Origin of the sequence: Pseudoalteromonas rubra (assembly GCF_000238295.3) — a bacterium.
GTDB classification, from domain to species: Bacteria; Pseudomonadota; Gammaproteobacteria; order Enterobacterales; family Alteromonadaceae; genus Pseudoalteromonas; species Pseudoalteromonas rubra.
The window spans coordinates 173,015-403,700 of record NZ_AHCD03000035.1 but is presented as its reverse complement, the minus strand read 5'-3'; the positions used below and the strand labels follow the sequence as shown (position 1 = coordinate 403,700).

Annotated in this window: 217 protein-coding genes and 1 tRNA gene (2 of these 218 cut by a window edge); 108 read left to right on the top strand and 110 right to left on the bottom strand. The window is 46.3% G+C overall.

Annotated elements, in window-relative coordinates:
* The 3 genes from PRUB_RS12800 to PRUB_RS12790 all read left to right on the top strand — a co-directional run.
* Positions 1–662 carry the 3' portion of an amidohydrolase family protein gene (locus PRUB_RS12800; protein WP_010384496.1) on the top strand. Its footprint begins 583 nt before the window's first position, so 662 of the gene's 1,245 nt are visible here — the last part of the coding sequence; the start codon falls outside the window, past its left edge; its stop codon occupies positions 660–662.
* Positions 663–826: 164 nt separating this feature from the next.
* Complete coding sequence (locus tag PRUB_RS12795) at positions 827–1,897, top strand: sensor histidine kinase (RefSeq protein ID WP_010384498.1); 1,071 nt, start codon at positions 827–829, stop codon at positions 1,895–1,897.
* A gap of 4 nt (positions 1,898–1,901) precedes the next feature.
* Positions 1,902–2,726, top strand: coding sequence for a LytR/AlgR family response regulator transcription factor (locus PRUB_RS12790; protein WP_010384499.1), 825 nt, complete (start codon positions 1,902–1,904; stop codon positions 2,724–2,726).
* 69 nt (positions 2,727–2,795) lie between these two features.
* Here the strand turns inward: PRUB_RS12790 and pyk are convergent, their stop codons facing one another.
* Positions 2,796–4,229, bottom strand: coding sequence for a pyruvate kinase (pyk, locus tag PRUB_RS12785; protein WP_010384500.1), 1,434 nt, complete (start codon positions 4,227–4,229; stop codon positions 2,796–2,798).
* A 319-nt stretch (positions 4,230–4,548) separates the two neighbouring features.
* On the opposite strand from pyk, the gene gndA reads away from it, so the two are divergent.
* A complete protein-coding gene (gndA, locus tag PRUB_RS12780) occupies positions 4,549–5,922 on the top strand; it encodes an NADP-dependent phosphogluconate dehydrogenase (protein ID WP_010384501.1) in 1,374 nt (457 codons plus the stop codon).
* Positions 5,923–5,989: 67 nt separating this feature from the next.
* Here the strand turns inward: gndA and ansA are convergent, their stop codons facing one another.
* Positions 5,990–7,000: an asparaginase gene (gene ansA / locus PRUB_RS12775; protein WP_010384502.1), complete on the bottom strand. Its 1,011-nt coding sequence runs from the start codon at positions 6,998–7,000 to the stop codon at positions 5,990–5,992.
* Between the two features lie 89 nt (positions 7,001–7,089).
* Positions 7,090–8,961 (bottom strand): signal peptide peptidase SppA, encoded by a 1,872-nt coding sequence (gene sppA, locus PRUB_RS12770; protein ID WP_081694355.1) that lies wholly within the window; start codon positions 8,959–8,961, stop codon positions 7,090–7,092.
* A 241-nt stretch (positions 8,962–9,202) separates the two neighbouring features.
* Between sppA and PRUB_RS12765 the strand changes: the two genes are divergently transcribed.
* The 3 genes from PRUB_RS12765 (at position 9,203) to PRUB_RS12755 (ending at position 12,639) form a co-directional block, all read left to right on the top strand.
* Positions 9,203–11,164, top strand: a complete 1,962-nt coding sequence (locus PRUB_RS12765) for an FAD-dependent oxidoreductase (protein WP_010384505.1) — start codon at positions 9,203–9,205, stop codon at positions 11,162–11,164.
* Positions 11,165–11,306: 142 nt separating this feature from the next.
* Positions 11,307–12,008, top strand: a complete 702-nt coding sequence (locus tag PRUB_RS12760) for an HvfX family Cu-binding RiPP maturation protein (protein ID WP_010384506.1) — start codon at positions 11,307–11,309, stop codon at positions 12,006–12,008.
* An 82-nt stretch (positions 12,009–12,090) separates the two neighbouring features.
* Positions 12,091–12,639, top strand: a complete 549-nt coding sequence (locus tag PRUB_RS12755) for an NAD(P)H nitroreductase (protein ID WP_010384507.1) — start codon at positions 12,091–12,093, stop codon at positions 12,637–12,639.
* A gap of 268 nt (positions 12,640–12,907) precedes the next feature.
* Here the strand turns inward: PRUB_RS12755 and PRUB_RS12750 are convergent, their stop codons facing one another.
* Positions 12,908–15,490 (bottom strand): TonB-dependent receptor, encoded by a 2,583-nt coding sequence (locus tag PRUB_RS12750; protein WP_010384508.1) that lies wholly within the window; start codon positions 15,488–15,490, stop codon positions 12,908–12,910.
* A gap of 141 nt (positions 15,491–15,631) precedes the next feature.
* On the opposite strand from PRUB_RS12750, the gene PRUB_RS12745 reads away from it, so the two are divergent.
* Complete coding sequence (locus tag PRUB_RS12745) at positions 15,632–16,156, top strand: YaeQ family protein (protein WP_010384509.1); 525 nt, start codon at positions 15,632–15,634, stop codon at positions 16,154–16,156.
* Here PRUB_RS12745 and yfaE read toward each other — a convergent pair.
* The 5 genes from yfaE to ubiG all read right to left on the bottom strand — a co-directional run bounded on the left by yfaE (position 16,148) and on the right by ubiG (position 21,608).
* The gene (gene yfaE / locus PRUB_RS12740; RefSeq protein WP_010384510.1) at positions 16,148–16,420 is read right to left on the bottom strand and encodes a class I ribonucleotide reductase maintenance protein YfaE; all 273 of its coding nucleotides are present in this window, start codon (positions 16,418–16,420) and stop codon (positions 16,148–16,150) included. The genes PRUB_RS12745 and yfaE overlap by 9 nt on opposite strands.
* Entirely contained in the window at positions 16,420–17,550 is a 1,131-nt protein-coding gene (gene nrdB, locus PRUB_RS12735; RefSeq protein WP_010384512.1) for a class Ia ribonucleoside-diphosphate reductase subunit beta, read from the bottom strand. The genes yfaE and nrdB overlap by 1 nt, the downstream gene beginning before the upstream one ends.
* A gap of 51 nt (positions 17,551–17,601) precedes the next feature.
* Positions 17,602–19,887, bottom strand: a complete 2,286-nt coding sequence (gene nrdA / locus PRUB_RS12730; RefSeq protein WP_010384514.1) for a class 1a ribonucleoside-diphosphate reductase subunit alpha — start codon at positions 19,885–19,887, stop codon at positions 17,602–17,604.
* 366 nt (positions 19,888–20,253) lie between these two features.
* Positions 20,254–20,901, bottom strand: a complete 648-nt coding sequence (locus PRUB_RS12725; protein WP_010384515.1) for an HAD family hydrolase — start codon at positions 20,899–20,901, stop codon at positions 20,254–20,256.
* Positions 20,898–21,608: a bifunctional 2-polyprenyl-6-hydroxyphenol methylase/3-demethylubiquinol 3-O-methyltransferase UbiG gene (ubiG, locus tag PRUB_RS12720; RefSeq protein ID WP_010384516.1), complete on the bottom strand. Its 711-nt coding sequence runs from the start codon at positions 21,606–21,608 to the stop codon at positions 20,898–20,900. The genes PRUB_RS12725 and ubiG overlap by 4 nt, the downstream gene beginning before the upstream one ends.
* A gap of 182 nt (positions 21,609–21,790) precedes the next feature.
* On the opposite strand from ubiG, the gene gyrA reads away from it, so the two are divergent.
* From gyrA to PRUB_RS12645, 15 genes are all read left to right on the top strand, one after another.
* Positions 21,791–24,454 (top strand): DNA topoisomerase (ATP-hydrolyzing) subunit A, encoded by a 2,664-nt coding sequence (gyrA, locus tag PRUB_RS12715; RefSeq protein WP_010384517.1) that lies wholly within the window; start codon positions 21,791–21,793, stop codon positions 24,452–24,454.
* A gap of 146 nt (positions 24,455–24,600) precedes the next feature.
* Positions 24,601–25,683, top strand: coding sequence for a 3-phosphoserine/phosphohydroxythreonine transaminase (gene serC, locus PRUB_RS12710; RefSeq protein ID WP_010384518.1), 1,083 nt, complete (start codon positions 24,601–24,603; stop codon positions 25,681–25,683).
* On the top strand, positions 25,683–26,960 hold the full coding sequence (gene aroA, locus PRUB_RS12705; protein WP_010384519.1) for a 3-phosphoshikimate 1-carboxyvinyltransferase: 1,278 nt from the start codon (positions 25,683–25,685) through the stop codon (positions 26,958–26,960). Before serC ends, aroA begins: the two co-directional genes overlap by 1 nt.
* A gap of 215 nt (positions 26,961–27,175) precedes the next feature.
* On the top strand, positions 27,176–27,883 hold the full coding sequence (gene cmk / locus PRUB_RS12700; RefSeq protein WP_010384521.1) for a (d)CMP kinase: 708 nt from the start codon (positions 27,176–27,178) through the stop codon (positions 27,881–27,883).
* 96 nt (positions 27,884–27,979) lie between these two features.
* Entirely contained in the window at positions 27,980–29,647 is a 1,668-nt protein-coding gene (gene rpsA, locus PRUB_RS12695; RefSeq protein WP_010384522.1) for a 30S ribosomal protein S1, read from the top strand.
* Positions 29,648–29,706: 59 nt separating this feature from the next.
* Positions 29,707–29,997 carry an integration host factor subunit beta gene (gene ihfB, locus PRUB_RS12690; RefSeq protein ID WP_010384523.1) on the top strand — a complete coding sequence of 97 codons (291 nt, stop codon included), beginning with the start codon at positions 29,707–29,709 and terminating at the stop codon, positions 29,995–29,997.
* Between the two features lie 15 nt (positions 29,998–30,012).
* The gene (locus PRUB_RS12685) at positions 30,013–30,276 is read left to right on the top strand and encodes a lipopolysaccharide assembly protein LapA domain-containing protein (RefSeq protein ID WP_040645202.1); all 264 of its coding nucleotides are present in this window, start codon (positions 30,013–30,015) and stop codon (positions 30,274–30,276) included.
* Positions 30,273–31,424 (top strand): lipopolysaccharide assembly protein LapB, encoded by a 1,152-nt coding sequence (gene lapB, locus PRUB_RS12680; protein WP_010384525.1) that lies wholly within the window; start codon positions 30,273–30,275, stop codon positions 31,422–31,424. Before PRUB_RS12685 ends, lapB begins: the two co-directional genes overlap by 4 nt.
* Before the next feature lie 35 nt (positions 31,425–31,459).
* Entirely contained in the window at positions 31,460–32,170 is a 711-nt protein-coding gene (gene pyrF / locus PRUB_RS12675) for an orotidine-5'-phosphate decarboxylase (RefSeq protein WP_010384526.1), read from the top strand.
* Positions 32,171–32,618: 448 nt separating this feature from the next.
* A complete protein-coding gene (locus PRUB_RS12670) occupies positions 32,619–33,032 on the top strand; it encodes a UBA domain-containing protein (RefSeq protein ID WP_010384527.1) in 414 nt (137 codons plus the stop codon).
* A 507-nt stretch (positions 33,033–33,539) separates the two neighbouring features.
* Positions 33,540–33,977, top strand: a complete 438-nt coding sequence (locus tag PRUB_RS12665) for a nucleoside deaminase (RefSeq protein WP_010384528.1) — start codon at positions 33,540–33,542, stop codon at positions 33,975–33,977.
* A 184-nt stretch (positions 33,978–34,161) separates the two neighbouring features.
* Entirely contained in the window at positions 34,162–34,533 is a 372-nt protein-coding gene (locus tag PRUB_RS12660; RefSeq protein ID WP_010384530.1) for a hypothetical protein, read from the top strand.
* A 130-nt stretch (positions 34,534–34,663) separates the two neighbouring features.
* Positions 34,664–34,754: transfer RNA gene (locus tag PRUB_RS12655), tRNA-Ser, on the top strand.
* Between the two features lie 51 nt (positions 34,755–34,805).
* Positions 34,806–35,180 carry a hypothetical protein gene (locus PRUB_RS12650; RefSeq protein WP_010384532.1) on the top strand — a complete coding sequence of 125 codons (375 nt, stop codon included), beginning with the start codon at positions 34,806–34,808 and terminating at the stop codon, positions 35,178–35,180.
* A gap of 168 nt (positions 35,181–35,348) precedes the next feature.
* On the top strand, positions 35,349–35,966 hold the full coding sequence (locus tag PRUB_RS12645) for a BamJ family beta-barrel-assembly machinery protein (protein ID WP_010384533.1): 618 nt from the start codon (positions 35,349–35,351) through the stop codon (positions 35,964–35,966).
* Positions 35,967–36,028: 62 nt separating this feature from the next.
* On the opposite strand, the gene PRUB_RS12640 is transcribed toward PRUB_RS12645, so the two are convergent.
* Positions 36,029–38,449 (bottom strand): methyl-accepting chemotaxis protein, encoded by a 2,421-nt coding sequence (locus tag PRUB_RS12640; protein ID WP_010384536.1) that lies wholly within the window; start codon positions 38,447–38,449, stop codon positions 36,029–36,031.
* A 169-nt stretch (positions 38,450–38,618) separates the two neighbouring features.
* Here PRUB_RS12640 and PRUB_RS12635 point away from each other — a divergent pair, with 169 nt between their 5' ends.
* The 4 genes from PRUB_RS12635 to PRUB_RS12620 all read left to right on the top strand — a co-directional run bounded on the left by PRUB_RS12635 (position 38,619) and on the right by PRUB_RS12620 (position 42,190).
* Positions 38,619–39,611, top strand: a complete 993-nt coding sequence (locus PRUB_RS12635; protein WP_010384538.1) for a cytochrome-c peroxidase — start codon at positions 38,619–38,621, stop codon at positions 39,609–39,611.
* Between the two features lie 13 nt (positions 39,612–39,624).
* Positions 39,625–40,230 (top strand): cupredoxin domain-containing protein, encoded by a 606-nt coding sequence (locus PRUB_RS12630; protein ID WP_010384540.1) that lies wholly within the window; start codon positions 39,625–39,627, stop codon positions 40,228–40,230.
* 10 nt (positions 40,231–40,240) lie between these two features.
* Positions 40,241–40,822 carry a cytochrome P460 family protein gene (locus tag PRUB_RS12625; protein WP_010384542.1) on the top strand — a complete coding sequence of 194 codons (582 nt, stop codon included), beginning with the start codon at positions 40,241–40,243 and terminating at the stop codon, positions 40,820–40,822.
* 147 nt (positions 40,823–40,969) lie between these two features.
* Positions 40,970–42,190, top strand: coding sequence for a glycoside hydrolase family 18 protein (locus tag PRUB_RS12620; protein ID WP_010384544.1), 1,221 nt, complete (start codon positions 40,970–40,972; stop codon positions 42,188–42,190).
* 54 nt (positions 42,191–42,244) lie between these two features.
* Here PRUB_RS12620 and asnS read toward each other — a convergent pair whose 3' ends face one another.
* Positions 42,245–43,642 carry an asparagine--tRNA ligase gene (gene asnS, locus PRUB_RS12615; protein ID WP_010384545.1) on the bottom strand — a complete coding sequence of 466 codons (1,398 nt, stop codon included), beginning with the start codon at positions 43,640–43,642 and terminating at the stop codon, positions 42,245–42,247.
* Between the two features lie 362 nt (positions 43,643–44,004).
* Between asnS and PRUB_RS12610 the strand changes: the two genes are divergently transcribed.
* Positions 44,005–44,439 (top strand): AAA family ATPase, encoded by a 435-nt coding sequence (locus PRUB_RS12610; protein ID WP_010384547.1) that lies wholly within the window; start codon positions 44,005–44,007, stop codon positions 44,437–44,439.
* Positions 44,440–44,508: 69 nt separating this feature from the next.
* On the opposite strand, the gene PRUB_RS12605 is transcribed toward PRUB_RS12610, so the two are convergent.
* Both PRUB_RS12605 and bioA read right to left on the bottom strand, forming a co-directional pair.
* Positions 44,509–45,846, bottom strand: a complete 1,338-nt coding sequence (locus PRUB_RS12605; protein ID WP_010384549.1) for a KamA family radical SAM protein — start codon at positions 45,844–45,846, stop codon at positions 44,509–44,511.
* Between the two features lie 172 nt (positions 45,847–46,018).
* On the bottom strand, positions 46,019–47,308 hold the full coding sequence (bioA, locus tag PRUB_RS12600; RefSeq protein ID WP_010384551.1) for an adenosylmethionine--8-amino-7-oxononanoate transaminase: 1,290 nt from the start codon (positions 47,306–47,308) through the stop codon (positions 46,019–46,021).
* 114 nt (positions 47,309–47,422) lie between these two features.
* Between bioA and bioB the strand changes: the two genes are divergently transcribed.
* The 14 genes from bioB (at position 47,423) to PRUB_RS12540 (ending at position 57,098) form a co-directional block, all read left to right on the top strand.
* Positions 47,423–48,466: a biotin synthase BioB gene (bioB, locus tag PRUB_RS12595; protein ID WP_010384553.1), complete on the top strand. Its 1,044-nt coding sequence runs from the start codon at positions 47,423–47,425 to the stop codon at positions 48,464–48,466.
* A complete protein-coding gene (locus tag PRUB_RS12590; protein ID WP_010384555.1) occupies positions 48,467–49,600 on the top strand; it encodes an aminotransferase class I/II-fold pyridoxal phosphate-dependent enzyme in 1,134 nt (377 codons plus the stop codon).
* Positions 49,597–50,352, top strand: a complete 756-nt coding sequence (locus tag PRUB_RS12585; RefSeq protein WP_010384557.1) for a methyltransferase domain-containing protein — start codon at positions 49,597–49,599, stop codon at positions 50,350–50,352. Before PRUB_RS12590 ends, PRUB_RS12585 begins: the two co-directional genes overlap by 4 nt.
* A complete protein-coding gene (gene bioD, locus PRUB_RS12580; protein WP_010384558.1) occupies positions 50,349–51,044 on the top strand; it encodes a dethiobiotin synthase in 696 nt (231 codons plus the stop codon). The genes PRUB_RS12585 and bioD overlap by 4 nt, the downstream gene beginning before the upstream one ends.
* Entirely contained in the window at positions 51,041–51,475 is a 435-nt protein-coding gene (locus PRUB_RS12575) for a hypothetical protein (RefSeq protein WP_010384560.1), read from the top strand. Before bioD ends, PRUB_RS12575 begins: the two co-directional genes overlap by 4 nt.
* 4 nt (positions 51,476–51,479) lie before the next feature.
* Positions 51,480–51,725 carry a Rho-binding antiterminator gene (locus PRUB_RS12570; RefSeq protein ID WP_010384562.1) on the top strand — a complete coding sequence of 82 codons (246 nt, stop codon included), beginning with the start codon at positions 51,480–51,482 and terminating at the stop codon, positions 51,723–51,725.
* Positions 51,726–51,792: 67 nt separating this feature from the next.
* Complete coding sequence (locus PRUB_RS26605) at positions 51,793–51,918, top strand: DUF7661 family protein (protein WP_010384564.1); 126 nt, start codon at positions 51,793–51,795, stop codon at positions 51,916–51,918.
* Positions 51,919–52,117: 199 nt separating this feature from the next.
* Positions 52,118–52,222 (top strand): DUF7661 family protein, encoded by a 105-nt coding sequence (locus PRUB_RS26750; RefSeq protein WP_422624198.1) that lies wholly within the window; start codon positions 52,118–52,120, stop codon positions 52,220–52,222.
* A 174-nt stretch (positions 52,223–52,396) separates the two neighbouring features.
* Positions 52,397–54,385 carry a methyl-accepting chemotaxis protein gene (locus PRUB_RS12565; RefSeq protein ID WP_010384566.1) on the top strand — a complete coding sequence of 663 codons (1,989 nt, stop codon included), beginning with the start codon at positions 52,397–52,399 and terminating at the stop codon, positions 54,383–54,385.
* Between the two features lie 50 nt (positions 54,386–54,435).
* A complete protein-coding gene (locus PRUB_RS12560) occupies positions 54,436–54,780 on the top strand; it encodes a hypothetical protein (protein WP_010384567.1) in 345 nt (114 codons plus the stop codon).
* Positions 54,781–54,987: 207 nt separating this feature from the next.
* Positions 54,988–55,674, top strand: a complete 687-nt coding sequence (locus tag PRUB_RS12555) for a thioredoxin domain-containing protein (protein WP_010384570.1) — start codon at positions 54,988–54,990, stop codon at positions 55,672–55,674.
* A gap of 91 nt (positions 55,675–55,765) precedes the next feature.
* Positions 55,766–56,032: a hypothetical protein gene (locus PRUB_RS12550; RefSeq protein ID WP_010384571.1), complete on the top strand. Its 267-nt coding sequence runs from the start codon at positions 55,766–55,768 to the stop codon at positions 56,030–56,032.
* Positions 56,033–56,179: 147 nt separating this feature from the next.
* Positions 56,180–56,584 carry a DUF3574 domain-containing protein gene (locus PRUB_RS12545; RefSeq protein WP_010384573.1) on the top strand — a complete coding sequence of 135 codons (405 nt, stop codon included), beginning with the start codon at positions 56,180–56,182 and terminating at the stop codon, positions 56,582–56,584.
* Between the two features lie 169 nt (positions 56,585–56,753).
* Entirely contained in the window at positions 56,754–57,098 is a 345-nt protein-coding gene (locus PRUB_RS12540) for a hypothetical protein (protein WP_155946352.1), read from the top strand.
* Positions 57,099–57,161: 63 nt separating this feature from the next.
* On the opposite strand, the gene PRUB_RS12535 is transcribed toward PRUB_RS12540, so the two are convergent.
* The gene (locus tag PRUB_RS12535) at positions 57,162–57,365 is read right to left on the bottom strand and encodes a hypothetical protein (protein ID WP_010384575.1); all 204 of its coding nucleotides are present in this window, start codon (positions 57,363–57,365) and stop codon (positions 57,162–57,164) included.
* Between the two features lie 100 nt (positions 57,366–57,465).
* On the opposite strand from PRUB_RS12535, the gene PRUB_RS12530 reads away from it, so the two are divergent.
* Positions 57,466–58,005: a GNAT family N-acetyltransferase gene (locus PRUB_RS12530; protein ID WP_010384577.1), complete on the top strand. Its 540-nt coding sequence runs from the start codon at positions 57,466–57,468 to the stop codon at positions 58,003–58,005.
* 10 nt (positions 58,006–58,015) lie between these two features.
* Here PRUB_RS12530 and PRUB_RS12525 read toward each other — a convergent pair whose 3' ends face one another.
* Entirely contained in the window at positions 58,016–58,759 is a 744-nt protein-coding gene (locus PRUB_RS12525) for an AraC family transcriptional regulator (RefSeq protein WP_010384579.1), read from the bottom strand.
* A gap of 216 nt (positions 58,760–58,975) precedes the next feature.
* Here PRUB_RS12525 and PRUB_RS12520 point away from each other — a divergent pair, with 216 nt between their 5' ends.
* From PRUB_RS12520 to PRUB_RS12485, 8 genes are all read left to right on the top strand, one after another.
* Positions 58,976–60,142 carry a Gfo/Idh/MocA family protein gene (locus PRUB_RS12520; protein WP_010384580.1) on the top strand — a complete coding sequence of 389 codons (1,167 nt, stop codon included), beginning with the start codon at positions 58,976–58,978 and terminating at the stop codon, positions 60,140–60,142.
* Entirely contained in the window at positions 60,135–61,202 is a 1,068-nt protein-coding gene (locus PRUB_RS12515; protein ID WP_010384581.1) for a sugar phosphate isomerase/epimerase family protein, read from the top strand. Before PRUB_RS12520 ends, PRUB_RS12515 begins: the two co-directional genes overlap by 8 nt.
* Entirely contained in the window at positions 61,199–62,404 is a 1,206-nt protein-coding gene (locus PRUB_RS12510; protein WP_010384582.1) for an MFS transporter, read from the top strand. The genes PRUB_RS12515 and PRUB_RS12510 overlap by 4 nt, the downstream gene beginning before the upstream one ends.
* Positions 62,394–63,002: a gluconate 2-dehydrogenase subunit 3 family protein gene (locus PRUB_RS12505; RefSeq protein ID WP_010384583.1), complete on the top strand. Its 609-nt coding sequence runs from the start codon at positions 62,394–62,396 to the stop codon at positions 63,000–63,002. The genes PRUB_RS12510 and PRUB_RS12505 overlap by 11 nt, the downstream gene beginning before the upstream one ends.
* A gap of 9 nt (positions 63,003–63,011) precedes the next feature.
* On the top strand, positions 63,012–64,724 hold the full coding sequence (locus PRUB_RS12500) for a GMC oxidoreductase (protein ID WP_010384584.1): 1,713 nt from the start codon (positions 63,012–63,014) through the stop codon (positions 64,722–64,724).
* Positions 64,725–64,742: 18 nt separating this feature from the next.
* Positions 64,743–65,642: a sugar phosphate isomerase/epimerase family protein gene (locus PRUB_RS12495; RefSeq protein ID WP_010384585.1), complete on the top strand. Its 900-nt coding sequence runs from the start codon at positions 64,743–64,745 to the stop codon at positions 65,640–65,642.
* 182 nt (positions 65,643–65,824) lie between these two features.
* Positions 65,825–69,466: a PKD domain-containing protein gene (locus tag PRUB_RS12490; RefSeq protein ID WP_010384586.1), complete on the top strand. Its 3,642-nt coding sequence runs from the start codon at positions 65,825–65,827 to the stop codon at positions 69,464–69,466.
* Between the two features lie 116 nt (positions 69,467–69,582).
* A complete protein-coding gene (locus PRUB_RS12485; RefSeq protein WP_010384587.1) occupies positions 69,583–72,219 on the top strand; it encodes a M9 family metallopeptidase in 2,637 nt (878 codons plus the stop codon).
* Between the two features lie 79 nt (positions 72,220–72,298).
* Here PRUB_RS12485 and PRUB_RS12480 read toward each other — a convergent pair whose 3' ends face one another.
* From PRUB_RS12480 to ald, 9 genes are all read right to left on the bottom strand, one after another.
* Positions 72,299–72,547: a hypothetical protein gene (locus PRUB_RS12480; RefSeq protein ID WP_010384588.1), complete on the bottom strand. Its 249-nt coding sequence runs from the start codon at positions 72,545–72,547 to the stop codon at positions 72,299–72,301.
* A gap of 11 nt (positions 72,548–72,558) precedes the next feature.
* A complete protein-coding gene (locus PRUB_RS12475; RefSeq protein ID WP_010384591.1) occupies positions 72,559–73,404 on the bottom strand; it encodes a CsiV family protein in 846 nt (281 codons plus the stop codon).
* Positions 73,401–76,874, bottom strand: coding sequence for a transcription-repair coupling factor (gene mfd, locus PRUB_RS12470; protein WP_010384592.1), 3,474 nt, complete (start codon positions 76,872–76,874; stop codon positions 73,401–73,403). Before mfd ends, PRUB_RS12475 begins: the two co-directional genes overlap by 4 nt.
* A gap of 116 nt (positions 76,875–76,990) precedes the next feature.
* Positions 76,991–77,881, bottom strand: coding sequence for a carbon-nitrogen hydrolase (locus PRUB_RS12465; RefSeq protein ID WP_010384593.1), 891 nt, complete (start codon positions 77,879–77,881; stop codon positions 76,991–76,993).
* 5 nt (positions 77,882–77,886) lie between these two features.
* Positions 77,887–78,930, bottom strand: coding sequence for an agmatine deiminase family protein (locus tag PRUB_RS12460; RefSeq protein WP_010384594.1), 1,044 nt, complete (start codon positions 78,928–78,930; stop codon positions 77,887–77,889).
* A 54-nt stretch (positions 78,931–78,984) separates the two neighbouring features.
* Positions 78,985–79,578, bottom strand: coding sequence for a PilZ domain-containing protein (locus PRUB_RS12455; protein ID WP_010384595.1), 594 nt, complete (start codon positions 79,576–79,578; stop codon positions 78,985–78,987).
* An 84-nt stretch (positions 79,579–79,662) separates the two neighbouring features.
* Positions 79,663–81,537: a methyl-accepting chemotaxis protein gene (locus tag PRUB_RS12450; protein ID WP_010384596.1), complete on the bottom strand. Its 1,875-nt coding sequence runs from the start codon at positions 81,535–81,537 to the stop codon at positions 79,663–79,665.
* A 160-nt stretch (positions 81,538–81,697) separates the two neighbouring features.
* Positions 81,698–82,534 carry an HDOD domain-containing protein gene (locus tag PRUB_RS12445; protein WP_010384597.1) on the bottom strand — a complete coding sequence of 279 codons (837 nt, stop codon included), beginning with the start codon at positions 82,532–82,534 and terminating at the stop codon, positions 81,698–81,700.
* Between the two features lie 136 nt (positions 82,535–82,670).
* Positions 82,671–83,792 carry an alanine dehydrogenase gene (gene ald, locus PRUB_RS12440; RefSeq protein ID WP_010384599.1) on the bottom strand — a complete coding sequence of 374 codons (1,122 nt, stop codon included), beginning with the start codon at positions 83,790–83,792 and terminating at the stop codon, positions 82,671–82,673.
* A gap of 139 nt (positions 83,793–83,931) precedes the next feature.
* Here ald and lrp point away from each other — a divergent pair, with 139 nt between their 5' ends.
* The 7 genes from lrp to rmf all read left to right on the top strand — a co-directional run bounded on the left by lrp (position 83,932) and on the right by rmf (position 91,522).
* A complete protein-coding gene (lrp, locus tag PRUB_RS12435) occupies positions 83,932–84,411 on the top strand; it encodes a leucine-responsive transcriptional regulator Lrp (RefSeq protein WP_010384600.1) in 480 nt (159 codons plus the stop codon).
* Positions 84,412–84,479: 68 nt separating this feature from the next.
* Complete coding sequence (locus PRUB_RS12430) at positions 84,480–87,149, top strand: DNA translocase FtsK (RefSeq protein ID WP_010384601.1); 2,670 nt, start codon at positions 84,480–84,482, stop codon at positions 87,147–87,149.
* The gene (gene lolA, locus PRUB_RS12425) at positions 87,149–87,802 is read left to right on the top strand and encodes an outer membrane lipoprotein periplasmic chaperone LolA (RefSeq protein ID WP_010384602.1); all 654 of its coding nucleotides are present in this window, start codon (positions 87,149–87,151) and stop codon (positions 87,800–87,802) included. The genes PRUB_RS12430 and lolA overlap by 1 nt, the downstream gene beginning before the upstream one ends.
* Positions 87,795–89,147, top strand: coding sequence for a replication-associated recombination protein A (locus PRUB_RS12420; RefSeq protein WP_010384603.1), 1,353 nt, complete (start codon positions 87,795–87,797; stop codon positions 89,145–89,147). The genes lolA and PRUB_RS12420 overlap by 8 nt, the downstream gene beginning before the upstream one ends.
* The gene (gene crcB, locus PRUB_RS12415; RefSeq protein WP_010384604.1) at positions 89,147–89,533 is read left to right on the top strand and encodes a fluoride efflux transporter CrcB; all 387 of its coding nucleotides are present in this window, start codon (positions 89,147–89,149) and stop codon (positions 89,531–89,533) included. Before PRUB_RS12420 ends, crcB begins: the two co-directional genes overlap by 1 nt.
* An 11-nt stretch (positions 89,534–89,544) precedes the next feature.
* A complete protein-coding gene (gene serS / locus PRUB_RS12410) occupies positions 89,545–90,834 on the top strand; it encodes a serine--tRNA ligase (RefSeq protein ID WP_010384605.1) in 1,290 nt (429 codons plus the stop codon).
* A 517-nt stretch (positions 90,835–91,351) separates the two neighbouring features.
* The gene (gene rmf / locus PRUB_RS12405; protein ID WP_010384607.1) at positions 91,352–91,522 is read left to right on the top strand and encodes a ribosome modulation factor; all 171 of its coding nucleotides are present in this window, start codon (positions 91,352–91,354) and stop codon (positions 91,520–91,522) included.
* Positions 91,523–92,030: 508 nt separating this feature from the next.
* On the opposite strand, the gene PRUB_RS12400 is transcribed toward rmf, so the two are convergent.
* Positions 92,031–93,197: a putative manganese transporter gene (locus PRUB_RS12400; RefSeq protein ID WP_010384609.1), complete on the bottom strand. Its 1,167-nt coding sequence runs from the start codon at positions 93,195–93,197 to the stop codon at positions 92,031–92,033.
* A gap of 72 nt (positions 93,198–93,269) precedes the next feature.
* Positions 93,270–94,901 (bottom strand): M28 family metallopeptidase, encoded by a 1,632-nt coding sequence (locus PRUB_RS12395; RefSeq protein ID WP_010384611.1) that lies wholly within the window; start codon positions 94,899–94,901, stop codon positions 93,270–93,272.
* A gap of 182 nt (positions 94,902–95,083) precedes the next feature.
* Here PRUB_RS12395 and PRUB_RS12390 point away from each other — a divergent pair, with 182 nt between their 5' ends.
* From PRUB_RS12390 to PRUB_RS12380, 3 genes are read left to right on the top strand one after another with little or no spacing between them, the layout of a single operon-like run.
* On the top strand, positions 95,084–95,905 hold the full coding sequence (locus tag PRUB_RS12390; protein WP_010384613.1) for a DUF3025 domain-containing protein: 822 nt from the start codon (positions 95,084–95,086) through the stop codon (positions 95,903–95,905).
* On the top strand, positions 95,902–96,687 hold the full coding sequence (locus tag PRUB_RS12385) for an ATP-binding cassette domain-containing protein (protein ID WP_010384615.1): 786 nt from the start codon (positions 95,902–95,904) through the stop codon (positions 96,685–96,687). Before PRUB_RS12390 ends, PRUB_RS12385 begins: the two co-directional genes overlap by 4 nt.
* Positions 96,680–97,888, top strand: coding sequence for an ABC transporter permease (locus PRUB_RS12380; protein WP_010384617.1), 1,209 nt, complete (start codon positions 96,680–96,682; stop codon positions 97,886–97,888). Before PRUB_RS12385 ends, PRUB_RS12380 begins: the two co-directional genes overlap by 8 nt.
* A 48-nt stretch (positions 97,889–97,936) precedes the next feature.
* On the opposite strand, the gene PRUB_RS12375 is transcribed toward PRUB_RS12380, so the two are convergent.
* The 3 genes from PRUB_RS12375 to tsaA all read right to left on the bottom strand — a co-directional run bounded on the left by PRUB_RS12375 (position 97,937) and on the right by tsaA (position 101,461).
* Complete coding sequence (locus tag PRUB_RS12375) at positions 97,937–98,737, bottom strand: UDP-2,3-diacylglucosamine diphosphatase (protein WP_010384619.1); 801 nt, start codon at positions 98,735–98,737, stop codon at positions 97,937–97,939.
* 129 nt (positions 98,738–98,866) lie between these two features.
* A complete protein-coding gene (locus PRUB_RS12370) occupies positions 98,867–100,591 on the bottom strand; it encodes a proline--tRNA ligase (RefSeq protein ID WP_010384621.1) in 1,725 nt (574 codons plus the stop codon).
* A 159-nt stretch (positions 100,592–100,750) separates the two neighbouring features.
* Positions 100,751–101,461: a tRNA (N6-threonylcarbamoyladenosine(37)-N6)-methyltransferase TrmO gene (gene tsaA, locus PRUB_RS12365; protein ID WP_010384623.1), complete on the bottom strand. Its 711-nt coding sequence runs from the start codon at positions 101,459–101,461 to the stop codon at positions 100,751–100,753.
* Positions 101,462–101,611: 150 nt separating this feature from the next.
* On the opposite strand from tsaA, the gene PRUB_RS12360 reads away from it, so the two are divergent.
* The gene (locus PRUB_RS12360) at positions 101,612–101,965 is read left to right on the top strand and encodes a hypothetical protein (protein ID WP_010384625.1); all 354 of its coding nucleotides are present in this window, start codon (positions 101,612–101,614) and stop codon (positions 101,963–101,965) included.
* On the opposite strand, the gene PRUB_RS12355 is transcribed toward PRUB_RS12360, so the two are convergent.
* A complete protein-coding gene (locus PRUB_RS12355; protein ID WP_010384627.1) occupies positions 101,962–102,723 on the bottom strand; it encodes a response regulator in 762 nt (253 codons plus the stop codon). The genes PRUB_RS12360 and PRUB_RS12355 overlap by 4 nt on opposite strands.
* Before the next feature lie 344 nt (positions 102,724–103,067).
* Here PRUB_RS12355 and PRUB_RS12350 point away from each other — a divergent pair, with 344 nt between their 5' ends.
* Positions 103,068–103,862: a MipA/OmpV family protein gene (locus PRUB_RS12350; protein WP_010384629.1), complete on the top strand. Its 795-nt coding sequence runs from the start codon at positions 103,068–103,070 to the stop codon at positions 103,860–103,862.
* Positions 103,863–103,889: 27 nt separating this feature from the next.
* On the opposite strand, the gene PRUB_RS12345 is transcribed toward PRUB_RS12350, so the two are convergent.
* Positions 103,890–104,372, bottom strand: coding sequence for an acyl-CoA thioesterase (locus tag PRUB_RS12345; protein WP_010384630.1), 483 nt, complete (start codon positions 104,370–104,372; stop codon positions 103,890–103,892).
* Between the two features lie 114 nt (positions 104,373–104,486).
* Complete coding sequence (locus PRUB_RS12340) at positions 104,487–106,136, bottom strand: electron transfer flavoprotein-ubiquinone oxidoreductase (protein WP_010384632.1); 1,650 nt, start codon at positions 106,134–106,136, stop codon at positions 104,487–104,489.
* A gap of 175 nt (positions 106,137–106,311) precedes the next feature.
* Here PRUB_RS12340 and PRUB_RS12335 point away from each other — a divergent pair, with 175 nt between their 5' ends.
* The 5 genes from PRUB_RS12335 (at position 106,312) to PRUB_RS12315 (ending at position 113,940) form a co-directional block, all read left to right on the top strand.
* Positions 106,312–107,064 (top strand): electron transfer flavoprotein subunit beta/FixA family protein, encoded by a 753-nt coding sequence (locus tag PRUB_RS12335; protein ID WP_010384634.1) that lies wholly within the window; start codon positions 106,312–106,314, stop codon positions 107,062–107,064.
* Positions 107,061–107,987: an electron transfer flavoprotein subunit alpha/FixB family protein gene (locus PRUB_RS12330; RefSeq protein WP_010384636.1), complete on the top strand. Its 927-nt coding sequence runs from the start codon at positions 107,061–107,063 to the stop codon at positions 107,985–107,987. The genes PRUB_RS12335 and PRUB_RS12330 overlap by 4 nt, the downstream gene beginning before the upstream one ends.
* Before the next feature lie 521 nt (positions 107,988–108,508).
* The gene (locus tag PRUB_RS12325; RefSeq protein ID WP_010384637.1) at positions 108,509–111,298 is read left to right on the top strand and encodes a TonB-dependent receptor; all 2,790 of its coding nucleotides are present in this window, start codon (positions 108,509–108,511) and stop codon (positions 111,296–111,298) included.
* 43 nt (positions 111,299–111,341) lie between these two features.
* Positions 111,342–112,613, top strand: coding sequence for a metallophosphoesterase (locus PRUB_RS12320; RefSeq protein WP_010384639.1), 1,272 nt, complete (start codon positions 111,342–111,344; stop codon positions 112,611–112,613).
* 187 nt (positions 112,614–112,800) lie between these two features.
* On the top strand, positions 112,801–113,940 hold the full coding sequence (locus PRUB_RS12315; RefSeq protein ID WP_040645209.1) for a PAS domain-containing protein: 1,140 nt from the start codon (positions 112,801–112,803) through the stop codon (positions 113,938–113,940).
* Between the two features lie 119 nt (positions 113,941–114,059).
* On the opposite strand, the gene PRUB_RS12310 is transcribed toward PRUB_RS12315, so the two are convergent.
* From PRUB_RS12310 to PRUB_RS12290, 5 genes are all read right to left on the bottom strand, one after another.
* Complete coding sequence (locus tag PRUB_RS12310) at positions 114,060–114,644, bottom strand: GNAT family N-acetyltransferase (protein ID WP_010384644.1); 585 nt, start codon at positions 114,642–114,644, stop codon at positions 114,060–114,062.
* 242 nt (positions 114,645–114,886) lie between these two features.
* Entirely contained in the window at positions 114,887–115,360 is a 474-nt protein-coding gene (locus PRUB_RS12305; protein ID WP_010384646.1) for a peroxiredoxin, read from the bottom strand.
* A gap of 159 nt (positions 115,361–115,519) precedes the next feature.
* On the bottom strand, positions 115,520–116,806 hold the full coding sequence (locus PRUB_RS12300; protein ID WP_010384647.1) for a hypothetical protein: 1,287 nt from the start codon (positions 116,804–116,806) through the stop codon (positions 115,520–115,522).
* 228 nt (positions 116,807–117,034) lie between these two features.
* Positions 117,035–117,598 carry a hypothetical protein gene (locus tag PRUB_RS12295; protein WP_010384650.1) on the bottom strand — a complete coding sequence of 188 codons (564 nt, stop codon included), beginning with the start codon at positions 117,596–117,598 and terminating at the stop codon, positions 117,035–117,037.
* A 3-nt stretch (positions 117,599–117,601) separates the two neighbouring features.
* Positions 117,602–118,453 carry a hypothetical protein gene (locus PRUB_RS12290; RefSeq protein WP_155946353.1) on the bottom strand — a complete coding sequence of 284 codons (852 nt, stop codon included), beginning with the start codon at positions 118,451–118,453 and terminating at the stop codon, positions 117,602–117,604.
* 825 nt (positions 118,454–119,278) lie between these two features.
* On the opposite strand from PRUB_RS12290, the gene PRUB_RS12285 reads away from it, so the two are divergent.
* Positions 119,279–120,130, top strand: a complete 852-nt coding sequence (locus tag PRUB_RS12285) for a GNAT family N-acetyltransferase (protein WP_010384656.1) — start codon at positions 119,279–119,281, stop codon at positions 120,128–120,130.
* 53 nt (positions 120,131–120,183) lie between these two features.
* On the opposite strand, the gene PRUB_RS12280 is transcribed toward PRUB_RS12285, so the two are convergent.
* From PRUB_RS12280 to PRUB_RS12270, 3 genes are all read right to left on the bottom strand, one after another.
* The gene (locus tag PRUB_RS12280) at positions 120,184–120,615 is read right to left on the bottom strand and encodes a hypothetical protein (RefSeq protein WP_010384659.1); all 432 of its coding nucleotides are present in this window, start codon (positions 120,613–120,615) and stop codon (positions 120,184–120,186) included.
* 105 nt (positions 120,616–120,720) lie between these two features.
* Entirely contained in the window at positions 120,721–121,557 is an 837-nt protein-coding gene (locus tag PRUB_RS12275) for a CvfB family protein (protein WP_010384661.1), read from the bottom strand.
* 2 nt (positions 121,558–121,559) lie between these two features.
* A complete protein-coding gene (locus PRUB_RS12270) occupies positions 121,560–122,891 on the bottom strand; it encodes a DEAD/DEAH box helicase (RefSeq protein WP_010384663.1) in 1,332 nt (443 codons plus the stop codon).
* Between the two features lie 237 nt (positions 122,892–123,128).
* Between PRUB_RS12270 and trhO the strand changes: the two genes are divergently transcribed.
* Positions 123,129–124,115 carry an oxygen-dependent tRNA uridine(34) hydroxylase TrhO gene (trhO, locus tag PRUB_RS12265; RefSeq protein WP_010384664.1) on the top strand — a complete coding sequence of 329 codons (987 nt, stop codon included), beginning with the start codon at positions 123,129–123,131 and terminating at the stop codon, positions 124,113–124,115.
* 425 nt (positions 124,116–124,540) lie between these two features.
* On the opposite strand, the gene PRUB_RS12260 is transcribed toward trhO, so the two are convergent.
* Positions 124,541–125,410 carry a LysR family transcriptional regulator gene (locus PRUB_RS12260; protein WP_010384665.1) on the bottom strand — a complete coding sequence of 290 codons (870 nt, stop codon included), beginning with the start codon at positions 125,408–125,410 and terminating at the stop codon, positions 124,541–124,543.
* Between the two features lie 105 nt (positions 125,411–125,515).
* Between PRUB_RS12260 and PRUB_RS12255 the strand changes: the two genes are divergently transcribed.
* Positions 125,516–126,127, top strand: a complete 612-nt coding sequence (locus PRUB_RS12255; protein WP_010384666.1) for a hypothetical protein — start codon at positions 125,516–125,518, stop codon at positions 126,125–126,127.
* On the opposite strand, the gene PRUB_RS12250 is transcribed toward PRUB_RS12255, so the two are convergent.
* From PRUB_RS12250 to PRUB_RS12235, 4 genes are all read right to left on the bottom strand, one after another.
* The gene (locus PRUB_RS12250) at positions 126,114–127,169 is read right to left on the bottom strand and encodes a tetratricopeptide repeat protein (RefSeq protein WP_010384667.1); all 1,056 of its coding nucleotides are present in this window, start codon (positions 127,167–127,169) and stop codon (positions 126,114–126,116) included. The two genes, PRUB_RS12255 and PRUB_RS12250, sit on opposite strands and share 14 nt — an antisense overlap.
* A gap of 102 nt (positions 127,170–127,271) precedes the next feature.
* Positions 127,272–127,667 (bottom strand): glutaredoxin domain-containing protein, encoded by a 396-nt coding sequence (locus PRUB_RS12245; RefSeq protein ID WP_010384668.1) that lies wholly within the window; start codon positions 127,665–127,667, stop codon positions 127,272–127,274.
* Positions 127,668–127,786: 119 nt separating this feature from the next.
* Positions 127,787–129,094, bottom strand: a complete 1,308-nt coding sequence (locus tag PRUB_RS12240; RefSeq protein WP_010384669.1) for an oligosaccharide flippase family protein — start codon at positions 129,092–129,094, stop codon at positions 127,787–127,789.
* A gap of 75 nt (positions 129,095–129,169) precedes the next feature.
* Complete coding sequence (locus tag PRUB_RS12235) at positions 129,170–129,736, bottom strand: TetR/AcrR family transcriptional regulator (RefSeq protein ID WP_010384671.1); 567 nt, start codon at positions 129,734–129,736, stop codon at positions 129,170–129,172.
* A 95-nt stretch (positions 129,737–129,831) separates the two neighbouring features.
* Here PRUB_RS12235 and PRUB_RS12230 point away from each other — a divergent pair, with 95 nt between their 5' ends.
* From PRUB_RS12230 to PRUB_RS12220, 3 genes are all read left to right on the top strand, one after another.
* Positions 129,832–130,305, top strand: coding sequence for an HPP family protein (locus PRUB_RS12230; protein WP_052026455.1), 474 nt, complete (start codon positions 129,832–129,834; stop codon positions 130,303–130,305).
* Between the two features lie 349 nt (positions 130,306–130,654).
* Entirely contained in the window at positions 130,655–130,966 is a 312-nt protein-coding gene (locus PRUB_RS12225) for a hypothetical protein (protein WP_010384675.1), read from the top strand.
* Positions 130,963–132,576, top strand: a complete 1,614-nt coding sequence (locus tag PRUB_RS12220; protein ID WP_010384676.1) for a PepSY-associated TM helix domain-containing protein — start codon at positions 130,963–130,965, stop codon at positions 132,574–132,576. Before PRUB_RS12225 ends, PRUB_RS12220 begins: the two co-directional genes overlap by 4 nt.
* Before the next feature lie 70 nt (positions 132,577–132,646).
* Here PRUB_RS12220 and PRUB_RS12215 read toward each other — a convergent pair whose 3' ends face one another.
* Entirely contained in the window at positions 132,647–133,168 is a 522-nt protein-coding gene (locus PRUB_RS12215; protein WP_010384677.1) for a TetR/AcrR family transcriptional regulator, read from the bottom strand.
* Between the two features lie 236 nt (positions 133,169–133,404).
* Here PRUB_RS12215 and PRUB_RS12210 point away from each other — a divergent pair, with 236 nt between their 5' ends.
* The 5 genes from PRUB_RS12210 (at position 133,405) to PRUB_RS12190 (ending at position 139,176) form a co-directional block, all read left to right on the top strand.
* Positions 133,405–133,623 carry a hypothetical protein gene (locus tag PRUB_RS12210; protein ID WP_010384678.1) on the top strand — a complete coding sequence of 73 codons (219 nt, stop codon included), beginning with the start codon at positions 133,405–133,407 and terminating at the stop codon, positions 133,621–133,623.
* 111 nt (positions 133,624–133,734) lie between these two features.
* Positions 133,735–134,217: a 5-(carboxyamino)imidazole ribonucleotide mutase gene (gene purE / locus PRUB_RS12205; protein ID WP_010384679.1), complete on the top strand. Its 483-nt coding sequence runs from the start codon at positions 133,735–133,737 to the stop codon at positions 134,215–134,217.
* Between the two features lie 2 nt (positions 134,218–134,219).
* Positions 134,220–135,368: a 5-(carboxyamino)imidazole ribonucleotide synthase gene (locus PRUB_RS12200; protein WP_010384681.1), complete on the top strand. Its 1,149-nt coding sequence runs from the start codon at positions 134,220–134,222 to the stop codon at positions 135,366–135,368.
* 68 nt (positions 135,369–135,436) lie between these two features.
* A complete protein-coding gene (locus tag PRUB_RS12195; protein WP_010384682.1) occupies positions 135,437–136,378 on the top strand; it encodes a YeiH family protein in 942 nt (313 codons plus the stop codon).
* 323 nt (positions 136,379–136,701) lie between these two features.
* A complete protein-coding gene (locus PRUB_RS12190; protein ID WP_010384683.1) occupies positions 136,702–139,176 on the top strand; it encodes a S9 family peptidase in 2,475 nt (824 codons plus the stop codon).
* 42 nt (positions 139,177–139,218) lie between these two features.
* On the opposite strand, the gene rrtA is transcribed toward PRUB_RS12190, so the two are convergent.
* Complete coding sequence (rrtA, locus tag PRUB_RS12185) at positions 139,219–139,791, bottom strand: rhombosortase (RefSeq protein ID WP_010384684.1); 573 nt, start codon at positions 139,789–139,791, stop codon at positions 139,219–139,221.
* 82 nt (positions 139,792–139,873) lie between these two features.
* Here rrtA and ggt point away from each other — a divergent pair, with 82 nt between their 5' ends.
* From ggt to PRUB_RS12150, 7 genes are all read left to right on the top strand, one after another.
* Positions 139,874–141,637 carry a gamma-glutamyltransferase gene (ggt, locus tag PRUB_RS12180; protein ID WP_010384685.1) on the top strand — a complete coding sequence of 588 codons (1,764 nt, stop codon included), beginning with the start codon at positions 139,874–139,876 and terminating at the stop codon, positions 141,635–141,637.
* Positions 141,638–141,810: 173 nt separating this feature from the next.
* A complete protein-coding gene (locus tag PRUB_RS12175; protein ID WP_010384686.1) occupies positions 141,811–143,505 on the top strand; it encodes an NAD-dependent malic enzyme in 1,695 nt (564 codons plus the stop codon).
* A 194-nt stretch (positions 143,506–143,699) separates the two neighbouring features.
* Positions 143,700–144,515: an ABC transporter substrate-binding protein gene (locus PRUB_RS12170; RefSeq protein ID WP_010384687.1), complete on the top strand. Its 816-nt coding sequence runs from the start codon at positions 143,700–143,702 to the stop codon at positions 144,513–144,515.
* Between the two features lie 83 nt (positions 144,516–144,598).
* On the top strand, positions 144,599–145,297 hold the full coding sequence (locus PRUB_RS12165) for an SIMPL domain-containing protein (protein WP_010384689.1): 699 nt from the start codon (positions 144,599–144,601) through the stop codon (positions 145,295–145,297).
* A gap of 48 nt (positions 145,298–145,345) precedes the next feature.
* Entirely contained in the window at positions 145,346–145,720 is a 375-nt protein-coding gene (locus PRUB_RS12160) for an MAPEG family protein (protein WP_010384690.1), read from the top strand.
* Positions 145,720–146,367, top strand: a complete 648-nt coding sequence (locus PRUB_RS12155; RefSeq protein WP_010384691.1) for a sulfotransferase — start codon at positions 145,720–145,722, stop codon at positions 146,365–146,367. Before PRUB_RS12160 ends, PRUB_RS12155 begins: the two co-directional genes overlap by 1 nt.
* Before the next feature lie 110 nt (positions 146,368–146,477).
* Complete coding sequence (locus tag PRUB_RS12150) at positions 146,478–147,050, top strand: MiaE family protein (RefSeq protein ID WP_010384692.1); 573 nt, start codon at positions 146,478–146,480, stop codon at positions 147,048–147,050.
* 200 nt (positions 147,051–147,250) lie between these two features.
* On the opposite strand, the gene PRUB_RS12145 is transcribed toward PRUB_RS12150, so the two are convergent.
* On the bottom strand, positions 147,251–148,147 hold the full coding sequence (locus PRUB_RS12145; RefSeq protein ID WP_010384693.1) for a substrate-binding periplasmic protein: 897 nt from the start codon (positions 148,145–148,147) through the stop codon (positions 147,251–147,253).
* 185 nt (positions 148,148–148,332) lie between these two features.
* Between PRUB_RS12145 and PRUB_RS12140 the strand changes: the two genes are divergently transcribed.
* From PRUB_RS12140 to PRUB_RS12120, 5 genes are read left to right on the top strand one after another with little or no spacing between them, the layout of a single operon-like run.
* Complete coding sequence (locus tag PRUB_RS12140; RefSeq protein ID WP_010384695.1) at positions 148,333–148,716, top strand: response regulator; 384 nt, start codon at positions 148,333–148,335, stop codon at positions 148,714–148,716.
* Positions 148,713–149,624 carry an AAA family ATPase gene (locus PRUB_RS12135; protein ID WP_010384696.1) on the top strand — a complete coding sequence of 304 codons (912 nt, stop codon included), beginning with the start codon at positions 148,713–148,715 and terminating at the stop codon, positions 149,622–149,624. The genes PRUB_RS12140 and PRUB_RS12135 overlap by 4 nt, the downstream gene beginning before the upstream one ends.
* A 2-nt stretch (positions 149,625–149,626) precedes the next feature.
* Positions 149,627–150,577 (top strand): DUF58 domain-containing protein, encoded by a 951-nt coding sequence (locus PRUB_RS12130; RefSeq protein ID WP_010384697.1) that lies wholly within the window; start codon positions 149,627–149,629, stop codon positions 150,575–150,577.
* The gene (locus tag PRUB_RS12125; protein ID WP_010384698.1) at positions 150,567–152,513 is read left to right on the top strand and encodes a transglutaminase TgpA family protein; all 1,947 of its coding nucleotides are present in this window, start codon (positions 150,567–150,569) and stop codon (positions 152,511–152,513) included. The genes PRUB_RS12130 and PRUB_RS12125 overlap by 11 nt, the downstream gene beginning before the upstream one ends.
* 4 nt (positions 152,514–152,517) lie before the next feature.
* Complete coding sequence (locus PRUB_RS12120; RefSeq protein WP_010384699.1) at positions 152,518–153,855, top strand: Na+/H+ antiporter family protein; 1,338 nt, start codon at positions 152,518–152,520, stop codon at positions 153,853–153,855.
* A gap of 47 nt (positions 153,856–153,902) precedes the next feature.
* On the opposite strand, the gene PRUB_RS12115 is transcribed toward PRUB_RS12120, so the two are convergent.
* The 5 genes from PRUB_RS12115 to PRUB_RS12095 form a co-directional block, all read right to left on the bottom strand.
* Entirely contained in the window at positions 153,903–154,250 is a 348-nt protein-coding gene (locus tag PRUB_RS12115; protein WP_010384701.1) for a hypothetical protein, read from the bottom strand.
* A 174-nt stretch (positions 154,251–154,424) separates the two neighbouring features.
* Complete coding sequence (locus PRUB_RS12110) at positions 154,425–154,940, bottom strand: GNAT family N-acetyltransferase (RefSeq protein ID WP_010384702.1); 516 nt, start codon at positions 154,938–154,940, stop codon at positions 154,425–154,427.
* A 285-nt stretch (positions 154,941–155,225) separates the two neighbouring features.
* On the bottom strand, positions 155,226–155,657 hold the full coding sequence (locus PRUB_RS12105; protein ID WP_010384703.1) for an acyl-CoA thioesterase: 432 nt from the start codon (positions 155,655–155,657) through the stop codon (positions 155,226–155,228).
* The gene (locus tag PRUB_RS12100; protein WP_010384704.1) at positions 155,654–156,502 is read right to left on the bottom strand and encodes a peptidoglycan DD-metalloendopeptidase family protein; all 849 of its coding nucleotides are present in this window, start codon (positions 156,500–156,502) and stop codon (positions 155,654–155,656) included. Before PRUB_RS12100 ends, PRUB_RS12105 begins: the two co-directional genes overlap by 4 nt.
* Positions 156,495–157,349 carry a 6-carboxytetrahydropterin synthase gene (locus tag PRUB_RS12095; protein WP_010384705.1) on the bottom strand — a complete coding sequence of 285 codons (855 nt, stop codon included), beginning with the start codon at positions 157,347–157,349 and terminating at the stop codon, positions 156,495–156,497. The genes PRUB_RS12100 and PRUB_RS12095 overlap by 8 nt, the downstream gene beginning before the upstream one ends.
* A 370-nt stretch (positions 157,350–157,719) precedes the next feature.
* Between PRUB_RS12095 and fabA the strand changes: the two genes are divergently transcribed.
* On the top strand, positions 157,720–158,235 hold the full coding sequence (gene fabA / locus PRUB_RS12090) for a bifunctional 3-hydroxydecanoyl-ACP dehydratase/trans-2-decenoyl-ACP isomerase (RefSeq protein ID WP_010384707.1): 516 nt from the start codon (positions 157,720–157,722) through the stop codon (positions 158,233–158,235).
* A 565-nt stretch (positions 158,236–158,800) separates the two neighbouring features.
* On the opposite strand, the gene PRUB_RS12085 is transcribed toward fabA, so the two are convergent.
* The 17 genes from PRUB_RS12085 to seqA form a co-directional block, all read right to left on the bottom strand.
* A complete protein-coding gene (locus tag PRUB_RS12085; protein WP_010384709.1) occupies positions 158,801–159,328 on the bottom strand; it encodes a DUF3833 domain-containing protein in 528 nt (175 codons plus the stop codon).
* Between the two features lie 6 nt (positions 159,329–159,334).
* Positions 159,335–159,922, bottom strand: a complete 588-nt coding sequence (locus PRUB_RS12080; RefSeq protein WP_010384710.1) for a chalcone isomerase family protein — start codon at positions 159,920–159,922, stop codon at positions 159,335–159,337.
* Positions 159,915–160,430: a DUF2878 domain-containing protein gene (locus tag PRUB_RS12075; protein WP_081694353.1), complete on the bottom strand. Its 516-nt coding sequence runs from the start codon at positions 160,428–160,430 to the stop codon at positions 159,915–159,917. Before PRUB_RS12075 ends, PRUB_RS12080 begins: the two co-directional genes overlap by 8 nt.
* Positions 160,405–161,682: an SAM-dependent methyltransferase gene (locus PRUB_RS12070; RefSeq protein WP_010384712.1), complete on the bottom strand. Its 1,278-nt coding sequence runs from the start codon at positions 161,680–161,682 to the stop codon at positions 160,405–160,407. Before PRUB_RS12070 ends, PRUB_RS12075 begins: the two co-directional genes overlap by 26 nt.
* Before the next feature lie 3 nt (positions 161,683–161,685).
* Entirely contained in the window at positions 161,686–162,486 is an 801-nt protein-coding gene (locus tag PRUB_RS12065) for a DUF1365 domain-containing protein (protein ID WP_010384713.1), read from the bottom strand.
* A gap of 11 nt (positions 162,487–162,497) precedes the next feature.
* Positions 162,498–163,751 (bottom strand): NAD(P)/FAD-dependent oxidoreductase, encoded by a 1,254-nt coding sequence (locus PRUB_RS12060; RefSeq protein ID WP_010384714.1) that lies wholly within the window; start codon positions 163,749–163,751, stop codon positions 162,498–162,500.
* On the bottom strand, positions 163,748–164,473 hold the full coding sequence (locus PRUB_RS12055; RefSeq protein ID WP_010384716.1) for an SDR family NAD(P)-dependent oxidoreductase: 726 nt from the start codon (positions 164,471–164,473) through the stop codon (positions 163,748–163,750). Before PRUB_RS12055 ends, PRUB_RS12060 begins: the two co-directional genes overlap by 4 nt.
* Positions 164,458–164,943, bottom strand: coding sequence for a nuclear transport factor 2 family protein (locus PRUB_RS12050; RefSeq protein ID WP_010384717.1), 486 nt, complete (start codon positions 164,941–164,943; stop codon positions 164,458–164,460). Before PRUB_RS12050 ends, PRUB_RS12055 begins: the two co-directional genes overlap by 16 nt.
* A 260-nt stretch (positions 164,944–165,203) precedes the next feature.
* Positions 165,204–165,854, bottom strand: a complete 651-nt coding sequence (locus tag PRUB_RS12045) for a ChrR family anti-sigma-E factor (RefSeq protein ID WP_010384718.1) — start codon at positions 165,852–165,854, stop codon at positions 165,204–165,206.
* A complete protein-coding gene (locus PRUB_RS12040) occupies positions 165,847–166,506 on the bottom strand; it encodes a sigma-70 family RNA polymerase sigma factor (RefSeq protein WP_010384719.1) in 660 nt (219 codons plus the stop codon). The genes PRUB_RS12045 and PRUB_RS12040 overlap by 8 nt, the downstream gene beginning before the upstream one ends.
* A 103-nt stretch (positions 166,507–166,609) precedes the next feature.
* Complete coding sequence (locus PRUB_RS12035) at positions 166,610–167,167, bottom strand: LON peptidase substrate-binding domain-containing protein (RefSeq protein ID WP_010384720.1); 558 nt, start codon at positions 167,165–167,167, stop codon at positions 166,610–166,612.
* 192 nt (positions 167,168–167,359) lie between these two features.
* Positions 167,360–168,910: a dihydrolipoyllysine-residue acetyltransferase gene (locus PRUB_RS12030; RefSeq protein ID WP_010384722.1), complete on the bottom strand. Its 1,551-nt coding sequence runs from the start codon at positions 168,908–168,910 to the stop codon at positions 167,360–167,362.
* A 10-nt stretch (positions 168,911–168,920) separates the two neighbouring features.
* Positions 168,921–169,898, bottom strand: coding sequence for an alpha-ketoacid dehydrogenase subunit beta (locus PRUB_RS12025; RefSeq protein ID WP_010384723.1), 978 nt, complete (start codon positions 169,896–169,898; stop codon positions 168,921–168,923).
* Positions 169,898–171,115, bottom strand: coding sequence for a thiamine pyrophosphate-dependent dehydrogenase E1 component subunit alpha (locus PRUB_RS12020; protein WP_010384724.1), 1,218 nt, complete (start codon positions 171,113–171,115; stop codon positions 169,898–169,900). Before PRUB_RS12020 ends, PRUB_RS12025 begins: the two co-directional genes overlap by 1 nt.
* Positions 171,116–171,359: 244 nt before the next feature.
* On the bottom strand, positions 171,360–172,391 hold the full coding sequence (gene astE / locus PRUB_RS12015; protein ID WP_010384725.1) for a succinylglutamate desuccinylase: 1,032 nt from the start codon (positions 172,389–172,391) through the stop codon (positions 171,360–171,362).
* Positions 172,392–172,507: 116 nt separating this feature from the next.
* Complete coding sequence (gene pgm / locus PRUB_RS12010; protein WP_010384727.1) at positions 172,508–174,145, bottom strand: phosphoglucomutase (alpha-D-glucose-1,6-bisphosphate-dependent); 1,638 nt, start codon at positions 174,143–174,145, stop codon at positions 172,508–172,510.
* Positions 174,146–174,154: 9 nt separating this feature from the next.
* On the bottom strand, positions 174,155–174,697 hold the full coding sequence (gene seqA, locus PRUB_RS12005) for a replication initiation negative regulator SeqA (RefSeq protein ID WP_010384728.1): 543 nt from the start codon (positions 174,695–174,697) through the stop codon (positions 174,155–174,157).
* 125 nt (positions 174,698–174,822) lie between these two features.
* Here seqA and PRUB_RS12000 point away from each other — a divergent pair, with 125 nt between their 5' ends.
* The 5 genes from PRUB_RS12000 (at position 174,823) to fur (ending at position 177,272) form a co-directional block, all read left to right on the top strand.
* Entirely contained in the window at positions 174,823–175,596 is a 774-nt protein-coding gene (locus tag PRUB_RS12000) for an alpha/beta fold hydrolase (RefSeq protein WP_010384729.1), read from the top strand.
* 86 nt (positions 175,597–175,682) lie between these two features.
* The gene (locus PRUB_RS11995) at positions 175,683–175,904 is read left to right on the top strand and encodes a DUF2788 domain-containing protein (protein ID WP_010384730.1); all 222 of its coding nucleotides are present in this window, start codon (positions 175,683–175,685) and stop codon (positions 175,902–175,904) included.
* Positions 175,904–176,182, top strand: coding sequence for a LexA regulated protein (gene ybfE, locus PRUB_RS11990; RefSeq protein WP_010384731.1), 279 nt, complete (start codon positions 175,904–175,906; stop codon positions 176,180–176,182). Before PRUB_RS11995 ends, ybfE begins: the two co-directional genes overlap by 1 nt.
* 14 nt (positions 176,183–176,196) lie before the next feature.
* Complete coding sequence (gene fldA / locus PRUB_RS11985) at positions 176,197–176,724, top strand: flavodoxin FldA (protein ID WP_010384732.1); 528 nt, start codon at positions 176,197–176,199, stop codon at positions 176,722–176,724.
* A gap of 101 nt (positions 176,725–176,825) precedes the next feature.
* Entirely contained in the window at positions 176,826–177,272 is a 447-nt protein-coding gene (gene fur / locus PRUB_RS11980) for a ferric iron uptake transcriptional regulator (protein ID WP_010384733.1), read from the top strand.
* 134 nt (positions 177,273–177,406) lie between these two features.
* On the opposite strand, the gene PRUB_RS11975 is transcribed toward fur, so the two are convergent.
* From PRUB_RS11975 to PRUB_RS11890, 18 genes are all read right to left on the bottom strand, one after another.
* On the bottom strand, positions 177,407–177,778 hold the full coding sequence (locus PRUB_RS11975) for a response regulator (RefSeq protein ID WP_010384735.1): 372 nt from the start codon (positions 177,776–177,778) through the stop codon (positions 177,407–177,409).
* A gap of 102 nt (positions 177,779–177,880) precedes the next feature.
* Positions 177,881–178,378: a hypothetical protein gene (locus tag PRUB_RS11970; protein WP_010384737.1), complete on the bottom strand. Its 498-nt coding sequence runs from the start codon at positions 178,376–178,378 to the stop codon at positions 177,881–177,883.
* Positions 178,379–178,526: 148 nt separating this feature from the next.
* Positions 178,527–179,777 carry an SDR family NAD(P)-dependent oxidoreductase gene (locus tag PRUB_RS11965; RefSeq protein WP_010384738.1) on the bottom strand — a complete coding sequence of 417 codons (1,251 nt, stop codon included), beginning with the start codon at positions 179,775–179,777 and terminating at the stop codon, positions 178,527–178,529.
* Between the two features lie 489 nt (positions 179,778–180,266).
* Positions 180,267–181,718 (bottom strand): alkaline phosphatase, encoded by a 1,452-nt coding sequence (locus PRUB_RS11960; RefSeq protein WP_162144655.1) that lies wholly within the window; start codon positions 181,716–181,718, stop codon positions 180,267–180,269.
* Positions 181,719–182,393: 675 nt separating this feature from the next.
* Positions 182,394–183,257, bottom strand: a complete 864-nt coding sequence (locus PRUB_RS11955) for a hypothetical protein (RefSeq protein WP_010384740.1) — start codon at positions 183,255–183,257, stop codon at positions 182,394–182,396.
* Positions 183,258–183,700: 443 nt separating this feature from the next.
* Entirely contained in the window at positions 183,701–184,273 is a 573-nt protein-coding gene (locus tag PRUB_RS11950; RefSeq protein ID WP_010384742.1) for an NAD(P)H-dependent oxidoreductase, read from the bottom strand.
* Positions 184,274–184,334: 61 nt separating this feature from the next.
* Positions 184,335–184,673 (bottom strand): MerR family transcriptional regulator, encoded by a 339-nt coding sequence (locus PRUB_RS11945; protein WP_242065243.1) that lies wholly within the window; start codon positions 184,671–184,673, stop codon positions 184,335–184,337.
* A 112-nt stretch (positions 184,674–184,785) separates the two neighbouring features.
* Positions 184,786–185,214 (bottom strand): hypothetical protein, encoded by a 429-nt coding sequence (locus PRUB_RS11940; protein WP_010384744.1) that lies wholly within the window; start codon positions 185,212–185,214, stop codon positions 184,786–184,788.
* 324 nt (positions 185,215–185,538) lie between these two features.
* Positions 185,539–185,706 (bottom strand): hypothetical protein, encoded by a 168-nt coding sequence (locus tag PRUB_RS11935; RefSeq protein WP_155946354.1) that lies wholly within the window; start codon positions 185,704–185,706, stop codon positions 185,539–185,541.
* A 433-nt stretch (positions 185,707–186,139) separates the two neighbouring features.
* Positions 186,140–186,862 carry a substrate-binding periplasmic protein gene (locus PRUB_RS11930; protein ID WP_010384746.1) on the bottom strand — a complete coding sequence of 241 codons (723 nt, stop codon included), beginning with the start codon at positions 186,860–186,862 and terminating at the stop codon, positions 186,140–186,142.
* Positions 186,863–187,041: 179 nt separating this feature from the next.
* Positions 187,042–188,787: a PAS domain S-box protein gene (locus PRUB_RS26600; RefSeq protein ID WP_010384748.1), complete on the bottom strand. Its 1,746-nt coding sequence runs from the start codon at positions 188,785–188,787 to the stop codon at positions 187,042–187,044.
* 161 nt (positions 188,788–188,948) lie between these two features.
* Positions 188,949–189,272, bottom strand: coding sequence for a gamma-glutamylcyclotransferase family protein (locus tag PRUB_RS11920; RefSeq protein WP_010384749.1), 324 nt, complete (start codon positions 189,270–189,272; stop codon positions 188,949–188,951).
* Between the two features lie 22 nt (positions 189,273–189,294).
* The gene (locus tag PRUB_RS11915; protein WP_010384750.1) at positions 189,295–190,194 is read right to left on the bottom strand and encodes a helix-turn-helix transcriptional regulator; all 900 of its coding nucleotides are present in this window, start codon (positions 190,192–190,194) and stop codon (positions 189,295–189,297) included.
* Between the two features lie 54 nt (positions 190,195–190,248).
* On the bottom strand, positions 190,249–193,341 hold the full coding sequence (locus PRUB_RS11910) for an efflux RND transporter permease subunit (protein WP_010384751.1): 3,093 nt from the start codon (positions 193,339–193,341) through the stop codon (positions 190,249–190,251).
* On the bottom strand, positions 193,338–194,480 hold the full coding sequence (locus PRUB_RS11905; RefSeq protein WP_010384752.1) for an efflux RND transporter periplasmic adaptor subunit: 1,143 nt from the start codon (positions 194,478–194,480) through the stop codon (positions 193,338–193,340). The genes PRUB_RS11910 and PRUB_RS11905 overlap by 4 nt, the downstream gene beginning before the upstream one ends.
* Positions 194,470–195,357 carry an ABC transporter six-transmembrane domain-containing protein gene (locus tag PRUB_RS11900; protein ID WP_010384754.1) on the bottom strand — a complete coding sequence of 296 codons (888 nt, stop codon included), beginning with the start codon at positions 195,355–195,357 and terminating at the stop codon, positions 194,470–194,472. The genes PRUB_RS11905 and PRUB_RS11900 overlap by 11 nt, the downstream gene beginning before the upstream one ends.
* Before the next feature lie 107 nt (positions 195,358–195,464).
* A complete protein-coding gene (locus tag PRUB_RS11895; protein WP_010384755.1) occupies positions 195,465–195,899 on the bottom strand; it encodes a GNAT family N-acetyltransferase in 435 nt (144 codons plus the stop codon).
* Between the two features lie 106 nt (positions 195,900–196,005).
* Complete coding sequence (locus tag PRUB_RS11890) at positions 196,006–197,028, bottom strand: M23 family metallopeptidase (protein ID WP_010384756.1); 1,023 nt, start codon at positions 197,026–197,028, stop codon at positions 196,006–196,008.
* A 175-nt stretch (positions 197,029–197,203) separates the two neighbouring features.
* On the opposite strand from PRUB_RS11890, the gene PRUB_RS11885 reads away from it, so the two are divergent.
* The gene (locus tag PRUB_RS11885) at positions 197,204–197,974 is read left to right on the top strand and encodes a helix-turn-helix domain-containing protein (protein ID WP_010384757.1); all 771 of its coding nucleotides are present in this window, start codon (positions 197,204–197,206) and stop codon (positions 197,972–197,974) included.
* Positions 197,975–197,985: 11 nt separating this feature from the next.
* Here PRUB_RS11885 and astB read toward each other — a convergent pair whose 3' ends face one another.
* Positions 197,986–199,323: an N-succinylarginine dihydrolase gene (gene astB / locus PRUB_RS11880; protein ID WP_010384758.1), complete on the bottom strand. Its 1,338-nt coding sequence runs from the start codon at positions 199,321–199,323 to the stop codon at positions 197,986–197,988.
* Between the two features lie 349 nt (positions 199,324–199,672).
* On the bottom strand, positions 199,673–200,659 hold the full coding sequence (locus PRUB_RS11875; RefSeq protein WP_010384759.1) for a zinc-dependent alcohol dehydrogenase family protein: 987 nt from the start codon (positions 200,657–200,659) through the stop codon (positions 199,673–199,675).
* Between the two features lie 98 nt (positions 200,660–200,757).
* Between PRUB_RS11875 and PRUB_RS11870 the strand changes: the two genes are divergently transcribed.
* From PRUB_RS11870 to PRUB_RS11860, 3 genes are all read left to right on the top strand, one after another.
* A complete protein-coding gene (locus tag PRUB_RS11870) occupies positions 200,758–201,651 on the top strand; it encodes a LysR family transcriptional regulator (RefSeq protein WP_010384760.1) in 894 nt (297 codons plus the stop codon).
* Between the two features lie 63 nt (positions 201,652–201,714).
* Positions 201,715–202,233, top strand: a complete 519-nt coding sequence (locus PRUB_RS11865; RefSeq protein ID WP_010384761.1) for an RNA polymerase sigma factor — start codon at positions 201,715–201,717, stop codon at positions 202,231–202,233.
* Complete coding sequence (locus tag PRUB_RS11860) at positions 202,230–202,586, top strand: DUF6768 family protein (protein WP_010384762.1); 357 nt, start codon at positions 202,230–202,232, stop codon at positions 202,584–202,586. The genes PRUB_RS11865 and PRUB_RS11860 overlap by 4 nt, the downstream gene beginning before the upstream one ends.
* Before the next feature lie 16 nt (positions 202,587–202,602).
* On the opposite strand, the gene PRUB_RS11855 is transcribed toward PRUB_RS11860, so the two are convergent.
* Genes PRUB_RS11855 through PRUB_RS11830 form a run of 6 tightly spaced genes read right to left on the bottom strand, consistent with a single transcriptional unit; the run spans position 202,603 to position 208,241 of the window.
* On the bottom strand, positions 202,603–202,980 hold the full coding sequence (locus PRUB_RS11855) for a hypothetical protein (RefSeq protein WP_010384763.1): 378 nt from the start codon (positions 202,978–202,980) through the stop codon (positions 202,603–202,605).
* Positions 202,981–202,988: 8 nt separating this feature from the next.
* Positions 202,989–203,657, bottom strand: a complete 669-nt coding sequence (locus tag PRUB_RS11850; protein ID WP_010384764.1) for a flavin reductase family protein — start codon at positions 203,655–203,657, stop codon at positions 202,989–202,991.
* Positions 203,658–203,717: 60 nt separating this feature from the next.
* The gene (locus PRUB_RS11845; protein ID WP_010384765.1) at positions 203,718–205,280 is read right to left on the bottom strand and encodes a cryptochrome/photolyase family protein; all 1,563 of its coding nucleotides are present in this window, start codon (positions 205,278–205,280) and stop codon (positions 203,718–203,720) included.
* On the bottom strand, positions 205,273–205,425 hold the full coding sequence (locus tag PRUB_RS11840) for a DUF2256 domain-containing protein (protein WP_010384766.1): 153 nt from the start codon (positions 205,423–205,425) through the stop codon (positions 205,273–205,275). The genes PRUB_RS11845 and PRUB_RS11840 overlap by 8 nt, the downstream gene beginning before the upstream one ends.
* Positions 205,426–205,428: 3 nt before the next feature.
* Positions 205,429–206,880, bottom strand: a complete 1,452-nt coding sequence (locus PRUB_RS11835; protein ID WP_010384767.1) for an FAD-binding domain-containing protein — start codon at positions 206,878–206,880, stop codon at positions 205,429–205,431.
* Positions 206,877–208,241, bottom strand: a complete 1,365-nt coding sequence (locus PRUB_RS11830; RefSeq protein ID WP_010384768.1) for a DASH family cryptochrome — start codon at positions 208,239–208,241, stop codon at positions 206,877–206,879. Before PRUB_RS11830 ends, PRUB_RS11835 begins: the two co-directional genes overlap by 4 nt.
* 157 nt (positions 208,242–208,398) lie before the next feature.
* Here PRUB_RS11830 and PRUB_RS11825 point away from each other — a divergent pair, with 157 nt between their 5' ends.
* Positions 208,399–209,232: an alpha/beta fold hydrolase gene (locus PRUB_RS11825; protein WP_010384770.1), complete on the top strand. Its 834-nt coding sequence runs from the start codon at positions 208,399–208,401 to the stop codon at positions 209,230–209,232.
* A 68-nt stretch (positions 209,233–209,300) separates the two neighbouring features.
* Here PRUB_RS11825 and PRUB_RS11820 read toward each other — a convergent pair whose 3' ends face one another.
* Entirely contained in the window at positions 209,301–209,741 is a 441-nt protein-coding gene (locus PRUB_RS11820) for a hypothetical protein (protein ID WP_010384771.1), read from the bottom strand.
* Between the two features lie 116 nt (positions 209,742–209,857).
* Between PRUB_RS11820 and PRUB_RS11815 the strand changes: the two genes are divergently transcribed.
* A complete protein-coding gene (locus PRUB_RS11815; protein ID WP_010384772.1) occupies positions 209,858–211,069 on the top strand; it encodes an endonuclease/exonuclease/phosphatase family protein in 1,212 nt (403 codons plus the stop codon).
* A gap of 269 nt (positions 211,070–211,338) precedes the next feature.
* Here the strand turns inward: PRUB_RS11815 and PRUB_RS11810 are convergent, their stop codons facing one another.
* On the bottom strand, positions 211,339–212,277 hold the full coding sequence (locus PRUB_RS11810) for a PD40 domain-containing protein (RefSeq protein WP_010384773.1): 939 nt from the start codon (positions 212,275–212,277) through the stop codon (positions 211,339–211,341).
* Positions 212,278–212,893: 616 nt separating this feature from the next.
* Between PRUB_RS11810 and PRUB_RS26595 the strand changes: the two genes are divergently transcribed.
* From PRUB_RS26595 to PRUB_RS11800, 3 genes are all read left to right on the top strand, one after another.
* The gene (locus tag PRUB_RS26595; RefSeq protein ID WP_257721228.1) at positions 212,894–213,022 is read left to right on the top strand and encodes a hypothetical protein; all 129 of its coding nucleotides are present in this window, start codon (positions 212,894–212,896) and stop codon (positions 213,020–213,022) included.
* 230 nt (positions 213,023–213,252) lie between these two features.
* The gene (locus PRUB_RS11805; RefSeq protein WP_010384774.1) at positions 213,253–214,014 is read left to right on the top strand and encodes a HEAT repeat domain-containing protein; all 762 of its coding nucleotides are present in this window, start codon (positions 213,253–213,255) and stop codon (positions 214,012–214,014) included.
* Positions 214,015–214,018: 4 nt separating this feature from the next.
* Entirely contained in the window at positions 214,019–214,696 is a 678-nt protein-coding gene (locus PRUB_RS11800) for a hypothetical protein (protein WP_010384775.1), read from the top strand.
* Positions 214,697–214,746: 50 nt separating this feature from the next.
* Here the strand turns inward: PRUB_RS11800 and PRUB_RS11795 are convergent, their stop codons facing one another.
* The 5 genes from PRUB_RS11795 to PRUB_RS11775 form a co-directional block, all read right to left on the bottom strand.
* Entirely contained in the window at positions 214,747–215,376 is a 630-nt protein-coding gene (locus PRUB_RS11795; RefSeq protein WP_010384776.1) for a DsbA family protein, read from the bottom strand.
* A 43-nt stretch (positions 215,377–215,419) separates the two neighbouring features.
* Positions 215,420–216,223 carry a DUF2071 domain-containing protein gene (locus PRUB_RS11790; protein ID WP_010384777.1) on the bottom strand — a complete coding sequence of 268 codons (804 nt, stop codon included), beginning with the start codon at positions 216,221–216,223 and terminating at the stop codon, positions 215,420–215,422.
* A 122-nt stretch (positions 216,224–216,345) separates the two neighbouring features.
* Positions 216,346–217,329: a hypothetical protein gene (locus PRUB_RS11785; protein WP_010384778.1), complete on the bottom strand. Its 984-nt coding sequence runs from the start codon at positions 217,327–217,329 to the stop codon at positions 216,346–216,348.
* Positions 217,330–217,408: 79 nt separating this feature from the next.
* Positions 217,409–218,308, bottom strand: a complete 900-nt coding sequence (locus tag PRUB_RS11780; RefSeq protein WP_010384780.1) for an NAD-dependent epimerase/dehydratase family protein — start codon at positions 218,306–218,308, stop codon at positions 217,409–217,411.
* Positions 218,309–218,419: 111 nt separating this feature from the next.
* Entirely contained in the window at positions 218,420–219,613 is a 1,194-nt protein-coding gene (locus tag PRUB_RS11775) for a serine hydrolase domain-containing protein (RefSeq protein ID WP_010384781.1), read from the bottom strand.
* Between the two features lie 441 nt (positions 219,614–220,054).
* Here PRUB_RS11775 and PRUB_RS11770 point away from each other — a divergent pair, with 441 nt between their 5' ends.
* Positions 220,055–220,765 (top strand): substrate-binding periplasmic protein, encoded by a 711-nt coding sequence (locus PRUB_RS11770; protein ID WP_162144656.1) that lies wholly within the window; start codon positions 220,055–220,057, stop codon positions 220,763–220,765.
* Between the two features lie 65 nt (positions 220,766–220,830).
* On the opposite strand, the gene PRUB_RS11765 is transcribed toward PRUB_RS11770, so the two are convergent.
* Both PRUB_RS11765 and PRUB_RS11760 read right to left on the bottom strand, forming a co-directional pair.
* Positions 220,831–221,670, bottom strand: a complete 840-nt coding sequence (locus tag PRUB_RS11765) for a hypothetical protein (RefSeq protein ID WP_010384784.1) — start codon at positions 221,668–221,670, stop codon at positions 220,831–220,833.
* A 392-nt stretch (positions 221,671–222,062) separates the two neighbouring features.
* Positions 222,063–222,956 carry a LysR family transcriptional regulator gene (locus PRUB_RS11760; protein ID WP_040645217.1) on the bottom strand — a complete coding sequence of 298 codons (894 nt, stop codon included), beginning with the start codon at positions 222,954–222,956 and terminating at the stop codon, positions 222,063–222,065.
* A 108-nt stretch (positions 222,957–223,064) separates the two neighbouring features.
* Here PRUB_RS11760 and PRUB_RS11755 point away from each other — a divergent pair, with 108 nt between their 5' ends.
* A complete protein-coding gene (locus tag PRUB_RS11755; protein ID WP_010384786.1) occupies positions 223,065–223,439 on the top strand; it encodes an isochorismatase in 375 nt (124 codons plus the stop codon).
* 21 nt (positions 223,440–223,460) lie between these two features.
* On the opposite strand, the gene PRUB_RS11750 is transcribed toward PRUB_RS11755, so the two are convergent.
* From PRUB_RS11750 to PRUB_RS11730, 5 genes are all read right to left on the bottom strand, one after another.
* Positions 223,461–223,847: a DUF805 domain-containing protein gene (locus tag PRUB_RS11750; RefSeq protein ID WP_010384787.1), complete on the bottom strand. Its 387-nt coding sequence runs from the start codon at positions 223,845–223,847 to the stop codon at positions 223,461–223,463.
* Positions 223,848–224,062: 215 nt separating this feature from the next.
* On the bottom strand, positions 224,063–226,456 hold the full coding sequence (locus PRUB_RS11745) for a glycoside hydrolase family 15 protein (protein ID WP_010384788.1): 2,394 nt from the start codon (positions 226,454–226,456) through the stop codon (positions 224,063–224,065).
* Positions 226,457–226,476: 20 nt separating this feature from the next.
* Positions 226,477–227,967 (bottom strand): MFS transporter, encoded by a 1,491-nt coding sequence (locus PRUB_RS11740; RefSeq protein ID WP_010384789.1) that lies wholly within the window; start codon positions 227,965–227,967, stop codon positions 226,477–226,479.
* A 1-nt stretch (position 227,968) separates the two neighbouring features.
* Positions 227,969–229,831 carry an alpha-amylase family glycosyl hydrolase gene (locus PRUB_RS11735; protein ID WP_040645285.1) on the bottom strand — a complete coding sequence of 621 codons (1,863 nt, stop codon included), beginning with the start codon at positions 229,829–229,831 and terminating at the stop codon, positions 227,969–227,971.
* Positions 229,832–229,920: 89 nt separating this feature from the next.
* A protein-coding gene (locus tag PRUB_RS11730; protein WP_010384791.1) for a tryptophan halogenase family protein crosses the window boundary here: on the bottom strand, positions 229,921–230,686 show its 3' portion. The gene runs 752 nt beyond the window's last position; the window shows 766 of its 1,518 coding nt (coding positions 753–1,518); its start codon lies beyond the right edge, outside the window; its stop codon occupies positions 229,921–229,923.

Below are 230,686 nucleotides of genomic sequence, written 5' to 3'. Positions count from 1 at the left end.
TGTCTGAGAAAAGCAAGAAAGACGACAAAAAAGCAGCGAAGAAGCCAAGTCAGGAAGAACTGATACTGACCGCAGTATTGAAAGGTGAAATGCCAGTTGTTGTTGAAGTAGAACGCGCATCTGACATCCTTGAAGTATTGAAGGTGAAAGAGCAGTTTGGCCTTAACCTCGTTCTTTGGGGCGTTAATGATGCGGTTCTGGTCAAAGAGGAAATCGCGAAGGCGAATGTTCCTGTGGTCATCAGCGCAGTATCTAACCTGCCGACCAGCTTCAGTTCATTACATGCCGACCTGACTAATGCGGGTGAGCTTGAGCGTGCTGGGGTCAAAGTGCTGCTGTCCGGGTTTGCATTCGAGGGGGCGCACAATTTGTATCAGTTGCGCTTCGATGCAGGTATTGCCGTCGCACATGGTATGAGCTACGAAGGGGCGCTAAAAGCGGTTAGTAGCAATATTGCTGACGTATTTGACCTGGACGGCGGTAAGATTGCCTCAGGCCAGCGTGCCGATTTGGTGCTTTGGAGCGCCGACCCATTTGAGTTTACGACAACCTTAGATAAACTCTGGATCAATGGTGAAGAAGTGAGTACAGAATCTCGTCACGATAAGCTAAGAGATCGCTACACCACAGATTCCGATATGCCTCGCGCGTATACTAAGTAATCAAGATATCGACAAAGGCCCGTCAGGGCCTTTTTTATTGCCTAAAAATCGTATTTTTACTCTGTCGATTTGCGTTTAACCGTTAAAAAAGTAAGACCGCTGGCGCTGTTGAATGGGGCTGCCATAGGATATAATTTGGCTAAGTCTTAAGAGGTTATAAACGTTTGAAGTGGCAAGCTCTGGTCGATAATCGACAGCGATTTTTCTGGGTTTTACAAATTGCAGGCTGGATAGGCTATGCATTGGTAAACTACATAGGTTCAAAAGTATTTGAAATGCGCGATATTTACGTTTTTGTGATCGTGCTCAATGCCTATGCCGGTTGTCTGATGACAGTGCCATTGCGTTATCTCTATCGTAAAGTATGGAACGCAAAACCATTATTACTTATTTTTGTTGTTTTTAGCACCTCTTACCTGACAGGCACGCTTTGGTCTGTTGTTCAGAAGTTTAACATGTGGGAAATTTACCGGCATGGATACAGGCCCGAAGAATGGTATTACTACCTTCAGCAAGGTTTGGACTCTGTTTACATTATTTTGTGTTGGAGCGGCCTGTATTTTGGTATTAAGTACTATCAGCTGCTACAAAGTGAGCGACAGAAGGCACTGAAAGCCAATACCATGGCCCACGAAGCGCAACTTAAAATGCTGCGTTACCAGCTTAATCCCCACTTTCTTTTTAATACACTCAATGCAATTTCAACGCTGGTATTGGTTGAAGAGAACAAAGATGCTAATCAAATGGTGTCCAGGCTGAGTGACTTCCTGCGCTACACATTAAACACAGATCCAATCAAAAAAGTACCGCTTGAGCAGGAGTTACATGCACTTAAGTTGTATTTGAATATAGAGAAGGTGCGCTTTGATGAGCGCCTGGAAGTGGTGTTCGATATCACAGAAGAAGCCAAGCAAGCGCTGGTACCTAGTTTGATCATGCAACCGTTAATTGAAAACTCTATCAAATATGCTATTGCGCATATGGCCAGTGGTGGCAAAATCGAGATAAGAGCTCAGGTTTTTGCCAATGAGCTATTGTTAGAGGTGGGTGATAACGGGCCGGGTGCATCAATAGAAAATGGTCAGTTGAGCAATGTCCAGGGGGTTGGTATTGCGAATACCCAGGACAGACTAAGAACATTATACGAAAACAATTATTCATTTGTGCTCGCGCACAATACGCCTTCTGGATTGAAGGTGAATATACGAGTTCCTTTTGAAAAGGCTGAGAAGTAAAGTAATGAGCAAAATCAGAACGCTAATAGTAGATGATGAGTCCCTAGCCAGAAAAGGTTTGGCTGTGCGCTTAAAACAGATAGAAGATATCGAAGTTATCGAGTTGTGCAGCTCAGGGGAGCAAGCGCTTGAGTTGTGCGCCAGTCAACAAATCGATCTGGTATTCCTCGATATTCAAATGCCAACCATGAATGGGTTTGAAGTGGCCAGAGCGCTCAGTGAGAGTGTTAAGCCATTGCCAGCCATCGTGTTTGTCACTGCTTTTGATCATTATGCAGTAAAAGCCTTTGAAATTCATGCTTTAGATTACATCCTAAAGCCCGTAGATGACAACAGACTAAAACAGGCGGTTGAAAAAGTGCATAGCTATTTGAAAACACAACAAGATAATGCTCACAAGAAAAAGCTCGCCAGCTTCGTTGCCGGTATCACAGGCAATAACTGCGAAGAAATTCTGCGTAAATTGGCCACTGGTGACACCATTGAAGACAAGAAGTATCCAGAGTCGATCGCGGTAAAAGAGCAGGGGGAAATCATTCGTGTTTCTGCCGCTTCTATTCAGTGGATTGATGCTGCTGGAGATTATATGTGCTTACACTGCTCTGACGGACAAACGCATATTTTGCGTAAAACAATGAAGGAGCTGGAGCAGGAATTAGACCCTAAACTGTTTGTACGTGTTCATCGTTCTGCCATCGTCAATACCAAGCAGATCAGTAAGCTGGTTACGCAAAGCAGTGGTGAGTATTTGTTGGTGTTAGAAAATGGCCAGGAGCTCAAGGTAAGCCGAAGTTACCGTGACAAAGTAAAAGCTGCATTGGCAAGCTAAACAGTTCTTTACTGATGAATTGAGAAGGAAGGGTTATCCGGGCAGCAATGCCACCCGGATGAAGACTTTCTAAACGGTGACAATTTTCATTGTATTGGTCGCACCAATGGTTTCCATTACGTCACCGTGAGTCAGGATCACCGTATCGCCTTGTTCCAGCGCACCTGTTTCGACCAGAGTATTTAGCGCATCGCGAACGGTTGATTCTTCACTACATTGAGTAGAATCAAAATAAACCGGATAAACGCCCCGATAAAGCGCTGTCTGGCCTAGTGTTCTGGCATGTCGTGAAAGCGAATAGATTGGCAAGCCAGAACTAATTCTCGACATCAATTTCGATGTATTCCCCGACTCAGTCAGTGCGACGATGGCCTTTACGGAAGTCAGATGGTTTGCCGCATACATAGCAGACAGGGCAAGTGTCTCTGACGTGTCAGTAAACATGCTGTCCAGACGGTGTTTTGAAATATGAGTTTGTGGCTGCGATTCCGCGCCAAGACAAACACGTGCCATTGTTGCGACGGTTTCTTCCGGGTAATCGCCTGCCGCAGTTTCTGCTGACAGCATAACGGCATCAGTACCATCCAATACGGCATTCGCCACATCCATGACTTCAGCACGGGTCGGCATCGGGTTATCTATCATAGATTCCATCATTTGCGTTGCAGTGATAACCGTTCGGTTTAGTGAACGTGCACGGCTAATGATTTGCTTTTGTTTGCCTACTAAGGCCGCATCACCAATTTCTACACCCAAGTCCCCACGTGCAACCATCACTGCGTCTGATGCAAGCACAATGTCGTCAATCGCTTCAACTGAATCAACGGCTTCTGCACGTTCAATCTTAGCCAGTAGTTGTGCATCCGATCCTGCTTTTTCAGCAAGGCCTCGAACATAGCGCATGTCGTCGCCACTGCGTGGGAATGAAACTGCAATGTAGTCAACGCCAATTTCAGTCGCAGTCAGTAAGTCTTCTTTGTCTTTTTCGGTAAATGCGGGCGCTGTCAGACCACCGCCTAATCGGTTGATCCCTTTATTGTTCGACAGGATGCCGCCGACGGTAACTGTACAGTGCACTTTATTGCCTGCAACGCTATCTACCGTTAGCTGGATAAGGCCATCGTTCAATAAAAGCAAATCGCCCGCATTTACATCATTTGGTAGTTCTTTGTAATCAATACCTACAGACTCGATAGTGCCTTCACCTTTTTCAAGTTCAGCGTCCAGGGTGAACTTTGCACCTACGTCCAGGTTAACTTTGCCGTCTTTGAATGTAGAAACACGAATTTTAGGTCCCTGCAAATCAGCCAGGATTGCGACATGCTTGTTTAATTTTTTTGCAATTTCCCTGACGGCTTCTGCTCGATCTTTATGATCCTGCGCAACACCGTGGGAGAAGTTCAAACGAACAACGTTTGCACCTGCGCGAATGATTTTTTCTAAGTTATTATCTCTGTCTGTAGCTGGCCCTAGTGTTGCTACGATCTTTGTGCGTCTAAGCATCAGGTTCTCCTGTTGGCTTGTCTCGGTGACTTTATCTGGATAACTTGCTGGGTTTTAAGAAAGAAATATCTTATAACCCTTTTTAACATGCAAATTAAATTATATGATCTATATGAACTGATTATGACACCGGTGTCAGGTGGCGTCAATCACGACTTTTTGTCAATAACGTGCCGTACTTATCTAAAATTGATTAATTTACAAACAGGTAAGCGGGATCAGTGAGGTAGGTTGAACGCTTTATATCCGACTCAGCTTGGGTATAATGACGGTACGCTACCGAAAGACTATTGAATTTGTTACCGAGGAGGAAAACTTAATGCAAGTTGCATTAGTTGGTTTGGGTGTGATGGGGAAAAACCTCGCGCTAAATCTTATAGAACAGGGCATGACATTAGTTGCCTATGATAAAAACCCGGACGCGGGTGCGGAACTATTGAGTTGCGCGCAGTCGTCAGGGATTGCCGAGCGCCTTCACATTGTTTCCGATCTTGCTGACATGGTTAAGCGATTGGATACGCCAAGGTCTGTTTTGCTTCTGGTACCGGCTGGTGAGCTGGTGGATAAGGTGTGTCAGGACTTAATTGAAGCGGGTGTAGAAAAAGGCGACATCATTGTTGATTGTGGCAACAGTAACTACAAAGATGGTATTGCCCGCAAACTTAAATACCAGAACAAGTTCGAATTTGCCACGATGGGGATTTCGGGTGGCGCAGAAGGGGCCCGACACGGACCTGCTATGATGGCCAGTGGCTCAGAAGGCGGCTGGGAGCGCTTAATTCCGTGGTTTGAAAAAGTAGCAGCTACACACAACGGTGAATCTTGCTTTGCTCGTGTTGGTCAGTCTGCCAGTGGTCATTTTGTGAAGATGGTTCATAATGGCATCGAGTATGCGTTAATGCAGCTTATCGCTGAGATGTATCAGCTATTACGTATCGGTACTGGCCGCTCCCCAGCTCAGGTCGCGGAGGTGTTCAAGAGCTGGTCAGAAGGGCCGCTTAACAGTTATCTGCTCGCAATTTCAAGCCATATCTTGAGCCTGGAGAGCGATCAGAATGAACCTATGGTTGACCTTATTGACAACAAAGTGGGTGCGAAGGGAACAGGTCTTTGGACTGCACAAAATGCACTTGAGCTCGGCATTGCAGTGCCTTCTTTGGTTGCCGCAGTGCAAGCCAGACATCTGACTAACACCATAGATACACCAGCAGCGAAAGAAATGACGTATGCCCAGCGTGCAACCAACAGTGTCGACCTGGATCTGGATGAACTTAAAGATGCTTTCTATTTTGCCAGCCTGCTTTGTTATCGTCAGGGGTTGGCACTTATCAAAGGCGCTTCCAGATCTCACCAGTGGAAAGTTGACCTGGATAAAACACTTCAGACGTGGCGTGCGGGTTGTATCATCAGAGCGGATTATCTGGACGATATTGCTAAAGGGGTTGAGTTCTTGGATACACAAGAAGGGCCTGCCAATGCTCTACGTAAGATTGCTGGCCAGGCAATTCAGAGTGGCCTGGCGTTCCCAGTACTGACTTCAACACAAACTTATATCGCAACACTGAGCACGCCAAGTAACGGCCACTTAGTGCAGGCGCAGCGTGATTATTTCGGTGAGCACGGGATTAAGACCCACAGTGGTGAGTCTTGTCACCTGACAGACCTGGCTGAGATTGACGCGAAAGTCAGATAATTTGTCTGATCAAATAAAAAAGCCCGGGACGTAAGCCCGGGCTTTTTTATATGTACGAGTATGAGATTTACCGAGTCAGCTCTCCGCGTAGATTGTCTTGCATCAGGTGGCGTACGGTTTCCAGTTCGAGGCCCTGGCTGAATAAGTAATGTAGTTTTGTCAGGCAGGCTTCCAATGTCATATCGTATCCGCTAATGACGCCGCAGTTGAGTAGGGCGTTTCCTGTCGCATAGCCACCCATATTAACCTGACCCTGAATACACTGGGTTAAATTAACGATCACAACACCTCTGTCCGAGGCGGCTTTAAGGGCATTTAGAATGTCTTCTTGCTGAGGTGCATTGCCGACACCAAAACTCAGCAAAATAAGAGCTTTGATATCGCTCTGCAGGACATTGGTCACCATAGTGCTACTAATACCAGGGTACAGGTGCAGTACGCCTATGGGTTGCGATGCAACCGGTGTGACGCGCAAGGCCTGATCCACGTATGGACTAAGCTGGCCTTCGAGTAATTGAATATTAATCCCAGCCTGCGCCAAAGGCGCCATATTGGGAGAGGCAAAGGCATCAAATCCGTCGGCATGTGCTTTGATGGCGCGATTACCCCGAAATAGCTTGTTATTAAAAAACAGGCTCACCTCAGCAATGGGGTAGTTTGCGGCGAGATACATTGCATTGAGTAAGTTAACCTGGCCATCAGAGCGAAGCTGAGACAGCGGAATTTGCGAGCCTGTGATAATCACAGGCTTGGTCAGGTTTTCGAACATAAACGACAAAGCCGATGCCGTGTAAGCCATGGTATCTGTACCATGCAGTACGACGAAGCCATCGTACTCTTCGTACTTACTTTTAATGTCGTCGGCTATCAGTTGCCAGTGTTGTGGCGACATGTCAGATGAATCGATCAGTGGGCAGTATTCATGAATGTCGAACAGGGGCATTTCTTCTCGGGTGAATTCAGCATTACTTTTTACCGTCTCGGTGAGATATCCTGCGACGGGTACGTACCCCCGGCTGGATTGCTTCATGCCAATTGTGCCGCCTGTATAGGCAATATAGATTTTTTTTCTTTTCATTCTGCTACCTAAAAAAAAGCCCGGATCCTAGTCCGGGCTAATTATATCAACTGCAGCATCACAATGCAGTCAAATCATTGAGACATTCCTTACTCACCGACGATACAGGTGGTACACAAGGTATAGATATTGTTAGGGTCATTAAACTGTGTGATCATCGCAGCGCTTTGCTTCACCTGATAGAAAAGCTGATTGAGTCCTTCATGCGCAATCGGATTTAACGACAACGCGTTATCATCTGATACTGAAAGTAATGACTGCACAGTCGCCGAGCCGAAAATATCCTGTAGTAGCTGCTCTTTTTCTGACAGGGTTTGCTCAACAGTGTAGACATCGTAATGTTCTAGGTTAGCCATTTCTGCAGCCGCTTCAATCGCTTGCTGTTTAGTACCAAGCTGGTCGATAAGACCAAACTCATGCGCCTGAGTAGCCAGCCAAACCCGCCCTTGCGCGACATTGTCTACATCAGAGACGGGCAGGTTACGGGAGTCTGCTATCACTGAAATAAACTTGTTATAGGCATCTTCCACACCCATTTGCAAGACATCCGCAAACTTAGGATCCAGGCCTCGGGATAAAGAGGATGACTTGAGTTCAGTCGTTGCAACGCCGTCTGAATACACACCCAACTCTTTCAGTGAATTCTCAAAAGTTAAAATGGTTCCAAAGACACCTATAGAGCCGGTAATGGTGCTGGGAGACGCCCAGATTTCGTTGGCAGATGCTGCAATCCAGTAGCCACCTGATGCTGCCACCGAGCCCATAGATGCAATCACCGGCTTTCCGGCAGCCTTGATGGCAAGTACTTCGTTACGAATGACTTCGGAAGCAAACATGCTGCCGCCACCAGAGTCAATCCTTAACACGACGGCCTTTACTTTGTCATCCATTCGGGCCTTTCGTAGCAGCGCCGCGGTCGAGTCACCGCCTATCATACCGGCTTTGCGTTTGCCGTCGACAATTGTGCCTTTGGCAACCACAACAGCGACTTTTTCGGTAAATGGATTCGGGCCAAAATCGTGCGACGCAGTACTCGCATAGTAGTCTTCGAACGAGACTTGCTTGAAACGCTTTCCATTGTTCTGAGTACCGACCAGGTCGATCATTTTTTGGTTGAATTGCTGGTCTGTTTCGAGTGAATCGACCCAGCCATATTTTAAGGCAAATTGCGCAGAGTCACCGGTAACCGAAGCCATTTTATCTACATATTGTGTGAGCGTTTCGTCAAAGTTGGCGAGTTCAAATCCGCGCTTGTTTGCCACGTCTTGTTTGTACTGAGACCACAAAGTATTAAGCCAAAGTTTGTTGGCTTCTTTCGCTGCGGCAGACATATCATTACGAATGAATGGCTCAACTGCTGACTTATAGGTGCCTACCCGGAAAATGTGTTGCGTGACCTTGAGCTTGTCCAGTGCTTCTTTAAAGTACATTGGGTAGGAGCCATAGCCACTGATGTTAATACCGCCGTACGGGTGAACAGACACCTCATCGGCATGGGCGGCCAGGTAATACTGTGACTGACTAAAATAGGGGCTATGCGCAAAAACTTTTTTGTCTGACTCTTTGAAAGAGTCAATAGCACTTGCAACATCACGCAGCTTATCCAGATGTGCATAGTGCATATGACGCAAATCCAGGTACAGTGCTTTGATGCGAGGGTCACGGGCTGCTGTATTGATGGTCTCGACAACATCGTCGACCAGCATTTCTTTAGGCAGGTCTTGTTTACCGAAGACGTCACCCATCGCTGCGTCTATTGGGTCAACATAAGTCAGCTGCTCAACCAGTTTACCTGACAGGTTTAGGCGCAAAACGCTGTCCTGAGCTACCTGAGGTTGCTCCTCTGTTGAGAAAACACCGACCACTGCCGCAATAATCAGAAAGAAGAACAAAAAGTTGAGGATCAGGCGGCGAGAAAAGTTTATCGCGTGCCAGATCCCAAGAAAAAATTTACCGATCAATTTCAAAGCTATACCTCTGAATGTCTTAGTGGAATGTACTCACTGTTAATCATAACTTAGTTGCCGCAGCGTCGTTAGAACAAAAACGTAACTAAGTATTTATTTGGCGATGATGGGCTAAAAATCAATCACTTTTCTATCATTGAATCGTATTTAACAGAAATTAGTCGCGGTTTTTGCTTGCGAAAAAATATAAAATCGTTAATGTTCACAGGTAAGACCAGTTACATTGGGGCACGCAATGTTAGAACAAAAATTACAATTGAAGAACACAGATTTGCGAAATCGCTTGGTCATGGGCTCGATGCACACAGGCCTAGAAGAGGGATGGCACAACAGGAAGCGGCTCAAAGCATTTTATGAGGAGCGCGCGAAAGGTGGGGTGGGCCTAATCATCACCGGTGGGTATAGTCCAAATCTGCGTGGTAAACTCACACCGATTTCTTCTTCATTCAACAGTCGCTACGACATCATCAAGCACCGCGCCTATACCGATGCGGTCCACGCACATGGTGGTAAAATCTGTCTTCAGTTATTACATGCAGGGCGTTACGCCTATCATCCATTTAATGTTGCACCCAGTGATATTAAAGCACCCATCAATCCATACACGCCAAAATCGATGTCGTTGAGTATGATCCGCAATACCGTCAAAGACTTTGCCAAATCGGCCAAAATGGCAGAAAAAGCGGGTTATGACGGGGTTGAAATTATGGGCTCTGAAGGTTATCTGATCAACGAGTTTATGGCTGACCATACTAACAAGCGGCAGGATTTATACGGCGGAACGCTGGAAAATCGAATGCGTTTAGCGATAGAAGTGGTGCGCGCTGTAAGGGAAAAGGTATCCGCTAAGTTCATTATTGTATTCCGGCTGTCTGTTATGGATCTGATCCCAAACGGTTCTACAGCTGAAGAAGTCACGCTTCAGGCTAAAGCCCTGGAAGAAGCCGGTGTCGATATTCTTAATACCGGGATCGGCTGGCATGAAGCACGCGTTCCCACAATTGCCAGCATGGTACCGGCCGGGGCGTTTCGTGAAGCGTCAAAACGGCTAAAAGACGTGGTCGACATTCCAGTCGTTGCAGTGAACCGAATTAATACACCTGAACTGGCAAATGATATTCTGAACCAGGGCGAGGCAGACCTGATCTCCATGGCACGTCCATTGCTCGCAGACCCCGATTTCTTCAATAAGTATGCTGAGAACAAAACCGAACAAATTAATATTTGTATCGGCTGCAATCAGGGGTGTCTTGACCATGTGTTTAAAGGTAAGCGCGCAACCTGCCTGGTGAATCCACAGGCTGGTTATGAGCTGGACTATCCGCTTGCACCTACCAGCAACCCAAAACAGGTTTTGGTGGTGGGTGCCGGGCCTGCGGGGCTGTCGGCAAGTTGCTATCTGGCCAAAAAGGGTCATAAAGTGACGCTGATTGATAAGAATGAACATGCTGGTGGTCAGTTCAATCTGGCAATGCGCATACCTGGTAAAGAAGACTTCAAATACACCCTAAATTACTTCCTGAAGGAAGTAGCGCGTCTGGGCGTGACCATGAAGCTGGGTTGCGAGTACGATTCGTCTATGGCTCAGTCTTATGATGATATTGTCTTCGCGACGGGCGTGAGCCCCAGACAGTCCAGAATTACTTGCAGCGATGGTAAACGTGTTTTTGCTTACGATGAAGTGATCCGCAAAGAAGTTGAACTCGGAGACAAAATCGCAATCTTGGGTGCGGGTGGTATTGGCTTCGATATGGTTGCTTTTCTCGCTGAGCAGGCTGATCAGAGTATCGATGAGTTTAAGGCACAATGGGGAATTGAGTGCCAGCCGTCAGACACCGCAACAGAGAAAAAGCTTTACATGCTTAAACGCAGTGAAGGGCGCTTTGGTAGTAACTTAGGTAAGACGACAGGCTGGATCCATCGTGCCGTTGCCAAGCATCATAATGTTGAGCAAATTGCTGAGTGTGAGTATATCTCGTTCGATAGCAAAGGTTTGCTGGTTAAGCAAGCGGGTAAAGAGCGGGTTCTGGACGTGGACACGGTTGTGGCCTGTATCGGACAAACCTCTAACGATGCGTTGTTCAACAAAGAGGCTATGCCAGCGAATCAACATGTGATAGGTGGAGCCAAACTGGCATCAGCCATCGATGCTAAACGGGCTATCTATGAAGCCTTGCAGGTTGCCAGAAAAATATAAACGCGCCAGATCAAACAAAACACGGGCAAGCTTATAGGGTATATCACCCGTGTTTTGTTCTATTTAAAACCATTCTATTTGCAATAAAAAACGGTGATTTAAGGTCTACACTCTATAACATCAGTTATAACAGACTTTATTTATGTATAAATCACTCTATTCCTTTTATCGTACCTTTCTTAACAGAATCGCCTTACTCGACGGCCTGGCCCCATTGATGCTCAGGTTGATTCTGGCACCCGTCATGATCATAGCCGGCTACAGCAAACTAAACCTTGCCAATCCTGATATTACTGGTCTGACGCGCTTGCTGGCCGATGAAAATGTGGTGGCCTGGTTTGGTAACTCAAATTGGGGGCTAGGTTTACCGGCACCAGACTTGCTGGCCTTTCTGGCAGGCTGGACAGAGTTTCTCGGCGGCTGGTTTTTGTTAATTGGCCTGGCCACACGTTTGGTGTCCATCCCACTTGCTGTGACCATGTTTGTCGCTGCAACTCAGGTGCATTGGCATAACGGCTGGTTTTCTGTTGCTCCCAGTAATCCGGATACCAGCGCAGCACAGGTTTTTGCCTGGCTGGGCAGCGATGCTGCGAAGCAGAGCCTGGAAGCAAGCACAGAAGTCGCTGAACGCTTGTCTCGTATCAAAGAGATTGTTGCGGCGAATGGGCTACCAGAATATCTTTATGAGTATGGCAATCCGGTGATCCTGAACAATGGTATTGAGTTTGCGGCTATCTATTTTGCGATGCTGATAAGCCTGTTATTTACCGGAGGTGGACGCTACTTTAGTGTGGATTATTGGGTCCGAAAGCCGCTGGAACCAGAGCAAAATTACTTGCCGTAAGCGGTTTTTGAAAGCAGACACTAAACTTTTGCGCCGGTGTCGCGTTAGAATAGGGTACTAACAGAAATTTTAGGAATTACAAATGGATGCCATTGAACTATTAACGACGCGACAATCCGACAGCAACTTGTCATTCCCGGGCCCTGATGCGGCTCAGCTGGAAGTAATAAAAAAAGCGGCCCTTAAAGTGCCAGACCACGGAGGATTAAAGCCGTGGCGCTTTATTCTGGTTGAAGAGGACGGCAGAGAGAAACTGGGCGAGATCTTTTATCAGGCAGCGGTTGAAGAGCAACAAGAGCAACGCATCATCGACCGTGCGAAATCCTTACCTGAGCGTGCCCCTATGCTGATCATTGCGGTTTCTCCTTATATGGAGCATCCAAAAGTGCCCAGAATTGAGCAAGTAGAGAGCGCAGCCTGCAGCGTATTTGCTATGCAGCAGGCGGCCTTTGCTCAGGGGCTGTCTGGCGTATGGAGAACGGGTTACTTTGCACAAAGCAACTCGGTGAAGCGCCAGCTGGGATTGAATGAACAGGATGAAATCGTCGGTTATCTATATCTGGGCACACCCACCGTCCTTTGTACCAAACCTGTCAGACATCAGCCTGAAGACTTTTTTACTCAGCTGTAACCCTTGCAGTCAGCTTCATTCTCTTAACGTTTTGAGGCGAACCGGGTACCTGAGTATCGATTGTATCTATGCGCAATATGGCAGGGTCTGCTTGGTGAGAATCAGCTGCATTAAATCCCATGAGCGTGCAGGTCTTTAAAATGGGTCTAAGGATACTAATCCTTATGATGAGGCGTAAAAAAGAAAATGCCGCTTTGCAGCGGCATTGGGCTCAGATAGGAACTGTTTGTCTTTTGCTATTAGCTAACGAAAAACAGAGCCTACAAACTTAGAAGTAACCACGGATCCCTAACTTGAAGTTACGTCCAGGCAATGGGGCTTGCTCTTTGATAAAGGAGCTGTGTACAAAGCCAAGTTCATCGGTGATGTTGTCGACATTCACATAACCTACCAGATCTACACCAGACAAACTGAAGTTGTAGCTAAAGCTTGCATCAAGCAAGGTGTAGCTGTCTGTTTTAGTTTCTGACTGCGCAAGGTTGTCCTGCGTCATGTAGTGAGTCGCGCTTAGTTCAGCCATGAAGTCTTGTAGCTCGAAGCGGTAGCTTGTGCCCAGCTTGTTCGATGGAATGCGTGGCAGGTATTCGCCAGAGTCCAGCTCTGCTCTCAGGTGGTCACCAAAGACCTTAATGCGGTTACGTGCATCAATCTGATAGTGGGCATCAAACTCAAAACCATATAGCTCCGCATCGGCACTTTCAAATTGATAAACGGGCAGGGCACCATCATGATGGTGGTCAGCCAGTTCAATACCGTGTTCTCCGGTATACATGTAGCCAGTATTACGCTGATAATAGTAATTCGAGACATCATTGTAGAAGAAGTTTACTGTGTAACCAAAATCGCCAATGAAGCGTCTGAAGCTGATATCCAGGTTGGTCGATCTTTCCTGCTCAATGTGCTCAGGCTCGAAGTGAACTTCGTCACCTTCGATGTGGTAACCAAGGCCAAGCTCGTAGGTAGAGGTGGCGATGTGCAGGCCATTTGACAGCAGCTCGGCAGTCAGAGGTGCACGCTCTGAGCGAGACAGGTTAATGGCAACATTTTGTCCCTCTGCATAGTCATACACAGCGCCAATTGAGGCACTAAAATTAGTGGTGTCCAGTGTATAGTCGATCACCTCAGCCATGTGCTCATCTTCATGGCCTTCATGCTCGTGGTCATGCTCGTCGTGACCGTGGTCATCATGATCATGCTCGTCATGATCATCGTGGCCTGAAGTAAAGTTGCTAGACAATGCGAAGTCTTCGACACGGGCACCTAGCTCTAAAGTCACATCACCGAAGCGACGCTCTTCAAGCACGTACAAGGCATGTGTTTTTGTGTTGGTCGCTGGGGTGAACGCTTCTGCGCCTTCAGCGGCGTAGTCACTGTCAGAGAAGTGATAGCCGATAATACCGTGCCACTCACCTAATCTGTGTTCGATGTTGGTTCTTATTTCAGTGGTTTCGTTAGTGAACGTTGTACCAACGGCACCATGCTCAATCTCAGAGTGTTCATAATCGGTAAAACCTGCGCGCACCTGAATAGACTCGATCCAGTTGTTGTGCAGTGCATAGTTAAACAGCGCCTGCCATCTGTCTTGTTTAACACGAGCAAAGACGGCTTCTTCTTCCGCGCCATGTGCATGGTCGTGTTCGTCTTCGCTATGCTCATCATGGTCGTCGTGATCATGTTCGTCGTGACCGTGTTCGTCGTGGTCATGCTCATCATGGTCATGCTCATCATGGTCATGCTCATCGCCGTGGTCGTGATGTTCATGAGAGTGGGCAGGGATCCCGTAGTCAGTTTCAATACGACCGTAAGACAAGCCAACCGTCAGGTGATCGCCAACAAAGCTGGTACCAATATTAAATTGCTCGGAATCGATAAAGGTATTGGCAACACGTTCAGCGTACTCAGTCTCACCGTGTGCTTCTTCACCATGTTCATCTTCGCCATGTTCATCGTGACCATGCTCTTCATGATCATCGTGGTCATGATCGTCATGCTCTTCGCCTGGTAACGCAAAACGCGGAGTGTCATAGTCGCCGCCTTTACGCGTTACACCATCAAAGTGGAAGTTAAAGCCGTTGTTGCCTGCTTCAAATAAAGCAGCAACGGTGTTGGTATTTGAATTGGTATCGTGGCTGAACTCAGCGGCGCCCTGAACACCCTCAATTACATCAGTTGGAATACGGTTATCAACCACATTAACCACACCACCAATAGCGCCTGAGCCATAGAGCAATGTAGCAGGGCCACGCAGTACTTCAATCTGCTGTGCAGCCAGAGAGTCATTGGTATTGGCGTGATCAGGGCCGACACGAGATGCATCACTGCTGTCCAGGCCGTTTTGGGTAATTTTAACGCGTGGACCGTCTAAACCACGAATGATAGGGCTCGATGATACAGGTCCAAAGTAACTAGCGTTAATGCCTGGCAGTTGTTTGAGTGTTTCACCCAGTGTTGGCTTTGCGCTGTTTTTTAGCTCATCACCACTTAAAACGGCGACAGGGGAAGCCATTTCAATGTTACTTTTGTGCAGAGCAGCGGCGTATACCACGACGCTCTCAACTGAACTCGGAGCCAGCTTAACGGTTACGTAAGGCGAGTCCGGAGTCACATCAATGCGCTCATTGATAAAGTGGTCTTTACTGACGTGCAACTGAGCGGCTTGATCGACGTTAATGCTAAATTGACCGTTAATATCGGTTTTAACGGACTGTGATTTACCGTGCAAATGCACTGTTGCATTCGGCACTGGCTGGTTATTGGTATCCAGCACTTTACCTTTTAATTGTGCGGCAGAGGCCTGCGAGGAAAAAATTGCGCTGGTTATGGCAAAAGTGATCAAAGACTGCTTAAACATAGTACTCATTCTGAATTGTTTATACTTGCAATAATATAACACCGCATTATTGCGGTATCAATGATGTTATACTATCTCTTTAAGTTTGCATTATTTTGACGGCTTAATATAGTTAGTTTGATAGGTTCAGGTACAAATATCATGACTGATCTCTTTGTTTTTAAGGTGCGAATGAATATTGCAGACTTGTTTCATCGCTCACATCATCAGGAAGTGTTCACCGCTGCGCTGCAAAAAGCCGAAACACTGGAGCATTTTGTGTTAAAGCTGATAGGGTTTTGCGGTCTGTCTTACTTAGATAATGTGCACTGGCTGGGGGTAAGAGAGAAGCATCAGCCAGACGTCTGGCTAGAAAATGCACAGGGACAAGTAGGCGTTGCACTTTATGCCGGAGAACATAGCCTGAGTGAGTTGCAAAAGTATCGTAAGCAAGCGAATAAGGTCGTTTTTTTGGTGTCTGACGCTGACGCCTGGTATGCAGAGCTGGCCCCTCATCTGATAGCGGTACAGGGTATCAGTATTTTTTCACTGTCCGCAGATTTTGTGAGTCAGTTGGCCAGTGTGTTATCGCGTAGTCTGCATTGGGACGTGATTATAGATAATGGGGTGATCAGCGTGAGTGACAAAGTGGATTACTATCAAAGTGAGATCATTAAACTACACTAGCTTAATGATCACATCGGTAACTGGCTTGCTGCAACAGAGCAAAATTTCTCCGTCACGGACGAACGCCAAAGGCTCCTGATTGTAGGCTATCTTTCCTCGGCACAGTTTAGCGCGGCACGCACCACAAAACCCTTCTCTGCACTGATAGGCAACTTCAACCTGATTGGCTTCAAGCGTTGCGAGGAGTGAAGGAGAGTGAGCCGCATGAAGGAGCGGCTCTTTGTCAGGGTCAAGAAAGATTTTTTTGACTGGCCTGTCTGTCATTACAGGTCGAAGTCACCAAAGTCAGACGCATCGACTTCCGCATCAATCTGACCTACCAGATATGAGCTGATCTCTGCCTCTTGTGGGGCAACCTGCACGTTGTCAGACACTAACCAGGCATTGATCCAGGGGATAGGGTTACTGTTACTTTCAAATTGGGCCGGCAAACCGACAGCGGTCATGCGTACGTTGGTGATGTATTCAACATACTGACACAGGATATCTTTGTTCAGGCCAATCATTGAGCCATCTTTAAAAAGGTATTCTGCCCATTCTTTTTCCTGCTCAGCAGCTTCTACAAACATCTGAACCGCTTGTTCCTGACATTGTGCAGCGACAATGGCCATTTCTGGATCATCTTTGCCATCTTGCATAATGTTGAGGATGTGCTGAGTGCCAGACAAGTGGAGTGCTTCATCGCGGGCGATCAGCTTGATGATCTTGGCGTTACCTTCCATGAGCTCACGCTCAGCAAATGCAAATGAACAGGCGAAGCTCACATAAAAGCGGATCGCTTCCAGGATGTTCACCGACATAATGCAGAGATAAAGCATTTTCTTTAGCTCAAACAGGTTAATGTGCACTGTTTCGCCGTTGATTTCGTGCTTGCCTTCGCCGTACAGGTTGTACAAAGAGACCTTTTCGATCAATGCGTCATAATGCTTAGTAACCGCCTCTGCACGCTCACTGATCTTATCGTTTTCGACGATGTCGTCGAAGATCAGTTCAGGCGACTTAGTGACGTTACGAATGATATGCGTGTAAGAGCGGCTGTGGATCGTTTCACTGAAAGCCCAGGTCTCAATCCAGGTCTCTAACTCTGGGATTGAGACAATAGGGAGCAAAGCAACATTGGGAGAACGTCCCTGCACACTGTCTAACAGCGTTTGATACTTTAGGTTGCTTAGAAAAATGTGTTTCTCGTGCTCTGGTAACGCCTGGAAATCCAGTCTGTCTTTACTGACGTCGACCTCTTCAGGGCGCCAGAAAAAAGACAGCTGCTTTTCGATCAGCTTTTCGAAAATAGGGTACTTTTGCTGATCATAACGGGAGACATTAACAGATTGGCCGAAAAACATCGGCTCCTGCAATTGATTGTTGTGGGTTCTGTTAAACGTAGAATACGACATAGATAATTCTCGACACCAAAAAAGAGCGGGTAAATTACCCGCTAACTATGATTAGATTTTACAAGCGCCGCCTGCACAATCATCGTCTTCAGCCTCAGGCTTCATTTCGTCCTGAGCATCCGATGCACCGTCACGGGTGTTGTGGTAATACAAGGTTTTCACGCCAAGCTTGTATGCGGTAAGTAAATCTTTGAGCAACAGCTTCATAGGCACTTTGCCACCTTCAAACTTAGTCGGGTCGTAATTGGTATTTGCCGAAATAGTTTGGTCAACAAACTTTTGCATAATACCGACCAGGCCTAAATAGCCATCGTTTGAAGGGATATCCCATAATAGCTCGTAGTTGTCCTTCAGTCGCTCGTACTCAGGCACTACTTGTTTAAGGATACCATCTTTACTGGCCTTAACGCTAATGTGGCCGCGTGGAGGCTCAATACCATTCGTTGCGTTAGAGATCTGAGAAGAAGTTTCAGATGGCATCAACGCAGACAAAGTGGAGTTACGCATACCATATTGCATTACGTCCTGACGTAATCCGTCCCAGTCCAGGTGCAGAGGCTCGTTACAGATACCGTCTACATCTTTTTTGTAGGTATCGATAGGCATGATGCCTTTTGCGTAGGTTGTCTCATTAAATTTAGGACAAGCACCCCGTTCCTGAGCTAACTTGTTAGATGCTTTCATCAGATAATACTGAATGGCTTCGAATGTTCTGTGCGTCAGACCATTGGCGCTACCATCTGAGTACTTAACGCCATTTTTTGCCAGATAGTAAGCAAAGTTGATAACACCGATACCCAAAGTACGACGGCCCATAGTGGCATTTTTCGCCGCTGGGACAGGGTAGTCCTGGAAGTCCAGCAAGTTGTCCAGAGCACGAACAGCCAGCTCAGCAAGCTCTTCAAGTTCATCCAGGCTGCTGATAGCACCAAGGTTAAACGCAGACAGAGTACATAATGCAATCTCGCCTTCCTCGTCATTGACGTGACTCAGCGGCTTAGTTGGCAATGCAATTTCCAGACACAGGTTAGACTGACGAATAGGGGCAACTTTTGCGTCAAACGGGCTGTGCGTATTACAGTGGTCAACGTTTTGCAGATAAATACGACCAGTACTAGCGCGTTCCTGAGCGAACATAGAGAACAGCTCCAGTGCTTTAATGCGCTTCTTACGGATTGATTCATCCTGCTCATACTGAACATACAGGCGCTCGAACTTTTCTTGATCTTCGAAGAAAGCGTCGTACAAACCTGGTACGTCTGACGGGCTGAACAGAGTGATGTAATCGTCTTTGATCAAGCGAGAATACATCGTTTTGTTGAATTGAACACCGTAGTCTAGGTGTCTAACACGGTTTTCCTCAACACCTCGGTTGTTCTTAAGAACCAACAGGTTCTCTACTTCCAGATGCCATAAAGGGTAAAATAGTGTCGCAGCACCACCACGAACGCCCCCTTGCGAGCAGCTTTTCACCGCTGTCTGGAAGTGCTTATAGAATGGGATACAGCCTGTGTGGAATGCTTCACCATTACGGATAGGGCTACCCAGAGCACGGATCCGACCAGCGTTAACACCGATCCCGGCGCGTTGGCTAACGTATTTAACAATCGCTGACGATGTCGCATTAATAGAGTCAAGGCTGTCTGCGGTCTCAATCAGTACACATGAGCTGAATTGGCGTGTTGGTGTACGGACACCCGACATAATTGGCGTTGGCAGTGAAATCTTAAACTGTGAAACCGCGTCGTAGAAACGTTTGATATAACCAAGTCGCGTTTCTTTCGGATAATCTGAGAACAAGCTTGCTGCAACCAGAATATACAGGAACTGAGCGCTCTCGTAGATTTCGCCAGTCACTCGGTTTTGCACCAAGTATTTACCTTCTAGCTGTTTGACGGCGGCGTAACTAAACGACATATCACGGTCATGCTCCAGGAAGCCGTTTAACTGCTCATATTCTTCTCGAGTATAATCAGTCAATAAACCCGCATCATAACGCTTGTCTTCAACCAGTTTAGTCACATGGTCATACAAATGCGGTGGCTCAAACTGACCATAAGCCTTTTTACGCAAGTGGAATACTGCCAGGCGTGCTGCCAGGTATTGATAGTCCGGTGTATCTTTCGAAATCAGATCAGCGGCGGCTTTAATGATAGTTTCATGGATGTCTTCGGTGCGAATACCATCATAGAACTGAATGTGAGATTTAAGCTCTACCTGAGAAACAGAGACATTGTTCAGGCCTTCAGCAGCCCAGTTTATCACTCGATGAATTTTATCTAAATCAAGCGGCTCTTTACGGCCGTTTCGTTTACTGACAGATAATTGTTGGTTCATAGCTACGCCTGTATTCCCCCGGAATGCGGTAATTGTCATCGCATATTCATAATTGCTTAGCATTTCACCACTATATATGGTGTCCGCTAGAAAGAGGATCACAAGATAGTGGGGTTATCGCTATTTTGCAATAGAGCAACTTTCTATGGATTGTGGATAACATAGGGATAATATTTTTATGTTAGCAAACACTAACCTTCTGCTATCCAACATGGCTGCAAACAAAAAAAAATCAACTCACGACAATCGATTTTTCTCTTTTTTTAAGAAAATTTTGCAAACTGCACGACTGTTTTTTTTATGTGCAAATTTGTTCTCAATATAGTTCACAACACTACATATAGTGGCATTTTTTAATCAATGCCACTAAATATACGAAATGAGTGATTCTGGGTTAGTAAGATTTAGATCCGCAGACCAACTTTGTGCCTCTTCCAGGGATGGAATGAAACCCCACAGAGCGGCTGCTGATCGCATGCCTGCCGCTTTTGCCGCGGCAATATCGCGCTCAGCATCCCCTACATAGGTACATTTGGTCGGATCTACGTCTAATCGCTCTGCCGCGAGTAAAAGCGGCTCAGGGTGTGGTTTGGCAACTTCCAATGTATCGCCGCACACTACAACCTCAATGTTCTTAAGCGGGCCGATCTGTGCCAGCAGGGGCATGGTCAAAAAGGTCGGCTTATTGGTCATTATCGCAATTTTGATTTCTCTGCTCTGTAAAGTATGAAGCAAAGGTTCAATGCCTTTAAAGCAGCGAGAATAAACGGCGATGTGTTGTGCGTAGTAATCCAGCAGCTGTTGTTTTAGCGTTGAAAAGTCGAATTTGCTGAGCTGATCTCCAAAGCCGACCTCCAGCAGTGCTTTGACACCGTTGGAGATAGCAGGGCTATACTCTGCACGTGATACCTGCGCCATTGCATGCTGTTGCAAAACATGGTTGAGTGCGGCGCCCAGATCATCACTGGTGTCGAGCAGGGTGCCGTCGAGATCAAATATTACAGCCTGTGTCATGCGAGTTTCTCAAAGTGGAGTAGGTAATTAACACTGACATCATTTGTCAGCGTAAAGGTTTTACCGAAGGGGTTATAATTGATACCGGCAGCACGACGCACTTTCAAACCTTCGGCTTCAGCCCAGCCTATCAGGGTAGAAGGGCGAATAAATTTGTTGTGGTCGTGGGTGCCCGGAGGGACCATCTTCAGCACTCGCTCAGCCGCAACAACAGCAAGCAAAAATGCTTTATGGGTCTTGTTTAATGTTGAGAAAAACACGTCTGCCCCCGGTTTTGCTGCTTTTGCGACTGCCGCAATAATAGAAGCTGGATCGGGTACATGTTCAAGCATTTCCATGCAAGTGACAACATCGAATTGAGCGCTATGGTGGGCGGCAAATTCTTCTGCTGATACTTTGCGATAGTCAATTTTAACGCCAGCTTCTAGCGCGTGTAGTTTCGCAACATTTAGTGGCTCCTGACCCAGATCGATGCCATGTGCTTGAGCGCCCATTTTTGCCATGCTTTCTGTCAGAATACCGCCACCGCAGCCGACATCGAGCACTTTTTTCTCAAACAAACCACCGCAGCGATCGTTAATAAAGTCTAGCCGTAACGGATTAATGTCATGCAGTGGTTTAAATTCGCCTTCGCGATCCCACCAGCGTTCAGCTATCTCTTCAAACTTTGCAATTTCACTTAAATCCACATTTTGATGTTCGGTCATAAAAAACTTCCTCGTTGAACTGAGCGCATTCTATCGGTATTGGATGAAATTTCCGAGTCATTTAGCCACTGCATTAGCCCAGAAACTATGATAGTATCCCCAGTCGAACTAATAATAATTGAACCTTTTGATGTCTATAGTGTGACACAAAAGGAAAAGACTCTGAAGGAAAGTGGTATTAAATGACTGATCTTGCCAATGAAATCCTCCCGGTCAATATCGAAGACGAATTGAAAAATTCCTATCTTGATTACGCGATGAGCGTCATCGTTGGACGTGCTTTACCTGACGTCCGTGATGGCCTGAAGCCTGTGCATCGTCGCGTGCTATTCGCGATGAACGAGTTGCGTAACGACTGGAACAAACCTTATAAGAAATCAGCCCGTGTTGTGGGCGACGTGATCGGTAAATACCACCCACACGGTGATAGCGCAGTTTACGACACCATTGTTCGTATGGCTCAGCCGTTTTCATTACGTTATATGCTGGTGGATGGCCAGGGTAACTTTGGTTCAGTCGACGGAGACTCTGCGGCTGCGATGCGTTATACCGAAGTACGTATGGCAAAAATGTCTCATGAGCTGCTGGCTGATCTGGACAAAGAAACCGTAGATTATGTGCCAAACTATGATGGCACTGAGCAAATTCCTGACGTGTTACCGACAAAAGTACCTAACCTGCTGGTCAATGGTTCTTCGGGTATCGCGGTTGGTATGGCGACAAACATCCCACCTCATAACCTGACTGAAGTGATCAATGGCTGTCTGGCTGTGATCCAAAATCCAGATATTACTATCGATGAGCTAATTGATTATATTCCGGGACCTGATTTCCCGACTGCGGCGATCATCAATGGTAAGAAAGGGATAGAGCAAGCATACAAAACCGGTCGCGGTAAAGTGTATATCCGTGCCCGTGCTGAAATTGAAACCGATGAAAAAACCGGTAAAGAAACCATCATCGTCAATGAGATCCCATACCAGGTCAACAAAGCACGTTTGATTGAAAAAATCGCGGAGCTGGTGAAGGACAAAAAGGTTGAAGGGATCAGTGCACTACGTGATGAGTCTGACAAAGACGGTATGCGTATTGTTATTGAGATCAAGCGTGGTGAAGTGGGCGAAGTGGTACTGAACAACCTGTATGCTCAGACTCAGCTACAAACTGTGTTTGGTATCAATATGGTTGCGCTGGACAACAATCAGCCGAAGTGTTTCAACCTCAAAGAAATGCTTGAGGCCTTTATTGTCCACCGCCGCGAAGTTGTAACTCGCCGTACGGTATACGACTTGCGCAAAGCTCGCGATCGCGCGCACACGCTGGAAGGTCTGGCAATTGCGCTAGCCAATATTGACCCAATCATTGAGCTTATCCGTAAGTCACCGACTCCAGCAGAAGCGAAGGCTGCATTGACATCTCGTCCGTGGGAGTTGGGTTCAGTTCGCCCAATGCTTGAGCGTGCCGGTGAAGAAAATGTCGCGCGTCCAGACTGGCTTGATGCTGAGCTGGGGATCCGTGATGGCCAGTACTACCTGTCTGAACAACAGGCTCAGGCCATTCTTGATTTACGCTTACACAAGCTAACAGGCCTGGAGCACGAAAAGATCCTTGGCGAATATCAAGAGCTACTGGATCTCATTGCAGAATTACTCTTGATTTTGTCTTCACCCGATCGTCTGATGGAAGTGATCCGCGACGAATTGGCTGAGATCAAAGAAAACTATGGTGACGAGCGCCGTACTGAGATTTCAGCAGCAGCACACGACATCAGCCTGGAAGACCTGATCAACGAAGAAGACGTGGTTGTCACCTTGTCACACGAAGGTTATGTAAAGTATCAGCCTCTGTCTGATTACGAAGCACAGCGTCGTGGTGGTAAAGGTAAAGCTGCAACTAAGATGAAAGATGAAGACTTCATTGAACGTCTGCTGGTTGCAAATACCCATGATACAATTTTGTGTTTCTCAACATCAGGACGTTTGTACTGGTTGAAAGTATACCAGCTGCCACTGGCATCTCGTGCCGCGCGTGGTAAGCCGATAGTAAACTTATTACCGCTTGAAGCGGATGAGCGTATCACCACTATATTGCCGGTCAAACAATATGAGGACGACAAGTTTGTTCTGATGGCTACGGCCAATGGCGTTGTGAAGAAGACCCCATTAACCGCATATAGCCGTCAGCGTGCAAGTGGTATTATTGCCATTAACCTGAATGATGGTGATAACCTGATTGGTGCGGACATCACCGATGGCAATCATGACATCATGTTGTTCACTGATCATGGTAAAGTTGTACGCTTTAACGAGAAGCTGCGCGACTCAGAAACCGGTGAAGTGAAGATTGACCCTGAAACGGGTGAAGAAATGCTGGCTTTACGCCCTATGGGTCGTACCGCAACCGGCGTACGTGGTATTAAGATGCCGGATGATGTCAAAGTGGTGTCATTGATTGTGCCCAAAAACGATGGCGCTATTCTGACTGTCACCGAAAATGGTTATGGTAAGCGTACACCGCTTGAAGAGTACCCGGCTAAGAGCCGTGCAACGCAAGGGGTTGTGTCAATTAAGGTCACAGACCGTAATGGCCGAGTTGTTGGTGCAGTGCAGGTTCAGGACAACGACGAGATCATGCTGATTTCAAATCGTGGTACTTTGGTTCGTACCCGCGTCAATGAGGTCTCGACGGTAGGGCGTAACACCCAGGGTGTTATCCTGATCAGAACGGTTGACGACGAGCAGGTAGTTGGTTTACAACGTATCGAAGAGATCGAAATCGACGACACCCTGGAAGGGGAAGCAGAGCTTGTTGAAACGCCTGACACTGATGAGCAGGCACCAGAGTAATCTGGTTCAATATAAAAAAGCGGCTTAGGCCGCTTTTTTATTCTCCGACGCATATATTCTGGGCGCGCAACATCACACAATGTGTGCCCATTAAAAATAATTAAGCACACTGCCTGGTGCAGTATAAAAACTGGAATGAGGAAACTATGAGCGTTTATAACTTTTGTGCAGGGCCGGCGATGCTGCCTCCTGCTGTTATGAAAAAAGCCCAACAGGAATTTATTAACTGGCAAAATTTAGGGGTCTCTGTGATGGAGATCAGTCACCGTTCAGCGCCATTTCTTGAACTAGCGCGAGAATGTGAGGCGAGTTTGCGCCGTCTGATGAATATCTCAGATGAGTTTGAAGTCCTGTTTATGCATGGAGGTGGTCGTGGCCACTTTGCCGCGGTACCGTTAAATCTGCATCAGGACGACGCGCCCGGTGTATACATCGAGAATGGTATTTGGTCTTGCGGAGCGACGAAAGAAGGCCAGAAGTTCACTCAGGTTGAATCCATTGATATACGCCGGGATCAGGATGGCACCTTTGATGTCTTGCCCGTTTCACAGTGGAATTTACCTGAAAATGCAGCATATATTCATTACTGTCCTAATGAAACCATTGATGGTATTGAGTTGTTTGATGTGCCAAAGCATCCAACTGCCCCAATCGTTGCGGACATGTCATCAAACATTTTGTCGCGTGAAATGAACGTGGATGACTTTGACTTAATTTATGCGGGTGCGCAAAAGAACATTGGCCCATCAGGTCTGAGTATTGCGATTGTACGTAAGACATTACTTGAGCGGGAAGGGCTGCCAAGGCCTGCTATCCTTGACTACGCAATTGAAGCAAAACAGCAGAGTATGTACAACACGCCACCTACCTTTGCCTGGTACTTGGCTGCTGAAGTATTCAAATACCTTGAATCAATTGGTGGCGTCAAAGCCATGGAAGCGCATAACAAAGAAAAAGCCGCGCTTTTATATGACTACATTGATGGCTCCTCATTCTACCGTAATAAGGTGGCTAAACACTGCCGTTCTCTGATGAATGTACCGTTTTGGCTACATGATGAATCTCTTAACGAGCAGTTCTTAGCGCAAGCCGAGGACAATGGCTTGATTGCTTTGGAAGGTCACCGCTTCGTAGGAGGCATGCGTGCCAGTATTTACAACGCCATGCCAATTGAAGGAATTAAGGCATTGATTGCTTTCATGGATAAGTTTGCCAAGGAGAACAGCTAATGGAACAGCTTAGATTAAGCGCCATAGATAAAGTCAATGGCAGTGTTACGCTGCCGGGTTCAAAAAGCTTGTCAAACCGCGTGTTATTGCTGGCCGCGTTGTGCGATGGTGTTACGCAAGTGAATAACTTGCTTGATAGTGACGATATTCGCCATATGCTACTTGCGCTTGCTGAGATGGGCGTAAAAGTTGAGTTGAACGAAGACAAAACCTCAGCCCATGTTTATGGCCAGGGCGGGCGCTTTAACACGCCATCTGAAGCCTTGTTTTTGGGGAATGCAGGTACCGCTTTCAGGCCACTGACTGCGGTACTCGCAGCCAGTCAGGGACAATTTACCCTGATTGGAGAACCCAGAATGGAAGAACGACCGATCGGCCATCTGGTCGATGCGCTACATGCGCTGGGCGCAGATATTAAATATCTAAAAAATAAGGACTATCCACCGTTACAGATTAATGGTGACGCAATTGAAGGCGGCGAAGTAGAAATTGACGGCAGTATATCAAGCCAGTTTTTAACCGCATTGCTGATGGCTGCCCCTTTGTTTGTTAAAGACAGCACAATCCGCATAAAAGGGGAGCTGGTTTCCAAGCCTTATATTGATATAACACTCGGTGTTATGGCGCAGTTTGGTGTGACCGTTAGTCATGATAACTATCAGGTATTTCATGTTAAAGGCCAGCAAGGATACGTTTCTCCTGGCAGCATCATGGTTGAAGGTGATGCATCATCGGCGTCCTATTTCATTGCCGCCGCAGCCATCGCGGGCGGTGAAATTGAAATCAATGGTGTCGGACGGAAAAGTGTCCAGGGCGACATTGGTTTTGCTTCTGTGATGGAGCAGGTGGGTGCCAATATTGACTGGCATGATGAGAAGCTGGTTGTTCGTAAGGGTGAGCTCAACGGGGTCGATATTGACGCCAATGCAATTCCGGATGCCGCAATGACACTGGCAACTGTTGCTTTGTTTGCTAAAGGTAAAACGGCTATCCGTAATATCTACAACTGGCGTGTCAAAGAAACAGATCGTCTGTATGCCATGGCAACGGAGCTCAAAAAAGTAGGAGCAGAGGTGACAGAAGGGCATGATTTCATCGAAATTACACCGCCTGAGACTTTTAACCTGGCTGAGATCGATACCTATAATGATCACCGAATTGCGATGTGTTTTTCTATGGTCGCTGTGGGTGGCGTCGACGTGATCATTAACGACCCTGGTTGCACCGCAAAAACCTTTCCGACTTACTTCGACGTTCTTTCTTCCGTCAGTCAATAATGGCTGCTAGCTCGAGTGGGGTTTCCTACCGAGCTACGTAATTCGTTTAGGGCCGGCAGCGCTTGATTAGTCTAGCTGTCAGCCCTTTAAGTTCCTGCCTGCTTCCCAGCGTAAATTTTCAATCAAACAAAAAGTTACATGTCAATAAGGATCTATTCAGCAAACTTGCGTATAATACGGCAGTTAATTTTTGGTGTGCATTTCGGGAGGTTTAAATGCAGGCTGTCATGCCAGTAATCACCGTAGACGGCCCAAGCGGCTCGGGCAAAGGAACGGTTTGTCGTTTATTAGCTGAGAAGCTTGATTGGGACGTGTTGGATAGTGGCGCAATTTATCGCGTTTTGTCTTTGGCTGCTATTCATCATCATATTGCACTCGATAATGAAGAAGCCTTAGTGCCTCTCGCCGCGAATTTGGACGTTCAGTTCCCGATTGACGGTGTGACGAAAAAAATCAAAGTGATCCTAGAGGGTGAGGACGTCACCCACACGATCCGTAATGAAGAAGTCGGTGCTGCAGCGTCTAAAATTGCTGCATTACCTCGTGTTCGTGAAGCTTTGTTGCGTCGTCAGAGGGCTTTTCGTAGTGAAAGGGGTCTGATTGCAGACGGCAGAGATATGGGAACGGTTGTTTTCCCGCAAGCTGAACTAAAAATTTATTTAACAGCCAGCGCGCAAGAACGTGCAAGACGTCGTTATCTGGAGTTGAAGGATAAAGGGCTGGATGTTACACTAGATGGTCTTTTAAGCGAGATAGAAGCTCGTGATGATCGAGATATGAACCGTGAGGTCGCGCCTTTGGTGCCGGCAGACGATGCTATCGTGCTCGATACAACGGAATTAGATGCGGAACAGGTGTTTACGAAAGTCGTTACTTTAGTTCAGGACACCATTGCTGCTGGCAAGTTACCTGCATCGAACTAGATTTTTTTACTGCGTCGGCAGGACGCTGACGTTATATCAACCACCCCATGCAGCATGGTTGCTAATTGGAATGTTTATTTATGAGACGTATTTAGTATGTCAGAAAATTTTGCGCAGTTATTTGAAGAAAGCCTAAAGGGTTTTGAAGCAGAGCAAGGCTCTATCGTTAAAGGTACTGTTATCTCAATCGAGAACAACATTGTTCTTGTTGATGCTGGCCTTAAGTCTGAAAGTGCAATCCCTGCAGAGCAATTCAAAAATGCTGCTGGTGAACTAGAAGTTGCTGTTGGCGACGAAGTAGATGTTGCACTTGACGCAATCGAAGATGGTTTCGGTGAAACTATCCTTTCTCGTGAGAAAGCGAAGCGTCACGAAGCTTGGATCCGCCTTGAGAAAGCTTGTGAAGAACAAGAAACTGTTGTTGGTATCATCAACGGTAAAGTTAAAGGTGGTTTCACTGTTGAAGTTGATTCAATCCGTGCATTCCTACCTGGTTCACTTGTTGACGTTCGTCCAGTACGTGACACAACACACCTTGAAGGTAAAGAGCTTGAGTTCAAAGTAATCAAGCTTGACCAGAAGCGTAACAACGTAGTTGTTTCTCGTCGTGCTGTTATCGAGTCTGAAAACTCACAAGAGCGTGAAGAGCTGCTGGCTAACCTTGTTGAAGGTCAAGAAGTTAAAGGTATCGTTAAGAACCTTACAGACTACGGTGCGTTCGTAGATCTGGGCGGTGTTGACGGCCTACTTCACATCACTGACATGGCTTGGAAGCGCGTTAAGCACCCAAGTGAAATCGTAAATGTTGGTGACGAGATCGCTGTTAAAGTACTTAAGTTCGACAAAGAGAAGACACGTGTTTCTCTAGGTCTTAAGCAACTTGGCGAAGATCCTTGGGCAGCTATCGCTGGTCGTTACCCAGAAGGCGCTAAGCTAACTGGTCGTGTTACTAACCTAACTGACTACGGTTGTTTCGTTGAAATCGAAGAAGGCGTAGAAGGTCTGGTACACGTATCTGAAATGGACTGGACTAACAAGAACATCCACCCTTCAAAAGTTGTTTCACTAGGTGACACTGTTGAAGTTATGGTTCTTGAAATCGACGAAGAGCGTCGTCGTATTTCTCTTGGTCTTAAGCAGTGTAAAGCTAACCCTTGGCAGGAATTTGCTCGTCTACAGAACAAAGGCGACCAAGTTACTGGTAAGATCAAGTCTATCACTGATTTCGGTATCTTCATCGGTCTTGACGGTGGTATCGACGGTCTTGTACACCTTTCTGACATTTCTTGGAACACGCCTGGCGAAGAAGCTGTACGTGAATACAAGAAAGGCGACGAGATCTCTGCAATCGTTCTTCAGGTTGACCCAGAGCGTGAGCGTATCTCTCTAGGCGTTAAGCAAATCGAAGCTGATCCTTTCAATAACTACCTAGACGCAAACAAAAAAGGTGCTATTGTTAAAGGTAAAGTGACAGACGTTGACGCGAAAGGCGCAACTGTTGAGCTTATCGAAGGCGTTGAAGGCTACATCCGTGTTGCTGACATCGCACAAGAGCGCATCGAAGACGCAACTAGCGTTGTTTCTGCAGGCGACGAAATCGAAGCTAAATTTGTAGGTGTTGATCGTAAGAACCGTACTATCAGCCTATCTGTTAAAGCTATCTTCGAAGCTGAAGAGAAAGAAGCGCTTGAGAAGCTGAAGAAAGAAGAGCCAGCATTTGAAAATGCAATGGCTGCAGCTTTCAAAAACGCTCAAAAAGACTAATACTCAGTCTTGAATAGAAGGGCACTTTTTGCCCTTCTTTTTTATCTAAAGGAAACGCTATGACAAAGTCAGAACTAATCGAAAAACTTGCTGAGCAACATATTCACGTCCCAGTCAAAGACGTTGAGAATGCGGTAAAAGAGATTTTAGAGCAAATGGCAGGTTCACTTTCAAGCTCAGATCGTATCGAAATCCGCGGCTTTGGCAGCTTTTCTCTCCACTATCGTTCACCTCGTACTGGCCGTAACCCGAAAACAGGTGAAACCGTTGAGCTGGATGGAAAGTATGTACCTCACTTTAAGCCTGGTAAAGAACTTCGTGACCGTGTAAACGCTAGTCTCGAAAACTGATTAATGAGGTAATGCTTGATCCAGGTAGTAAGAAAAGGATTATTTTTGATACTGGTGATAATCGCTTTTGTGTTGGGCACTCAAAACCCAGCTTTAGTAAAAGTTGATTATATCATCGCCAGTTCAGAGGTACCGTTGGCTAGTTTAATAAGCTTATGTGTGGTGTTTGGTTTAGTGCTAGGGTTGTTACTGAGCATTGGCAAGATAACACGGTTAAAGAGGCAAATTCGCCAACAGCAAAGAGCTAATCAATCGATACAAGCGCAAAGCAGTAAATGATTGAGTTACTTTTCCTATTGCTTCCGGTAGCAGCTGCTTATGGCTATGTCATGGGGAAAAACAGCGCCAAAAATCAAGCCCATGAACAAAATCGGAAAATTACTTCAGAATACAGCAAAGGGTTAAAGTTTCTTTTAGATAGAGAAGAAGATCAGGGCCTTGAACACCTGATTAAATTACTAGAGGTGAGTGCTGATTCAGTTGAGCACTACCTCATACTCGCCACCTTATTCCGCAAAAGAGGTGAGCTCGACCGAGCCATCCGCATCCATGAACTACTTCTAAAACAACCAAGTCTGGACATGCAGGTTATTCAATCCTGTAAATTAGCGCTTGCTGAAGATTACATTATGGCGGGTTTACTGGACAGTGCAGAGGAGCATTTGGTTGAGTTGGTTAAAGCGGATTATGAAGAAGCTTTGACGCCCATTATCCAGCTTTATTCGCAAACCCGGGAATGGCAAAAGGGAGTGAATATGTATGAGAGTCACGCCGAGCTGTTTACCGAACAGATATACTGCGCTGCAATTGCTAACTTTTATTGTGAAGCCGCATTAGAAAACCAGGCGTCTCAACAAGACACTGCCGATTATCTGGAGCGCGCGCTTAAGTTGCCGAGAACAACGATCAGGCCGCTCTATGAGTTAGGGCATGATGCGCTTGGAAAAGAAGACAATGTCAAAGCTATTTACTACTGGCGTAAACTGGTTTCACAGTTCCCCTGTGCCATCCCGTTAGTGTTGCAAGACTTGCATGTATGCTACCAACGTCTCAATATCGAGCATGAGTTTCATACGCTCGTTAATGATTTGCTTAAAACCAGTGGTGTGCTGGTGAAAATAAAGCACTGCGAGGGCTTGGTGGAAGCGGGTCATACTCAGCAAGCAGTAGACTATCTTACCGACAGTTTGAAGCGAGAACCTTCAATTAGGGGCTTTAGTTTTCTATTAAAGCTACTCGCGACCAGGCAGGATAAGTTTCAATCGGTATTAAATGAAGTCGACAATCTGGTGTCTGCCTACGTTGAAACAAAGCCAGACTACCAGTGCCGCAATTGTGGGTTTACCAGTCACAAACTTTATTGGTTATGTCCCTCCTGTAAGTCTTGGGAATCCATTTTGCCAAGTCAGGGTGTGGACGGGTATTAAAACATCGATATTTTATAAGGCGAAATAGATCAACTATGTCAAACACAGAAATGAAAAAGGTGCTAATTGCACTGGATTACGACAATGAAGCTGCTGCGCTGGCGTTTGTATCCCAGCTTTCTCCTGATGAATGTCGTTTAAAAGTCGGAAAGGAAATGTTCACCTATTTTGGCCCTCAGTTTGTCTCTAAGCTTATTGACAAAGAGTTTGACGTGTTTCTTGATTTGAAGTTTCATGACATTCCAAATACAGTTGCAAAGGCAGTTACAGCCGCTGCAGAGCTGGGTGTGTGGATGGTCAACGTGCACGCTAGTGGTGGCACTGAAATGATGAGCAAAGCAAAACAAGCGCTAGAAGCCTATGGTGATAAAGCCCCTCTGCTGATTGCGGTCACAGTATTGACGAGTATGGATCAGGCGCAGCTGAGCAAGCTCGGGGTGGATAAGACGCCTCAGGAGCAGGTGGTTTATTTGGCAAAGCTTGCTAAAGAGTCAGGCCTCGATGGCGTTGTCTGTTCAGCACAGGAAGCGCAAACACTTAAGGCTGAATTGGGCAGTGACTTTTGTTTAGTTACACCAGGAATAAGACCTGCAGGCAGTGATGCCGGAGATCAGAAGCGGATCATGACGCCAGAACTGGCGATAAAGTCAGGCAGTGATTATCTTGTTGTTGGCCGACCTATCACCCAGGCCGCTGATCCAGTTGAGGCTCTCAGCGCTATCAACGAATCAATTAAGGGTTTGTAAACTTTGTCTTATTTCAGACCAGCTTGTGCCAGCTAGCTGGTCTTGCAACTTTAATTTATTGGACTCGGTTGCAGTAATACTTTCCACTCTCCACTTTTTGCTTCTTAAAACCGTATTGGAATGGTACTCATTAGCGGAAAAAACAACCTAACTCAGACAAGCCTGCTACACTCATATTATTATACCAATTTCACTTAATATTTGGTCTATTTGAAGGAGCAAATAGGACGCTAACAGCGTTAAAAATTTCTCATTTAGAACCTTATACCTTAGACGTAGGTTCACAAATTTTTGCCTCGACTATAGGGATGTAGGTGCCTCAGCGGTAGCAGGACGCGGGAGCGGTGTTTTCGACCCTATTTTCTCGCCTCAAAATGGAACACTTAATTAAGCAAATTGGTATTACAGGAAGTTGACGCATTGTTATTTTTTAAATCAAGGAGCAGATATGGACCAGCAACAAGTGACCAGTATAGTGTATGGCCTCGCCAATGGCATTGACCCTATCACAGGAGAAATCCTGCCCGCACAGTCGCCGTATAACCATCCCGATGTGATCAGAGCACTTTTCCAGTCTTTACAATGGCAGCCAAAACCGAAAAAGGTAAAGAAAACCCTGGCTCAAAAACAACAGGACAACCTGGATAAAGGGTTGCCCGAGAATTACGGCTTACCTTGGTCTGACGAAGATATAAAGCAGGTACTTGAGCAATATAAAGGGAACGTAGAGATTGATAAAATCGCTGTTACCCTGGCTCGTAAGCCGGGTTCAATCATTGCCGTATTGAATAAGCAGGGTGTAATAGATGATATGCAAGCTCAGCAGCTTAACCAAGCTTACAGGTACCAGGCTTCCAGGTAACTGTCACTCAGCCTCGCAGTCACGGGGGTTAATACCAATTTCACTTAATACCTGGTCGATTTGAAGGAGTAAATAGGACGCTAACAGCGTTAAAAATTTCTCATTTGGTAGACATAGGCTTACAAATTTTTGCCTCGCCGATAGGGATGTAGGTGCCTCAGTGATAGCATGACGCGGGAGCGGTGCTATCGACCCTATTTTCCCGCCTCAAAATAGATCATTTAATGAAGCAAATTGGTATAACCTGGACTGAGTTATTCTTATTTTATCCTCAATTGCGTGCTAGTTTAAATGATGCTGTGTTAGCTACACAGCTTTTAAACCGAGTAACAGCAATCTGGATATGACTGAACGAGTCAGAAGAATGGCCAGTAGCTTGTGGAGAGTAATGGTCTCATTGAGCACAGGTTACTGACCACTGCGTTTGACATCAAAGCGACAGGTTTTCTTTTCTGGACTGACATTTGATTTATGCGGATTGGTATAGCCAACATCAGGAGTACAATGATGGACAAGTTTTTAGCTGCAGCGATTGAAGAAGCGAAGAAAGGGCTTGATACAGGTGGGATCCCGATCGGTTCTGTCCTGGTTCACAAAGGCAAGATAATCGGACGTGGGCATAATCAGAGAGTGCAAAAGGGCAGCACTGTTTTGCATGGTGAAATGGATGCGTTGGAAAATGCCGGGCGTCTTAGTGCATCGGTATATAAAGAATGCACTTTATATACGACGCTGTCACCATGCCCCATGTGTTCCGGGACAATCATGCTATATGGCATTCCTAATGTTGTGATTGGTGAAAACAAGAACTTTATGGGTAGCGAAACCTTGCTTGCAGAGCATGGTGTTAAACTTGAAGTCCGTCAGGACGCTGAATGTATCGAAATGATGGATGAATTCATTAAAGCCCGTCCAGATTTATGGAATGAAGATATCGGTGAGTGAACTATTTGTGCATGAAACGAAATAAACACATCGCTTCGTTGCGTCCAGGGACCGATATAATGACATCCGTCTTTAAAAAGGGAACTTGGTGCACTAATTATTCGTCCTGCGGTTGTTTTGTGACCTGAATCTTTGTTAGGCTAATGTCTGGCAGTCTCAGAACACAATTATAAGAAGAATAGTAATGGGCAATCTATTTTTAAAAGAGCGGGAGAATTGGTGGACCTGGATTGTTTGGGGTGTATTAGGGTGTATTTCAACAGGCATCATGCTGCCTCACATCAGTGAAGTTTGGTTGGCGCTGTTGTCGCCTGCGTGCTTTTTGCTTATTTTAACCAGCTGGATGAACTATAGCCGACGCTTTGACTTCAGTCGTGCGTTTAAAGTGCTTAGTTGCGTTGCTGTAATGTCAGTGATCCCTGTGTTGTTGGAACATCTTCATCCTGTGATAGATCCGACACAGGGTATTGTTGATATGGCATTGGTGATACTTATGTGTGTCGGGTTAAGTATCATAGGGGCTTGGGTTGCGAGAAGACCAAAGCAATACTACTAGCGGGTGCTTAATAATATTGCTGGTGTCTCTTTGGTGTATAAAAGGTGACCATTTAGAAAGCGAATTTTGCAAAAAGCTGAATTAGGACTTTACTTTTTTATCTCAGCACCTTAGAATTCGCGCCAACAACGGAGAGATGGCTGAGTGGTTGAAAGCACCGGTCTTGAAAACCGGCATACGTTAATAGCGTATCTAGGGTTCAAATCCCTATCTCTCCGCCACCTCATTCCCAAAACCGCCTATACGGCGGTTTTTTTCGTTCGGAGGCAGTGATGACTAAGCAGGTTGTTATTCATAGTTCGTTATGGGTGATTTTCAGTTTTTTCTATTTGAGCGGCTTGCAGGCTGCGTTGGTTCTGGCAATCGACGGGCAAGCGTATCCCAGTATCTGGATTACTTTGTTATACACCTTCGCTTTTAACTTGTTAGTCGGCCACATCATCACCAAGTATGAAAAGTTACTACCTATGATTGCCAGTGTGGTGATTGCTGCGTTTGGGGTCGTAGGTTTCGGTTGTTACTTTACAGAGCGACTAGCAGGCTATAGCAACGAATTAATCATAGGGTTGACGTTGAGCTTACCTTTTGCCACTTTCATTGTCAGAGAGTTTAAGCTTAAAAACCAAAACAAAGCACAGCAAGATTAGGCTAATAAGGCACGCTCTGACGCCGTATTATTAGTACGCTCTTTTCACTGTATCTACTGACAGCGCCTTTGAGCGCTGTTTTTATAAAGTTATTCACCTCCCTGTTAGTCATCAGTGTGCTGTGATACACTGCCGCTTCTTTTAAACTGATAAATAAGTGGATCTAATATGTCAGATTTATTCAACACAGATGCTGAAAAGGCAAGTTATGGTATTGGTTTGCAAATGGGTGAACAGCTTAAGTCTAACCCATTTGAAGGTTTGAACCTGAACTCGGTATTCGAAGGTATGAAAGATGCCTACGCCGGTGAAGCATTCCGTGTAGAAATCCCTGAGATCCAGGCTGCATTCGAAAAAATCAATGCAGAAATTCAAAAGCGTCGTGAAGAAGAAGCTAAAGTTCTGGCTGCTGAAGGCACTGCATTCCTGGAAGAAAATGCAAAGCGCGCTGAAATCACTGTTACTGAGTCTGGTCTGCAGTACGAAGTAATCGAAGCAGGTGAGGGCGACAAGCCAGCTGCTGACTCTACAGTTCGTGTTCACTACCATGGTACACTGATCAATGGTACCGTATTTGATAGCTCTTACGAGCGTGGTCAGCCTGCTGAATTCCCTGTAAACGGCGTAATCAAAGGCTGGACTGAAGCACTACAGCTAATGCCTGTTGGCTCTAAGTGGCGTCTATACGTACCGCATGACCTTGCTTACGGTGAGCGCGGTGCAGGTGCTTCAATTGCACCATTCTCAACTCTGATCTTTGATGTAGAGTTGCTGGAAGTGCTATAACATAGCAGGAGAAGCCATTTATTCAGTATAAATGGCTTCTACATTGAATGGCTCTCGGGCAATTACTCATCAAAAAATGCATATAATTGTTCTAGTACCTTTATCTGATCTGAGTTTTTCACATCAAATTCCAAGCCGTAGTAGGCATGCTCATCTGAACGGTCTTCTTTTCTAATCACTTTAGCGGGTATTTTTAGTGGCTGTTGCTGCATGTATTCGGAGTAATTTTTCTTTGGCTCGTACAGGGTCAGGATCACGGTACTGTTAATATCCAGCGACTGGTTCAGCTGCTGACTCAAAATAACGCCGCAACCAACACAGCTGAGTTCCCGGGTAATCGTTGAATAGATTTGATCATCTGTTTCAATGTTTAGTTTTATTTTTGCTTCGACTCTGTCAGAGCGCCTTTTCTCGTGTTGTTGCTGAATATAGGAGTCTTTATCTTCATCGAAGAAGAAACTGTCCATTAAGTTATTGACCAACTCTGACGTTTGATATAAATCCCCGCCAATCATAGAGACCATTTGGGCTTTTTCTGCATTTTGCTGGAGCGACGCAAACAAATGCTGCAGTTTTAGCTGCATTTCAATCATTTGATCACTTTGACGGTTTGACCGTTCAGCGATTTGCTCATTGGCAGAGACGATCCTGTCTATGGTCAGGGTCATCGCTTTCAGTGCCTGGCCACTTTCGTCTGAGCGTGTTTTACTAATATTGACCTGCTCTATGATATTAGTCATTAAATTGATGACATCCGACACTTTAGTCAGCAGTTGTGTAATGACCTGTCTGATTTCGTCAGTGGAGGCGGCTGTGCGCTTTGCCAGGCTTCTGACCTCATCGGCGACAACCGCAAAACCTCTTCCTTGTTCTCCAGCTCTGGCTGCTTCAATCGCGGCATTCAGTGCAATGAGCGCAGTCTGGTCTGCGACGGTTGAAATTGCATCTGTTACTGCTTCGATTTGCTCGCTGGCAGACTGTAATTCTCCGACTTCTTTGGAGGCCACTTCAACCACTTCGACTGTTCTGTTCATTTCTTCTAAATTACTGTTTACAGCTGCTATCCCAGAGTCTGCTTCCTGTCTGGCCTGGTCCAGGACGCCTTTGCTTTGTTCTATTGCGTTACTTGATTCGTGCAGCAGTTCCATAAAGCAGTCAATAACCTGCATCACCTGGTTGTAACCGTCATTTTCGCTTTTCGCGACAGAGCTGATTTCGGTTGCAATTGCTGCAACCTGGTGCGCAGAATGCCCAACCTGCCTTGACTGCCGACGGACGGTTGAAATAGTGGAAGACAACGACAGTGTCATATGATTAAAGCTTTCTGAAAGTTGATTTAATTCATCTTTATGATGCATTGAGAAGTAGCTTTCTTTGGTTTGAAAGTTCCCAACTGAAATATTTTGCGCGCGCTCCAGTAACAGTTGAACGCGTTGTTTGAGCTTGCTGCTGAACAGCAAGCTGATTGAGCTGGCAATAATCACTGTTATCAAAGAAGCGATTGAAATGACGATAAACATATCGCTGAGTGCGGTTTCAACGGTGGTAATCCCATTTGCGGATACCTGAGCAACATGAGAGTTCAGTTCATTGAGTTGCGCAAAGATCTGTTTAGTCAATGGAGAAATCACTTCACGTAAGTGTCTGGTGGCGAAGTTTGCGTCAGGACTGGCTTGTTTCTCAAAGGCTAAAATCGTCAGTGGCGCAATCTTTTCCCGCTCTTCACTATAAGCACTCCATTTCATCAGTTGAGCTTCACTGAACAACTCTTCGTAATCATCCAAAATGGCGACAAACGCATCGCTGTTTGCAAACCAGGCTTGATCGAAACCGTCTATATTTTTTTGCTCTCTTGTCAAAAGAAAAGCACGCAACTCGGAGATTGCGGTTGCAAAACTCATTTTCGAGTCAACCAGGAGCTTAAACAGCTCCATACGCTCTTCGTCGGGCTCTTGCTCAAGCTCGGACTCTATGAGCTCTGATAACAGCCCCACCATAGACTCGGCCAGCGGAATGGCCTGGGTGACCAGAATTTTGACTGCGGGCTCGTTGTCTACGGTATTACTAATATCGGAGACAACTTGTTGCTCGGTATTCAGTTGGCGCAGGTTTTGTTCAATGGTACTCAGAATGCTATTTTCAAAGCCTGTTTGCTGCGCCAGTGCTTGCAATTGCGCAAAGTGCTTGTTGATATTGTTCCATGCTGCTTGTCTGGCTGCGATGGAGTTGCGTCTTTCTTCGGGACTGTTTCCTGTGATGATTTGTTCTTTCAAAGAAATCTGGGTTTCTAGTATCGCCATTCTTAAATCTGAATTCGCTTTTACCAGCGGTAATGACACCGATGAAAATTGCGTAAAGCTCTGTCCGATAGAGCCTGTATTCAGGTAGACGAAAAAATTACTGAAGATACCGAGCGACGTAATGATACCAAAAGCAATTAACATCTGTATCGCGATACTTGGCACGATGCGTGATATATCCATTTGTTCTCACTTAATAAACTAGCACGAAGAAACTGCCCTGGCAGATAAGGCAATACTCATATAACAGGTGTTGCGTGATAGGGTTTATTTTTTTGCATTATCGAAAAATATAGTCAATCCTTGCTGTAGTTCAAAAATTAACCTTAACTTTGTTGTTGAAGGGGGGAAAATGAGTGCGTTGAAAGTGTTTTTGATTGCAGCATTTTGTATAACCAGCGTGAAAGTAGGGGCCAACGCTGGTATGAACTTAGGGGGGCTAGGCACCCCAGATAAAGATGACATTGAGTACCCCGATGATGAGGAGCCAAGCGACAGAGAAATCCTGTTGGGCAAAACGCTATTCTATGATAACCGGCTTTCGAGGCACCATAACCAGTCTTGCGCGACGTGCCATAACCCTGAACTGGGCTTTAGTGACGGTCTGGCCAAAGGCATTGGTAGTGGAGGAGATATCTTGGGTCGAAATGCACCACATTTGTATAATCTGGCGTGGTCTGTCACTTTCTTCTGGGATGGCAGAGCCGCTTCATTGGAAGAACAGGCTTTGGGGCCTCTGGTATCTGATATGGAAATGCAAATGACCCCCAAAGATGTGGTCAAACGTTTAAAGGACGTTAAGTTCTATCGGGACGAGTTTGCGCAAATTTACGGTGAGATTTCATTTGAAAATGTCGGCCGGGCCATCGCCGCCTTTGAAAGAACCATCATCAGCGATAACTCGCCCTTTGACCAATATCTGGCGGGCAATAAATTTGCTATGTCACCTTCAGCAATCAGGGGTCTAAGTGTCTTTGTCGGTAAAGGGCGGTGTACCAAATGCCATGACGGTGAAAATTTTACAGACGATAGCTTTCATAACATCGGGATAGATAACAAAGACAACGGGCGTTTCGAACTAGACAAAAGTGCGCAATTCAAAGGGGCTTTTAAAACCCCGGGTTTAAGAAATATCATTATGAGTGCACCTTATATGCACGATGGTTCATTGGGTACGCTTGAAGAGGTCGTGGAACACTATGATAAGGGGGCTGTGGGCACAAAAAATGTAAGCCCGCTCATTGTGCCACTCAACCTATCAACTCAGGAAAAGGCGGATTTGGTTGCCTTTATGGCCGCGTTGACCGATCCCGTTGTTATCCAACGACCAATCATTCCTCAATAAAGGAAAAAACACCATGATTAAACGTATGCTAGCGCTGGGCCTATGCATGGTTTTTAATGCACAGGCTGCCACACTAACCGGTGAACTTACTTTCGTTAAAAAGCCGCCTTTTGCAGGTATCTTGTATGCAAAAAATGGGGCAGGGCCCAAGGCTGCTGAACTAGACCAGGCGAATAAGGTGTTCGACAAAAAAGTGGTTGTGGTGGGTAAAAATGGTGAGATCACCTTTAAAAACTCTGATGAGTTTCAACATAATATTTTTGCCAATGATCCCAATTCAGGTGTGAAATTTGATGTGGGTTTGATGAATCAGGGTCAGACAACCAAAGTGTCTGCTGATTGGTCAGAAAATACACTGACTCGCATTGGTTGCAAAATCCATCCCAAAATGCGCAGTTACATTGCCAACGTGAATTCTGATACCTATCAGGTACTGCCTTTCACGAAAAAACAAAAAACTTATAAAATCGACTTAGACGCCGGATCTGCCAGTACGTTTGTGTTACAAATTCCTAAATATGAGCCGGTCGAGGTTACGCTTTCTCCTGGAGAAGCAAAGTCGGTAGAGGTGATGTACAAGGGAAAACTCAGAGCCAATTTAAGTCTAACTCTAAAATAAGGCGCAGCGTATGAAACGCGTTTTGCTATCGCTGGCGGCTGGTCTTATTGCTGCATCAGGCCAGGTCATCGCAGATCCATTTGGGGTTTACCCCTTTAAAATACCGCCACAGTATCAGGCTGAGTTGAGCGATTACCGTACAGACTGGACACGCGTAACGGGGTTTGAACACTCAGGATTACATTGGCAGCAATTTATCGTCGTGTTTCTGAATAAAGATGTAAAAGTGTATGAAAGCAATTACCTGGAGTATTTGCGGCTCTATCAGGATTACGATGAGGATGAAGACGAAGAAGAGCCTGTGCCTAACTTTAAGTCCTATTCACCGGGCACGATTGTTTTAAAAGAGAATTTTTCTTCTCAGTCGGGGTCGCCCCATGAAGCTCTGACGATCACTATGATGATTAAACGTCAGCCTGGCTACTCGCCTACACACGGTGATTGGGAATATGTGCAGTTTGATAAGCAAGGGAAAGTACTGCTAGCCGGTAAAGGCACGGATAGTGCGATACAAAAAGTGTGTGCCAGCTGCCACGAAAGTATCAAAGAGCGGGATTACATTTTTGCGAACTTCTATTCAAAGAGTAAGTGAATAATTGAATATTACACTGACAAGGGCGTACTAAAATGTGTACAAGTATGCGCCCTGGTGTAAGGCATTATTATAATTCTTCATTTTTAAATTTTTTGTTAACGTGATATTTGTTGTGTTTAATATTTATACAACATGGAGCACGTTATGTTTAAGAAAACCTGTCTAACTTTAGCTGTAGCTATATCTGGTCTGTCAATGCAGGCGGCCTGGGCACAAGATTCATTTTGCCCAAGGGTGGAAGGCTTTTATTCCACCTGGGATTACCCTGCGGGCGGTCAGCTGGATGTTCAGGATCTGGCCACTGATAAACTCACCCATATTATAGTGGCATTTGCGTATCCAAACGCCGATGGTACGCTAAACACGCTTGAGGCCGACCGCTATATTGATGACATTGTGGCACACGCGCACGCTAACAATACCGGTGTAATGATTTCAGTCGGCGGTGCCGGGGTTGATTTCCTGTCGATGGACGAACAGGCGCGAGCAAACCTGGTAAAAAATCTGGTTGCTTACGCTGAGCTGCATAACCTAGACGGTATCGATGTCGACTGGGAAGACTGGAGTACCTACAACCAGCCAAACCCGGTAGAGAGTGGTTATTTGCTTAACCTGGTCAAAGATCTCAGAGCTGCATTACCCGCACATCTTGAAGTGAGCGTAGATGTTCAGGCCGGTGGCTGGTCAGGCATTAATTTTCATCCAGATCTGGATGACCATGCCGATTACATTCGCTTTATGGCCTACGACTACACCGGAGGCTGGGGTGGCTCACCGAAAAACCATCACGCAGCCTGGTCGTATATCCATGATGGCCTGGTGAATCCTGCGCAATGGAGCCAGAGCATGATCACTAAGTACGACGTGAGTAAAACCAGCTTGGGAATACCTTTTTATAATAAATCATTCCCTGATGGCGTGAGTGGTCCGGTGACGACGTACACAGCGCGTGAGATTGTAGAGACCTTTGTTGATGGGTTAGGTGTGGACTACAACGCGGGTTTCTATGAAATGGATAACTATTTACACTTTTGGGAAACCCCTGAATTGGTTCGGACAAAGTCGCAATTTGTTGCCGACAATGGCTATCCCGGCATTTTTATCTGGGAACTCCATCAGGACGCACGCGGTGACAAGAATAAGTTGTTAGATGCCATTGGTGAGGTGCTACCTAAGTGTCAGCCTTGTAGTGACGCCTGGCAACCATACCCCAGTGTTTATCAAACAGGGGATGTTGTGAGCTTTGAAGGGAAAAACTGGCGTGTCAATGGTGGTCCATTACATGGTGTTGCCCCCATGACAGAAGGTCACGCACACAGATATACCGAATTGGGTACATGTCAGAATTATGTGGCAGCTCGATAAGGTTCAGCTGATATAAAAAAAGCCCCGGAAGGGGCTTTTTAACACTCAATAAGATTAGTAGGTTGCACTGCCTTTTGTGCGCGGGAAGGCGATAACGTCACGGACGTTGCCCATACCCGTTACGTAAGCAACTAAACGCTCAAAACCCAGACCAAAGCCCGAGTGTGGCACTGTGCCGTATTTACGCAGGTCGCGGTACCAGCTGTAATCTTCTTTATCCAGGCCCATTTCTTCAAGGCGTTGGTCCAGAACATCAAGGCGCTCTTCACGCTGAGAGCCACCGATGATTTCGCCAATACCCGGTGCTACAACGTCCATCGCCGCAACGGTTTTTCCGTCTTCATTCTGACGCATGTAGAAGGCTTTAATATCACGCGGGTAGTTCTTGATAACGACAGGCGCATTAAAGTGTTCTTCAGCCAGGTAACGTTCGTGCTCCGATTGCAGATCTACGCCCCAGTCAACCGGGAATTCAAACTTCTTACCACAGTTTTTCAGGATCTCGATAGCATCGGTATAGTCAACCTGTGCAAAGTCTTTGTCGATGAATGACTCAAGACGTGTAATAGCCTGTTTTTCGATACGCTGGGCAAAGAACTCCATGTCATCACGGCGCTCATCCAGTACGGCCTTAAAGGCATATTTCAGCATATCTTCAGCAAGAGCGGCGATGTCGTCCAGATCGGCAAAAGCAACTTCAGGCTCAACCATCCAGAACTCAGCCAGGTGGCGTGATGTATTGGAGTTTTCAGCACGGAATGTTGGGCCAAAAGTATAAATCTTTGACATTGCGCTGGCATAGGTTTCACCGTTTAGCTGACCAGATACAGTCAGAAACGCTTCTTTACCGAAGAAGTCTTCGCTGTAATCAATATCACCTTTGTCAGTACGTGGCAGATTTTGCATATCCAGTGTAGAAACACGGAACATTTCACCGGCACCTTCACAGTCACTTGCTGTGATAATAGGCGTGCTGATCCACATGTATCCTCGTTCATGGAAGAAACGGTGGATAGCCTGTGACAGGCAGTTACGAACACGGGTAACCGCACCAATTACGTTAGTGCGCGGACGCAGGTGAGCATGCTCACGAAGATACTCGATACTGTGACGCTTAGCGGCCATTGGATAGGTATCCGGATTTTCAACCCAGCCCAGAACTTCGACCTTGTTAGCCTGAATTTCAAATGCCTGACCCTGACCTTCAGAGGCAACCAGAACGCCGGTAACAGCTACAGAGCAGCCTGCGGTAAGACGAGTCACTTCTTCATAATTATTAAGCGAATTAGGGACTACGGCTTGAATAGGATCGAAACAAGAACCGTCGTGGACGGCTAGGAATGAAATACCTGCTTTTGAATCGCGTCGTGTACGGATCCAGCCTTTTACAGTAACCTGGCTGTCTACCGCAACGGTGCCTGCTAGTAGCTCCGTTATCGCTGTGTGGCTCATCTTTACTCCAAAATGATTATTTATAATTAGTCTGTTGCGTGTGTTGTTTAACTCACTGCCATGACCACGCTTTTTGCGCAGTCAGCTATGTCGTATCTTACCTGCGATAGACACATAAAAAAACCACCAAATGCCAGAGTAGGGCAATTTCTTTGGGCTTTTTTACACCCAATGGCAACTGACAGGGGATGTGAGTTCGATAATTGACCATTTGAGTTGGTTCTTCCCGGAGATAGTGAGCAAGATTAATGACGCAACACTAAAAAACAGCTTGCAGGTACTCGATAAATTACTTAAATGCGAAAATTATGGCATTATGTCACTCTACTACTAAGAAAAACTGGATATAAGTCGTTCAATAGATGAAACAGGCATTTATATTACGGGGATTACCTGGCTCTGGGAAAACACATTACGCGTATGCGCTGGCTGACGAGCTGGTGGCGGGTGACGAGACACAATTTGTCATTTGTGCAACAGATGATTACTTTCATAATGAGCAAGGCGAGTACCATTTTGAGAAGTTCAGGTTACCGGAATATCATAATCTGAATCTGGCACGCTTTATTAATGCGCTGGCTGAGGGGATCCCGCTGGTGATAGCTGATAACCCTAATATCAAACGCTGGGAGTTTGTGGCCTATGCCAGTGCTGCACAGGCGATGGGGTATCAGGTCAAAGAAGTGATTGTTGGCGAAGTCAAAGATAAGTCGATGCAGCATTTATATGCTAAACGCAACACACATGGCGTCGCTCTGAGAACTATTAGCAAAATGGCGTATATGTTCGAATGGTAACCAAAAACAGTGGGTTATCAAATAAAGAAAAAGCCGACGTGAATGTCGGCTTTCTTATGCATTAATGCCTTACATGGCGTCGTATTCGTCTTGCCAGAAGAACTTCTCCTCGCCAAATGCCGGCTTGAGGCCGTCCAGCCAGGTCGCTTCTTCATCATATTTGGCAAAGAAAGGTCTCTGAACCCAGTCCGGGTTACGTGCCTGAATGAAACGCAACACGAATACTTTCTCACCGTTGATTTCAGTCACACCTGAAACCTCGACTTTACCTGGACCCGCACTCATAGAAGGTCCGCGTACCGTCCGGCTTACACCCGAAACCTCTTTATAAGCGTCACGGAAAATTTCCCAGGTTCTGTACAACGGTAACTCAAAGTAGCGCTTGGCGCCGGTGTCACGCTCAATGAACATGTAATATGGGATCATGCCCATCTGAGTTTGCTCTTTCCACATTTCAGACCACATTTCAGGGTCGGTGTTAAGGTGGTTAAGTAGCGGGGCCTGAGTCCGGATCTGAGCACCCGTTTTGCGCAGCAGCTTAATCGCTTCTTTAGCAATGTCAGTGCGCAGCTCTTGCTTGTGGTTAACGTGTGCCATGATTGACACATGCTTTCCGGCATCAACCAGCTCTTTGAGCAGTGCCAACAAGTCTTGTGCGTCTGGATCTGTGACATAACGGAATGGCCAGAAAGTCAGAGATTTGGTACCAATACGGATAGTACGAATGTGATCAAAGCGCGGCTCTTTTAGCGCTTCGAGGTACTTACGCAGTTTTACTGTACGCATTACCATAGGGTCGCCACCTGTCATAAGAAGATCGGTGACTTCGGTATGCTCTTCCAGGTAGCTGTGCAGTAGCTCTTCATCGTTGTTGTTAAAGCGTGTTGCTTTACCTACGAACTGTGCCCAACGGAAACAGAAAGTACAATAAGAGTGACAGTACTGGCCCTGTGCCGGGAAGAACAAGACGGTTTCTTTATACTTGTGCTGAATGCCTTCTACACGCTCTCCGTCAAAGGTCGGGACGTTTTTGTCCATCTGACCGGCCGGGTGCGGGTTGAGCTTTTGTCTTAGTTTAGTCGACAGCTCGAAGACTTCTTCTGGCGTATGCTCGCGCTTTAGCAGCGCTGCCATTTCTTCATAAGACTCATCGTCCAGCATGCCACGTTGCGGGAAAGTAAGCTGGAAAACGGGATCATTGGGCACCTTGTCCCAGTCAATGAGTTCTTCAATAACATAGTTATTAACGCGGAAAGGGAAAACATTTGCAACCACCTTCATCTGGAAACGCAGGTGCTCAGGCAGTTTTTCAAGTTGCTCAATTTTATCAATCTGACGATGTTGATAAACAGTAAAGCGGGGCGGCTGATAAGCTTCAGCTGGCTGCAATTTGACGGTTTGTTGCATAGTAGCTCGATTCTCGACTTTATTCGGAATTTACAATCAAAGTCGCCTAGTCTAACAAAGCCGTGAAATGATTTCAGGTACAATCGATGAAATATCGTAAATAATTGCAAAATTGGCAAAAAAATTACCAACTTTGCATTTTTGTCGAACTTTATTGCGGTGCTGCTCTTAATTAATACGCATCCTGTTCGATGGCCTGATAGATGCCGTTTGCCAGGTGTGCAATATCATCATCCGATGTGATATAGGGGGGCATGAGGTAAATGAGTTTGCCAAACGGGCGGATCCATAAGCCTTTTTCGATAAAGAAACGCTGTATTTTCGCCACGTCAATTGTACGGTTTAATTCAACAACTCCAATTGCACCGAGCACTCTGACATCCTGCACGGCACCCAGCGCGTTGCAACGTTCAAGCATCCGTAAACTTTGCTCCAGACGCTGCACTTGTTGCTGCCAGACATTGCTTTGCAACAGTGACAGACTAGCATTAGCGGCAGCACAGGCCAGTGGGTTACCCATAAAAGTTGGGCCGTGCATCAGTACTTTGGCTTCGCCCTGGCTGATCCCAACGGCTATTTCATCAGTGGTAAGCGTCGCAGACAGTGTCATTGTACCACCGGTCAGGGCTTTACCCAGACAGAGGATGTCTGGACTGATGTCGGCGTGCTCACAGGCGAATAATTTTCCAGTGCGGCCAAAGCCTGTGGCTATTTCATCAAGGATCAGCAAAACGTCATACTTATCACACAGTGAACGGAGCTTTTTCAGGTAGTCCGGGTGGTAGAAGTTCATGCCACCGGCGTTTTGCACTATTGGCTCAATGATAAATGCCGCAACATCCTGATGATGCGCCTCAAATGACGCTTCGAGCTGCTGCAATTCTTCTTCGCAGGCTTGTTCATTGAAGCGGCCGGATGGTGCAGGTACGAAAATATGCTCCGGCAGGAAGCCCTGATACATACTGTGCATGGAATTAACCGGATCGCACACGCTCATGGCGGCAAAGGTATCACCATGATACCCTTTTTGGGCAGTCATGAGTTTAGTTTTGCGCGTATGTCCCTTGCTTAGCCAGTATTGCAGAGCCATTTTAATTGCCACCTCAACACTGACCGAGCCGCTGTCAGCCAGAAATACCTTTTTAAGTGGCACTGGAGTCATGGCCACCAGCTTTTTGCACAACTCAACAGCCGGAGCGTGCGTGAGTCCGCCAAACATCACATGACTCATCTTGCCTGCTTGTTCAGTGATTGCTGCCACAATTTCAGGGTGACTATAGCCATGAATAGCGCTCCACCAGGATGCCATACCATCAATCAATTCTTCGCCAGTCTCCAGGTGAATGCGATTGCCTAGAGTATGACTGGCCGGATAAACGGGCAGCGGATCCAGCATAGAGGTGTAGGGATGCCAGATATGTGCTTTATCGAAGGCTAAATCAACTGTGTTATTATTGCTCACTTGTAAACCTTGCTTAAGTGGTCTGTGTTGACAATGGTAAAGCAAGAAGTAGACTAAGCCAATCACCGTCATAACAACTGACTAAAAAATGTCAGTCAAAAGAAGAGAATAATTATGGAATTGGGCACAGTACGTCACGATTGGACGCATAAAGAAGTTAAAGCACTATTTGAAATGCCATTCAACGATCTGTTGTTTCATGCCGCGAGCATCCACAGAAAAAACTTTAATCCCAATGAAGTACAGATCTCTACACTCTTGTCTATTAAAACAGGCGCTTGTCCGGAAGATTGTAAATATTGTCCTCAGTCGGGCCACTACAAAACCGATCTGGAACGTGAACGCCTGATGGAAGTCGAAAAAGTGGTTGCGCAAGCCAAGGTGGCCAAAGAAAAGGGCGCAACGCGTTTTTGTATGGGTGCTGCCTGGTCTGATCCAAAAGATCGCGACATGCCTTATATCGAAAAGATGGTGCGCGAAGTCAGAGAGCTGGGCCTTGAGACATGTATGACGCTGGGCAAGCTGGATAATGACAAAGCACATGCACTCAGAGAAGCAGGCTTAGATTACTACAACCACAACCTGGACACGTCACCTGAGTACTACGAACAGATCATTACCACACGTACTTATCAGGACCGTCTGGATACACTCGACCACGTCCGTGATGCCGGTATGAAAGTCTGTTCGGGCGGGATTGTAGGTATGGGTGAGCAAGCCTCTGACCGTTACGGTCTGCTTATGCAGCTAGCGAATCTACCTAAACAACCAGAAAGTGTGCCAATTAACATGCTGGTTAAAGTGGCTGGTACCCCCCTAGAAGACGTTGAAGATTTAGATCACTTTGAGTTTATCCGTACCATTGCGGTTGCACGTATTATGATGCCATACAGCTATGTGCGTTTATCTGCGGGTCGTACAGCAATGAACGAGCAAATGCAGTCTATGTGTTTCTTTGCAGGTGCAAACTCGATTTTTTACGGCGATAAGCTACTCACCACAGAGAACCCCGAAGCCGATGCAGATATGAACCTGCTTAAAAAGCTGGGCATGCAACCGGAGAAACGTCAGGATTATTCAGACGAGGCCTATGAAGCGTCTCTGAATTCTGCAATCGCAGATAAAGCAACGTCTGAATTGTTCTACGAAGCCAACTAAATGGCTTTTGAGTTCATCGATGCAGCCCTTCAAGCCAGGGCTGCGGCGTCTTTACTGCGTCGTCGTCAGTGTATAGGCAAAGTGTCAGCCCGTGAAATCGAAGTTGACGGCAAAGCTTATCTGAATTTTGCCAGCAATGATTATCTTGCTTTGGCCGATGAAACACTTAGCCTGACGGCTCAGCCCGGCAGTCGCAGTTCGGCGCTGGTGACGGGGTTTCAATCAGTCCACTCGGCTTTTGAGGCACAGTTGTGTGATGCTTTTGGTTTCGACAGGGCATTGTTGTTCGCCAGTGGTTTTGCTGCGAATACCAGCGTGATTCAGGCGCTATTTAACGATCCGGCTGTAGGGCGTGAATCTGAGTTGTTTCAGGACAAGCTTAATCATGCCAGCTTGCTGGATGGTGCATTACACAGTCAGGCCAAGCTGACGCGGTTTAATCACAACGATATCACTCATTTGCGTGCGAGACTGGAAAAGTCTAAAGCAAAAAACAAACTGATAGTGACTGAAGGTGTATTTTCGATGGACGGCGATTGCGCGCCTTTGGAGGATATCGCTCAGCTTGCAAAGACGCACAATGCCTGGCTGATGGTTGATGATGCCCATGCACTAGGCGTGTTGGGTGATAACGGGCTTGGCAGTATTGACAGTGGTGTTAAACCAGAGTTGTTGGTGATCACCTTTGGTAAAGCGATGGCTTGTCAGGGCGCTGCGGTGTTGTGTAGTGAGCGTGTGCAGCAGTATTTATTGCAATTCAGTCGCGAATACATTTACTCCACGGCAATGTCGCCAATGCTGACAGAAATTGCAATAAAGCAGTTTACTAAGTTACGCAGTGCCAGCTCACAAAGAGCAGCATTAAAAGATAACATTGCCTATTTCACTCAAACAGCGGCGAAACTGGGTATTCCTGTTCTGCCATCGACAACGGCCATACAGCCTGTTGTGCTTGGCTCGGCAGATAACGCACTTGCAGCCCAACAGCAATTGAAAGCGCAGGGAATATGGTTGACTGCCATCCGGCCACCGACAGTACCGCAAAATGCTGCCCGGTTACGTATCACCCTGACTGCGGCGCACACCTCAGCAGACATAGATACCTTGCTAAATGCTCTTAAGGAGGCGATATGAGTGTTTCAGTAAAAGCACAGGTTGCCTCGCGTTTTTCGCGTGCATCTCAGGTTTACGTGCAGCATGCGAATGTCCAGCAACAGGCCGCAGAGATCTTACTTAAGAAAATCACTCAGCGATGTAACAGACTTTTAGACTTAGGCGCAGGTCCCATGCAGCATTACGACGCGTTAAGTCAGCGTTGTACGCAATTAGTAGCATTGGATTTGAGTGCTGGTATGTTGGGGCAAGGTCCTGAAGATGCGCTTAAAATCTGTGCGGATATGGACAGTTTACCGCTCGCGGATAACTGCGTTGATGCTATTTTTAGTAATTTTGCGATTCAGTGGAGTCAGGATCATGCCAGGTTATTTGCAGAGCTAAAACGGATTTTGAGGCCCGGGGGGAAAGCCTACCTGAGCATTGTAGCCGACGGCTCTTTGTGCGAAATACAGCAGGCCTGGCAAAGCGTAGACGCGCACTGTCATGTTAATCGCTTTACCCCATTTGATGCGCTACTGGCGCATGCCGACGACGCCGGGCTTGTCATTGATGATGCTGAATTGATGTGCCTGAAAGAAACCTTTAGCACGGCTCAGGCGGCCTTTAAATCAGTAAAGGCGATTGGCGCCAACCAATTACAGCATGAAGGCCAGCGTCGCGGCTTGCTGGGGAAAGCACAATATCGTAAATTATTGGCTGGGTACCCGCATACGAATGGCCGGGCTCAGTTGAGTTATCAGGTCGCCTTAATGGAGCTAACTAAGTTATGAGTGCATTCTTTATCACCGGTACAGACACTGAGGTGGGCAAAACCCACGTGTCTTCATTACTGCTTAAGTTATTGGCGCAAAGAGGCAAGAAAGCGCTCGGTTTTAAACCGCTTGCAGCAGGCGCAGAAGAGGCCTTTGGTCAGCTTGTGAACGAAGACGCACTGAGCCTCATGGAAGCAGCCTCTGTACATGGTAAATACGAGCAGATCAATCCATTTTGTTTTGAGCCACCTATTGCGCCTCATATTGCTGCGCAGCGTGCCGGAGTGACCATTAGCTGTGAGGCATTGAGTGAGAAATATAGCGAATTAAGCACCTTAGGTGCAGAGTACACGCTCGTTGAAGGCGCCGGCGGCTGGGCGTTACCTATCAACGACACCCAATTTTTGTACGACTGGATTAAACAGGAGCAACTGCCTGTGATCCTGGTCGTTGGGATGAAACTGGGTTGCCTGAACCATGCATTTTTGACCGAGCAAGCCATTAGTGCAGCCGGTTTGAGCTGCGTAGGGTGGGTGGCCAATCAGGTTGATCCTGCCATGCAGGAATATGAAGCTAACCTGGAGACCTTAAAACAACGATTAAATGCGCCTCTGCTTGCGGTAGCGCCGTACAGCGAAGGGACACCTAAATTGCAAATTCACAGTGCTTTGCTCGATTTATTGGGCCTTCAGCACAGTGCAAATGCGTGACCCGCTTGCGTCAACAGCACCGCAGCGATAACTCGGTATTTTCTATACTGAGTTACGCGGGTCTAAGTTTGGCCCTGCTGTTACTACTGTTCTTTATTCCTCGAGAAACACCCATTCAGGCTGTGCCTGTTATTCAAGGAAAGGCAATCAACCATTGCCATTACCGTTGTGCACATGACAGAGCGATTAAAGTGCAATTGTTAACGAGTGGCCATCTATACTTTATGTATGAAAAGGTGAGCTATCCTCTGGCTGAGCGCCGCAAGCTTGGTGAATTAATAGATAAGTTACGCTTTGAGGACTCAACAGAAAGTGTTTGGTTGTATATATCACCAGACGCGACAGTTGAAGATGTCATTACGACGTCAAACCTGTTCCGACAGCACTCAGTGAACCGGATCGTCATTGGTAAACTTAAAACAGGAGCATAAGCGCGTGATCAGTTGTAGCGACTACGACTATTTTGAGATTGTTTGCCTGTTTCACTATCCGGTGACTATCGAACTGAGCAGCGGTGAACAGCGCTCGGGCGTGGCCCTGGATTTGTGCCGTGATACGCACAAGAATGAGTGTTTAAAGCTGAGTGTGGGGGACCAAACCAGCCTAGTGCAACTGACCCAAATCACCAAATTGACAATCAATACCTCCAACCCACACTTTAGTGAAAAGCTTTTTAGCTAGCCTGTCGACTTTCCTGCCAAATAGTAAAAACTGCTTGTTATGCTTTGTTTTATTTTTAGGAGTACGGATGACATTCAGGTTTAATGTATTTGGCAAACGGATGTCAGTAAGCCGGGTTGAGGCGCAATGGCAGCTGTTTAATGATTCTGATACGGGCATGCGCGTCAGGGTATATGATACCAATTTCACTTAATACCTGGTCTATTTGAAGGAGCAAATTTGACGCTAACAGCGTTAAAAATTTCTCATTTAGAAGAACTAAATAGCAAAATTTTTGCCTCGCCTACATGGACGTAGGTGCCTCAGCGATAGCAGGACGCGAGAGCGGTGTTATCGACTATATTTTCTCGCCTCAAAATAGAACACTTAATTAAGCAAATAGGTATGATGTCGTGATCCCACCCGAGCTGGATGAATCTGAACTGGCTCAATATCTCAACGATATTTATCATGAACGCTCTTCAGAAGCCTATCCCAGAGTGATATTGCTCGAGTAGTAGGTCAGTCGCCACTCGGGGTGATTAGCTGTACCTTCAAAGCGCAGACATGCCTACGATAGTCGCAGCTCAGATAGTGTCGACTTTGCAGATTTTTGACTATCTTTAATAGCAATAAGGATATCCAGTCATTAAGCAGTTGATTGGGTTCATTAAGTGAATACCGGAGACACCATGAATCTGCTTAAGCGCTTTTCTATTATTCAATTGTCTATTATTAGCTCAGCTGCCTTACTTATTTTTGTGCTTATTTTGCTTAGCAAAGTCGTCTATCAGTATTGGCAAGACATTAACGCAACCTCAAAAGACATCGCTTACATAGGGTTACTGGATGCAATGGAAAAGGTGGCGCATCATCATGCTGTTGAGCGGGGGCTCACGGCTGGCTTTTTGGGCAACCCTACCGGGCAAACCCGACAAGCTGTGGCGGCGCAACGTATCAAAGCGGATGCTGCCGTTGCTGCGCTGGAAGGTTTGTACAATGGTGCGTTTAAAGACGATGACAAAGTGCAAAAGTGGCTACCTAATTTGTTTACACTGCTGAGAGAAAAGAGCGCGTTGCGGCGTCAGGTGGATCAACAGCAGGGCAAAAATGCATTTAATTATTACAGTCATGTCAATCAACTTGCTCTGAATACCGCGATGCGCATGCAGGCTTATGTCACAAACCGGGAACTGGCGTCCAACTTGTCCATCGCATTTTTGATGGCGCAGAGCAAAGAGCGCAAAGGACAATTACGGGGAAAAGTAAATGGGGTGCTGGCCAGGCAATCTGCCGATGACGCTGTAAAACGGGACCTTGCTTACTATCAGCTGCAACTTACTTTGTTAAAAGAGCAACTTGAAACGGCGTTGTCCGGAGACACGCTGAGTGCCTATAAACAGCTGATGTCTGATAGCCGTGCTCAGTCGCTTGATAAGGTGATCACTGCCATTGCTAAGGGCGATAACATTGATTATTCACAACTACCGAATAGTGGGCAGTGGTTTTCGCAGGCGACCGGGCAAATTAAGGACGTTAAAGCTTTACTCGACAGCCAGTGGGCACATACGCGTGAAATCAGTGAGGCGTATAAAGCAGATCTGATCAGTCAAATGATCTGGTTGTTTGTGTTGTTTATGATTTTTATGCTTATCATCATAGTGATCAATACGCATTTGTTTACTTCGTTGCGCAGTGAGCTGAATGAGCTAACCGGTATTTTGACTAAAGTGGCGAATAATGGTGATCTGACCTTAGATGTGAGGCTAAAAACTAGTGATGAGTTGGGTAAAATCTCAGAGTCCATTCACAATACGGTGTTTGCTTTTAAGGATCTGCTGGTGGGGTTATCCAAGTCCATTAATGTAGGGACTAAGCTTGGTAATCAAATGGAAAAAGCCGCCGGTCATGTGACTGAAGATGCGCAGCGCACCCAGAGTCTCGCCACCAATATCGCAGCGGCAATTGAACAAATGGCGGCAACCAGCGAAGACATCGCAAAAGCGGCGTCAGACACGTTAAACGCCAGTGATCAGCTCAATGATGAATCTAAAAAGTTACTTGAAGACAACCAACGTAATCTGGATGCCATGCATGTACTGTCGCAGAATATGGAGCAGGTCAATGAAATGGCATTGAACATGGAGCAGCAGGTGGAGGAGATCAACACTATCCTGGATTCAATCCGCAGTGTGGCCGATCAGACCAACCTGTTAGCGCTTAATGCGGCTATTGAGGCGGCCAGAGCAGGCGAACATGGTCGGGGCTTCGCGGTGGTTGCTGATGAAGTAAGGGGGCTTGCTAATAACAGTAAAGGTTCATCTGAACAGATCTCGACTTTACTCAGCAACCTGAATGACATTAGTCGCAATGTGGTGAATGCCATCAAAGAAAATACCGGGCTGGCCAGTAATATTATGAGTGAGGTGGAGCAAACCCGGCAGGTCTCCATGCAGGTGAGTGACCACAGTACTCATGTGGAGCAACTCACGACCTCAGTAGCAACAGCAGCGCAGCAGCAGTCTGTTGTTGCACAGGATATTTCCAGTAACACCACAGCAGTATTGGACGCAGCAAACGAAGAACTTAAGACCTCACAAGCATTAAAGCGACTCTTTGATGATATGAAACTAAACAGTGATACACTACAACGTACTATGGACAATTTTAAAATTGATTAAGCGCAGTAATACCAACACGCCCTGCGCGAGACATCATGTGAGTGCAGGTTATGTTGAAAAAACTATGGCGCTGGGAATCAGGAAGACAAGACTCGGGCTACGATAAAATGTTGTTATGTGGCGCAATCTGGCCCATCAAATTCGACTGTTACCTGATCCATTTCCCGGCGGGCAGTGAAATCAAACAACACGTGGATCAGGTCACCTCCGGCAAACATTACCGGCTCAATATTATCCTCAAACACGCCAAACAAGGCGGCGAATTCGTCTGCCAGAATACCTTGCTGAACTGGTCAAGGGTTAAATTATTCAGACCTGATACAGAACCTCATGCCGTAAGCAGAATCACTGAGGGTAGTCGCTACGTATTGAGTATTGGTTGGGTCAACACGTGACTAAAAGCATATTTTCTGTTGGCTGTAGACGAAAAGCAGACCTGTAATAAAGCTTTCTAAAAAAGCCTGTACCCTTAATGTCATCCATACGCAATTACTTAGGTATGGTGAGCGTGTGAAATACAAAATTTCTGTTGAGAATCTGAGAGGTGAGTAGTACAGGGTTCAATAGGTCCCGACTGGCATACTTTATAGGGTGTTCAACTGATGAAAGTAATAGTCCTGCTTTTCTTATTGTTTGTTGCTTTTTTCTCTTCTGCTAAAAGCAAAATTGCTAAATACCCCCGTGATATAAGTCTCGATTGCAGAGGAGGTGTTGCAAAAATATACGACGAATGTTCGGATCAAAAGAACATCATTAAAATGGCTTTGCTGGAAGCAAACTCAACCAATAAAACGGTATTGCTCGTGTATGGCGCCGAGTGGTGCATCTGGTGCCATGTTTTTGATAAGTACATTGATGGTCAGCGTCGAAAATATGTTTATGAATGGCAATATGATAATGAGCCGCTGAAGTGGAAAATGTATGAAAGAGGTTCAAGAAATATAGACCGTAAGGCACTGGACCTGAATAAATATGTCTCAGACAACTTTGTTGTGGCCTATATAGAGGCAGATTATTCACCCAATGGAGCCGAAGCAATTGAAGGCATTGGGGTCAACTCCGAAGCGATACGAACCTTTCCGTTTTTCTTTTCCATTGATTCGACCGGACAATATGCCGGACATATGCAAGCCTATAACTCAATCAGTGGCCTTGAAAAACGTACGGATAGTGGCAGGGAATATCGAGGCTTTGACAGAGTAATCCTGCTAGGCGAGCTCAAAAAGCTCCGAAATGCAGCAATGCTTAGTGACAGGCAGCTTCAACAATCTCTCAACCAACAGGGCTAAGCATTCTTTTGAAATATCTAAGGGTCTGGGAGGGTATATTCAGCATTGCTCAGGTATTGAGCCAGGAAATCAAAATTAAATAAGGATAGTTATGTATTTAATATGGCTGTTGGCAATACATATGGTGTTGTGTGTAATTATTGGTACGCGGGTTTGTCTGACCCCGACACTAACACTTAAAACAAAGTTAAAATTGCTGCTAATCGCGCTGTTCTTGCCTGTTTTTGGCTCTATTTTGAGTTTCGCGATAAGTCGCAAGATGGAGTTTGGTAACACCGACAGAGGCTGGTACTTTAGCGGCTCAACAGACACCCCGGGTGATGGAGGTGGTGATGGAGGTGGTGATGGAGGTGAATAGGCTCAGGGAAATGCAAAGGGTCTTCTTATACACATAGGCGAATTCAGCACTATGTGTTTCGCGCAACCTAGTGGCGCATTAACAAAAAAGATCATGTAAGATACATTTCGCCTCAGGGCTTATGTTTATCTAATCAAGGGAAGAACAATGAGAAAAAATCTAGGCCCTGTTATTTTTTTAATTGCTGCACTACTGGGTACATTTCCTTCTTACGCCGATGAAGTCTATCGGCTCAGGTTGTTCTTTGGGCTGTCATTGCCAGATGGCGGCGGTGTCTCGCTGGAGCAATGGCAAGCGTTTCAAAATGACGAGATAGTGAAGACCTTTGATGGCTTTAATGTCGTGGACTCGGTGGGCTACTACAAAGGTAAGCCAGAGCGCTCGAAAGTCGTGACCGTGATTGTAGACGAGCAGGGCGTTAAAAAGGCCAAAACACTGGCATCTCTGTATGCTAAAAAATTCAAACAGGATTCGGTGATGATAGTGAAAGTGCCGGTTGCTGAATGGAGCTTTATCGGGCCTCATTATGGCAGTACTTCCAAGGGCCAATAGCCTTTTATATTTTAAAAGCATATAAAATAGGTAAGAGAACACTCCATGAATTCAGAAGTAATGACGAAGCTTTTGCTGTTTTTAAGCATTGTCTTTTGGTCGTCACTGTTTATGGCTCTTTGGGAAAATCAAAACCCGAGTGTTTTCCTAGCTATGTATGAGAGGATTAATGCGTAAAATAATTAGTCTTTTAGTATTGCTTTGTGCTTTAACTTTGTGCGCGTCAGTGTATGCAAACCCCTGTAAAACTGTCTCAGGTACGTTATCGATTTGGAACGGACACCCTCCAAGCTTAAGGCTATCGGATACATCGGATGGTATTCTATATGGTGTTGAAGAAGCGGGAGAAGGGCCCAGGAAAGAAGCGTTACCGACAGGGCTTTATGAACGCTTTTTATCGGGTGAAAATCACATTATGGGCACTTTTTGCTTGGAAATCCTGGAAGATGAGTATTCTGTTGTATATTACAGCTCTGAAATTAGGTTAGTGAGAATCAGTGGTTATTCAGAGTGAAGAACCCCGTATGACTGAAGTGAGACTTTGCAAAGTCAACATTGCGGGGTGGAGCAGGGGATATTACCCTTGCTCCTTTTCTCTTGCCTGATAATTTGGCAGTAGTTCTTCTACAATCTTCTGGGCCGCAATGGTGTAGCGCACGCCGCTGAACATTACTGAGGTATTTTCTTCAATGCCGGTTATCCCGGTCAGTGTCCAGCCTTCGCCTTTTTCCGGGCACCATACTTTGGTGGTGGGGGGAATGACAATATACTCTTCGCTCATCTTAACGACTCCTGACGGCTGTTACTTAAGGTCCGATAGTTTATACTAATTCTGAGTAAAAGAGAGGGCTTTATTGAAAGCTTTTAGATGATGGAATCCCATGCAAATTAAAACACCCAGATTACTGCTCAGATCGGTGAATTATCGTGATGTTCCAGCGCTGGTGGCGCTGTTAAATGACCCTCTGGTAAGTCAGTATAATGATTATGGAGCGCAACTGACACAGCAGGAAGTCAGAGCAATGTTACAGGCCGATTTGGAAGACTTTTATGAAGGACATGGTGGGCGCTTTGCCATTGAGCATGGGGGCGTGTTCATAGGGACTATTGGACTATATGACTGTGACGTAAAGGCAAAACATATTCACCTTGGCATCGAACTTGCGCCCAAATTTTGGCATCAGGGGCTGGCCTCAGAGGCGCTCAGTGCAACCCTAAATGCTTTGGGTACAATGGTACCTGGCTGCAAGGTGTCACTGGTATTGGGTAAGGTTCAGCAAAATAATTTGGCATGCCAGCGCTTGTTGAAACACTGTGGGTTTCGAAAAGTCAGAGATGGTGCCATTGCCATCTTCGCGTTTTGTCCGTTGCGTGAAGAGGCCGGTTACTTTGATGAGTATGCAGCCTTTGTCAGTCTGTGACTGTAGTTAGCTATCTATGATAGTGCTTTTTCACCTCTCGGGGCTGTTCACTGAAATACAACTGAAATTGTCGGCTAAAATAGCTGTGATCCGTAAAGCCCACCGAAAAAGCAATTTCACTGATTGAATCGTTGGTCTCTATGAGTAATTTTCGGGCTTGTTCGAGCCGTACCTGAGTCAAAAACTGTTTTGGCGTGATATTCAGGTGCTTTTTAAAGCGTCTTTCTAGTGCACTGACTGATAGGTGGCTCGCTTCTGCTATATCCGTCAGTTTTAGTGGCTGAGCAAAGTTAGCTCTGATGTATTCTACTGGTGTCTTGAGCGCGCTCATTCCAGGTTGTGTGCAGCTAGGTGCATGGAGCTTTTTTGACATACCATAAGTACCGACAATCTCGCCTTGTGAAGAATACAGAGGGCGTTTGGAAGTAACATACCAGGCAAGGTCGTCGGAGCCTTCGGGTTGGTTTACTTCAAGCCGTTCGGTAACCAACTGACCAGCCATCACTTTTTCATCATCTACCATATATTGGTGGGCGAGGTGAGCTGGTGCAAAAGCCAGGTCGGTCTGACCAAGTATTTGATGTAAAGAAGACACACCGATGTGCGCAAGGAACGCTTCATTACCGTGCACGATTTCCCCTTTTGCATTTTTTACCCAAAATAACGTACCCGGGAGTATGTCGAGCATGGCTAATAATTGAGAAAAGTGAACAGAATCGAAGAACGTATCGCTCTGATTGCAATCATTATCCATAGCCTTGTAGCCTACTATTTTTCAATTATTATTATTTATACAATATACATGATTTCAAGTCACTAAATTTAAAGAGCTTTGCCATTAGGGTGTCTTCTTTGAATACAATGTCGCCGATTTTCTTGCATTATTGTCCGATTTTGACCTAACGCATATATTCACTTCCTATTTACCATTGTTGCGATATCAGAAAAATAAGACAGCAGAATTAAGTAAATGAAAAAAATTAAGATGGGAATGGTCGGCGGCGGCCCGGACGCCTTTATTGGGGCTATACATCGAATGGCAGCGCAGCTTGATGGACAAATCGAACTGGTATGTGGCGTATTCAGCAGTACGCCACAACGCTCATATGAATACGGAAGACACCTGGGTTTAAAGGCATCTCGCTGCTATCGGCATTTCAATGACATGCTGGAGCAAGAGTCGTCATTGCCAGAGGGCGAGAAAATGGAGCTATTAGCCATAGTGACGCCAAACCACCTGCACTTTCAAATGGCCAGCGATGCGATTAAACATGGTTTTCACGTGATTTCAGATAAACCAGCCACCATCTCATTGGCACAGGCACTTACCTTGGCTCGTCAGCTTGCCTGTTCTGACGTGTTATATGCGCTGACCTATACCTATACAGGCTATCCAATGGTCAAAGAAGCGAGATATCGGGTACATGCAGGTGAGTTAGGAACAGTTCGCAAAATTATTGTTAGTTATCAGCAGGGCTGGCTGAGTGGTAAAAACGCTGAGAGTACAAAACAAGCTAGCTGGCGACTTGACCCTGAACAGGCTGGGTTAAGTTGTTGTATGGGCGATATTGGTGTCCATGCTGCTAACCTGGCCGAGTACATCTGCGGTCAGGCTATCACGCATGTATGCGCGGATCTTGATACAGCTTACGAGCATAGGGCACTGGATGATGATGGCACAGTACTACTCAGATTTGGTGATGAAATCAAAGGTGTATTGCTGGCCAGTCAGGTAGCAACAGGAGAAGAGAACAACCTTTCCATCAGTGTTTATGGAGATAAAGGAAGCCTAAAATGGCAGCAGCAATCCCCTAACAGCCTGACACTCAGATATGCTGACAGCTCGATGCGGGTTATCCGTAGTGGGGTTGCCAATGAATCCCCCCTTGCTATTGCAAACACAAGATTGCCGGCAGGTCACCCTGAAGGGTATGTAGAAGCCTTTGCCAATTTATATCGTAATTTTGCAGCGCAAATTCGGGCGAAAAAATCAGTTCAACTACCTTGTGACAGTGCACGAGACGTACCCGGGATTAAAGAAGGGATCCGGGGGATGGCGTTTATCGATAGTGTCGTGCGGGCCAGTGAATCATCACAAAAATGGCATGCCGTTCAGGGAGCGCAATTACATGACTGAAATTAAAGGGCCAGGCATCTTTTTAGCTCAATTTATCGAGGATGAGGCGCCATATAATTCATTGGAAGGGCTTGCAGAGTGGGCATCAAGCCTGGGATACAAAGCGATTCAGTTGCCAACACACATTGGCTCTCTTTTTGATTTAGAGTGCGCAGCCCAAAGCAAAGATTACTGTGAGCAGATTAACGCACTGCTGGCTCGTTACAACCTTGTAATTTCAGAACTTTCAACACATATACAGGGACAACTAGTGGCTGTAGCCCCATGTTATGTTGAGATGTTTGCCGGATTTTATCCAAACACCCTGAATAATGATCCCGACTCTATTTCTTTGTGGGCGAGTGAACAGCTTGCGCTTGCCGCTCAGGCCAGTAAAAATTTAGGGCTCAGTGCACATGCCACTTTTTCCGGCGCACTGCTTTGGCCCATGGTTTATCCCTGGCCTCAACGGCCAGCCGGTTTGGTAGAGCAGGGGTTTGAAGCACTTGCGCGGCGTTGGATGCCGATCCTTGAGGTATTCGATATTGCAGGGGTAGACGTTTGTTTTGAACTGCATCCCGCGGAAGATTTACATGATGGAGCGAGTTTCGAGGCGTTTCTCAGACATGTTAACCATCATCCCAGAGCCAATATATTATATGACCCAAGCCATCTGCATCTGCAACAGCTGGATTATCTTGCCTTCATTGATTTGTATCACGACAGGATCAAGGCGTTTCACGTTAAGGATGCGGAATATCGTATCAATGGTCGAACCGGTGTGTACGGCGGATATCTTAGCTGGCAAGACAGAGCTGGACGTTTTCGCTCCCTTGGCGACGGTCAAATCGATTTTAGCGCAATCTTCAGCAAACTCACGCAATATGGCTTCGATGGCTGGGCGGTACTGGAATGGGAGTGCTGCATAAAAGATCCTTATATCGGTGCTTTGCAGGGGGCCCAGATCATTAAAGATCTTATCATTAAACCGACATCGAAAGCATTTGACGATTTTGTCGGCGGAGCCAGTTGTGAGATCACAAACCGGCGTCTCCTTGGGCTAGAGGAGCGTGAAATATGAGCAGGCAAGTCAAGCAATGGGCGTTTATTACAGCATGCGTTGCGCTGACAGTAACAGCGATGACTTTTGCTATCCGTGCAGGCATGTTGTCGCAGCTTAGCCTGGTATTGCAGCTGACCGACAGCCAGCTTGGCTGGGTTAATGCAATGGCATTTTTCGGATTTCCTGTAGCCACAATCGTTGGAGGTGCACTTTACAAAGTGCTGGGTGCTAAGCGGTTACTCATGATTGCATTTATTGGCCATATTTTGGGTTTATTGTGCACCCTGTTTGCCTCTGGATTCTACAGCCTGATGTTTGCAACCTTCCTTATAGGTCTGGCGAATGGCGCTGTTGAAGCAGGCTGTAACCCAATGGTTACCCAGTTATTTCCTGGTAAACAAACAACCATGCTAAACCGGTTTCATGTTTGGTTTCCGGGCGGTATCGTGTTGGGAGCGCTGGTTTCAATATCAATGACCTATTTGGGCCTTGGCTGGCAGTCTCAGTTTGCCTGCCTGCTTGTTCCGACTTTGCTATATGGCGCATTGCTTATTCGTTTACCCGACAACTTTACCGAAGAGCAGACGCCTGCGAATTCGCAGCGCCCTGCGTTAAAGGCGCTGTTTTCACCACTCTTTTTGTTCATGCTGTTGTGTATGACACTGACGGCGAGCACTGAGCTGTTAACCCAACAATGGATTGAGCGCATACTCCGGGAGTCCGGTGCTTCTGCCATGCTGACTCTGGCGCTGATCACTGGGGTTATGGCTGTCGGGCGTTATTTTGCAGGGCCTGTCATTAAGCAACTTAACCCACTGGGTGTGCTGCTCATGTCCTCTGTGACGGCGTATTTAGGGATCCGCTTTATGGCCATTGCCCAGGGCACAGAGGTGTATTACGCGGCTATCATTTTTGCCCTGGGGGTCACTTATTTTTGGCCCACTATGCTTGGATTTGTGTCTGAGAAGCTGCCCAGGACTGGTGCACTTGGCCTGGGAGTAATGGGGGCTGCTGGCATGCTTGCTGTTAGTATCTGGAACCCTGTTATAGGCCAGTTAATCGAGCGAGAGCAGGCACCAGGCACTCAAAATGCATTCGATACTTTAGTTGCTTTGAGTTACTTCCCACTTAGTCTGATTGTGGCTTTTGGACTGCTTTTGTTGGGCAGCTTCTATAAAGCCAGACGCCAAACTCCTAAAGAGGTATGCCATGACAGCTGAACACACTAATCAATCAAGAAGGCGCTTTTTACAGGGCGTACTCATTAGCTTGGGAGCTGGTCTGAGCCAGGGATTTATTGGTGAGAATGCGCTGGCAGCAGCGCTGAGTTATCGGATTACGCCTGACGGTGAACCCCATCAGGCCAGAGTGCTGAGTAATGAACAGCTGAAGCTGCTAAAGAGAGTATGCAACACTATAATCCCGGCGACTGAAACGCCCGGCGCTGGTGATATAGGCGTTCATGGTTTTATTGATCACTATCTATATCATTGCTACGACCTGAATGCACATACCCGTATGCGGGCGATACTGAGCGTTATCGAAACCAGCAGTCTGCGTATATATGGACATTCATTCGCACTGCTTAATGATGAAAAGCAAGTGGTTCACTTAACCCGGCTAGAGACCGCAGCCAAGCCGTTCTCAGAGCAGCAACGCGCTGATTTTAAACAGCTTAAGGCACTGGTTTGCTTTGGTTATTATACGTCAGAAACCGGAGCCAGTAAGGAGCTTGTATATCAGGCTTATCCCGGTGGATTCAAAGGTCAGGTTGCCTATAGCGGGCAAGCTGGCTATGGCTCATTGGCTTATTACTAAGGAGCTATGATGTACATCAAAGAATCAAAACAAACGTATGATGCCATTGTAATTGGCTCTGGGATAACGGGAGGATGGGCTGTAAAGGAATTCTGTGAAAAAGGCTTTAAAACACTGCTCATCGAGCGAGGGCGGGTTGTTGAGCATCGTAAAGATTACGTCGGCGAAGGTAAACCACCATGGGAACAGACGCTTCGTAGCAAAGTGCCACGGGCGGAGGTTGAACAGCAATATCATATTCAGAAAAATTGCTATGCCTTTAATGACAGTACTAAGCACTTTTTTGGCAATGATAAAGACTTACCTTTTGGAACGGCAAAGGGCACTGATTTTTGGTGGATCCGCGCCAATCAGTTGGGGGGTAAATCTTTATTATGGCATCGCTTTTCATATCGCTGGAGTGACTTTGACTTTAATGCGAATAAATTGGATGGATATGGAAATGATTGGCCTATTCGATATCAAGACCTGGTGCGCTGGTATTCCTATGTAGAGCGTCATGTGGGTATTTGCGGACAGAAAGAGTCATTGCCACAGCTTCCCGACAGTGAATTTTTACCTCCGTTTGATATGACGGCGCCTGAGTTATACATAAAACAACAGCTTGAAGCCGCTTTTCCTGATAGAAAGCTGATCCACGGCAGGCAGGCACATTTGACTAAACCCAGCACACATCATCTGGCTCAGGGCCGGGGACAGTGTCAGGCGCGTAATGAATGCCAAAAAGGTTGTTCCTTCGGTGCATACTTCTCGACGCAAAGCTCAACACTTCCAGATGCAGCGAAAACCGGAAACTTACATATAGCGCCAAATAGCGTGGTGCACAGCCTGATCTACGATGCCATCAGCAATCGCGTTAAAGGTGTGCGAGTCATAGATAATGATGACCTGTCACAACGCGAGTATTTTGGCAAAGTGGTGTTTTTATGTGCATCTACGCTGGGTTCTACACAAATCTTGCTTAATTCTCGTAATAAGGCTTTTCCTAACGGCCTTGCCAATCGCTCTGGCGTACTAGGCCATTATCTTATGGATCATAACTATAACGCCTGGGCCCGAGCAGAGATCCCTGGCTTTGAAGACTCTTTTTATTCCGGCAGACGTCCAGGTGGCTTGTACATACCTAATTTCTACTTCAAGCCGGATCCGAAAAGACCATTCTTACGCGGATATGGCATGTCTGCGGGAGCTTATCGCGAGGACTGGAAGGCGTTGCAGCACAAGGATGGTATTGGTGTCGCATTCAAACAACGGTTACAAAAGCCTGGAAAGTGGCAGTTCTGGCTGGGGGCACAGGGAGAGATGTTGCCCCGATTCGAAAACAGTGTGCAACTGCACGCATTTAAAAAAGACAAATGGGGTATACCACAGCTTGAGATTAACTGCCGTTTCTCAGAAAACGAGCGACTGATGATGCTGGACGCCGCAGAGCAGGGCCAGGCAATGTTAGAAAAGATAGGCCTGGAAAATGTTTCTTCCGGCCTGCATGACAAACCGCCCGGATCAGGGATCCACGAACTGGGTACAGCCAGAATGGGCAAGGATCCGAAAGACTCTGTACTTAACGGTTTTAACCAGAGTCATGATATTCCAAATCTATTTGTTACTGACGGAGCGAGCTTTTGCTCATCCGCGGTGCAAAACCCCAGTCTGACATTTATGGCATTAACAGTCAGAGCTGTGGACTACGCGGCGAAAGAAATCGCCGCAAGACGTATTTAAAAAATAAGGATACTTACTATGACGTTTTTTAAACGCTTTCTCACAACGCTGGTATGCACGGGGTTGCTAACTGCATGTAACGCGCAAAAGGATGCTCACGGCGAAGACAATCAAGCGGTTTTGCGCCTTGAACGGTCACAGATCCCCGCAATTAGTGTGCAGTTATGGTCCGTCAACCATACGCTGAAAAAGGACTTTAAGGGCACTTTAGAAGCTATTTCGGCAATGGGGTTTGATGCGGTTGAATTTGCCGGAGACTTTGGCCCTTATCACAATGATCCGCAGGGGTTAAAACGTTATCTGGATGCTCTTGGTCTTGAGGTAAGTGGTGCACACGTAAAAATGCGTGATTTAACCGACGATAAGTTTGAACAGACAGTGGCTTTTTATCAGCAGTTGGGCAGTCCTATGATGATAGTGCCCAGTGATAAACGGGCAGAGCAGGCCGAAACCATAGAATCTTTTGTAGCGGAGCTGAATGAAGTAACGATAAAAATGCGGGCTAAAGGTATGCGTTTTGGTTTTCATAACCATGACCGCGAGCTGGTGCCTTACAAAAACAGCACGTACTGGGATTATATTGCTGCAAATACGCCCGAAGATTTTGTATTGCAACTGGATGTGGGCTGGGCCGAGTACGCTGGAAAAGATCCCGTGGCGTACATTAATCGCTATCCGAACAGAACCATTACTACGCACTTTAAAGCCAAATATCCAGCAACAGTGACAAATAAGAAACCCCTAATCGGACAGGATGTAACTAACTGGCCCGCGGTGATCTACGCCAATGTTAAAAGTGGTGGGACACAATGGCTAGTGCTGGAGCAAGAAGAATACCCGGACGGATTAACTCAACTAGAGGCGGTTCAGGTATCAAAGCAAGGATTGGACGACATCATTGCACAACTGACTAATTAGGTCAGCGCACAACGACATAATTTAGACCTTTTTCCATTGTGAATGCCACGAAGAGGGCATAGCAGTCGGGTGCGTGATTGCACCCAAAGTTACACCAGAACAACAAAGCATATCAGCCCGTACCGTCAGTCATTGGGCGGGCTGTACAAAGCACTACATATCAACAACAAGGATACAACAAGATGAAGAAACGCATTATTGCGGGGCTATGCTCGTTTAGTGCCTGCATTGCACCTTTAGCAGTGCACGCAAGCGTCAAACATGCCAACACCGTGACGAACGCAGTTGAAGCGAAACTTGCGCACAATGAGTGGCCTCAGGACCCGCTCGTACCCAGCTGTGGCGCAGACCACAATGGTCAGGACTGGGCAAAATTGCAAAAATCTACAGCTAAGCAACCTGTGGGGTTGATGGCACCATTTGCACAGCCCATGATGGTAGCAGCGCAAAGTGCGCCATTGTCGCCCGAGCTATTGCGCAATAGCACCGCAGTGGCGGGGCGCTACTATATCCCAGTTGTGTTCCATGTATACGGTGACGCCTACAACTGCAGCGATGCCAGCCAGAAGTGTCTGACTGACGAGAAAATACAGGATGCGCTGACTAAGTTAAATAATGACTTTCTGGGATTGTCGGTTGACTCACCTGAGGTCTCTCCTCAGTTTCAGGCGATCCGTGAAAATTTGAATATCGAATTTGTGCTGGCGGGTAAAGACCCTCAGGGCAACCCGACTAATGGCATTGTTCGCTATAGTCACGATCAGACCGGCTACGGTAACCATGATGATGAAACGCTGGCGAAAATACAGGCTGATGCCTGGGACAACTTCAGTTATATGAATGTGTATCTCATGCATGACTTGTATGATGATGGTAAGGAGACTAATTCCGGTGTTGCCTGGTATCCGGAATTAGCGATGACTGAGGAAAATACCGCACGAGTCGTCTATAACGGCCATTATGTAGGTAACAACACCAGTGAAAATTTTCGCTCGGTACTGACCCATGAATTTGGCCATTGGCTTAACCTGATCCACACCTTTGAAACTAAGCAGTGTTCAATTACGAACGAAGCGTTCTGTGATTCAACCGGAGACCGTAGCTGCGATACACCGCAGATGTCTATGCCCAATGAAATGCAGAACAATGCGCCTAACTGCCTGGGACAGGCTACCAATACCGAAAATTTCATGCACTACTCAGACAACTACGCCATGTTTACGCGTGAGCAGGTATCTCGCATGACTGCGGCACTACATAACCCTGCCAGAAACACCTTGTGGTCTAACGATAACCTGATCAAAACAGGTCTGTCTCAGTATGTCAGCGACTCAGGTCATCCGTGGGATGGTAACTCGGGGTTAGATGTGGAACCGCAGGGAGAGGTACTGGCCAGTTATCAAATTCCTTTTGCAGGCAAAGATACGGTGGAGACTTTTGAGATAAACTTGCCGTATAACGCGCACAATATCTTGTTCTATCTCAATGGTCACAGCGAAGATCCGGATTTGTATGTATCAAAAGGGCAGGTACCAACACCACCTGCCAATGCGGAAGATCAATGGGTAGCCGATTTGATATCTTTCAACAGTCCTGGAGACAGTGAAGCGGTTACGGTAGATACACCCGATGTCCATTCCCCCTATTTTGCCTCGGTTCATGCATTTACTGCCTACAGCGATACCACGCTGAGTGTGATCCAAGGTGCAGACCCTTACCTCAATGAGGGGGAGCAGCGTTATTCCTTGTTTAAACTCGATGGCCTATGGGCGAATAAGCACAATGCTTCCTGGCCGGACCGTGCCGGTAAAACCTTTGACTTCCAATTCAGTGTACCGCAAGAGGCTACCCGTACTGTGGTTGTCGTCCCTGGCGGTTATCAGGGGCCGAAGATGGCAGATGGGTCAATCAAGAGAAATGGCGATTTGGATATGTACGTGGCCAAAGACAGAGCTGTCTCAAAAACACAGTTTGATTGTCGACCTTTCACCTGGAAAGGGATCACGGAATACTGTGAGTTTGAGGGGGGTGGTGATTTTGATGTGATCATCGATCCCTTTGAAACTTACACCAATGCCAGCATTCAGGTGTATTACGAAATAGCAGATACGCAAAACCAACTACCATTCGCGAATATCAACGGCCAATCGCGCGCAGAAGCGGTAGGTCACGCACTTGAGTTTTCAAGCGCTGGGTCTAACGATCCAGATGGTGAGATAGTCTCATTTCTGTGGGATTTTGGCGATGGGACGCAAAGCACTCAAGCAGAAGTCGACCATATTTATACAATGACCGGTACTTATCCGGTTAGCCTTACGGTTACTGATAATGCCGGGAATCAAAGCACAGCACATGCCAGCGCAGTGATCACTGAGCTATCGCCAGAGGATGCACCTTTGTGCAATGAGTGTGAACGTATTTACCTGGCCGATGAGCTAAACCTGGCAGCCAGAACTGGTGGACAGGCTTATAGTTTTGAATTTGCAGTGCCGGATGCTGCGTCTCTGGTAACTTTTGAGCTGGTGGAGCGTTACAGTGGAGACCCGGATATTCATGTTAGTCGAAATCAGGCCGTGTCCAAGTCTCAGTATGACTGTCGTCCCTGGGAAGCGCCAAATCAAACCGAATTATGTCAGTTCGAGCAAGGCGGTATATATCACGTGATGATTGACCCGTTCAAGGATTATGAATCGCTGCGCTTCAAAGCGTACTATGATATCCATCGTGATGCTGACCGTTCAGCACCGAACCGTTTACCGATAGCCAACGCTGGTGGTAACCAAATCGTCAGAGCCGGGGAGCTGGTTTTGCTGGATGGACGTCAGTCGAGCGATCAGGATGGCGAGCTTGTTACCTATCTGTGGGATCTTGGGCATGGCACGACTCAGGTGGGTGAGACTATCAGTCATCACTTCGAACGTGCTGGCAGTTACCCCGTGAGCCTTACTGTGACCGATGATAAAGGCGCGAGCAGCAGCAAACAGGTGATCATTCGGGTATTGCCAATTGGTGACTTTGATGAAGATGGCAATGTTGACAGTGATGACATCAGCGCGGTGCGCGCCGCTATTGCAGCAAACCTGCCATTGGACAGCTCGTTTGATATCAATGGCGATGGCGTGATCGACAACGCTGATGTAACCGAACTGACTGCTTTGTGTAGCTTTGCAAATTGCTCCAACATTCCACCGCCACCTCAGCCTCCATTTGCACAGGCCAGTGTAGTAACGAGCGACATTCAAATTGGCCAGTCAGTGGCGTTCAGTAGTGCGGGCTCGGACGATGAGTATGGTCAGATCACAGCTTTCCACTGGGACTTTGGTGATGGCGCACAAAGCGACTTTGCCAACCCAAATCACAGTTACGCACTAGCAGGCGTATATCAGGCAACTTTAACGGTCACCGACAATGACAATATGACAGCCAGCGCAGTTGTCACAGTAATCGTTGACCATCCGCCCCTGACTAACGCTTGCACGGGCTCAGATGGTTCAGCGGTGAGACGTCTGACTCCGAGTCAACCGCACTGCATCAACAGCACCCGAGGCTATTCATTTGCAGGAATGGATCGCGGTCCAAAAACAGTTGCTGTTACATTGATTAATGCGCCCGCAGATACCCGTATTTACTTTGGTGACGGTCACTGGCCCAAATCAGATGGCAGCGATCATGACGCGGTGTCTGTGACAGACGCTGATCAGCAATGTCTGTTTTATGAAATCACAGACCAATCTCGCTACTGGGGCTATCTGGTGATGTCAGGTAACCCGCTTGGCGCCACAATCGTTGTTGATTATGACGTTGCTGGTTGCCGCCCACACTAATCCCTGAAGACTTAAGCCACACCTTGTGTGGCTTATTTATTTCTACATCCATCGGGCACTGTCTTGAGGGTTAACTGTGCCTGGAATATAACAATATAATTAAATGAGACAACAACATGTATAAAGTAATCAAGATGACACCTCTGGTCATCGCGCTAAGCTCAGCCTCTGGCTGGGCGCATGGTGACAGAGAAACAGCGACACCCATAAATGACTTTAATGCTGTCGACGTTGCGCATATCCATGCCGATACTGAGTATAAAGCGGATGCAATGCACAGTAACAGGCAAATCACACCGAAAACTGAACAGCCTTTTGCAAGTCGTGTTTTTATGTCTTTCAGTAATGCGCTTTCGACTTCAACCGTTTGCCCCGATGAGGTATTCAGCCATCTCAGTGGTTCAGTTTTTCTGGAGGCGATAAGACGTCATGGTAAAGTCTGTATCGATACCTTGTTTAATGATAAGCCTGAAACTCTGACTCTGGGGGCCTACACAGATGCTAACTTTGCCACCGTTATCAATGAACTGAATAACCGCTTGGTTAACTACGATGGTCAGACTGATGTTCCCTACCTTAGCGATCTGTTTTATTGGCTAAAAGCCTATGCGTATTACGACTTCAGACGTTTTGTGAACCCGACGACACAGCAAGCTATGGTTAGTGCTATCAATACTCTCTATGCCAGTGATCATTTCTTTGATAAAACAGAGACCAACGCACAATTGATCCGCAGTGCGACAGGCATCATTAAAAATGCACAAATAGGTCAGTTTCTGGTGCCACTGACGCTTGGTCTGTTAGCCAGATACGATGAATCCTATGAGCAAATTAATGACTGGGGGCGCTCAGCAACCCCTTTGTTCTGGCAAGTTCTGAATGACTGTGCGCGTGATACAAGTTGTCGTTCACAACAGCATACACACGCTCTGATAGATGCAATTACGGGTTTCATTAATGACAACCTCAATTGGCTGAGCAAGTCAGAAAATGATTACCATTTGTTCAACCTAGGGTACCAGCTGGTTAATTTTTATCGTGGAGAACAAGATCCTCACTTTGCCCAGTTAGAATCCAAATTACAAACTGAGATCACACGCATACTGAACAGCTACGGGCCGCTCAAAACCAACCGTGAACGAACGCTATATCTGGCTGTACTCGAATCGATCAATTACAACCGTCAGTGTGACGCTTACGCGGTGTGTGACAAGCCACAGGAAATTATTTCGCAGGTACTAGGCAATCGTCTGATGTGTCCGTCAGGCAATCTGTTTATCTGGGCGCAGGATATGACTGCGGAGCAGCTGGCATGGACTTGTAATTCGCTCAAGGCTCATGAAGACCACTTTCATCAACTGTTGCGTACAGATCGGGTTCCGGTTACACCGGATGACAACGACTCGCTCAGAATGGTGATATTTAATGATAAAAAAGAGTGGGTCACGTACGGTGGAGTGCTGTTTAATGTCAGCACTAACAATGGGGGAACTTATCGGGAGGGAGATCCGTCCGCGCCGGGCGATCAGGCTACCTTTTATGCTTATGAACACGTATCTGAGCGGCCGGTTTTTGACATCTGGAATCTGCGGCATGAGTATGTTCATTATCTGGAAGGGCGTTATATCTCAAAAGGCGACTTTCATGACAGCAATAGCGCGGGTCGTACAGTCTGGTTTGGTGAAGGGATTGCGGAATATAGCTCGCTGAAGAACTGTAACCCTTATGCTGTTGAAGAGGCCAGAAAGGGGACTTATTCACTTTCCACTATATTTAGCAACGAGTATGGAGTGGGGCAAACACGGATCTACGACTGGGGCTACCTGGCAACACGCTTTATGTACGAGCAACAAAACGCCGCGTTCTTCGATATGCTGACATTGTTTAAGGAAGGCGACTTCGCGCGCTACCGCTCTGAGCTGGTAGACAAATGGGTCGCTCAGAAGTTGTATGACGACCAGTTTGCAAACTGGCTGGGACAAGTAGATTCGACAGGGTGTGTTATTGACACCACGCGTCCTCCTTCACCAGTGGAGCCTGTGAATGTTGATGACATTCAGGGGAGTGATCAGGTTGGCATCAATGCCTGTGGGGTGCAATCAGCGTCTGACAGAACTTTGGCGGGTCAGGCCAGGTGTTTGTCAGGTACAGATACCCGACAGCTAAAAGAGTACCCTATTTACGTGCCCGAAGGGCTGCAAAACGTTTCTCTGGAGATCACGCTACGTCATGGCACGGGCAATGCGGATCTTTACTATGAGTATGGCCGTCCGGATAACGGCTGGCGTTATACCCATGAATCAACAGGGCCCAATAATGATGAAACCCTGGTTTTAGATAACATCGAAAAAGGTTGGCACTATATTGCGGTTGGCACTGAAACAGGCTATCAAGATGCCACTTTGTTAGCCCGTTATATTCAGCAGCCTATTACAGGTGAAAATGAACTGCAAAATGGGGTTGCTGTTCCCGTCAATGTGTCTGATAGCGGTCAACTGATGTATACCATGGCGGTGCCTGCTGGTGCGACTAATATTACCTTCAACACCACAGGCGGAACAGGGGAGCTTGACTTACATGTGAAGTTTGGTAACGAGGCAAGCAAAACTGACTATGACTGTCGTCCCTGGAAAGTCGGTAACCGTGAAACCTGTTATTTTAGTACAACGAGTGGCGGGGTTTACTATATCCTGCTGAGCGCCGACCCCATGTTTAGCGGAGCTACGCTGACGGGGCGTTATGACATTAATTAACCTGTAACTCTTACTGACAGAGCCAAAACTGAAAACCCGGCATCATTGCCGGGTTTTCAGTTTTGGCTAGCAAAAATGCTTATTCCAGCCCTTTTTTGCTGTACAGCGTCACTTTATCCGAAACCAAAGTCACTTTAATGTGTTTGCTGTCGTTGCCCCAGGTGCAGTTGGTGTGCAGGGTTTTTTCTTCGCATTGATCTGCAGATCCCAGAATTTGTTCCAGCTCAGTTTTGTCCATACCCACTTCGATTTTATCGTAGTTTTCCATGCTTACTTTAGAGCAGGCGGCCAGGCCGAGGAGCAGAGTCAGGGTTAAAATTTTTTTCATAGTAGTTTCCGTCAGTGTCTGTATTTTCTGATTTGGAAGATGATCCCCATTTTGGGATGATCTAAATAATGAATGTCGCCGCTGTATACCCGGGTAAACTGAGACATTCTGGCGCTTTGCAGGTCGCCTTCATCACTTTTGTAATGATAGTCAAAGTTACTGGTAACATATAAATAATGCCGTATGTGGATTTTCATCCAGCCCTGTAGCTGCCACAGTGTCGGATCTTGTTCCTTTTGTGCAACTTGTTTGGGTTGGCTCAGCAGGCTGATAAAGCCATCGTCCGGGGCACCTAAACGGGCCACATAGCTGGCGGGTTGCTCAAACTTTTGCCCGCCATAAACGAGTATATTTGGGGCGCGCTTTTTACTTTGGTCGGGAAAGCGCCAGCCGGTATGCAGAATTGGTTCCAACCCTTTCTTTTTTAACTTATTGAGCACGCTGTCAAATTTAAGCTGCTCTTGGTTGAGCAAGTAGATGCTTTGTTTATGGTCCTGCGGCTCTGCGTGGGGCGTAAGCGGCAGTTGTTGATACTGCGCCATATAGTCAACGCCATCGGCGCAGTGCCAGGATGCATCTTGTTGAACAAAGCGGCTGGTAACAGTGCGCGGATCAAAGCGACTGTCACCATTGAGACAAGCCTGCTGGCCGGCACTGTTGTAGCCTTTAGTGAGCAGGTCCAGTGTTCGGTTTAAATCCAGCTCGGGATTTTCAATCGTAAAATCCTCTTGCAGTTGCTCGTTATCCTGCTGAGCGAAGGCGATCAGCTCAACTTCATACCAGCGTTTTGCGCTGGCCGAAGCTGAGGCCAGCAGCGCAGCGCTCAGTAATGTCAGGGAAAGGGCTGTCCTTATCATGCCACCGCCTTTTTCTGAAAGTCGTCAATCATTGCATTTACCAGTTTTAAACGTTCCTGCCCATTTTTCTCTTCGATATTAAAGCGCAACTTGCTGGCACCTTCCATGCGGTACACAGTCGGGTTGCTTTGTATCAGAGCAATGATGAATGTCGGGTTAACCGTGGTACTGGCACTGAACTCAAAGTAGCCGCCTTTTTGGTTGGCTTCCACTTTGGTGATCCCCAGTTTAGCCGCTTTTGATTTCAAAAGTTGAATACTAAAGAGGTTTTTCGCGGCATCCGGCAGTAATCCAAAGCGGTCAATCAGCTCGACCTTCAGCTCGTCCTGCGTGTCTTCATCATTGGCGCTGGCAATACGCTTGTACATGCTCAGGCGCATGTTTACATCATGGATATAGTCATCAGGCAGCAGTGCTGGGATTTTCAGGTCCACATCGCTTTGCTGTTGTAACAGATTCTCCAGGGTTGGCTCTTTTCCGTCTTTAAGTGCTTGTACAGCCTGCTCAAGCATTTCCATGTAGAGGGTAAAGCCGACGGTTTGGATCTGACCGCTCTGTTCATCACCCAGTAGTTCACCCGCGCCCCGGATCTCCAAATCGTGCGTCGCCAAGGCAAAGCCGGCGCCGAGGTCTTCAAGTGATTCAATGGCCTGAAGTCGTTTTACGGCATCTTTGGTCAGCGTCTGGCTGTTGCGGGTCAGCAGGTAGGCATAAGCCTGATGGTGACTGCGACCAACCCGGCCACGTAACTGGTGCATCTGTGCCAGACCTAGCTTATCGGCACGGTCCATGATGATGGTATTAGCTGACGGGATATCGATACCGGTTTCTATGATGGTGGTACACACCAGCACATTGTGTTTCTGATGATAAAAGTCACTCATCAGCTGTTCGAGTTCTTTTTCGCGCATCTGGCCATGGGCGATGGCAATGCTGGCCTCAGGCACCAGTACGGCAATGTCGGCTGCCGTTTTATCTATGGTTTCGACATTATTGTGTAAGAAGTACACCTGACCGCCGCGTTTAATTTCCCGCAGGATGGCTTCGCGGATCACCTCGTCGTTGCGCTCCTGCACAAAGGTCTTCACTGCCAGGCGTTTTGCGGGTGGTGTTGCAATGATTGACAGGTCGCGCATGCCACTCATGGCCATATTCAGGGTTCGTGGAATAGGTGTTGCTGTGAGCGTGAGTATGTCTACGTCGGCGCGTAGCTGTTTGATCTTTTCTTTTTGTCTTACCCCGAAGCGGTGCTCTTCGTCGACAATCAATAAGCCCAGATCTTTATACTTGATGCTCTGTTGCAGCAGTTTGTGGGTGCCGATCACAATATCAAGCTGGCCGTTTTCAAGCTTGTCGAGGGTGTCTTTTTGCTCTTTCGTGCTGTTAAAGCGGGATAATACACCGACCTCAATGGGCAAGGAGGCAAAGCGGTCGCGGAAGTTCTCATAGTGCTGCTGTGCCAGCAAAGTAGTGGGCACCAGCACGGCAACTTGTTTGTTGTCATTTATCGCCACAAAGGCCGCACGCATAGCGACTTCTGTTTTACCAAAACCAACGTCACCACACACCAGGCGATCCATTGCCAGTGGGGTTTGCATATCTCCCAGTACGGCGTCAATGGCGTTACGTTGATCGTCAGTTTCTTCAAACGGGAAGGTATCACTGAATTCGCGATAGGCCTGGCCGTCGAGTTTGAATAAATGACCCGGCTTGCTTTGACGTTTAGCGTAGATGTCCAGCAGCTCTGCAGCAACATCTCGGACTTTTTCCGCGGCGCGGCGTTTGGCTTTTTCCCAGACGTCAGAGCCGAGTTTATGCAGCGGGGCTGAGGCTTCTTCCCCCCCGGAGTATCGGCTTAGCATGTGTAGTGCAGATACGGGCACATAGAGCTTGGCCTCATTGGCATAAATGATGGTCACAAACTCTGTGGCAACACCCGCGGCATCAATGGTCTGCAGGCCAAGGTATCGACCGACACCATGGTCCAGGTGGACAATTGGCTGGCCTTCTTTGAGCTCTGCCAGGTTGCGTATAAGTGCATCCTGGCCTTGATCGTATTTGTGTTTACGACGGCGCCGCTGTGACACTTTAATACCCAGCAATTCTTGCTCAGTCAGAATACTTAAAGGCTTGTTTCCGTCGAGCATGACAGAGCGCTCAAGCGGACTGACGATCAGGCCCACGTCGTTGCGCGCACCGGCGAAATCTGCAAAATTATCGAACTCTTTGAGCTTCAGGCCACTTGGCTTGAGTAAGGTCATCAGAGATTCGCGGCGACCATCCGACTCCACACTGAATAACACCCGGCCTTTATTCTTTTTCTGTTCGGTAATGTAATCCAGCAGTGGCTTGTAGGGATCAGTCTGTTTGTGGTCAACACGGACATCAGTCACCAGCTGAGCGCTGAGATTGGTATGCCCGGCCTTGGTGCCCAGGCTAGCTTCACTCAGGCGAATTCTCGGGTAACGCGAAAACCCTTCAAACAGGGTTTCGACGTTCTGATAAAGGCGCACTGGCTCCAGCAGTGGGCGCAATGGGTCAACCCGTCGGTTCTCATAGCGATTGTTGACGTCTAGCCAGAACTCGGAGGCTGCCTGTTCGATGTCACCCAGGTGCATAAATACGGCTTGTTCTGGCAGGTAATCAAAAATGGTTGCAATTTCTTCGTAAAATAGCGGTAGGTAATACTCAATACCGGCAGGCCAGTTGCCCCGGGTTACCTGCATATAAATGGAATCTTGTTCGCTACTCGCACCAAAGGTTTCCCGATACGCAATGCGAAAACGTTCAATGTCTTCGTCGTTGGTTGGGAATTCGTGTGCGGGTAATAAATCGATGGACTTTATTTGTTCGCTGGAGCGCTGCGTCTCAATATCAAAGAGTCGAATGCTGTCCAGTTCATCATCGAAAAAGTCGAGTCGGAATGGCGTGGTGCTGCCCATTGGGAACAGGTCGATAATAGAGCCTCTGACAGCAAATTCGCCATGCTCCATCACCTGCTGTACGTTACGGTATCCGGCCTGAGCCAGCGTTTCTTTGAGCTTTTGTGCATCCAGAGAGTCGCCGACCTTGAACTGTAAGGCATTACCATAAATAAATTCAGGTGGTGCAGTCCGCAACATTAACGTGGACACAGGCAGTAATAATACGCCCTGATGCTGATGACGCAGGGAATTCAGGCTGGCAAGGCGCTGCGAAATGATATCCTGATGAGGTGAAAAGTGATCATAGGGTAAGGTTTCCCAGTCGGGGAAAACATGAACTTTGTCCTCACCCAGTAAGTAACCTAACTCAGTCTCAAGGCGTAATGCGCTTGGCGTGTCAGGTGTCACCACCACAACCAGTGCATCATGCTGCCTGACGCCTTCACTGATGGCAATGGACATACTGCTACCGACCAGCTGGCCCCAATGGATTTTATCCTTTTGTGATTTGACCCAGGGAAGTTTGTTCCACTGCGCTGTTGCCATTCATATACTCCTGTTACTGCATGTTGTTTTTATTGCACTTAATGTAATTCGACTCGCGCTTAGCGATAATAGAGCAAAGCGGCCTGACGTTAAGCCGAGGCCGCAATGGGATGGGGTTAATCCCGGTAAATTTTGCACAGATCCTGATAATGGTCGATACGACGATCTCTCAGGTATGGCCAAATTCGTCTGACGGACTCACTGCGGCTCTGATCAAGTTCAACCACCAAAAGTTGTTCTTCAGATTCGCTGCCATGTGCCAGTAGTTCGCCCTGTGGTCCCGCGACAAAGGAGTTACCCCAGAACTGGATACCTTCACTTTGGCCACTTGGGTCGGCTTCGTGGCCAACACGGTTCACACTTAAAACGGGCAGGCCATTTGATACGGCATGGGCGCGCTGTGCGATCATCCAGGCATCGCGTTGACGAATTTGTTCGTCCTGCTCGTCGCGAGGGTCCCATCCTATTGCCGTCGGGTAAATCAGCATATCAGCACCGGCCATGGCCATTAAGCGTGCACCTTCCGGGAACCATTGATCCCAACATACCAATACACCCAGTTTACCTACTGAGGTTTGGATAGGCGTAAAGCCCATGTCGCCAGGTGTAAAATAGAATTTTTCATAAAAGCCCGGATCGTCAGGAATGTGCATTTTTCGATACTGACCGGCAATGCTGCCATTGGCTTCAAAGACAACAGCTGTATTGTGATACAAGCCGGTTGCACGTTTTTCGAAAAGCGAAGCGACAATTACCAGGTTCAGCTCTTTGGCGAGCTGACAAAATACATCGGTGCTTGGGCCCGGAATAGTCTCAGCCAGGTCAAACAGGTCAGTGTCTTCAGTCTGACAAAAATACAGGCTGCGGTGCAGCTCTTGTAATACCACGAGTTTCGCGCCCTGAGCCGCTGCATCGCGGATCCCGGCAATGGACTTATCCAGGTTGTTTTGTAAATCGGCGCTATTACTGTGCTGAACCAGTGCGACTTTCAACGTGTTGTTACTCATTAAAATTAGTCCTGTTTTAAAAATCCGGCGGGTAGCTGCATAGTGATACAGTGGAGGCTGCCAAACTGATGAATAATAGGCAGGCAGTCAATGCCAATGACGGTACGCTCCGGATGTGCGCTTTGCAATTGAGTCAGTGCGCGGGCGTCGTTGTCATCGCCGTAGAGCGGCATCAAAACGGTATCATTGATGATCAGATAATTTGCATAGGTGGCCGGCAAACGGTCGCCTTCATCATTGAATACGGCTTTAGGCCAGGGCAGGGCGACCAGGTTATATGGCTGGCCTTGTGGCGTACGGAATGACTTCAGTTGTGTCTCCATCGCGCTGAGGGCTTCATAATGCGCATCTTTTGGATCGTCGCAGCTGACGTATATCAGCGTATTATTAGGCGCAAAGCGGACCAGCGTATCAATGTGACTGTCGGTATCATCACCGGCCAGGAAGCCATGGTCTAACCAGAGAAACTGTTTGGCACCTAAAATCTCGCTCAGTTTTTGCTCTAGCTCGGTTTTAGTCAGGTGCGGATTACGATTTGGGTTAAGCAAGCACTCAGACGTGGTTAACAAAGTGCCTGCTTCGTCGATTTCAATCCCACCGCCTTCAAGCACCAGTTCGATAGCTTCATAGTGGTTTTGGGGGTTAACCACCTGAGCGTGCAGGTGCGCGTTAATCTGATTATCAAGCTCAGCTGCAAACTTGTTACCCCAACCATTAAAGGTGAAGTCTTTTACGGAGATTCGACCTGACGCATCTTGCGTAGTCAGTGGTCCATGATCACGGGCCCATGTATCGTTACAGGGCGCAACCACGAACACGATTTGTGTCATGTCGACATCGGCTGCTGTGAGTTTTTGTTCTATATGTGCTTTTAGCTCGGCATTGTGCGCTACGATGACGACCTTCTCAACTTGAGAGATCTGCTGACACAAAGCGATATAAACGGGTTCAACCTGGGGTAATATGTCTGCCCAGTCAGTATTTTGATGTGGCCAGGTAAGCATCACGGCATCTTGTGTTGCCCACTCGGGTAAAAGTGTAAAACTCATGGTGTAATCAATCAAAAATAGTAGACGACTAGTTTAGCACTGACAGCTTAGCTGTCAGCTATTTTGTTCATTTTCGTCAGGTGACTGACGCTTTTTTAACTGCCGGGTTTGGGCATGCAAGCTGGCGCGGACCAACAGTTCCTGATCATTATCGCGAATTTGAGTGAAGGCCAGGGTATAACGGAAGCCCGAATCAAGCGCTTCTTTATCTATTACCTGGGCATAACAAAATATGGCGCTGGCTTCGTGTTGTAAGAACACTTTGGTTCTGAAGTCCTGGCCAAGGCTATAGTCTTGTTCAAGTGTAGCTGTGATGCCACCACCACCATAGCTGTCACATCTGAGTAGTTCATCCTCAGGTTGTTCCGTGGCCAGAATATGACTCATGATCAGGTCGATTTTACGTGACTGGGCTTGCAGATACGCAGCCAAGTCGCTGGCAATATCACCCAGGTTTCGCAGTGGCCTCAGTGCATTTAGGTCCAGTTCATTAATTTCGTTTGCTAGCCTGAACAGAGGTGGAATGGCAGCTTCTAGTTGAGCCTGACTTTTGGGCACCATATTGGCGTCAACAGGGTACAGGTTAATCTGGTTGGACTCGGCAATCTGAAAATATTGCTCGAAAGTGTCTTTAAGGTCGCTATGCATATGCCGAAATGCTACTTATACTGTCTTTATATCCATATACTAGCGAGTTTTAACCTCACTCGCTAGTATTACTCAGTGGCAAGTTTACACCCTGAACTGTTCTAACATGTCTTCCTGCTTAGCAATTTTTTCTACCTGAGATTGCATTGTGTGGTCAACTGCTTTGGCTTCATCAAATACAGTGTCAGACAGGTTACGGATCTGCGAAGCATTATGATTAACTTCTTCTACTACGTGTTTCTGCTCACTGATCATATTGGCGATGCTGACATTTAAATCGACAATGCTGGCAATAGACTGTCGGATTGCATCCAGTGCCTCCCGGGTGTCATTAGCTTTGCTGACCGACTTTTCCACTATGGTCTGACTTTGATTCATAACACCAACCGCACTTTGAGCACCGCTTTGCAGCTGATCTATCATGGCTTTAATTTCGGTTGTTGCTTCTTGTGTACGTTGTGCCAGGGTTCTGACTTCATCGGCAACTACCGCAAAACCGCGACCAGATTCGCCAGCCCGTGCGGCTTCAATTGCAGCGTTTAGTGCTAACAGGTTGGTTTGCTCAGCAATCCCGTTGATAACAGATAATATCTGCTCTATGCCTGAGGACGATACTTCGAGTTCAGCGACAACATCCACAGCGCGTTTGATTTGCACAGACAAATCCGTAATGGCGTCGGTTGATTCTGCAACTATGGTTTCTCCATTGCTGGCGAGGTTGTCGGTGTTCTGAATGGCGTCGGCTGCCTGTTGTGCTGTGTTTGCAACTTGTTGTTCTGTGCTTGACATGTTCGCTGTGGCAGTCGTTAAAGTATTGAGGGCATTGAGTTGTTGCTCAATGGCCATGGTGGCCTGATTGGCCCCGGTAGACGTCTGCCGGGCATCTTCTAATACTTCATGTCCAAGTTGTTGAATATCAGCAATGAGCGTTTGCAAGCGGGAAGTAAAGCGGTTGAAGTTTTCAGCCAGTGACGCAAATTCGGGTTCGTTAGATGCCTCAAGACGAACAGTCAGATCTGCGTGTCCCTGGGCTATATTAGCCATCGCCACATTGATGTCTTCAAGGGGCTTAAGGAGCAAGTTAATGACCAATGACAATACAACAACGGCCGCAATCACTGCGATGAGTGAAAATAAAGTGGCGTCCTGAGCCATCGTATCGACAGCAGCAAATACTTTGTCTTTTTCGAGCGCGACACCCACATACCAATCCAAACCTTCGACGTCCTTAAAGGTGATCAAATAGGTGCGGTTATTCATCATAATTTCTTGCACCGTTTGAGACACCTGGGTCCGGCCTAAAAATTGACTTGCTTGCTGACCGTTTAACTCGGTATCGGGGTGCGAAATAATGGTGCCATCTTTACTCACCATAAACGCAAAACCAGAATCAAATAGTTCGAAAGAATTGATCATATTACCGAGTTTGGCGAGGCTGACATCAAAGAAGATAGCGCCATGGAAACGGCCGCCTTTCTTAACGGGTGTGCCAACAGATACCACAATTTCTTTACTCACTGAATCGGCATAAGGTGCTGTCACTATCAATTGATTAGCTTGTTTAGCGCCGGCGAACCATGGCCGCACCCTTGGGTCCCAGGTTGGTCCGGGATCCCATCCTGGATCGCTTGCAACATAGTTGCCGGTCGCGTCTTCGCCATAGCCAATCAACAGAAATGTTTCTTTTAATTTGGGTTGTGAGATCAAGGGCAGGGCTTGTTTAAGTGAGTCGCTTTGTTCGACCAGTCCAGTGGTCAATACTGCCAAATCAATGGCACCTTGCATCTGCGAGGTCACAGTGTTACTGATCCCCTGAATGATTTCTCCTACACTATCATTGACTTGTTGTTGTAAATTATCTTTCAGTAAAAAATACTGTTTAAGTGATAGTAATAACAGGGCCAGAAAGAGCACTGAGGCTGAGACGGCTATTACCTTAAATTTGAACTTCACAGGCATATCTCCTAACTGCTTCCCTTTATAAAGGTAAATCATTGAGGGAAACTTTCAATTATTTAGGCATTTAAATACAGTTTTTATTAGTTATAAGCGGATCTGCTGTGGTTAATTATCTCGGCCTATCGTGTTCTTATTTGTAGGTGCTGGGCGTGGAGTATCTCTATTCTGATGATTCACCCCACAACTCGTCGAGCTCTTCGTCAGAAATATCCAGATAATCCATGACATCGTCTTTGATTACTTGCCACTCCGGATTTTGTTCACTTACTGGGGTTGTAGCTAAATAGGTTTTATGGCGGGCAATTTTTAAAATCGACAGCAAGTCATTACCAATGTTATCCAACTCCCCGGACGTGAGAATACCGTCTACGTCATGTTGGTAGTAAATAACGTTAATCACGATCTTTGGCAGGCGCCACTGTTGAGCGAGTAACGCGCCTATAGTGCCATGGCTAGTGTGGTAGCGGGCAAACTCAAATTGACTGGCTTCGGTCCAGCCGTCTGTCTGCGCTTTATCCAGTACGTTTTGATAGTCATCAAAGTGCTGGCACAAAATGGGGATCCCAACGCCATGAAATAAACCAAGCATGTAGGCGTGATTTGCCAGCGCAGGCCGGTTAAGGCGGTTACAAATGAGAGAAGCGTGTTGACCAATATCGGACTGCGTTTCCCAGAAATCGCTTAGTGCAGCAGGTAAATCAACAGAAGACTTCAAAGCCACCGCTTTAACTAGCGGAATAAGCCGCTTTAAACCCAGTATCATGACTGCTTGTTCAATGGAGTCAATTTCGCGGCTGCGGCGAAAGGCAGCTGAATTCACTACCTGCAAAATAGCAGCACTGATCGCCACATCGCTTTGCAATATGTCTGAAATTTTAGTGATGTTGGGTTCCGGGAGCTTAGCTTCTTCTGAAAACTGCAACAGTGCCTGTGGTCTTGGCGGAATATTGACCGTTTTTAAAATGAGTTTTTCTTGCTGGGTGAGAGATATGGCCATGCAACGCTACCTTTACTACCTGACTATTATAAAAAGATAGACAATAAAAAGCGGTGCAGGCAACTCTCTTCGAGTCTGGCGTACAAAAAGCAAAAAGCCCCGCATAAGCGAGGCTTTGTAAACACAAAGTGTTTAATTATGCGTTGGCAAGCGCTGTACGTGCTTCAACGTATTCCATGTTAAAGCCTTCAGCAACTTCTTTACATGTGATCTGGCCTTTAATCACGTTCAGACCATTCAGGAAGTGCTCGTCAGACAATAGCGCCTCTTTGTAGCCCTGGTTTGCAAGCTTGATGATGTAAGGCAGTGTTGCATTGTTCAACGCGAAAGTAGAAGTGCGTGGTACTGCGCCTGGCATGTTTGCTACACAGTAGTGAACAACATCATCAACGATGTAAGTTGGCTCTGCGTGTGTTGTTGCTTTGGAAGTTGCGATACAACCACCCTGGTCGATAGCAACGTCAACGATTGCTGCACCAGGCTTCATTGCTTTGATGTGTTCAGCTGTAACTAGTTTAGGAGCAGCTGCACCTGGGATTAGAACACCACCGATCACTAGGTCTGCTTCAACAACGTGCTTCTCTAGCGCATCAACTGTTGAGTAGATAACTTTAGCCTGGCTGCCAAACTGTGCGTTTAGGCTACGCAGAACGTCGATGTTACGGTCAAGGATTGTTACGTCAGCACCCATACCAACAGCCATTTGTGCTGCGTTACGGCCAACCATACCACCACCGATCACAACGACTTTCGCTGGTTCAACACCTGGTACGCCACCCAAAAGCATGCCGCGACCCAGGTTTGACTTTTCAAGTGCCTGCGCACCCGCCTGGATTGACATACGACCAGCAACTTCTGACATAGGTGCCAATAGTGGTAAACCACCACGGTTGTCAGTAACAGTTTCGTATGCGATACAGATTGCGCCGCTCTTAACCAGATCTTCTGTCTGAGGCAAATCAGGTGCAAGGTGCAAGTAAGTGAATAGAATTTGGTCTTCACGTAGCATTGCGCGTTCAACAGCCTGTGGCTCTTTTACTTTAACGATCATGTCAGCTTGTTCGAAAACCTGTGCCGCTGTGTCACGGATTTCAGCACCAACCTGAATGTAATCTTCGTCAGTGAAACCAATACCGATACCTGCATTTGTTTCAACTATTACCTGGTGGCCGTGATTAATCAGTTCACGAACACTCGCTGGAACCATACCAACACGGTACTCGTGGTTTTTTATCTCTTTAGGTACACCAATAATCATAACAATTCGCCTCAATTAAGAACGGGGTAAAAATTTTCGACCATTATAGATATGGTTTGCTAGTATGTCCTACCTTTTTTAGTATAATGAATAGTTGATAACACTGTATTAAGTAAATATTCAGGATATAAAACTGATCATGCATACTCAGTTAGACAGAACCGATAGAAAGATTTTAGTTGAACTGCAAAAAGACGGACGAATTTCTAATGTAGAATTGGCAAGACGAATAGGACTGAGCGCTACACCTTGTCTGGAGCGGGTAAAAAAACTCGAACGCGAAGGCTATATAAAAGGTTATAAGGCCGTTGTTGACCCGGTGAAACTAGGTCAGGGCTTGTTGGTATTCGTTGAGGTCACAGTAAATAAAAATTCGCCAGATGTGTTCGATCAGTTTAATCAGGCGGTCAAACAACATGATGAAATTATTGAATGTCACCTTGTGTCTGGTAATTTTGACTACCTGTTAAAAACCCGAGTAACGGATATGTCCGAGTATCGCGGCGTTTTAGGTGAGATACTTTTAAAATTACCCAGTATTAGTGAAAGTCGCACCTATGTTGTAATGGAAGAAGTAAAAGGGGAGCAAGGTGAAGTGATAAAACCTTGTGCACCCTAGGGAAATTCTTGCTAAGGTGTGCAAAAAGTCATGTTAGAATTAACGAAACAGTATTTAGGTATTACATAATGCGCTTAAATGGTATTCAGCGCCTGCTGGAGACTGGCCTGATTGTCAGCACAGCGGCAGCGATATTTACGCTGTGCGCACTTATCAGCTTTGACCCGGCAGACCCAGCCTGGACGCAAACAGGCGAGTTTATCAAGGTTAACAATGTCACAGGTGCTGCCGGTGCCTGGGTTGCTGATATTTTATTACTCAGCTTCGGCTGGCTGGCATTTTTAGTGCCGGCCGTCATTCAGTTGTTTGGCTATCTGTTGTTCAAAAAACCACACAAACTACTACAGTTAGACTACACAACTTTGGGACTGAGACTGATAGGCGGTACATTGTTTATCACATCTGCCAGTTCCATCAGCAGCATCAATTTTGACGATATTTATAGTTTTTCTTCCGGTGGGGTAGTGGGGGATGTGGTCGCCAGTGCCATGATGCCTGCGTTTAACTTCACAGGAACCACAATCTTGTTATTGTGCTTTTTCTTTGCCGGTCTGACCCTGTTAACAGGGGTATCCTGGGTTGAATTTGTCGACTATATTGGCGAAAAGGTGGTTGCATTCTGTAAATGGTGTTTCGCCAAAATAAAACATCGCAGCGAACCCAAGTCAGCGGTCGCGCTAAGTGATGATAAAGAAGACAGCAAAGACGCTGGCCTGCCGAATAATGCTACGCTCATCGAAAGTGCAGAGCGCAACCAAGCAGCTGCGCGAGTTGAAGTCGAAGCCTGTGAGCAGGTTATAGAAGATGTGGTTGAAGTTACAAAGCCCGATCCAGTCGAGCAAATTTCGGATACTGCACAACAGTCCAGTAAGAGTAAGCCTCAAAAGCTAAAAGATAAATTGTTTGGCGCAAAACCAGCGCCTCAGCCCGAACCTGAGTTACGGCAAGCTGAGGCAAGCGATTTAGCGATGGCCAATGATGATGATATCGCCGTAGCGCCCAGCGTGTTCGATGAGCTGGATGACATTCTTGAGCAGGAAATTAATTTCTCTGCGGTCGACGATGAAGCGTTTGATACGGTAGCGGCACTGAATGCACTGGACGATACTCCTGCGCCTGTTGAAACCAAAGTGGTATCACCTGCACGGCCATTAAAGCCGAAAGAAAAACCTGCATCAGGTTATCAGCCACCACCGAGCGCCAAAGAGCAATTTGAAGCTTTATTGGAAGCTGAACCTCCGAAAGATCCTTTGCCGTCACTCGACTTGCTAGACAGACCAGATAAAGCGAAAAACCCGATCTCCGAAGAAGAGCTCGAAGCTGTATCTCGTCTTGTTGAGTCCAAACTATTGGATTTCAATATTCAGGCTAAGGTTATGGGAGTTTATCCGGGACCGGTTGTTACGCGCTTTGAGCTGGATCTGGCGCCAGGGATCAAAGTCGCTAAGATCACCGGGCTGGCAAAAGATTTGGCGCGTTCTCTGTCAGCCGTCAGTGTGCGTGTGGTTGAAGTTATTCCGGGCAAGACATTTGTGGGCCTGGAGCTACCAAATAAAAATCGAGAAATCGTGCGTTTATCAGAAGTGATAAACGCTCCTAAGTTTGAGCAAAATGCTTCGCCACTGACCATGGTACTGGGCAAAGACATTGCCGGGCAGCCGGTAGTGGCCGATTTGGCCAAAATGCCTCACTTACTTGTCGCCGGTACAACTGGTTCAGGTAAGTCAGTCGGCGTTAATGTTATGATATTAAGCTTGTTGTACAAATCACCACCTGAAGACGTACGCATGATTATGATTGACCCTAAGATGCTTGAATTGTCGGTGTATGAGGGCATTCCGCATTTGCTGTGTGAGGTGGTCACGGATATGAAAGAAGCAGCCAATGCGTTGCGTTGGTGTGTGGGTGAAATGGAACGTCGTTATAAGCTGATGTCAGCGCTTGGCGTGCGAAACCTCAAGGGCTACAACCAGAAGATCCTGGATGCAAAGGAAGCCGGCCATCCAATTCTGGATCCCTTGTTTAAAGACACAGATGGCATGGCAGACGAACCCGAAGAACTGGATAAGCTGCCGAGTATTGTTGTTGTGATCGATGAATTTGCCGACATGATGATGATTGTGGGCAAAAAGGTGGAAGAGCTCATTGCCCGTATCGCGCAAAAAGCGCGTGCCGCAGGGATCCACCTTGTGCTGGCGACGCAGCGACCTTCTGTGGATGTGATCACTGGCCTGATCAAGGCCAATATCCCAACCCGAATGGCATTCCAGGTATCGAGCAAAATCGACTCGCGTACCATATTGGACCAACAAGGTGCTGAAAACCTGTTGGGTATGGGTGATATGTTGTATTTACCACCAGGCACCAGTGTACCGATACGTGTTCATGGCGCATTTGTTGATGATCATGAGGTGCATGCGGTCGTCAGTGACTGGAAAGCACGTGGTAAACCCAACTATATCGATGACATACTGTGTGGCGAAGCCACAGAAGATATTTTACTGCCAGGTGAGGCAAGTGAGGGGGAAGACGAGGAGTCTGATCCACTCTATGATGAAGCTGTGGCGTTTGTCATTGAAACCGGTAAGGTTTCAGTGTCTAGCGTTCAGCGAAAGTTACGCGTTGGTTATAACCGCGCGGCTCGCCTGGTTGAACAAATGGAAATGTCCGGCGTCGTCAGTGCGCCAGGGCACAATGGTGCCAGAGAAGTACTGGTGCCCAAAGGTGGAGCGAATTAATGAAGTTACAACCACTTATTCTGGCTTTATGTATAGTTGGAGCTAATCCGGCAGTAAGTGCAACGCAAGCGGACGAAACACAAACGGGTAGCGTTGCTGCGCAGTCTTTGAAAGACAAGTTAAAAGCACTGGAGAGCTTTCGAGCCGAGTTTGAGCAAAGTGTGATTGATCAGGACGGGCACCTTATCCAATCTGGTAAAGGCGAAATTGTGCTGCAATATCCTGCCAAAATACGCTGGCAACAGAACGAGCCTGATGAAACTTTGCTGGTTTCAGATGGACTTCGGACGGTTTATTTTGACAGCTTTGCTGAGCAAGCAACGATTCTTAATACACTTGGCCTGATAGACACTACGCCATTTGTGTTGCTGACGACGCAAGATCCAAAGCAGTGGCAGAAGTACCAGGTTTCAGAAATTTCTGGCGGCTATCGTATTGAGCCTATTCAGTCCGGTGCTCAGGTGGAGCGACTGGATGTTTTGTTTGCGGATAGTGGTCTGAAAATTGGCCAGTTGAACGTCACAGATTCTTCAGGCCAGATCTCCAGCTTTAAGTTTAGCGATGCACAGATCAACGGTCCGGTGGATGCCGAGCAGTTTAAGTTTGTGATCCCAGAAGGGGTGGTCGTCGACGACCAGACACAAAGTGACTAATCTGGGTTTTGATTTTGCGCCCGATGTCAGGCCTTTGGCGGCGAGAATGCGTCCGTCCAACCTAGATGGCTACATTGGGCAAAGTCATATTCTTGGTGCTGACAGTCCGTTGCGCCGGGCCATTGCTCAGGGGCGTTGCCATAGCTTGATTTTGTGGGGGCCACCCGGGGTAGGCAAAACCACGCTTGCTGAGATCATCGCACACCATGCGAATGCACAATTGTGCAAGCTATCAGCGGTTACAGCAGGTGTGAAAGAGATCCGTGAGCAAGTGCTCGATGCAAAGAATCGCCTGAGCCAAAGTAGCACCCGCACGATTTTGTTTGTTGATGAAGTTCATCGATTCAATAAATCACAGCAGGATGCCTTTTTGCCACATATCGAAGACGGCACTTTTATCTTTATCGGCGCCACTACCGAAAACCCTTCATTTGCCCTGAACAATGCGATTCTATCCCGCGCGCGTGTTTATACCTTAAAGCCGCTTAGTCTTGACGAGCTAACTCAGGTATTGCGTCAGGCACTGGCTCATGACACAGAACTTAGTCGTCAGCAAATTACACTGGATGATGCCGTGATAGATGCATTGTCTCGTGCCGCGGATGGCGATGCCAGAAAAGCCCTCAACCTGCTTGAACAAGCCACTGATCTGGGTGCCAATGGTGAAGGGCAAGTGTTAATCGATGAAGCGGTACTAAAACAAGTCTTACCATCGCACCTTGCGAAATACGATAAGGGCGGCGATATCTATTACGACCTGATCTCGGCATTTCATAAATCTGTGCGGGGCAGCGACCCGGATGCTGCGTTGTACTGGTATTGTCGGATCCTTGCCGGTGGTGGCGACCCACTCTATGTGGCCAGACGATTACTGGCAATTGCGACCGAAGATATAGGCAATGCCGATCCACGTGCCATGCAAGTGGCGTTGAATGCCTGGGATATTTATCACCGGGTTGGTCCCAGTGAAGGAGAGCGGGCCATAGCGCAGGCAACAATTTATCTGGCCAGTTCGGCTAAAAGTAATGCCGTCTACATGGCGTTCAATCAGGCTAAGCAGGATGCCGGCAGCGATCCTGACTTTCCGGTGCCAGAGCACTTGCGTAATGCACCTACCAAGCTGATGAAAGAACTCGGCTTTGGTGAGGAGTATCGATATGCACACAATGAACCGGGTGCGTTTGCCGCCGGTGAATGTTACTTTCCAGCGGAGATACAGCAGCGTCGCTACTATGAGCCCAGTGACAGAGGGTTAGAGAAACAAATTTCTGAAAAACTCCGTTACTTGCGTTCTTTGAATGAACAAAGTGTCCAGAAACGCTATCAAGATGAAGACAATCACTGATGGATTTGATTAAAACTTACCTGATGATTGCGACCGGTGGCGCATTTGGCGCCTGCCTGCGCTTTTTTATTAGTGATATCACCTTAAAACTCTTAGGTAAGGGATTCCCTTTTGGTACGTTGACCGTTAATATTCTGGGTTCACTGTTGATGGGCATTCTCTACGGATTAATTGATAAGCAGGTCATTGAAGTATCTCCGGCTAAAAGCTTGGTCGGGATTGGCTTCTTGGGTGCTTTAACGACATTTTCTACCTTTTCTATGGATTCTTTGCTGTTATTTCAGCAAGGCCAGATAATGAAGATGGTACTGAATATAGTTTTGAATGTCGTGATGTGTATTTTCATGGCCTGGATAGGCCTGTGCTTAGTCATGCAAAAAGGTTAAAAGAATAAACTATGTTAGATGCAAAGTATTTACGTCAGGACATTGAGGAAGCAGCAGAGCGTTTGAAAAAGCGTGGCTTTGAGCTCGATGTGGCTGCTATTAACGCGCTTGAAGAAAAACGAAAAACACTTCAGACCAAAACGCAGGAACTGCAAAGCGAGCGTAACAGCCGTTCCAAAGCGATAGGCCAGGCCAAAGCAAAAGGTGAAGACGTTCAGCCATTACTGGATGCCGTTGCTGATCTGGGTGATCAGCTAAGTGCCGCGAAAACAGAGCAGGATGAAGTATTGGCTCAGCTGCAGGATATTGCAGCAACCTTACCTAACTTGCCGGCTGAAGATGTGCCTGTTGGTGCTGATGAAAGCGAAAACGTCGAGGTGAGCAAATGGGGCGAACCAAAAGCGTTTGACTTTGAAGTAAAAGATCACGTTGACCTTGGTGAAGCGTTAGGCAAGGGCCTGGATTTTGAAACCGGTGTTAAGCTCAGTGGCTCTCGCTTTACGGTAATGCGTGGTGGTATTGCTCGTCTTAACCGTGCATTGTCGCAATTTATGCTGGATACGCATACAGACCAAAACGGTTACACCGAAATGTGTGTGCCTTACCTGGTCAACAAAGCAAGTTTGTACGGCACAGGGCAGTTACCTAAGTTTGCTGAAGATTTGTTTCATACGGAAGCGTTAAGCGAAGACCAAGATGGTTACAGCTTAATTCCTACTGCTGAAGTACCTTTGACCAACTGTGCGCGTGATGAGATTTTCGACGAGAAAGAGTTACCAGTTCGCATGACTGCGTATACGCCATGTTTCAGAAGTGAAGCGGGCAGTTATGGTCGTGATACACGTGGTCTTATCCGTCAGCATCAGTTCGATAAAGTAGAGTTAGTACAGCTGGTTAAGCCTGAAGATTCAATGGCTGCGTTGGAAGAGCTGACAGGCCATGCAGAAGGCATTTTGCAGGCACTGGAGCTGCCTTATCGTAAAGTCGTCTTGTGTACCGGCGACATGGGCTTTGGTGCAGCAAAAACTTATGACCTTGAAGTTTGGTTGCCTGCGCAAAACACTTATCGTGAAATTTCTTCTTGTTCAAATATGCAGGACTTCCAGGCGCGCCGCATGCAAGCGCGTTTCCGCCGTGCTGGTGAGAAAAAGCCTGAGTTGCTGCATACACTAAATGGTTCAGGTTTGGCGATTGGCCGTACTTTGGTCGCAATATTGGAAAACTATCAACAAGCAGATGGCTCTATTGTCGTACCAACTGTATTGAGACCGTACATGGGTGGTCTTGAGAAAATCCAGTAAAACGCTTAACGCGTTGATCTAAGGCCGCATTCTAGCGGCCTTTTTTATTACAAATTAATGAATGTTTTTTTACGTTAATTCGTTAATGAACAATCTATTATTTTTCTTAAAGTGGATTTTTTTTTAGATTCCCACTTGTTTCATGCATTAATTTTCTCATTCCCCATATTTGTTACTTGCCAGTCATCGTTCGCTTGTTGCATGTGAAAACGATATATGATTTATTGTTTTTGAAGGTTTGGCCAATCCTGAATTAGTCGACGTGTGTCTGGCGAAAAAGCGCGTTCACAGTCGGCCTTTGTTTAACCATATGCAATAGTAAAAATGTTAGTAGTTAGATGAAATTCGAGCTATCGGCTGTCAGGCAGCCTGCGGCGAAGCACTGAATCAAGGTGTACAGAGGACCCTGTCGTGCTTCGTACGGATTGATATTTACGAATTTATTAACTATTTATTAAATGTGGATGTCGTTAAGACGAAAGCAACTCGAAAAATATGAAAGGTGAGGAATTTACCTATGAAGAGACAGAAAAGAGACCGTTTAGAAAGAGCACATGCCCAGGGATTCAAAGCAGGTTTAGCGGGCCGGTCCAAAGATTTATGTCCATATCAGCAAGTAGAGCACAGATCAGAATGGTTGGGGGGTTGGCGAGAGGCCATTGATAACCGCAACATGTACAAAACCTAAGTTCCTATAGATATCTAATGACTAAGCAAGGTTTAAAGCCCCTCTGATGGGGCTTTGTTTTTTGTATTTCAACCCTTCCTAAAATCTTCTCTTTTTGCATCGTCGCACCACATTGGCATCGAAATAGCGTGGTTGGGTCCGGGTGTTTCGATTAGGCATTACTCTGCGTTGAACCCATTGCGCTCTTTACCGTTGCAGCTAATAGGGCAAAGTGTCTATCTGTCCAATGCATCAGTAACCTGAAGTCAAAATCAGTGCTAATTAGCGTGGTAGCTATGAAACTGTTCTTATTGGGTGATTATGGAGTCGTCTCGAGCGGGATAAGCTGAAGTGCTGGAGGTTTTTCAGGCTGAGCCTCAAGGGATGAAGAAACTTGCCTCGAATGCTTATCTGGTGGCGCTGAGATTGTATTTAGTCAAAGCACAGAGCAAGGATCTTTGGATGCTTATGTTTTTGACCAGGCACCACTGGGTGCCTGTCTAGCAAATCTCTTGGACAAAGGGTGAAATTACAGATTGGCAATGTAATATAGCCCATAACCCACAAACAGTGCCGGTATGGCCGAGTAGAGTGTGGCCACGAGCGCAGCGCCGGGGGCGAGTGCCAAGGCCGGAAACAATGCGTCTCCATCATTTGCTACCGCATTGGCTGCCAGCGCACTAAAAGGTAAAACTCCCTGAATATATAAGCTGGTTACTACTATCTGAGGGCCACAACCTGGTAGCATGCCAATGGCAATAGCGATAAGGGGGGCGAAAGCGGCGTACTGGGAAAACCAGGCAGCCAGATCTAAGCCAAAGAGGGCGACAGACAGCTCATAGAGCATAAAGCTGGCAACCACCCAGGCAGTGACAAAATGCGTATCGTGGATCACTTTGGCAAGCTTGGAAGGGGGATCTTGCTCATCGTCCTCGGCAGTGACTTCCCGATAGCTTTGACCTTTAGAAGACAATGCCCAGATTGTGAGTGCGAACAGGGCAAGTGCCGCACCTGCCAGTTCAACCGGCTGCGTCAGTATGCCTAAATCGGTGTTAAATGCGATAAGCAAAGCTATTACAAGGCAGGGGAGAAGTACCCAACGCCATACCGGTTCACTGAAACGGATAGCACTAGACGGCGCTTTACATTCAATCACATTTTTACTTTGTGCATCGGGTTGGCAAAACCCGGGTTTGTGTAACAGGTTAACGACCAAACCACTGACTATCCCCACGCCAATGCCCAAAGTGATGATTGTAAGTCCCTCAATTGGTTTTTTAGCCAGCAGCAGAAAAGCCGCATCCCCCATGGTTGCAGTCAGCACGGCGACCACTGAAGCAAAGCTTGCCTGGCCTTTTGTAAATTGAGTAACCACTATGATGGCACCACCGCAACCTGGCAGCGCACCTAGTATTGCGGCCATTGAGATTTCCAAAGCCGGTGATTTCGCTTTGAGATAGCTGAGCTCAAGTTGCGGCATTCGGTCGACCAGAAAGTAATAAATAGCGAGTGTGCCGGCAACAAATACACTTACCTGAAAAAACGCATCGGCAAGTGTTCCGATAGTCAGCTCACGTAATGGTTCGAAAAGAATCGCGAGGCAGATAAGTAAAGGAAGCAGTAATCGCTTGTTGGCTATAAAGGAGGAGAGTGCTGATTTACCTCTGGTTGTGACAGAGTAGGATTGTGAGAGCATAAAAAGTGCAACCGGTTAAAAACACAGATGCACTTTAAAATGTTATTAAATGAAAATCAATATCATTTGTATTTATTTGTTGCGTTGGAACTCCGAGGTTGCTTTCCAGGTTGGCCATTCACTTTGTTGTGAAATGTCATAACCGACCTGGAAGAACAATTGGAGATCCTGTACAGCACCGCTCAAATCCCACTCATCACGGTAACGGTCACACGGTTGGTGATAACAACCACGTAAAACCAGACTCATGCGCTTACGGTATTGTGCTGTGGCCTCATCACGCGCTTCTGTACCACCACCAGCGTACATTGCCGGTACACCCATGTTAGCGAAGGCGAAGTGATCTGAACGGTAATAGCCGCCAGCCGCCGGGCGCGGATCGCCAGAAACAACGCGATCTTGCTCTTTAGCAGCCGTTTCCAGCATCTCATCCAGTGATGATTTGCCGATGCCTACGACGCTGATGTCTTTCACTTTACCCAGCAGGTTCAGGCTGTCCATATTGATGTTAGCAACTGTTTTGTCGGCTGCAATCACAGGGTTCGCTGCATAGAACTTGGAACCTAAAAGGCCCTGTTCTTCCGCGGTAACCGCCAGGAAAGTAATAGAGCGGTCTGGTTTCACGGGTAGCTTGCTGAACGCCTCTGCTACTTCGATCATACCACCCGTGCCTGTTGCATTATCGTGCGCGCCGTTGTAGATCTTATCGCCTTTACGGTTAGGATCGGTACCCAGATGGTCCCAGTGAGCAGAATAAATGATGTGCTCATCACTGTGTTTAGCACCAGGCAAAGTCGCGATGAAGTTATAAGACGTTGATGTGCTGATCTTGCTTTTAACGGTAACAGAAGCGGTCAAATCACCCATATCGACGTGGTACGCGCCAGCTGCGGCCTTTTCTTTAGCTTGCGCGAAGTCAAGACCAGCTTTAGTGAACAGTTCTTTGGCAACGTCACTGGTGACCCAGCCTTCTACCGCGACACGATCCATGTTGTTGTTTTCTTTTTGGAAGCCAAACTGAGGACCACTCCAGGAGTTTTCAACAACACTCCAAGGGTAAGAAGCTGGGGCTGTTTCGTGAACGATAATCGCACCTGCGGCACCCTGACGGCTTGCCTCTTCATACTTGTAGGTCCAGCGTCCATAGTAAGTCATGGCTTCGCCGGTGAACAGAGCAGGGTCTTTGCGTGCAAAGCCCGGATCATTGACTAACATGACAACCGTTTTTCCGCGCACATCCAGGCCTTCATAATCGTTCCAGCCATATTCCGGAGCATTCACACCATAGCCGACAAATACCAGCTCAGAGTCTTTAATAGACTCCAGTTTGCTGATGCGACCTGTGCCCATTACCATGTCTTTCTTGTATTCGTAGTCTTTTCCACCAATGCTCAGTGTCATGTTTGGATCGGCTTCGATTGAGACCAGAGGTACTTCCTGGAAGAAGCTATCGCCATTGCCCGGCTGAAAGCCAAGCTCTGTGAAATGCTTTTTCAGGTAAGCCAGAGTCAGTTCTTCACCTTTTGTTGACGGCGCTCGACCACCAAACTCATCAGAGGCCAGGGTTTTGATATGTCCGGCCAGTTGTTCTGCATTAATGCTGTTATAAGCGGCATTTACGTCGCCAGGCTGATTAGTTTGTGTTGCCATACAGCCAGCTAACACAGCAACAGAAAGTGCGCTTAGCGCTAGTTTTAGTTTCATAGTGTTATTATCTTCGCTTGTTGTTATACGCCGTTAGTATAACGTTATTTGTATTGATATTTCGACTTTTGGCGACAATTGACGGGTTTGTATGTTTACTGAGCAGAGTCGACTGGGATAAGGAGACGCGCTGAGGTAAAATGGTTGCTTTAAATTATGCCAGAGAAAGATAAACCGGCAATATGAATAAATTTACCGCGCCAGAACACTGGCATGCAGACCTGTTCAATCAGGCGCCATTTGAGCATTTAGAAGAGTTGTTTGCACTCAGTCATCATTCAGACTGGCCATCTTTCACTTGGCTGAATGAACAAAAAGACAGTACGCAAAGCCGTGACATTGTATTTACACCAAACAGTGAGCTGGAAAGCGAAACTTTGTACTACGAAGAGATTATTGCGCATACACATCGCATTCCCACTCGTGAGAATAATTGGCATGACTTTTTTGGTGCCCTGATCTGGTGCTTGTTTCCACAAACTAAGTCTTTGCTTAACCGTTTGCATATGCAAGAAATCGCAGAGCACGGCCTGAAGCAACGCAGTAAAAAGCGCAATGCCCTGACGCTGTTTGACGAATGTGGTGTGGTACTCGCGGTACCTGATTTGAGCTGGCAAAGTGCATTAAGAGCGCATCAGTGGCAGGAAATTTTCTATGAATATGGTGCGATGTGGCATCATAACCTGTTGCCATTTACCTTTGGTCATGCCAATTATGAAATGCTGACTAAGCCTTTTATCGGTTTAACGGGCAAAGTGGTCTGTGTCGAAGTCGATGAAGCTTTTTATCATCTGCCTTTGCAACTTCAGTATCGCCATCTGGACCAGAAACTGGTTAATATGATAGAGCGTCAAGGACTGTTGGATAATAACCAACAAATGTCGCCATTGCCTTTGCTTGGGATCCCACACTGGTATCAGGGGCAACAGGATCTGGCTTTTTACAGTGATACCGACTATTTCCGCCCCAAGCGGCAGCCGGCCAAGAAAAAGGATACTCAGTGATACAGGTTGAAGGTTTAAAAAAACGCTTCAAGCTCAGCAAGGAGCACAATAAAAATAAAACCAGTAGCGATCCGCGAGAACGCGATGGCTACTTTCATTCTGTCGAATCCGTCTCGTTTCAATGCCAGCATGCGGAGGTACTTGGGCTACTTGGACCCAACGGTGCGGGTAAAACCACCACGCTCAGGATGCTATCTACTGCGCTCACACCAGATAGCGGCGCAATCTTTGTTGCTGGACAGGATATCGTCAAAAAACCACTTCACGGTCGACGCAATATAGGTTTCCTGTCAGGTACAACAGGCTTGTATGGGCGGCTGAGTGCGCAAGAAAATGTCGAGTACTTTGCCCGATTACACGGGCTTAAAGGCAAGTTATTGAAAGCTCGTTGTGAGCTGTTGTATGAAACACTGGATATGACTTCATTTCTGGACAAACGAGCTGAGAGCCTGTCAACCGGAATGAAGCAAAAAACCAATATCGCCAGAGCTGTGGTACATGAACCCCAGGTGGTTATTCTGGACGAGCCGACAACGGGCCTGGACATCATGACCAAGCAAACCGTTTTGACATTTATCAGGCAGTTAAAAGAGCAGGGCACACCGGTTATTTTTTCTACTCACCATCTGGATGAAGTGGATATGTTGTGCGATCGCGTGTGTGTAATTGATAAAGGTGTCAGTTGCTTTGACGGAGATTTGGCGACATTTCGTGAGCAAGGTATGAATACGGAACTCAACCAGGCGTTTTTGAACATTGTTCGGGAGGCACAAGATGTTTGAAGTCATGTTCAAGGAACTCAGAGAGCTGCTTAGAGATAGAAAAACCCTGTTCTTTGTGATTGCGTTGCCCATTGTAATCTTTCCTGTTTTATTCGCTTTTGTATTTTTTTTAACGTCTAAGGCGGCGCTCGAAGCAGAGCAAAAAGTCCATACCTATTTTGTCGTCAACGAAGACTACGCACCTGCTTTTTCAGACACCTTGTTCTACCACCGCAGTTTTAAACGATACGAAGGAGAGGCTCAGCTTGACAGTGTCTCTGCATTACGTGATGCAGTCAGGCAGGGCATTATCGACGTGGGTATCTATATCCCGGCGGCGCCAGACAAACAGTTAGCTCAGGGCGAACAGAGTCGGTTTCAGGTGGTCTTTAATGATGCTCAGTCGATCAATTACATTTATAGCAGGATAAAAAAGGTCATTGATACCTATTCAGCCAAACTGACGGCGCAAGCGCTCAGTGAGCTCGGTGTGGACACTGATAAGCAAGACGCGATGCTTCAGCCGGTGCTGATGGAAAAAGTGGACACCGCTGATCGGCGAGAAAATATAGGCGAGAAAATAGGTGCTTTTATTCCTTATATGCTGATCCCTTTGGTACTAATGGGAGCCAGTTACCCGGCTATTGACCTCGGGGCAGGTGAAAAAGAGCGCGGTACATTGGAGACGTTGCTACTGACACCATTGACGCGTACTCAGCTGGTTCTAGGTAAGTTCCTCACTATTTTGATCAGTTCTATAGCCTGCGCGTTGGTTACTGTATCCAGTATGTCCATCTGGATTGGGTTAGCCAGCGGCTTTGGGGCGCTTGATCCTATCCTGAGCGCATTTGCGAGCGTCACCCAATGGGATTTTTTACTCATTTTTGCATTACTGTTGCCTGTAGCCATGATGTTGTCATCTTTGGTATTGGCCATCTCGATTTATGCGCGTAGCTTCAAAGAGGCGCAAAATTATATGGGGCCTCTGAGCATGTTGGTGTTTGTGCCTATAGTGGTGTCTGTTTTACCTAACATGGCGTTAAATGCCAAAACCGCCTGGATCCCCATCACCAATGTGGCGCTGGCGATTAAAGAAATCGTCAAAGGAACGGTGGACTACCAGGCCGTGGGCATGATTTTCCTGGCCTCCATTCTACTCGCAGCCGCGCTACTGGCATGCTGTGTGCGCTGGTTTAGCCGTGAAGAGGTGTTATTCAGATGAAGCGATGGACTAGCATGGATAAAAGCAGACTTCATCCATGCTAGTTGCTTAAGCGGCTTTCACATCTTGAGGCGAACTGGCTTCAGGCTCAACGACAGTCAGCACTTTCTTAATGTCTGACCAATGCAACAGCTCAATGCGGCCTTGCTCATTTTCAACCAGTGCTGTGCAATTCTCAATCCAGTCACCATCGTTACAATACACGATACCATCCATAACCGAGATCCTTGGTTGGTGAATATGGCCACAAATGATGCCATCGACACCGTGCTTTTTGGCTTCGTGTACCGCGGCTTGTTCAAAGGCATGGATGGCTTCACGGGCTTTGTGTACACGGTTTTTGAGCCAGGAAGCTAAAGACCAGTAATGACCGCCATATAATCTTCGGATCCGGTTAGTCCAGCGATTAAGAAATAGCAAAAAGTCATAGGCCGCGTCGCCGATAATGCTGATCAGTTTGTTGTATCGGGTTGCGGAATCAAAGTCATCACCATGTAAAAGTAAGAACCGCTTACCCGCTGACGTAGTATGCACGTATGTTTTGTGGACTTCGACGTGAAACAGCGTTTTACCCACATAATTGCGAAAGGTTTCGTCATGGTTTCCGGGGATATAGATAACCCGGGTACCATTTTCGGCTTTGCGCTGAATACACTCCAGCACCTGGTAATGACTTGGGTGCCAAAAGAACTGACGTTTTAAAGACCAAAGATCAACGATGTCGCCAACCAAATATAAGGTATCGCAGCGAGTACTGTTAAGAAAGTCCAGCAGGAAGTCGGCTTTACAGTCTTTGTAGCCAAGGTGGACATCGGAGATCCAAATTGTCGGATAGTAGGTTTGTGTCATAGCCATGTTCTCGAGCGTAATAAGCCCTAAGTTAGAGACGGTGGATGACAAAAGCAGGGCAGTTACGAGAAGCTATTATGACAGCAAAGAGAGAAGCAGAGCGCAACTGTGTACGCTCTGTCTGAAGGTTTATTTACCCAGTGCCTTGGCAATTTCTGCAACGGCAGAATCGATGTCCAGCATGAGTTTTTCACCTGTACGGCGGTTTTTCAGTTCAACCTGATTGTTATCCAGGTTGCGCTCACCAATTACGAGCGTGTATGGCACACCAAGTAGCTCCATGTCGTTAAACATCACACCCGGGCGTTCTTTACGGTCATCGAATAACACTTCAACGCCAGCTGCTTGCAGATCGGTATAGAACTTCTGTGCAATATCCGGGATACGATGTGACTTGTGCATGTTCATCGGCACAATCGCCAGCTCGAATGGGGCGATAGCCTGAGGCCACTTGATCCCGTAATCGTCGTTGTTCTGCTCAATCGCAGCAGCAACAATACGTGATACACCAATACCATAGCAACCCATGGTCATCACTTGGTTTTTACCGCTTTCACCTAATACACCAGCGCTCATGGCTTCTGAGTACTTAGTTCCCAGCTGGAAAATGTGACCCACTTCAATGCCGCGTTTGATTTGTAGCGTACCTTTGCCACAGGGGCTTGGATCGCCTTCAACCACATTGCGAAGGTCAGCAACCGTGTAATCTGTGACATCACGATCCCAGTTGATGCCGCTGTAGTGCACGCCATTTTGGTTTGCACCTGCGACGAAATCGGCCATTACCGCAGCGCTGCGATCAACGATAACCGGCATGTTCAGACCAACCGGGCCTAGTGAACCAGGCTTAGCGCCAATGGCTGCAACTATGTCTTCTTCTTTGGCCATTTCCAGCGGCGCGTCTATCAGTGGCAGCTTTTCTGCTTTGAGCTCATTCAACTCTTGGTCGCCACGCAGGATCAGAGCGACCAGGCCACGTTTGTCGTCTTCATCCGGTGCACCGTAGACGATCAGTGTTTTAACGCCGCGGTGTGGTTTAACACCATGCTTTTCTTTGAGCTCGGCAATGGTGTTTGCTTCAGGCGTATCGAAAGTATTCAGTTCTTTCGAAGGCTCAGGGCGAGACTCTGATGGCGCTACAGCTTCTGCCTTTTCGATATTAGCGGCATAATCACTCTCTGTGCTGAATGCAATGGCATCTTCGCCGGACTCAGCAAGCACATGGAATTCATGTGACACGCTGCCACCAATAGAGCCGGTATCTGCGATGACCGGGCGGTAATCCAGGCCCAGACGCTCGAAGATGTTGCAGTAAGCCTGATGCATTACCTGATAGGTTTTTTCCAGACATGCATCATCCAGATGGAAGGAGTAGGCATCTTTCATCGTAAATTCGCGCGCGCGCATCACACCAAAACGCGGGCGTACTTCGTCGCGTACTTTGGTCTGAACCTGGTACAAGGTCAGAGGCAGTTGTTTGTAGCTGCTGACTTCACGGCGTACCAGATCGGTGATCACTTCTTCGTGTGTCGGACCCAGTGCAAATGGACGGTTATGTCTGTCATTGATGCGCAGCAGTTCTGGACCAAATTGTTCCCAGCGGCCAGATTCCTGCCACAGATCCGCAGGCTGGATGATGGGCATCAGCATTTCAATGGCGCCGGCTTTGTCCATCTCTTCGCGTACGATGTTTTCTACTTTACGTAGTACTTTCAGGCCGGAGGGTAACCAGGTGTACAAACCTGAGGCTAACTTGCGGATCATGCCCGCACGTAACATCAGCTGGTGGCTGATCACTTCTGCATCTGCAGGCGTCTCTTTTTGAGTCGCTAAAATATATTGACTGGTACGCATACTTGTTCCGTTCAAATAGAAGATTGCTTCGGCCAATTGACCATGCAACCCTACGTTGTTGTAGTATTTTTGTCGGGTTAGTTTAACAGCGCTAAAACCGCTTAAAAAGCTTTATTTCTCATGAAAAAGCGACTGTTCTGATGGCTGAGGAGTTTTTATTCAATCCGGCTGGATATGAGTCACTTCCAGCACCTGATTGTGCTCGCCGTTGACCATCCAGCGAATGTTGAAGTCATACAGATTCATACCATAACTTTGCGTATCTGCCTTCTTTTTCTTATACGCCGGGCGTGGGTCCTGCTTGAGCACATTGGTTATGAAGGCTTTAAGCTCCGGGTAATCGCTTTGAGTATTAATAAAGGCTTCGGCTTGTTCGCTGAAACTGACCGTCATTGCCGTTTCAGGACGGGTATCTGCAAATCCAGCAGCCGCGTCGGTCAGCGCGTCAGAGTAGGGCAGATAAGGTTTTATATCAACAATGGGCGAGCCGTCCAGTAAATCAATACCAGACAGCAAAAGTGCAAGTTGCCCGTTTTTGTACTCAACGCCTTCGAGTTTCACCGCACTCATACCAATGCCATTGGGACGAAAGGTGGCGCGAGTTGCGAATACGCCTTTACGCTCGTTGCCCCCCAGTCTTGGCGGCCGCACTAACGCAGAATAGCCTTTGTCAGCGGTTTCATGAAAGCGGAATAACAGCCAAAGGTGACTGAACTCTTCTATTCCTCGTACGAACTCTTCGCGGTTAAATGCGTCACAAAATACCAGTTTGGCCTTTGCCTCTGGCACCAGGCGGGGTTGTCTGGGAATAGCAAACTTTTGTTTATATGGTGAGTGGATCACACCAATTGGCTGTATATCGAATTGCACGCTTTATTCCGGCTAGTAAATTTGCGCGTATTGTAACGATGTAATGCGCATCGAACAAATGCAACAGCAGAACGCTGTAATCGAGTGTAATTCCATAGACTTAGGTTTGTAGCTAGGATCGGGTTATTACATTATGTATTGGTTTGTTAAATGTTTAGTTTAGAAAGTACCCAGGTAGGTGGGCAACACACAGGTTTAATCCCAAATATGATGGAGCCGACTTACAGCCGCCTGGTCAGCAATATTTGTCGCAAAGTGTTTTCGGAGCAATCACCGGTGACCCCCCTGGTGGTTGAGCAGTTGCGTAAGCGGCGGGCATTCTTACAGCCTTTATTCGCTGGTGTGGGCGACGGCAGTGTGCGCGCTACCCAGTTCAATACAGCATTACAATGTGAAATAGAGTTAGTCGTCAATAAGGTGATGTCACAATGCGAGATGCCGCGTCATGAGTTGGTTAAGCACACCAATAAAACGGTATTTGAACTCGCCAGACAGGTCATCTAGCTATTATCAACGATATCCGGTACCACGTTGTTGAGGCGCTTCATCAGTTTGTCCAGGTTCCTCTGAACCTGTTCACTGCATTTTTCTAACTCAAAGCGTACACCAAGTAAACAATCCTGCTCAGGTCCATCATTTGCTTCTATGCGCACTATGGTGCCATAGAGCGGGGAGAGGCTAAGTGCATGAGTTCCGTCAAAATTGTCAAAGCTGAGGTTAAATTCAGTGAGTTTGTATAGCTTCAGGGCGTCAACATAATTGGTATAAACCTGCATGCCGGTATGACTGATGTTATGTACTTTGGCTTCTAGCAGGGCATCAGAAGCGATGATCCGCATTGCATGTGATGGCAGGGCCGAGTGCCTGACTGAGTCTCGTTTACTGGCACTGTTCCATGATTTATTGACTGCGGCTTCGAGTTTGTCTGCTCTGAAAGGTTTAACGACAAAATGACTCACCCCATTTTGTATTGCGGTAATAACAAAATCACGCTCGCCATTAGAGGTCATCATGATAAAAGGAATGTCTTTAAACTTGGTGCTGTTACGAACCTCATAAAGCAGCTCTTCGCCGTTTATTTCAGGCATCTGCCAGTCAGAGATAATAATGTCGACTGGCTTTGATTTTAGGATCTGGAGTGCCTGCTTACCATCTGCAGCCATCATCACCTGTTCAGAACCCAGACGCGTCTTAATGATGTTACGTACAACGTTGCGTACAGTGGTACAATCATCGACCACCAAAAATCGGACATTTCTCACTACTGCTTGCTCTATATTTGACCATTCTTTAAGCCGGCGGCAATCATACCACAGCTCTTACCAGTAGGTAAGGGTTGGATTTGATAATTTTAAACCGTTCCAAATTGAGTGACTTACTCACAAGAAAATACCGATGAAAGCGAGTTATGTGAATAATTGTTTTGAAATGCCGCACTAAGTAACAGTTGCTCACAAGGTCCTCACTGAGTTTTGCATTATTTCAGCGCATTATGAAGCCATGAAGTTCAGGGGCAGTCGGCCAGGCATCTTGCTTTGGTCTCCAAAGCCCTCTGATTATTTTACCTCAGCGCTAAAGCAAACTTTTAGAGACAAAGGAACTCATTATGAACGGGATTACTAAACACAACGTAGTACGAGCGCTTGGCTTGTGCCTGGCAATAACAAGCGTATGCAGTCACGCAGAAGAGCCAGCCAACGACGATTGGGACGTAAAAATGGGGGCAGGTGTGCTGGTTGCGGATCTGCCTTGGCAGGGCGGTAAAAGTGAATTTGCTCTGGCCCCGATGGCAGACATTAAAAAAGGCAACTGGTTTTCTAATGAAGACAGCACCATTGGCTATCAGTTTTTGAATATTAACGACGTGTTCAGTGCCTATGCGGGTCTGGGCTACCGGAACGAAGGGTATGACAGCCTGTTTGGAGACAACAGCTCTGATAGCAAAGTATTTGAAGGCTATGATGCGCCTGATGGGGAACTAGTACTGAATTATGGGGCAAAGTTTTTATGGTTTGGTTTATCCGGCCACACTGACTTGTCTGATGAATCCGATGCCACCAACTTTGCTCTGAGTGCAGAAGTTCCTTTATATGAGAGCAGTCAAGGATTTGGCATTTCAGCACAGGCACAGGTACGCTGGCTCGATTCGGACTATGTGAACACTGTTTATGGGATAAGTGGTAAGAATATCAACGCATCAGTAGGCCGTACAGCTTATCAGACCGACGACAACGCGATAAACGTCACCTTTGGGCTCAATGCGTATTATCAAATCACGCCTGAGATAACACTGATTGGTAGTGTAAGCAGAACGGAGCTGGATGATGTTATCAGCAAAAGTCCGCTCGTTGGCGATGATACGATGGACGTAGCCTTCATCGGTGCTATGTATCAGTTTTAGTTCTTAAGGGGCTTGTATATCGCTGGATCAGTCACCCTGATCCAGCGTGTTTTGTAATAAAGACTCTGTTTGAATCGCAATTTCTTTCATCTGAATGGCATATTGCTCCAGCGCTTTTTGTTCTTTCGTTTTTGCTTCAAACTTAGCAACCGGAATGGGGTAGCCAGCCTGATCCATTGCGATGAAGCTGATAATGCAGTGATTGGTTTCTACCATATGCTGTTTTTGTGGATCGCCGCAGCGTACCTGAATGAATATCTGCATACTGGTTTTGCCGGTGTGTGCAATCCGCGCTGAAACCTCCACAATCTGGCCAACCAGAATAGGGCGGTGAAAACGTACGCCCGCGACGGATACAGTAACACAGTAAGCACCACTCCAGCCTGCTGCACAGGCATAGCCCGCTTGATCTATCCACTTCATCACCACACCGCCATGTACTTTGCCACCAAAGTTCACGTCTGTTGGCTCTGCTAAAAAGCGAAACACGACTTCCGATTGCTGCGCCATGGGGCACCTCATTATCTCAACGTTTGCTTAAGTATAGAAAAAAAGGGGCATTTTGCCCCGGCAATTTAGGATAAAGAGTGTATCTGGCAGGTAGGTGGTACCTGCCGGGTTGGATTACATATTTGGGTAGTTGGGGCCGCCTGCACCTTCCGGAGTCATCCAGGTGATGTTCTGACTCGGATCTTTGATGTCACAGGTCTTACAGTGGACACAGTTTTGTGCATTGATCACAAACTGCTTATCGCCGTTTTCAGTCTCGCTGACTTCGTAGACGCCTGCCGGGCAATAGCGTTGCGCGGGCTCTGCATACTGCTCGAGATTAACCTGGATCGGAATGGTCACATCTTTGAGCTGCAAATGACAAGGCTGCTCTTCCTCGTGGTTGGTATTGGACAAAAACACCGACGAAAGCTTGTCAAAACTCAACTTTCCGTCAGGCTTGGGGTAGTTAATTTCCTGCGAGTCTTTTGCCAGTCGAAGAGATGCGTGGTCCAGCGTGGTATCTTTGAGTGTAAATGGCAATGAACCTGAAAACAGGTTTTGATCAACCATGTTGTAAGCACCGCCTAAGATACGACCAAACTTGTGCATGGCCGGACCAAAGTTACGTGACTGATAAAGCTCGTCATATAGCCAGCTGCTTTTGAAGTTGTCAGCAAATTCGTTTAACTCAGCACGATGAGCATCTTCTTCCAGCGCCGCCACAATGGTATCTGCGGCAATGATGCCCGACTTCATAGCCGTGTGATTGCCTTTGATTTTAGCAAAGTTCAGCGTACCGGCATCACATCCTATTAGCAGACCCCCCGGAAAGTGCATTTTAGGTAACGCATGAAGGCCACCTTTGGCAATGGCGCGTGCGCCGTATGCAATGCGCTCGCCACCTTCCAGCGTGTCTTTAAAGACTTGCTGATGTTTCATGCGCTGAAACTCGTCAAACGGGCTCAGATACGGGTTTTTGTAGTTCAGATCTATGATTAATCCGACTACGACTTGATTATTCTCAGCATGATACATAAACGAACCACCGTGGGTTTCGTTATCGAGCGGCCAGCCCGTACCATGGACAACTTTACCTTCCTGATGTTTTGCCGGGTCAATTTGCCAGATCTCTTTAAAGCCAATACCGTAGTGCTGAGGGGTGGCATCTTTATCCAGAGCAAACTGGCTGATCAGCTGTTTGCCCAGGTGGCCACGACAACCCTCTGCAAAGACGGTGTATTTGGCTCTCAGTTCCATACCGGGCATATAACTGTCTTTTGGCTCGCCATCTTTGCCAACACCCATATCACCGGTGATGATGCCTTTCACTTCATCGCCTTCGACTATCAGCGAGTGAGCGCTGAATCCGGGGAATACTTCCACGCCCAGTTGTTCAGCCTGTTCAGCCAGCCAGCGACAGACATTACCCATAGAGACAATATAATTGCCGTCGTTTTTAAATGTTTTAGGGACTGCAAAGTGCGGGATGCTGGTGGCTTTGTCCTGACCCTTAAACAGATAGATTTCGTCCTCGGTCACTTTTGTGGTGACAGGGGCATTTTTTTCAGCCCAATCCGGGATTAATTCGTCCAGCGCTTTAGTTTCAAAGACAGCACCAGACAATATATGTGCTCCGACCTCAGAGCCTTTCTCAACGACACAGATCATCAGTTCTTGTTGTTTTTCCTGTGCCTGTTGCGCCAGTCGGATCGCACACGACAGGCCCGCAGGGCCCGCGCCAACAATCACGACATCAAATTCCATGGTTTCGCGTTCGACCATTTTTACCTCACATAGATTGACGGTAGTTTAACTAAAACGAGGCTTTAGTTTTGTTAAGGTTAAGCTAAGGTTATTTTAGGTTGACGTTTACGTCAACAGGAAGTAGTCTGGTTTCATTAAATTGTTTTGTTGACGTTTACGTCAGCCCATAGAATAACCAGATGATGGAGTAACCATGAAAGTACTTGTGCCAATCAAACGCGTGATTGACTACAATGTCAAGGCAAGAGTCAAGGCCGACAACAGTGATGTTGATCTGACCAATGTAAAAATGGCAATGAACCCGTTCTGTGAGATCGCGGTAGAAGAAGCCATTCGCTTAAAAGAAGCAGGTAAAGCGAACGAAGTGATCGCTGTTTCAATTGGTGATAAAGCGTGTCAGGAACAGCTACGCACAGCACTGGCTTTGGGTGCTGACAAAGCAATTCATATTGAAACTGATGCAAAACTTGAATCCCTTCATATAGCCAAACTTCTGGCAAAGCTGGTAGAGCAGGAAAACCCTGAATTGGTTATTTTGGGTAAACAGTCTATCGATTCTGACAACAATCAAACTGGTCAGATGTTGGCAGCATTAACGAAGCGTCCTCAGGGAACCTTTGCATCTAACGTTGAGATTGCAGATGGTAAAGCTGTTGTGACCCGAGAAGTAGATGGTGGTCTGCAAACAGTGGCCTTGAACCTGCCTGCGGTTGTAACTACAGATCTGCGTTTGAATGAGCCTCGCTACGCCTCTTTGCCAAATATTATGAAAGCAAAACGCAAACCGCTTGATGTTATCGCAGCAGACACGCTGGGCGTTGACCTTGCACCACGTATTGAACTTGTGCGGGTGGAGGAGCCTGCCAAGCGTGAAGCGGGCATCATTGTTGAGAGCGTAGAAGAACTGGTCAATAAATTAAAAACTGAAGCTAAGGTGATCTCATGAGCGTACTAGTCATTGCTGAACACGAAAATGGTGTATTAAAGCCTGAAACGGCAAAAGTAGTTCATGCAGCTAGCCAGCTTGGCGCTGAAATTCATGTTCTGGTTGCGGGTCACAATGTAGATTCTGTTGCACAAGCCGCTGCGCAAATCGCCGGTGTAACGGCGGTAAAGCTGGCTGACGACAGTGTGCTGGATCATCAACTGGCAGAAAGTACCGCTGATCTGGTGATTACGCTGGCTGAAGGTTATAGCCATATTCTGGCTGCGGCTTCAACCACAGGTAAAAACATCATGCCGCGCGTCGCTGCGTTACTAGACAAATCACAACTTTCTGAGATTGTTGGCGTTGTTGATGCCGACACCTTTATGCGTCCGATCTACGCAGGTAATGCTATTGCGACAGTTAAGTCACTGGAAGCGCAGAAAATCATTACTGTTCGTGCCAGCGCATTTGATGCGGCTGGTGAGCAAGCACCTGTTGCTGTGGAGACACTGGCTACCTCGGTTGAAAATACCCAAAGTAGTTTTGTTGGTGTTGAACAAACAGAATCAGAGCGTCCTGAATTGACGGCGGCACCTGTGGTTATCTCAGGTGGTCGAGGCATGCAAAATGGTGAAAACTTCTCATTGCTTAACGGCATTGCCGACAAATTAGGCGCTGCTATCGGTGCATCTCGTGCAGCGGTTGACGCCGGATTCGTACCCAATGATATGCAGGTTGGTCAAACAGGTAAAATTGTTGCACCAGACTTGTACATTGCTGTTGGTATCAGCGGTGCAATTCAGCACCTTGCAGGTATGAAAGATTCGAAAGTCATTGTTGCTATCAACAAAGATGCCGAAGCTCCAATTTTCCAGGTGGCTGATTACGGCCTCGTCGCAGACCTGTTCGACGTCTTACCTCACCTCGAACAAGCTTTGTAAAAACAAATTCTGGTTGTTAAAGCCGTGAGTACCTACGTACCGCGGCTTTTTTCATATTTATTGCTCATCAAACCTGATTGCCCATTCTTATCACGCAATAGCAGCAAAATAAATCTATCAGTTACTAGCCCTCACTTTTTCTGAACCCTGCGGTATTTATGAAATTGCAATGGTACGGGGGTTGTGCGTTGCATACCATAAGTCAGTTATTCTAAGCAAAAGTGAAAGCGATCAGGTAGTTAGCGAACCATGGTTGCAGCATAGCGAATAACTGAGCAATGTTCTTACCGGGTTAAAATAGCTCATGGAAGTGTTTAGGCGCGCAGAAGAATTCAGCTTTTTTCATAAATGGCAGCAGGTTAAAGCCTCAAGAGGGGACATTTTAGCTCAAAATGGCTTTAAACGGCCCTCATTGCAGTCGAATAGAGGCTGTACCCACAGGGATTGCAATAATTCGGTCATTGAGCCCGGTTAAGGTCTTCGCGGATTTTATAAACGACTCTTCCTGTGCGAGAAAAAATATGAAAAATAATCTACCTTCCGTGATTTCCAAGGCCTGTGCGGGCGTTGCTTTAGCACTTGGCGTGATGAGTGCACCAGCACTTGCTAATACGTTGCAAGGTGAACTGACGGATCAGCAAAACAAAGCCCGCTTTGAAGGGGCCAAAGTTACTATTAAGGAGCTGGGGCGTGAAGTCAGCTCTGAGCGTAATGGTGCGTTTAGGTTCATCAATCTGCCAGCCGGCACCTACACGCTAGAAGTGCGCTATATTGGTGCGCAATCTGTCACTAAACAAGTGGTGATCAAAGACAATGAAGTGACCAAAACCCGGGTTCAGCTTAGCGCCTATCAGGGGGAAATGGATAATATAATCGTTAAAGGGCAACGCGCCGGGCAAGCAGGCGCATTGAACCGGCAGAAAAATGCGGATGGTATCAAGTCCATCGTCAGTGCAGACAGCATCGGACAGTTACCAGATCAGAACGCGGCCGAGGCATTGCAACGTCTGCCGGGTTTGTTCATCGACCGAGATCAGGGTGAAGGCCGTTTTGTTGGGATCCGGGGAATTGATCCTAATCTAAACAATGTGACTATCAATGGCGCAGCTGTACCTTCTCCTGAAGGGGGTGTGCGCAGTGTAGCAATGGACGTGCTGCCAAGCGAAATTATTCAGAGCCTTGAGGTGAGCAAAACAGTCACCCCAGATATGGATGCCAATGCGATTGGTGGCAGTATCGAAGTGAAAAGCCTGAGTGCATTTGACCGTGAAGGGGAAAGCTACAGTTTTAATGTTCAGGGTGCTTACAATGAACAAGTTGAAAAAAGCAGCCCCAAACTGTCCGTAAGCTACAGCGATATTTATGACATCAGCAGCCAAACTCAGCTGAGCGTAGCGACGGCGGTATCCTGGTTTGAACGTAAGTTTGGCTCACATAATATGGAAACTGATGGCGGCTGGATGGAGTTGGAAATGGAAGATGCCAAATCCGGCGAGGAAGTGGCTTTTTTTGGTGCAGAGGAAATAGAACAGCGTCACTATACCATCACCCGAGAGCGCCTGGGGGCTGCCCTGAATTTGGATCTGCATCAGGGATTGTTCAACAAGTACTATCTGAGAACCATGTACAGCGAATTCTCAGACGATGAGTTCCGTCTGCGCAATGAATACAAGTTCGATAAAGGCAATTATTTAAGCGGGCAATCAGGCGATACGATGGCGTACTTTAGCGGTGCTGAAATGGACCGGGACAGCAAAGATCGCTACGAGGAACAAAGCATTTTGTCTGTGGTTGCTGGTGGTGAGCATCTGATCAAAGACTGGTTTGTAGAATACAGTCTGGTTTACTCAAAATCAGACGAGCAAGAGCCTGATCGACTGGATATCGCGTTTGCCGGTGAAGATTTGACTCTGGGATATGCCAGTCTGGGAGACACCCCGACTTTGTCCCGTAGTGAGGCTGCACAGCAATTAAGCCGTTTTGAATTGGACGAAATTGTTCACGAAAATAATCTGAGTGAAGATGAAGCGACCAGCTTTAAATTGGATCTGAGTAAAGAGCTGGTGATCGCTGGGCATAACGCTGAACTTAAGTTTGGCGCTAAGTATCGCGATCGTGAAAAGCTGAACTCAGTCAACGCTGTGGTATACGACGGCGGGTTTGATGATGTGACGGCAGAGCAGTTTAAAACGGGTGCACCAGAGTATGACCTGGGCGACTTTGGTCCGGGTTTATCCGAATCCGGATTGCAGGCCTACTTTGCGCAAAATCAGGCAGCCTTCGAGCGAAACAATCAGGAAACCGATATCGAGTCAAAGGGCCGAAGCTATCGCTCTGAAGAAACCGTCAGTGCGTTGTATGCCATGGTCAACATGGATTTTGGTAAACTAAACCTGATCACGGGTGTACGTTACGAAGATACTGAATACACCACGCGGGGTTATCAGGTGTCACTGGAAAAAGATAAATTAGCAGACACCGAGCAAGTCAATATCACCCCCTGGGAAGTTGAGAAATCCTACGACCATTTGCTACCCAATCTGACTCTGCGTTACGAGCTGGACGATGATCTGATTTCACGCTTTGCTTATACCCAAACCATTGCGCGTCCGGGATTTGAAGAGGCTGCAGCCTACCAGCTACTCGAAAGTGAAACAGATGAAGACGATGGTCAGGTGGTGACAGAACGAGAAGGTGAAGTTGGCAATCCAAACTTGGACCCGTATGAGTCTCAGAACCTGGATTTGTCCATTGAATACTACACAGGCAGTATTGGCGTTATGTCTGCTGGATTATTCCACAAGCAAATCGATAACTTTATTACTGAGCAGGAAGTACAGGATCAGGCACAGTGGGCGGGCTATAAAAAGGTCATGCAATTCGTTAATGGTGGCGAGGCAGACTTAACAGGTATTGAACTGGCTTACAGCAAAAACTTCAAAAATGGCCTGATGCTCTCAGCGAATACCACCCTAATTGACGCAGATGACAAATTGACTCGTCAGTCGGATACCGTGGCAAACCTGATGGTTGGATACGAAGATGACACCATAAGTGCGCGTCTGAGTGGTAACTACAAAAGTAAGGCCTATCTGAGCACCGAGAATGATGCACGTGTGTACCAGGATGACCACATGCAGTTAGATTTAAGCGCTAAATATTACTTCAACGAGCAAATGCAGGTGTACTTTAACGCCGTCAATCTGACGGATGAACCACTCTACATTTATCACGGTGAGCAAAGATACAACTTCCAGTATGAGCAATATGGTCGTTCATTCGAATTAGGCTTTACCTACACTTCATTCTAATCCTTGTTGGAGCGTGCCGGGCTGACCCGGCACATTTAAAATTATGACTTTAAAACGCATTGCATTTTCCTGCCTGAGCACTTCTTTATTGATATCGAGTCCTGCGATATCGGCCAATATTTCTTTTTTGGCGTTCGGTGATGGGGGTTATCACCCTGACTATCCCAAAGTAAAACATATTCAGAAGCCTAAAAATAAAGCGCAATTTATCGCCGCTGAAAAAGCGGATTGGCTCGAAGAGCATCGCCCGATGAGTGAGTTTAATCATGCCCCCGTTTATGTTTACCCTGACACAGACATTGCCACCGAGCAGACCGGGGCGCTGGCAACCGGTAAGGCCATGGCAACCTTGTGCCAGCTAAAACCGTGCGATTTTGCTATTCAACTAGGCGACAATATTTACCCTGATGGCGCTGGTGCAAATGATGGAAAAGATGATCAGCAACGTATGGACGATCTGATCTTAAAACCGTTACAGCCGTTATTTACGCAGCAACCTGAGTTAGTTGTGTATTCTGCTCTGGGCAACCACGACTGGAAAACGTCACGTAAAGGGGTGAAGTTGCAAACTGAATGGATGGCAAGTCAGCCAAATTTTACCATGTCTGAGCGAGGTTACTACAGTTACACCATAGGTAAGCCGGGTAATGACGTTGAACTGTTTGTACTCGATACCAATATGTTGCTTTCTGGACAACACTATTACGAGATCCCATTACGTCCGGACGGTAGCGAACAGGGGTTGGCCAGTGCTTTGGCTGCCGGACAGGCAGAGGTTGAAGACATTGAGCGTCATGAAGAGCCGGTTAATGGTGAAGATCATCGACAATTAGCCTGGCTGGCCAATGGCCTTAAAAACTCAAAAGCAAAATGGAAACTGGTGTACGGGCATCACATACTATGGTCGATAGGTGGCACTAAATATGATGAAGGCCATGTGTTAAGAAGGCTGATTTTGCCTGAGTTGTGTCAATATGCAGATGCCTACATCGCCGGTCATGAGCATGATCTGGAGTTATTAACGGATGATTGCAGTCGCGTTATGCCGGGCAATTCTAAACCTAAACTGCCCCTGATAATCAGCGGTGCAGCTGCAAAAATGCGCGGCACCCATACACCGTTTGCCCTGCAACAGGAAAAGCGTTATCCGGAATATGATCTGGTGTGGTCTAAAAGCTTTATTTGGGGGTTTGCACACATTGAACTGGATAATGACCAGGATAAGTTGAATGTGTCTTTTTACACCACTCCCCATGACCAAAGCGGTAAGCTCGAGGCCGAGCAGGCATTCAGTTTTCCAAAACGCAGTAACTGATGACAACTGGGGTGGCTTAGCGACCAGAGGCGTGTTACCCCTAGAAAATTTACTTTGATGCAGAACAAAAATTCATGGTATTCGGTAATTTGCACTATAGTTAAACTCACACAATATGATGCGTATACCGCTTGCTGTCATTAGTCGGGCAGAGTGCCGTTATGGTCGAATATGAGTTGAGTTGCTAATGAATACCAATGATCCATCGATGGAAGAAACCTTGTTTTTTGGTCAGTTGTTAGAGAATTCCTCCCCAATTGAATTACTCAAACAAATATTGATGCGCTCCCAACATGCCATAGTTGTCACAGATGCGGATCGTAGCCACGGTTATCGGATTGTTTATGCAAATCGGGTGTTTTGCCGCCATACAGGCTATGAGCTGGCAGAACTAATAGGCCAATCAACGGCCATTTTACAGGGGCCCAAAAGTAATCGCAGAGTCCTAGCCAGATTGAGCCCGGCACTAGAGGAAAACGGCTATTTCTATGGGTCTTCAGTTAATTACCGAAAAGATGGCTCAATGTATCCAGTGGAGTGGAATATCTCGGCAATCACCAATGAGGCAGGAGAGGTCACTCATTATATTTCATTGCAAAAAGATCTGACGAACATGCGTCGTCTGGTCAGGCAAATACGCGAATCAACCGACGTCTTTAAACAGTTTTATCAGGATTCAGCGCGTCAGGGCAATCGCTTTGGCGATGCTTCTGACTCTGTGCTTCGGGCCCTAAAAAGAAGTGCTAAGTTGTTAAACGGCAGGTTGCACCTGAAAGACAACGTTGAGCTATTTCAGGAAGCTTTTCCGTATCAGGAACCAGATGAAAACAGTTTCGATGAGCTGTTTTTTGATCTGGACGAACCATCGGAAGGAGGCGCAGATCAGCGATTGAACAAGCAAGCACTGACTGCTGAAGACTTTTGGGCGGACAGCCCAATTGAAGAAGATGATGTTGAGTCTATCGTCGGAGCGCTTAATGAGCTGGAATCAGAAACTGGCTTGATAGAGCTTAACGGTTACTCTGAGGCCCGGTTTAAAAATGTCGCGCGGCTATACAAAGAGCTCGCAAACACATTGTATTTTTGTATTGAATTTAATGACGGTGCATTAATGATTGATGAGGTTGCTGAGCGTTTGGACAGCCAGGCAACGGATCCGTCTTTTCCCATTGAATTTTTGCTGATGTTTAACAAAGATATCAGTAGTTGGTTGAATGAGGTGTTTGTTGAGCGTAAAACCGATAACGTGTTTGCCGGGGAGAGCAATGCTATTATGGCTGGCGAGCAGTTGTTATCTCTTATCGGCGGAAAACAAAACTCACTTTGACTGAACAGGGGGAAGTCGCGTTTATTGTGGACACGTTACGCGGTTGCTGGAAATTGTTGGCCTTTAGCGTTTTCCGAATCGACATCATGTGTTGATAAGTGAGGGATCTTCGGATTGTCCTAGAGAATTAATCGCATGGTGGTTGATCCTGAAAAGCCGACTAGCCAGTTTAGGTAAGGAAAGTAGTCCGTCTTAACTGGGACAAAACCTTTGGCCTCGTAGAGCTTTCTTGCTCTGGGATTAGTGTTGATAACATCCAGGCGGATGGATGAGTAGTTATGTGCCTGCGCATAACTGATAATGCTGTCCAGTAACTGAGTGCCGATGCCTTTGCCACGATGAGATTCTTTAGTCGCGATACCATCCATAACTAACTCCCGTGGTTTTGGCTTGCGTTCGTATAAACTAAGAATAACGCAAGCACGCATTCCCCCAACAATACCAAGGCGCCTGAATAACCCTGTTAACTTTATGCCCGCTGTGAGCGCGCCATTTCGGTCACTAAAGCCTGCGATTCCGACTGGCTGGCCGCTATCGAAAGCGACAGAGGAATACTCTGGCATAAAACAATGTGCTAGCAAGTCGAGCCGCTTTGCTTTGTCGGGGATAGCAGGGGCAAGTTTAGCACCAAACGCATCGTCGTAAATTTGCGCAATGGTTTGACTGTGTATGATATCCCAACCATGTTCAATGTTAATCTGCATTAGGTAAACCTGTAGCGTCTGGGCTCTCATGATTAAGCTGTCAGGCTTGTGATTGAAGCGCTGCTGAAATGCACATCATGTATCGATAGCAGAGCGCGCAACAGTCATCAATGATTCTCAGAGTTGTGACCTGACTTTTTGCATTAGTTTATTGTGTTTTAATATGGTGGGAAAGTAAAAAAGGATAACAGCTGGAATACAAAAGAGAGTGCCGACACTCCCTTATGACTTGTCAGTGTATATTACAATTTTTCAAGGATCACTTCTGCTTTACTGACCTCAAAGGTTTTCGGTGCTTCAACCAGAAGCTCTGTCACTACACCATTATCGATTATCATGGCATAGCGCTGTGAGCGGATCCCGCCAAACCCTTCAGTGTCCATATCCAGCCCCAATGCTTTAGTAAAGCTGGCATCGCCGTCACCCAGCATCATAATTTCACTCGCATTATGTGCGTCTCCCCAGGCTTTCATCACAAACGCATCGTTTACAGATACACACGCTATGATATCGACACCTTTGGCTTTGATCTTGTCGGCCAGAGCGACGTAACCAGGTAAATGGGCTGCAGAGCAGGTTGGTGTAAACGCGCCAGGTAGTGCAAACAAGACAACTTTTTTCTCTGCAAACAGAACGTCGCTGTGATGTGTGACCATGCCATCTGCCGTCAATTCACTTAATGTTGTCTTAGGTAAGGCTTTCCCTTGTTCAATCATGATTTTCCTCATCGGATATTACTGAGATTAAGCTTATTTTAGACTTAAAATCGCTGTTTAAACACAGATAAAACACAGGGTTAATACATGTTTTAGCAATTATTTTTGGTTTGGCAGGTGATAACCTGAACGACTCAGGTTATCACTGACGCAGGGGCGTTATTTGGAAGAGCCATGTATATAATTAAAAATATGGCTAACGTCGGCATTTTTGGCTGGGCCTGAATAAGTATGGCAGTCAAAGCAGTTCGTCGCGGGTGTCAGGTTGTGTGGTCCCGTATAGATAACTTCATGGAACTTGCGTCCTTGTTGTGCGTTGGTTTCCATGGTGGTGTTGGCAAGCTGAATGGAGCCGCGCTGATTGTCGCGGTTGCTGGAGGGCTGAGTGACATCATTCAACCAGAGCCCACCCACTAGCTCATATTTGGCGAGCACACGCAGCGAATTGTAGGTAGGCATACGCTTGAACACTTTATTTAACTGCTCATTGAGGGAGATAATGTTTGCCCGGTTATGTTCAGCCTGATTGTCTCCTTCTGCTGTTCCCTGCGCATAAACCTGACACACTTCAGTGGGTATGCCCACTAACGGTGAATCCCCTTTCTCCTTAGGATCAAAGGTTTTGTTGAATTTACAGTTTGTATCCGGGGTAGGCAATGAGGCAGTACATTGTTCGCTGGCAAAGCTCCAGTCTGAAATGGGCTGGTTGGTCTTTTGACAATCCGGTGCATTGTATTTGTGCTCAAAGGTAGCCCAGATAAACTCTGGGTGATCTGGAGTGCTAATGACTAAATGGAAGCCTACCATGCCATATAGTTCATCAGCATCCAGCTCTCCATTGTTATTCGTATCTGATTTTACCCAGACGTAGTTAGGCCGGTCTTTTTCACTGATCTTGCGCCAGGATGTTTTAATCTCTGTTGTTCCGGCTGGTAATGTCTGTGAACTTTGAGCGACGTCACACATACCACTATCAAACCGAGTTTCGTACAACACTATGTTGCCATTCTGGTCGTACAATACGGCATTGTTCAATGCCTGATTCATTTCATGGGGCGCTTTAAAGTCTTCGTCTGTGGTATGGGGATCTTTATCACCCCTGACAAATAACTTAGATTGCAATGTATTAGGGGCACAGGAATCCTGACCACCACCGAGGAATATACGATAGCGTTCTTCATTCAAAAAGGTACGTTCATTACCATCTGGTGCATTCACCAAAGCAATAAACCATTGCCAGGAGAATTGATAAAACTGACACAAGTTTTGCCCACCACCAGGAATTTCACTCGGTGGGTTGTCGGGGTTTGTGACCCATTTAATATTCGCCGGACAAAACAAGGGGTCCTGATTGTAAGCCGCATCGTCTGAACCTGTGGGCTCAGTGGAGCAGGCCAGTAATGTTGTGATGGCAGCTGTGATCAAAGAAAGCTTAAGGGGGTGCATAACAATTCCTTTCAATATCGAGACGGTCCTTTCTACTGTAGAGCAATGACAAGAAGTTACCATTACTGAGTATTACACAGATCAGATTACTTTGAGTTGAGTATGGGTTATCCGGAAGATGTACCTAGTAAGTTCATCCAACCCTTGTTTGATGTGAAAGGAGGCGGGAATTGCGATCTTGTGTAAACAAGCAAAGGACTGTGTCGCAGCCCTTTGCTTTAGCGATAATTATGCTGATTCAGCGTTGTTACAAATTTCTGGCAGTTTTTCCAGAATGCGTGTGATCATATGCTGAGCAGCGTGTTCTGCTGATCCCACAAATTCGCTGTCTCCATTTGCCCAGTTAGAGTCTGAGTTAAACCCTCTGACATGATATTGGCCAGCAGGCTTACCGTTAATAGAGTAACCCACTGTAGATACCGCCATACCATTAATATTTAACTGTTCGTTATAGGTATATAGCATGTTCAATTTTGGTGTGACTTCAACAACGATATCTTTAGTTGTTTCTGGGAGCAGGGGAGTCACAACATTCTGATGCACAGTATTAAACCATTGCTGAACACCTGTTGCGTTCACTTTCCAGCTGATTGCATCCTTGTTTTGGCGGATGTCTGAAACGGGGTTTACAACATAGGTGCATTTAGAATCGGCAAGTTTAGCTGCGATTTGTTGATGCGCTTTACTTACCTTTTTTGGGAGCTTGCTCACTTTCATCTCTACGTCGACAACAGCCAGAGCATTCGCTGAAAGTAGTGCAAGAGGAAGCAAAAGAGTTGTTAGTTTTTTCATTGTTTACGCCTTACATTCTTTCGGTAATTCTTTAACAAGTAAGTTGTCGGCCAAATTAACCAGTGAACCATTTTTATCTCTGATTTGAACCCGATTTCCCTCTCGCTCTGTAATCTTGCCTGAGCTTTTCATCTCACCTAATGCGTTATATCGGATATATTTGGTACCGGTAATACATGACTCTTCCTGAGCCACTTTAATATCATGTTCCAGCATTTCTCTAATCTCAGACAATGCTGTACTGACTGTTGTTCTGTATAAATCTGCGTTGTTATCATTCCATAGACGGATTGAATCCATACCACCGTTACCTACATTGTCAGAAATATAGGTAAATGAGTTTCGGTACGCAGGCTTTGAAACAGAGACCTTGCCTTGCTTAGCCACATAGAGTGTCGCGTTTGTTTCAAACAAAACGACTTTGAAATTATCAAAGAACTGATAGTGGGTGAAAAGGTAAAGCGCAGCCTCACCCTCTTTCAGGGCAGATATTTGTGCTTTGACTTTATCATCGTTAAGGTATTTTGTTTCTGCGCTGTCTTTGGTGTCTTGCGCGTTAAACTCAGAGATAAGCACCGGATTAAACTCTTCAACGATCAACTTGCGGAAGTTCAAATCAAGCGTATTGTTCAACAAAGGGGCTGCCACACCAAATGCACCGATCGCTCGGTCTTCATTTATGGATGAATCAATGGCAGAAGTGACTAATGCGCCAACCAGGCCACCTGCAACACCGCCACTGACACTATTAGATAAATTGACAGCGGGTCTGACTTCATCTTGTAGTACCAAATTGTAAGTATTGGTTTGCTTTGCGGCATCCCGTGTTTCTTGTGTCATAGGAATGTTCTTCATTCCCGAGCACCCTTGCAAAATCAAGCCGATAGAGCTTATAAGTAGTAGCTTTTTCATATATTTTTTAGGTTTTCACTGTTTAAAAGTTGGGCATTATATCGGTACCCTTTAGCAGGGTAAAGTATCAATTGGCGCGTTGGTTTTCACGGCGGGTTGCCAAGTAACAATGATTGATAGTATTGGTTATTTACAGCAAGGAAAGTATGTCGTTGCAGCTCTAGCACTCTGCTGTAAAGATATTCTCATGTGAAAAACTTATTGAGTGCGGCTCAATCCGACTGGTATTGTGGTAGCACCCAATCTTACCTCGGCAACGCACATTAGGGTGCTTAGTTTGATGCGATAACTAGTTCATATCTGAGGAGTTAGCCTGATGAACAGGTACTGGCAGAGCGCTAGAAATGCGGCTTTAATCATGCCTTGTATGGCATTCGTCCTGTCTTATTTTACTGAGTTGAGTTTACTTTTCTGTGCGATATGCCTTTGCTTGTTCATAATTCTTAGCCAAATAATTCATTTACCAGAAGAGCTACCTGGTGGGCCGGACAACCCGGATGGTAAAGAACTACATCCTAAATGGATAGTCTTGGTCGCTGCTCTTTTCTCACTCTTTTTAGTTTCACTGGGCTGGCTCTACCCCGATTTGTGGCATTACGTTGCGTTTATCAACTAGTGGCCGGACCAGGTGATTACCCGTATTTAGTGTCAGTGCGCATAGATATTGAAAGGCAAGCAGTGCTAGCCGGACTTTATTTTCCCACTCAGAAGTTTATAGTGCTGATACACTGTCATGTCAGCCATCGCTGTACATAAGGAGCAAGCGCTATGAATAAAGAGTATACAATTCGTACTATGACCCGTGATGAGGTGAATTTAGCAATCGACTGGGCAGCGCAAGAAGGCTGGAACCCCGGGCTTGAAGATGCACATTGCTACTATCAGGCAGATCCGCATGGGTTCCTCATTGGGCTGTTGAATGATGAGCCGGTCGCCGTGATTTCTGCTGTAAAATATAGCAGTTCGTTTGGCTTTATTGGGTTTTATATTGTCAAACCTGAATATCGGGGTCAGGGGCTTGGTCTTAAGATCTGGCAGGCTGCCATGGCCAGGTTGGAAGGATGCAATATTGGTCTGGATGGGGTGGTTGAGCAGCAAGAAAACTATAGAAAATCTGGTTTTGCGCTGGCGTATGCCAATCGCCGCTATCAGGGTATGAGTCATATGCTGGCAGATCAAGGATCAGAGCACCTTGTAGACCTTAATACCTTGCCTTTCGAAACCATAGCGCAATTTCTAATGCCACTTTTTCCTGCGCAAAGAACTGAATTTTGGCGTGCATGGCTTGCACAGAATAATGCTTTGTCTGTTGGTGTGATCATTGAGGGAGAATTACAGGGGGCAGGGGTTATCAGACAGTGCCGGGAGGGCTATAAAATTGCGCCTTTGTTTGCTAAAAATGCCTCTCAGGCTGAAGCTATTATGGGCGCATTGAGCTCCAAAATAACAGATGAAAGCGCTGTATTTCTTGATGTACCTGTGTGTAATTCAGAGGCCCTAACGCTCGTTGAAAAACTCAACATGACAGCGGTATTTGACACGGCGAGAATGTATACCAAAGAGGCTCCATCTATTGGTGTGGAGGAAACATTTGGCGTGACGTCTTTTGAAATTGGTTAATCAGATTAACCAACAAGCTTAAATGGCGCACGATAGTGCGCCATAGTGACAGATCACAGGCTAATGTTGTGTCTTAAAGTCACTTCACACGGATCATTGTCGCGTCCAAATGCAGACTGAATGAATAGCTCGTCGCCTTGCTTTAGATTGGTGAGGATTGCTTTAGTTGTGTCATATTGACGTTTTGCAACCTGATCGTTGAAATTAGTTGAGCTGTCTTTGTTAACATCGTAATAGATGTTGCACCCACCCGTTGCACCACTATTGGTTGTCCAGGACAAATTAATATTGTAGTTAGAAACACTGAAATTAAATTTCGCATTTTGGTTTTGTGAATAGGCATCACCAACCGAAATGGTTGTATGGCGTGCTTGTGGAACACCAGGACGAGGCTGCTCTTCTATACTAACGCCCAGAGACGCTGCCTGAGCTGCACTTGTCAGAGTAAGAGTGGCCAGAATTAACGATGTTTTTAGAATTTTCATTATAAATTTCCTTATGAATATTGAACGCGTTTGTACCTAATTAACAAACGCGTATTCATATTAGGGAAATTTAATCTTGGTGTAAAATTAAGGTTGTGTTAAATCTTACTTTTTGGTTCTAACGAGAGAGATCGAAGTCGCTTCAATTTGGATTTTCTCTTGTTTGAATAAACCACCGATGGCTTTTTTAAAGTTAGCTTTGCTGGTGGAGAAGGTTTTCTTAATCAGCTCTGGGTCTGATTTGTCACCAAGTGGCAGAAACCCATTGTTATCTTCCAACTTTTTAAGGATCTGTTCGCCCAACTCTGAGATTTTATCCATGCCAGGTTTTTCAAGTAAGATATCAATCTTATCATCTTCGTGAACTTGTTTTACATAACCCGTCATGCGCTGACCAATATACATACGCTTAAATACAGTATTGAAAAATACCATGCCAAAGTGCTGTTCGTTGACGATGACTTTGTAGCCTAGGTCAGTTTTAGCGGCGACAATTAAGTCAACCTGCTCAAATTTCTTGTACTGCGCGGGCGTCTTATTTAAAAATTTCCCTAGGTTACTTGATGCGCATAAACGCTTACTGGCGTTATCCAGATAGAGCTTGACCAGATAGCTGTATCCTTCTCGCATTTTTGGTTTTTGCTCGTTGTATGGAGCCAAGACGTCTTTACTAATCCCAAGGTCTAAGAAGGCACCTACTTTATTGATTTGTTTTGCACGTAGCAGGGCGAATTCACCCAGTTGTGCAAGTGGTTTTTGCGTGGTTGCGCAGGGGTGACCCTGGTTATCACTGAAAACAAACACTTCAACGTTGTCACCCGCTTCGAGGTGGTCGGGTAGCTCTTTGAGCGGCAAGAAAACATCGCCCTGTTCTTTGCCGTCCAGATAGGCCCCTTCGGCACAGATCTCTTCGATCATTAAAAACTGTGTAGTACCTAGCATGTTTATTCCTCGGTTGGCTTCTTAGGCTTTCTTCTTAGTGGTGCGTGTCCATCGACATCAAACGGTGCCGGGATCGCTTTTTTCGGTTGTTGTGGTTTGCGCTTAAGGACGCGCTTTGCCTTAGCTTTGGTGTCCGCTGGTTTACGCTTGGTATTCTGTTTAGGCTTAGTTACTTTTGGCTTAAATCCTTTAAACTTGGCTTCTAACCCTTCGACAGACTGAAACTGGACTGTCTCTTTGAGATAAGCAGCAATGGCTTCGTAACTTTTCCAATCTTTAGGGCCCACAAAGGATATCGCGTCACCCTTGAAACCAGCACGCCCGGTACGACCAATTCGGTGAACGTATTCTTCTGCCTGCTTGGGTAAATCAAAATTGATAACGTGTGATACATTCAGCAGATCCAGGCCTCGCGAAGCCACGTCTGTGGTGACCAGTACCTTAAATAACCCACGGCTAAAGGCGTCCATAATGTCGAGACGTTTGCTCTGTGCCAGGTCGCCTGCGAGCGCAACGGCCTTTATTCCCAGTTCATTGAGCATGTCGCTGAAGCGATTAGTATCTTGTCGAGTCGCAGTAAAAATAATGCACTGTTTTACATCGCTTTGTTGTACAAAATGTTGGAGCAGGGCTTCTTTATGATCCAGGTGATCAGCAAAGTACATTGCCTGGCGAATATCATCATGCTTTTCGTTACTGCCACTGAGCAGGATACGTTTTGGCGATTTAAGTAAATCTCTTGATGTGATCTCGACCTGAGCATGCTCAAGCGTTGCAGAGAATAACAAAGTCTGACGCAGGCGGTGATCAGCCGCATTGTTAATTGTAGAAAGCTGCTTTTCAAAGCCTAAGTCAAGCATCCGATCGGCTTCATCAAAGATCAACAATTCAAGGCCGTGAAGCTGCAAACTGCGTTGCTCGATATGATCGGTTATACGACCAGGCGTACCAATGACAAAGTGCGGGTCTTTGCGAAGCGCTTTTACCTGGTCGTTAAAGTTCTCACCACCGAGTACTTTAGTACAAGACATGGCGGTACCCGCTATTAACAAACGGCACTGGTTGAATACCTGTGTGGCCAGCTCTCGGGTTGGAGCAACGATAAGCACACGTGGGTCTCGTTTACTGAGCGCCTTTTGTTTCATGACGCGTTGTACGGCAGGCAGTAAAAATGCCAGAGTTTTTCCGGAGCCCGTTTTTGACTGAGCAAAGGTGTCATGCCCGGCAAGGGCTGTAGGGATGGCCTGAGCCTGGATCTCGGTCGGGGTTGTGATCCCCTGGTGTTCTAATTGTTTTTCAAAGCGCAGGTCAAGACCCAGTTCGGAAAATCTCAAGGTACTTTTCTCCAGTAATTATTTTCTAAAACGCAGCATTATAACAAACTAACTTCCACTACCACCATAACTTTACAGTGCTTTGTGCGAGTTCTTCGGTTACCGGGGGCAAACGGTTTTGCAATTATCCTTAAAATCCGTAAAATATCGCGCCTGGCGCCGGATTTGCGATCCGGTTAAGTGCTTACACGTCGTGCTTAAGTGTAGGCTGTTATAAAGCTTATTGAAGAGAAAGTTATGAATAACCATTTTGTTGTATGTGCCTTGTACAAATTTGTGTCTTTGCCAAATTATCAGGCGATCCGTCAGCCTTTGCTGGACGTTATGGAAGCCAATGAAGTGCGTGGCACTTTGCTACTGGCTGAAGAAGGGATCAACGGCACCGTTGCCGCTAAACGCGAAGGCATTGATGCCTTACTGGCGTGGCTTGATAAGCAACCTGGCCTGGATAATATTGTTTTCAAAGAGTCATATGACGAAACTTGTCCGTTTTACCGCACTAAGGTTAAGTTGAAAAAAGAAATCGTGACAATGGGTGTTCAGGGCATCGATCCTAAAGAAGTGGTTGGCACCTATGTTAAGCCACAAGACTGGAACGCCTTGATTTCTGATCCTGACGTGGTTTTGGTTGATACGCGTAATGATTATGAGATTGAAATCGGTACGTTCAAAAATGCTATCGACCCGAATACAAAAACGTTCCGTGAATTTCCTGAGTGGGCCGAGAAGAATCTGGATCCCGCAAAACATAAAAAAGTAGCCATGTTCTGTACTGGTGGCATACGCTGCGAAAAGTCGACTGCTTATATGAAGGAGCAGGGATTTGATGAAGTTTACCACCTTGAGGGCGGTATTCTTAAATATCTGGAAGACGTGCCCAAAGAAGAAACGATGTGGGAAGGCGAGTGCTTTGTATTTGATAACCGCGTTGCAGTTGATCATGATTTGAACAAGGGCTCATATGATCAGTGCCACGCGTGTCGTATGCCGATCACCGCAGAAGAAATGCAGCGTCCGGAATATATGGAAGGTGTATCCTGCCATCACTGTCATGATAATGTGACCGAAGAGCAAAAAGCCCGTTTTGCAGAGCGTCAAAGACAAATGGAACTGGCAAAGCAGCGTGGTGAGGGCCATATCGGTCATGAAGCACAGGAAACTTTACGTGCCCGTAAAGAGCAAAAACAAGCGAAGAAAGACGCGCAGCGCGCTAAATCAGCTTAAAACTGTGTATTAAGATCATAAAAGCCAGCACATTGCTGGCTTTTTTAGTTTATAAATCAAGAGCTTTTGGTTTGTGTTTGGCTAGGCAAACTAACAAACCCTGGCCATCACTTAAGCAGGTCAGTACAGTCTCAGTGGGCTTCGCGAGAGTAACAAAACTCTGAAGCACATGTGACGCCAACTGTGTGACAGCTTGCAGATCTGAGGTGTCATTGCAGGATTAAGTGATTGAGGTGACTTGGAAAGTTGCTTGATTTTCTTTGCTTTTAATCTCATTTCTAAATTTCCTTTTTTGTTTACAAAGCTCAATGGCAGCAACAGCATAGTTTGTACTGCTCAAGTAATTAATTTATAAAAAGCAGTTTCTTATAGCATTTCGATTAGAATGTGAAGATCTGTTCGGGGGAGATGCTAACTGCTATTCGTTAACTAATTGGTTTTATCTCTTTAGCCAGTGCTTTTATCCAGGCAGGCGCATGTCGCCGGTATATCAGGCACACCTGTTCAGTATTACCCTTCAAGTTCGGAGTCACTTCAAGCTGAGTGAGTTGCCAGGCTTCAATCATGTAGTCAGGCAAAAAAGCAACGGCCAGGCCGCATTTGACCAGTTCACACAGCGCTGCGTAATCGTTAACAATCCACTTTGTTTCTCTTTTAAAACTGTTGTTTGACCAACCATCACAACTTAGTCCACGTAATTCACCACAGAATGGAGACGTATTTGGTACGGCGAATGGGTAGTTCACAAGCTCAGCTGAAGTTAACGAGCGTTTGCCGGCTAATGGATGGGTTTTACCAACCGCTAAGTTTAAGGTTAACGCGCCAATTGTGATCATTTCGAGATCTTCATTCAAGTGCGGCTGGATCAGCTGAGTTGTCAGTGCTATGTCAACCACGCCCTTTTTAACTTTTTCGATTGCTGTGAGTTCGAAGTCGGTTTCATATTCTATTTGGATATCGCTAGCCGTCGCACCGATAATGCCTATCCAGCGATATTGGAGGATAGCCGGCGCTGAGATTCGGCAATTAAAAACTGGGCTTGTCGGGGTCAACATGGCTTTTACGTTATCTTTGAGGTCTAAAATCTTAATTGCCTCAGGTAACAGGCGTTTACCATTTTCATTAAGGACCAGCTGCTTCCCCACTCGGTCGAATAGCAATATACCCAGTGAAGACTCTAATTTTTTCAATGACTTGGATAATGCGCCTGGTGTCGTGTGTAAGTTGGTCGCTGCACTCTGAAGCGTCTTCGCATTCGCAATCTCGACAAATCGAATTAACTCTAATATTTCCATTTTGGAATTGTAATTTAAAATTTGGTAACGATGTGGAACTAAATATACCTTAAACTTACCAGGAATTTGATAAAAATAGAGGACCTTTCTTTGCTTAGGTGGTTATTGGTATTGTTTACGCCAGTTGTTTTTGCTCATCAGCACACTAGCTTTGGTGTGCATGGACTGGCATTGGTAAACGTAGAACATAAAATTATCGCTTCTCATTTGCCACTTCCGAGGGGAATGCATGCTCGGCAACTTATCTTTGAAGTGCAAGCCCAAGAGCAACAACAAAAATCTTTGATGCGGTTAATTAACTCAAATTCTTTAGTGACGTTTGCGCCCAGAGCCTTCGAACTTGACAAGTTACGCAGTGGGGAATTGGTTAGAGTGAACGGTCATGTTTATCAGGGGCATTTTGAACGAGGTGGTGTTCAAGCGCTAACCGGGCTAACACTCAAAGTAAAAGAGATACTACTTGATGAGCCTGTAGCGCTGGCTGACAATGGCCATTACTACGTCATACCACTCACCATGAACGATTGTTTGCTGGTGCATAAAATCGGCCATTTACCCAGTTTCGATCAGCTTATTCATGCAAAATGTCGAGACCAAACAACTTTACCACGGTTGCTGGATAGCGCGACTGATAAACCGTTGGATAAAATTACTGCCCTAAGAATACAGTTCGTTCGCTCCTTATACCTGGAAACACAAGACTTTATTGAACCTTAAGCTTCGGCTCCTTAGCAATACAAAAAGAGCGCCCCTGAAACCAGGAGGGTGTTGTTTTTGTAGAGCGGGCAGGCTGCTTGCCGGGCGTGACGGTAACCTGAACTTTGGACGCCAGGTGGCGCTGGATCAACCGCTGCAATTTGACGCTCTCAAGTTGCTCAAACGCTATAATCAGATTGTCTCTCGTGTTTTGCGGGAGCGCCACGCCAAGGTTGGCATCATTCGCACTTACCAGCCACAATAACAGCGCTTTTTTGGACGCATCCGGATAAGCATCTATCAATGCCGAAATCGGGCTGATAAGACGCTGAAAATTAAGCGTATGCCCCTGAATTGCAAATACGAGCAGCAGGTTTGTGCCAGCTGTAATATTGCCTGAGCGTTTGTCACTCGACTGATAACCAACCAGGGCTTCTCGGAAGTAAACTTCTGCCAAGTCGATTTTGCCTTCGTCCAATGCCAATGTACCTAGGTTATTGTTGACGTTTGCCAGTGCACGTTCATGATGAAGCCTGAGTGCGATGCTTTTTGCAGATTTGTAGGATTGCCTGGCAAGCTGGTAGTCATCCATATGCCGGGATAAAACGGCAAGATTGATCAGCAGCGCCATTCTCTTTTTGTCAGTCACATCAAGTGCCAACGCGCAGGTATATAGAGATTTGGCCTCTGCCAGATAGCCGAGACGCCTTAGCGCGATGCCCATTGCGCTGAGCATACTCGGCAGGCGGTTTTTAAAGTAAGCGTGCTGTTGTAGCTTAATCAGGGCAGCCAGTTCTGCTTCTATATCGTTTAAATTATTTGTGGCAATAGCGGAACGTACCTTGATTAAATGCCAGCGAATTTGCTGTGGGGGAGTGAGATTACTTATTGATTTAACTTGCCTGAGTAGCAGGTAAGAGTGTGAAGGTTCAACAATAATGTAGTCTTCAGCTTCTCTCAGGATATCCGCGGAGGAGCGTTGGCCTGATTGCGTTTGAGGTGTGGCTGAAGCAGATAAGCCATATAGTATGCTGATGAGTAGTATTAACAACTTATAGTGCAACGCATACTCCTGAAAAGTGAGTGAACGACGAAACACTTTTTAAGATAGCGCAATAAAGGAAAGGCGTCTACGTATTAGGTATACGCCTGGAAAGGGTTTGCATCAGAGAAAAGCGTGTTCTTGTAGAGTTTTTTCAACCACACTCAGGTTTGTACCATTAATGACCTTATTACCAATAATGATCTGTGGGATGTCAGCGCGTTTAAGGCTGTCAAACAGAGAGTTTATCCTCTGATCATTGGATTCTATGTCTCTGCTTAGGTAATCAATATTATGTTTTTTAAAGTAATCTTGAACCTGTTTACAGTATTGGCACCAGTGTGTGGTGTATAAAATGACACGCTTGTCAGTTCCCTCGTAATGGGCAGATGTATCTTGTGTGATTATATTCGGATGATGAAGCAGTTTTAGATAGCCATATTTGAGCATGACGCCCAGGCTTAAACCCAGCAATAACATCAGAATAAACACCGCACTTCGTTTAGCTCGTTGCTCCATAATTTTCCTTATTATTGTTTTTATTTGATCCAGTCTGCAAACTAGCAGGCAGGTTAAAGTTACAAAAGGGTACAGATTGTGTCAATTATTTTAATAAATAATCGACGACAGTCGTTAAATTAACGATGACCTGACTGGGTTGATTGAATAGTTGCACTGGAATAGGGGCGTTTTTTGCATACTATGAATGTACTCCAGGTCAGTAATGAAGCGACACAGAGCGAAATGCAGGTTGCAATAGCGGCACCAGTAATACCATGTGTAGGAATAAGCAGCCAATTTAGCGCAGCATCCGTAACAAGTGTTAACAAACCAATGATTACCACGTATTTTCCTTTACCTGTGTATTGCAGCCAGGTTGAAACAAATGCTGTGACTGCCCAAAAGCATGATCCCAAAATTAGATATTTCAACGCGTCATGGGCGGTAAAAAAATCTTTGCCAAATAGCTGTAACAGATGAGCGCCTGATATCAATAGCCCAACTGTCAGTATTAAAATGATGACAAGCATAATCTTCTGACCTTGCCATAACACCCGTTCTGCGTACTCTTCGCCTTTTTCTAATGCTTGGCCTAATAGAGGGACGAAAAGTGCAATTACACTGACTTGTGCAACAGGGATCATATGTGAAGTTGTAACAGCACCGGCATAATGTCCAACTTCATGCTCTAGCGCCAATAATTCAAGCATATATAAATCCAACTGGGATATGGCAATTGTCACCAACATGGCCAGCATCATTGGGATAGAGGTTGCCAAAAGCTGTGACTGGTTGCGAACCGGTATGACAGGAGACAAAGTAAGGAGGTTTTTTCTGTAAAGGATGAATAACTGCCATGTTGTGATAAGTGCTAAGATCACAATGCCGGCAATGATCACCTGCCAAAGGTAAACCTGATCTAATAAAGAGGCTAATGCTATGACTACCAGTGTTTTGCCCGCGGGTAGAATGATACGCCACGGCAAGTTGGCGTGTACCAATAATTTTGCGCTTTGCAACACCCGGCTCAATATCGCACCCGCCGCGATAAGAGGGATCGCGGCCGAGATCCACAGCAGTGCATGGTGCTCATCGGGTGACCAACTTCCCAAATGAAGGTAGCCACTCAAATAGGACAACGAGAAGAGTAGTAGAGAAATGCCGACGGCAATTTTGCAGAAGAAAGTGACGAATCCACCGACTTCACCCTTTGCTTTGTTGGCCAGAGGTTTGGCTAAGAACTTGGGTGCAACACGGTCACCGCCAAGCAGAGCCAGTACGCCGCAGATGGTGGCATAGGCATAAGCAACTTTATAGTCACCGTATTCATGTGCACTAAGCGTGCGGCTCAAGCTCAGGTTAAAGGCATAATCAGCTAAAAAACCGATAATAACGGATGCACAAAGTGTCAGAGCACCCTGTTTTAGGTAATTGTCTTGCTGCACGATTAGGCCGTCACTGATTTTATTTGAACTTCTGTAATTATAGTGTACCGAGTTACCTGGTTAAATTTCACGACATTACACCGGAAAAGGCGCGGGTGTATCGTATGCCAGGGCAATGTCTATGCAGCGTAGAGCGGCTTGCTTATCACCTTGCACAAACGCAGAGACCGTAGCACCTTCTTTGAGTAAACACAGCGCGTCGACAAGCCGGTCATTAGGCCGGGGCAGCTTATTGGTGATGAGCTGTCTGACGGCCACTTTATGACTGGCACAGCGGTCCTGAATTTGCCTGTCCAGCGTCACCGATTCACTGGCTGTATTGATAAAAAAGCAACCCCGGAAGCCGCCAAGTTCTGTAACACGATCGTTGAACCAGTCGTTAAGCGCGTAGAACAGTTGGTTGACCAATTCTTCATTGGTTTGGGGATCAGTCAGTCTTGCTTCAAGCCACTGCAAATATTTTTGGTCACGAAGTGTTAAAGCAGCCAGGATCAGATCGTCTTTTGAACTGAAGTGATGATAGAGGGTCTTTTTAGCAACGCCGCTGTATGCAAGGATCTCATTGATCCCAACTGCACCTGTGCCTTTTGCATAAAATAACTCTAACGCACTGTTGAGTAATAACGCTCGCTTGTCTGACATATCTTGCCTCCTGACGTTTAAGCATATCTTGACATGGGTAGACAAACTTGTCTACATTGGTGGGTAGAACGATTTGTCTACCTACAGGAGGGTGTGTGTCTAGCTGGACAGTTTCTCTATCGGCCGGATTAGGTTCAATGTTGGCTATTACTATGCTCGCGTTGCTCGGGACCGACGCGCATGAGTATTGGCTGTTGATGGCTGCTTTTGGTGCATCTTGTGTATTAATTTTTGCTGTGCCCGATAGTCCGCTTGCTAAAGCACGTAATGTGATTATCGGTCATTGCCTGACTGCTTTGGTCGGTGTTGTGTTTTTCGCTTTTTTACCTGTCAATGCGATTACGCTGGGACTGGCGACAGGCCTGGCTGTATCACTCATGGTGTTGACTAAAACGCTGCATCCGCCTGCCGGCGCAAATCCGCTATTTATTATGCTTAGCGGGCAAAGCTGGACATTTTTACTATTTCCAGTGTTAACCGGCGCTGTCTGTTTGGTCATATTCGGCCGCGGTTACCATTTTATATGTGCGCGTTGGCCTAAATTTAGGTTCAATAGAACGAAGCCTTAACAACAGAATGCATACAAAAGTAAATAGTAGTGATTATCAATACTGTTTGTGTATAATGTACAGGATGATCTTCACGTTATGACAGGGAGTGAAAAGTGCTTACTTCTATATTGGTCTTTGCGCTCATCGCAGGGTCCTCTGTAATTTATCTCAGCAACAAGAACCAGCGTTGGCGAAAAAAACACATTAACAGTCGTTGGCGTATCCTCGCATATTTCCTATTCATAGTCGCATTGGCTGGCTTTTATAACGGTATGAGTTTACCTGTTAGCCTGTTTATCTGCTTAATGGTGATTATGTTATCGCTTATGTTTATTCCGTTTTTGGTTTTGATGGTGAGAGATAAATAATGAAAAACTATACACCGATACAAGCTGATTGGTTTAGTAAAACGCTGGCTGGTGTTATTGGAGGCGGATTATTAAGTTTCTCTATCGTCGGACTGTTCGCCTGGTTTGGTCCGTCAGGGTTGACGTCCTCTATTAGTAACACTGAATTATTGTGGCGAACTCAGTTTAACATGTGGCTGAGTGTGCCAATTTGGTTGTTGGCTCTGAGTTTTACTTACATGTTCAGAAGCGGTGCTCAGGCTTGGTTTTACCTGTTGTCAGTCAGTGCTGCGTGCTTTGCCGTATTAGCGATATTAAGGGGAGTGTCATGAAGGTAAGAGCGGATATTCTGAGAACTTACCAGAGTTTGCACACCTGGACGGGGATCACTTCCAGTTTATTACTGTTTATCGGTTTCTTTGCGGGTGCTTTGGTGATGTTTGCGCCTGAGATTGACCGTTGGGCGACGCCGACAAAACATCAGATGAATTCAATTGAATCTGAGCGTTACGATGTACTATTGGAAACGGTTTTACAAACGCACCCTAAAGCTATAGACAGTGTCAGCTTGCATTTTAATGAAGCACTCTCGCCGGTAAGCTGGTATGAACAGGGGTCGACACGGGGGCTGAGGCTGGATGATATTCGCTGGCATGCAACCTTGGATGAAAATAACCAGCTGGTTACTGAACTGGTTCCCGTCAATACTTTATCTGCGTTACTGGATATGCTGCACCGAACTGCAGGCATCGGAGGTGAAATTGGCCATACTCAGGCTGGCGTCTTCGTACTGGGCATTGCTGCCGGTTTGTACTTCCTGGCTTTGGTGTCGGGCGTGATATTTCTGTTACCCACATTAGTAAAGCGATTCCTTGCTGTTCGTAACCAAGGAGAAAGAAAACGGTTCTGGCTGGATGGGCATAATTTGCTGGGTATTGCCAGTTTACCATTTCACGTTGTGATTGCATTTACGGTGTTCGTATTTGCTTTCCATGATTTGCTGTATGGTGGGCTTGCTCAGTTGTACGGTGATAAACCTCTTTTCCCTCGCAATCCTCCTTCACAAATTGAACGCAATATTGCTGATTTACCTAAGGTGAGTGAGTTGATTGCAGCGGCGGAATCTCATGCTCCAGGCTATCAGGTCGTTCAGATTAAACTTAACAACCTCAATAAGCCTACTGCTTTTGCGACCATTGATGTCGTTAATGACGCAGAAGTGGCCAGAGGGGCGCTGCACGACTTTATCTTTATAAACCCTTATACACTTGAGGTGGCGTCTTCCAGCGTTGCAAACCCAGAACAAACGATCTGGGCGAGGATTGTATCAAGTTTCTTCAGTTTGCACTTTGGTAGTTATGGTGGTGACCTTGTTCGCTGGGCGTATTTTTTCATGGGAATGGCGGGTGCCTGTTTGTTCTATTCGGGTAACATTCTCTGGTTAGAAAAAAGACGACAAAAGGGCACTGTACAGCGGCGTTCTTATCGTGTCATGGGCGCGCTGACCGTAGGTGTAAGCCTTGGAGCAATGATTGGTATCGCAGCTGTATTTGCAAGCAATAAATGGCTGACACTGGCACCAGTGAATATTAATCAGGCCTATATGTTTGTTTACTATGCGTGTTTTGCATGTGTGCTGGTAAGTGCCTTTGTTTATGGACCTGCCAAAACAGCGATTAACGGTTTGAAAGTGCTGGCACTATTGTGTGTTGCGATACCCATCACCTCGGTACTGGCTGCCACGGCTCCTGCATTAAACTTGTGGACGCCGGATAGTCTGGGGACTTTGATGGTGGAGTGCGTTGCGCTCTTGTTTGGATGTTTGTTTTGGTTTATGTCTGTATCTGTAGAGCGCAGAGCTGCCAATAATGAGCCTGGTAGCCTCTGGTATCTACCAAAAAGCAGAGCGAATACGTCTGAACTGACTGTTAAACACAGTTAAGTGATAACGGCAGGGCTTAGTTTGCTCTGCCTTTATTTTTCTCAAATGCAGAACACATCATACGGCTTCATTAGTACAACAAAGTTAGCTTATTCGTAAGAAGCCGCAGCATACTATCTTTACAGGAGGCGGGATCGGCCAAGCCCTGGAGCAGGGTCATAAAGTAGCAGTCCATCATCACAGTTGCTTTTATTTCGTCATACTCTTGCTCTGCAAAAAGGAGCGCTTTAAAGGCCGATATCTGATCGGCAAAATAGGCCTGATGCCAAAGCAAATCGGTGAGTAGTGCCTGACTGAATTCACGGTGTTGCAAATAGAAATCGAACAAGTGGCTGGCATAGTGGCGTAATTTAAGTCTGGCAGAATGATGTTTGTCCGTACTGATGGCATTTTCTATTACCGCATCGATACGCTGGTGCATTGCCGTTTTTAAAATATCCACTTTACTTGGGAAGTGGCTGAAAACAGTCCCCACTGCGATACCCGCCGCTTTGGCTATTTGGCGAGTAGAGGTCTCCTGGTAGCCATGTGCAATAAACAGTTGCCAGCTTTCATCCAGAATTAACTGTTTTGTTTTTTCACTTTTCTTCATTGCGTTTCTACGTCATGCTTTTCAGTATTATACCATGATAATTGACCTCCCATGCATAAACAACCGTAGCTTAATCAGCACGTTAGTCGATTTTAAACAACTATGAAAGTTGCCACTTCAGCGCAACAGAACAGCACTTTCTCGTATATTAGCAGTGTTTGCACCCGTTTGGTCTTGACAATTGAGCGTGCTCAATTAAAAATGTGAGCGCGCTCAATTAATGGTAAGGAGGTTATATGTTGCAGCGAATTATTGGTTATGTTTTATTTATCCCTTTCATTATGTTCTACAGTTATGTGCTTGGCCCGGTGCTTAAAGCTGTGCTGATCCCGGGCGGGTTAGCTTTACTCTTTTTGATTTTAGGCCCTGATGCATTTTTCTATCATTGGCGCCAAGCGCAAGTTGGGCAATCCGAGATTGAAGTACAGGAGGGTCAGCCTGGCGAATCTATTTAGTATGGAAATGTCGATTCGCTTTGCCGCGTCACTTGGGTATAATACGCCTGAAGTTGGCGCATACCCCAAAAAACTGCGCCTAAATCGTTCAATTTAAACTGAGGAATAATTATGACGGTTGGCATCATTATGGGCTCCAAGTCCGATTGGCCTACAATGCAACACGCAGCAGACATGCTCGATAAGTTCGGTATTGAATATGAAACAAAAGTTGTTTCTGCGCACCGTACACCACAGTTGTTAGCTGACTACGCTTCCTCAGCGGCAGAGCGGGGCATTAAAGTTATTATTGCAGGTGCCGGTGGTGCTGCACATTTGCCTGGAATGGCCGCTGCGTTTACCAGCCTCCCTGTGTTAGGTGTGCCTGTGAAATCGAAAACGCTGAATGGTGTAGATTCCTTGTTGTCTATCTGCCAAATGCCTAAAGGCGTCGCTGTCGGTACGCTTGCTATTGGTGATGCTGGTGCGGCAAATGCAGGGCTGCTCGCAGCTCAAATATTGGGTTGCCAACAACCAGAAATTTTCGACAAAGTAGAAGCGTTCCGAAAGGCACAAACTGAAACCGTTCTGGCTAACCCTAACCCAGCAGAGTAGTAATGAAAGTATTAGTTTTAGGCGCAGGCCAGTTAGCTCGCATGATGAGTTTGTCTGCTACGCACTTAGATATACAAGTCTCTGCATATGATGTCGCGACTCAGCAAATTATTAACCCGGTAACGTTCGAAGCCCACAGCGCAACACTTGAGCAAGCAATTGCGGATGTCGATGCGATTACCGCAGAGTTCGAGCATATCCCGGCGGATATTTTGTCGGTATGTCAGCAAACGGGTAAATTTTATCCAGGAGCCGAAGCCATACTGACCGGTGGCGACCGGGCTAAAGAAAAAGCCTTGCTTGAAAAAGCCCAGGTAGCCTGTGCCCCATATGCGTTGATCACTGAAAAAGCACACTTTCTGGCAGCAATTGAAAAACTGGGTAAACCGCTTGTCGTTAAAACATGCCAGGCCGGCTATGACGGCAAAGGCCAATGGCGTGTAAAACATGATGATGAAGTTGAGACTATCTGGCAGGAAATGTCTGAATTTTTAGCAGCCGGGACCGAAGCTGCACCTCATGCCATTATCGCTGAACAAATGATCCCATTCGACCGTGAAGTGTCAATCATTGGGGTGCGAGATCGCAGTGGTCAATGTCGCATTTATCCGTTGACAGAAAATCAACATACCGACGGTGTGCTAACACTATCTGTCGCAGGCAAAGAAAAATCGACAATTCAGGCTCAGGCAGAATCGGCATTCTCAGCATTAGCCAGCGAACTTAATTATGTTGGCGTGCTGGCGATTGAGTTTTTTGATGTCAACGGCACGCTATTGGTAAATGAAATAGCACCGCGGGTGCATAACTCAGGACACTGGACACAACAAGGTTGTCACGTCAGTCAGTTTGAAAACCATATCCGCGCCATCGCAGGGCTACCTGTAGGTGATACCACTCTGATCAGGCCAACAGCCATGATCAACGTGTTGGGCCAGGAAAACATTCCAAATGACGTGTTGCAGATCCCTGGTGTAACCAGCCACTGGTATGGAAAAACCGCAAAACCAGGCAGAAAAATGGGTCATATCAACGTGTCAGCTAACAGCTTACACGAGCTTGGCGAGCGCCTAGCTGACTTGGCTGAGATACTCCCTGATTCAGCTTACCCTGGGATAGCTGAGACAAGCCATGCTCTAATCCTCAACTAGGGCTAACTGCGCCGGTGATTATAACAATCCGGCGCAATTTTATCTGGTGACTGGGTGCGAGCGGATATATGTTATTAGAACGACCAGGCTTCCACAAAGCTTTATTTTTATTCACCTTCTTATTTGCGCTATCGCCATTTGCCAGCGCCTCATCAGCACTGTTCATCGGACTTGGGTTTGCACTTATATTGGGTAATCCGTTACCTGATTTATCCAACAATGCATCAAAGTGGTTACTGAAGCTTGCCGTCATTGGCTTGGGGTTTAACGTTAATATCGAAGAAGTACTCGCTGTCGGACGGAGCTCTCTGGTATTAACCATCATCAGTATTACAGCAACGATAGGTTTGGGCGAAATTCTTAGTCAAGTGTTTCGGCTAAACCGCAATACAGGCACGCTGATCTCATTTGGCACTGCAATTTGCGGTGGCAGTGCGATTGCTGCTATGGCCCCGGTGATTAAAGCCAGACAGGATGAAATCGCCATTTCACTGAGTGTAATTTTCGCTTTAAATGCGCTTGGCCTGCTCATTTTCCCCTGGCTTGGGCATTATTTCTCGCTTTCAGAGAATCAATTTGCTTTATGGAGTGCACTGGCGATACACGATACCAGCAGTGTGGTTGCAGCAGCTTCGGTGTATGGACCTGTTGCTCTTACGATGGCAACAACGATTAAACTTACCAGGGCGATGTGGATCGTGCCTTATGCTGCTATGGCAGGTGTGTTCTGGCGCTCTTCTGAAAAAGCCAGTATTCCTTTGTTCATCATCGGCTTCATAGCCGCGGCAATGATCAACACCTGGTTGCCACACTACCAGCCTGTGTGGTCCGTACTTTATAGTGGTGCTAAGTCAGTATTGGTTGCGAGTTTATTTCTGATAGGGAGTGGTGTTTCTATGGCAATGTTGCGTCAAAGCGGCTGGCGACCGTTCGCTATGGCATCGATACTATGGTTTATCGTCAGTGGCGTTATGCTGCTACTGATTTTGGATGGGCTGATCACACTTTAAAGGACACAGGCTTTGCAAATGAAGTACTACAGGGTCAATACCCTAAGGTAGATCAGGGTATTACAAAAAAAATAAAAAAAATGAATTTTTTTGGAACTTATTCTGTCACTCGCAGGTCTACTTTTATGAGGCGTGGATAGGCCTCATTTCATACTCGTTGTCCATCAACGACTATGTGAGCGCAGAGAGTATTTGGCCAGTAGCTTTACTGGCCTTTTTTTTGCAATAAACGCTCTGTCTGGTTGTTTATCTAAAATTGTTCGAATTATCCGGTTTCATTTGCTTAAATTAGGCTTCAATTGCAATTTTAGATAATTCATAAAATGAAACAATCTCTTACTTCTCTCGCCGTAGCATCCGCGTTATTTTTAGCTGGATGTCAGGTCACACAAAACAGTAATAATAATCAAGACTCTCAAATCACGTCTCCAGCAACTGTAGCAACCACTGTCGAAGCAACAGGCTCTCAGGCGATTACTCTGGAACAAGCTATGGCTGATCCAGACTGGCTTGGCAGAAAGCCCGAAGGCGGTTTTTGGAGTGCAGATAGCCAATCTGTTTTGTTCAAGCAAAAACAATCAGGGAGCAAATTAAGAGACACGTTTAAGTACGATGGACAAGGAATCGAGCAGGTAAACTTATCTGACAAACACCAGGTAGGTGCGGATGATGCTGTTTATTCACATGATGGTAAGTTACAGGCTTATGTCTTTGCAGGAAATGTGTTCGTTAAAGATATCAGCAGTAATCAGGTACGACAGTTGACCAGATCAAGTCAAAGCGCTCAACAACTTCAGTTTTTGATTTCAGGACAACTTGCGTATCTTGCAGACAATACGTTTTATGCGATAGACCTTAACACTGGCCTGACGACTGAGCTGGCTAATTTGATAGTTGAAGATGCACCGCCGGGCGTCACTGAACCAACCAGTTATATTGCGCAAGAACAGCATCGGTTGATTGGCTATGTCGCACTGCAGCACAAGAACGCCAAAGATGCACAGAGCCGCAAAAAAGCGTTAGTAGATCAAAATAGCACCTTAGATAATAATCTCTTTTACCTGGGCAAAGACCAGCGCATCGTAGAGAGTAGTTTGTCTCCGGCTGGTGATAAACTGATAGTCGCCACGACCAAAAATATACCTGAACGTAGTGCTCAGGATATCATGCCAAACTATGTTACACAGGATGGTAACATCGACCCGGTGAAGGCGCGTAGTCGCGTCGCTGATAATAAACCGATTAAACACACACTGATATTTATTGACCTGAATACCAAGCAGCAGCAATCACTGGAATACGATACGTTACCTGGTTTTGACGAAGATGTGCTGGCAGAAGTCCGCAGAGAAAATGCAGAGGCACAAGGTAAAACTTACAACAGCAAGAAAGCGCCACGTCACATCACGCTGATGCTTGACTGGGGCTGGGACCAATCTCCCATCCAATGGAATACGCAGGGATCTGAAGTTGCGGTAATGCTTGAGTCCTGGGACAACAAAGATCGTTGGATTGCCACCGTTGACTTTAGTAACAACAAACTTGTGTCTCAGCACCGTCTGCACGACCAAGCTTGGGTTAACTATACACACAATGATTTTGGCTGGCTAAATAACAAAGACACGCTGTACTATCTGTCTGAAGAGTCAGGTTACAGCCATTTGTACACCAAGCCCCTAAATGGGAAAGCGACCCAATTAACGGCAGGAAAGTTCGAGGTTTCAGAGCTGACGCTCACCAAGGACAACGCTGCCATCTATTTTAAAGCGAATAAAAAGCACCCAGGTATTTACGAAATATACCGTGTAAATTTGCAATCTGGTGAGTTGGAAACATTAACCAATCTCGATGGTATGACAGATTATGTATTGAGTCCGGATGAGAGCAAACTCTTGTTGACGCATTCAAAAATTGTCATGCCTCCAGAGCTGTTTATTGCAAACGCACAGCCTGGTAGTGAAGCAAAACAAATTACCAATACAGTATCAGAGGCGTTTTTAAGTAAAAAACTCATTGCACCTAAAGTCGTTGCGGTACCATCTAGCCATACCGATCAACCTATTTATGCGAAAGTTTACTATCCTGCAGATTATCAGGAAGGGGAACAAGGCAATACGCGTAAAGCGGTGATTTTTAACCATGGTGCGGGATATCTGCAAAACTCTCATCTTGGCTGGTCAGTGTACTTCCGCGAATTTATGTTTCACTCTTTACTTGCCAGTGAAGGGTATGTGGTGATGGACATGGACTACCGGGCATCAAAAGGATACGGGCGTGACTGGCGTACGGCTATCTATCGTCATATGGGTAAGCCGGAAATTGAAGATTTGGCTGATGGCGTAAACTGGATGGTTGAAAACGTCAATGTCGATAAGGGCGCAGTCGGCACCTATGGCGGATCGTATGGTGGATTTATGACCTTTATGGCTTTGTTCACACAGCCTGAATTATTCCAGGCTGGGGCAGCACTTAGACCGGTCACAGATTGGGCTTATTATAACGACCCTTATACGTCTAACATTCTAAATCGTCCGGCGGATGATCCTATTGCATATCGTCGCAGTTCACCGATTTATTTTGCTGAAGGCCTCAAGAAGCCTATGTTAATCAATGCTCCCATGATTGATGACAATGTGTTTTTCCAGGATGTCGTTCGATTGGTACAAAGACTGATTGAACTGGAGAAGGAAAACTATGAAACAGCGATTTACCCGGTAGAGCCGCATGGTTTTGTGCAGCCTTCGAGTTGGCTGGATGAATATCGTCGTATTTATAAGTTGTTTAAAGAAAACTTATAATTGATGCGTGGCGCAGGTCATTCGGGCTGCGCCACAACCGAGTTATTTTTTTTGCCACAGTAAAGGCAATGCCAACACCAAACCGCCAACAGCACCAATCAAGTGCGATTCAATGGCAACACGTGATGAAATGAGCTCGCCAACCTCAGCGCTGGGTCCGGCGTATTGTTCCCAGGCAAGCTTACCTAGAATACCTAAAAACAGCAGAATACCGGTTCTTTCACCGACTTTGATGTCTTTTATCGCTCCCCAGACAATTACACCGTGAAGCAGTCCGCTTAGCCCGGTATAAATACGAATATCCGGACAAAATAGCCAAATACCAATTCCTGTCCAAAGCCCGAGTAACAGCAGGTGTATCGCATAAACTTTGGGCGTGCGGTATTCTGCATGTAATACCCAGATAAACCCGATACCAATGACATTCAGCAACCAGTGCATCCAATTGGTGTGAACATACTGACTGGTCCAGATCCGCCACAACTCGCCCTGACCGATCAGCGTACGGTTAAACAGCAATAACTCCTGAACGGGTGGCAACATAAGCAATGTACAAAAGGCAATCAAAATCGCGGGCGGTAAGACGTAACGGGGTGCTAATGGCAGATCAAACATAATATTTCTTAGAATTTTTTTGCATATTGTGCCTGTTTACTTTTATGATGCCAATCATCTATCAGAAGATTTTCCAGACTCTATGAAACATCGCCTATCACTGGCCGCTCTGGCGCTTGGCGCCGTATTGCCATTCACTTGTTCAGCATTAGACAATAACACCAGAGAAGTCAGAGAACCCGAGGCTGCGACCGGACTGCAGCTAAAAAAAGAAAAAATCGCCAAAAAGTATATGGTGGTTGCAGCCAATGCACATGCCAGTAAAGCAGGGCAGCTAATGCTGCAACAAGGTGGTAGTGCTATTGATGCCGCTATTGCTGCTCAGCTGGTGTTGACGCTGGTAGAACCGCAGTCTTCGGGTATTGGCGGAGGTGCGTTTATTCTTCACTATGATAAAGAAAATGAATACCTGACAACTTTTGATGGTCGTGAAACAGCGCCGCAAGGGGCAAAACCATCGCTATTCTTGGACAAAGAAGGCAAACCTGTGCGGTGGATTGAAGCCGTTGTGGGTGGCCGCTCTGTTGGTACGCCAGGTATTTTGCATGCTTTAAAACAAGCACATGACAAGTATGGCAAACTTAAGTGGCGTCACTTGTTTAAGCCGGCAATCGCGTTGGCTGAAAATGGCTTTAAGGTATCACCTCGGTTGCACATGCTATTAAAAAAGGAACTAAACCCGGGACTAACTAAATTGTCTCCTGCCAAAGAGTATTTCTACCCTGACGGTAAACCACTTGAAGCAGGCACTTTGTTACGTAACCCCCAATTGGCAAAGCTGTACCGAGAAGTGGCGGAATTTGGCCTCAAAGGCTTCTATGAGGGTAAAAATGCTGATGACATAGTACGTGCTGTGCAAAAAGCGGAAATTGCCCCGGGCACCTTGTCTTTGGCGGATCTAAAAAACTATCATAGCAAAGAACGAGCGCCGATTTGTACTCGCTATCACAGTTACCGGGTGTGTTCGATGGCGCCGCCCAGCAGCGGTGGCATTGCTGTTTTACAGATCTTAAAGTTACTGGAGGGCAAGAAGCTCAGCCAGTATAAACCGAACGATCCTGAGGCCATTCATCTGTTTACTCAAGCCTCCCGATTGGCGTTTGTCGACCGAAACTACTATATCGCAGACCCTGACTTTGTTGAGGTGCCAACACAAGGCTTGTTAAACCCAGCTTATCTCAAGCAACGCGCCTCGTTAATTGGTGAAAAAGACAATAACGATTTCCCGATTGGCGACCCGAGTATGGGCGCGTTAGCTTATGCTCAGGATGACAGTTACGAACTGCCATCAACCACACACTTGTCTATTGTTGACGCTGAGGGGAATGCCGTTTCTATGACCTCATCGATTGAGATGGCTTTTGGCTCAACGGTGATGGTAAATGGTTATCTGCTAAATAATCAACTAACAGATTTTTCTTTGTCTCCGAAAGTAGGCGACTTATGGGTTGCTAACCGGGTAGAAGCGAACAAACGGCCACGCAGTTCGATGTCGCCTGTCATGGTGTTTAATAAAGATGGCTCGCTCAAACTGGTAGTGGGTTCTCCTGGTGGCAGTCGAATTATAAATTATGTCGCGCAAACGGTGATTGGCGTACTCGATTGGGGATTGTCTGCGCAACAGGCGATAGACTTACCTCGGGTAACCAACCGAAACCGGTACACTACACTTGAGAAAGGCACTGACGTGGCAAAATTAAAGCCGATTTTAGAGGAAAAAGGACACGTTGTGCGTGTCAGAGACCTCAATTCTGGCATTCACGCCATAGAAGTCACTGATGGCCAGTTAATCGGGGGAGCTGATCCTCGTAGAGAAGGGGCCGCTATGGGAGAATCCAGCGAGTAACCTTGGCGATTATTTGAGATTTATCGTATAATGTACGGCTCTGTTTACGCATTGTCCATGTCTAAACAGAGCCGTTTTTTATTGGTCTGACATGCTTAAAATTCATTGAATTTTAATGCATTTGCGCAATAATAATTCCTTGTACTTAAATTAACGAGTCACAGCTTGTAAATATGACTAAACAATCCGATCCCAATTATCTCTACATTCCATACTCTGGCCCAACGCTTTTAGAAACTCCGCTATTAAATAAGGGCAGTGCATTTAGTCAGCGCGAACGTGAGAACTTTAACCTCACTGGTCTCGTACCGCCACGCTTTGAAACCATTGAAGAACAGGTCGAGCGCTGTTACCAGCAGTTCTCTAGTTTCAGCGATAACCTCAACAAGCATATTTATCTGCGTGCCATTCAGGATAACAACGAAACTTTATATTACCGTCTGGTCCGTGATCACCTTGAAGAAATGATGCCCATCATTTACACCCCAACGGTTGGGGATGCATGTGAAAAGTTTTCAGACATCTATCGTAGCTCTCGTGGTTTGTTTATATCGTACGAAGAGCGTCATCAAATCGATGATATCCTTCGTAATGCGACCAAAAACAAAGTAAAAGTTATCGTTGTGACCGATGGTGAGCGAATTCTTGGACTCGGTGATCAGGGGATCGGAGGCATGGGTATCCCAATTGGTAAGCTAGCGCTTTATACCGTTTGTGGCGGGATCAGCCCAGCTTACACATTGCCAGTTATGCTTGATGTAGGCACTAATAACGAAAAGCTACTTAATGACCCGATGTACATGGGAGCGCGCCATAAACGTATTTCTCAGGAAGAATATGACGAGTTCCTGGATTTGTTTATCAAAGCTGTAAAACGCCGTTGGCCCAATGTTTTGCTGCAATTTGAAGATTTCGCACAACCCAATGCCATGCCATTGCTGAGCCGTTACCGCGATGAGATCTGTTGTTTTAATGATGACATCCAGGGAACCGCCTCTGTCACTGTAGGTTCACTGTTAGCTGCTTGTCGTGTCAAAGGCACCAGGTTATCTGAACAGAAGGTGGTATTTGTTGGTGCCGGTTCTGCTGGGTGTGGTATTGCAGAGCAGATTATTGCGCAAATGGTATCCGAAGGCATATCTGATGAACAAGCGCGTAGCCAGATATTTATGGTAGACCGTTATGGCCTGCTAGCGGAAGGTATGGAAGGGTTACGTGACTTCCAGGCTGCTTTGGTGCAATCGAAATCTGCACTGGAAGCATGGAACTTTAGTGGCGAGTTTGCCTCGTTGCTGGATGTTATGCATTGTGCGCAACCTGACATCCTGATCGGTGTATCAGGTCAGCCTGGGCTGTTCACCGAACAGGTGATTAAGGCAATGCACACAGGGTGTGAACGTCCTATTATTTTCCCACTGAGTAATCCGTCTCGTCAGGTAGAAGCCCATCCAAAAGATGTGATTGAGTGGACCCAAGGCCAGGCGATAGTGGCGACTGGTAGTCCGTTCGAGCCTGTCGAGTTTAATGGTGAAACATTCACAATTCCACAATGTAACAACAGCTATATTTTCCCGGGTATTGGTCTGGGTGTATTGGCGGCTAAGGCATCGCGCATCACAGAATCTATGCTGATGATTGCCAGTGAAATGTTGGCAGAGTCTTCACCGTGGGCTAACACAGGAAAAGGCAGCTTACTTCCTTCACTCGTAGAGATTGAACCACTGAGTAAACGTATTGCTTTTGCTGTGGCTAAAAAAGCGATGGAAGAGGGCGTTGCGCTGGAAATGCCGGAAGACCTTATTTGGGCTGCAATTGAGAAAAATTACTGGTTGCCTGAGTACCGTAACTACAAACGTTGTAGTGTTTAAACCAGTAATATAAAGGGTGTGGCGCATTTACAAATTTTGCGCCACACTTAATATCAGTATTAAACGCTATAAACATAGCGTTGGGCTGTGCATGGAGCACTGATAGAGAGTCTGTGCAATCCGACCCCATTTTGCTCTGTAGTAGGATCCCAGCAAAACCGGCTTTGCATTGATGTTCGATGTAGGTGAACTAAATGCGCTATGCCTTCATGATAGCACTGTTGTTTTTTTCTCTCGGGTTACGTAGTGATCCTATTCACATAGACATTGTGTCGGATTATTCCCCTGATTCAAATAAAGCCCCAGCCGATCTGGCTACACAGCTTTTGCTTAAACTCGAAGAAACACTCGAGGGTAAATTAATTCTGACTTTCATGCCGGCCAGCCGAAAAAGAGAGTGGCGTGAGTTGGTGCGTAATCCTAAAGCCTGTTTGTATAACAAAGTGAAAACGCCAGAAAGGGAAGCCATGGCATTGTTTACGCCTTATCCGCTGATGTCTTTTCCTGCCAACCGATTGATACTAAAAGATCAACCGAATATTCCAGATACAGTGTCACTGGGCACCATAGTCAGAATGGGGCTTAATATAGGTGTCTCAGAGGGACGCTCTTATGGTCTGGATATCGACAATTTTATTTTAGAAAACCGACGGGCCTTTTGGTTATCGCAAGGAAATCAAAGTGCTTTTCGGCTGAGAACTATGTTAAGTCAGGGCAAGCTGGATGGCATTATTGAATATAGTTCTGTGTTTATTAGTGAACACCCATCAGCGCAGGCTCTTAACGGCTATAGTTTTCATGCTATTGAAGAAGCCGGTCTGACCATTTTTGGTTATATTGCTTGTGCGAAATCGAATGAGGGTAAGCGCGCCGTTGACTTTTTACAATCCGCGCTGGAAAGACCCGATTTACAGCGAGCCATTATTTCAGCGCATACCGGCTTATTCTTTGAGCAGGAAGAACCTTTCATTCTTCGCTCTTTACACAAAGCGTATAACATTCAGCATTGATTAACAAACTTGTGCTTTAATTGGCGCAAAGCATGTGGTTTTATAAACCACACATTTTGTTGAATCAAAGTAAGGAGGCGTTCATGCGCTCACTTTTAGCCGCCGCTGCATTCGCAATCAGTACCTGTGCACACGCAGGCAATTTACCAGAGGGCCCACATTTATATGTTAAAGGGATGTCGTCTATTGAAGTGCAGCCTGATGCCGCCATCATTCGCGTCGCAATAACAGAAAAACATAAGTCGTTGCCGGAAGCCAAGTCGAATGTTGACCAAATCATGGCAAAGGCTATCCAGATAGCGAAAGACTTCGGCATTAAGAGCAAGGATATCCATGCGCAACAGCTCAATGTTCATCGTCAAACACGTTATAATCGCAAATCTAATGAAGAGGAATTCGAAGGTTTCAGAGTCAATCGCAGCCTGACTGTTAAGCTCAAAGATCTCGCAGAATACCCAAACCTGCTTCAGGCTTTCGTAGACAGCGGCATTAATCAGTTTAATAACACTGAGTTTGTCGTTGAAGACAAAGCCGAATATATGAAAAAGCTCAAGAAATCAGCTATTGAAGAGGCAAAGGCGGCAGCCAGAGAGCTGGCCGATGACTTTGATGTTGATCTGGGCCGTCTGTATTCTGTGTCATTTTCACCGATGAGTGTGCCGGTACAACCTTACGCCCGAGGTAAAATGATGGCTGCTGAATCTATGGACGTCAATCAAGCTTACAATACCGGTGATACGACACTAACCGCAGAGGTCTATGCGGTATATTTTATTGAGTAAACCCCCTATACTGGACCTACTTATAATACTTACAAGTAGGTCTGCGTCATGATAACAGGATTTTTTGCTGCAATATTTACACTTTTTTATATCAAACTCAGCTTTGATATCATAGGTTTACGTCATAAGAACCAAGTTTCTCTCGGAGATGGCGGGCATCCCGAATTGGAACGAGCGATCCGCGCCCATGGCAATTTCATGGAATACACGCCATTACTATTAATCTTGCTATTTGCCCTGGAATTTCAGGGGGGTCAGGCAATTTGGTTATATATCACAGGCGGCACCTATTTAGTTGGTCGGGTTTTACATTCGATTGCGCTCAACAAGACGAAGCTTAAAATGCGCGTAATCAGTATGGCACTCAGTTTCTTGTCACTACTGGCCTTGTCGATTATTAATCTCTATTGTTATTTTGTTTAATGAAAAAAATCTTTATTGCCGGCTTGCCAAGAACCGGTACTACCAGCGTATGTGCTGCATTTCTCGAACTTGGGTTTAAAACAGCACATACAGCCTACACCCGTGATGCACTGGATCAGGCGCAGGTGATAGCAGATACACCCATCTTTAATGATTATAAAAAGCTTGCCGTTATATACCCAGACAGCCGCTTTGTTTATCTCGAAAGAGCGATGGCAAACTGGATCCCCTCTGTCAGACGATTGCTCACTCGTATGCTACCCAGATTAGAGACTCAACGGGGTGGGTTCAATGACACACTTAAACGTTGCTACTTCGAGACCTTTGAAAATTTAAGTGCTGAAAACATTGCGTCTGATCAGTATCTTATTGATATTTATTATAAGCATCGTACTGAACTATTGGAGTTTTTAGAGACCAAGCAGATAGCGCATTTGATACTAGATGTATCGCACCCTGATAGCTTACATCACCTCTCTGGCTTTCTCGACATTCATACTAATGGGGATAGCTGTATGCCAAACCTCAACCAGGGGGGAAAGGTGACAGCCTGGAAACAAATTGTTCACCCTCTAAAAATCGAGTCAACCAGAAATGGTAAAGCAGACAGGGATAGTATTTTGTACAGCCAAATAAATAGCGGATAACAGTAATGTCCGATACTAATGGCATGAATCAAAATTGACTTAGGGTATCGTTGTAATACGACGCCGTACTTAGGTAGAATGCCAGGAAACTGGTTACTGAACAGAAAAACATGTTTGAATTAAAATTCCACACTCCATTTGAGTGGACTCATAAAGTGATGGCTGAGTTTGATACTTTTTTGCAAGATCACGCAGCCGCAGAGAAAAAAGCCTCTGGCATGGCGATGTCTATGCTAAGTCATTATCCGGACCGAATAAAGCTGGTAAAGGCGATGGCAGATCTTGCGATTGAAGAAATGATTCATTTTAAGCAGGTGCTTAAGTTATTAACTGATCGAAGCGTCACTTTGGGCAATGATAAAGCCGATCCTTATATTAAAAAAATGCGTGCCTTATTTCGTCAGGGCTCAGATGAATTTCTAATTGATCGGCTGTTAGTTGCGGCGGTGATAGAGGCGAGGGGACACGAGCGTTTTTCTTTGGTTGCGGAAGCTTTGCCTGAAGGCAAAGAAAAAGATTTTTACGTGACCATTGCTAAGTCAGAAGAAAAGCACAAGAATTTGTTTGTTGAACTTGGCTACGAGTATTTTGACAGAGCCATAATCGATGCCCGCCTTGAAGAAATACTGATTGCGGAAGCCAAGATCTGTGAAAGTATTCCGTTTACCGCAGCATTGCATTAATCGGATACACGCGAACCTCAAAACAGACTAATGCCTATTATGTTAAATTGAACGTTGAATATAAAAGGGACGGTAACTCTGCTCCCTTTTTTGACACACAAGAGGTATACCAGCGAAAATTCAAAGCGATGAATCAATAAATTGGGAACGAGAAAAGCAGGGCGCTCCGGTGTTTCCTGTAATACAACTGAAAATGAGCGCTATTTGCAGCTTTTGGCAGTATTGTATTTTATTTCATCCAGAACGCCGTATTTCTTAAATTCAGCAATAGCCTGATTAAGTTCAAATAACAGCGCTTTTCCATTTTTATTGCGTTTCGAGACAGCAAAGAACAAGCCGTTCATTTGCAATATTGGCTCAACCATCACCAAATTTTGCAGCTGAGATATATCTGAATCATTTCGAGACAAAACTTCGACTTCCATCTCAATGACTTCCGGGTCACCGATAATGAGGTTTACGCGCCCAGCCATTAACAATCTGATATTGTGGGCGTCATCAACTGCCTCAATGACATTGAATTTGCCTGCATCCATTAAACGGTCAAACTCCGGGGTGTTCTGATAGCCTCGAACGACGCCAATTCGTTCATCCGCCAGCGCTGCAAGGCTGGTAAAATGGTCGGTGTTGTAATTCTTTCTTTTATACAGCGCAATAGGACCCCAACCAAATGGCTCGCTGAGTGTGAGATGATCCAAACGACGTGTGCCTGGAAAAGTATCCGATGGTGCTTCAGGTTCAATGAAGTATTCTGGGACCAGTAAATCTACCTTACCATTTTCTGCATAGGCTACAGCGCGTGCCCAGGGATAGAATGTAACCGTTGCACCATAATTTTGACTATGTAGTAAAGCGATTACAGCTTGCATAACCCAGCCTTGTTTACACAAGCTTTGCCCAATGTAAGGTTGCCATTCCAGGGTAGTCACTTGGACTTGCTTAGGCGCATTCATATTGTAGTGAAAGGAATGGTCACCGATTTTTCGACCAGTCACACTATGCGTACCTTTATAATCACGATAGGTCACGCTGATCTGGTCAGAGGCAAATGAGTAGCTTGCATAAAAACTGTATAACAGAAACAAGGCAATTAGCATTTTTGAAAGCTCAAGATAAGACTGATCTAAGCTTAGCCACAATCGGAGGAGTTGTCATAAATACACTATTTAACATAATGTAAATTATGGGATGTTAAATATAATGTGGTTACAGACTCTCTCGGGTGACAATATGCTTTAGGAAATGTCCATTAGCCTTGTCGTTCAAAAGAAGTAAATACAATATGGAACTTGTCAGACCCCTAGAACCAATTTTGATCATCGATGACGTTGAGGATGTGCGCAGTTACCTGATAGATATTCTTGAAAACCTGGGTTTTGAAGAAGTCTATGAGTCTGAGGACTTTAAATCAGCGATGCCATTGATGGCAGAAAAATCTCCGAATGTTATTTTCCTGGATATTGAGCTGCCTGATACCGACGGTACGCAGATCCTTGAATACATTAATGAAAACTATCCCAATGTTCATGTCATTATGTGTTCAGGACATAACAGCCTGGAAAACGTGCAAAATACCTGGGAATTGGGAGCGAAAGGCTTTATTGCTAAGCCCTTTAACGCGAAAAAAGTTGACTCAGTAATGAAAAGACTTGAAATGATTGCATGAATAAAACCACAGAAGCGATAATCAATCAGCTATCCGAGCTGATACTAGGTAAAGAAGAACAGATCCGGCTGGCCGTTGTTTGTTTGCTATGTAAAGGGCACCTGCTAATTGAAGATTTACCCGGAATGGGTAAAACCACCCTCTCCCACGGCCTTGCCAATGTACTTGGGTTAAGTTATCAACGCGTTCAGTTTACCAGTGATCTGTTGCCCGCCGATATTACCGGATCGAGCGTATTTAACACTCAGCAACAGAGTTTCGATTTTCATCCTGGGCCCATTTTTAGTCAGGTGTTACTGGCAGATGAAATCAATCGCGCCAGTCCAAAAACGCAAAGTGCCCTGCTTGAGGCAATGGAAGAACGTCAGGTAACAGTTGATGGCAAGACGCACCCGTTGCCAGAACCGTTTTTTGTCATTGCTACGCAAAACCCTTTGCATCAGTCAGGTACACACCCTTTGCCTGAGTCTCAACTAGATCGTTTTTTCCTGCGGATCAGCCTGGGTTACCCTGATGAGCATGCCGAGAAAAGTCTGATATTGGGCAATAACCTGCAAAGACAACACCTAAGCGAGCTGTCATGCGTATTAGATCTAACTGCGCTGGCAGCTCTGCAGCAAACAGTAGTCGCCGTTAATCTGTCTGAATCAGTTGTACAATATATCATTAACCTGGTGAACTTCACGCGCTACAGTGGTCAGTTTAGTGATCCTCTTTCACCACGAGCAAGTATCGCATTAGGTCTTGCCACACGTGCTTATGCACTTACGCAAGGGCGCGATTATGCATTACCTGATGATGTACAAGCTGTGTTTGCGGCAGTAGCAGGACACCGCCTGAATGTTTCCGCCAATGAACTAGATGATGTCGTAAAAGGGATTTTTGATAACGTTGCGGTTGTATTGTAATCATGCGCAGTGACTGGTTGCAGTCCTGGCTGGCTGACATGATCAAGCGCAAGCACAGCGCTGCGCAACTTACCCTCTCTCACCATAATATCTATATTGTTCCCTCTAAACAGGGCGCATTTTTTTTGTGTATGGTGATCCTCAATTTTATTTTAGGTAGTAATTATCAGAACAACCTGATCCTCGGGGTCGCTTATGTAATGTTGCTTATTCTGGTTTTGGCTTTGATATACGGTTACCTTAACTTACATGGTCTGACGATCCAGTTGCTGGATGTTAAGAACAACTTTGCCTCTAAACCGGTAGAAGTGTTGGTAAAGGTCAATACACCGCATGATTGCTACTCACTGGATATTGTCAGTCAGGACTTTGACTTTAGTGACTGTAATGAAAACCATAAGCAAGGACCTCACGTGGTTTCTTTGTTTTTGCACCCTGAGTTACGAGGACGCTACCGACTTGGCCGACTTAAACTATCGAGTCGTTATCCGTTTGGCCTAGTGCGCGTTTGGACTTACCTGAACACAGATAAGACATTTTGTGTCTACCCTGCTCCGCTGACTTGTCAGCTGACATTCAGTGAACAGGAAGCGACGGCTGAACAGGGACAATACGTACATCAAAGCACGCAAAGTCATGAGAACTTCGATGGCCTAGAGCGCTTTAGGCCTGGGGTCAGTAAAAGCCGTATTTCCTGGCGGCATTTTGCTAAGAGTCAGCAACTTCTGGTGAAGCAATACAGTGGTGATAGCTATTATTCTCAGCACACATTTGACTATTCAGCACACGATGGCAACAAGGAAAGTCGCTTGTCTAAATTATGTTATCAGGTGCTTGAAGCGGATAAGCAAGGAGATATGTTTGCCCTGCGATTGAGCAATGCCGTACAGGTGAGCGCTGATCGAGGAGATAAGCATAGAGAAAAGTGTCTGGAGGCGTTGAGTGACTTCTGACAAACTTCTAGAGCCCCAAACTTTACTGACAACACTCCTGTATGGCTTAGTCAGCATCCTGCTTTTGAACAGTTTCGGCCTGGTATTTACTTGTGCCATGTTGCTTATTGTACTGTTCAAGCTCGCTATTTATAAGAAACTGGTTAAAGGCCCATCCGAAAAGATGATTAATCTATTGGCCTTTACCATTATCCTCGTTGTGTTTGTCGCAATCGGTTTTGCTAACCTGGTAGAAATGTTCGTTTCATTGTTATTGGGGGCATGTGCACTAAAGACCATTCAGGCAAAAACAAAAAAGCAAGCCATGTCGGTGCAGTTACTCAACTTTTTCGTTTACCCCTGTTTTTTTATCTTCTCTCAGAATGTTCTGTCTTTGTTATTTGTGCTCGCTCTTTTGGTGATCAACCTAGCGCAAATGTTGTGGATCGAACACGACATAGAATTACGCAGCGCAATGAAACAAGCCACAAAGCATTTGCTACTCGCGCTCCCCCTGGCAGCAATTATGGTGGTACTCCTACCGAAAGTTTCTCCATTTTGGCAGCTCCCCGGCGCCAAGAAAACACAAACTGGGCTTTCTGAGGACATAGATCCGTTTGAAATATCAGAGTTATCTCGTTCAGACGAGTTAGTTTTCAGGGCAATTCTTCCCGACAGCGCTCAGATGAAACCGCCATTTTACTGGCGAACCTTAATTCATGATAAGTTTGACGGTAAGCGTTGGCGGGTTTCAGCGCATCACGACGTACCCTTACAAGCACCTTATCGTGCGGTCGGTGCAAGTTATACAGTGATCGCCAGACCATCAGGTAAAACCTGGCTATACAATCTGGGTCAGGCAAAGTCTGCCACACGGGGTGTGAATACGAATCATTTTGGCACTTTGTTTATGCAAAATCACCTGAGTAGTAGCATGGAATATCAGGTGACGCCTATTCATGTTTCAGGAATAGGTTTGGTCAATTGGCAGTATCGGCTCAATACGGCTTTACCTGAAGAAATTAATCCACTTGCAACGGCCATGGCAATGCGATGGGATAATACCACAGACAATACCGCAGACTTCATTAAGCAGATGAAACAGTATTTTATCGAACATAGATTTAGTTACTCACTTATGCCTGCAACAATCAGTGACCGAGACAGCATTGACACTTTTTTAACTGAGACGCGTGAGGGGTTCTGTGGTCATTACGCTGCAAGTGCCGCCTTTATGATGCGAGCAGCAGGTATTCCTGCCCGACTCGTGTCGGGATACCTTGGCGGAGAATATAATGAAGAACGCGGGTATTACAGTGTTTATCAATACGACGCGCACGCCTGGGTAGAGTATTATGTTCCTCAGCAAGGTTGGTATCGTTTAGACCCCACCGCTTGGGTAGCACCGGACAGACTCATCGGCTCTTTGTCTGAATTAACCGAGGTGGAAGATGAATTTAAGGATAACCTTGGCCTGAGCCTGATGAGCTATTCTAATCTGGCGTTGGTAAATTGGGTAAGACTTCAGATTGAGCAACTTGATTATCAGTGGACCCGTTGGGTTCTGAACTTTGATCATCAAAAGCAATCCAGGTTATTGCGAGATTTATTTGGCCAGTACCACAGGTTATTGCCGGCTTTAAGCGTGTTTTTATTGCTAATCGCCATATTCATAGCTCGCTTCTGGTATCTGCAACGCAAGCAATTGATAAAATTACCAGAGGCAGTCAAGCTTCATCAGGCTATTTGCAGATTAGCAGGCGAAGAGTTACATAAATTGACGCCCTCACAGGCGCTATTCACCTTGAAGTCACAGTATCCTGGTTTATCTCAGGAACTGGAAGAGTTTAACCAATATTTTGTAAAATCTAGATTTTCCCGAGCGCAATTAACCAAAGCAGAGGCTACAAGGATGAAAGCGCTTGGCCGTTTAATAATAAAAAAGGCGAAAAAATAACATTATGAATGCTGTTATTATTGGTGTTTTGCTGATGCTCGGCCTGACACTATTTAGAGTGAACGTGATTGTCGCAATGACAATCAGTGCTATGGTTGCTGGTTTGAGTGCGGGTTTAGGTCTATCAGATACGCTGAATGCATTTAATTCCGGGTTATCCGGTGGCGCAGAGATTGCGCTCAGCTACGCGATGCTTGGTGCTTTTGCAGTGGCAATATCTAAGTCGGGATTAACCCAAATCCTGGCGGATAAATTACTGTCTCTGGTCCATGGCAATCAACAAAACTCAAGTCAGTTGCTGAGCATGCTCATTATGGTCATTATTCTGGGTTGTTCGGTTGCCTCACAAAACCTCATTCCAGTACACATTGCCTTTATTCCGATCCTTATACCTCCATTGTTGGTGATATTTAATCAGTTAAATATCGATCGCCGTGCCATTGCATGTATTTTAACTTTTGGTTTAGCAACGTCTTATATGGTTTTGCCCTATGGCTTCGGCGGTATTTATCTATACTCCATTTTGCATAAAAACCTGATTGATAACGGCCTTGAGATTGTCAATACACAGGTACCTTACGCCATGGTTATCCCTGCTCTGGGTATGCTGGCAGGTTTGATTATTGCTGTGTTTGTGAGTTACCGAAAAAAGCGCAACTATACTCACGATGAGCTGTCAGAGAAGACAGCGCAAACTGATAAACCCCGGCTTAATGACGCTGAAAAGCGTAAAGTCATTGTTGCTGGTACTCTTGCAATTATTTGTTCGCTACTCGCACAAAACGTCAGTGGCTCAATGATATTGGGTGGCCTTGTTGGGGTTATGATGTTCAGCCTGTTTGGTATTGTCAAATGGGATCAAAGCTCAGACGTCTTCAGCAAAGGTGTGGCTATGATGGCCATGATTGGCTTTATTATGATCTCAGCACAAGGGTTTGCATCCGTTATGAAAGAAACCGGTGATGTGGCTAGCCTGGTGAGCGCCTGTGCTGACTTTGTTGGAGAGAACAAACCGCTCGCAGCAGCTATGATCTTACTGGTAGGCTTGCTTATCACTATGGGTATAGGCAGTTCCTTTTCGACCGTGCCTATCATTGCGACTCTGTTCGTTCCTTTATCTATGGAAGTTGGGTTTTCAGCGATGGCGACAGTTGCTCTTGTGGGAACAGCCGGCGCGCTGGGAGATGCAGGCTCACCGGCGTCTGATTCTACATTAGGTCCGACCTCGGGTTTAAATGCAGATGGTCAACATGATCACATCTGGGATTCAGTGGTGCCCACGTTTATTCATTTCAACATTCCATTATTAATTTTTGGCTGGATAGCTGCAATGGTGCTTTAAAACCGAAAAAGTCGACCTAAGGTCGACTTTTTTGATATTGGCTTTAATTAAAACTGCACGTAGGCTCTGTTGATGTAACACTTGTCGTTTGAACTATCATAGTAGAAACTCATCGCCCTACCTGACGCAGCGGCCATCAGCGCTAATGAATAGATCTTATTAGCGCCTTCCATAGTCATACTATGCTTATTTACTTCAACATAGTGATACTTATTTGCTGCATTAATTGCTTGTGAGCAATCAGGCGCATTGGATTTAAAGGTGAGCACAAAACCGCCTTGAGAGGTTGGATATACGGAATTGACTTTTGATGTGTGCCATTTGCCACTGGCATGTGCGCCAAAACTGCTTAGCGCAAGTATACAGCCCAAAGATAGTAATGTTTTTTTTATCATGAATTTGTCCTGAAATTCTTATTGTTTAGTCTTTAATTTGAATACAAAACTGTTGTTTCGTACTGCTTTGCAGTCAATGACTATCCCACTATTTGTAGGCCAGTCTCTAATAAAGAAACGGGATTGTACCTGAGAATTATGAAAACTCGAAGAACCTCAGTATAAATAATCACACTACTGTAAGTAAGCCCGATAAAGGCACATCAAACGTGGCGCTGCATCGAATTCAGGTTTACTCGAATAACACTCGATGAGCGAAGCTCCTGCCCGCTTTGCTATTTTGATACTCGCCTTGTTATTTTCGAGGCAGTGAAACTCTACATAACGTACTTGGCGAACGTTTTTTAGATAAGGCAACACCCCACCTATTATCTGACTGATCACCGCTTTACCCCTTGCTTTATCAATGAGCCAATAGCCTATTTCACAAGTATTCCGGGCTTTAGCTGGTTTAATCGCAAACACCCCGATAAAACGATTCTGTTGCATGATGGCAAAATATTCTGTGCCTGCTAAATGAGTCCGCTCTGCAATGTAAGTTTCTGCATCCCGGATTTCTGTTAGCTTTTCCACCCAGGGTAAATATTTTTGCAAGCTTTCACGACTCGCTTCTACTGCGTCGAACAATGTGTCTGCATGTTCAGTATCTAACGGAGTGATGTATAAATGTGTTGAAATGCGGTGTTCCATAACTTCCTTCTGGACAATATTCCTTACTGCTCATGGCTATTTGCTAATTTTAATTAACAGATTGTACCGTTTATCAAATCTATTCTGTCACAAAATCTGTGAAAGATATTTGTAATCAGGAGCTTAAAAGTAAAGTCGAAATAACTCCCTTTTGGGAAGATTATCTAAATTCCCCTCTTTTGCAAAGATAATTGTTAACCACAAACTTGTATGATGTGTTCTTTTTAATGTAAAGGAGTTAAAAACTCCTATCTGGCTGTTGTAACTTAAAGATTTAAAAATTGATTAGCTAAACCCATTTAGCATCTGATCGCATACAACAGGTGTTGGTCTGTGGTTGTCATCAACAGCAACAAATGTGAAGCTACCAGAGATAGCAAGATGCTTATCGTCTTTATGCATAGTCTCCAGGTAGATGTGAACTTCGACTTTTAAGCTGGTATTACCTACATGGGCTACTTTAGCAACCAATTCGGCAAACGTACCTGCCGGGATAGCTTCTTTAAAGTCGACTCTGTCTGATGAAATGGTAACCAGAGGTTTGCGGCAAAAACGCGTCGCTGCGATAAACGCAACCTCATCCATCCATGCCAATGCGTCACCACCAAACAAGGTATTGTGGTGGTTCGTTCGACCTGGGAAAACGGTTTTAGTAACCGAGGTTTGCGAGTCTTGAATTCTTTGTGCAATTACTGCGTCTTTATCTGTTTGTGTCATTCTTTACTGCTTTTCGTTGCGAGTTTATCAATCATAATAAGTTGAGGATCTAAGCGTTCATTGAACCAATTAAAACGCCAGTCCAGGTGTGGTCCGGTTACTCTGCCAGTGGCACCTATATCGGCGATATGATCGCCCAGCTCAACTTCCTGCCCTTCTTCAACATGAAGTTTGTTAAGATGTATATAGGTAGAGGTAATGCCATATCCATGATCAAGGATCAGCGTACCGCCACTGTAATAAAGATCAGGGTTAGCAAATACAACTTTACCTGCTACAGGCGCAAGTACCGGCGTACCGGTTTTATTTGCAATATCCAACCCAAAGTGAGGCCTCCTGGGTTGGCCATTAAAATAACGTTGGCTGCCGTAGACGCCCGAAATTCTGCCTTTTGCCGGTCGATAAACCGGATCATCGAAGTAGGACAAAGTGCTTAGCTTACTTCTGGCAGCGCTGACTTGCGCACCTTCCTTACGGATCCGAGCTAAAACTTCCTTTGGTGGCGATACGTACTTTTTCTCTACACCAGTAATGCGATCAATGTCATAGTCTCGCGTGGTGATCATTAAGTTTTTGGAGTGTGTTTTACCGCTTTGGTCAACCCAGCTTAGAGTATGTTCTGTGTCAGCATCTCGGCCAAAGCCAAAAACAAATTTTCCATCAGGTGAGATAGCTAACTCTTTGTCGTTAAGTCTGGCAGATTGTACTCCAGCCAGTTCAGCTATCACCATCCCACCCTGAGTGAGGGAGCCTTTTAGCTCAAGAGCTTGACCCGAGCTTACATTCACTAACAACCCGGCCAGTATTATACCGGTCTTTTTCGCTTTACTCAGCCAATCAGGCATAAGCAATCGCTCCTTTTCCAACGCCTTCAAAGGCCTTAACTTTAACTTTTCTGTCCGGATACTGCGCCTTAATCTCTCCAGCAAGATATTCGGCTAGACACTCGACAGTACTGTCACAGGGGATCAAATCACAACGCGCTTTACTGATGGCTAATTCAAAATAGCCTTGAGAGGCTGTATAGGCAAATGCATAATCGTTATCGTGAGGTTTAACGTGTTGCAAATCACTCGCATCGATTAGGTCTTCCTGACTACCCAGATAGATATCCTGCCAACGTTCAGCCCACTCTTTTTGCAGACGCGGCATGCTAATATCGTCTAGGTAGATACCTATATCTGAGCGGTGCCCGTGGATAATACGCTGACAATTACCGTCGTGTTTTTTCAAACCATGACTGTAGTGGTAGTAGAAACTACGGCTCGGCTCAGGACGTAACTCAATCTCAACGTCTTTCACGTTGTCTGGCATTTTTGGCAAAATTTGTTGTTTAAGAAATGCAATAACACTGGTTTCATTGATTTCAGCACCTTCGACGATACAAACAGCTTCGTCAGGTGCACTCATTGCCAGGTGATGCCCGCCAAACAAGCCATCAAAACTCACCCTGCCATCTTGTGATGCATAGTTGCAAGACAACTGGCTTGGGATAGCCAATTTATGATCAATCGTGTCATCTATAATGGCCTTGATCTGCTTTTTTACTTTGGCAAAGTCCAATACCATAGACTCTTCGTTCAACTGGCCATGCAGTGTCATATCGACAATCCAGCTTTCGCCCACCGCGCCTCGTTTACCACACAAGTAAGAAAAATCAATTACCGTCAAGGCATCTACAAAAAGGATCATAAACTTCCGCTAACATTAAGAATGACTGATTCAATTATAAAGATTTTTAAAGCAAAAATCGCCTTGAAAGGTCCAGAAACAAAGAAATAATCTATCTGGGGGCACTGCTTGAATGATTTTCATTCATTTCTAGATACCCCAGTGTATAGTGAGCCATAGTTATGGCTTTATAGATGAAATGCGCACCAATTGATGTATAAAAATCGTCCTTTCGGCTATAAAACGGGAGGGCTTGCAAGGCCAGGGGGATAAAAATATATCACCTGATAAGTAAAGTGCTCAAGTAACACGCAAATTTTAACTGTTCAGAGTTGTTTAGCGTACAAGTGTAAGCTAAAGTAGCGACAATTTAAGACTAAGACTGATGATTATGGAACCAAAAAATAGCTATACAAAAGAAGAACTGATCCTGTGCGCTGAAGGCAAAATGTTTGGCGAGAACAACTGTCGTCTGCCAATCGATAACATGCTGATGATGGATCGTATCATCGAGATTAACGAAGATGGTGGCGAGTTTGGCAAAGGTCAGATCGTCGCTGAGCTAGATATTAACCCTGATCTGTGGTTTTTTGACTGCCATTTCCGTGGCGACCCGGTAATGCCTGGCTGTCTGGGTCTGGATGCCATGTGGCAGATCGTTGGTTTCTTCCTGGGCTGGTCTGGTGGACCGGGCCTTGGTCGCGCACTGGGTGTGGGTGAAGTTAAGTTCACAGGCCAGATCCTACCAACAGCTAAGAAAGTAACATATCGTGTAGACATGAAGCGCGTTATCAAGCGTAAATTGTTTATGGGCCTTGCTGACGGCACAGTAGAGGTTGACGGTCGTGTTATATACGAAGCAAAAGATCTAAAAGTAGGCCTGTTCCAGGATACGAGTGCGTTTTAATCTATTTAAATCGCGCTGATGTAAAAGCCCATCTAGATTAGACGGGCTTTTTTTATTTGACTACCTTCGAACCAGCTTCAAGCTAAAACGATGCACATGCTTTCGCTTTTAGTTTGCTGTGCAACGTACTGCTATTATTCACTCTGTTACCACTTTTAGGCTAATACCAATTTCACTCAATACCTGGTCTATTTGAAGGAGCAAATAGGACGCTAACAGCGTTAAAATTTTTCATTCGGAATCTTATAGACATAGGCTCACAAATTTTTGCCACGCCTATAGGGATTTAGGTGCCTCAGCGATAGCGGTGTTATCGACTATATTTTCTCGCCTCAAGATTAAGCAAACTGGTATAATAAAAACCACAAGCCGGATGCTTTCCAGCTTCTCCATAGCAATCATTACGCTATTAAAACAGTGAGCAAAAAGCACATATTCGTGGCGTAAAGCACTAGTAGAGACCGGCAAGCATAACTTTATACGAGAACCAGCAGATTTCAGTCATAAGCTAAAAAGAACAAAGGCCTGATATACAGGCCTTTGTTAGTGAACACGACAACCAGACTCAACTGTCATGTTTTTCTATAATTAGGATAACTTCTCCAACTTTGAAGCCCCATTTAATGATCTCAGTACGGTTAAACAAGCGTTTATCATTCACCAGGTACATCCAGTCGTCCAAAGTGACTTCTAATGGGGAGCCCTGATATTGGATCTCCAATTGGTAGCGCCAGTATAACGCCGAACCCGCAGTTTCTCCTTGCGCTACGCCAATGACGTCTCCGGCGGTGCCTTTGTAGCGATTATCTGCGACTTTTTCCAGCTGCCAGATTCTGGTTGACTTTTCTCCGTCGTCAAATCGAAACCATTCTTTTAACTCGCCTTTGTTGCCCTCCCAGGTGCCTATCAGATCGGCTTCAAAACGTCGTGTAAGATTACCGCTTCGGTCAAGGACAATACCATAAGCAGTCAGCTCTCCACTAAAAAACTGCTCCAGTGCCAGGTCCGGCTTTGTTTCGCTATAGTCAGCAATGATTTTGCTGGTACAGCCACTGAGTGTAAAAATCAGCAGCAATGCCAAATATACTTTCATCTTGTTTTACCTTTTTCCAATGAGCTGCTCTCTCAGCTTTGGCTCTGTGGTTTTTTCTGATAGCCATATGTCCAGGAACGCAGGGCCAAAGGCTCGGTCATTAATCGCTCCGAGAAAACGTGCAGACGTTTTCAGCTCTGCTTCTGACAAGGCACTTTTAACCTCTGCACCCGGTTCAGGACGAAAATAAAAGCGGCTTTGCTTATCGCTGTCCACGACTAAAATGAGCTGGTTGCCCTTTTGTATGTCAGGCCAGAGTTGCACAAGTTGTCTCAACCATTGCTCAGCGTTGTCCAGCACCATTTTTTGCTTTTGCCACTGTTCTCGCGTGGCATCTACCAGTTCCTGCGCTTCTATGTCGCGTTTGTAAGTTAAACTCAGCACCTGTGGAAACTGGTCTGCCTTATATGCTTCTCCACCGGTATACAGTGCAGCTGAATAGACATCCCAAAATAGATAGCGTAAATCGGCTGTACCTCGCAGTTCTAGCGTAGGCAATTGTGTTGCCGTCGAGGCACTTGCCTGCAGTGGAACGAATAAAGGTACTGAAAACATCGCTAACGCGACTAGCGTTTTGCACAATTCATTAAACATGTTGTTCTCCCAGACGCTGTCCCATTCGACCGTTGAGATGTACTGCCAAAGGTAAAATGACGGCCCAAACAACAGCAAAAATTAAAAACACACTTGTCAGTGAGAGTGCAGAGTTCAGCGCACCGAGCTTTATCCCACCGACATAACTGAGTGCGCCAAATACCGCACCAAGTGCCCCCTGTATGCCAAAGTGATAGCGACTCATCCAACTCAGACTATGGTTAAGCGTCAGCGTAAAGTGACCCCAAAGCAAAGCAAGCCACAGTGGTAGCCATTGATAGCCGTCCGCAAAACTTATTACCCCCAAAAGTGAGAGCGATTGGTCTACAATCAACCCAAGCGGTAAAATCAACAAGCTCCAGGCGTCAGCTTTCCTGCTTGGTGAAAGAGCAAAATGCAGCAAAAACAAAAGCCCAACCAAAGGCACAGCCTGATCTGTGAATATGGCGCACAACCACCACACAGATTGAAAGATAATGAGATTAATCAGCCAAAAATTGCGCATCATTCACCCCAATATGTCGTGGCTTACGAGCTACCAGGTGATGCGTGCTTATAACACGTTCTAAGAAAGCACCTTCACAGTACTGTAGATAAAACAGCCACAGACGTCGGAATCGCTCGTCAAAGCCAAAAGTACGGATCTGTTGCCAATTCTGCTCAAACTGCTCACGCCAACGTTTGAGTGTTTGTGCGTAATGCAGGCCAATATCGTCTATGTCACGCACAACCATGTCCGTTTGAGTAGCGAGATGGTCTGACATCACCGCTATGGATGGCAAGCAGCCACCGGGAAATATGTAACGCTGAATAAAGTCCACATTGTTTCTGTAGTGGTCATAGCGTTTATCTGCGATGGTGATCGCTTGTAATAGCATCAGACCATTATCCTTCAGCAAGCTGCTACATTTTGCAAAAAAACCAGCCATGTAACTGTGTCCTACAGCTTCGATCATTTCGATAGACACCAGCTTATCGTACTTGCCTTCCAGCAACCGATAATCCTGTTTTAACAAAGTGATTTGGCCCTCTAAGCCCGCTGATTTAATTCGCTGCGCTGTAAACTCATGCTGTGCATCTGAGATGGTTGTGGTGGTCACTTTACAACCGTAATTTTGGGCTGCAAACAATGCAAATGCGCCCCACCCTGTACCAATCTCTAACAGGTGATCCCGCTCACTCAGCTCAAGTTTATCGCATATAATCTTGAGCTTGTTGTTTTGCGCTTGTTCAAGTGACTGTTCAAGCGTGTCAAAGACCGCGCTTGAATACATCATAGTAGGATCAAGAAACGACTGATATAAATCATTGCTAAGGTCATAATGTGCCAGTATATTTTGTTTTGAACCGGATTCGCTGTTGCGATTGCCAAAATGAAATACGCGGTTTTTAAGGGAAGTCAGCCAGGACATTTTACCTTCCAGCTCGTCCAGCTGTGACTGAGCACAAGCAAAGATGCGTATGACCTTTGTTAACTCGGAGCTTCCCCATTTGCCATCGATAAATGCTTCGGCAGCACCAATCCCACCGCCTTTCAATACATCCAGATAAAAGCTTGGATCGGACACGAAAATAGTAGCATGGATCCTGGGCTGCATCGCACCTAACACAACCTTCTCACTTCCTTCGATGATTTCGAGACGATCATGCTCCAGATTTTCCAACAGCTTAAAGATAAATCCTCTGGCTTTATTGATCATTAAACTATGCCACCATGATGCCGTGGCAGGCTTGGGGATGGTTTGGCTATTTTGTTCCATGTATCACTTCGCTTTATTACAGTTAGAGTGAGTTTCGGGGTGCGGTATGAACGGCACACGCTTCACCCAAAGTTTTAAGGCCTGCCAGTAAATTGCCAGGCATATCTTCAATGTCATAGAGGGCACACACAACCCCAGACCAAGTAAGTTTCTCAACGAGAGCGGCTTCGATTTGAGCGCCATAGTGGCGTCAAAGAGTTTATCGTTCACCAAAGTCCCCTGTTGTTTATAGTCGTGGTCTGCCGTGGCATGATTTTCTATATGTAACAACAGCTGCCCGGAGCCATTTTCAGGAGGCGCTTTAACGCGCCACAGATATTGCATATCCAGTGACATAAATGGTGACACATGAAATGCCTTATCTGTTCTTTGCGACTCGCTAATATCCACCAGATAGTAGTGTCGCTGGTTCCACGGTGTGTTGCTCACTTCGGCCAGCATCAGATTGCAGTTTCCCTGCTCATCGTAGCAGAAGTAAACGTTGAGTGGACTAAAGTACAAACCCAGACAACGTCCCTGAACCAACGCTTTGACACGTCCGCCGGGCCACTGCCCACCAAGCTCTATGACTTTGTTTTTAATACGTTGTTGTAATGTTCCGCGATCACCTTTGAGGTAGTCTTTTTGGCAAAAGCGGATCGGCCGATACCATTGCGGACCAATTAAACCCTGACCGGCCTGGGTGAAAGCATCGCTGTCAACATCCAGACAAAGCATGTACAAGCGATACGAAAAACCGTGATATACAGGCGCAAAGCGTCGATGTCTTACCTGACCAACATATAAAGGTGAAGTTTGCGTCATATGACCACTCATTACAGATCGTCCAGACTAATACCGAACCTTGCAGCAACATCGACGGCGCTGCGTACGCCGTCTTCGTGGAAGCCGTTGTACCAATAGGCACCGGCAAAATGCGTTTGTGCCTGCCCGCAAATTTCTTTTCGACGCAGCTGCGCTGCCATACTTTGTGTATTAAATACAGGGTGCGCATATTGATAGTGGCCGAGTACCTTGTCCTGTTCTATTTCCTGGTTCAGAGTGACACAGAATGTGCAAGGTGCCTCGATGCCCTGCAATATATTCATATTGTAGGTAACCGCCGCTGGCCGGGACTCGTTATTATCGAGCAGGTAATTCCAGGCAGCCCAGGCAAGGCGACGCTTTGGTAATAATTGCGTGTCTGTATGCAGTACCACACTATTTTGAGCGTAGGGAATTGCTGAAAGCACACTGGTTTCATCCGAGCTTGGGTCGCCCAGCAAACTAAGGGCCTGATCACTATGACACGCAAATACCACCTCATCGAATTCACGGACTTCGTCTGTAAAGTGAAGTTGGACACGGCCATTGTCACGCGTGACTTTGGATATAGCGGCACTGAGATGAATATTGCCTTCAAGGCCCCGTAATAGTGGAGCAATATATTGTTTCGAGCCACCAGGGATCACATACCATTGCGGTCTGTCACTGATGTTCAGCAAACCGTGATGATAGAAGAATCGCACAAAAAACTTCAGTTCAAACTCTTTCATTTTCTGTAGACTAGTAGACCAGATAGCAGCGCCCATCGGCAAAATGTAATGCTCTGCGAAAAAGTCACTGAAGTTGTTCGCTTCAAGAAAAGTGCCTAGCGTTTCCTGACTAGAAAAATTGTCGTCGGCATAGCGCTGTTTTGCTGATGTATTAAAACGCACAATCTCCCGGATGAGACGCCAGAACCGGGGCCGGAAGAGGTTTCGTCTTTGTGCGAACAAGGTATTGAGGTCGTGACCATTGTACTCTAGGCCGGAGTCCTTGTTATGAACACTGAAACTCATTTCCGTAGGTTTCCCCTGGATCCCAAGCTTGTCCATCAGCTTAATGAAGTTTGGATAAGTTCTGTCGTTATAAACAATAAAGCCTGTATCAACCTGGTAGGTTTGCCCCTGATACTCTACGTCTTTTGTTGCGGTGTGCCCGCCAAGACGATCTCTTTTTTCAAACAAGTGTACTTCGTGCCTGGTACTGAGCAATCTCGCACAGACCATACCTGAAACGCCACTGCCAATGACGGCTATTTTTTTCATCTTTTTATCCATTTTGCGGCAAGGCGGCGCCAAACGGTGTGTGGCAACCAACCAAAGAATTTGAGCAGATAGGTAAACCTGCGTGGAAAGTGAATATCGAACTGCTTGTTCTCCACACCCCTGAAAATGCGTTCAGCAGCCTGTTCACTGGTAATTTGACAAGGCATCGGAAAATCATTCTTTTGCGTCAAAGGCGTATCTACAAAACCTGGGTGGACAACGCTCACCTGAATACCACTGCCTGCGAAATCTACATCCAGTGTTTTGGCCAGGTAAGTAAGGCCCGCTTTTGACGCGCCATAGGCTTCCGCCCGAGGTAACGGCAAGTAACTGGCTGATGAGCTGACAAACACCAAAAAAGCGCCTGGAGCAAGCTTACCAAGCCAAGCTTCCAGACAATAACCGACTGAAATTAAATTGACGCTGATGATGCGCTCAAACAATGCTGAGTCAAAGTGACGTGCATCGTCTATATACTCACAGCCTCCGGCATTGAGAATGATGCCGTCTAAAGGCGGCAAACGTTCAGCTAAGTCAAAAATTGCCGCTTTATCGTTTAGATCAAAACACCAGTGACGGATATGTTCTGATTCAGGTAGCACCGATTCGAGTTTTTCTTTGCTACGGCCGCAGACGTGCACTTTGTATCCGGCTTCAATATAACGTCTGGCCAGAGCCAGCCCTATTCCGGAACTTGCGCCAGTGATCAAAACTTCGGGCATGCCTGCGCTCCCTTGTTCGCTGCATCACCACTTTGCTCGCCAGACACGCGGGCTTTTAACCAACGTATCCCCATTCCCATTAGTGGAATGTGTTCATAGAGCAAACTACCTGCATCAAAATAATCCCGGTGCATTATTACTTTGCCGTCCTGAACTTTGAGATAAGAGTGGCCCTCAACAAATATTTCCTGCCCCTTGCCAAGGCGGTTGTGACGATAGCGCATTGTCCAGTACAAAGCGGCTTGATCGCCCTGCGACAAGTTGTGGTGAATATCAAACTGGCAACTAATCACGTTGCTGTACATATCGCTGAAGTATGTGCTCAGGTTGGTCAGCCCATTGATCCCATGAAGCGGATCGCTAAATTGTATGTCGGGGTGATAGATCTCTGCCAATAAATGTAAGGTTTCTCTGTCTAGCTTATTGTAAATCCTTACAAAATTGTCGAGCCAGTCTGGTTGTTCGGTCATTACTTTATCCTTTCTGTCACTATGTCCTGTAATACGTGTTCAAACCGGCATAAGATCAATCAGGTTAAGGTTCCTCCCCCATTTCACTGACTGATTTAAAGGTATGTAGCAGCTATTCACTGGATACTGTCATTCTCTTTAGTACATTAGCAGGTTTTTATAGAAAGCGCCTGAAATCAGTACCCTAGAAACGAAAAAAGCACAAAGGCTGGCTTTGTGCTCAAGTCGAAGGAGGAATTAAGTCGCGACTTAATTCTGGGTTAGTAGATCAACTTACCAATGGGATTGAACAATTGGCTCAAGCCCTGACTGAAATGCAGTGCATCGTCAGCTAGGGTGAAGCATAAACACGATTCAGTAGCGACCGGAGAGTGCTCGTGTTCACCGTCAAGCATAATGAAATCTCCGGGTACGTAGTTGTCCATTTCATCTTTGAACTCGCCGGACAGGAGTAATGTTAACTCAAATCCTTTGTGTGTGTGCTGAGGAACACTCCCTCCCTTTTCAATGTGCAAAAGGCTTGCGTGTAGCTTGCCATCGCCCAGATCCAACCTCGACCGGGACAGCTTACCCAGTTTCAGCCACCCACTGAGGCCAACATTATGTAAGCTGGAAGGCAACACGAATTGTTCACCTTTCACCTCTATCTCAAGAGGTGCAGGTGCTGGCCTTTCATCAAAAAGCGCATCCTTGGTGATCTGTGCAATCAGGTCATCCCAGCTATCTTCGTTCTGTGGATCACTTTCTTCGCCTATAAAGCTGTGGGCACAGCTTGTTTCAAATTGATGTGCCAACCTCTGACATTGCGGGCACATATCTATGTGCATACTCACGGCTACGCTCAACGAAGCACACAGTTCTCCTTGAACATAAGATTGCAGGATTTGTTCGGATGGGTGGTATTTAATCATGATGCTCCCCCATGTGTGCCTTTAATTTACCTAATGCTAATCTGAGCCGAGACTTAACTGTGCCCAAAGGTATCCCCAGTTGATTTGCCAGCTCTTCCTGACTCAGTTCCTGGAAGTAAATGCCCTTAACGACATTTTTTTGCTCTTCAGGTAACTTTTCAACGTATTCAACAAGCTGCCTGTCGAGGAGGTGGTCGGAGAACTCGGCACTGTCATCACGCTCGTTGCTGTGCTGCTGCCAAATATCTTCACTCAGATTATCTTCGCGGTTGGTCTGCATCTTTCTGAGCATATCGAAAGACTGGTTACGAACCAAAGTGTATATCCAAGTAGTTACAGCGCCCTTCTCCGAGTTAAACAAATGTGCTTTTCGCCACACGTTTGCCATACTTTCTTGTAAAAGCTCCTGCGCCTGACTTGCATCACCAAATCGTTGACGACCCAAATGCAGCACTTTTGGCGCAAACCACTTAAATAGGCAGGCAAACGCTTTTCTGTCTCTTTGGTTTGCAATACGATCCATCCAATCGCATAACTGCGCCTGTTGCTCAGCGCTGAGCAAACGTTGCTCCGATGTTTGTGTAGCAGCAACGTCTTTCATAACTGACCCCTGTGGCGTTTCGGTACTTTGCTGTCGGCTCTTTTCTATCATTAGCTCACATCCATAAATAATGGAAGTATAAAAACGGTTTTATTGCTTCTCGGTTTGTTGTACGTCTGACCAAACAAGTTAGATCACTAAGTCAGCGAATTTATCAGTCTTCTTGTCCGGTTAAAATAGTATCAAGGAATTTTAGCGCCTGCGGCAGAGTGTCTGGTTCGCAAAACCCCTCTTTGTGCTCTGGAGAAAAAGGTAAGACTTCCAGAAAACGTCCCGCCACCCAGGCAGCATCCTCAAACCTGGGCTCAGGGTAAAGTGCTGCCAATTCGGGATTCTGATTAAAGATACGAGCCAGTTCGTCACTGATATGCTGATACCTGGGCAACAGCTCTGTCGTCGCCCAATGCACTCTTGCGGTGAAGCGTGCCTGACGCAGTCCATCGGACTCCATCCAGACCTCGTCAATGTCCAGTAATCCCTTTGATCTCACGTCTATCGTCAGAATATCATCTTCTGCTGAGCCAAAGTCAATAATTTCGACCCAACTTGCCCATGGCGCAGTTTGATGCTCATTGGCAGACTTGTACAAGCCAATAGCAAAGTGACGGTCATCGCCAGCTTCTTTGACCATACGCAAGTATTTTTGCTCAAAAATCCGCAACCGCGTAACGCCGCCGGGTAACAGGAATACAGGTAATGGAAAAAGTGCCATTTGCACGCTTTGGATCATAAAATAAGGCCAAACAGTTGAATCTGTCTGTCAATACGAGTGAGGTGGTAGCACGGATCAATTAAAATCCATGTCGCTATCTTGACTGCATTTCTTAATTTTTTACAAGAGAAGCCATTAAAAAAGGGCCGTAAAGGCCCTTTACAACAAGTAAGAAACTAGCAAAATCGACGATTAGCGCATAGCCATCATCATTTTAGCCGGCTCCTCTAAGTAAGACTTCCACAAATTATTAAATCTTGCAATGGTTCCGCCATCAATTACGCGATGGTCACCAGACCAGCTGACTTGCATAATCGAGCGTGAGACCACATTGCCTTGCGCGTCAAAACGCGGCAAATGTTGTAATTTACCTAACGCAACAATAGCAACTTCAGGTTTATTAATGATTGGGGTCGCTGTGGTACCACCAATTGCACCGATATTCGAAATTGAAATCGTTCCACCTTTAAGGTCATTTGGTGATACTCGCCCTTCGCGCGCTGCATCTGTTAACTGGGTTACTGCTTCAGCCACATCCACAATTGACTTATTCTGACATTGCTTAATGTTAGGTACTAATAAGCCGAGCTTACTATCAACAGCCATACCTATGTTGTGATCATCAAAATAAGTGATCTCTGTACACTCATCATTGACCTGCGAATTAAGGATTGGAAACTCTTTTATCGCGAGAGACAGAGCTTTAATAAAGAATGGCATCATTGTCAGCTTAATGCCTTGCTTTGCATACTGCTCTTTAAGAGACTTACGTAGTGCGATCAGTTCTGTCAGGTCAATTTCATCACTGTAAGTAAAGTGTGGGATGGTAGAAACAGACGCCACCATTTGCTTGGCCATCGCGGCTTTCATACCTCGGATAGCCTCAACCCGGGTTGATCCTGCACCAACAGGCGCAGTTGCTGACGGTTCAATTTGAGCCGGTGTTGCCTGAGCAACGGCCGTACTATCGCCTTGCGCAAAACGTTCCAGGTCTTCTTTAAACACTCGACCATTTTTGCCCGAGCCAGGTACCAGGGTAATATCGATGTCCATTTCACGCGCGCGGCGTCTGACAGCTGGAGAAGCGACCGCTTTGCCATTTACTTTCGCTGGCGCGGAAGACTGTGCAGATGGTGCTTTGCTCTCTTTCACAGGTTGTGGTTTATGCACAGCCAGTTCATCTTGTTTCGGGCTATGATCAGCACCAAGACGCATCTGAAATAGCGGGCTGTGAACCTGAGCAATATCACCTTTCTGATAATATAGTTTTTCAACAACACCATCATACTTGGCCGGAATTTGCACCAGCGCTTTGTCTGTCATTACATCGCATACAGCCTGATCTTCTTTGATTTCGTCGCCTTCTGCGACCAACCATTCTACGATCTCACACTCAACAATTCCTTCACCAATGTCCGGCAAAATAAAATCTTCTAAATGCGCTGTTGATGCAGGGGCTACAGAATCACTGTCACTTACACTGCTAACAGGTGCAGGCGCTTCGCCAGCTACATCCATAGCAAACAGTGGCTCATGCACTTTCGCAATGTCACCCTTAGCGTAATGTAACTGGGTGATCACACCGTCATGCACGGCTGGGATCTGAACCAGTGCCTTATCTGTCATCACATCACAAATTGGCTGATCTTCTTTCACTTCATCACCGACATTAACCAGCCACTCGACCAGTTCACATTCAACGATCCCTTCGCCAATATCCGGTAAAATAAATTCTTTAGACATGACCCGTCCCTTAAAACTCTACTGACTTCTTAATTGCAGCGAATACTTTAAGTGCATCCGGTACATACTCTTTTTCCAGTGCCAGTGGATAAGGCGTATCCAGACCACAAACACGCTCAATGGGTGATTCCAGGTGCAGGAAACACTCTTTCTGGATTGTGGCTGCAATCTCAGCACCAAATCCGTTGGTGATCGGCGCTTCATGGCTGATAACCAGACGACCAGTTTTAGTCACAGACTTCGCAATTGTTTCAGCGTCCCACGGCAAAATTGAGCGCAGGTCAATGATCTCACAGCTGATCCCGGCTTCTTCAGCCTTAGCAGCAGCTTGCTCAATGATTTCCATCTGGGCACCCCAGGCTAGCACGGTCACATCTTTACCTTCTTTGACCACTTCAGCTTTGCCAATTTCGATGGTGTAATCACCCTCAGGCACTTCCCCTGTTGAAGCGCGATACAGACGCTTAGGTTCAAAGAAAATCACCGGGTTATCATCTTTGATACATGCGCGCAGCAGGCCTTTTGCCTGATATGGGTTACGCGGCACGACCAGCTTCAGACCTGGCGTATGAGCAAAATAAGCTTCAGGAGATTGTGAGTGATACAAACCACCCGCAATACCACCACCGTAAGGTGTACGAATAGTCAGGTTACCCACATTAAACTCATTACCTGAACGATAGCGGAATTTCGCAGACTCGTTCACTATCTGGTCGAATGCAGGGAAGATATAGTCAGCAAATTGGATCTCAGCCAGTGCAGGTGCGCCAAACGCAGCAAGACCATTCGCAAAGCCCAAAATACCCTGCTCTGTCAGTGGCGTATTAAACACACGATGCTTACCGTATTTTTCCTGTAAGCCAGAGGTAGCACGGAACACGCCACCAAAATAACCTACGTCTTCACCAAAAATACACGCCTGAGGGTGCTCTGCCATGGTAATGTCTAACGCCGAGTTAATGGCGTGCAGCATGTTCATTTTAGCCATTATTTGATCCTCCCAGCCGTAATTGGATACGCATCCGGATGCTGTTTAATATGCTCTTTTAGTTCTTCGTATTGTTTTTGTAGTGCCGGAATTGGTGTATCGTAAACGTCGGAAACCAACTCTTCCAATGCAGGTTTTTGTATCTTTTCAGCGACTTTCAGTGCAGCCAGGATCTCTTCACGGATCTTGTCTTTTTGTGCTTCGTCTTCTTCTTCGTTCAGCCAGCCTTGCTTGAGCAACCAGGCCTTGAAGCGAGCTACCGGACAATTTGACTTGAATTCGGCTTCTTCATCTTTTGTACGATAGCCAGAAGGGTCATCAGATGTAGAGTGCGCACCGAGGCGGTAAGCAATGGATTCAATCAGAACGGGTTCGCCAGTAGTCACTGCAATTTCGCGGGCCTTTTGTGTGGCGGCATACACAGCCAAAGTGTCTGCACCATCAACACGAATGGTTTTAATGCCATAACCAACACCACGAGAAGCAATACCGTCGCCTTTGAACTGTTCATCAGCCGGGGTCGAGATAGCGTAACCATTGTTACGCGCAAAAAATAGCACCGGGGCTTTATGCACTGCGGCCATGTTTAAACCAGCATGGAAGTCGCCTTCTGACGCGGCCCCCTCACCGAAATAACAGATGGTTACATTGTCAATCTCGCTGCTGAGCTCACCACTTTGTGCATCAATGTGCTTAAGCTTTTGACCATAGGCATAGCCCGTCGCTTGTGGGATCTGTGTGCCAAGTGGCGATGAAATGGTCAGATAATGTAATTCGTTTGAGCCATAGTGAACCGGCATCTGGCGGCCTTTGCCCAAATCTTTTTCGTTTGAGAACAGCTGGTTCATAAACTGCTCAAGTGAGAAACCACGATAATGAAGCGCAGCTTGCTCTCGGTACTGCGCCATAATCATATCTTCTTGCTTAAGCGCAGCCGCACTGGCGGTAATCGCAGCCTCTTCTCCTAAACATTGCATGTAGAAGCTAATCCGACCCTGACGCTGTGCCGCCTGCATACGTTCATCTAACAGGCGGATAAAGCGCATTGTTGAGTAAATACGTAGCGCCGTCTCTTTATCTAAGTCAGGTGCAGTGGCGCCATCTAAAATGTCACCGTCTTCGCTGAGTATCTTCAGCGTTGGGATGTTAAGCGCATGGCCATCGATAAATTCGAGCGCATGGCTGATATTCAACGATATGTTATTGGGGTTAGTCATAACCTACCTTCTCTTGTTGTCATAACTAATTTGCAACGCCAAAGCCGCTTAAAATGGGCCGGTTCCGCGATTAGAGATTTGAATAATTAGTGCGGTAAATGCAAATTAATTAAATTAAAGCTTTTGCCACTTTACGTTAACGTAAACGGTTATTCAACTAATCCTAGATGAATAACCGCTAATTTGCACATTTTGATCTGGAAAGTTTTTGATACGCTTTGATAAGCGCTTTACTTACAGGGGGTTATACAAAGTTTTCGTCGACTTCGAGCGGCACAACTGTTAATAATGCACGTTGACCCAACGCAACTTTAGCATTCGGGAAAATGATTGCTTCACCCTCAACCTCTGCAAAATAATCCGTATCACCATCTGTCGCCAGCAACTCACCTTTAGCAAAACCGGTGAAATTTACCGCAGAATCAGGGAATGGGAATGAAAACGCTTCACAGGTTCGGTTTATCGTACGGTGCACCTGGAACAATTCGAAGTCACCTGCATTGAATTCATCATATTTAACACTTTCTTGACTAATTAATGCTTTCAACGTTTGTTTAACTGCCCTAAAGCGTGACATGTCATTCTGTCCAAAAGGCTTGACCTGCCCCAGTTCCACAGTAAAAGCATCTGCACCGAATTGAAATGACGAAAAATAACTGAATGTCGTGGCTGCTGAGCGCATCATTAATATGGTATTGACGCCACATGCCAGCATGAATTGAAGCTGTGATTTCTTCCAGGGTTTTCCGTGCAAGAACGGGTAAACGGCGAACTTTTCATTTTTTGAACCACGAATTGCAGTATGCAGGTCATAATGACAACGGTAACGTCCTTCTGGCACGCTGGTGAAAAAGTCACGTACATAGCTTTCAAGTTTCGCAGCCCGGATCTGCTCCGGGTTATCGGTGCGGTTTTCGTGGGCACCATTAAACAGACGATTAAGGTTTTCATCAACAAAACGCTCAGCGATATTGATGGATTTTGGGTTTCCGAATATAAACAAAACACGATGAGCCAGTTCAATTCGCTCCAGAATCACATCCTGAATAAACGCGTCGCATATTTCGATTGGGGCAGTTTCATTACCATGAACCGCACTGGACAGAACGATGTCTTTGTCGCCATAAGAGGCAGGTGTAAACTGGATAACGCCGGTATCTTTTACTTCAACCAAAGTACCGTTGCTGAGTGTAAATTGCTCAGCAGCAAGAGAAAACTCGTTATTACGAGTCAAAGTCAGGAAGTCTCCAGTTTGTTTTAACGTATCAAGGTACATACGAACATCACCTTTTGTGAGAGAAATGAGAGTAGCCAGGAAGTCGTACTTCCACAACTATGATAGTAGGTATAAAAAAGGCCATCACTCATGTATGGCCTTGTTTATAATTTTAATTAGCGGATCACGCCATCCACCAATGCCTTAGCCGCCTGTTCAAGCTCTGCAAGGTGCGCTTCGCCTTTAAACGACTCAAGGTAAATCTTATAAATGTCTTCTGTGCCTGAAGGGCGTGCGGCGAACCAGCCCGACTCCGTCACAACTTTCAACCCACCAATGGGCGCATTGTTACCCGGTGCTTCGGTTAAAATATCTGTAATAGCATCGCCTGCAAGCGTGCTGGCGGTTACATCTTGTGGACTAAGCGCTTTCAATCTGGCTTTTTGCTCAGGCGCGGCTGGGGCGTCAATGCGTTTATAAACCGGTGCGCCGTACTGCGCTTCAAGTTCACGATAATATTGAGACGGCGTTTTACCTGTAACAGCCAAAATTTCCGCAGCCAGCAGGCCCAAAATGAACCCATCTTTATCCGTGTTCCAAACGTCACCATTCATACGTAAGAACGATGCACCTGCACTTTCTTCGCCCCCAAATGCCAACCATTGCTTGCTCAGGCCTTCAACAAACCACTTGAAGCCAACCGGCACTTCGTATACTTCACGCTGATTGCCTTTGACCACTTTATCGATCATGGCACTTGATACCAGAGTTTTACCGATTTTAATGTCACTGCGCCAGTCACGGTGTTTTAGCAAGTAGTCAATAGATACCGCCAGGAAATGATTCGGGTTCATCAAGCCATCTTTAGTGACGATGCCGTGACGGTCATAATCTGGATCATTACCAATGCCAATGTCATAGTCGTCTTTAATAGCGACCAAGTTAGCCATTGCAAATGGCGAGGAACAATCCATTCGGATTTTTCCATCTTTGTCCAATGGCATAAAGGCAAAGCGCGGGTCAACCTGTTCGTTTACAACGGTTAAGTCCAACCCATATTGTTTGGCAATGACGGGCCAGAAGTTAATGCCAGAACCACCCAAGGGATCGACGCCAATACGCACACCCGCTTTGGCAATCGCATCCAGGTCGACAATATTTGCCAAATCTTCAACATAAGGCGTGATTAAATCGACATATTTTACAAAACCTGAGCGGCTTGCTTTGGCAAACGGGAAAAGTTCCACTTCAACCAAATCTTCTGTCAACAACTGGTTGGCGCGATCTTCAATCCACTTTGTCACATCAGTATCGGCTGGGCCACCATTGGGTGGGTTATATTTAAAGCCGCCATCTTCAGGCGGGTTATGTGATGGTGTAACCACAATGCCATCGGCTAGTTCATGAGGATGCGTCTGGTTATGGCATATAATGGCGTGACTGATCACAGGCGTTGGCGTGAAATCGTCATTTTCCTGTGTCACCACATGGACCTCATTAGCAACCAGCACTTCAATAGCAGAGTTGAACGCAGCTTCCGATAAAGCATGCGTATCTTTGCCCAGAAATAATGGCCCAAAAATGTTGTTCGCTTTTCTGTAATCACATATAGCCTGAGTAATGGCCAGAATGTGAGACTCATTGAATTTCACATTGTACGAACAACCGCGGTGACCTGACGTACCAAAAGCAACACACTGCTCAGGATTTTGCTCAAGGTCAGGCTCATTCAAATAGTAAGCTGATACCAGTTTGGGAATATTCGCCAGCTGACTTAACGGTGCTGGTTTGCCTGCATTGGGGTGATTTGCCATCACATTTCCTTATAGGTAGTCTCGGATAGTTTCTGCTTGTTGCGCCGAATAACCAAGTATGAGCGCAACTTCGTGCAACATCATTTTCTTACGCGTCGTATTTGAGTTTGTCATGACCCAATACTGACTGTCCGCGATGTTTTTCGGGTTTGTACTACTACCGCTTTCGAGCAGCGCAGCTTTGCTGGTCGAAAAATAAATGCGATCTCGCCCTTTGATCTCCAACACTTTGTGGAAATCTGCTTTGTGGCTACGATGAAACGCCGCCAGAATAAACAAGAAGCGCCCTACTACGCCTTTTTGCATAGCCAGCTCTTCTTTATTGAGAATATCAAATACGTTACCTGAAGTTTCATTTGAAACCACGGTTTGCTGCGGCTCAACTTCTGGTTGCGCAGCGGGTTCTGCTGCTTGTACGGGCTCCTCAGCCGGCTGTGCTACTGAGTTCAGGTTTAATAAACGACGCAGGATCTGGGAAGCGCTTTCACCAATACTTTGCGTGTTACTGGCAATGTACTGATATAGCTCGTCATCTATTTCTATTTTTTTCATGCTTGTCCTGTCATTTTATACATCTACTGCATCTCCACGGGATTATATCTAAATTTAACTTATTCCTCTACGGCTATGATTTTGCTTTCAACACTGGCACACTATGCGCCGTATCCGGAGGTATTATGTTGCTTAACTACAAATTATCGGGACAGCCACTGGGCAGTGCCGAGCCTGTTTTGTTACTTCACGGCCTGTTCGGCTCGCTGGAGAACCTGAATATTATAGCCCGCGCACTCAGTGAATCGTTCACTGTAATAAACCTGGACTTGCGCAATCATGGTCAGTCGTTTAAGAGCGATGTGATGGATTACACCAGTATGGCTCAGGACGTCCTTAACTTGCTCGAACACCTGAAAATTAATCAAGCACACCTGGTCGGTCATTCCATGGGTGGTAAAGTGGCTATGCAAGTTGCGATGCTGGACGAGAGTAAAATCAACAAATTGGTTGTCCTGGACATTGCCCCTGTAGATTACCACCCTCGCCATGACACGATTATCCGAGCCTTAAATGCGGTTGCAACGGCTCAGGTTGCCAGTCGCGCCGAAGCCGATGCCATAATGCAAACCTATATAGAAGAACAAGGCGTGCGTGGCTTTTTGCTTAAGAGCTTGGCTAAAAATGAGCAAGGCCAACTTGAGTGGCGCTTTAACCTCGGCGTCATAGAAGCCAATTACAATAAGATCATTTCAAATATTAATACAACTCATTCTTGTTTGTGTGATACGCTGTTCCTGAAAGGAAACAACTCAGATTATATTGAGGCCCAGCACAGAGACGCCATTATGCAGTCCTTTAGCAATGCCAGAGCAAAAATTATTCAGGGTGCCGGACATTGGCTGCACGCAGAAAAACCACAAGCAGTCAATCGTTCAATTATTGATTTTATTCAATAATTACCGCAGTTTTTTCGCTGCAAACTTAATTTATCGGTTATAGGTATGGTATAGTAGCCGCCGTTTATGTTTTGAGTAGTGCAAAGATGATCAACGAATTTATGAATGAGTTTGAAACCCTTGGTCTTTACTTTGCTCTCGCCGGGATTTTCTTTTTTATAGGTATGGCCATTCAGGACGTCCTAAAGAAAGGAGACGTGCCCAAGTTTGGTCGATACATAGTCTGGTTAGTGCTATTTTTAGGGTGCTCAGGCTTTATCGCCAAGGGCCTGATACAGGTATTTTGGCAAGGTGCGGGTGTTGGTTAATGGCCAAGTCTGAATTAGATAGAACCACTATCGACTTGTTTGAAAATGAAAAGCGCCCTGGTCGGCCTAAGACAAATCCTCTTCCCAGAGAGATGCAGCTAAAGATCAACAAGCGCAATCAGATTAAAAGAGACAGGGCAAGAGGGTTAAAGCGCGTTGAGTTTAAAATTTCCTCTGAGCTATATCAGGCGTTAAGCGATATGGCAGAAGAGCAAAACATCAGTCGTAGCGCGCTGATAGAAACCATTTTGCAAGAAAAATTAGCGATTAATAGATAAAAGGTAAGTAGTTAATGGCAAGCGTAGGTATTTTTTTCGGCAGTGACACGGGTAACACCGAACACGTTGCAAAAATGATCCAAAAAGAATTGGGCAAAAAATTAGTCGATGTGAAAGACATTGCCAAGAGTAGCAAAGCAGATATCGAAGAATTCGATTTACTTCTTTTTGGTATCCCTACTTGGTACTACGGTGAAGCTCAGTGTGACTGGGATGACTTTTTCCCGGAACTGGAAGAAATTAGCTTTGAAGGTAAACTTGTAGCCATCTTTGGTTGTGGCGACCAGGAAGACTATGCCGAGTACTTCTTAGATGCAATGGGTATGGTTAACGACATTGTAACTGAGCGCGGTGCAATCGTCATTGGTAACTGGTCTACTGAAGGCTATGACTTTGAAGCCTCAAAAGGCCTGGTAGACGATAGTCACTTTGTTGGTCTGGGTATTGACGAAGATCGTCAACCTGAGCTAACTGAAGAACGCGTGAAGAAGTGGTCTGCTCAGGTATACGAAGAAATGTGCCTAAGCGAACTGGAAGACTAATTCCACTCTACGCCGGGTAAGTATCCCAAGCGCACTATTTTTAAGTCTGTGTCGTGCTAGACTTATGTAGTAACTGAAATTAGACAAATTGAGACAGATTAATGACTGATCACAACTTAGAGCTAAAAAAAGCGGGTTTAAAGGTTACCCTGCCACGCATTAAGATCTTAGAGATCTTGCAGTGTCCTGATAACCAGCATATCAGTGCCGAAGACGTATACAAAATCCTACTGGACAAAGGCGAAGAAATTGGTCTTGCTACCGTTTACCGCGTATTAAACCAGTTTGATGACGCTGGCATTGTGACCCGTCACCACTTTGAAGGTGGTAAGTCTGTATTTGAATTGTCAGGCAGTACACACCATGACCACCTGGTTTGTCTTAAGTGTGGTAAAGTAATTGAGTTTGAAGACGAACTTATCGAAAGACGTCAGGAAGAAATTGCCAAAGAAAATGGCATCAAACTGACCAACCACTCTCTGTATTTGTACGGCGAGTGTAACGATGAAGAAGCGTGTAAAAATTACGGTGATGAAAACGGTAACTGAGCTTACTCAATTCACTGAAAAAGCCGGCGAAAGTCGGCTTTTTTGTGTCTGATGAGTCTTTCTTAAATTGCCCTCTCTTTGCATAGCGCCAAATACCCCAATACTTATCTGAACTGGGCAAACCCTGATAAAGATTAGCCTTGTAGTTTTACAGTAAAAAACTCAACACCTGCTTTCAGGCCTTCAAAATTGAAAGGCTTAACAACACACTTATCTATCCCGGCCCTGCGTGCTTCATTTACCTCAGCCAATGAGCCGTCGAGCGTCATCATCAACAAATTAACATCTTTATAAGGCCCCTGTCGAACTGCCTTTGCAAACTCAAGGCAACACATGTCAGTCATTTGCCTGTCTGCGATTATAAGGTCTACCTCTCCCTTGTTGAGCTCCTCGAATGCAGCGCTACAGGTGTCCACCTGTATTGTGTTCTGATAACCCATTTGAGCAAGCATCTGTGTAACAATTCTACGCATAACAGCGCTGCTATCTACGACTAAGGTTTTCATATCGAACCTCCTTAAAAAAATTTTATTAGTAACAGAAGCACTTATTGAGTTGTTTTTATCAGTCGTTACTTTTCAAGCTCAAAAATCGGCCTTGCACGCGCCTTATTGTTGTAACGGATTGATGCGAGTGCATGGAACCACGAGCGCTTCATTAGACAGGTCATAGGTTTTGAAATGGTTGTCGTCAATTTTCATGATCTTTCCATAATAAACACTATCTGGGTTGTGGTTTACAAAAGACGCCACTGATTCTGGTGTAAATATGCCCAACTCATCTTTTTCCAGTCTTGTTAAAAGTTTTTTGTACGCAAAGCTTTTAACAACATCCCCATTAATCTCAAAACGGGCTGAAGTTTCGATATAAATAACAGATGCCACATTCGGCTGTGATTCATCATATATTTTATATGTAACCTTAGACCTGGCAGTTGATTGTTCTACCGAGTAATGATCATTGGTTCGGTACTCCATAATCGAGCCTTCACCGATTTCAGTCTTTGCAGTACACTCCCAGTGGCCTTCTAAAAAACCCACGACGCCGTCTTTTGAATAAGAAAGTAAAGGCAACAATAAAAAAGAAAATAAAATTATTTTTTTCATAGCGAGTATTGAAATTCACATCTATTAAACACAAAGGCCACTAACAGTGACTTAAACTATTTTAAGAGCCATAATTGAAAAAACCGTACGTCATTTTAAAATGTGCTGTTTGATACACTCCTTTAACTCTTCCAGTTGAAGACAAATACTAATATGTTAATTGATAAAAATGACGGCGTGTCGGACTACAACCTGGTAACTCAGCAAATAAAGGAAACAAAATTCTCGCTGCCCCATCAATCTCATCTAGAGGAGCCACAACCCAGGGACTTTCACTTTCATAATATTCATCGACAGAAAACCAGCCGGGATCACAACCATGCACGGAAAATCGGACACCAGACTCAGTGACTAGATCGGATTTTCTCGCCAGACATTTGGTTAGCATATGCAATGCTGACTTTGCCATATTGGTTTGTAAATGTAAGTCCTCTTTCTTGGTTTTAAAAAGCCCTTCTCTCGCATGCACATTTATTATATAAGGTGAAACCAGAGACTTACTAAGTAAAGGCAACATTTTTTGGATCAGTAATGTAGGTGCAACAGCATTAATTCGATAACACTCTTCTGCTTCTTGCTGAAGAAAATCAGCTAATCTAACATGCCAACTATTGGTAAAACTATGATCAACGAACTTTGGATCACCGTAGCGGTTTGTTTGTTCAACAGAACTGACCTCACCATAGAGATGAGACTTATCTCTCGCTCTAATTGTTTGAGCAGCACAATTAACTAAAATATCCAAAGACTGAAGTGACACTAGTTCATTAACCAGATTATTTAGCCTTTCGTCCAGATTTAACGAATCGAGATCAAGCTCAACTAACTTCAAATTATCTTTCCAATGAAAATAATCTTCATAGCCTGAAAAAATTTCCTTTGCTGATTCAATATTTCTCGTTGTCACAACTACATTTTTACAATTCGCTCGAAGAAGCTTCAGCGCAATTTGGTGACCTAATTTCGTTCTGCCTCCTGTCACTAAAGCGTTTAAGCCTGCTAAAGAACGGCCATAATGTCTAAACTTCTGATTCAGCTCACCACATTTATGGCAACAGAATAAGTAGGTAGGGTGAGGATTTCTGACTAACTTATGGCATTGATAACAACGCATAAAGTGCTTCTTAGACGGTAAACGAAAACGGTTTTCTATGTCAGGTTTCACACACCTTTCCAATTCATCTAAGTGGTGGCATGTGTTTTGTAGTTGTCTGGAAATGCTATTATTTACACTTGCGTTTTTACCACAACACTCTTCATTAGTTATACCAAAATAAGCAGCAGCTAACTGATAAATCTCCTGCTGGTTAACCCTTATATTTTTTTCTAAAAACTCTTGGCTTTTTTTAGTTCCATTCAGAGCGACTTGAATACCATACTTCGAACTACTTTGATTCAATCTAACTTCCTATACTTCATAGCTAACTTTAAGTTCTGAAAAACCATGTAACCATACAGCCACATCAGCAGCCCTCAGATATTTATATTTCAACCAACACAAACTATCGTTAAGCCTTTGCTTTATATACATTTAGGTAAAAACGGCTAGGTAATAATACCATACGTGAAAATACCATCCTACAGGATATGCTCTGAAAAAACTGCCCAAAATTCATGCCTAGCATCTTAATGAGTACTCGTATTCGACTTAACGGTATATGAGGCCTGACCATAACGAGACATGACGTTAATGTGCAATAGCTCCAAGGGCTTGAGCATGCTAGCTATAACTAAAAACAAGACCGATACTGAATCTATCTACCAAGACGTTTATGGAAACTGATGCGGGAACGTGTAAAAAAACGATAGAAATGACACCTAATTGAGTCGTTGTTTCTAAGAGGAAACCGACAGGTGTCGGCTTCCTCTTTGACACTCTAATATACAATTATGGTTTGCGTAATAATGCAGCTTCCATCACTTCAAACACGACTGTGTTATCAACGTAGTTGCCGTCCCACTTATAGTGTTCACCCCACAGTTCCGCTGCTTTTAAATCGGTGCGTGTAAACTCATTAAAACGCTGGCTGCCAGCGCCTATCGCCCATAAAGGTACCAATTCATTGGTGTGATTGCGTGAAGCCCACTGATACCCAGGAATTTTGCCTTTCCCGCGATTCTGAACAGCGAGAAATGCATTAAACGTATCTTCTTCAGGGTGAAAACGTGCTATTTCCAGTGATGCTTTACTTCTGTCTTCTGCGACAAAGCCACCTGCACTATTTGTCCAGGTTCCTTCTCCCCAGATCCCGCCACACTCATGATCTGAAGTAATAATCAGCAGCGTTTCGTCCCAGCTTGAGTGTGTTTCTACCCAGTGAATAACGGCATCGACCGCCTTATTAAAGTCAATCTGCTCTTCTATGAATCTGGGCATATTGTTGGCGTGACCCATCCAGTCTACTGCCCCGCCTTCAATCATGACAAAAAAGCCATCAGGATCTTGCTCAAGTACATTAAGTGCTCCCAGACTCATGGTCGCTAAATCTGGCACATTGGTGTTGTAAGCCATCCCTGATGGCGTATTGTCATCAGGTAACGCAGCCCTTCCTGCCTGCAATGTAGAACCCGACTGAGCAATGCCAATCACACGTCGAGGGACATTATTCCCCTGAGCCAGCGCCTTGAAATCGGCGACTGAATCGATATAGGACACCCCGTCGCGACCATTTTTGTTACCAAGTGACTTATATGTTTGCTCCCCACCAACATATTTATACTCTTTCTCTTCAGCGGATGCTGCCAGATCCCCGCTCGCACCGTACAACGGATGACCGGCGCCCATAATGACAGACAGTTCAGATGCCAGCATTTCATTGAATATATCGGCGTAATTGTTGCGCGAGCTATTGTGCGCTATCGCGGCTGCGGGCGTCGCATGAGATATCATTACGGAGGTTACCGTCCCTGCGGCCAGGCCTTCTTTCATGGCTAGTTGAGCTATGGTTTCGAATCGCTCGCTGTTGCTCCAGTCCATATTGATGCGGCCAACAGAGGTTTTTCGGCCACTCATCAGTGCCGTACCCGCAGCGGCACTGTCAGTATAGGAGGTATAGCTACCGGAGGCGGTATAATCATTGATCATGGCATTTTCAAAACGCGTCCAGCGAGTTGTCGGGTCATACCCCTGCGCAACAGCCCCTGCGGCTTTTGCAACGTCTGTCCCCTTTGGCAATGGTCGCCCCTGCTCATCAACCAGGTTAAGCGCATTGTGAGCAAGCCCAAAGACCAATGGCGCAGTGCCATCCGGGCGCGTCACCTGATAAGTTTGCTTACCAGCCAGGCCCTGATAATAGTCAGCGGCCAGCCAGCCATTGAATCCGTTACCATCAGATATCATTAAAATGATATTTTTGGGAGCTGCGTTTTTTGTCGTTTTAGGATCAGACTCGGTGTGATTAGCACAGGAAGTCGCAAATATTACAGATGTAACAAGGGTTGTTCTTAAGAGAGTATGCATCATCGTCAGGCACTCGTTATTTAAATCGTTCTCAGCAGTCACATAACTGCCTTACCACTGTCATATAAATACATTTCGTACATTTAACACACAACGGAAGTGTTATTATATAACATTACACATTTAAATCATTCCATTTTTATCACGGCTTCCCACCCTGTTGTGTTTAAAGGAAGTTTTCAGAAAACCAACGCAAGAAAAACTAAATGCATGGAAGCTAACCACTATCGAAAAGCACGATTTTTATGCAATCTAGCTAATGTTACTTTCATCGCCATTAGCCGGACGAGCTGGGAAAATTAAACCAAAGCAAAGGTAGAAACGCAGTACATTATCATTTAAAGAAAATGTAATCTGCAGAGCAATACATCCAGCTGATATAAAGTATGTTGAAAGTGGCATGTCAGAACGCGTGTTCGGAGGGGTTATATGGATATAGAGCCCAGAGAAAGCTCCGGGCTCTTAAGTAAGCGTATTGTCGAGTGACTTAAACAACCCGATTTCAATCTCCAGAACGTCATCTTTGGCTATTCGAGTCACATTATTCATTTCGCTTTAATATTTTCTAAAGTAAAGTGCCGGATAAATCGGGTTAAGGGTGTTGTCTTCGACGATTTCCCCATCTGATAATTGATTATTTACCGCATCAATTAAAGAATGCTGTTTGCCGTTTACTTCAATCGCAACAGTCACCTCTTTATTTGATGCACCCACGTTAGAACAAGACTTAATGCGAGCACCAGCGTCTGCATCTCGCCACGTGCATTGCAATAAGGTTTCTTCAAATCCGTCTACCATACGTTTAGCGGGGTAAGCTCTAAAATAAACAGGACCAACGTCACAGGCGTTCTGAGTGGGCTTATCATCGACAACAGCAACTCCACCAGCGAAATAGTTGAGTGTAAAGTCGTTAAAGCCCATTATACACGCTGAAGAACCGGCAGCTTGGTTTTTAGTCGCAATGGGCATATTTAATGTGCGCCCTTCAATGTCATCACACATTAGTTTATGAGCGTTACCGCTCTCATTAATCCAGCGACAATCCAGGCGCTTTTCTTCCAGTCCATCGACGATGCGTGTATCTGGCGCTGGCTCAAAAGATACAGCGTGTCCTCCACAATTGGCCTTATTTCCTTGAACTTTCACTGTGCCTTTAAGCTCAGTCCGATACCCATCTAGCCAATTTATGCTGCAAATGCCGTAGCTAGGAATATTTACTCTGTTAGCGACTAATACATCCGGTAAATTCGCATCTACTGGGTTTTCACATACCTGGTTTTCCCAAGTACCGACCTCGTTTTGTTTCTCTACTTGCCAATAGCAAGACATAGTTGAGCTATCCTGTGCATAGGCTGTGGCTGCGGAGCTACACACGATAAATGATGATACTTTTAGTAGTGCATTTAATTTGTTTTTCATACTGATATTCCTTTTTAGTTATGAGTTGTTATCCGAAAACATGTGCACACTAACATTTTTTGAAATGTTAAAAAGTCTAAATGACATTTGCTTACAATCAATTACCAGACCCCACAAACACCCCTTTTTATTTACAAAGCTAAAACGCGTAGTCGACCTGAATTCATGTTCTATACATATTTAGCCATGTAGGGCAGTGTAATAGTATTTGTAGCGTCGGCACCTAAACTTTCAAGGCTGTTATCCCTGACAGCCATCCACACAAGGAGCCAGGCCATGACTATCTCAAAATTTATGTTGTGTGCGTTATTTAGTAGCACTTTTTTTGGCACACGCCGGAGCCCAGTATCTAACCCAACCAGCCAGTAGAAAGCCAATGAGATACCCTATAAATATGCCAATCAGTTTAACTGACAGGCATTGCTGCGACAGACGGCTTATTGTTAACTTATACTAGCCCCCAGAAAATGTACCTCTTTTATCCACGTATTCCGCTGACTCTCATCCGATAGAATAACTGAGCCAAATAAAGTAACCTCGGCTTTGTTAATGCCGCAAAATTCAAGCGTATAAAGACTCAACTGCTCCAAGACCGGCCCGGATTGCTGTTCAGCAAACTCTTGTGGAGCATCCATAGTTAATATGACTCTTGCCGTTTTACCAATCAGCAGTTGCACAACGCTGGCACTGTCATCTTTAAAAGAAAACGCCATTCCGGGTAAGAGCGCCCTATCGAATAACCCTTTGAGTTTTGCAGGCAACCCGCCCCACCAGATAGGTGTAACAATTACGATATGTTCGGCCCAAATAAGGGCTTCAACAAAATCACTCAGGCAAGCTTCCAGCTCCTGAACTTCATCGTAGCCCGATGCCAAATTTGGATCAAAATTCATCTCTGATATATTAAAGCGACGAACCAGTGCTGACTTCTCAGCTTGGTGTTGATACTCAGAGCTCAGATGATGAGTAAAACTACTTTGTTTTGGGTTGCCATTTAACAGTAAGACTTTTTTCATTATTTTCCTCTTCAATTTAGGTAAACAATGAACATCTTAGAGTCTCCCGTTAAGGGAAGAGTCAAGCTGTTTTTTGACAAGAATTGATTGAGCCTATGCAGATATCTAACTTGGCTAATTTTTCAGAAATGGCCTGCAACTCGTTTTCAAGTCTTTGCTTTATCACCACAAGAAAAGCGTTAATCTCAGTCCAATTTGCGCTGCCATTGTGATATTTAATGACCCCCTTCAGCTCTGCTAAGGTCACCCCCAGGCCCTTAGCTTCTGAGATCAGTTTCAACACCTCAATATGTTCTGGGGTATAAACCCGATACACCCCTTGTCTCTTCGGTGCTATGATCAGATCTTTCTCTTCATAAAATCGGATTGCTTTGACGGATAAACCGGTTTTCTTTGCCACTTCACCTATATACACTGCCATTTCCTTGAAAAATCGATGCCTGCGTCAATTATAATCACAATAAGGTTAAATCCTTAAATAATACTAGGCTTGGCCCATCCTCAACATGCCATCAACTCTCAAGCGCTTTTTTAATCGTTTCGAGCAATTTTTCGGGTTCGTTAGTGCCTAAGCTGACAGTGGTCCCATCTTTTAGTTTGAGTTCTACGGCGTCCAGACCGGAAACATTATACAGCCAGCCGGTAGATAGCAGGCAAATACCCAGGCCATTATACCATTTAGTTTTTATAATTATTGCCGAGTCTATTTGTGTGTAATCGAGAGATTTACGCCAAAAGCCAGGGCCGAAAAACCAACGGATCTGCCCTTCACCTATTTTAATAGTCAGCGAACTAAACAAAATGGCGACAACGCCAACAACCAGAAAGGCAAAATTCGCGTTGTCTGCGGGTTTAACAATAGCGCTGTATGCAAGCACCAAGGCAGATGTGCCCATAACGGCCAATATAGCGGTACCGATTTGGGTATGTTTATAGTCCATTGTTCTTTCTTCCGTACAGGATTCTACCGAACTACTTTTCTATATTGTTTTCTTGAAATTATACGCGCCTCGAAGAAGTGTTATACCAATTCGCTTAATTTAGTGTTCTATTTTGAGGCGAGAAAATAGAATCGATAATACCGATCTCACGTCTTGCTATCGCTGAGACTCTTACATCTGTTTAGGCGAGGCGAAATTTTTCGAACTCATACCTTATAACACCGTTAGTGTCACACTTGCCCCTTCAAATTGAACAGGTATTTAATGAAATAGGTATTAGTAAAGGGCCAGGCCATAAGACCTACCCCTTAGAATTGCCCTTAATTAGCACGAGTAGCCGTTAATAGAGACAGGGCAAGAGTAGTTTGGGTCTGAGATAGGGCCACATCCCATGGCAGATATTCCGCCACCGATCTGACGTGTTTTACCGTTTGCCAGGGCCGCCTGCTCAGACAGGTTTTTTACCTTCTTCTTGTTGAGTACCAATGTCATTGTTATTCTCCTTTACATGATTGCACCAATATTGGTAACAATCAGTGTGTTGCTATTTTGTTCAAAAAGCAATCACAAATATCAAATGCAGAAATATTTAATGTAAGCGTCATATTTAAGATCTGAACGCATTGATATCGATACCTCATGTTTATTCACTACATTGCACCAGTGCAGCAACATGATCCTTAATTTGTAACCTCACTTGGTACCCATTACGCATCAATGGTTGTGTGCAATAGGCTTATTAGATGAACAGACTCTTCACTCAATTGGTGTAGCGCTCGCAATACCGAAGGCCCTTTTCTGAAAAACACATCACCATAATTTTCCCAAATGCAGTGACCGAATAGCGGGCAGCCAAAAATAACGTGAATTGGCGAGTGGATGAGAAGTGGAACGTGACTTTTATTTGTTGCCCTGACCTTATTACTCACTCTAATTCTGAAAGCTTTTGCTTTAACAAGAGAATAATGTCAGGAGGAGTTAACTTATTGGCGGCAAGATAAAAGTCATTACTAAGTTCATCCAGTTCGAACAAAAAATTAAAATCATCTCGTGTACATCCAATTTGCTCACACATGTAGTCAAGGTGTATCGGAGACGCTGCAATTATGTCGGCCCTGCCCCGCAGCAACATTTTCACAGTCACAAAGGTCTCAGGTAAAACGACTATAGTGTCTAACATATTCTTGCTAGCCAGAAACTGATAAACAACATCGTCACGTTTAACCCCTACTTTGTAGTCTAGGAGATCCGACAACGTCTCGACTTCAATATCGGTTCGCTCTCGTAATGAAATAAGGTAAGTTTTAGTGCTCATCAGCACACCCAACCAGTGAAAAAGATTCTCTCTGGCTGGCGTACGTACGATTGAGAAAATGAGCGTGCCAGGCTCATTGATCGCAGTTTTATATGCCCTCGCCCAGGGCATTACTTCAATGTTCGATGTGATTTCTAAGGTAGCTAGTACTCTATTTACTTTTTCGGCTGCAACTCCTTCAATTTGGCCATTTTTACCGGACATCTGGTAAGGCGGTAGCTCTTCAGTAACTACCCTGAGCTGGTCCAAATAGTCAGATGATGTCCCCTGACTCACTAACGTCAAAGGCCACAGCAAGAGTAAAACCAAACTAAAAGAGTAAAGAGCCTGCATGTTTATCCAACTCTATAAAAAACGACCCGCCTGTATAAGCATATATACGACAGAAAAAACCTATAGGATGAATCTCCCAGTAAAAAAGTGCTTAACACATCTAAAAAGCGGCAAATGCACCGGTGCAGCTATGCCATTTACCGCTACATAAAAGTCCACAATAACTCAAATCACTTAACTCACTTAGCCTGAATATAGCTGCTTAGTTGATCAACGTGCTGACGTGTTTCGTCGATCAGGCCACCAATCTCTCCTGCGGACTCTGTGGTTCGCATTGCGAGACTCCTTACTTCATCAGCAACCACGGCAAAGCCTCTGCCAGCATCACCGGCCCGAGCCGATTCGATCGCCGCATTCAGTGCAAGTAAGTTAGTCTGATCTGAGATGCTATTGATGGTATTAATGATGGTGCTAATCTTAGACAATACCTGTGCCATCGCATGGTGCGTTTCTGTCAGGACCGCGTTGCGCTCTGAAACATCCGTACCATAGAGCAGAATTTTATTGAGCTTGCCATCTTCATCCAACACCGGAGAAATTGCAGCGTCTATTTGTACTTCGCTTAGGCCAGTAGGCAAAGCAAGTTGTGTTTTCACGAACTGGCCTGTGCGTATCGACTGCCATTGTTCATCACTGAGATAGCTTGACAGCGTTTTAAGCAGTTGTTGTACTGCTCGCTGATCCGTGGCGCCCAGTGCACTGAGTCCCATAGGATTGATCAACGTCAGCTCTCCCTGAGGATCAAACTCCAGTACAATATTTGCCTCACCAATTGCTTTCAGGCGCACATCATTTTCTAATGCAACGCGTTTAGTGCTATCAACATTCGCCTGAATTGACACAAAGCGTATCAAGCTGCCCTGTTCATCAAATACTGGGTTAATGGCTAAGCTGATCCAATAAGGTTCACCCTCTTTGGTGTAATTCAGGATCTCTTCATAAAACGGGGTACGTTGTTCCAGATTCTTTTTGATACGCTTTTTAGTATCGGGTGAGGTATGTTTGCCCTGTAAAACATGGCCAGGTTTCTTACCCAGAACCTCGTGTTGGTCGTAGCCAGACAGCTTAGTAAAGCCGGGGTTCACATATTCAATTAATCCGTTTGCATCGGTTATGATCACCGAGTTATCGGTTTCATTCGCAACCAAAGAAAGCAACGCTATCTGATCACGCTGTGCTTTTTCTTCGGTAATATCCTTAACAAATGCCGTGTAGGCAATTTTGCCGGCCACATTGACTTTTGATAACGACAAATTAGCCCAAAGCACCTGACCATCGCTACGTTCAATCTCAACATCCCGGGAAGTACCAACGATTTTATCTTCACCGGTGCGGCGATTACGATTGACCATTTCGTCATGGTTACCCTGTATCGCTCTGGGCACCAGCATTTTCACATTATGGCCAATAACTTCGTCACGCTGATAACCCCACAAGCGCTCTGCAGCCGGGTTAAAAAAAGTCACGATATTGTTGTGGTCAATCGACACAACGGCATCAATACACTGCTCAAGCGTCTGATCAATGCGCTCCTGAGCCTCTTTTTGCACCGTAATGTCTTTTATAAAGGCTGTGTAATGAATACCGTCAGACTGACGTACTTTAGATAAAGACAGGCTACACCACTTCGTGTCACCACTGCGGGTTTCTATTTGAATGTCACGAGCCGTGCCAACAATTTTGTCCGGGCCGCCATTGCGATTGGCATTGACGTATTGATCGTGATTGGTTGAAAATTCGCGCGGGACGAGCATTTTCACGTTTTTCCCAATCACCTCCGTTTTACTGTAGCCAAACAGCTTTTCAGCGGCTTCGTTCATGTACGTAACATTGTTTTTGGTGTTGATACTGATCACGGCGTCAATAGCCTGATCTAGGATAGCCTGAGTGTTATCCGACTTATTAAAGAAGAGTGACTGGATCATCAATTAACCTCTGAGCAAAGGTGAAAGCACGCGCTCGCAAGCATAATGTTCTGTGTCGGAATCACACAGGCATTAAACTGCGGTTAATTAAACGTAGACTGAATTTTCGAAAAGTGTCAATTATTGACATGCTTGTCTGATCAGATTTGGCTACCCGGTCATCACGCTAAGGTATAGACGTAAGCAGATATTATTTCACCATTGTCTAACCGCACTTGCGCTATTACGCGTTTATAGTGCTCGCCTTCAAACTCATCGAGCCTCTGCCAATGAGCATCAAGCTCTGATGAGCTAAACACCAAACCTGATACTTCCCCCGCGCCCGTGTCTAAAATCAGGCCCGGATAACCTAACTCAGCCCCCCAACCCTGATTTTGCAAATGGCCTTTGACAAAGCCAGGTTGCCACTGGCCTTTGAGCCCAGCGAGAATATGCTCGTTTGGACGACCGGGTGCTAATGTTCCGTAGACAAATAAACACGCCATTTTCTGCTCCTGCACTATCTAATTAGGCGATAACGGGGATCTGAAACTGCATCGTGATCCCACCATATTGCTCCAGATCCACTCCCTCGATCCACTCGATAAAAGAACCCTCAGGATCAATGTTATATCCTTCCTGCTGTGCTTTCTCAAACAAAGTATGAAGTACCTGACTATAAGCTACATCCGACAACAGATATGCCCGGCAACAAAAGTAATGACCGCTTTCAATCACCGCATCATGGGGTTCACCTGGCTCGACTGATTTTGCAATCTGAGTCTCTATGGCCGACCAGCTTTTCTCCAGCTCGGTCATTTTTGTAATACCCAGCAAGCCTACTGACTGCTCCTCATAATGATCCAGGATCTGATCCCAGTCAGAGGTATCACTGGGAACGGCTTTGAAGTAACGCGCTTCACAGTACTCGAGCGTACATGGCAGCGCTTCTGCCAGCTGCTTTTCCAGCGACCCGGAATCTCCTGGATGTGCCAGTTTATCCATCAAAACCTTAGTTTGTTGAGGCGTTGCCTGCTGTGCCATCAGGCGAATCGCTTTTGCGGTGGTCCCCAGCTCGCGCTTGAGCGCTTTAGCCAATGCCTGCGAAGACGCAAAACCACACAACTGCGCAATGTCAGTAATAGACAGTGCATCGTGATAAAGCAAATAGTAAACCGCATATTGCAGCCGGATCCGACTCAGGTATCGGCCCGGTGTTTCGTTGAAGAGTTTGCTAAACTGACGATGAAAATGAAAAGATGAAATAGCACTCTTTTTGGCTATTTGCTGCCAGCTAAAGCCCTCTTCTAACTGCTCATGCATCAACAATAACGCCTGCTCGAATCGCTTTCGCATATGTTCAGGTAGCGGCGCCAGCAAAGCAATTTCTGGCACCAGATTAAACGCGGGATCTTTGTCTGCTGACATACAGGCTCACAGGTTTTTCCGGGGCGACCACTATCGCCCAGGCCGTGCCCCAAGTCAACTTAGCGTGGCTGCCTCATGTGCAGATTGCGCTGCTGGCAAAGGTTTGCGATGAAACATGCCTAACAATACCGGGATTAAAAATAAGGTGATTAAGGTAGCAAATAGTTCTCCAAACACCAGAGATACCGCCGCAGGTTTTAAGTACTGTACCTGCTCAGACGTGCCAAACAACAAAGGTAACAGGCCGCACACTGTGGTTATCGTGGTCAAAAAAATCGCCCGAAAACGACCGGTGCCAGCGTTGATCAATGCCTGGGCTGGCGCTATACCTTGACGGTATTCAGTGTTAAAGCGCGTTATCAGTACCAAAGCATCATTCACCACAATACCTGTCATGGCCATCATGCCAAACAAAGACAGCAAGCTAACTGGCAAGTCCATGATGGCGTGGCCAAAGATAGCACCGGCAAATCCAAATGGGATCACAGCCATAATAATTAAGGGCTGCCAATAGGACTTCAGCGGGATTGCCAGTAACACGTAAATGAGCATTAAGGTCAGTATAAGCGCAGCCTTAAAGCCCTTGTTGACCTCTTCTATTTCCTCATACTCGCCCGCAGGCTTAATGGTCACTTGTGGAAACTGGCTGATGAGTTTATCAATGTCACTTTGTAACAGATCCAATGTTTGCTCCGGCGATCCTACAGCCCGATCCTGAGACCAGTATAGATTGATCACCCGTTCACGATCACGACGCTGCAACAGCTGAGGCTCATGCTGATAATTGAGTTCAGCAACATCTCCCAGTGCAACACTCTGACCATCATCGAGCATCACGTGCATATCCAGTAACTCATGTTCAGTTCGAACAGCATGCTTTGGAAAACGCAGCACAACCTTTAACTCCTGCGACTGATAGAGTAGCCGGTGTACTTCGCGCTCACCCAGAGCATTGGCTACCACTTCAGCTATGTGTGACTGCGTCAGCCCCAGCTGTCGACCAAATGCATTCAGCCTGACCCGAATTTGCCGTTGTTCAGCCTGAAAATCATCTCGGGCATCTTTTACGCCGGGTAATGCAGTTAGCCTGTCACGGAGTTGATCACTGATCTGCTTAGCTAAGCGTCCATCAGGCGATGAAATAGCCAAAAAAGTCCCACCCGCTGGTGGCTCCGCTGCACTGAAGTGCTGCGCATAACTCCCCTCTATTTTGCCAGCTTGCTTGCGCCAGGTATTGCTCAAAGTGTTTGCTGGTAGCGCATTTAATGCTTCCGATGTCAGTTCAGCAGTGACTTCAAGGTCGCCATAACCATTGGACCAGGCCAGAATGTTCTTCATCGGGTTGGTACTCAGGCCATGCTCGGCTTGCAATGCCTGACCGGTCGCCTGTGCACTCAATTCAAGCTGACTCAATCCTCGGATCTGTAAACCCAGAGGCGCCCCCTCTTCCAATGTTACTTTGGCGGTCACATATCGACCCGGAATTTCAGGAAACAAAGTACTGCGTATCGCACCACCCAGCCATAAACCATAAGCCAGTATAAAAGCGGATAGAAAAACCACCAGGGTTGACCTTTTGTGCCCTAGGCTTATGCGCAATGCGGGTGTGTAGATATGATGTATAAACTGACTCAGCGCCCAGCGTGTCTTGTTCTGAATATTTGCGATGACTCCGCTGCGGGTGCCCTGACGAGACATCGCGGCCAGGTGAGATGGCAGAATAAATTTACTCTCAACCAATGAAAAGCATAGCGCCAGAATCACAACCGCTGAAAAGCCAGCGAACAGCTTCGCCAGATCATTGTTGATCCACAGCATAGGTGAAAATGCCGCAATACTTGTCAGCACACCAAATACGGTTGCCACTGTGACAGATTCAACACCTGTGTATGCCGCTTGCTTGTAATTCGAATTGCGATTTTGGTGTTCATCAATCGCTTCACCTACAACAACTGCATCGTCTACCAAAATACCCAATACGAGAATGAATCCAAACAAAGTAATATCATTCAGGCTGTAGTCAAGCAGCTGCATGCCATATAAGGTGCCACAAACTGCAACTGGGATCCCAGCCGCCACCCAGAACGCCAGCCTGAGATTAAGAAATATGCCCAATAATATGATCACAATGAGTAACCCCTGCCAGGCACTCGTGCCGAGCCTTTCCAGCTGCTCTTCTATGTAAGGGGCCATATCAGCCATGGTCGTGATGATGATGTCTTCTGCAAGCTGAGGCTTAAGTTCAGCAAGGGTGTCACTGATCGCTTCGCTCACATCCAGTAAATTGTCGCTCTGACTGGTGCTGACCATCAACGCGATACCTGGCATACCATTGTTACGCACGATAGCATCGCTTTGCTCATAGCCACGGCGCACAGTGGCAATTTCACCCAGGGTAATTTCACCAGAAGAGCCGTTGATCACTGGCAATTTTCTTAGTTCACCCAGCGCACTGATATAGCCATCACCACGCAGGGTAATACGACTTCCCTCGTGTTTAAGTTGTCCACTACGTGTTTCAAGTGACGCTTGTGTTATCGTGCTGGCAAGTTGTTCTATCGTCATGCCATACCGTAACAAAGTATCAGGTTCAGGCTCGATAAATAACCTGGGCTCGCGTGCGCCCCAGTTGCTGACGCTGGAAATATCCGGATGCTTTTTTAGTGCCAGCTCTACCTGCCTTGCCACCTGCTGCAATGCTTCGTCACTGCGTGGAGCAGAGACAATGACAAACGCAGCAAGATTGGTAAATTCATCGCGTGTTACTATGGGTTTTTCTGCCTGCACAGGAAAGTGACTGATCGTATTAACCTGATTACGTATGTCTTCCAGCAACTTGTCATAATCCGCATCAGGCTTCTTACGCACCGTCACAGTTGATAACCCGGCCTGTGATTGACTGGTTATTTGTTTAATGCCTGCAATAGCACTGACTGACTCCTCAACACGCTGTGTGATACTTTCATCAATTTGCCTGGCAGTGCCACCCGGATAAGCGACCTGAATACTAATGCTGGACGGCGCAATCTGTGGAAACGACTCCACCCTGAGCTGACCGAATGCCAGCAGACCGCCGGCGATCACCATTGCCATCAGCAAATTGGCCGCTACCGGGTTATTGATAAACCACTTACTTAGCCAGCTCATAGCGCCTCCAGTTTGTCAGCAATCTGCACTGTCTCGTTATGTGGTTCTACACGTTTACCTGCCACCATTGAGGGCAGTGTATAACGTACCAGTTGAAAGGCATTTGGCAGCGCTTCGTTAAGCGATACAATCATGGTGTCTGCTCTGACTTCTACCGTGGTCACCGTTATCCGCCGTAACGTTTGCTGCTCCGTCACAATCCAAATTGCGCCATCGGGATCGACTGCGCTCAGTGGCAATTCATATAAACCGTCTTCAGCTTTTAGCTCAAAGCGCACGGTAACCTGTTGATTAGGTCTTAGCTGAACCACCTGTCGATAAGGATCCGGTATAGACAGCACCAGTGTACGCTGACGCGTAGTTTCATTAATAAGCGGAGACAGATAGCGAACAGATGCCGGCCACGTCCCCCCGGTATAACCACGCACGGTTATGCGCCCATCTTCGAGGCTATCCAAGACCCTGTTCCAGTCTCGCTGCGACAAAGGCACGTGAACATCCAGGCTATCACTGGCCACCAGCTCAAACAAAGCCTGTCCTGCTTCCACCCACTCTCCCGGACTCACCAGTCGCTGCGTGATCAAGCCATCATACGGCGCCACAATAACAGCATCGTCAAGCAGTCGCTGCGCGCTGTGCACGCTTTGTTGGGCACGTTTTAGCTCAGCTCTGGCTGCCGCTATGTGGGGTTCCATTGTGGCAAATGCGCTGCTGTTTGCAGCAGTTCGCATCGTCTTAGCAACCGACTGTTCATGTAAGTGTCGCTGTAAATTAAGCTCCGCCTGTTTAAGTGTGCTCTGAGCATCATATAATTGAGACTTAAGTAAATGGGTATCAAGCTGAGCCAGTACTTTGCCTTTTCGCACTAACTGGCCAGGCTCCATTTCAAGATCCAGATAATCCACACGAGCACGGCTGGTCGCTCTTAGCTGTAGTGGCCAGCGCGCCTGAGTACTTGCTTGTACTGTTAAGCCTGGGGTGACAACAGAGCGTTCTATCTCAAGTACAGATACCATGGGTAAGTGCACTTCATCCTTGTGTGGTTGCGGCTCTTCTGGTGTCAGAAGCACAACAACTAACAGGGCCAGCGTTAATGTGCTCGCGGCTACAATGGCCGGAAAACGGGTTTTAAACGTCATGGATCACCTCCATCTGGGTCACTGAGTCAATCGGCTGATTAAGACGTTTACTGATCTCGCTCAGTCTTGACAGGGTTTGTAGTGTGACAGGCAGCATAATTGCCGTGTCTACGAATTCAAGGGAGTAAGTCACAATAGAAAACACCTGACCGACACTAATATCAGGGATCAACTGCACCATCCATAAATTACCCAGTACAGCCGTAAACAACACTAGAAAGATCAATCCATACACCCAGGCTTCTGTATCTGACAGGCGAATTTCACATCGTTTGAGTCGCTCAAAATGCGCACTGATCGCACCAAGTGGTCGGTGACTCAACACCCAGACTTGCTGTTCCAGCTGATCATTGAGCTTGCTATTCAAAATACTGAAACGATCGTGAAACAAAGCATAGATGAGACACATTAACGCCGAGGCAAGTATCACGCTGTATGCTAGATAGAGATGAAAAGAAGCCAGGATAACCACAGTCGCGACAAGCTGTATCACCGCCGTGAATACGCCTGGTAAATCATTTTCCAGAAAATCGACGAGTTCACGTGACATAGTTAGCCTGGCGTCCTTGACCGATACGGGCGCGGTGCGTAATTTAAACGCCAGCATCTCGGCCAGTCTGACCCGAATATCACCAAATACACGGGTATCATAGAAACGACGGATCACGCTTATTACTACCAATGCCACCAGCACTAAGGCAAACCAGGACAAAGGCGTGAGAGACTGGCCAAGCACCCCATCGATGGCATAGCCAATAAACAAGGGAAGTAAGATCAGCAGAATGTTCTCTAAGATCACCATGCTCCAGGTGACAAAGATCTTGAAAGGACTGGTGCGAATAATCGCAGCAAAAGAAATTTTATTCAGGAGTTTCACAACTGGCTCCACAAGTACTACAAAACTTGTGGCCAGTGTTACAGATCAAAGCGATAAAAAAGTGTCCCAGATTGCGCTTTTACTTCTGAGTCACCTAAAACAGGCCATTATTCTCCACGCTTGGTGTAAATATCAGGGCGACAGATCTGCATCAAAATACTTGGGTCTTCCGGCGTCTCGAAACCAAATTGTGCATATAAACCATGCGCATCCTTGGTCGCCAGCATGACTCTGCGTAAGCCCTGAAGGTCCGGGTGTTGCATTATGGCTTCGACCAGCTGCTTACTCAGCCCTTTACCGCGATGTGCCTCCACGATAAATACATCCGCCAAATACGCAAACGTTGCCTTATCCGTGATCATTCGGGCAAACCCTACCTGCTCTGCCGTATCGGTATAGACACCAAAACACAAGGAATGCTCAATGGCCTGTTTCATCACATCGCGGGGGATTTCCTTTGCCCAGTAGGAATCTGAAATAAAATCGTGAATGAGATCAAAGTTGAGTCGGTTAGGATCGCAACTAATTGTATAGGCCGGCATTTTATACTCCCTAAAAATGGTGACGTGAATAGTATCTGTTATCGCTCCATTAAACCTTTGACCCCAACACTAAGGCAAGCACTTAATTGAAAAGTGTGCAGGCCTGTTAGCTCCTCTGGATCACCTGCATGCCACGGCTAAGGTGTACAGCGTCAGAACGCACGCCTTCACACTCAACCCCTGTGAACTTAATAGGTAATCCCATTGCCTCATAAATTTCTGGACGATCCTGGAGGTGAAAGTGTAAATGAGGCTCACTGGTAAAACCGTTAAAACCACATACACCCAGCAGCTCCCCTTGGCCAACACGGTCACCGGGTTTGACCGAAATTGACCCTTTTTTCAGATGGGCATAAAAACCATATTCACCGGGTGCATGCCTGATCACAACATGATTGCCAGCAAAGTGACAACAAAGAAAGTCTATTAACCCAAACCCTGGCAGTGGCGCCTGAGCGACTCTATCAAACACCGAAATCACTTCCCCCGCTGCTGCCGCAACAATTGGCTGGTTAAAGCAATAATAATCCCGCACATTAAGGCCGTTATCTCTATGGCGTGAATAAGTGTGATCGACCATCACAAAGTCCAGTGCATATCTTTGCGAGAGCACATCCCAGGAGTGAGAGGTTGCAGGTGAGTTGCCGCCGTTGTAAACCAGCCAGCGACCTTCAAACGGCAAACGATACCCCACCTTATTTTTATATCCGGCAATGTCTGTTGCCCGTGTCGATACTCTTTTTCCAACCGACAGCTGACAAACAAGCAGTTTAACCTGTTGAAATAGCAGTATGGGATTCAAAAGCGTCAGCGCCATAGAGGGAAGCGCCGTCAACACCATACCATAACGACCAAGATATCGGTGAACGCCTGGACGAGGCCAGTTCAATCCAGGGTGTCGCTCACACTCTTCACCAAACTGAGTCGTAATATACCTTTTGATTAGCCAGGCACTGGCAAAATGAACAAAAAAGTACAAGCCCAACTTGGCTGTAACCGACAAACGGAACAGCCAGGCCCATTGACAGAGCAGCTGCACACCGATAGTTACGCATACTGCCATCACCATGGGGATCAGCCAGGTAAATGCAAACGCCTTATGCCGGCTCGATGCTAACTCTTTGGCCATACTCTTTACTCCTTTGCCTGATATTCAATAAACTGCTTACTGCCTGGCTGACACTCTAGCCATCCATGCTAGCCGGCACAATGGTTCAACACTAACAAGTTATAAAGAACCATATTTTGATACTTAAATTTTTATATTGTGATACCTTGATGCTTATTACCCCGGAGTAACATGAATGACCAAGGAGCTGAACAAGCACGTCGTGAGGCGCTGTCTTGATAAAATTAAATCACAACTAAAAGCCAGGGAGTTAACCTACCTGGACGTTGCCGGGTTGTTTGACGTGTCAGAAAATACCGTTAAGAGAATGCTGAACCAGGATGACATCAGCCTGAACCGGCTGTTAACCCTGGCAGAACTATGCGACTTGGACGCCGCAGAACTACTGGATAAGAGTGTAAAAGATACACCTGCACACACCTACTTTACGGCGCGCCAGGATCAGGCCTTTGCAAAACATCCACATTTGTTAAGCTATTTTTCCCGACTGTTTTATCACCAGCAAACAGTAGAGCATATTGCCACCGAGTTTAATTTAAGCGCGCTTTCCAATTACCGATATTTACGGGCGCTTGAGGATATTGAGCTTTTGACATTACACCCCAATAACCAATTCAAATTTTTAGTACGCCCGCCATTGGGGTTTGCTCCTGACAGTCTCGTAATAAAGCAGTCCGTTTGTAAACACATGACGCAAACACTGGACGCTGTTATGGCCCCGACCAGTACACCAGAGCATCATGTTTTAATTAAGCCAATGAAGATACCGCCCAAACTAAGGGATAAAATGTGGCAGGAATTACAAGATAGCGTCAGCAAATACGCCCACATAGCAGAGCAGGACTTTGCGCGGCACAGTGAGCAACCTGATTTTCAGGTCACTCTGGTTATGCATCCGCTCAATACCGACGTATTTAATGAAGCCCCCATCATTGCATTAGATTAGGGCCCTTGGGCTTATTTTTGTTGAAACGGGTAAATGGCGCCCAGCTTCAGCAGCTGCGTTAGTTCATCCAGCGCCTGCTGACTCTCAGTTAACAAATTGGGATCAGCCAGGTCGGCCTCACTCAGCCTGTCGCGGTAATGTTTGTTTATCCAGTCTCTTAAGCGCTGATAGGTGTGTTCATCCAGCAAGCATGCCTGATTCACCGCATTGAGTTCCTGCTCCGATAAAGTCACTCTCAATCGCAAGCACGCCGGTCCACCACCGTTTTGCATACTTTGCTTGAGATCCATATATATTACTTCGCTGATCGGGTTGCTGGCCTGACACAACGCCGACAAGTATTGCTCAACTTTCCCCACGGTCTGACATTCCCCCGGCGCTATGATGGCCATACCGCCTGAAGGTAAGCTGACCAGCTGGCTGTTAAAGATGTAGCTTTTTACCGCTTCTTCAACGCTGATATCGGCATTTTTTACCTCAATAAGGTGAAGTGGCCTGTCACCCCGATATGCCGAGTTTATCTGTTCAATCACCTTTTGCTGCTGATAAAAGGCCTGCTCATGAAACAGAAAAACATTCTCATTGCCTATGGCTATGACATCGTTATGAAACACGCCCTGATCGATCACTTCAGGATTCTGTTGAATAAATAAGGTGCTCTGTGGGTCGAGCTGGTGACTTCGCGCAACCGCTTCAGACGCCTGGCGAGTCTGCCGCGCGGGGAACAGCTGCGGCTTGACCTGAGTCTGAGCATCTTCACCGTAAACAAATAACGCCAGCCCCTGATGTCCGTAGCTGTCAGCCAGTCGTGTATAATTAGCTGCACCTTCATCTCCAAACATCGGATGCTGAGGCAATGCGTCATGATGGCTGAAATAGTCATTGTGGTTAAAAATACTTTTTAAAATCTGGCTGGTCTGAGGTGCTTCGATAGCTCGGTGCAATTTATTATTTAAGTTTGCAGGCGTAAGATGCAATTTGCCATCCGCGCTATCGCAACTGGGTGATACCGTCGCCGCATTCGCAGTCCACATCGAAGACGCTGAGTAACAGGCTTTAAGCAACTGAGGCTGCGTTTTTGCGGCCTGGCTGATCACCTCTGCGTCCGTACCACTAAACCCACATACCCTGAGGGTACGCAGATCCGGACGAGCATTAGGCGCTATGACGCCCTGGTGTAAACCAAGCTGAACCAGGTGCCACATTTTTTCGAGCCCCTGTAATGCCGCCTGTTTAGGGTTGGAAACTTTGTTGGCATTAGATTTGGATGCTACATTGCCATAAGACAATCCCGCATAATTGTGTGTTGGGCCGACCAGGCCATCAAAATTTACTTCGTAATAGTTCATGTTGCCCCCTTTTGGTGCAGAGCGCCTTTGTTTTGCTGAGCATTGCACCAGTTTGGTTATTCTTGTTCTGTTTTCAACTAAGAGAATGAAATAAAAAATTAATAATATTCATAAGGTTACTATTATGCCTGTGCACGTTAGCTCAAAGATAACTTCAAAACCTGTGCCAGCAGACAAAACTTCTATAAGTTAGTCGTAATTCAATCAATATGACAAAAATTTGAGCGTGAAATGACAAAAAGAAAACAATCGTGTGGGGGCAATTAAATTAACTGTTTTAAGTACAGGCTGAGTGCGATAAATCACACTCAGCCCTGAGGTCATTTAGAAATGAAGCGCTAAACGCGTATTAAACATCAATCACCACTTTGCCCATCGCCTGACCACTTTGCAGTCGCGCATGCGCAAGACCAGCTTGCGACAACTCAAAACCTTGTTCATCCAGTACAGGTACCAGTGCCCCGGCTTCAACTATCGTTGTCAGGGCATTCAGGATCTGCTGATGATCTTCACGCTTATGGTTATGCAGCATAGGGATCAGCATAAAGACCACATGCAAAGACAGTCCTTTAAAGTGCGCCACTGACAAGTCAAGATCCACCATAGCCACAGTTGAGGCGACATGACCATTCAATGCTGCGGCTTCGAACGAGTTGGCCATATTGGCGCCGCCTACTGAGTCAAAGACCACATCGAATCCTCTGCCCTCGGTATGGGTAGTCACATAGTCTGCAACTTGTTCGGTTTTATAGTTAATCGGTACCGCGCCCAGGCGACTGATCAGCTCAAGTTGGGCATCGCCGCCGCCGGTCGAATATACTCGTGCACCAAAGTGCTTAGCTAATTGCACAGCAACGTGTCCAACACCGCCAGAGCCGCCATGTACCAGCACTTGCTGGCCAGCCCCTATCCCGGCCCGTTGCAGCCCTTCATAAGCCGTGATCCCTACTAAAGGCAAAGCAGCCGCTTCTCGCATGCTCAGATTACCGGGTTTACGCGCAATGAGTCGGGCATCGGCCAACATAAATTCCGCCAGTGCGCCTTGTAGGTCAGCCAGACCACCGGCACACCCGTAGACTTCGTCTCCTACGGCAAAGTCCGTTACACCCTCTCCAACTTCAACCACGGTACCCGCAAAGTCCATCCCGAGTACGGCTGGTAAGGCCGGTGACAAAGGTAAGGCTTCGCCCATAGTGCGGATCATCGTATCAACCGTGTTGACGCTGCTTGCCGCTACTTGCACCAGAACGTGACCTGCCGTCACTTGAGGTTTAACTACCTCAGTTAAGGTAAACGCAGCCTCTTCACCGTATTGATTTAACACCATTGCTTTCATAATTATGCTCTCCTGTATTGATGACTAAAACTATACTTGCCTTTTTATTTATTGATAATAGACTGAATTTAATAATCACTTTATAGATTTTGTTAATAATGAACATTGAGCATCTCAAGTTGTTTGTGCGCATCGCTGCCACCTGTAACATTAGCCAGGCAGGCCTGGATCTGGGGTTGTCAGCCGCTGTCGCAAGCAGCCATATTAGTAAGCTCGAAACCGACCTCGGGGTCAGACTGCTACATCGCACAACACGCAAAGTGTCTTTAACAGAAGAAGGGCTGGCGTTTTTGCCCCATGCCGAAGATGTGTTGAATGGGGTCGAGGCCGCGCGAGCCGCCATTGGCGCCGGCAGTACAAAGCCCAGTGGAACGCTGAGGTTAACCATGCCAGCATCCTTTGGCAGAATGCATATCTTGCCGGCCCTGCCCGGCTTTTTTGCCCGGTATCCGGAAATTAAACTCGACCTCAAGCTATCCGACACCATTTCCGATTTGGTCGAGGGCGGCTTTGATCTCGCAATACGAAATAGCGCACTCAAAGACTCTACGCTGGTTGCCAAAAAACTGACCACAGACACCCGATTACTCTGCGCCTCACCGGATTATCTTGCCAAAAATGGGCATCCGGAACACCCAAGAGATCTGTTGGAACATGCCTGTATTACCCTGGCCGGGTTGGAACATTGGTCCTTTCAGACGCCTCAAGGTCATCAAACCATTAAAGTGCAAGGTCAGCTACGTGCTGATAACGGAGACGCCATCAGAGAGGCCTGTCAACTGGGGCTCGGGATCACCATTAATTCCCGCTGGAGTGCGTATGAAGCATTGCGCTCGGGTCATCTTGTTGAGGTATTGCCTGACTATCCGCTCGAATCTAATACTGCTATCTGGCTGGTGTACCCCAGCTCCCGATTATTGGCGCCCAAAGTGCGCGTTTTTATCGATTACCTGGTCAGCTACTTTGGTGAAATTCCCTATTGGGAAAAATAATTTGCTGCGCGTGAACCTTTTTACATGCTGCGCCGTCTTGTAAGAAAAGCCCAAAGGAATAGCATGGAACCATCAAAGGCCGCATTACTGGTATTGTCTGCCCAACAGGGCAATCGGCGTGCGTTCGAAACCTTATGCGAAGCGTTTTATCAGCCAAGCTGGCGGTTTGCGATGAAGCTCAGTGGCCAAAGTGCCAGTGCCGATGATATCTGCCAGGATGTCTGGACTAACATCGCCAAAAAGCTCAATCAGCTTAAAGAGCCCAGTGCATTTCGTGCCTGGGTGTTCCGCGCCATTTACCGTCGCTTTGTCGACCTTAAACAGGCAGAACATCGTTTCGAAGAGGCCCAGCCGACGCAGGCATTCGAGACACCGGATCTGGATACCTCGTTGAGTATCCTGACGCTGATAAACCGGCTGGCCGAAGAAGAGCGCCACTGTGTGTACTTATTTTACTTAGAGCAGATGTCACTCAGAGACATTGCCAATATATTGGATGTCCCCCAGGGCACCGTTAAATCAAGATTAAACCGCGCACGGGCACAATTGCGTGCCATGGTTAACGAGGAGCAAACAGCATGAATTTAGACAAAGAGATAAGTAAAGCATTACAGCAAGAACAACATCAGATAGACCCCATTCTTGCTCAGGAAAAAGGCCTGTTCACTATGCTGGGTAACGTGTATCAGGGCAATACCCGTTTCTGGGTGATCCTGGCTTCAATCAGCGCCCTGCTGATCACCATCGGCTTTGTGTACAGCGGTTATCGGTTTTATATCGCCACCGCAGTCATGGATCAGGTGTTCTGGGCTGTATGGTTTATCACCGGATTGCTTGTGCAGGTCGCCACCAAACTTTGGATTTTTATGGAAATGAATCGCCAGAGTGTCCTAAGAGAAATAGCGCACCTCGCAGTAAGACTTCAAGCCAAATAATTGTCGGGCCCTGCTTTTAGCGTGAAACTGAAGGCGGGGCCTGCTCACATACTACTTTACCAAATACGCTGGCATCAACTTCAAGGCAGCGCAGGCCATCAGGACCAGACACCACTGCATCACTACATCGCTTGTCATGCACCACAGGCTGACCATTGGGTTCAACCCGGTAACCTCCCCCTTTACACAAGGCACTTGCTTTATTTTGCCAGCGCGCCAACAACAAAGCGGTGCTTTGTTCAGAGCCGGACACTGACACAATATAAACACCTGTTTCCCGGGTATCGGTTACCGCTATTTTTGGCCCAGCCAGTACCGGACTATTGAACGACAGCAACTGAACAACGGCCATCACATGTGCCATCTTTTTTAATGTCAGTGCCTCTTTGATCATCAAATTCCTTATTCACGCTCAGTGATTTGCTCCCCATTTAGGTTGAGTTGCCTGGGTAGGTGCTCAGGTTTGGCGTAACTCAGTCGGCCAAGCCTTCGTGTTTCATGATAACTATCCAATCCGGAAATGGCCACAGTATTCAAAGACTCAATGTCGATGTAGCCATCCGCTTTAATGCTGTCATGCGGCAGTTGAATATCAATGACCTCTCCGATCACTAAGAGGGTGCCATTGATCTCCAGTTTTTGTACTTCACGTAATGCCAGAGCGAATTTCAACTGACTCTGTGCTACATAAGGTGCTTCGATGCCATCAGCCTGCTGAGTGTCCAGTCCAACCTCAGAGAACTCAGATACACCCGGTGCATAACGCGCCGAGGTTTGATGGGCTTGCTGCCAGATAGTCGAGTTAACATGGTTTAACGTGTAATGACCTGTGGCCTGGAGGTTGCTCAGTGTGTCTCTGGGCACCGTATCAGGGCGGATGATCATGCCTATCAGTGGCGGGTTGGCGCCGATATGAAAGACCGAGCTGACAATGGCCAGATTGGGGTTACCCTGTGTATCCTGGGTACCGACCAGGTTGGCACTTTTAAATCCAGACAAGCTGTTTATCAGTCGTGCCCTTTCCCGCTCTTGCATATTGGCTATGTCTTCCCGGCTGAGCTGTTTGATCATCTGTATAAATTCCTCATTTTTCACTGTTTCTGTGTATTGTTACGTTTTTGGACGGCAGAGTTAAAGCTGTTCGATATGGTCGAGCAAGTATTGTGCGCGTGTGAGCACGGCCTGCTTATCTTCTTCAGACTTCTTCAGCCAGTTGCTATACACCATTTTTGTACGCGGGTTACTGGCAAATTGCGTATGGTGTTGCTGCATAAAGTGCCAATACAAGGCGTTTAACGGACAGGCTGACTCAGAGACCGTTTCTGTCACTTTGTAAGCACAGTCGCCGCAGTAGTCACTCATTTTTTTAATATAGTTTCCGCTGGCCGCATAAGCCTTGGAGCCAACAATGCCACCATCGGCAAACTGGCTCATACCCCGGGTGTTTGGCATTTCCACCCACTCTATGGCGTCGATGTAAATCCCCAGATACCAGGCGTCCACCTGATCTGGGTCTATGCCAGCCACCAGACAGAAGTTACCGGTGACCATCAGGCGCTGAATATGATGGGCATAAGCAAAGGTCAAAGATTGTGTGATAGCGTGACTGAGACAGCGCATTTTGGTCTCGCCCGTCCAGAACCAAGCAGGCAAACTGCGTGTGGCCTGCAAATGATTGAGCTCAGCATACTTTGGCATATTGGCCCAATAAATGCCTCTGACAAACTCGCGCCAGCCAATGATCTGGCGCACAAATCCCTCTATCTGTGCCAGACTGATGGCGCCCTGAGACTGCTGAAATGCCGCAATCGCAGCATCTACCACCACTTTGGGGCTGAGAATTTTGGCGTTGATGGCAAATGACAAGCGAGAATGATACAAGCTCCAGCCCCGATCCTCACCCAGCTCAATTAGTTTGCCCGTCATGGCATCCTGAAAACGCCCGAATGACGGTAAACAATGCAGGCAAAAGAACGTCAGCAGGGACTTTGCCTGCACACGGTTAACGGGCCACAGCAGATGCTCATCTGCCTGCCCCATGGTTTTGATCTGATGTCGTTTGAGCCGCGCCAAAATATCACCGACATCGTTAGCAAACACCAGCGGCTCAGGTATCTCAGCAATATCGGCCGCTTTTAGCTTGTTGCGGTTGTCACTGTCGAAATTCCATTGTCCGCCAAGCGGTGCTCCATCAACCATAAGCACATTAAACTCACCTCGCATCTTGCGGTAGAAATGCTCCAGACGATGCCGTTTATCGGGCTTAAAGTAACTGCTAAGCTGGTCATTAGCCAGATAGAAATGTTCAGTATCATAGACACTTGAAGTAACTGACAGTGTGTCACTGAATTGTGACAGCTGAGTGCGCAACCGATATTCATCCGGCAACTGATAGGCAAAGTGACCGATATTGTGCTCCCTGATCAGGTGGGTCAGTAGCTCAGGTAACGATGCAAAGTCCTGAGTATCGTCCAGTGTCAGGTGCAATACATGGTGCCCAGCCGACTCAAGTGCCTGTGCGAATGCTTTCATTGCAGCAAAAAACGCGCATATTTTCTGGACATGGTGCCGAGTATAATTGGTCTCCTGATGCAGTTCGGCAATAACATAAAGCACCTCATCGGACTTTTCTGTATACCAGCTATGGCCTGCATTAAGCTGATCGCCCAGGATCAATCTAAGTTGTTTACTCATGTGTTTCTCTGTTGGTTTGCCTGTTGCCCGCACACCGTTTGGAGCAATATTTCACATTGGGCCAGTCGCGTTGCCATTTTTTGCGCCAGGAAAAAGGACGCAGGCAAACCGGGCACGTTTTTTCTGGTAACTGGGATTTCTTCATACCTTAGCTCGGACGCACGTGTCGTTTCAGGATCCGCTGAGCTTCTTTTTTCACTTGAGGCCTTTTGCGCCATTGCCACAGTAACTCCTGCGCAGCTTTATAGCTTAGCTTTAAGTCGACAATGGGCTCAGGATAATCCTCGCCAAGCACAATGCCATACATCAGCTGTTCCATCTGCGACAGCTCCCAGGGTTTATGAACCAAAGGTGCTGGCACATCTTTGAGTGCCGGTAACCAGGTTTTGACAAATTCTCCTTGCGGGTCTTTTTCTTCGCCTTGCTTAACCGGGCTATAAATGCGAATGGTGTTGATGCCTGTCACACCGGCCTGCATCTGAAACTGGCTATAGTGAATACCCGGTTCGAAATCTAAAAACACCCGGGCAAGATGGGCAACCCCCAAACGCCAGTCAAGTTCGAGGTGATGGCATAGAAAACTCACTAGCATAGCCCGCATACGGAAGTTGATGTAGCCCGTGGCAATCAGGCACCGCATACAGGCGTCCACCATAGGAATACCAGTATTACCCGTTTCCCAGGCAACTAGCCTTTGTTGCGCTTCCTCTCCGGTACAGCGAGGCAATAGATCATAACCCCGATTAATGTGCCGAAACTCCATATCACATTCGCTTTCGAACTTCTGAATGAAATGACAATGCCAGTGCAGCCTGGAAGAAAAGGCCACCAGAGTGCGACGCCAGCCCACCATTTGCCAGTGAGCTAGCACACTCTGGTACACCTGACGCAAACTGATATTACCCCAGGCCAGATAAGCAGACATACGTGAACACGCCTGCTGGCTGAGTAACGGGCTGGATAAACTATAGGCATACCCTTTACCTCGTCCCTGGTAGAACTCGGCTAAAATACGGTGTGCCTGAGTTTCACCACCTGGCTGAAAAGTTCCCGGCGGTGCATTAAAGCGTTGTTGAATATCGCTCAGTTGGGCACATCTCGTGTCTGGTGAAAACCAGTTTACTTGTGACAATTCAGGATCAGCACAGCGTTCACGCATGGTTTTTTGCCATTGCTTATCCCAATTTTGCCGCTGACTAAGCCCTCTTAATACTGCGCCACAACGAGATTCAACCCAGGTAATCTCCATTGCCGCACACCAGGTTGCGACTGCCTTGTCCCGTTCAAAAGTGTTCGCCAGACCGATTTCCTGATGAGAATACAGCCCGGCGATTTGGTAGGTCTCGTGAACCTGCTGTAAAACGTCTAATGCAGGTTTGTCCGATACCCACAAAGATCCGTGCGGAACCCGCCCATTGATGTCCTGTAATGACTGCAGAACAAATTGCCAATGGCGAGCCGAATAATGCGGGTCGTCCAGTAGCATGGGTTCAAAGCAATATAAGAGCAGTACGGGATGGCCGCTTTGAATGGCCTGACACAAAGGCGCGTGGTCGGATAACCTTAAATCACGCTTGAGCCAGACGATTGCCACACTCATACGTCTTCCTCAGCATAGGTTGGCCAGTCAGCCGCATCCACACTGTCCACAGATGCAACGCCCTGCTCACCGCGCCACTTTTGCACGAACAGACCCCGCTCGTCGTATAATTGAGCCTGTTTTTCAATATTAAAATGGCGTCCACCGCGCGGATCGACGCCCACACCTGCTATGTACTGCCAATTCCCCCAATTTGATGCGACATCATGATCGAGTAATTGCTGCTGGAAGTAGGCCGCACCATAGCGCCAGTCCAGACCCAGTTCATTCACAAAATAACTGGCTGCGATTTGCCGGCCCCGGTTTGACATGTAACCGGTTTCATTAAGCTGGTTCATGAGCGCATTCACTAAAGGCACAGGTGTATTACCCTGGCACCAGCGAGTAAAACGTTCAGGCATAAAAGTAGTTAAAGGTTTAGATTTAGCCAGTCCCTGAAAGCGAAAAAGTTGCGGCCCAAGCTTGAGGCAAAGCCACTGAAAATATTCACGCCACAGCAGTTCAAACTTGATCCAATAGGTCGACTCGTTCGCCACAACCTGTTTCTCAAACGCTTCGGTTGCCCACCAAACCTGACGCGGCGACAGATTGCCCAGCGCCAGATAGGGACTCATTTTGGTTGAGTTGAGCCAGCCATCCAGCGCGTTGCGGGTTTCTTTGTATCTACGGACAACACCACTGTCGAAATAATCCCTCAGATGAGCTTGCGCGGCTTCTTCCCCGGCGGGAAAGTCCAGTGGCACTCTGGTTTCAGTCAACCGATCCTGACGCTGTGCGTGCCACTGATGCAATATGCCCAGCTCGTTGGCACTGCTTACTGTGATAAGGGGGGCAGGTAATCGCGATGGGTCGAAGCGACACAACGTTACTACCGACAGAGGCGCTTTTTCTACGCGTTTTCTGAACTGAGTAAAGTTACCTAAATCGCGACTTACAGTTTGTATCTGGGTGTGTTCAAACAAAGTATGCTGCCAGAAGCTGTGCAACGGGACAGCCCCCAACTCCTTGCGTATTTTTTGCACGGACTTGCGTTCATAAAGCCCTACCTGTTCGGCGCAAATCACCTGATCTATCTCGTATTTTGATACCAGGTGTGGCAAAACCTGATGTGGCTCACCTTCAACAACCAACAAACTATGGCCACAACTATCTAGTTGGCTGCTGAGTGTTAATAGTGAATCAGCAATAAAAGTTGCCTGCCTGTCGCCGAGCAACTTGCAATGATAGTTTGTCTGGATGCGATACCTTGGGTTTATCACATAAACAAACAGTATGTGGTCACTGTTTTGAGTGGCAAAATCGAGTGCCAGATTGTCGTCCAGCCTGAGGTCTTGAGTAAACCAATAAAGCGTTTTTTTCACGCGCAGCCCTGTCGGATTATTAGCATGCCTTGTCTTACGGACTGCGCAGGGAAAAAGTTCAACAACGAACTTTCATTATTTATTGAAAGTTCAGTAAACTCTGCGCTATGCTACTCATCAGCGGACTAAATAATAATCAACAACAGGAACTTGCACTATGAACAAACTCGCCGCCGTCGTGCTTATTGGCGCAACATTTTCGGGTCATGCCGCCCAGCACCAACACGAATATCACTATACAGAGATTGCCGGGAAGAAAATCGCCTATGCGTGTCAGGGCGAAGGCAAAGTCACTGCCCTATTGGTATCCGGTATGGGCCTGGATGCGCACACAACTTATAAAAACACCTACCATAATGCCAACCCCAAAGGCTACCGGCTGTGTTTTTACGACCGCGCAGGGTATGGAGAGAGTCAATATGACAACCCCAAAGTCAGAACCATGACCGAACTGCGAGATGAGCTGGCCGGGCTGGTTGAGCACCTGAAGGTAGAGTCACTGGTCCTGGTGCCCCATTCTTTCGGCGGGTTTGTTGCACGTGCCTATGCCAGCAAATATCCGGATAAAGTGAAAGGCCTGGTCCTGATAGACACAGCACATGAGTCCTGGTACGACGCGATGAAAGCGCAGATGTCAAAACCAGGCTGGAACACGATGAAGATGATTATCAATTGGGAACGCGAGCATAATTCGTTCGAGGATTTTGAGGAAGCCTCAAGCCACTCTGCGCTCTATACAATAAAAGCAGACTTACCTGTTACCGTGCTTTCTCGTGGTATCCCGCACGTGACAATCAGACAAACCAAAATGAGTTACCCGGATATAGACGTTTACACGCAAACCTGGAATGACACCCAAAAGAAACTGGCTACACTGAATCAAAATACCGAGGCAGTCACGATGAAATACGCTTCGCACCTATTTGATGAATCAGACCCCTGGATTGCGATAAAACACATAGAGGCCATGGTAGCAAAAGCCAGGCTCTGAGTTTGATGACCTCGCACAGGGCACTCTCCAGTGCCCTGCCCTTTGTGCCGGCCCGGAGTGAACAAAAGCTAGTTTGCGCGATGTTTTTTCACCGCCCGATAGCCCAGCCAGTAGCACAATCCAACAAGCAACCAGGCAACACCAACCCACAATACCGCATTGCTGATTTTCTCAGGATGGCGGACAAACAACTGAATTGGCAACAAACCACGAATGATGCACACCAAAGCGATGCTATATATCCCGACGTTAAGCAAGGGTAATCGCCGAATGCGTCCGGTTGCAGATAGAGCATAGCAGCCCAGCACAATAAAAATTGCAGACGCCGCGATGGTAGCTATGGGCGCCAGCATAGTGCCTGCCTGCGCTGATTCTACAACAAAAGGCGGTGCCATTTGTGCGGAATAGCACTGTGGACCGAAGTAAATACAGGATAAATGCGCGCCAGCGACCAGCCAGGCGCTCAGCGCAGCAAACAATAACAAAGCGACACCATATTGACGGCCCATACCGGCAAGCTCCTTATATAACCTAGACTTAGAATCAAACATCCAACGAAATATTAACACATCTTGTTGTCGAAAAACGCTATAGTTAAGCCAGTTTTAATTTGACCAGGCAAACAATGAAAGCAAATTTTTTACCTGTCGTGCTGGCAACGGCTATGTTGAGCGCAGGCTGCCAGAGCACATCAACCAATACGGCCTCTGAAAAAATGTCGGAAGATAATCAAACGCTACGAGTAGCGACGTTTAACGTCAGTATGGAAGCAACCAATTACGATATGACAAACCACACAATGCAATCGGATAATGCGTTAACCGTAGCATTAAAAAGTGGCGATTTCAGTCAAATCAACAATATCGCTGAGATCATCCAGCGTACCCGACCTGATATTATTCTGCTGAACGAGTTCGACTACATTGCAGATCCCCAGCAAGGCATTCATCTGTTCCAGCGTGATTATCTCGAAGTACCCCAGAACGGTTTTGATCCGATTAAATATCCCTACGTGTATCTGGCACCTGTCAACACAGGTGTAAAGACGCCGTTTGCTGGTAACAAAGATGCCCGTCTGACACATTATGGCTTTGGCAAATACCCTGGCCAATATGCCATGGTGTTGTTATCCAGATATCCAATTCAGCAGGATCAGATCAGAACTTTTCAACACTTTTTGTGGAAAGATATGCCAAACAACCTGATGCCAACTCAGGCAGATGGCAGCAGCTGGTACTCAAAAGAAGAAGTCTCGGCCATGCGCTTATCATCCAAGTCGCATTGGGATATTCCGGTACAAGTGTGCAATCAGCAGATCAACGTATTAGCCAGTCACCCAACGCCCCCCGTTTTTGACGGACCCGAGGACAGAAACGGTAAGCGTAATCACGACGAACTCAGGCTGTGGAAGGATTACATTAGCTCAACCGGTAACGCCTACATATATGACGATATGGGTCGACGCGGTGGATTTGCCGCTCAGTCATTTGTCATTTTAGGTGATTTAAATGCCAGCTCTGTCGATGGCGACGCATACCCTGGTGCGATTGATCAGTTACTGAAACATCCGCGTGTGAATCATTACCCGGCTCCTACCTCTGAAGGTGGACGACTCAATAAGCCGGATAACAAACATGCTGCCTCACATACCGCACACTGGGGCATGCGCGCAGACTATGTGTTACCGTCTTCCAACCTGACCGTCAGTGACAGTGGAGTATTTTGGCCTGCAAATAACCAGGCTGGCGCAGAGCTTGTAGCCGACAGAGCATCCTCTTCTGACCACCGTCTGATATGGGTCGATATCACGCTACCGGACACACATTGTGACAACTAGAAAAACAGGCTAACGGGTTTGGCTGTTTTTGGCTAAGGCACAATGAATATCAGTGCCTTACCACCCCTCACACAATGTACAAGAAAGCCATTAGCAGCTTTAACTGAGTTGGCTTTCTCTTAAACGACCTTCTGACACCATCGAATTCACAAGGCGCTTTTTGAACATATAATCCAATAATTCAAACGATCATAATTGCAAGTTAGATCGAACCACCGGATCCGGCAAAGCACTCTATGCCAAGTTAAAATCAACGCCTTGTGCTATGATCACAACCGTTCAGAATGTAGCCCTTCAAAATAGGCCGTTTTTAGTTTATCTATCACACTCGTGCTGACCCAATAAATGTTTGAAATACCGCCAGGCTCATTATATCGACCAAAAAAGAGGTATTTGCCATCTGGGGTGACACGCGGTACGGTTTCGGAATGGGGTGTATTAATGAGGGTGCCCAAATTTACCGGTTCAGACCACCCGCCGTTTTCCTTTCTGAAATACACAAATAGATCGCTGTCTTTTCTGCTGGCGTCCTTTCTGTGTCTTGCATTTACCAGCAAGTAATCATTAGCTGGTGACATAAAGCCATGGATCCCAAACGCGATATCCATCGGCCTGGGTGGCGAGATGTGCCCGGCATTATTTTCGGCAATATACATCTTTCGCTCTTTCATGTTGGTAAAGATCAAATCGCCATTTCTTGCCTGGTTGAAATCAGACAGGCGGCCAGTATTGAGCGATAACTCCCACCTTTTAGCTTTATGGCTGCGGTTGTTACGAGGTACATACCAGATACCAGAGTCTCCTGAGTCAGGTTGACGTGCGGTAAAATACACCCGATCTTCATTCAAACTCACATAGGGGACCAACTCATAAGCCATTTTGCCCTGGGTGAAATTCGCTTTTTCAGGTTTTGTCCAGCGTCCTCCTGCCAGCTTTGTATGGTAAATCTGTGGGTAGGTATCTGCTCCATCAGTCACTTCTAAAGCGGTAAAGTACATTTCTCGCAGATCCGGAGAAAACGACACCCCAAACTCATATCGACCTTTAAGGGATACCAGTTCAGGGGCAAACTGCTTTGGCTGAATGCCTGGCGGTTTTTGACCCAACCATAATGTATCACTGATTTGGGTTGACTCTGCGGCACTAACATCAGCAACCATCGCACTGGCAACGAATAGAAAATGCAAAATAGATTGTTTGATTTTCATGGTTTTGTCCTTAAGTTCTGCAAACATTTAAGGGCAATGTATCAGGTTTGGTGCAGCGCGCCGTGTAAACTAATGTAAAACATGTGTCCGCTGTTTTTCACCAGGCATATAAACAAACGGGCACTTCTCTGCAGTATGCCCCACAGTATTCATCCATCCTGCTTACGTTGATGACAACAGCACAAAGTCCGTCCGCCACACTATATAAATAGACCCAAGCAAAACGGAATTGAGCCAAACAAGCGTAAGCATCTTCATTTTTAACTGGCACTCGACAAGCCATTATTTAACCAAGTCATATAACAGACCAACCTAGTTGTTATCGGTCTATAACAAAAACCTCTAACTAATTGTAATTTATAGATATATGTATTTATTCAATATTTTGCATTTAGCACTTTTGTTATTCATTCTGTGGGTTGTCGGGATCAGAGAAAGCGCTACGAAAACTCTGATTATCGACACCAGAACAAGAAGGAAAAAGGTAATAATCTATGAAGACGCAATCCGTTGACAGTTTAGATGTTGTTTCAGGTCGCAAAGGACCTCCAAACTACACCTAATTTTCCTGAAGGTTACTAATACAAATAAAAAATACGTTTAGGAGTTAAAAGTTATGGGTAAATCCAAAACATTTAAACCAAAAACAATTGAAGCACTACACCTAAAAGATGTTGCAGGTGGCGGTATCGATCGGCCAATTTTTATCGGCTACAAAGACCCTATCGACAACATTAAATTCTAATAATTAAGGAAAAATAAAATGAGCAAATCTAAAACATTTACGCCAGTAACAATTGATGCACTAAGCCTGAAAGATATCGCTGGCGGTACCGGCACCTCTATTCCGCCTGAGTTCATCGGCATCAAATAAGCGCAATACGCGATGACACAAAAGAAGTAGCGGCTGCTCTGTCGTTACTTCTTTTATTTCCATTTCAGGCTTCAATATCACCCTACAGGTAAGGAAAATACATGATAGCTGATAGTTTTATCCGTATGTTGTCTGTCAGCAACTCAGTTGAATGTGTTGAAAGCGCATTCCATGATTTTGTTGAAAGGCAAGACTTTAAGGCGCAAGTTTTAAATATTGCTGAGCACACTGAGCTTGGTAAGATTAGCCGTAAAGGCATAACACTGTATGAAGACGATACCTGGTCTTTGCTTATCACGGTGGATACTTATACAACACCAAGCGACGTCGCAACGACATTTTCCTCCGAATCTTTATACAGCGTTATTTCCGATCATCACTATGTTGTCAGTATCTACTCAGAACGCGATGATTCACTCATACTCTCTCCAGACACGCTCACGACTTATACCAGGCAACTGAAAATCTGTCCAAATAACCATGCCTATGTATTTCAGTGCTCGCAAGAAAAGGTGGTGGTTGCACTGCACAATAAGTCAGTAGCCCGGGAGGTTTGCCCTTATTACGACACAGCCACAGGAAGAAAGATCGCAACTTACTCAGGCACACACAACCTTGAAAGATATAAGGTTCTGACTGGTTTTTTGCCTCAACTTGGCACAACAGCGGTCCCCTACCTCGTTAAGCTAACCAAGCACAAAGTCAACGCCATACGCTGGCAAGCCCTGGTCGAGTTATTTAAAGTCGAACACCAACAGGCTAAGGCCATTTTAATCGAGTTTTTAGAGGACCCTTGCCACATAGTCAGGGCGCAAGCCAATGCCACTCTCACCCAATTAACTGAATTTGAAAAGGCGTGTTAGTTCTATGGAATTTTATCCCCCAAAAGCCGTTGCAGCCACTTCCATTGAAGGGTTACTGACATTTATTAAAAATAACATGGCTGAAGGCCAAAGACTGTGTGACACTCCAGGGTTAGTAGAGCAGTTAATGGGGCTCAGACACAATATTTCTGATGTACTTGATCATATTACCCGCTCGTTAGAGCAATCAGCGCCCAATTCCTATGGCAAAAATTCATTCGTTCTATATCAGGATGACACGCTCATGTTACGAGCTGTCGTGTGGGAGCCAAGAGTAGACCATCAATACTCGCAGGAAGATGAGAACCTGTTTGCCTACGGCTTATGCCACGACCATAATTTTGAGCTGCTAACACTCGGGCTTTGTGGCACTGGCTACACCACGCATATGTATGAATATCAGCACAAAGGCAGTCCCTATAAAGAAGGTGAAGAAATCGACATTCACTTTAATGGAGACTTCGTTTTAGACGAAGGGTGTGTGCTTTATATGGATAAGTCGCGGGACCTGCATTCACAAAGTCCGCCAGACGAATTGTCTATGTCATTGAATATCATTGTCGATCGTGGCGAAAAAGCAAAGCCGCTTTTCGTTGATACACAATCGAAACGGGTGATCTCTTTTGGCAATGCCATGGATAGCGCGCTTTACTTGCAAAAACTCCAGCAAATACTCGCCTGAAAAGTTGCCAGTCTGCACTAAACCGGCTTTAACCGGTAACGTTCAGTACTTCAAGACTCGATGCAGTACGCCAATCGCTGCGCCAGCTCATCAGCGTAGCAAAACCCCAGAGTCAACGGATACGCGTAGCCGTTTTCATTAATGTAAAACAGTGCCGGAAAGCCTGTTACCTGAAGCCGTCGCGCTACATCCAGATGCTGTTGAAATTGTGCTTCAGTTTCAGCAGCATGCAACACCGATTCAAACTGCACGTCGTCCAGCCCAATGGCTCTTGCACATCCAACCAAAGTGGCATCCAACGAAGGGTTTTTAGCTTGCTGGTAATAGGCGGTCTGAATGGCCTTTGCCATGTCCATTGCACCATGCTCTTGTGAATCTTGCTCCCTCAGGCTTTGCGCAGTAATGACTGCTCGACAAGCTTGATAAGTTGCACGCACAGGGGTATTGAGGTGCCAGAAGTCATGATTAAATGCAACCGACGTTTTGCGCTCTATTTCAAGCCAATACGAAGCAATCGTATCTCTCAAACTCTGCGCCATGGGCTGCGTCGAATCTGGTGCCAGTCCCCCCATTACCCAGCTCACCTGAGCATCGGGATAAGAGGTTAAAAACCGCTCTAATTCTGGTTGAAATCCGTAGCACCAGCCACACATGGGGTCCATTACATAGATAAATTGCATTGTTTTCTCACTCTGGTGTTTCCCGACGCAATCCTATTGCAGATCATGCTTGCACCGGGCTGGCTTTCAGTACTTTCGGGGGCAGGTAAATCGTAAACTCATTGATTGGCTCAACTAACACACTGTGTGGCTTTTGCTGCTCCGCATCAGAGACCAGACCCAGACGAGAGAGTAAACCAAAGTTCGCAGATTTCAAAATCGCAGACGAAACCTTGAGTTCTTTGTGCCATACGCTGTAAGTACCCAGACGACCATCACGCCGGTAGTAAAAACCAGTTAAAGGGTGAGTCAGGTAAACGAGCCCTGTTTCTGTATCAGGAAATCCGGGTAACTCAATAAGCGCATCTTTATGCTGTATCAATTCAACGCTGGCGGGTGCCCAACGTGCCTCGGTATGCATCTTATAACGACGATATACCCCCTGTGATTGGTCATAATCACAATCAAAAACCACTTTGCCGCTATACCAGGGAAGCTTCCAGAGCATGCTGGGCACAATGCGCGTCCACGAATCAAGTGTGGTACCAAGAAACCAGACACACCGCTCACCAGTATCCTTGTCTATAATATAGATACGATAGTTAGTTTGCCCCATCGTGTACTTAGGAAAAGGATATACAGCAGAAGTAAAGTCTACATCGATAAAAGGCACGACAGAAACCAACCCCTTTTCTTCGCCGTCTATCGTCACGGTATCAAGCTTGAAGCGCGCCGGGAATAGCCCGGCAAATTTGCTAACATCAACAGCATACGTAATGATCGCAAAATGCTGAAGCTTACACAGCACATCTATGCCTGTAGGTGCAGATCTGGGCTTTAAAAAATCTTTGAAAGATAAATGGTCCATAGGTCGCTCCTTCTGTTCACAGTAAACGACCTTGTCATTTTCCCTACAAAGCCGTTCCTTTATCCTACACGTGTACCCAGAATTAGTGAACTTATTGATCGTGCTGGTATAAAACTCGACTCCTACACCACATAATCAACCTGTTGAACCAGCCCAGGTTTACCATTTTCATCGAGATAAAAACCAGACTTGCGGATCGCGCCCTGTAACGCCCCATCCGTTCTGATATTCAGAGGCGTATCAGCATTATGTAGTGCGATGGCGCCTATATTGGCGTCATGGAGTGACATTAACTCGTCCTGCTCTTTGTTTTTGACCCAGACTTTAAGGCTATCAAAAATATCGTCATTTTCATCAATGAAGCCATTACCGTCATCGTCATACTGAGCCAGATCGGCAAACCCATTGCCGCTGAGCGCGCCAAACAGCTCTTTACCATCATCTATCTGGTTGTTCTGGTTTAGATCCAATGCCAGGTAACCGTAACCCTTCTTCAGCTGGGCAAAATTGTCTTTATTGCCATCTGCATCAATATCAAAGTCCATACGTTCAGTATCCAGCTCAACAGCGCGATTGGTAAAGCTGATGATCAACGGATCCTTCATATCAACATTTTCTATGGTTCGCTCATAGCTGGTGTGAGATTGGGCAAATACAGATTTAAAGGCAAAACTAATTGTCTGACCATTTTCCAGCTGAATTTGTCCATCCGCCTTGAAGGCGTTGGCCTGACTCTCGTGCGATAATCGCTCTACAATCACTTCTGTGGCGGGTGCTTGCTCTGACGCAGACATAATCTGTGACATTTCGGCATGCGAGATGTCTTTTCCGACCACAGCGTCATACCATTGCACGTCACTGCCCGCGAGTTTTTCTACCAGTAACTTTAAGATGTACATTCTGGCACTGGTTTGCATATCCAGATCAGTGGCTGTATTGTCTACGTCAGCCACCTCGCCCGCTCTCCCTTGTTCACCATTACCCGGCTGTGCCAAATTGGCGTTCTCAGGCCTGGACAGCTCAGTAACGTCTGTACGCTTTTCGTAAACATGACTCTGGCTTTCATGCTTATTACTTATGTTAACTTGTGCATTTTCAATTTTCATAGCTCCTCCGCTCCCATCCATGTGGTTTGATATCGGCAAGAGAGAGCAAATATTGAGCAATAATTGTCGGCAAATGTGTTTAGTTGGCCTGGGTATCTCTGTTTCGTTTTATGACAGGCAATACCTCGGCGAATTCTGCATCTAACATCTCCAGAACCTGCTCAAACCCATGCGCAGAGCGCCAGCCAAGCAGATGCTGCGCTGCGGACGAGTCATATACTCTGTCCAGAGATTTGGGTAAAGCCCAGCCACGTTGTTCAAATGCCGCACGCAGCCCCGGACACCTTTGGGAAATCACCTCAGCGGCATCCAGGTATAAGCGTTTGCAGTCAGCAGGGCTAAAAGGTGTTGCACCAGACACAATAAAACGTTGAAAGCCTGGCAAGCGTTTTTCTATGGCACACAGATGCGCGCTGGCCACATCCCGGACATCAATTCCGCGTGTTAACCGGTAAACTGCCATCAAATCTGCGGGCTCGGGGAAGCACCGGGACATTTGTAGCACAGTAACAGGTAAGTTAAAGCACTGTGCCATTTCGGCTAATTGTTGTTCTGCCTGTATTTTACTGTAGTGATAAACTGATTTGGGCTGTGGCTGAGTCTCTTCTGTTACCCAACCTGCAATGCCCCCGGGAGTTGATGCATAACCATACAGTGCGGTAGTGCTGGTAAATACAAAGTGCTTTATCCCTGCATTTATACCAGCTAATGCCAACTGCGCTGTTGCATCAACATTAATGCTCTGAAACTCACTGTCTTCAACACGCCCGACATGCGGTGCATGTAAAGCCGCAGTATGTATGATGACTTCTACGCCACGCAGCGCCTGATTAAGCAACTGACTGTCTCTGATATCCCCGACAAAATCCGCAGTTGAACAAGGTGTTTTATCAATCCCAACCACCTGATGCTGTGCCATGAGCTTAATGTAGATAGCGCGTCCAACTCTGCCCGCAGAGCCCGTTACCAGCACTTTCATTATTTCAACCTTATTTGACTATTGCACAAAGAGCAGTTGCGGACTTTACAGCGGTTATTGAGCCACTTCAACAGACAACGCCACATCGTTAGGCGTTGTCTGAACTGTTAACTACATAAAGGCAGGGATTACGCGCTCAGCCATTAATTGCAGCGTGCTGTTTTCCCTGCGACTCGCTGTAACAACCGCGACAAGGTCAAGTTCCTCAATCAAAATAATGTACTGACCTCCGCCCCCCTGAGCCGATGCACTGTAAAACTGTCTGTCACCATTTTTCAACTCAGCGTTCCACCAGTAATAGCCATAGCCTTGTTTTGACACATCCTTGCCACCACCAAACATGTCATCATCGCCAGTATAGAGCTGCGGGCTAACGGCCCTTGCAATGTATTCTTGAGGAATGAGTTGCTCTCCCTGCCACATGCCTTTGTTTTGTGCCAGAGTGCCCCATTTAAGCATATCTCGTGACGTCATATTGACCCGCCAGCCAGCTTCAGGCAAACCATTATCGGCGGTTTGCCAGTGATATGCTTTAATATCAAGTTTATCTAGTAGTTCTTTTTTAATAAAAGCTTCAGCGGAGCCCGGCACCACAGCATCGATCACATGCATCACTAACATAGGGTCATCCTGATATTTGAACGTCAGTGAATCAGCACCGATTGGCGCACTGCGCTCCAATAATGCCTGTGCATGCTGCTGCCCTTTAAGTTGTTTAGAGATTTTTTCCAGCGCCTCTTTTTGGCTGTCATTAAGGCGGATCCCGGAGCGCATAGTGAGTGCCATATTAAGCGTAATTTTATCGCTCCCCTCGGTAAGTTTGCTATGATCCAGGTCCTTTAAAAAACTCACCAAAGGCTTGTCCAAATCGGCCATGCTCAGATAACCCAGTTGGATCGCCCGACCAAGTGCAAGACCGGTGTATACCTTAGTCGCAGATGCCTGATAATGCGGCAAGTTGATACGGCCACGAGAAAAATAAGACTCGAAAACCAGCTGCCCCTTATGTGCGATCAGTAAGCTGTCGAAATGCCCATGTGCGTTATTTTCTATCTCTTTAGCGAGCTTCACCAACATGTCTTTGCGACTTTTGTTATTTAACGCACCAACAGTCACTCCGTCGCCTCTGCGTTCAGGTGCTGTATCGATAAAAGCCCGACTGAGTTCAGCAACATCCCGATAGCCGCCTTGCAGCTCTGCTGCGCTGGCTTCTGCTGGTTTGGTACAGTTTGCCGCAGCAATGCAGCTCACGCTGCCTAATATGGCGGCAGCAATAAAATGTGTAGCGAATATATATTTGGTCATGTTAACCCTCCTGTTATCTACAGAAGGTTAAGCTAGTTAATTTCCTCTCATAACACCTGATTTACCCATGACTTCTCAATGACTTTATCTTCAACCCGAGATATAAACAGTAAAATCATATAGTTGTAAAAATCAATTTTAGATGAGCCCATCACCCATTCAGCCTTCTTATGCTCATGCCAACATCTGTTATATTAAAGGATCCTACTTAGCCTACCCATAGAGCCACATGCACTCACACGCTAATACACTCTGGTCTTGGCATCCTGAGAGCTTGGCTCCATGCTCAGATAAACCACGCGGTTATTGATGACATTGCCGGACCGCTATTTATTGACTAGACTCCCAGTATCGCCACCAATTTACCCCGATATGCTACGCATCATACTTTTTTGCCTATCTGTGTTCTCGATTGAAGTATTTCCAAGTAACGACAAGCTAGTGCTGATCGCAGGCGACAACTGGTGCCCGGTAAATTGTCGCGACACCGACAAGAATAAGGGGTTCATGATTGATGTTGCCACAGAGGCGCTCGCCATCTCAGGGTATGAAGTCCGTTATATTGAAATGCCCTGGCTCAGGGCCATCCATCAGGCAAGGGAAGGGAAAATACACGCCATTGTCGGTGCCTTCAAAGACGATGCACCGGATTTTCTCTTTCCAAAAGTGCCAATACTAAGGCTAAGTCCAAACACTTTGTTTACTTTGTCCGACAACACATGGACATACAAAAACCAACACTCGTTGAATAAAGTTCGCCTCGGCGCTGTACAGGGATATGACTATGGCCATTTGCTGAATGCATACATAAAATCACATCGTAGTTCTCCCAATAAGTACATTACACTGATATCTGGTGACGATGTTGTGGCACGCAGCCTCAGGTTATTAACCAGTAAGCGAATAGATGCTTATGTCGATGCGGGCCCCGTTGTTTGGTACCAGGCCAAACAGCTCGGGATCAGTGACAAAATAAAATCGGTTGGTTCGGTCAGCCCGCTTGAACCTGCTTACATTGCTTTTTCTCCGCGTCTGGAAAATAGCGAACAATTAACTTTGGCACTCGACCTCGGTGTTCTCAGACTGCAATTGGATGGCCGCCTGGCGAGCATTGCTGAAAAGTATGGGCTCAGAGACGAAAATTATCGATAACCAGCCTCGGCACAATACCGCCATAGTGTATTGGCACCATGTGTTGGTGCCAATATATGTTGACTCTAAACCTCTGGACAAGCTGGATGTTCGATAATTGCCTGAGCCGCATGTTGTGCCAACTCAGCTTGCAATTGAGGCTCGACGTCAGCCTGAATGTTTACAGCGCCTGTATCTACTGATTGCCCGGTAATGATCTGTGTAAATACGAGTGCACTTAAAAGAAAGCCCTGGGTACTGGCGTGATTGCCATCTGCTGCATGGAGTGATACCCCGGGTCTGTTGTCCATTGTCAGCTCCCAGGCAACCGGAATAGGTGCCAGACAGCTTGGTTCAATATTCGCAATCGTCTTGTGAATACCTAAAACATAATCCCCCTCTTCTGTATTACCACGCTGTGGGTGCTCGGGAAACAAAATTGGCGTAGCGCCGTGTGTTTTAGCCATAGCTATCCATTGTTGTGTTGCCTCAGTGGAATACCTCTTTGACATTGATTGAGAATATTTCTGACCCTGGATTATCAAATGCGTCCAGGCGGTTTGTGGTTGAGTAAAACGCGTTACAATACCACCATCTGATATCAAACCGTCTGTGAAGCCAAAACCCAGTACCTCTATCGAAACCGTTTTGTCCGGTGCCATAGCTTCAATTGTTTGTTTTAAAACAGGAGCAAGGCCACTGACATGACTGTTTCCGATGAGGGCGATTTGATAGTGTTCAGCATCTGAGTTAATTGACAGAGATGCAGGTTTTATATGGCGCTCTACTAATCTCGCAACATCTGAATTGGCGTCCTCAGAAACCGCAGCCGCTGCAGTGTCACTGGCTCCACCGCTTCCCCCGCAAGCCCCGAGTAGCATAGCTGGTAACACAGAGACACACAGCAATTTCACATACTTGTTCATTCTTATCACGCTCCTTTGTTATTGTTTTTTTTACCATCATGCCCTTAAACCATCTTCTTCGTCAATTCGCCTTTGCATAGTTTAAAAGCCCCTGTAATGCGGGGGTGTCACCCCTACACTTTCAGATTATGTCGAAATTCCCGGCAAAGGATGAATGCGCCGCTTATTCAGCCAGCACCTTGAACAGCAATTATGCTGCTCTGGCGTCTCAGAGCGCAGCGTTAGGTTTTCAATATTGACATAAACCTAATCCTGCGACTTAAACAGCTGGACGGCCAAGGCAGCAAAATCTTCGAACCTGGGCATATCAAGACAGGGCAATACTTTTCAGGGGCTGTGTTTGTGTCAAAGTCGCTGTTCGACTGATATATTTAACTAAATCATGACTCGTTTCATAGCTCGCCCGATGGCAAAGGACTGCGTACTAATTGCGCCTGGATGTAATCACTAAGTGCATCCATGCAAACTTTCACGGCCATGGGAACATGCTTTGAAAAAGGGGTAAGTAAATACACCGAATTTTCGGGCAAACTTTCATCGGGTAACAATGCGGTGATTTCAGGCAGACCTTTGCGTAAATAAAAATCCGGGATCAAACCTACTCCCGCTCCGCAACGGATCAACGCGACAGTGCTATGAAATGCGTTTGTGATGCAACTCACTTTGGGTCTGAACGCCTTAGATTCGCCATTATCAGAAAAAAACCGATACGCGATAGACTCGCCTTCCCAAGCATTTGCGACGTAGGGCAACAGCTCCAGTGAAGCCTCTTTAAAACGTGGATGTCCGCACAATACATCACGAAATGTCCCCAAACGTTTTTGCCTCAGCGTACTGTCTTTTGAAGCGCCAATTCGAATGGCGATGTCTATATCATGTGCCATTAAATCCAATTGCTGGTCTTCACAGGTTAACTTAATAATGACACCCGGGTATTGCTGCATCAGATTTGAAACAACAGGCGCAAGCAATGTTTCTACCAGTGCATTGGGTGCAGTGATATGAACCTTACCCTCCGGCTCACTCTGTTGAGCCTGAACATTATCCCAGGCATCTGCTGCAATCTGATTGAGTGCCTTGCAGGACTCATAAAAGCGTTTGCCAGGCTCTGTCAGAAACTGCCGACGAGTTGTTCGCTTGATAAGCACGACCCCGAGGTCTTGCTCTAGCGTTTTCAAATGCTGACTGACCACAGATTTTGATAAACCTAATTTATCTGCCGCACCGGACACCGAACCGGCCTCTACAACATGGGCAAACAGCGACATTTTTCCAAGTTGGCGCATTCTTATTGTGTAATTTAATTAAACAGTGTTTTTTATTATTGCTGTTTTTCATGACAATTAAAACCTCTACACTTCTCTTACTGAAAACAAAACGAGCGGGATCTTCTAATGACACCACAACAAGAACTTGACCTTTGCAAAGCGGGTATAGCTGCGTGGCAGAATGCATTTAATAATCAGGATGCACGTGGTTGTGCTGAACAATACGCCACAACCTGCACTATGCTGGCGCGGCCAATTGGCGAGTTTAACTCTCGAGAGGACATAGAAACCTTCTGGCGCGGTATCATCGAGCAGGGTTTTTGTGATGTTACCTATACCGATGTAGCCTGGGAGAAGCACCCGGAAGCTGGCTACTTACTGAGTGCCAACTGGACCATGAACAAAGCGTTTGGCAAAATTCATGGTGAACATTGGGTCGTTGAGCAAGACGGTAAAGCCCGCTTGCACAGTGATGATTTTGAGATACTGGGTGAACGTTAATCACCCAGTCACTGACATATACTACGAAACGGTATTATGGACTTGTTCCTTCGGGTTAGGGCCATAATCGTTCTCACCCGGTTGACTGTCCATGACATAAAACACAATCAACACGATCGGTCCTATCAGTGGGATAAATGAGATCAAAAGCCACCAACCTCTGCGCCCGGTATCGTGCAAACGGCGAATGCTCAGGGCAATACTGGGAATGATTACAATCAGGGCATACAGGCCGCTTAAAAGACCAAGACCCGCTTCCTCTGAATAAAGACCAAGCGCAATGTCAATCAGGCCAAGTACCACAGAGACCAGGATAGTGAATAGTACAAACACCCAATATTCTTTGCGCCTTGCCCGTCCTTTAAATTCGAAACAGTTTTTGAAAACAGATAGATAAATTTCTAACACGATCCCTTCTCCTTATGAATTTTCCATAATTCACGCACTAAAGGCGTAAAGATTAAAAGCACTCAACGCACTATGAACGCTTACCTCTTAACAGACTAGACAATATTTTTGACAAAACAAAGTCAGCTACCCTATCCGCAACTAAAAGGACATAGGCGCAATAAAAAACGCGGTGACCGACAAGGTGCACCGCGTTTTTTAGCTTACCTGCACGCTTACTTAAGCGCCTGCTCAACAATTGGGTAATGATCCCAGACTTGCTTGTCTGCCAAAGAGCGAACCAGCTTCACATACTCAGCATGTGTCCATGCCAGTGGTGTGGCAGAGTTAGTGCCCTCACCCAGCGTATAGCCAAACGGATTTACGCCCACGCCATCCCAGACCTGCTCAGGGAGCATCAGGCCTTCGTTGGCAAAATGTTCCATGCCTTTGATGTAAGTGTACTTGATACGTTGTACCGCTGTATCATTCAATGCATTAGCCTGGCTGGCCGCCGCAATCTCGTAGTGGCCGCGTTCACCGGTAAAGAAAGGCCAAACCCGACCACGCTGACCGGCCGTGTTCTGACCCTGCTCAGCATAGTTCGTGCCGCGTATTTCGTCTTCACCGTAACCGTCGTTGCCATAACGACGGTAGCCCGGATAACTATTCGGGTCGCCGGCAAAGTTAAAGCTATATTTTACGCGCAGATTCTCAGGCAGATTTTCATCTTCATATTCTGGCAACGTATTAGTGATGCTACTGGCATCAGCGGCTCTTACGCCATAGCGTACTAACTCAAGGAAGCCACCATCAATGATCTGCTTCTTGTCCATACCCGCACGGCCATTGTTGTCACTCAGCTTGGTATCTGTATTCGGGTTAGCGTCTTTGCCAATCCTGAAGAAGTATTTACCGTCACTTTGCTTAGACGCAAGATTGCCTTCAGTTGTAAACATGGTCGACTCCACTTTGCTGTCGTATCGCTTAGCGGTTGCCATGTAACGATCACTGCCTGCCTTATCACCGGCTAGTTTCGCAATGTCACTGGCGGCAACCAGCCCGGCAATAATGGCCGCAGTAGTCGACGGAGAGAAACCATCCTGCTCTTCCCAGCGCTCTTGTTGTGTGGCTGGTGGTGTGATCTGGGTATCGTTCCAGAGGATTTTGGCCAGACCACCTTCGACTAAGAACTCAGCTGCGGGTTGCAACATGCGCTTGTACCAATAGACAAGCTTCTCATCGCTCAGCACACCGGCCTGCCAGAGTTTCCACGCCAGCATAACTGGCATGGCAGTCTGATCCAGTTGCACACCAACCCACTCCAGCTCACCGTCAACATGGGTTTTCTGTAAGAACCAGCCCGTGTCACCCTGATTGCCAGGCGTCTTATCCGTAACTTGTACTTTTTCCAGATATTCAAACGCAGTCAATGCCGTTTGTGGGTCACCCATGGCCAAAAATGCCATCGCCACCTGATAGAAGTCGCGCACCCATACCGCTTTATAACCGGTATGACCTTGCTCGGCCGCAACCGTGTCACCCCAGGGGTTAGACAAAGACGCAATGAGCGCTCCGGCATGGGTTTTATCTTCCTGCGCCTTTAACACCAAAGCACTGGTATAAAGTAGTTTGCCCTGATCGGCCGTATAACCACTGAGCTTCTGCATAGGCTCAAGGCTACTGAGGTAGTCGCGCCAGCCAATCGCATCGCCCTTACCGTTGTAGTGAGCCAGCACCTGCTGATAGCCACGTTGAAGTGACTGAGCACCTTGCTGGAAACTCGCGGTTTGCGATTTGCCAAAACTCAGTGCCAGGTCAAATGTCGCCTGCTGGTCAACGTCACCCAACTCGGCCAGCCAATTAACGTTGCCGCTTTGTGCGCCGGTGCTGGTGTAGCGTTGTGCCATTGACTGACTTGCCTTAAGCTGCGCCAGACCATCGCTTTGACCAGTAAAGCCAACACTAGCCTGTTTAAAACCACTGCTGCTTTGCAATGTCAGGTAGTTGTCTCCTTCCCAGGCAACCAGACCCGCGTCCGTTACCTTAGCAAAGTCATTCAACCCGTTATTATTTACGTACGGGTTTACGTTAACGAACAACTTCACACCATCCAGTTCAGTTTCCACTTTCGCGCGAATGAACAAGGTTTGCCCGTCAGGGTCGGTGAAAATATGTTTCTCAAGCGTAAAACGGCCCTGCTTGTCTTTGCTGATCACTTTGTATGCTAAAGACAGCGGACGACCTTGTGCGTCTTTGTCCAGGTAATCAATACTGACGTCCAGCTCGTCTTGCTCACTCACCGTGAAATCGGGGCCAGTAACAATAAACTGCATGTCCTTGATCTGAGCCTGATGGATCAGGCCAAACATAGTTTCTGTGATCATGCCTTTGGCAATAGAAAACCACACTTTGGAAACGGTTTCTGTACTTGCCTCATCAGAATACTGCCCTTGCTTGTAGGCCTCATAAGAGGTACCAATCCCGGTTTTGCCTGAATAGGCCCAGTATGGCTTGTCACCCGGTGCGCCCGGCGCAGCCTGTTGTGACTCAACCGCGTTATTCGCGCTGCCGCAACCAACAAGTCCGGCGGCAACCAATGCCAGAGTTAAACTAGAAAGTTTTTTCATAAAGTCTCCTTGCGGTGGTGTTATTGTTGTTCGATTTTCACCCGCATTACAGCAACTGCTGCAAGCAGGAACGACACACCACCAACCACTAATGCAAAAATCGGTTGATTATCAAATAGGTTTCTCAGGATCAGGCCAAGTACGCTGGCCGCCATCAACTGCGGGATCACGATGAAGAAATTAAATATCCCCATAAATACGCCCATTTTATGCGCTGGCAATGAGTTACTCAGCATGGCGTAAGGCAGTGACAGGATAGACGCCCAGGCAAAGCCAATGCCAACCATAGGCAGCCATAACAGGCTAGGATCGGCTATCATTTTAAAACTCAATAGCGCACCGGCTCCCAACAGCAGGTTGATACAGTGTGCGCCACGCATACCAAGACGATTCACCATCACCGGGATACACACCGCAGCCAGTGCGGCAAAACCATTGTAAGCGGCAAACAACACGCCCACCCAGTCGGCACCGTCGTTATAGGCTTTACTGGTTACTTCTGTCGTACCATAGTGAAAACTGGTGACCGCCGAGGTGGTGTAAATCCACATTGCAAATAAGGCAAACCAGCTAAAGAATTGCACGACTGCCAACTGGCGCATGGTGCCGGGCATAGTAAATACATCGTAGATAACGTTATAAAAGCCACCAGAGGTGCTACCGCGCTGCTGAAGGTAACCAGCAATTAACAGGACCAGCGTGAAGGATAAGAACAGCCCGCTCAGCAGATACAGCTCTTTTTCCAGCTGCAGCCCAATCACAGCAGCCAGAATCCCCCCACCAATCACACCAGAAATAAGTGCAGCACGGGCATAATTGATCACCTGATAGCTTTGCTTGGTTTGCGTTTCAACCGCTTCACCAGCAAATTCAGCAAGCTGTTGCGGGCTATATTCTTTGGTGTTCAGAATGGTCCAGCCCACCGCCAGAAATAACACCACACCACCGAAGTAGAAAGCATACTTCACAGACTCAGGGATCTGACCCGGCTCTGCGGTATTGCTGATCCCAAACCAGTTGGTCATCATCCAGGGCAGAGCCGATGCCACAACAGCACCGACTCCAATAAAGAAGCTCTGCATGGCATAACCATTGGCACGTTGTTTTTCGTTGAGGTTGTCACCTACCAGTGCCCTGAATGGCTCCATGGTCACGTTAATAGAGGCATCCATGATCCACAGCATGCCCGCTGCTATCCAGAGCGTGGGAGAATTAGGCATAAAGAATAACGACAAGGTCGTCAGAATGGCACCATAAAGAAAGAAGGGTCTTCTGCGGCCAAGTTTCCCCCAGGTCCGGTCACTCCAGTAACCAATAATTGGCTGTACAATCAGACCTGTGAGTGGCGCGGCAACCCAAAGGATTGGAATATCATCGACTTTGGCGCCCAGCGTCTGAAAGATCCGGCTGACATTACCGTTTTGCAGTGCAAAGCCAAACTGGATCCCCAGAAAGCCAAAGCACATGTTCCAGATCTGCCAGAAACTGAGTTGTGGTTTTTGTTTTTGCATATTAATTCTCTAATTCAAAGACCGCACTGGCCAGCGGGGCCAGAGTGACTGTCAGCTGATTATTATGAAGCGCAACCTGTCCATGTTGCTCAAGTCTGTCAACCGCTTTACCTTGCCAACCCTCAGGTAAAGTTACTGAGACACTTTGCGGGTGGCTTGCATCGAAGTTACTGACCACAACCAGGCGCTGAGATTCGCTTTGGCGCGCAAACCCCATTACCTTGTTTGCTGCGTCTCCGTTTATCTTTTTCACCGTCGTAGATATCAGATCTCCCTGCGCTATCGCACTGAATGAGGCCATGTTCATCAATTTTTGATAATAGGCACGCAGCGCCTTTTGTTCTTCGCTCAGTAGAGCACCATCAAACTTGCCATGATTCATCCAGGCCTGATGGGCAGGAACGCCAATGTAGTCAAAGATGCTGGTGCGACTGGGTTTGCCAAATCCGGCCATCTCTGATCCGTCTTCACCTACACTCTGGCCAAAGTACAGCAGAGTTGGCGCCTTACTGATCAAATGGCTGACCACCATAGCCGGCTTACCTTTATTGGCATCACCCGCAAACTCGGGACTGGCAATACGTTGCTCATCGTGGTTTTCTAAAAAGTGCAGCATGTGCGGTGCAATATCCTTAACACTGGCATGCACATCCAGCACTTGCTGCGCCGTGCCTTTGCCCTGCATCAGGGCTTTCAGGGAATCATAAAAGCCCACTTTGTCGTACAGATAATCCATTTTGCCCTGCGCGATATAAGCACGATAAAGCGTTGGGTTGTATACTTCTGCAAGCAAGAAGGCGTCGGGGTTTTTCATCTTGATTGAAGCATTGAGGAAACTCCAGAACTCAACGGGCACCATTTCGGCCATATCATAACGAAAGCCATCTACGCCTTTGTCCAGCCAGTAATAGGTGATGTCGCGGAACTTATACCAGCTGTCTGGCAGCTGTTTATGCTCCCAAAAAGCATAGTGGGCGCGGTAATCAAGCGTGGCATAGTGTGCCGGCAAGGTGGCAAAATCATAACTGCCATCGGGTTTTACACCGTAATTAACCTTAACGGTTTCATACCAGTCATGAATATGAGGCTGCGCTTTGCGTGCACCGTTGCCGGTCCATTTGGCCGGGCTTTCAACGAACTGACCATCGGCAAGTGGGTGTCGCTCGCCCCCAAGCACCTGATAATCATCTGAGCTCGGGACGCGAAAGTCCTGGCCAGTTACGTAGTAAAAGTTGTTATCACGTGCATAGGTCTTTGACGTGTCATCGTTCGCACCGAAGTCGCTTGAGCCTTGTGGCGCGCTGAGCGATTGATAATTACGAGCGACATGATTGGGGACTATGTCAATCACCACTTTCATATCCGCATCGTGGGTGCGGTCAATAAGGGCTTCGAATTCTGCCAATCTGTTGGCAGGGTCGACGGCCAGATCCGGATTAACGTTGTAATAGTCTTTAACCGCATAAGGGGACCCTGCGCGGCCTTTGACTACATCCGGGTCGTCCGCTGATATCCCATATTGGGTATAGTCGCCTACTAAGGCATGATGCAATACACCGGTATACCAGACATGACTCACGCCCATGGCTTTAATTTCAGCCAGCGCTTTGGGCGTAAAATCGGCAAATTTTCCCACCCCATTTTGCGCCTTCGTTCCCCAGGGAATATTGTTGCTATTGGTGTTACCGAACAGGCGAGTAAATACCTGATAAACGACCGGCTTTGCCTCTGTCTGTTGTGTCGCTGCTGCGGCGTTGCTGGCTGTCTCTAATGAAGTCTTGTTGTCATTGATACTATTACAAGCGCTCAGTACCACAGAACCAGTGATCATCCCAAGCGCGACCACCAAGGGTTTTATTGTCATCATAATGTTGTCATTTTTAGTATTTTCAATGAGTCTACTGACTTGGTAATCAAGGGTGAACCGCTTGCATACGTATTCAGAGCGGGTATTCATGCTTGCGTCATGTTCTTCAGGAAAGCCTGGTGCGTCGGTAATTGATCAACCGTATGCTGAAGCAGCGTGTTCAGGCTTTCTAACAGGCCCTTTGCTTGTTCATGGCTAAACTGCGCTGCCAGTGGGTGCGGTGCGTCAGGTTCAATACCTTGCCCCATCATAACCTGTTGCCAGGCAAGATCACTAAACAAGTTACCTTCATCGCGTAGTACTGCACCCGAGTCTTTAAACAATGCTAGTGTCTGCTCGAGTGATTCCGGCACCTCCATATCTTTACACCAACGCCAGAACGCTGTGTCGTTACGCTTGATTGCCTTGTAGTGTAAAATGATAAAATCTCGGACTTGCCTCATCTCATGACTAAATTCAGAATTACATGCTGCACGCTGTGTGTCTGCCTGATTTGACGCTGGAAAGTGACGGATGAGCCGCAAAATGGCACTTTGTATTAAGTGTATACTGGTGGACTCTAATGGTTCTAAGAATCCACTGGATAGCCCAATTGCAAAGACATTTTTATGCCACTGCTTACGCCTCATGCCCGTTTTAAACCGGATTAATCTTGGCTCATCCAAAGGCGCACCTTCAAGATTTGACAACAAAGCCTTACGCGCCTGCGCCTCATCCCAAAATCGACTTGAAAATACAAGTCCATTGCCAACTCGGTGCTGAAGTGGGATCCGCCATTGCCAGCCAGCTCCATGTGCTATTGATTGGGTATAGGGAAGCAGAGGCCCATCGCCGTGCTCAGTGGGTATGGCA

What these genes read in the sequence shown, in the direction of transcription:
- PRUB_RS12790 (WP_010384499.1), top strand. Translation starts at nt 1,902, where the DNA reads ATGAGCAAAATCAGAACGCTAATAGTAGATGATGAGTCCCTAGCCAGA.
- pyk (WP_010384500.1), bottom strand. Translation starts at nt 4,229, where the DNA reads ATGCTTAGACGCACAAAGATCGTAGCAACACTAGGGCCAGCTACAGAC.
- gndA (WP_010384501.1), top strand. Translation starts at nt 4,549, where the DNA reads ATGCAAGTTGCATTAGTTGGTTTGGGTGTGATGGGGAAAAACCTCGCG.
- ansA (WP_010384502.1), bottom strand. Translation starts at nt 7,000, where the DNA reads ATGAAAAGAAAAAAAATCTATATTGCCTATACAGGCGGCACAATTGGC.
- PRUB_RS12765 (WP_010384505.1), top strand. Translation starts at nt 9,203, where the DNA reads ATGTTAGAACAAAAATTACAATTGAAGAACACAGATTTGCGAAATCGC.
- PRUB_RS12760 (WP_010384506.1), top strand. Translation starts at nt 11,307, where the DNA reads ATGTATAAATCACTCTATTCCTTTTATCGTACCTTTCTTAACAGAATC.
- PRUB_RS12755 (WP_010384507.1), top strand. Translation starts at nt 12,091, where the DNA reads ATGGATGCCATTGAACTATTAACGACGCGACAATCCGACAGCAACTTG.
- PRUB_RS12750 (WP_010384508.1), bottom strand. Translation starts at nt 15,490, where the DNA reads ATGTTTAAGCAGTCTTTGATCACTTTTGCCATAACCAGCGCAATTTTT.
- PRUB_RS12745 (WP_010384509.1), top strand. Translation starts at nt 15,632, where the DNA reads ATGACTGATCTCTTTGTTTTTAAGGTGCGAATGAATATTGCAGACTTG.
- yfaE (WP_010384510.1), bottom strand. Translation starts at nt 16,420, where the DNA reads ATGACAGACAGGCCAGTCAAAAAAATCTTTCTTGACCCTGACAAAGAG.
- nrdB (WP_010384512.1), bottom strand. Translation starts at nt 17,550, where the DNA reads ATGTCGTATTCTACGTTTAACAGAACCCACAACAATCAATTGCAGGAG.
- nrdA (WP_010384514.1), bottom strand. Translation starts at nt 19,887, where the DNA reads ATGAACCAACAATTATCTGTCAGTAAACGAAACGGCCGTAAAGAGCCG.
- PRUB_RS12725 (WP_010384515.1), bottom strand. Translation starts at nt 20,901, where the DNA reads ATGACACAGGCTGTAATATTTGATCTCGACGGCACCCTGCTCGACACC.
- ubiG (WP_010384516.1), bottom strand. Translation starts at nt 21,608, where the DNA reads ATGACCGAACATCAAAATGTGGATTTAAGTGAAATTGCAAAGTTTGAA.
- gyrA (WP_010384517.1), top strand. Translation starts at nt 21,791, where the DNA reads ATGACTGATCTTGCCAATGAAATCCTCCCGGTCAATATCGAAGACGAA.
- serC (WP_010384518.1), top strand. Translation starts at nt 24,601, where the DNA reads ATGAGCGTTTATAACTTTTGTGCAGGGCCGGCGATGCTGCCTCCTGCT.
- aroA (WP_010384519.1), top strand. Translation starts at nt 25,683, where the DNA reads ATGGAACAGCTTAGATTAAGCGCCATAGATAAAGTCAATGGCAGTGTT.
- cmk (WP_010384521.1), top strand. Translation starts at nt 27,176, where the DNA reads ATGCAGGCTGTCATGCCAGTAATCACCGTAGACGGCCCAAGCGGCTCG.
- rpsA (WP_010384522.1), top strand. Translation starts at nt 27,980, where the DNA reads ATGTCAGAAAATTTTGCGCAGTTATTTGAAGAAAGCCTAAAGGGTTTT.
- ihfB (WP_010384523.1), top strand. Translation starts at nt 29,707, where the DNA reads ATGACAAAGTCAGAACTAATCGAAAAACTTGCTGAGCAACATATTCAC.
- lapB (WP_010384525.1), top strand. Translation starts at nt 30,273, where the DNA reads ATGATTGAGTTACTTTTCCTATTGCTTCCGGTAGCAGCTGCTTATGGC.
- pyrF (WP_010384526.1), top strand. Translation starts at nt 31,460, where the DNA reads ATGTCAAACACAGAAATGAAAAAGGTGCTAATTGCACTGGATTACGAC.
- PRUB_RS12670 (WP_010384527.1), top strand. Translation starts at nt 32,619, where the DNA reads ATGGACCAGCAACAAGTGACCAGTATAGTGTATGGCCTCGCCAATGGC.
- PRUB_RS12665 (WP_010384528.1), top strand. Translation starts at nt 33,540, where the DNA reads ATGGACAAGTTTTTAGCTGCAGCGATTGAAGAAGCGAAGAAAGGGCTT.
- PRUB_RS12660 (WP_010384530.1), top strand. Translation starts at nt 34,162, where the DNA reads ATGGGCAATCTATTTTTAAAAGAGCGGGAGAATTGGTGGACCTGGATT.
- PRUB_RS12650 (WP_010384532.1), top strand. Translation starts at nt 34,806, where the DNA reads ATGACTAAGCAGGTTGTTATTCATAGTTCGTTATGGGTGATTTTCAGT.
- PRUB_RS12645 (WP_010384533.1), top strand. Translation starts at nt 35,349, where the DNA reads ATGTCAGATTTATTCAACACAGATGCTGAAAAGGCAAGTTATGGTATT.
- PRUB_RS12640 (WP_010384536.1), bottom strand. Translation starts at nt 38,449, where the DNA reads ATGGATATATCACGCATCGTGCCAAGTATCGCGATACAGATGTTAATT.
- PRUB_RS12635 (WP_010384538.1), top strand. Translation starts at nt 38,619, where the DNA reads ATGAGTGCGTTGAAAGTGTTTTTGATTGCAGCATTTTGTATAACCAGC.
- PRUB_RS12630 (WP_010384540.1), top strand. Translation starts at nt 39,625, where the DNA reads ATGATTAAACGTATGCTAGCGCTGGGCCTATGCATGGTTTTTAATGCA.
- PRUB_RS12625 (WP_010384542.1), top strand. Translation starts at nt 40,241, where the DNA reads ATGAAACGCGTTTTGCTATCGCTGGCGGCTGGTCTTATTGCTGCATCA.
- PRUB_RS12620 (WP_010384544.1), top strand. Translation starts at nt 40,970, where the DNA reads ATGTTTAAGAAAACCTGTCTAACTTTAGCTGTAGCTATATCTGGTCTG.
- asnS (WP_010384545.1), bottom strand. Translation starts at nt 43,642, where the DNA reads ATGAGCCACACAGCGATAACGGAGCTACTAGCAGGCACCGTTGCGGTA.
- PRUB_RS12610 (WP_010384547.1), top strand. Translation starts at nt 44,005, where the DNA reads ATGAAACAGGCATTTATATTACGGGGATTACCTGGCTCTGGGAAAACA.
- PRUB_RS12605 (WP_010384549.1), bottom strand. Translation starts at nt 45,846, where the DNA reads ATGCAACAAACCGTCAAATTGCAGCCAGCTGAAGCTTATCAGCCGCCC.
- bioB (WP_010384553.1), top strand. Translation starts at nt 47,423, where the DNA reads ATGGAATTGGGCACAGTACGTCACGATTGGACGCATAAAGAAGTTAAA.
- PRUB_RS12590 (WP_010384555.1), top strand. Translation starts at nt 48,467, where the DNA reads ATGGCTTTTGAGTTCATCGATGCAGCCCTTCAAGCCAGGGCTGCGGCG.
- PRUB_RS12585 (WP_010384557.1), top strand. Translation starts at nt 49,597, where the DNA reads ATGAGTGTTTCAGTAAAAGCACAGGTTGCCTCGCGTTTTTCGCGTGCA.
- bioD (WP_010384558.1), top strand. Translation starts at nt 50,349, where the DNA reads ATGAGTGCATTCTTTATCACCGGTACAGACACTGAGGTGGGCAAAACC.
- PRUB_RS26605 (WP_010384564.1), top strand. Translation starts at nt 51,793, where the DNA reads ATGACATTCAGGTTTAATGTATTTGGCAAACGGATGTCAGTAAGCCGG.
- PRUB_RS12565 (WP_010384566.1), top strand. Translation starts at nt 52,397, where the DNA reads ATGAATCTGCTTAAGCGCTTTTCTATTATTCAATTGTCTATTATTAGC.
- PRUB_RS12560 (WP_010384567.1), top strand. Translation starts at nt 54,436, where the DNA reads ATGTTGAAAAAACTATGGCGCTGGGAATCAGGAAGACAAGACTCGGGC.
- PRUB_RS12555 (WP_010384570.1), top strand. Translation starts at nt 54,988, where the DNA reads ATGAAAGTAATAGTCCTGCTTTTCTTATTGTTTGTTGCTTTTTTCTCT.
- PRUB_RS12550 (WP_010384571.1), top strand. Translation starts at nt 55,766, where the DNA reads ATGTATTTAATATGGCTGTTGGCAATACATATGGTGTTGTGTGTAATT.
- PRUB_RS12545 (WP_010384573.1), top strand. Translation starts at nt 56,180, where the DNA reads ATGAGAAAAAATCTAGGCCCTGTTATTTTTTTAATTGCTGCACTACTG.
- PRUB_RS12540 (WP_155946352.1), top strand. Translation starts at nt 56,754, where the DNA reads ATGCGTAAAATAATTAGTCTTTTAGTATTGCTTTGTGCTTTAACTTTG.
- PRUB_RS12535 (WP_010384575.1), bottom strand. Translation starts at nt 57,365, where the DNA reads ATGAGCGAAGAGTATATTGTCATTCCCCCCACCACCAAAGTATGGTGC.
- PRUB_RS12530 (WP_010384577.1), top strand. Translation starts at nt 57,466, where the DNA reads ATGCAAATTAAAACACCCAGATTACTGCTCAGATCGGTGAATTATCGT.
- PRUB_RS12525 (WP_010384579.1), bottom strand. Translation starts at nt 58,759, where the DNA reads ATGGATAATGATTGCAATCAGAGCGATACGTTCTTCGATTCTGTTCAC.
- PRUB_RS12520 (WP_010384580.1), top strand. Translation starts at nt 58,976, where the DNA reads ATGAAAAAAATTAAGATGGGAATGGTCGGCGGCGGCCCGGACGCCTTT.
- PRUB_RS12515 (WP_010384581.1), top strand. Translation starts at nt 60,135, where the DNA reads ATGACTGAAATTAAAGGGCCAGGCATCTTTTTAGCTCAATTTATCGAG.
- PRUB_RS12510 (WP_010384582.1), top strand. Translation starts at nt 61,199, where the DNA reads ATGAGCAGGCAAGTCAAGCAATGGGCGTTTATTACAGCATGCGTTGCG.
- PRUB_RS12505 (WP_010384583.1), top strand. Translation starts at nt 62,394, where the DNA reads ATGACAGCTGAACACACTAATCAATCAAGAAGGCGCTTTTTACAGGGC.
- PRUB_RS12500 (WP_010384584.1), top strand. Translation starts at nt 63,012, where the DNA reads ATGTACATCAAAGAATCAAAACAAACGTATGATGCCATTGTAATTGGC.
- PRUB_RS12495 (WP_010384585.1), top strand. Translation starts at nt 64,743, where the DNA reads ATGACGTTTTTTAAACGCTTTCTCACAACGCTGGTATGCACGGGGTTG.
- PRUB_RS12490 (WP_010384586.1), top strand. Translation starts at nt 65,825, where the DNA reads ATGAAGAAACGCATTATTGCGGGGCTATGCTCGTTTAGTGCCTGCATT.
- PRUB_RS12485 (WP_010384587.1), top strand. Translation starts at nt 69,583, where the DNA reads ATGTATAAAGTAATCAAGATGACACCTCTGGTCATCGCGCTAAGCTCA.
- PRUB_RS12480 (WP_010384588.1), bottom strand. Translation starts at nt 72,547, where the DNA reads ATGAAAAAAATTTTAACCCTGACTCTGCTCCTCGGCCTGGCCGCCTGC.
- PRUB_RS12475 (WP_010384591.1), bottom strand. Translation starts at nt 73,404, where the DNA reads ATGATAAGGACAGCCCTTTCCCTGACATTACTGAGCGCTGCGCTGCTG.
- mfd (WP_010384592.1), bottom strand. Translation starts at nt 76,874, where the DNA reads ATGGCAACAGCGCAGTGGAACAAACTTCCCTGGGTCAAATCACAAAAG.
- PRUB_RS12465 (WP_010384593.1), bottom strand. Translation starts at nt 77,881, where the DNA reads ATGAGTAACAACACGTTGAAAGTCGCACTGGTTCAGCACAGTAATAGC.
- PRUB_RS12460 (WP_010384594.1), bottom strand. Translation starts at nt 78,930, where the DNA reads ATGAGTTTTACACTTTTACCCGAGTGGGCAACACAAGATGCCGTGATG.
- PRUB_RS12455 (WP_010384595.1), bottom strand. Translation starts at nt 79,578, where the DNA reads ATGCATAGCGACCTTAAAGACACTTTCGAGCAATATTTTCAGATTGCC.
- PRUB_RS12450 (WP_010384596.1), bottom strand. Translation starts at nt 81,537, where the DNA reads ATGCCTGTGAAGTTCAAATTTAAGGTAATAGCCGTCTCAGCCTCAGTG.
- PRUB_RS12445 (WP_010384597.1), bottom strand. Translation starts at nt 82,534, where the DNA reads ATGGCCATATCTCTCACCCAGCAAGAAAAACTCATTTTAAAAACGGTC.
- ald (WP_010384599.1), bottom strand. Translation starts at nt 83,792, where the DNA reads ATGATTATTGGTGTACCTAAAGAGATAAAAAACCACGAGTACCGTGTT.
- lrp (WP_010384600.1), top strand. Translation starts at nt 83,932, where the DNA reads ATGCATACTCAGTTAGACAGAACCGATAGAAAGATTTTAGTTGAACTG.
- PRUB_RS12430 (WP_010384601.1), top strand. Translation starts at nt 84,480, where the DNA reads ATGCGCTTAAATGGTATTCAGCGCCTGCTGGAGACTGGCCTGATTGTC.
- lolA (WP_010384602.1), top strand. Translation starts at nt 87,149, where the DNA reads ATGAAGTTACAACCACTTATTCTGGCTTTATGTATAGTTGGAGCTAAT.
- crcB (WP_010384604.1), top strand. Translation starts at nt 89,147, where the DNA reads ATGGATTTGATTAAAACTTACCTGATGATTGCGACCGGTGGCGCATTT.
- serS (WP_010384605.1), top strand. Translation starts at nt 89,545, where the DNA reads ATGTTAGATGCAAAGTATTTACGTCAGGACATTGAGGAAGCAGCAGAG.
- rmf (WP_010384607.1), top strand. Translation starts at nt 91,352, where the DNA reads ATGAAGAGACAGAAAAGAGACCGTTTAGAAAGAGCACATGCCCAGGGA.
- PRUB_RS12400 (WP_010384609.1), bottom strand. Translation starts at nt 93,197, where the DNA reads ATGCTCTCACAATCCTACTCTGTCACAACCAGAGGTAAATCAGCACTC.
- PRUB_RS12395 (WP_010384611.1), bottom strand. Translation starts at nt 94,901, where the DNA reads ATGAAACTAAAACTAGCGCTAAGCGCACTTTCTGTTGCTGTGTTAGCT.
- PRUB_RS12390 (WP_010384613.1), top strand. Translation starts at nt 95,084, where the DNA reads ATGAATAAATTTACCGCGCCAGAACACTGGCATGCAGACCTGTTCAAT.
- PRUB_RS12380 (WP_010384617.1), top strand. Translation starts at nt 96,680, where the DNA reads ATGTTTGAAGTCATGTTCAAGGAACTCAGAGAGCTGCTTAGAGATAGA.
- PRUB_RS12375 (WP_010384619.1), bottom strand. Translation starts at nt 98,737, where the DNA reads ATGACACAAACCTACTATCCGACAATTTGGATCTCCGATGTCCACCTT.
- PRUB_RS12370 (WP_010384621.1), bottom strand. Translation starts at nt 100,591, where the DNA reads ATGCGTACCAGTCAATATATTTTAGCGACTCAAAAAGAGACGCCTGCA.
- PRUB_RS12360 (WP_010384625.1), top strand. Translation starts at nt 101,612, where the DNA reads ATGTTTAGTTTAGAAAGTACCCAGGTAGGTGGGCAACACACAGGTTTA.
- PRUB_RS12350 (WP_010384629.1), top strand. Translation starts at nt 103,068, where the DNA reads ATGAACGGGATTACTAAACACAACGTAGTACGAGCGCTTGGCTTGTGC.
- PRUB_RS12345 (WP_010384630.1), bottom strand. Translation starts at nt 104,372, where the DNA reads ATGGCGCAGCAATCGGAAGTCGTGTTTCGCTTTTTAGCAGAGCCAACA.
- PRUB_RS12340 (WP_010384632.1), bottom strand. Translation starts at nt 106,136, where the DNA reads ATGGTCGAACGCGAAACCATGGAATTTGATGTCGTGATTGTTGGCGCG.
- PRUB_RS12335 (WP_010384634.1), top strand. Translation starts at nt 106,312, where the DNA reads ATGAAAGTACTTGTGCCAATCAAACGCGTGATTGACTACAATGTCAAG.
- PRUB_RS12330 (WP_010384636.1), top strand. Translation starts at nt 107,061, where the DNA reads ATGAGCGTACTAGTCATTGCTGAACACGAAAATGGTGTATTAAAGCCT.
- PRUB_RS12325 (WP_010384637.1), top strand. Translation starts at nt 108,509, where the DNA reads ATGAAAAATAATCTACCTTCCGTGATTTCCAAGGCCTGTGCGGGCGTT.
- PRUB_RS12320 (WP_010384639.1), top strand. Translation starts at nt 111,342, where the DNA reads ATGACTTTAAAACGCATTGCATTTTCCTGCCTGAGCACTTCTTTATTG.
- PRUB_RS12315 (WP_040645209.1), top strand. Translation starts at nt 112,801, where the DNA reads ATGAATACCAATGATCCATCGATGGAAGAAACCTTGTTTTTTGGTCAG.
- PRUB_RS12310 (WP_010384644.1), bottom strand. Translation starts at nt 114,644, where the DNA reads ATGCAGATTAACATTGAACATGGTTGGGATATCATACACAGTCAAACC.
- PRUB_RS12305 (WP_010384646.1), bottom strand. Translation starts at nt 115,360, where the DNA reads ATGATTGAACAAGGGAAAGCCTTACCTAAGACAACATTAAGTGAATTG.
- PRUB_RS12300 (WP_010384647.1), bottom strand. Translation starts at nt 116,806, where the DNA reads ATGCACCCCCTTAAGCTTTCTTTGATCACAGCTGCCATCACAACATTA.
- PRUB_RS12295 (WP_010384650.1), bottom strand. Translation starts at nt 117,598, where the DNA reads ATGAAAAAACTAACAACTCTTTTGCTTCCTCTTGCACTACTTTCAGCG.
- PRUB_RS12290 (WP_155946353.1), bottom strand. Translation starts at nt 118,453, where the DNA reads ATGAAGAACATTCCTATGACACAAGAAACACGGGATGCCGCAAAGCAA.
- PRUB_RS12285 (WP_010384656.1), top strand. Translation starts at nt 119,279, where the DNA reads ATGAATAAAGAGTATACAATTCGTACTATGACCCGTGATGAGGTGAAT.
- PRUB_RS12280 (WP_010384659.1), bottom strand. Translation starts at nt 120,615, where the DNA reads ATGAAAATTCTAAAAACATCGTTAATTCTGGCCACTCTTACTCTGACA.
- PRUB_RS12275 (WP_010384661.1), bottom strand. Translation starts at nt 121,557, where the DNA reads ATGCTAGGTACTACACAGTTTTTAATGATCGAAGAGATCTGTGCCGAA.
- trhO (WP_010384664.1), top strand. Translation starts at nt 123,129, where the DNA reads ATGAATAACCATTTTGTTGTATGTGCCTTGTACAAATTTGTGTCTTTG.
- PRUB_RS12260 (WP_010384665.1), bottom strand. Translation starts at nt 125,410, where the DNA reads ATGGAAATATTAGAGTTAATTCGATTTGTCGAGATTGCGAATGCGAAG.
- PRUB_RS12245 (WP_010384668.1), bottom strand. Translation starts at nt 127,667, where the DNA reads ATGGAGCAACGAGCTAAACGAAGTGCGGTGTTTATTCTGATGTTATTG.
- PRUB_RS12235 (WP_010384671.1), bottom strand. Translation starts at nt 129,736, where the DNA reads ATGTCAGACAAGCGAGCGTTATTACTCAACAGTGCGTTAGAGTTATTT.
- PRUB_RS12225 (WP_010384675.1), top strand. Translation starts at nt 130,655, where the DNA reads ATGAAAAACTATACACCGATACAAGCTGATTGGTTTAGTAAAACGCTG.
- PRUB_RS12220 (WP_010384676.1), top strand. Translation starts at nt 130,963, where the DNA reads ATGAAGGTAAGAGCGGATATTCTGAGAACTTACCAGAGTTTGCACACC.
- PRUB_RS12215 (WP_010384677.1), bottom strand. Translation starts at nt 133,168, where the DNA reads ATGAAGAAAAGTGAAAAAACAAAACAGTTAATTCTGGATGAAAGCTGG.
- PRUB_RS12210 (WP_010384678.1), top strand. Translation starts at nt 133,405, where the DNA reads ATGTTGCAGCGAATTATTGGTTATGTTTTATTTATCCCTTTCATTATG.
- purE (WP_010384679.1), top strand. Translation starts at nt 133,735, where the DNA reads ATGACGGTTGGCATCATTATGGGCTCCAAGTCCGATTGGCCTACAATG.
- PRUB_RS12200 (WP_010384681.1), top strand. Translation starts at nt 134,220, where the DNA reads ATGAAAGTATTAGTTTTAGGCGCAGGCCAGTTAGCTCGCATGATGAGT.
- PRUB_RS12195 (WP_010384682.1), top strand. Translation starts at nt 135,437, where the DNA reads ATGTTATTAGAACGACCAGGCTTCCACAAAGCTTTATTTTTATTCACC.
- PRUB_RS12190 (WP_010384683.1), top strand. Translation starts at nt 136,702, where the DNA reads ATGAAACAATCTCTTACTTCTCTCGCCGTAGCATCCGCGTTATTTTTA.
- rrtA (WP_010384684.1), bottom strand. Translation starts at nt 139,791, where the DNA reads ATGTTTGATCTGCCATTAGCACCCCGTTACGTCTTACCGCCCGCGATT.
- ggt (WP_010384685.1), top strand. Translation starts at nt 139,874, where the DNA reads ATGAAACATCGCCTATCACTGGCCGCTCTGGCGCTTGGCGCCGTATTG.
- PRUB_RS12175 (WP_010384686.1), top strand. Translation starts at nt 141,811, where the DNA reads ATGACTAAACAATCCGATCCCAATTATCTCTACATTCCATACTCTGGC.
- PRUB_RS12170 (WP_010384687.1), top strand. Translation starts at nt 143,700, where the DNA reads ATGCGCTATGCCTTCATGATAGCACTGTTGTTTTTTTCTCTCGGGTTA.
- PRUB_RS12165 (WP_010384689.1), top strand. Translation starts at nt 144,599, where the DNA reads ATGCGCTCACTTTTAGCCGCCGCTGCATTCGCAATCAGTACCTGTGCA.
- PRUB_RS12160 (WP_010384690.1), top strand. Translation starts at nt 145,346, where the DNA reads ATGATAACAGGATTTTTTGCTGCAATATTTACACTTTTTTATATCAAA.
- PRUB_RS12155 (WP_010384691.1), top strand. Translation starts at nt 145,720, where the DNA reads ATGAAAAAAATCTTTATTGCCGGCTTGCCAAGAACCGGTACTACCAGC.
- PRUB_RS12150 (WP_010384692.1), top strand. Translation starts at nt 146,478, where the DNA reads ATGTTTGAATTAAAATTCCACACTCCATTTGAGTGGACTCATAAAGTG.
- PRUB_RS12145 (WP_010384693.1), bottom strand. Translation starts at nt 148,147, where the DNA reads ATGCTAATTGCCTTGTTTCTGTTATACAGTTTTTATGCAAGCTACTCA.
- PRUB_RS12140 (WP_010384695.1), top strand. Translation starts at nt 148,333, where the DNA reads ATGGAACTTGTCAGACCCCTAGAACCAATTTTGATCATCGATGACGTT.
- PRUB_RS12135 (WP_010384696.1), top strand. Translation starts at nt 148,713, where the DNA reads ATGAATAAAACCACAGAAGCGATAATCAATCAGCTATCCGAGCTGATA.
- PRUB_RS12130 (WP_010384697.1), top strand. Translation starts at nt 149,627, where the DNA reads ATGCGCAGTGACTGGTTGCAGTCCTGGCTGGCTGACATGATCAAGCGC.
- PRUB_RS12120 (WP_010384699.1), top strand. Translation starts at nt 152,518, where the DNA reads ATGAATGCTGTTATTATTGGTGTTTTGCTGATGCTCGGCCTGACACTA.
- PRUB_RS12115 (WP_010384701.1), bottom strand. Translation starts at nt 154,250, where the DNA reads ATGATAAAAAAAACATTACTATCTTTGGGCTGTATACTTGCGCTAAGC.
- PRUB_RS12110 (WP_010384702.1), bottom strand. Translation starts at nt 154,940, where the DNA reads ATGGAACACCGCATTTCAACACATTTATACATCACTCCGTTAGATACT.
- PRUB_RS12105 (WP_010384703.1), bottom strand. Translation starts at nt 155,657, where the DNA reads ATGACACAAACAGATAAAGACGCAGTAATTGCACAAAGAATTCAAGAC.
- PRUB_RS12100 (WP_010384704.1), bottom strand. Translation starts at nt 156,502, where the DNA reads ATGCCTGATTGGCTGAGTAAAGCGAAAAAGACCGGTATAATACTGGCC.
- PRUB_RS12095 (WP_010384705.1), bottom strand. Translation starts at nt 157,349, where the DNA reads ATGATCCTTTTTGTAGATGCCTTGACGGTAATTGATTTTTCTTACTTG.
- fabA (WP_010384707.1), top strand. Translation starts at nt 157,720, where the DNA reads ATGGAACCAAAAAATAGCTATACAAAAGAAGAACTGATCCTGTGCGCT.
- PRUB_RS12085 (WP_010384709.1), bottom strand. Translation starts at nt 159,328, where the DNA reads ATGAAAGTATATTTGGCATTGCTGCTGATTTTTACACTCAGTGGCTGT.
- PRUB_RS12080 (WP_010384710.1), bottom strand. Translation starts at nt 159,922, where the DNA reads ATGTTTAATGAATTGTGCAAAACGCTAGTCGCGTTAGCGATGTTTTCA.
- PRUB_RS12075 (WP_081694353.1), bottom strand. Translation starts at nt 160,430, where the DNA reads ATGATGCGCAATTTTTGGCTGATTAATCTCATTATCTTTCAATCTGTG.
- PRUB_RS12070 (WP_010384712.1), bottom strand. Translation starts at nt 161,682, where the DNA reads ATGGAACAAAATAGCCAAACCATCCCCAAGCCTGCCACGGCATCATGG.
- PRUB_RS12065 (WP_010384713.1), bottom strand. Translation starts at nt 162,486, where the DNA reads ATGACGCAAACTTCACCTTTATATGTTGGTCAGGTAAGACATCGACGC.
- PRUB_RS12060 (WP_010384714.1), bottom strand. Translation starts at nt 163,751, where the DNA reads ATGAAAAAAATAGCCGTCATTGGCAGTGGCGTTTCAGGTATGGTCTGT.
- PRUB_RS12055 (WP_010384716.1), bottom strand. Translation starts at nt 164,473, where the DNA reads ATGCCCGAAGTTTTGATCACTGGCGCAAGTTCCGGAATAGGGCTGGCT.
- PRUB_RS12050 (WP_010384717.1), bottom strand. Translation starts at nt 164,943, where the DNA reads ATGACCGAACAACCAGACTGGCTCGACAATTTTGTAAGGATTTACAAT.
- PRUB_RS12045 (WP_010384718.1), bottom strand. Translation starts at nt 165,854, where the DNA reads ATGATTAAATACCACCCATCCGAACAAATCCTGCAATCTTATGTTCAA.
- PRUB_RS12040 (WP_010384719.1), bottom strand. Translation starts at nt 166,506, where the DNA reads ATGATAGAAAAGAGCCGACAGCAAAGTACCGAAACGCCACAGGGGTCA.
- PRUB_RS12035 (WP_010384720.1), bottom strand. Translation starts at nt 167,167, where the DNA reads ATGGCACTTTTTCCATTACCTGTATTCCTGTTACCCGGCGGCGTTACG.
- PRUB_RS12030 (WP_010384722.1), bottom strand. Translation starts at nt 168,910, where the DNA reads ATGTCTAAAGAATTTATTTTACCGGATATTGGCGAAGGGATCGTTGAA.
- PRUB_RS12025 (WP_010384723.1), bottom strand. Translation starts at nt 169,898, where the DNA reads ATGGCTAAAATGAACATGCTGCACGCCATTAACTCGGCGTTAGACATT.
- PRUB_RS12020 (WP_010384724.1), bottom strand. Translation starts at nt 171,115, where the DNA reads ATGACTAACCCCAATAACATATCGTTGAATATCAGCCATGCGCTCGAA.
- astE (WP_010384725.1), bottom strand. Translation starts at nt 172,391, where the DNA reads ATGTACCTTGATACGTTAAAACAAACTGGAGACTTCCTGACTTTGACT.
- pgm (WP_010384727.1), bottom strand. Translation starts at nt 174,145, where the DNA reads ATGGCAAATCACCCCAATGCAGGCAAACCAGCACCGTTAAGTCAGCTG.
- seqA (WP_010384728.1), bottom strand. Translation starts at nt 174,697, where the DNA reads ATGAAAAAAATAGAAATAGATGACGAGCTATATCAGTACATTGCCAGT.
- PRUB_RS12000 (WP_010384729.1), top strand. Translation starts at nt 174,823, where the DNA reads ATGTTGCTTAACTACAAATTATCGGGACAGCCACTGGGCAGTGCCGAG.
- PRUB_RS11995 (WP_010384730.1), top strand. Translation starts at nt 175,683, where the DNA reads ATGATCAACGAATTTATGAATGAGTTTGAAACCCTTGGTCTTTACTTT.
- ybfE (WP_010384731.1), top strand. Translation starts at nt 175,904, where the DNA reads ATGGCCAAGTCTGAATTAGATAGAACCACTATCGACTTGTTTGAAAAT.
- fldA (WP_010384732.1), top strand. Translation starts at nt 176,197, where the DNA reads ATGGCAAGCGTAGGTATTTTTTTCGGCAGTGACACGGGTAACACCGAA.
- fur (WP_010384733.1), top strand. Translation starts at nt 176,826, where the DNA reads ATGACTGATCACAACTTAGAGCTAAAAAAAGCGGGTTTAAAGGTTACC.
- PRUB_RS11975 (WP_010384735.1), bottom strand. Translation starts at nt 177,778, where the DNA reads ATGAAAACCTTAGTCGTAGATAGCAGCGCTGTTATGCGTAGAATTGTT.
- PRUB_RS11970 (WP_010384737.1), bottom strand. Translation starts at nt 178,378, where the DNA reads ATGAAAAAAATAATTTTATTTTCTTTTTTATTGTTGCCTTTACTTTCT.
- PRUB_RS11960 (WP_162144655.1), bottom strand. Translation starts at nt 181,718, where the DNA reads ATGATATCTGATGGTAACGGATTCAATGGCTGGCTGGCCGCTGACTAT.
- PRUB_RS11955 (WP_010384740.1), bottom strand. Translation starts at nt 183,257, where the DNA reads ATGAAAAACAAATTAAATGCACTACTAAAAGTATCATCATTTATCGTG.
- PRUB_RS11950 (WP_010384742.1), bottom strand. Translation starts at nt 184,273, where the DNA reads ATGAAAAAAGTCTTACTGTTAAATGGCAACCCAAAACAAAGTAGTTTT.
- PRUB_RS11940 (WP_010384744.1), bottom strand. Translation starts at nt 185,214, where the DNA reads ATGGACTATAAACATACCCAAATCGGTACCGCTATATTGGCCGTTATG.
- PRUB_RS11935 (WP_155946354.1), bottom strand. Translation starts at nt 185,706, where the DNA reads ATGACATTGGTACTCAACAAGAAGAAGGTAAAAAACCTGTCTGAGCAG.
- PRUB_RS11930 (WP_010384746.1), bottom strand. Translation starts at nt 186,862, where the DNA reads ATGCAGGCTCTTTACTCTTTTAGTTTGGTTTTACTCTTGCTGTGGCCT.
- PRUB_RS26600 (WP_010384748.1), bottom strand. Translation starts at nt 188,787, where the DNA reads ATGATCCAGTCACTCTTCTTTAATAAGTCGGATAACACTCAGGCTATC.
- PRUB_RS11920 (WP_010384749.1), bottom strand. Translation starts at nt 189,272, where the DNA reads ATGGCGTGTTTATTTGTCTACGGAACATTAGCACCCGGTCGTCCAAAC.
- PRUB_RS11915 (WP_010384750.1), bottom strand. Translation starts at nt 190,194, where the DNA reads ATGTCAGCAGACAAAGATCCCGCGTTTAATCTGGTGCCAGAAATTGCT.
- PRUB_RS11910 (WP_010384751.1), bottom strand. Translation starts at nt 193,341, where the DNA reads ATGAGCTGGCTAAGTAAGTGGTTTATCAATAACCCGGTAGCGGCCAAT.
- PRUB_RS11905 (WP_010384752.1), bottom strand. Translation starts at nt 194,480, where the DNA reads ATGACGTTTAAAACCCGTTTTCCGGCCATTGTAGCCGCGAGCACATTA.
- PRUB_RS11895 (WP_010384755.1), bottom strand. Translation starts at nt 195,899, where the DNA reads ATGCCGGCCTATACAATTAGTTGCGATCCTAACCGACTCAACTTTGAT.
- PRUB_RS11890 (WP_010384756.1), bottom strand. Translation starts at nt 197,028, where the DNA reads ATGGCCAAAGAGTTAGCATCGAGCCGGCATAAGGCGTTTGCATTTACC.
- PRUB_RS11885 (WP_010384757.1), top strand. Translation starts at nt 197,204, where the DNA reads ATGACCAAGGAGCTGAACAAGCACGTCGTGAGGCGCTGTCTTGATAAA.
- astB (WP_010384758.1), bottom strand. Translation starts at nt 199,323, where the DNA reads ATGAACTATTACGAAGTAAATTTTGATGGCCTGGTCGGCCCAACACAC.
- PRUB_RS11875 (WP_010384759.1), bottom strand. Translation starts at nt 200,659, where the DNA reads ATGAAAGCAATGGTGTTAAATCAATACGGTGAAGAGGCTGCGTTTACC.
- PRUB_RS11870 (WP_010384760.1), top strand. Translation starts at nt 200,758, where the DNA reads ATGAACATTGAGCATCTCAAGTTGTTTGTGCGCATCGCTGCCACCTGT.
- PRUB_RS11865 (WP_010384761.1), top strand. Translation starts at nt 201,715, where the DNA reads ATGGAACCATCAAAGGCCGCATTACTGGTATTGTCTGCCCAACAGGGC.
- PRUB_RS11860 (WP_010384762.1), top strand. Translation starts at nt 202,230, where the DNA reads ATGAATTTAGACAAAGAGATAAGTAAAGCATTACAGCAAGAACAACAT.
- PRUB_RS11855 (WP_010384763.1), bottom strand. Translation starts at nt 202,980, where the DNA reads ATGATCAAAGAGGCACTGACATTAAAAAAGATGGCACATGTGATGGCC.
- PRUB_RS11850 (WP_010384764.1), bottom strand. Translation starts at nt 203,657, where the DNA reads ATGATCAAACAGCTCAGCCGGGAAGACATAGCCAATATGCAAGAGCGG.
- PRUB_RS11845 (WP_010384765.1), bottom strand. Translation starts at nt 205,280, where the DNA reads ATGAGTAAACAACTTAGATTGATCCTGGGCGATCAGCTTAATGCAGGC.
- PRUB_RS11840 (WP_010384766.1), bottom strand. Translation starts at nt 205,425, where the DNA reads ATGAAGAAATCCCAGTTACCAGAAAAAACGTGCCCGGTTTGCCTGCGT.
- PRUB_RS11835 (WP_010384767.1), bottom strand. Translation starts at nt 206,880, where the DNA reads ATGAGTGTGGCAATCGTCTGGCTCAAGCGTGATTTAAGGTTATCCGAC.
- PRUB_RS11825 (WP_010384770.1), top strand. Translation starts at nt 208,399, where the DNA reads ATGAACAAACTCGCCGCCGTCGTGCTTATTGGCGCAACATTTTCGGGT.
- PRUB_RS11820 (WP_010384771.1), bottom strand. Translation starts at nt 209,741, where the DNA reads ATGGGCCGTCAATATGGTGTCGCTTTGTTATTGTTTGCTGCGCTGAGC.
- PRUB_RS11815 (WP_010384772.1), top strand. Translation starts at nt 209,858, where the DNA reads ATGAAAGCAAATTTTTTACCTGTCGTGCTGGCAACGGCTATGTTGAGC.
- PRUB_RS11810 (WP_010384773.1), bottom strand. Translation starts at nt 212,277, where the DNA reads ATGAAAATCAAACAATCTATTTTGCATTTTCTATTCGTTGCCAGTGCG.
- PRUB_RS26595 (WP_257721228.1), top strand. Translation starts at nt 212,894, where the DNA reads ATGGGTAAATCCAAAACATTTAAACCAAAAACAATTGAAGCACTACAC.
- PRUB_RS11805 (WP_010384774.1), top strand. Translation starts at nt 213,253, where the DNA reads ATGATAGCTGATAGTTTTATCCGTATGTTGTCTGTCAGCAACTCAGTT.
- PRUB_RS11800 (WP_010384775.1), top strand. Translation starts at nt 214,019, where the DNA reads ATGGAATTTTATCCCCCAAAAGCCGTTGCAGCCACTTCCATTGAAGGG.
- PRUB_RS11795 (WP_010384776.1), bottom strand. Translation starts at nt 215,376, where the DNA reads ATGCAATTTATCTATGTAATGGACCCCATGTGTGGCTGGTGCTACGGA.
- PRUB_RS11790 (WP_010384777.1), bottom strand. Translation starts at nt 216,223, where the DNA reads ATGGACCATTTATCTTTCAAAGATTTTTTAAAGCCCAGATCTGCACCT.
- PRUB_RS11785 (WP_010384778.1), bottom strand. Translation starts at nt 217,329, where the DNA reads ATGAAAATTGAAAATGCACAAGTTAACATAAGTAATAAGCATGAAAGC.
- PRUB_RS11780 (WP_010384780.1), bottom strand. Translation starts at nt 218,308, where the DNA reads ATGAAAGTGCTGGTAACGGGCTCTGCGGGCAGAGTTGGACGCGCTATC.
- PRUB_RS11775 (WP_010384781.1), bottom strand. Translation starts at nt 219,613, where the DNA reads ATGACCAAATATATATTCGCTACACATTTTATTGCTGCCGCCATATTA.
- PRUB_RS11765 (WP_010384784.1), bottom strand. Translation starts at nt 221,670, where the DNA reads ATGAACAAGTATGTGAAATTGCTGTGTGTCTCTGTGTTACCAGCTATG.
- PRUB_RS11760 (WP_040645217.1), bottom strand. Translation starts at nt 222,956, where the DNA reads ATGCGCCAACTTGGAAAAATGTCGCTGTTTGCCCATGTTGTAGAGGCC.
- PRUB_RS11755 (WP_010384786.1), top strand. Translation starts at nt 223,065, where the DNA reads ATGACACCACAACAAGAACTTGACCTTTGCAAAGCGGGTATAGCTGCG.
- PRUB_RS11745 (WP_010384788.1), bottom strand. Translation starts at nt 226,456, where the DNA reads ATGAAAAAACTTTCTAGTTTAACTCTGGCATTGGTTGCCGCCGGACTT.
- PRUB_RS11740 (WP_010384789.1), bottom strand. Translation starts at nt 227,967, where the DNA reads ATGCAAAAACAAAAACCACAACTCAGTTTCTGGCAGATCTGGAACATG.
- PRUB_RS11735 (WP_040645285.1), bottom strand. Translation starts at nt 229,831, where the DNA reads ATGACAATAAAACCCTTGGTGGTCGCGCTTGGGATGATCACTGGTTCT.